Here is a 229466-nt window from a genome sequence, read left to right as displayed (position 1 = left end):
CGAGATCCAGGGGTTCGGACTCGGACTCACCAACGTCCGGACCATCGCCGTCGCCCACGGCGGCACCGTGCGCATCGACAGCACGCCCGGCGAGCGCACGACGGTGACGCTCGACCTTCCGGCGGGCAGCGAGGCCGCACAGTAGCGGGGCCGCGACGTTCGGGCGTTTCCCCGACCGTCCGTCAGCCTGCTGCGCTGCTCTCGCGCACCACCAACGACGTCGGCACCGTGTCGGCGACGGCGGGGCCGCCCTCGATCGCGGCGATCAGCGCGCGCACGGCCCGGGCGCCGAGGGCATCGAAGTCCTGCCGCACCGTGGTCAGCGGGGGCCGGAACTCGGCGGCATCCGCGATGTCGTCGAAACCGACCACGGCGACGTCGCCGGGGATGCGTCGACCCGCGTCGGCGAGGGCGCGAAGGGCGCCGAGCGCCATCTGATCGTTCGCGACGAAGACGGCGGTGGCGGTTCCGAGCTCTCGAGCGGCGCGGTACCCGGATGCCGAGGTCCAGTCGCCGCGAACGGGTTCCGGCACCGGGATCCCGGCGTCGGCCAACGCCTCGCGCCAACCGCGCTCGCGCTCGGCCGCGGCGAACGAGCCCGCGGGACCGGCGAGGTGATGGACCGTGTCGTGCCCCCCGGTCAGGAGGTGCGTCGTCGCGGCGTGCGCTCCGCCGGCGTGATCGGTCTGCACGATCGAGAAGCGCGGGTCGGGCGGGGAGTCGACCACGACGAGGTGAAGATCGGCGGGCGGGTCGACGTCGCGCGCGAGCTCGGTCGCCTCGTTCAACACGACGGCCCCGTCGACGCCCTGCGAGCGCAAGCGGGCGAAGGCCTCGCGGATGCCACGCTCCCCCACCGTCACGACGGCGAGGGCGTAGTCGCGCGCGGCCGCGGCCTCGGAGATCGCCTGGAGCATGCGGGAGTTGCCGACGGAGGCGAGGGTCGACACGACGAGGCCGATCGTGGAGGTCTGGCCGGTGCGCAATGCCCGTGCGGCGCGGTGCATGCGATAGCCGAGGTCGGCCATGGCCCTCTCGACGCGAGCGCGCGTCGCGGGGTCGACGCGGGGACTGCCGTTGGCCACGCGCGACACCGTCTGTGCCGAGACACCGGCCTTCTCGGCCACGTTGGCCATGGATACGCGCATCATGCCCCCTCCATGTTGACGATATCACGCCCGCCTTGTAGCGTGTTATCGTGAACACGGAGACCCTCAGTGCAGAGCCCCTGAGCGCCGGCGTCGTCAAGCGGCCGACCCGCCTGGCCGACGGCCGCGAACTCATCTACTTCGACGATCCCGACACCACGCTCGGCGCGGAGCGCGCCGTCGACGCTCGCGCGCTCGATCCCCGCCCGACGACTGCGACGATGCGCCAAGACGTGCTGACCGGCGACTGGATCACCGTGGCATCCAATCGTCAGAACCGTGCGTTCCTGCCCCCCGCTCACCTCGATCCGCTCTCGCCGCAGACGCCGAGCAATCCGTCGGAGATCCCCTCGATGTACGACGTCGCGGTCTTCGAGAACAAGTCGCCGTCATTCGGTCCCGCCCTCGACGCCGCCGTCGGCGACGCCCCGGCCGCCGTCGACCCGCCGCGCGGCGACGACGACCTCGAGCACCTCGGCCTCGGCCGCACGCGCACCTCGGTCGGCCGCTGCGAGGTCGTGTGCTTCAGCCCCCAGCACGAAGGCTCGTTCGGCTCCCTGTCGCGAACCCGCGCCCGCACCGTCATCGAGGCGTGGGCCGACCGGACGGCCGCGCTGTCGGCATTGCCGGGCATCCGGCAGGTCTTCCCGTTCGAGAACCGCGGCGAGCAGATCGGGGTCACCCTGCCCCACCCGCACGGGCAGATCTACGCCTACCCGTACGTCACCCCGCGCACGCACCGCCTGCTCGACACGATCGCGCGCACCTCCGACGACCTGTTCGCGCGGATCCTCGCCTTCGAGTCGACCGGCGAGCGCGTCGTGCTGCGCGGCGAGCACTGGACGGCGTTCGTTCCGTTCGCGGCCCGCTGGCCGATCGAGGTACACGTGCTGCCGCACCGCCACATCGCCGACCTCGCCGAGACGACCACAGCCGAGCGCGACGAGCTCGCCCCCTTCTACCTGCGGCTGCTCCGCGGCATCGACGCGCTCTACGACACCCCCACGCCCTACATCGCCGCGTGGCACCAGGCGCCCGTCGGCCGCGGACGGGACGCCGTGCGTCTGAACCTGCAGATCACGTCGCCGCGTCGCGCCGTCGACAAGCTGAAGTTCCTCGCCGGATCCGAGGCCGCCATGGGCGCCTGGATCGGCGACGTGACCCCCGAGTCGCAGGCCGAGCTCCTGCGCGCCGCCCTCGACACCGTTCCGGAGGTGACGGCATGACCGCCGTCGATGACGCCCGCACCCTGCTCGCGACCCTGACCGACGCCCCCATCGCCGGGGTGTGGTCGGCCCCCGGCCGCGCCAACCTCATCGGCGAGCACACCGACTACAACGAAGGCTTCGTCTTCCCCTTCGCGATCGCCCAGCGCACCGCTGCCGCCGTCGCCCTTCGTTCCGACGAGGTGATCCGCGTGAGCTCGACCTTCTCCGACGGCGCGGTCGAGGTCTCCCTCGCCGACCTCGACGCGACGATCGCCGCCGGCGGCCTCGACTGGGCCGGCTACCCGCTCGGTGTGGCGTGGGCGCTGCGTCGAGAGGCCCCGGATGCCGCGCCCCGGGGCGTCGACATCGCCTTGGCGTCGGAGGTGCCGGTAGGGGCAGGGCTGTCGTCGTCGGCCGCGATCGAGGGGGCCGTGGCATCCGCCCTCAACGACGTCTGGAACGCGGGCCTCGACAAGGTGGCCCTCGCCCGCGTCGGCCGGATCGCCGAGAACGACGCCGTCGGCGCACCGACCGGGATCATGGACCAGATGGCCTCGATGCTCGGCGTCGCCGATGCCGCGACGTTCCTCGACTGCCGCACGCTCGAGACACGCCCTGTGCCGCTCGGCTTCGCCGACGCCGGGCTGTCGATCCTCGTCGTCGACACGCTGGTCGAGCACGCGCACTCCTCGGGCGGCTACCGCGAGCGCCGCGCGTCGTGCGAGAAGGGCGCGGAGGCGTTCGGCGTCGCCGCCCTCCGCGACCTCACGGTCGACGACCTGCCCCGCGCCGAAGAGATCCTCGACGACGTGACCTTCCGCCGCGTCCGCCACATCATCACCGAGAACCAGCGGGTGCTCGACACCGTCGCCGCCCTCGACGCCGACGGCCCCTCGGCGATCGGCGATCTGCTCACCGCCTCGCACGCCTCGATGCGCGACGACTTCGAGATCTCGGTGCCCGAGCTCGATCTCGCCGTCGAGGCGGCGCTGGCCTCCGGCGCCCTCGGCGCCCGCATGACCGGTGGCGGCTTCGGCGGGGCGGCGATCGCTCTGATCCCCACCGTGCTGGTCCCGGCGGCGACCGAGGCCGTGCACGCCGCGTTCGCGGCATCCCGGTTCCGCGCCCCGAACATCTTCACGGTGACGCCGTCGGAGGGCGCACGCCGCGACGCGTGACCGCGCTCGGGTTTCGCGACGTGCGACCCTCCGGCCGGGCCTCGCCAGGGGAGACCCGACCCTCCCCTGGCGCATAAACGCGATTCGCGCGCAAAAACACGTGCTGCTCGCGTTCATGCGCGCGGATAGCGTTTATGCGCGGGGTCTGGGACCCGCAGGGCCGTCGCCGGTGCGCCCGGTCGGAGGCGCGACCCTGGCGGACCCCCCGCTGCGGGCGTAACCTGCCCGGATGACCGACGACGACGTCCTGGCATGGCTGCGCGACAGCGATCCCAGCCTGCGGTGGAAGGTCGAGCGCGATCTGCTCGACGCGCCCGAAGACCAGTGGCGCACCACGCGCGCGCGAGTACCCGTCGAGGGCTTCGGGGCGCAGCTCCTCGCCGCGCAGGGGGAGGACGGGCTGTGGGCGGGCGGGGCGCATTTCCCTGCGGACTTCCGTGGCGACGAACCCCAACCCTGGACGGCGACGTCGTGGTCGCTCATGAGCCTGCGCGAATGGGGAGTGGATGCCGACGCCCTCCGCCCCGACACCGCCGGGCTTCTCGAGCGCAACGCGCGTTGGGAGTACGAGAACCTGCCGTTCTGGGACGGGGAGGTCGACGCGTGCATCAACGCCTTCACCCTCGCGAACGGGGCGTGGCTGGGCGCCGACGTCGGCGGCATCCGGGACTGGTTCGTCGAGCACCGCCTGCCCGACGGCGGCTGGAACTGCGAGTGGGTGGAGGGGTCGACGGCGTCGTCGTTCCACTCGACGATCAACTCCGTGATCGGGATCCTCGACGACGAGTGGCGTACCGGCGGTACGCCCGAGCTGCACGCGGCACGGAAGGGGGCGGAGGAGTATCTGCTCCAGCGGCGCTTGCTGTACCGGCTGTCGACCGGGGAGCGGCACGTGTGGGCGCATCACCTGGGGTATCCCTTCCGCTTCCGATACAGCGCGCTGCGCGCCCTCGACCACTTCCGCGCCGCCTCGCACCACGACGGGACCGCCCCCGACCCGCGCCTCGACGACGCGATCGAGCGCGTACGCGCCTCCCGCGACGCCGACGGCACCTGGCACCAGGCGCACCCACCCGGGGGTCGGGAGTGGTTCGCCGTCGACGTCCCCGCCGGCGAGCCGTCGCGGTGGCTGACCTTCTTCGCGCTGCGCGTGTTGCGCTGGTGGGACACCTCGCGCGCGTGACTCGCACCCGCCGTCGTCCCCGAGCCCCGCGAACGCGACGCATCGTGGCGATACGGGCCGGCGGGCGGGCAGGATGAGGGGATGGATGCCGCTCCCCTCGCCCGAACGTCGAAAGGGACCGTGCGTGGATTCCGACGGGGCGCGACAGCGGTGTTCCTCGGCATCCCGTTCGCCCTGGCACCGGTCGGCGCCCGGCGCTTCGCCGCCCCCGCCCCGGTCGAGCCGTGGGACGGGGAGCGCGACGCGACGGCATACGGGCCGACCGCGCAGCGGGGAGACGCGGGCATCACCCTCATCCCCGAGCCGAGCGTGCCCGGTGACGCGACCCTGAACGTCAACGTCTTCGCGCCCGCCGACCGGGATCTGGATGCCACCCTCCCGGTGCTCGTGTGGATCCACGGCGGGGGCTACACCTCGGGGTCGCCCGCGAGCCGGTGGTACGACGGCGACGCGTTCACGCGCGCCGGTGTCATCACGGTCGTGATCTCGTACCGCATCGGCTTCGACGGGTTCGGACTCATCGAGGGGGCGCCCTCGAACCGCGGCCTCCGGGATCAGATCGCCGCCCTCGAATGGGTGCGCGACGAGATCGGTGCATTCGGCGGCGATCCGGGGCGCGTGACGGTGGCGGGGCAGTCTGCGGGCGGCGGGTCGGTGCTCGCGCTGATGGCGAGCCCCGCGGCATCCGGACTCTTCCAGGCCGCGATGGCCCTGTCACCGGCGATCGGCGCTGTCTCCGAAGACGAGGCGCGCACCTTCGCCGCGCGCGTCGGCGCGCTCGCGGGAGTGACTCCCGATCGCGCCGGTTTCGCGTCGGTCCCGGAAGAACGCCTCACGGCGCTGCAGGCGGTGGCCGAGAAGCCGGAACGCGGCCACGCGCTCTCGGCGTTGACCGCTCTCCTCGACGACGGTCTGCCGCTCGGGCCGGTGATCGACGGCGATCTGCTGCCGCGGCATCCGCTCGTCGCCCTGGGCGAGGGGGCTGCGGCCGACGTTCCCCTGGTGATCGGCGCGACCGACGACGAGTTCACGATGCTCACCGCTCGCTACCGGTGGGTTCTGCGGTTCGTCCCGGTTCCCCTGGCGCTCGCGGTGCTCGGGCTCGGCCGGTCTCGGCGGCGTGCCTATCTCGCGCGGACGCGGCGCCGGGGAGCGGCGGAGATTCTCGGCGGGTACGCCACCGACCGGGTGATCCGCGCGACCGTGCTGCGCGTCGCGCGAGCCCGCGGCGCGGCCGCGACCTGGGTCTACCGCTTCGCGTGGCGCTCCCCGGCGCTCGGGGTCGCCTGCCACTGCCTCGACGTCCCCTTCTGGTTCGACCACCTCGACGCCGACGGGGTCACCGCGATCGCCGGTGACGCCCCTCCGCACGCCCTGGCCTCGCAACTGCACGACGCGGCGGTCGCGTTCGTGCGCGATCGCGATCCCGGCTGGACCGCGTGGGATGCCACGACCCGGCGCGCTCGCGCGTTCGACGTCCCGGCACCCGTCCCGCCGGTCGAGGCCGACGCCTACGCCGATGTCGCCCCGCTCGTCTGACTGTCGTCGCGTGAGCGGTCACCGCCCCTGTTTCGAGGCGACGGGAAGCCGACCGCCGCTCGCGTCGGTCACAGGGCGGGGATCACCTCGCGCTCGAACAGCGAGATGCCCGACGTGTCGTACGCCGCCTCGGGGAAGTAGTGGATCGCGTAGCCGAGGCCGTGGTCGGCGCGCTCGCGGAGGCGCTCGACGATCTGCTCGGGAGTGCCGAAGCCGTCGGAGGCGCGGTAGTCGGCCTCGATGGCATCCGCTCGTTCGTCGCCCACGTGCGGGCGCAGACGCGCGACGACCGCGGCCAGGCGCTCCTCTGCCTCCGCCTCGGTCTCGGCGACGATCGTGTTGAAGTTCGTCGACTGCGTGATCTCGGCCGCGTCACGCCCCAGATCGTCGCAGTGCCCGCGCAGGACGGCGGTCTTGTGGTCGAACTCCTCGAGCGAGCCGCCGAAGTTCGTGTACGAGGCGTACTTCGCGGCGATCTTGAGCGTGACCTTCTCGCCGCCGCCCGCGATCCACAGGGGGATGCCGCCCTCTTGCAAGGGCTTCGGCTGCACGATCGCACCGTCGACTTCGTAGTACTTCCCCGACAGGGTGGCCTCGCCGGTGGTCCAGGCCTGGTGCATGATCTCGACGCCCTCGCGCAAGCGCCCGAGTCGCTCGGCGATCGGCGGGAAGCCATAGCCGTACGCGCGCCATTCGTGCTCGTACCAGCCGCCGCCGATCCCCATCTCGGCGCGCCCGCCCGAGATCGCGTCGACGGTGGCAGCGACCTTGGCGAGGTAGGCGGGGTTGCGGTAGCCCATGCACGTGCACATCTGGCCGAGGCGCACACGGTCGGTCGCGGCGGCGAAGGCGGCCATGAGCGTCCATGCTTCGTGGGTCGCCTCGGCGCTCGGCACCGGGGTGGTGTGGAAGTGGTCGTAGACCCAGAGCGACGCCCAGGGGCCGTCGTCGGCGCTCTGTGCGAGGGAGTTCATGACGCGCCACTGCTCGGACGGATCGATGCCGACGAGGTCGAAGCGCCAGCCTTGGGGGACGAAGATTCCGAATTCCATGCGCTCACCCTAGGCGCGGACACCGACATCGGGGGCCGCCGGGCCGGAACCCGTCCGACCCGGATGCGAGGTGAGCGCGAGCGGCTCAGCGAGGCGCCCACGCGAGCCCGCCGACCCGAGTCGACCCGCCCGGAGGCGCGACCCGAACGGTCAGGGCACCGCGCGCCGCTGCTGCCACGGCAGGGCACCCATCATGCTCAGCACGGCGACGATCGCGATGCTCAATGCCGCGGCGGCTCCGAGCAGCGGAACCAACACCGGCGGCAGGCCGGCGCGCGCCGGCGGGACGAGGCCCGCGGCCTGCGGCTGCGTGGTGAGCGGTGTGGAGGCGGCCACGAGGGCGGCTGCGGGTGCGGCGGCCGCGATGCTCGACGGCGCACGCCGCAGGGGGTTGTCGGGCACTCCGGCCGCGGCCTCTCCCCCGGTGGACGGCGGAGGCGCGACCGGCGCGGCCGCGTCGTAGCTCACCGTGAGCGGCGACGTCGGCTTCGCGGCATCCCGGACTCCCCCGGTGGTGAGCCAGTACCCCTGCTGGCCCGTCGACCGATGGAAGTCGAGCAGCGACTGCGGGAAGGACCCCCAGTAGGCCTCGTTGACCCCGGATCGGGCCACCTGCCCGGCTCCCACGCTGAGGACTCCGAGGTACTCGGGGGTGACGACGAAGCCCCGATCGGCGGCCACATCGGCGGCGCGGATGTCGGCGAGCACGACATCCTGGGGCGCGATCGGGTTCCACTGGGTCATGTCGTCCATCGAGGTGCCGAAGCCGCTGGCCGTGCCCGTGAGCCGCCCGGTGCCCGCGGCGTCGAGGGTGAGGTGCGGATCGGTGACGCTCCAGTAGGTCATCCCGCCGTAGAAGACCACCGTGAACGATCCCGACCAGCGGATGTCGAGCGCGCCGTCGCGGCGCTCGCCGGTGCCGCCCTCCAGGACGATCTGGTTGCCGGTCGTGCTCTGCGTCGACGACACCGACACGGGGGTGCCGCTCGCGTCGAGACACTTCGTCTCCCAGGACGCGGTCGTCCACCCGCCGTCGGCGGTGGGCTTCTCGACACGCACGGGGCCCTCCTGCGCGCGATAGAGGCCGTCGCCTGCGCCCCACACCCGGGCGCCGCCGGCGTCGCCCGCGACACCGGCACTGAGGAAGTTGCATCCCCCGGCGAAGGCACCCCCTCCCGATTCGGCGTTCAGCCCCCACCGCAGCTGCGCGTTCGCGATCTCACCGTCGGATCCGCCACCCGATCCACCGCCGGGCCCGGGGACCGTGACGATCACGTCGTCGGGGCCGGCGGCGCTCGCCGCGAGCGGAGCGCCGAGCAGCACCCCCAGAGCGAGCGCGACCCCGGCGCGCAGCACCGTCGCCGCCCTCATCGTGACGTCCCGACGCCGAGGGGCACCGTGGGCGGGTCCGCGACCCCGGCAGACGCCGGCCCGGAGGAGACGGATGCCGCCGCCGCCGGCCCGCCGGAGCCTCCCGGTTCCGACGGACCGGACGCCGACGGCGGGGCGACCTCGACAGGCGCCGCGGCGGCCGGTTTCGTCCCCGCAGCCCCCGCAGCAGCCGCAGCCCCCGCGACCGGACCGGTCCCGCGCCGAGCGCGCCGACGTGATCGAGCGCGGACGAGCGCGGTGACGATGCTGGCGATCACGAGCGCGAGCGACAGCACGATGCACGCGAGCAGCACCACGATCGCCCACGTCGGCACGACCGGGGCGGTCTCCTCGACCGACGCGACGGTGCCCCCGGTGACGGTGACCTCGGCCTCGGCGACACCGCCCGACCCCGCTCCGCGCAGGGTGACGAGGTGCGTCCCGTCGCGGACGTCGCGCGGCACGGGAAGCGCGGCGGCGACCTCTCCCCGCGTACCGGCGGTGAGCGGCCCCACCGCGGTGAGCCCGCCGTCGAGGGAGGCGACGACCTGCTCGCCGGGGGTGAACCCCTGACCGGTGAAGACGATCGACGAGCCGGCGACGACGCTGCCCGTCTCGACGCCGACGCGGACCGTGTCCGGCGCCACGGGGGCGGACGAGGGAGCGTCCGCGGCCGGGGCCGCCTCCGCGGAGGCGAACGACACCGGGGGGAACGTCTCGTTGTTGGCGTTCTTCACGCCGTGCGCACCGATGGTGATGATGCCGCACGTCACGCGCCGGCAGTCCACCTCGGTCACCTTCCCGTCGCGGTCCTGACTCTCGAACACGGCGCCGGGGATCACCATGCCGATCGACCACGACCCGTCCGCCCCGAGCGTGCCGTTCGCGGAACTCTCGGTCTGACTCCCGGGGAAGGCGAGGAAGCGCTGGAAGCCGTTGTTGTCGGCCGACTCCGCATCGGGAACGTACCGGTAGTCCTCGCCGACGACGCCTCCGGCGCTCGGGCGCCACGATCCCCCGGCTGCGTCGTCGACCCAGCCGAACAGCACGTACACGCCGCCGAAGCCCTTCGCGATCGACTGGAATCCCGAGCCCGACACGGTCACCTCGGTGGCGTCCTCGGGATCCACGGATGCCGAACCGGAGGGGCCGCTGATCGACACCGAGGCCGCGGCCCAGGCCGGTGCCGCCGAGACGGCGGCACCGGCGGCGGCGACGATCAGCGCGGCGGCGAAGGCGAGGGAGCGGGACAGGGCGTTCATGGCGTGCGTTCTCCGGGGACGGGGACGGATTCGGGGACGACGGGGGCGACGATCACGAGCGGTGTGCCGCGGGGTCCTTCGACGACGTCGATGGGATGCCGATACACGCGGGTGAGAAGCGCGGGTTCGAGCACGTCGCGCGGCGGTCCCACCGCGGCGACGCGCCCCGCCGCCAGGAGCGCGATCCGGTCGGCATAGGCGGCCGCGAGCCCGAGATCGTGCAGCACGACGACGGCGGCTCCGCCCGCGTTCACCCTCTCGCGGGTGCGGGCGAGCACCCGATGCTGGTGGCGGATGTCGAGGCTCGCGGTGGGCTCGTCGAGAAGGGCGATCGGGCACTCCTGCGCGAACGACCGGGCGAACGCGGCGCGGGCGCGCTCTCCCCCGGACAAGGCCGTGACGGGACGCTCGGCGAACGCCCTCACCTCGCCGGCCTCCATCGCCTCGGCCACCGCCGCGTCGTCGCGCGCGGAGAGCGGATGCCGCCGCCACGGCGCCCTCCCCATCCGCACGACGTCACGGACGACGAACGGGAACGACACCTCGTTGCTCTGCGTGAGGACCGACCGGCGGCGCGCGCGCTCGGCGACCGGCCACGAGCCGAGCACCGCACCGTCGAGGTCGACGGAGCCCTCGGTCGGCACGCGATCGCCGGCCAGCACCGACAGCAGCGTGGATTTGCCCGCCCCATTGGGACCGACCAGCACGAGCATCTCGCCGGCGGCGAGCTCGAGATCGATGCCGTCGAGGACCCGGCGGCCCCCGATGTCGACCGCGACTCCCCGCGCGCGCAGCACCACCGTCATCCCCATCCCCCCGATCGACGGCGCGTCCGTCGGAGCAGCCAGAAGAAGAAGGGTCCGCCGATCAGGGCGGTGAGCATGCCGATCGGCAGCTCCGAGCCGGGCACGGCCGTACGCGCGACGAGGTCTCCCGCCACCAGCAGGACGGATCCGCCGAGGGCGCTGGCCGGAAGCAGCAGACGATGCCCCGGACCGAGGACCATCCGCATCAGATGAGGGACGACGAGACCGACGAACCCGATGATCCCGCAGAAGGCGACGGCCGCACAGGTCAGCAGCGCGATCACGACGATCGCGATCACCCGGAGACGCTCGACGCGCACGCCGAGATGCTCGGCCTGGCGTTCGCCGAGCGAGAGCAGATCGAGACTCCCCGAGAGGAACAGGCACGCGGTGATACCCACCACCGCGATGGGCGCGACCACGGCGAGGTCGTCCCATCGCGTGCCGTTCAGCGACCCGAGCTGCCAGAACACGATCTGCTCGCGCTGCTGCGTCGAGCCGAGGTAGGTGAAGAGGGCGATCGCCGCCCCGCCGACCGCATTGACGGCGATGCCGGTCAGCACGAGGGTCACGACCTCGGTCCGCCCGTCGGCACGGGCCGAGGCGTACACGATGACGATGGCGACCAGCCCGCCCGCGAACGCCAGCGCCGGGAGCGTCAGGGGTCCGAGGAACGTCAGGCCGAAGACGATGGATGCCGAGGCGCCCACCGCCGCGCCCGAGGAGATGCCGATGACCCCGGGCTCGGCCAGCGGGTTGCGGAACACGCCCTGCATGACGACACCGGCGGCGGCGAGCGCCGCGCCCACCAGGACGGCCATGAGCAGACGCGGCACGCGGATCAGCCACAGCGTCGCCTCGCCGTTGATGTGCGCGACAGCAGCACCCGGGGGCAGCGACAGGATGCCGAGCCCGATCGCGCGGACGCCCTCGTTCCACGCGCGAGAGAAGGCGCCCAGCACCTGGTCGGGCGGGATCGAGAGCTGCCCGCTCCCGGCCGAGACGACGACGAGCACGACCAGCGCCACCGCGAGCCCGGCGAAGACCACGGGTACGCGCAGACCGGTCCGGACCTCCGGCACGGTCAGATCGGCGCGTGGTCGCGACGCGACGCCCGCGCTCACCCCGCGGCCTCGGGAGCGTAGATCGCGACGGCGAGCGCATCCAGCACGTCGGCGGCGGCGGGTCCGAAGCTCAACACCGTCGTGTCCGACATGTCGACGATCCGGCGATGGCGCCCGGCATCGGTCTGCGCGACGGCCGGCAGATGCTCCACGAGGCCGTCCACGCCGTCGACCGACTCCAGCCCCTTGGTCATCATGATGAGCAGATCGGGGTTGGCATCCACGAGCGCTTCGTCGGTGATGGGACGCATCCCCGTCCACCCGATCTCCCCCGCGACGTCGACGCCCCCGAGGGCCTCGATGAGGCTGTCGGCACCGGACTCCTCGCCGAACAGGTAGTACACCCCCGACTGGCCGCGCACGTAGAGGAACATCATGCGGAGCTTCTGTGCGGGGTCCGCGGGCGCGACCTGGGCGATCTGGGCGATCTTCGCGTCGACGGCCGCGGTGCTGCGCGCGGCGAGCGCGGCTGCGCGTTCGGGAACGCCGAGGGCCGAGCCCACCTGTTCGACGAGAGACCCGATCGTCTCGAGCGAGCGGTGCGAGTCGACCACGACGACGGGGATGCCGGCATCCCTCATCTGGAGGATCGTGTCCCAGGGGCCGAGGCTCGTGTCGGTGAGGATCACGGTGGGCGCGGCGTCGAGGATCGCCTCGGCGTTGAGATCGTGACCGTTCTCGGTGACGACCGGCAGGTGCGCGGCCTCGGGGAAGGCACTGGAGACGTCGCGGGCGACGACGGATTCGCCGAGGCCCAGCTCGAAGACGATCCGCGAGAGGGAGCCGTAGATGTCGAGCGTGAGGATGCGGCTCGTGTCGGTCACCGTGACGGCCGTCCCCTGCGCGTCGGTGATGGTCGCCGGAAGCGCCTGCGCCCCGTCGGTCACGGGTTCGATCGGCGCCGAGGCGGCGACGGCCGTGGACGGCCCCTCCCAGGCGAGCGGGTCGCTCACGGGCGTCACCGTGGACAGCGGCGGGGTCGCCGTAGCGACGTCACCGTGGGCTATGCCCGTCGCCTCGCACGCCGTCAGGGCGAGAACGGCGGCCAGGGCGAGGGAGAGCGCGGCGAGACCGCGAGTCGTTCGGCGAAGCATCGGGGGAACCTCCAAGTAAGGTGAGCCTATCCTTAACATTGCCCGAATGCCTGACTTCGTGATTAGGTAAGGCTAACCTGCCCCTCCGCACCCGCCATCGGGTGCACCGACGCACGCCGTCGGACCGCACGAGGGGCGGAGAAGGGAATGACCGTGGACTCCTCTTCCACGCGCAGGCACCGGTTCGCACGACTGTCGACCGCGACCCTCGCCGCCACCGCACTCGCTCTGGGCGGCGCACTCGTCGCCGCCCCGGCGCACGCCGCCGACACGACCGTCGACGGTGCGGTCTTCCGCTGGGGCATCAACGCCGAGGCGAACGCCGCCGCCTTCGCACCGGGAACGGTGAACCTGCTGTCCGCCGGAATCGTCACGGCGACCTCCTCGGCCGACCGGGTGACGACGTCGAACTGGAAGCAGAGCGACGGCAACACCCGGATCCTCAAGCGACAGAGCGACGGGAGCTACGCCGCAGCGACCTTCGCGGGCCTCCGCACGGATGCCTCGGGCACCACCATCACCACCGGCAACGGCCTGAACTCCGGCCACATCGCCGAGATCACCGGGGGAACCGGCACGGTCGACGTCGACGCGAACACCGCCGTCATCCAGTGGACGGGTTCGTTCACCTCGGCGTTCTACTCGGGCATGACCCGCTCGTGGATCACCGACCCGAAGCTCACCGTGGCCGCCGACGGCACGGGCACCGTCACGGCGACCCTCGGCGGGTACGGGACGTCGATGGACGACCCGGACAAGTTCGAGACCCTCACCCCCGCCACCGACGTGGTCATCGCCACGCTCACGGGCGTCGACGTCACCCCGACCGGCTTCACGGTCACGCCCGACTACCTCGGGCGCACCATCACCGTGCCCGAGGGGTCGGTGGCCCAGGTCACCACCGGCGCGAACGCCGGGGCCTTCCCGCAGTCCTTCGTCGACTTCCAGGTGAAGACCGGTCAAGGGTCGTACTGGTACTCCTCGGGGGGATCGGCTGACGTGCGCAAGCCCGCCAGCGCCCTGTCGGTCGCCTACACCGCGGCCCCGGTCGCCACCGCGCCCACGGTCACCGTGTCGAAGACCACCGGTCTCGCCCAGGGGGAGACCGTCACGGTCAGCGGCAGCGGCTTCCTGCCGTCGGGGACCGCCACCAACGGCACGCGTCCCCCGCTGGCCGGTCAGTTCAGCGGTACGTACGTCGTCTTCGGCAAGTTCGCCGACACCTGGAAGCCCTCGGCCGGCGCCGCCTCCTCGGCGCGGTCGGTGATCGCCCAGAAGTGGGCCGTCCCCGCGGCGAGCATGGCCACGATCGGCGGCGCGAACAGCGGCGCGGTCGAGCTGAACGCCGACGGCACGTTCTCGGTCGAGCTGACGCTGACCACCACCGAGGCGCAGAACCTCGCCGCGGGCACGTTCGGCATCTACACCTACCCCGGCAGCGGAGCGGTCTACGCCCCGTTCGAGACGGCCACTCCGATCACCTTCGCGTCCTCCTCCGACGTCATCGTCGAGGTGCCCGCGTGGGTCGACAACCCGACCGGGTCGTTCGGCTGGGCGTTCGAGGGCACCTCTCCCGCGAACCTCGGCACGGCCGTCCAGGACGGCGCGAACTTCGTGGCATCCGGATCGCTCACCAACGTCGTCGTCACCGACACGCGGGCGGGCGGCACCGCCCCCTACACCTGGAGCATCTCGGGCCAGGTCGGTGACTTCGCCTCCTCGACGGGCGGGTCGTTCTCGGGCGGCCTGCTCGGGTGGAAGCCCAAGGTCGTCTCGGCGGGGCAGAGCGTCGCCGCCGGCACCGAGGTGGTCTCGACCCGCCTCAACGGCTCGGGCCTCGGCGCATCACGCGTGCTGGCGTCGTCGACGGCAGCCGCGAGCGCGACCGTGGGCGCCGACCTGTCGCTCGTCATCCCGGGGACGACCCCGGCCGGCGACTACACGAGCAAGCTCACCATCACCGCCCTGCAGTAACCATCTCCCGGGGGCTCCGGCTTCGGCCGGAGCCCCCGTTCGTCTCGACCCGGAAGACACCCGTGACCACCTTCTCCCCCGCGCTGCGTCTCCTCGCCCTCTCCGGCGCCCTCGCCCTCGCACTTTCATCGACCCCGCTCGCTGCGGTGGCCGACGACGGCGGGGTGGCGTGGAGCGTGCAGACCGCCGACAACGCCAACGGCACGGGTCGGGCGAACTTCTCGTACGACGTCGAGCCCGGGGCAGTCGTGTCCGACACCATGATCGTCGTCAACACCGGCACCGAGCCGCTCCCCCTGTCGGTCTACGCGGCCGACGCGTTCACCGCACCCAGCGGCGAGATCGACGTCCTCGTCGACGGCACACCCTCCACGGGTGCCGGTACCTGGGTCGCCGTGCCGCCGACGTCGCTCGAGCTCGCTCCGGGCGAATCCGCCGACGTCGCCTTCACCATCACCGTCCCGGCCGATGCGCGCCCCGGCGACCACTCAGCCGGCCTCGTCACCTCGCTGACCAGTTCCGACGCCTCGAGCTCGCTCTCGGTGGATCGCCGGCTGGGAACGCGCATCAACCTCCGCGTGGCGGGCGATCTCGTCCCGGCCGCCGAGGTCTCCGGGGTGACCGCGACGTACGCCGGGTCGTGGAACCCCTTCGAGTCAGGGCGCCTGACCCTGCGGTACACGCTCGACAACACCGGCAACACCCGGCTCACCGGCCGGGAGACGACGACCACCACGGGCGTCGCGGGCCTGCTGTCGACGACGACGACGCCGGTGCAGGTCGCCGAGATCATCCCCGGCTCGACCATCGAGGTCACCCGCGACCTCCCCGTGTTCTCGCTCGGGTGGGTGACCGGCTCGCTCACGGTCGCCCCCGAGGGGGTAGGCCTGGGAGCCGGCACCGTCCCGCCGGTGGTCACCGACTTCTCCGTCGCCGCCGTGCCGTGGAGTCTGTACGGCCTGATCGTGGTGGTCGCGGGGGTGGCGGTCGCCGTCGTCGTTCTCGCGCGCCGGGCGATGCGGCGCCGGGCTCCCGCAGACGAGGACGCCGCCACCGCGCCTCAGGCGGACTGAGCCGCCTTGGCCCGGGCGAGGTCGACGAACAGCTCCGTGTTGAAGCGGTAGGCGACGAGCACCTCGGCGATGACGCGTTCCTTCTCGGCCTCGTCCCAGGGCGCGGCGTCGAGCTGTTCGCGGTAGACGTTCTTGAAGGCCTCCGGATCGGCGATGTCGCCGAAGAGGTAGAAGCCGATGCCGTTGGTGTCGAAGCCGAAGCGGCGCTGCATGAGACGGCCGATGAACTGGCCACCGGACAAGTCACCGAGATACCGCGTGTAGTGGTGGGCGACGAACCCGCCGGGCCAGGTCGCCGCCACCCGGCGGATACGTGACACGTACGCCTGCGTCGTGGGCAGCGGCACGATCTGCTCGCGCCACTCGTCGCCGAGGAGGAACGCGAGGTCGGCCTCGAGCGCGGGCAGGCGCGTGAGCTTGTCGCTGAGGAACACGGATGCCACGGGGTCGCGGCGCATCCGATCGGTGGCCTCCTCGAGGGCTTCGTAGATGAACCAGTGCTGGACGACGAGGGCGATGTAGTCTTCGCGCGTGCCCGAGCCGTTCATGAGATTCGTCATGAAGTCGGCACCCTCGCTCGAGGAGTGAGCAATGCGCGAGCGTTCGCGCAGGGCGACGGAGAACGGGATGACAGCACTCATGACGCCATCATACCGAGAAGGTTAGGCTCACCTAAGCTTTCTTCTCAGTGGGGGCGCGGCTCGATCCCGAGGCGGCGGCACGCCTCGTCGTAGAGCGCGACGATCTCGCGCCGCACCTCGCGCCGCTCGGAGATGGGGCCGCCCGGCCACGGCACGCGCAGGTCGACCGTCGCACCGCCGTCGCCTTCGACCACCCAGTCGCCCCCGTCGCCGTCGAAAGCGGCCATCCGCGCCGACACGACCGTCGGCACGGCCTCCGACACAGGGCCGAACGCGCGCGCGATGAGGACGTTGTCGTCGCGGTGGTCGTCGTTCATGTGGGCGAGCACAGCCCGCTGGATTTCCGGCTCGAACGCGTAGGTCATTAGGTAAGCCTAACTTCGCGGCGCCGCCCGTCGTCCCGGCGGGCGCCTGGGGTCCGGCATCCGTTCCTCCCGCACCGCGGACCGGGTGCATCGGCGGGCCGTCGCGCGGAGTCGGCGGGCGACACGCGGCTCGGGCGGGGCCATCGACGGCGTGTCGGTCCTCGACTCCGCCTGACGGCACGGCCACCGTGCCCTCGACTCCGCCTGACGGCACGGCCACGGGGGCTCCACCCCCTGACGGCACGGTCACCGTGCCCTCGACTCCGCGCGACGGCGCAGTCCCGGGCCGAGAACATCGACCCGTCCGTTCAGTCCGCGAACGGCTCCAGACGTTTGTGCATCACCGCGACGGCGTCGGCGTTGTCGTCGATCAGCACCGCGTGCCGTCCGAGCGGCGCGGCGACCGCGCCGAGGGTGCCGCTGCCGGCGAACATGTCGAGCACACGGTCGCCGGGGCGGCTCGAGGCCTGCACCATGCGGCGCAGCACACCCTCGGGCTTCTGCGTCGGGTATCCCGTCTTCTCACGTCCCGTGGTCGGCACGATGGTGTGCCACCAGACGTCGGTGGGCATCTTGCCGCGCGCGGCCTTCTCGGGGGTCACGAGGCCCGGAGCCATGTACGGCTCGCGGTCGACGGCATCCGAATCGAAGAAGTAGGTCGCGGGATTCTTCACGTACACGAGGATCGTCTCGTGCTTGGTGGGCCAGCGGCGCTTGGTCTTCGCGCCGTAGTCGTACGCCCAGATCAGTTCGTTGAGGAAGGTGTCGCGCCCGAAGAGGGCGTCGCACATGACCTTCGCGTAATGCACCTCGCGGTAGTCGAGATGCAGGTAGAGCGTGCCGTCGTCGGCGAGCAGGCGCCATGCCTCGACGAGCCGCGGTTCGAGGAAGCCCCAGTAGTCGTCGAACCGGTCGTCGTAGGTGCGCAGGTCGCCGCGGAGGCGCGCGTACTCGCGCCCGTGGAAACCGCGCTGCACGACAGGAGGCGGGGGCGGCTCCTCCTCCGGGAACGTCAGCATGTTGGGGTCGTCCAGGGATGCCGCGTCCTCGGGCTGCTCGGCATCCGGGGTCGAGGCACCCTCCGCGTCATCAGCAGCCGGGGTCCACGTGGCCGACTCGACCGCCTTCGACCGCGTACGCCCGGTGTTGAACGGCGGGTCGAGGTAGACGAGGGCGAAGGAGCCGTCGGCGTAGGCCGGGGTGACCGTGAGGTTGTCGGCGTGGTGGATCTCGACGCGGCCGGGTGCGGGGGCGTCGACGAGGTTCTCGGCGCTCACGGAACGCGCTGCAGCCACGCGTCGGTGGCGAACTTCGAGGACACGAGGGCTTCGGCCTCGGCGTACTCTTCGTCGGTGATGTGGCCCTCGGTCGCCCCGTAGAGGGTTGTGAAGGTCTGGATGAAGCGTTCGATGATCTCGTCGCGGGGCAGACCGGTCTGGCTGCGCAGCGGGTCGACGCGCTTGGCGGCCGACACCGTGCCCTTGTCGCTGAGCTTCTCGCGGCCGATCCGCAGGACCTCGGTGAGCACCTGGCCGTCCATGTCGTAGCTCAGGGTCGCGTGGTGCAGCACTCCGCCGTTGGCGAGGCGCTTCTGCGCGGCCCCGCCGATCTTGCCGTGGGGACCGGCGATGTCGTTGAGCGGCTGGTACACCGCGTCGATGCCGAGCGAGCGCAGCGCCTGCAGCACCCAGTCGTCGAGGAAGGCATAGGAGTCGGCGAAGGTCATGCCCGCGACGAGGGATGCCGGGACGTACAGGGAGTACGTCACGATCGAGTTGGCGGCCATGAGCATCGCGCCCCCTCCCGAGATGCGCCGTACGACGTCGAAGCCGTGCTTCGCGGCACCCTCGGGGTCGACCTCGTTGCGCAGCGACTGGAACGAGCCGATCACGACGGCGCTCTCGTCCCACTCCCACAGGCGCAGCGTGGGCTTGCGCAGCCCCGCACCGACACGGCTGGTGAGCACCTCGTCGAGCGCGAGGTTCATACGCGGCGAGACGGGGCCGTCGTGCACGACCTCCCACTCGAAGTCGGCCCACCCGGGCGCCGTGACGAGCGCACGGCGGATGGCCGTCGCGACCGACTCGGGAGTGAACCCGAGCAGCTGCGCCCCCTCGGGGAGGGCCGCACGGATCGCCGCGGCGATCGTGGGGACGTCGGACTCGACCGGCAGACCGTTCACGGCCGCATCGATGTCGTCGAGGGCGTCGTCGGGCTCGAGGAAGAAGTCGCCCGCGAGGTGGAAGCCGTTGATGCGGCCCTCGCGCTCCTCGAGGTCGACGACGACCAGCTTGCCCCCGGGGACCTTGTACTCGCCGTGCATGGCTCCAGCCTACGGCGGGGGCGCGGCGACCGGGACGGCCGGGGCGCCCGCGGCGGCGACGCGCGTGCGACGGTGACGCCGCTCGATCGCCTGGCCCGCATACGACGCGGCGATGATCAGCGCCGCCCCCAGAACGCCGGGCAGGCCGAGGGCTTCCCCGCCGATGGCCACGCCCACCGCGACCGCCCACACCGGCTCCGTGCCCATGAGGATGCTCGCGCGCGTCGCCGAGGTGCGTCGCACGGCCCACAACTGGACGACGAACGCGAACACCGAGCACATCAGCCCGAGGAACAGGACGTTCACCCACCCGGATGCCGTGAGCCGGCCGACCGCGAGCGGGAGGTCTCCGCCGGCCACCGCCGAGGAGGTCGCGGCGCACACGACGAGCTGCACGAGAACGACGGCGAGTGTGCTGTCGCGTCGCCCCCGCGTCAGGTGTCCGCTCGCGGTGACGTGCACGGCTCGCACCACGGCGGCCGCGATGACGAGGGCGTCCCCGGCTGTGGGGAGGCGGAACCCTCCGCCCGACACCAGCAGCGCGACGCCGACGACCGCGGCGACGGCGGCGACGAAGTACGACCGCGGGAGCCAGGACCGTGACGCGATGCTCTCGAGCAGCGGCGTGAAGACGAGCGCCAGGCTGATGAGCAGCCCCGCGTTCGTCGCCGAGGTGAGGTGGACCCCGGCGGTCTCGAGGCCGATGATGGCCGCCTGGGAACAGCCGAGCAGCGCGGCGACGGCGAGGCCCCGGCCGCGCGGCATCCGTTCTCTCCGGGCGAGGCAGATGACTCCCAGCGCCAGGGCGGCGACGAGGAACCGCAGGGCCACGGCGGGCGCGACCCCCACCTCGTCGGTCAGCTCTTTCGCGGCGAGGAAGCTGGCGCCCCACACGGCCGCGACGGCCACGAGAAGGCCATCGACGAGGAGTTCGGGGACGCGACGGGTCATGGTTCCACTTTCGACCGGGAAATCCGAAAGAACAACGAGCAGTCTCTTCACCGTGTCGTAAGTTTTTCCTTATGGATGCCACTCACCTCCGCCTTCTCCGCGAGCTCGCCGACCGCGGCAGCGTGGCGGCGGTGGCCGCGGCCCTCCACGTGTCGGCGTCGGCGGTGTCGCAGCAGCTGGCGAGCCTGCAGGCGCGCGTTCCCGTGCCCCTGACGGTGCGGCGCGGCCGAGTGCTGGCGTTGACCCCCGCGGGCGAGGCTCTGGCCGCCGCGGGGACCCGCGTCGACGAGGCGCTCACCGCGGCGCGCGAGACGGTCGGCGCGTTCCTCGACTCCGACGACCGGCCCGTGCGGGTGTCGGCGTTCCACAGCGCGGGTCTGGCGCTTTTCGGTCCGCTGCTCCGAGAACTCGGCGGCATCCCTCCCCTCCACCTGGCCGATGCCGACGTGCCGCATCGCGACTTCCCCGGTCTGACCGCCGACCACGACCTCGTCATCGCGCACCGGCTGGCGCACGACGCGCCCTGGCCGGTGGATCGGGTGACGTCCACGCCGCTGCTCAGCGAACCCCTCGACATCGCGCTGCCCGCGGCGCACCCGCTGGCCGGACGCGACCGTCTCACCGCCGCCGATGTCGCCGGTGAGCGCTGGGTCTCGGTGCACCCGGGCTTCCCTCTCGCCGGGGTGCTCGACCACCTCGCGGCGCACGTGGGGCGCCCCCTCGATGTCGCCCACCGCATCAACGAGTTCTCGGTCACCGCCGAGGTCGTACGCGCCGGCGCCGCGGTGGCGGTGATGCCGCGCACGACCACCCTGCCGCTCGCGGTCGAGGGTCTCGTGCTGCGCCCGCTGACCGATCTCCCCCTCGTGCGTCACGTCGACGCGCTCGCCCGCCCGGACGCCCTGGCCTACGCCTCGGTGCGGCGCGTGCTGCGGGCGCTGCGGACGGTCGCGGCGCGGGCGACGGATGCCGCCGGCTGAGGTGCGGACGGACGGGAGCCGTCCACGGGCCTCGAGGATTCACGCGAGGCGACGCGCGAGCTCCCGGAGCACCACGAGCTGGTGGTGGGGTCCCCCGCCCTCGTGGCCGTTGTACGGGTAGACGCGGATGCTCTTCTCTCCCGCGTAGTGATTGTACGCCGCGAACACCGTCGACGGCGGGCACACGGCATCCCGGAGCCCCACCGAGAAGAGCGCCGGAACGCGCGAGCGCGCGGCGAAGTTGACGCCGTCGATGTACGAGAGCACGCGGAAGACCGCGTCTTCGTCGCCGCGCCGGGTCTGCAAGTACGTGACGAGCTCGCTGTACGGCGCCGCGTCGGTGAGGGCGACCGCGCGGCGGATCGCGCTGAGGAAGGGGAAGTCGATGGCCGCGGCCACGAGACCGTCGGCGAGCGCGGCCGCGGCGAGGGCGATGCCGCCGCCCTGGCTGCCGCCCCACACCGCGATGCGGTCGGGGTCGATCGCGGGGTGGGCCCGGGCGGCGTCGACGGCCCGTACCGCGTCGCCGAACACGCGGCGGTAGTACGAGTTCGCGGGGTCGTCGAGGCCGTCGGTCAGTCGGCCGGAGGGGTGCGCGGCGCCACCCACCGGGTCGGGGGTCGCTCCGGGGAAGGCGCCGCTGGTCTGCCCGCGGGTGTCCATGACGAGCACGGCGAGACCGGCGCTGGGCAGGAGCGTGTGCTGGTGCGCGAGACCCCGCCCCGAGTTGTAGCCGATGTATTGCACCACGCAGGCCAGGGGTCCGCCCGCTCCGCGCGGACGCAGCAGCCAGCCGCGCACGGGGTGACCGCCGAAGCCCGCGAACTCGACGTCGTCGACCTCGACACCGCAGACCCCGCTCTCGGCGACCGGGACGGGCCGGAAGCGCGGTTCCCACCCGGCCGCGCGCGTCTCGGCGAGGGTGTCGGCCCAGAACCGGTCGAAGTCGGCGGGTTCGTCGCGCGCCGGAAGGTAGGTCTCGAGCTGGTCGAGGGGAAGGTCGAACTGCGGCACGGTGCTCCTCAGCGGGGGACGGAACGGTCGATGTGACGGAGGGTGGCGGCGAAGGCCTCGGCCCGCACCTCGGCGAGACCGTCGTACTCGCGGTGCCCGAAGGGCAGCACGGCGAGTTCGAGCGTGGCACCGGGGGCCCGCTCGATCGCGTTCGCGACGGCGAACTGTCCGGGAGGAGGCACATGGCCATCGCGCAGCGCCGCCTCGACCCGCACGGGGACCGATGCGAAGCCGGCCGCCGTCGACGCGTCGAAGAAGCGCAGCACCTCGCGCGCGGACGGGTGCGCGGCGACGTACTGCCGGACCCGTTCCCCGCTGCCCTCGCACGGCATGCGCAGCCGCAGGTCGTACTGCCCGAAGCTCGGCACGATCAGGGTCGCGCCGACCACCCGGGGGTCCCAGGGCAGCGCGAGCGCACCGATCCCTCCCCCGAAGCTCTCCCCCACGAGGTACAGGGGGAGCTCGCCCGCGAGCACGCGCAGCGCGGACCCGGCGTGCCACAGGTCGACCGCGCACCGACCGAGCACATACTCGTCGATCGTGTGGATGCCGTGCAGGACGTGCCCCTGCGCGGGAGTGGGCGCTCCCACCCCGGCGTTGAGGCGCCCCTGCCCGCGTGCGAGAGCGAAGAACACCGCTGCGTCGGCGGGGACGCGGTCGAACTCGGGTTCGTCGCGTCCCCCGTAGCCGTGGCTGTGCACCACGCCGACCCGGGTGGGTTGCCCCTCGACGGCGGTCGCGAACCAGCCGCCGAGGCGGAGACCGCCGGAGACCACGTGCTCGATCGCGAACAGCTGTCGTCCACCCCGATGTCCGAGGGGACGCACCCGCAGGTCGGGGTCGACCGCGAGGGCCTCGTCGTACCAGGCACGCCAGCGCGCGGCGAAGCCCGGCGGGGGTGGCATGGGAGGCACCGCTCGCAGCGCCGCGAGGTCGAAACCGTAGTCGCCGTCGCCCGGCTCGATCGTCGCGCCGGTCATGAGCGGGCCGCCGTGGAAGACTGGAGGCCCGACCGAGAGGAGCGATCGTGCTCGCCGCCGAACGCCGATCCCGCCTGCTGGCGGAGGTGCGCCGTCACGGGGCCGCGGCCGTGCCCGACCTCGCCGCCGCCCTCGGGGTGAGCGAGATGACGATCCGCCGCGATCTCGATGTGCTGGCCGCCGACGGTCACGTCGACAAAGTGCGCGGTGGGGCACGCCACCCGCGTCCGAGCGACGCCCCCGCCCGCGACCTCACCGCGCAGTCGCGTCGGAACGGCGCGGAGAAGAGCGCGATCGCCCGCCGCGCCGCAGCCCTCGTCGAGCCCGGCATGTCGGTGGGGCTCGGTGGCGGGTCGACGACATGGGCGCTCGCCCAGGAGTTGCGGGGCATCGACGACCTCACGATCGTCACCAACTCGCTGCCCGTGGCCGACGTCTTCGCGCGCCCGGATCGCGCCGACGAGCCGTACACCCAGACGGTGGTGCTCACGGGCGGTGTGCGCACCCCGACCGACGCCCTCGTGGGCCCGGTCGCGGTGGCCTCGCTCGAGCACCTGCACTGCGACGTCGTCTTCCTCGGGGTGCGCGGTATCGAGGTGACCGCGGGCCTGACCACGTCGAACCTGCTCGAGGCCGAGACGAACCGTGCCCTCGTCGCCGCCGGGGCGCGCGCGATCGTGCTCGCCGACCACTCCAAGTGGGGCGCCGTGGGACTCACGACCATCGTCGATCTGAACGAGATCGACCTGGTCGTCACCGACGCCGGTCTCGCGGCCGACGACGAAGAGGTGCTGCGCGCACACGTCGCCGACCTGTGGGTCGCGACGTTGCCGTCCGCCGACGACTGACCACCGCCGGACCGCTCGAAGCGGCCAGGCGCCCGGGCCGCCGGTCACCGGGCTGTGCTCGCGCGAGCGATCACCGTGGCATCCACCACGATGTGCCGCACGGGGACGTCGGCTCCCGGCGGCGCCGCCATCTGACGCTCGAGCTCGGCGAACGCGGCCTCGACGATGCCGTGGTCGTCGGGGGCGACCGAGGTGAGAGCCGGCACCGAGAAGGTCGCGGCGTGCACGTTGTCGATGCCGATGACGGCGACGTCTCGGGGGACGGTGAGCCCCAGCTCGTGCAGCGCCGCGAGCACGCCGAACGCGATCGAGTCGTTCGAGCAGACGACCCCGTCGAACGCGATGCCGTCGGCGTGCAGGCGTCGCAGCGCCGCCGCGCCCTCTTCCGGGGTGAACGCGTCGACCGGGACGATCAGGCCGGGATCGTCGGCGATGCCGAGGCGTGCGACGGCGTCGCGGTACCCGGTGAAGCGCTGGTCGGCGGCATCCGAGGGGCGCGACAGCCGGGGGCCGATGAAGGCGACCCGGCGGCATCCCACCGACGCGAGGTGCGAGGTGGCGAGATCGGCCGTGCGCCGGTTGTCGATCGAGACGTGCGTGAAGGGGCTCACGGCGATGTGCTCGCCGAGGAGCACCAGCGGGCCCGGGGAGGTCCGGCGGGTCAGGTCGCCGACGGTGAGCGAGCGCGGGATGTGGATGAGACCGTCGGTGGCGGGGAGACCGACCCCGTTGGCGATGTCGATCTCGCGCTGGTGGTCGCCCTCGGTCTGCTGGATGAGGATCGACAATCCCCGCGCCTCGGCACCCCGCGCCAGCAGCGTCGTCAGCTCGGCGAAGTACGGCTCTTCGAGGTTGGGGACAGCCAGCGCCACGATCCCGGTGCGCTCACGGCGGGTCAGAGGCGACACCCGTCGTGGCGAGGGGGAATCGGTCATCGGTGAACTCCTCGTACGCCGGGTGGGCCGGTCGACTCTCGGGGATACGGTATCGCGGGGCATCTCACTCCTGGACGCGGAACGCCACGACGCGCGCCTCGGGGGAACCGTTGGTCGCCGTGATCACCACGCGGGCCGCGGTCACCGCGCCGATCTCGGGGGCGACCGGGTGCCCACGGCGGCGACGACGATTGGCGGTGACGTCGGCCACCGGATGCCAGTCGCCGTCGGCCGCCCGCACCTCGACCCGGTAGTCGCGGACGAGCGAGGGCATCACGAGGTGCGGATCGCGGTGGTGGTGCAGGGTGTTGAGCTCGACGTCGGGGTCGTCGTCGAACACGAGGACGATCTCACGCGGGTGTACAGGCTCGTCCCAGTCGAGCCGGATCCACTCGGGCTCGCCCGCGAGCGGACGGGAGGCCCACGCGTTCGCGCCGCCGAACGGCCGTTGGTAGCCGCCGACCGCGCGCTCGGGGGCGAGGGCCTCGGACGCCGCCGAGGAGCGGAACACGATCGACCGGCCGCGCAACGGCTTCGTGGGCCACTGCACCAGCAGCTCGTCGAGGCTCACGTGCACGTTCTGATCGTCGGCATCCGAGGTGTGCACGAGGGTCAGGATGCCGGGGGGCAGCCGATCCGTGGTGAACAGCGTCACCCCGGGTCGGGCCCGGACGACGACGACGGCGTTGGCCGGGGTCTCGGGCGCCCAGCGCACCGGGACGGTGACCCATCGAGCCGGCCCCGCGGCGAGCGGGACGGTGACACGGTGCTCGAGGTGCTCGGGCACGACGTTCTGCGCGAGACCGGTCGAGAACACCTCGACCTCGAGCTCGGTGTCGCCCGTGCTCTCGACGAGGAGCTCCACCCCGTCGAGGTGCGGGTGGACGGGCAGGACGATGCCGATGTCGTGGACGAGCGGGGAGGGCTCGATCGGTGCGGAGGCATCGGGTCCGAGGCCGTCGCGCACGCTCGAGGCCGACACCCGCGCGGTGAGAGCGAGGTCGGACGGATCGGCGTCGACCACGCCGATGAGAGGGGCGTCCTGACGCAGCAGGAGCTGCCGCAACTCGGCGCGGTGTTTCTCGTACACCCCGCGCGGCGACGTGCCGTGGGTGAGCGCGAGCGCTGCCGCGGTGCCCGCGGCCTCCCCCATCGCCGCGCACGTGGCCATCACGCGTGCGGCACCGAAGGCGATGTGGGTCGCGGAGATGTCGCGCCCCGCCATCAGCAGATTGTCGACGTCGGCGGAGTAGAGCGAGCGGTAGGGGATCTCGAAGACCCCGTTCGAGAAACGCTGCACCGCGCCCGCGCCCGTGGAATACATGCCCTCGGTCGGGTGCAGGTCGATCGACCACCCGCCGAAGGCGACACCGTCGTCGAACCGCGTCTGTTCGAGCACGTCGCGCTGGTGCAGCGTGTAATCGCCGACGAGACGGCGATACTCGCGCTTGCCGGGGACGTTGCCGATCCACTCGAGGTCGAGGGTCTCGGCGTCGAACTCGCCCGAGTTCTTGATGTGATCCCAGATGCCGAGGATGACCGAGCGCAGCTCGTCGCGGATGCGCTCGTTGTCGTGCACGATGTCGAGCTCGCCGCCCCACTCGATCCACCAGTAATGGGCCCCGCTGTCACCGCTGCGGATGATGCGCGACGAGGGGATCGGGGTGTCGCGGATGGCCTTGGCGGAGTCCGGCGCGACGAACCGCACCGGGTGCCCGGCATCCTTCGTGTAGAAGAGGAGCGTCGACCCCAGGAAAGTGCGCTCGGCCTCCTCGGGAGCCCAGTCCTCGTCGAACTCGGCACGCGCCTCTTTGCCGAGACGCGCGCGCGCACCGGCGAGGTGACCGATCAGACCGTCGCCCGTGGCGTCGAGGAACAGCGGGGCCCGCAGGACGGTCTCGGTCTCGGCGCCCATCGTCCAGCCGGTGACCGACTCGACGCGCCGCGCACCCTCGGGTCCGGTCGCGACGACCTCGCGCACGTCCGTGTTCAGCAGCAGCGTGATGTTCCGCTCGGCCCGGACGGCGTCGAGCACGACGTCGTCCCAGTGCACGGGGTTGCCGTCGGGGTTGCGGTACTGGTTCTCGAGGTAGAGCTCGCCGATGATGCCGTTCTCCCGCGCCCAGCGTTGGTTGCCATGCGCGGTCGCCCCGCACACCCAGACGCGGACCTCCGACGAGGAGTTGCCGCCGAGAACCGGACGGTTGTTGATGAGGGCGACGCGCCGATCCAGGCGCGCGGCGGCGATGGCGGCGGCGACTCCGGCGAGTCCCCCGCCGACGACGACGAGGTCGAAGTCGGCTGTGTGTGTACGCATGTCGCGTGAGTCCTTCCTGCGGACGCGGGGGCGTCCGGTGCGGTGCGGGGTGGGGAGATCAGGGGCCTACTCCACGGCGATCGCCTCGATCTCGAAGACCCGGGCGACATCGGTGGCGGATGCCGAGGGGTCGCTGATGAGCAGGCGCACGCCGTCGGCGACGACACCCGCGGCCGGGATCCTCACCAGGCGCTGCGTGTTCGCGGCGACGGAGCCGATGCTCGTCCATCCCGTGGACGTGTGCACCTGCACCTCGAAGGAACGGAGGACGGCCGCCGAGCCCGGCTCGGCGCTGTAGCCACTGCGCACGCGCACCTCCTCGAGTGCCACCGGAGCAGCCAGGCTCAGCGAGATCCACGGCGCGGTGTCTCCGACCGCCGAGATCCACCGACTGGCGTCGCTGCAGACGCCGTCGACGGCGCGCTCGGGGCCGGTGTCGGCACGCAGGCTCGACGAGGCCGTCGCGCTCGCACCCAGCGCGACGTTCACTCCGCCCGAGGCGTCGCGGAGGTCGGCCACCAGATCCGCGAGGGACGTGGACGGACCGACCGGCGCGTCGCGCGGAACGACCGCCCGCGAGAGGCGAGCCGGAGCGGCGACGGGAGCGGAGAGGTAGACCACGTCGGCATCGTCGGTCGATCGTTCCTGAGCACGCAGGCGTTGCTGGCCCAGGCGCGCCTCGCCGACCCCGGCGAACGACCAGGTGGAGGTCGCGTCGTCGCGTTCGGCGACGACCGCGCGACTGCGCACCTCTCCGCAGACCTGGGCGGTGACGACGGTGTAGAGGCGGGTGGTGGAGCCGGCGCGCGTGACGTCGACGGCCGCCGAGGTGGCGACCCCGTCGCCGAGGGCGGCCGCGTCGACGACCTTCTCGTCGACCCAGGCCGACCCGTTCCACCGGGCGAAGCGCGCGTCGTAGGCGGTGCGGTCCTTCGCAACGAAGCGGTAGCCGATGCCCGCGAGAGACGAGCCGTCGAGCGCGAGCTTCGCCGACTGCACCGCCGGGGTGTAGCTGCCGATGGTCTCGTCGGGCGAGAAGGGCCGCCAGACGACGGCTCCCGCCGAAGCGGGGGTGATCGGCCCGGGCACCGCCGTGCCCGCGGCGTCCGCGAGTGTCCCGGTCGCGGGGTCGTACACGGCGTACGAACCGAGGTGGCGTGCCGGGTCGGCGGGGAACGGTCCCCACTCCCACAGCACGTGCACGCGCCCGTCGGGCGACACCTCGAGATCATCGGGGTAGAAGGAGAAGCCGGTCGCGGCGGCGATCGTCGTCTCTCGCGCCCAGGATCCGGCATCCCGGTCGAAGTGGTACAGCACGCCCTCGCGGGCTCCGTCGGCATCGGTCCCGGTGCGCACCAGCACCCAGGCGTCACCGTTCGCCCCGCGCGCGGTCACCGGGTAGGTGATGTCGACGTCGAGGTCGGGCATGGTCGAGGTACGGTCCACCATCGTGCGCACGTCGCCCGCGGTGTCGGAGCGGAAGGAGTTCCACTGCTCGTTGTGCATCGAGACGAAGGCGTGGATGATCCCGTCGCCGTCGACGACGATCGAGGGCTGGTTGTGGCCGTTGTCATCAGCGAAGGTGACGCACGCGGCCCCCGCGGTGGCGCGGAGGCACCCCTCGGTCCACGTGCCGTCGGCGGCGCGGGAGGCGAGGTGCACTTCGTGGCGCGCAGCCTGGGTCGCGGGCGCGTTGAAGGCGAAGAAGGTCACGTCGCCCACGACGGCGAGGGGGTTCCACCATGCCGCCTGATTCGACGAGTCCACCGCGTACGGGAGTTCCTCGACCGTCGTCGCCGACGTCGTCACGGCACCGGTCGCGTGCGCGGGCGGCGCGACCATCAGCCCGAGGGCGAGCGCGGCGACGGCCGCCGCACTCGCCCCGCGAAGAGTCCGCATCTCAACCGACCAGCTTCTGGGCGGCCTCGCCGGCCTTCCTCATGGCGTCCTTCGGCGAGGCCGAACCGACCAGGACGGACTGCACCTGGTCGGCGATCGCCGACTCGATCTGCGAGTAGGAGGTGAACTTCCACAGCGGGTTCGAGCTCGCCGTCGCGGTGATGCGCTCGCTGAACGCCGCGCCGAAGGTGTCGGACGACACCTCGCTCGAGGACAGCGCCTCGGTGGTTGCCGGCGGAAGCCCCCGCAGCGCGTAGTCGGCGAGGATCGCGTCGAGGTCGCTCGTGGCGTACTGGGCGAAGTCACCGGCCGTGGGAGCACCCGCACCGTTGACCACGGCGATCGCCCCGCCCCAGACGAGGGCGCGCGGGGTGTCGCCGGCCTTCAGCACCGGGCGCGAGACGGGCGCCAGCTTGGCGGCGAGGTTCACGTCGGGCGACTCCTTCGTCACGGCACCGCGTCCGACCGGGGCGTCGTCGTACACCGCGGCGCGCCCCTGAGCGAACAGGCTGCGGGCGTCGAAGCGGTCGACGTCGGCGGCGATGAGGCCCTGGTCGTACAGGCCCTTGTACCAGGTGACCGCCTCGACGCTCGCGTCGTCGCCGATCGTGATCGTGTCACCGTCGACGAGCGGGCTGCCGAAGGTCTGCATCCAGATGAGGATGTCCTTCAGCTGCGCCGCCTTCGTCGAGGCCGCGTACGGGATGAGGCCGTTGCCGAGCCCCTTGAGGGCGACGAGTGTCTTCTCGAACTCGTCGACCGTGGTCGGGAAGGCGTCGGCACTGACCCCCACCTTGCCCAGCGTCTCGGAGTTGGTGACGAGGCCTATGGCCCCGATCGTCCAGGGCAGGGCGTACTGCGTGCCGTCGAAGGTCGCCGCCTGCAGAGCCGACGAGGTGTAGCCGCGACCGGATGCCAACGACGACAGGTCCTGCAGCTTGCCGGTGGCCGCGAGGCTGCCGAGCCACGCGACGTCGACGTGCGCGGCGCCGGTGAACTGCCCACCCGTCACCTGCAGCATGAGCTGGTTGATGTACTCGTTGTACGGGAAGGCGGTGCGCTTGATGGAGACGCCCTTCGCCTTCTCGTACGCCGCGAGGGTCCCCTCGAGCGCCGGCTTGGCGGACTCTTCGGTGAGCGACCACGAAGCGAACGAGAAGTCGGTCGGGTCGCCGCCGTTCAGCCCGGCGGCGCCGGCCGCGGGACCGGCGGCGCCGGTCGGAGCGCATCCGGCGAGGGCGGCGGCGCCGACGCCGAGACCGAAGAGCTGCAGGGCGCGGCGACGGCTGATGATCGGGTTGGGCAGGGACGAAGCTGACATAGGTGTCCTCCTTGACGGTGCGAGCGAGAGTGAAGTGGAAGCGGGGGCGGATCAGCCCTTGACCGCGCCGGCGGTCATGCCGCTGACGAGGTAGCGCTGGAGCAGCATGAAGGCGATGGCCACGGGCAGCGACACGACCAGTGAGGCGGCCATGAGCTCGGGCCACGCGGTGGCGGCCTCGCCGACGTAGGTGTTGACGAGGCCCGGGGGCAGCGTCTGCTTGTCGGGGCCGGCGAGCGTGAGCGCGAAGATGAAGTCGTTCCAGCCGCGCACGAAGGCGAAGAGCCCCGCGGCGACGAGGCCGGGTGCGGCCAGGGGCAGCACGATCGAATGGATCGTGCGCAGGCGCGAGGCGCCGTCGACGCGTGCGGCCTCGATCAGCTCGTCGGGGATGGTGTCGAAGAAGCCCTTCAGCATCCAGACGCACAGCGGCAGCGTGAAGGTCGTGAACGACAGCACGAGGGCGGTGTAGGTGTTCAGCAGGCCGTACGCGCTGAACACGCTGTACAGCGTCACGAGCAGCAGGGCCTGGGGGAACATCTGCGATGCGAGCACGAAGTACATCAGCTGCCGGCGCCCGCGATAGCGGAACTTCGAGAACGAGTAGCCCATGTATGCCGAGACGAGCACCGAGAGCACGGCCGTGATGACCGACACGATGATGCTGTTCTGCAGGTAGGTGAACAGCTGCGGGTTCGACACGAGCCCGGCGTAGGCGTCGAACGTGATCTGCGTGGGGAAGATCTTCGGCGGGTACGAGAAGACCTGGTCGCGCGGGGTGAGCGAGGTCGCGAGCAGCCAGTACACCGGCAGCAGGGCGAATCCGCCGCACACGACGACCGCGGCCCAGGCGGCAAGGCGCACGCCGGGGCGATCGGAGCGGAGCCCGGATGCCAGCTGACGCCGACGCCGCCGGGGCGCGGGAGCCGCCACGGGCGGCGCTTCGGGAGTGGGGGTGACGGTGGGGAGTGCGGTGCTGGTCATCGCTTCTCGCCCCTCTCGGAGAATCGGACGTAGACGACGACGAGCGCCATGAGCAGGATCAGCCAGAGCAGACCGAGGGCGCCGGCCCGGCCGAGGTCGAAGCCGTGGAAGGCGGTCTCGTACACCGCGGTGGCGAAGGTCTCGGTGGAACCGGCCGGGCCGCCGCCGGTGAGCACGTAGATGATGTCGAAGTGCTGGAAGTTCCAGATGAACTCCAGCAGCAGGACGAGCCCGATGATCCCGCCGATCTGCGGCACGGTGATCGAGAAGAAGCGGCGGACCGTGCCGGCCCCGTCCATCTCGGCCGCTTCGTGCAGCTCACGGGGGACGGTCTGGAGCCCCGCCAGAAGCATGACCATCATCCAGGGGAACGACTGCCACGTCTTGGCCACGATGACGGCGAACATCGCCGTGCCCGGCTGAGCGAGCCACGCTTGCGGCGCCACGCCCAGCGGTTCGAGGATCGCGTTCATCACGCCGTAATTGGCATTGAAGATCCACATCCACAGGAACGAGACGACGACCCCCGGCACGAGCCACGGGATGAGCATGAGCCCACGCATCACCTTGGAGCCGCGGATCTGCGTGTTCAGCGCGAGGGCGAGGGCGAAGCCGATCACGAAGGGCGCGATCGTCGTGCCCAGCGTGAACACGAGGGTCTGCATCAGCAGGCGGAGGAAGTCGCCCTCGAGCACGTCGACGATGTTCTGGAAGCCCACGAACTCCCGCCCGGGGAGCACGAGACTCTGCCGGAAGAACGCCGTGACGAGAGCCGAGATGAGCGGGTAGGCCACGACGACGGCCAGGAGGGCCATGCCGGGCACCACGAGGAGCACGGCGAACATGCCGCTGCTGAGCCGCTCCGGTCGGGTTCCGGCGGTTCGGTGCGCGTGTGCTCGTGAGTTCGTGTTGTTTGATTTTGTTTGTTTTTGTGTGAATGTCGTGGTCACGTCCGTGTGCACTTTCCTCGGCATTGAGGGACCGTGAGGCCCGGGGGATGCGGATTTCTCCGTATCGGACCGGATCAGCTTCGCGGTTCCCACGCCTCGGGTCAATTGACAGAGGTAACGCTTAGGTCACGACGTGTTCATTTGAGTGTTTTTATGTTTGGAACTGTTCCTTATGGTGCGCGGACTCGACCGGCTCTTCGACAAGCTCACGGACCTCGGCCGCGGGTCGCGTGAAGCCCGAACGCGAGGCGGCCGAGCCCGTCGAAGCCACCGAACCCTCCGGCAGACTCCGGGGGCCTGCGCCGCGGGCAGCGACCTACGCCGCGGAGATGCGCTCGTCGAGCCAGGCGAGGAGGTCGGCGCGCACCTCGGCCTGCTGCACCTCGGCGAAGATCTCGTGCCGCGCCCCCGCGTAGACGAGGGTCGTGACGTCGGTGAGGCCCGAGCGCGTGCGGTACGCGTCCGCCAGACGGTGCACGCTCCGCGGCCCGCCCACCGTGTCGTCGCGACCGACCATTAACAGCATCGGCACGTCGTGACCGAGGTCGCGACGGGGGCGGCCGAACAGTTTGGCCGCCTCGATCGGGCCGAACAGCCTCGCCAGCGACCGCGTCGTCGTCAGCGGGTCGGACACGAAGTCGCGACCGACCTGCTCGTCGCTCGACAACCACTGCATACCCGAGCCACCGAGGTGCTTCCAGGGCGCGTTCAGGTCGCCGGCGTTCAACGACCCGGGCCAACGGAGCGCCGAACCGCTCAAGATCACCGCGTCGAAGGCATCCGGATGCCGGTCGAGCAGCATCTGCGCGAGGAACGAGCCCCACGAGTGCCCGAGGAGCACCAGGGGGAGGTCGGGGTGACGGTCCCGGATGATCTGGGTGAGCGTCCACACCGCCTCGCGTGCGGCACCGAGGCCCCCGGGGCCGAGGCGCCCGAGCTGGGCGTGATCGCCGTTCCACTGACGCAGGCCCGTCCGGCCGTGCCCGCGGTGGTCGTCGGCGTAGACGGTGTAGCCGTCCGCGACGAGGGCTTCGATGAGCGCGGCGTAGCGGCCCGCGTGCTCTCCGACACCGTGCAACAGCTGGACGACGGCGCGGGGCTCCGCGGCCTCGTAGACGTCGTACACGATCGTGATGCCGTAGGCGTCGACGAACTCAGGCATGGGCCGATCCTAGGGCGACCACGCGAGCGGCGCGCCCCATCTGGCGATCCCACATCCTTAGCATGACTAATGAGCTATGCTAAAGAACGAGATCATGAGCAACCGCGTCGACGTGTCCCCCCTCCCCGACTCGACCTCTGCCCTCGCCACGGAGGCGTCCGCCCTCCGCATGGCGACGTTCCGGCTCGCTCGCAGGCTGCGAGCTCAGCGCGCCGTCGACACCATGAGCGATGGGCAGTTCGCCGTCCTCGCGGCCCTGACCGTGCACGGCGAGCACACCCTGGGCCAGCTCGCCGACCGCGAGCGCGTCACGGCCCCCTCGATGAACCGGACGGTCTCACTGCTCGAAGACGCCGGGTACGTCTCGCGCACACCCCACGAAGACGACCGCCGCAAGGTGACGATCGCCCTCACAGAGGCCGGGCGCACCGTCGTCGATGAGACGGTCCGGCGCCGCGACGCCTGGCTCGACGAGGCCCTCGATCAGCTCACTCCCGCCGAACGGGCGACGCTGGCCTCGGCCGCCGACATCATGCGGAAGGTGGCGGAGAGATGAGCGCGATGTTCCGGTCGTTCTCCGTCTTCAACTACCGGGTCTGGTTCATCGGGGCCCTGGTGTCCAACATCGGCGCCTGGATGCAGGCGACAGCCCAGAACTGGGTCGTCCTGACGCAGCTGACGGACAACGACGCCGCGGCGATGGGCGTCACCATGGCCCTGCAGTTCGCCCCTCCCCTGCTCCTGGTGAGCGTGACCGGATGGGTCGCCGACCGCTTCGACCGTCGCAAGCTCATCATGTGCACCCAGACGGCGCTGCTCACCCTCGCCGTCGCGCTCGGTGTGCTCATCGTCACCGGAGCGATGACCCTGCCGATGATGTTCGGCTTCGCCCTCGCCCTCGGCGTGATCACCGCGTTCGACAACCCCGCGCGCCAGACGTTCGTCTCCGACCTCGTCGAGAAGGAGAACGCATCGAATGCCGTGGCCCTGAACGCCGCCTCGTTCAACACCGCGCGCCTGATCGGGCCGGCCGTCGCCGGCGTCATGATCGTCGTCGTCGGCACCGGCTGGGTGTTCCTCGTCAACGCGGTGACCTTCCTCGCCATGATCGGGGCGCTGCTGATCATGCGACCACACGAGCTGGTCGTCCACCACCGCCGGGGCGGACCGGCCCGTCTGGCCGACGGCTTCCGCTACGTGGCGAAGCGGCCCGATCTCGTCGTGACGTTCTCGATGGTCTTCCTCCTCGGCGCCTTCGGCATGAACTTCCCGATCTTCGCGTCCACGATGGCGCTGGAGTTCGGCCGCGGCGCCGACGGGTTCGGCCTGCTCAGCTCGTTCGTCGCGATCGGGTCGCTCGCCGGTGCGCTGCTGGCCGCCCGCCGCGAACGTGCGCGCATGCGCGTGGTCATCATCGGCACCGGCGGTTTCGCCGTGGCATCCACGCTGTCGGTCTTCGCACCGAGCTATGCCGCCTACGCCGCGACCCTCGTGCTCACCGGGTTCTGCGTCGTGACGACCCTCACCACCGCCAACGGCTACGTGCAGACCACCACCGACCCCGCCCTGCGCGGCCGGGTGCTCGCGCTGTACATGGCGATCCTCCTCGGCGGCACACCCGTGGGCGCGCCGGTGGTGGGCTGGGTGGCAAGCGAGTTCGGGCCGCGGGTCGCGATCGGACTCGCCGCGATCGTGGCGTTCCTCGCGTGCGGAATCGGCGTGGCATGGGTGCTGTCGTCGGGCCGGGTGCACCGCCACGAGACCAAGCGCTTCCGGCTCACGCTCGACGAGACGCGACCCCTCACCATCCTCGCCCCCGAGCCCGAGGAGTTCAGCGACGAGGTGGCCGGTACGACGCCCATCCCGATCGCACCGGGCGAGCGCTCCCGTCGCGCCGACGCTCGGCGCACGCCCTCGAATCAGACGTAGAAGCCGTTGGACTCGAGAACGGTGACCGCGCTGTCACGCCCCGACACCGCGAGCTTGGCGTAGATCGACCGCAGCTGCGACTTGACCGTGTTGGGCGACACGCCCAGCTTCTCGGCGATCTGCGGCAACGTGCGTGCGCCGCGGAGCAGGAGTGCCACCCGCTCCTCACGCGGGGTGAGGGTGGGCAGCGGCGGCCGCTCGCTGCGGGCCGGGACGAGCTCGAGCCTTCCCGCGACGCGCGCCGTCGCCTCCGCGGTCGCGGGTTCCTGGCGGCCGAGGCGGTCCAGCAGCATCACGAGATCGGTGTGCGGCAGGGTGAGGTACGGCGTCAGAGACCCGCCGAGATTCTCCGCGAGGTGGAAGCCCTCGGCGAACGCCGCGTCGGCGGCCTCGAGGTTGCCCAGCCGCGCGTGGGCGACCGCACGGCGCAGCAACAGCGGGATGAGCGTGCGCACGCAGTGGTCGGTCCCCAGCCGGATGCAGCCGTCGGTGCTCTCGAGCACCTCGCGCTCGCGACCGAGCGAGATGAGGGCCGCCGCTCTCTGCATGTCGAAGCACAGGGCGTGGCCGGGCAGCGATTCCTTGCCCTCGAGGGCCGCGAGCGCCCGGCGCGGCTCTCCGCGGGCGAGCAGGGTGTCGGCGAGGACACCGAGCGCGAAACCGCGCACCATGGCGTGGCTGCGGTGGGCGTCCATGCCGCTGGTGAGAGTGACGAGCGTCGCCATGCCCTCGCCGTACTCGCGCCGGATCAGCAGACCCATCGCGTCAGCGGTGCGGGCGGTGTACAGCCACGCGGCATCGTCGGCGCCCTGCGTCCGCAGCTGCTGGGAGATCTCGGCGAGTGCGTCGGCGTCGAGAGCGGCCGATGCGATGAGGATGCGCGCGAGCAGGAGCAGGTAGTCCTCGAAGACCTCGTCCCAGCCGGAGGTGGACGCGAGGTCACGACAGATGTCGGAGCTCTCGACCGCCAGGGGGTACTCGCCGTTGAGGGCCGCGGCCAGGCTCCGCGCGGCGTGCGCGCGGTACAGCGCGGCGGCCTCGTCGGCGTACGCGATCGCCGCCGATGCGTAGACGCCGGCGCGTCGCGGCCAGCCGGCGGCGGCGTACATCTCCGCGACCGCGGCGAACAGCGAGGAGCGGGTCGCGGGCGCGATCGTGGCGGGAACCCGCAGCCGTCCGTCGACGAAGTGCTCGTCGACGAGCCGGAGGCCGCCGGGGATGTCGTCGAGGCGCGCGCGGGCGACGATCATCGCTTCGAGGGTGCGGGCGCTGGCATCGACCCAGGAGCGGGGAGCCGGACCGGCGTCGATGTCGGCAAGGCTGCGGAGTTCCACCGGACGCGGTGCGGGGGCGGTGACGAGGACGCTGCGCGCAATGTGCTCGGCGGCGGCTCGGACCTCCGACACCTCGAGTCGGGTGACGGCGGGCGGGGACTGCATCAGAAAAGGCTAGGGCGGCTCTGCGCGAATCGGCTGGCCGGGGCCTCCACGCTCGGGCAGGAAATGCGCAAGAGCGTCCAAAGATTTCGCCCCGACAGGGGTTTTAGCTAGATAAGCTAGCGATATGGACGAACGCATGGCTGGGCGCCGCTGGGCGGGGCTCGTCTTCATCAGCATCGCCGTCTCGCTGATCATCGTCGACTCGACGATCGTCAACGTCGCGGTCCCCTCGATCGTCGACGACCTCGGAATCTCCTCGACAGAGGTCCAGTGGGTCCAGGAGGCCTACACGCTCGTGTTCGCCTCCTTCCTGCTGGTGTTCGGCAGTCTCGCCGACCGACTCGGCCGACGACGTCTGCTGCTCATCGGCGTCGGCGTGTTCGCGGCGGCCTCGATCGCGGCATCCCTCGCCCCGACCGGCGGGGCGCTGATCCTCGCGCGCCTCGCGCAGGGCATCGGCGGAGCGATGATCCTGCCGACCACCCTCTCCCTGATCAACGCGACCTTCCGCGGGCGCGAGCGGGGCATCGCCTTCGCCGTGTGGGGATCGACGATCGGCGGCATGGCCGCGGTCGGCCCGCTGCTCGGCGGGTGGCTCACGACCGCCTTCTCGTGGCGGTGGGCGTTCGGCATCAACATCCCCCTGGGCATCGTGATCGTGATCGGCGTGCTGCTCACCGTCGCCGAGTCGCGCAGCGAGCGGCGGGAGGCGATCGACGGCGTGGGCGCCCTCCTCTCGGTGCTGACCATGGCCCCACTCGTCTTCGCGCTCATCGAAGGACGCACCTACGGCTGGTGGGGCGTCGACACCGTACCCATCCTCGGGTCGTGGACCTGGCCGTTCGCGCTGTCGCCCGTCCCGATCGCTTTCGCGGTCGCGGCCGTCGCGCTGGCCGGCTTCGTCGCGTGGGGTGTCCGGCGGCGGCGCGGGCTGTCGACCCTGCTGGCCCTCGACCTCTTCCGCATCGGCTCGTTCCGCAACGGCAACATCGCCGCCGCGGTGGTCTCGCTCGGCGAGTTCGGCATCATCCTCGCGCTGCCCCTGTGGCTGCAGTTCGTGGTCGGCTTCGACGCCCTGCAGACCGGCTTGCTGCTGCTCGCGCTCGCGATCGGCTCGTTCGTCGCGAGCGGGCTCGCCGGCGCCCTGGGGGGAAAGGTCGCCCCGGTGTGGGTGGTCCGCGGCGGTCTCGTCGCCGAGATCGTGGGGGTGGCCGGCGTGGCTCTCACCATCGGACCGGATGCCACCTGGGGACCGCTCATCCCCTTCCTCTTCGTCTACGGACTCGGGGTGGGGCTCGCAACGGCGCAGCTGACCGGCGTCGTGCTCGCGGAGGTGCCGCCCGCGGCGAGCGGCCAGGCCTCCGGCACGCAATCGACCTCCCGCCAGCTGGGCGCCGCGCTCGGCGTGGCCATCCTCGGCACCGTCCTCTTCGCAACGACCGCCGGCGTCCTGAGTTCGTCGCTCGAGGACCGGGGCCTGCCCGCCGACCAGCGCGACACCGTGGTGTCGCAGGTGGTCGACAGCGCGGGCGCGGCGATCGCCGGACTGGCGCAGTCGCCCCGGACCCAGGACATCGCGGCCGACGCGCGCGCGGCGTTCAGCGACGGGACGCGCGCCGCGGCCCTGACGGCAGCCGCCTTCCTCACGCTCGGGCTGATCTCGACGCTGACGCTGGGGCGGCGGGCGCGCTCCGGCGAACCGGAGGGTCCGCCGGAGCAGCAATGGTCGGCCTAGAGCAGCGCGCGGACCGTCGCCCGCACCGACGCGAACCCCGGGGCGGTGACGTGCACGGTGATCTCTCCCGCGGCCGTCGGCCGCACGATCGCGAGCGCCCGCCCGTCGTACGTGGTGACCGACGCCGCCGACAACGGCTCCTCGGTGCGGGCACGGCCCGTTCCGAGGCCGGCGAGCACCCCGGGGCCCTCCACGGTGACGGTGACGACGACGTCGCGGTCGCAGGGAACGACACCGGCAGCGTCTTCGAGGGCGATCCGTACGAAGGCGAGGTCGTCGAGACCGGCGCCGATCTCGGCGGTCTCGGGGCGCACGACGAGCGTCGACTCTTCGCCGCCCGAGCGGAGCGTGGTGCGGCCCACCTCGACGCCGCCGCGACGCGCGACCGCCGTCAGCTCCCCCGGCACGTAGACCGTGTCGAAGCGGGCGGTGAACTCGCGCGCATCCCCGACGGGGGCGACGCCCACCGTCACGCCGTCGCGCTGCAGCTCGACCTCGTCGGCGTCGGCGTACACGTCGACCACGATCGGCGACTCCGCGGGCACGTCCCACGACCAGCTCGCCACTGTGTCGTCCCACGACCAGGGCGTCGTCGCCGTCGCACGGCCGTAGTGCTGCGGTCGGTGCACCGCGAGGAACGGCTCGGTGCGCAGGCCGTAGACGATCTCGCGGAAGAACGAGACCGTGCGCCGGTGGCCCGTGGCATCCAGGTCTCCCGACTCCGCGAAGAGATACGGGTACGGACCCGCCGTGTCGGTCGGCGCCTCGGAGACGGCGTCGACGTACTCCACCCGGCCGATTCCCGCTTCGCCGAGGTAGTCCCAGCCGGTCCAGGTGAAGTCGCCGATGACGTGCGGCAGCGACGAGACGAGCGGCCAGAGGGCACCGATGCGCTCGGGGAAGGTCTCCGACCCGACGATCACCCGGTTCGGGAACAGCTCGGCATCGAGCGCGTAGCGCGAGTCGGCGTAGTTGAAGCCGACGACGTCGAGCACGGCGGCGGACTCCTCGATCGACCGGGTGACGAGGTCGGACGCGTTCATGGCCGCCATCTGGGTGCCCAGCCCCGCCATCAGGGTGTTCGGATCGGATGCCGCCATCTCGGCCCGCGCATCGGCGAGGCGGTCGAGGTTGGCGATGATGCCGTTGATGCCGTTCGTGACGAAGCGGGTGTCGTCGAGGGCGCGCACCGCCTCCGCGAGGCGGCGGCTCCAGGCGGCGCCGTGGGCACTGGCGACCTCGAGGATCTCGTTGCCGATCGAGTACATGATCACGCTCGGGTGGTTGGCATCCTTCGCCACGAGAGCGGAGATGTCGGCGTGCCAGTCGTCGGCGAAGCGGACCGAGTGATCGAACGCCGTCTTCGCGCGCGTCCACACGTCGCCGAGTTCGTCCATCACGACCATGCCGTGGCGGTCGCACGCGTCCAGCAGCGCCCGCGAGGCGGGGTTGTGCGAGCTGCGGATCGCGGTGAACCCCGCTTCCTTCAGCAGCCGCACACGGCGGTCTTCGGCGGCGGCGACGGAGACGGCTCCGAGCGGACCGTTGTCGTGGTGCACGCAGGCCCCGCGCAGCGTGACGCTCTCGCCGTTGATGCGCAGCCCGTGCACGGGGTCGAGCTGGAGGGAGCGGATGCCGAACACCGTGCGATCGGTGTCGAGCGGCGAGGCGTCCGCCTCGTCGGCGAGCGCGGTGTGCAGTTCGTACAGAGCGGGATCGTCGATGCTCCAGAGCCGGGGCCGCTCCACACGCAGACGCACGCGGGCGACAGCGTCCTCGCCGGGGAGGACGGTGACCGGAGACGACCCCGTCGCCACGGTGCGCCCCGCATCATCGTGCACCTCCCACGCCACGCGCGTCGTGCGGGTGTGCCGGGTCGTGTTGCGCACGAGCGTCGAGACCTCGACGATCGCACGCTCCGTGTCGATGTCGGGGGTCGTCACGCGCACGCCGTCGAGGGGCAGGTGCACGGGATCGGCGACGATGAGGTGGACCGGACGATGGATGCCGGCCCCGGTGTACCAGCGCGAATCCTTATGCACGCGCGCCTCGACGCTCAGGCGATTGGTCTCACCGAAGCGGAGGAAGGCGTCGGCGTCCACCGTGAAGGCCGCGTAGCCGCTGCCCTCGTGCGCCGCCCGCTCGCCGTTGAGGAAGACGACCGCGTCGCGGTAGACGCCCTCGAACTCGAGAACGACCGTCTTCTCGCGCCAGGCGAGGGGGACGTCGAACTCCCGCACGTACTCGAAGACGCCACCCGGGTAGTACCCCGACGTCACGCCCTGCGGGCTGTCGGGCGATCGAGGGAGATCGCGGAGGGCATCGTGCGGAAGGGTGACGTGGGCGAGGGTCGCGGCATCCTGGGCTTCGAACGCCCCCCGCTTCGGCCCCACGGTCCACCCCTCGAGGAAGGGCTCGCGGATCACGAGGTCTCCCCCGCGCGCAGGTCGAGGACGTTCTCGAGCGCGGCGAGGTCGAACCCACGCACCAGCAGACGGAAGTGCGCGGCGAGCTCCTCGGCCATGTCGGTCGAGTCGGGATCGAGCAGCCACTGCACCTGCAGGCCGTCCATGATGGCGATCGTGACGACGGCCGATCGCTGGACGTCGACGCCCTCGAAGAGGCGACCGGCCTCGGCGAGCCGCTGGAACGCATCGGCCACCCGCCCGCGGACGTAGGCGTAGCGACGTTGGAAGTACTCGTGCGCGGGGTGCGTGGGAGAGGTCGCCTCGGCGGAGAGCGTGCAGAAGAGCTCGACGACGCCGGGCATCGACGCGTTCAGGGCAGCGAGCTCGACGAGCCCGTGCAGGGTCGCCGCACCGTCGGTGAGATCGAAGTCGACGACCGCGCGGGCGGCCTCGTCGCGGTGGTCGAGGACGGCGAGCAGGAGAGCGCTCTTGCGGGGGAAGTGGTGCAGCAGGCCCGCCTCGCTCATCCCGACGCGCTGGGCGATCTCGCGGAGGGATCCCGCACGGAACCCCGATTCGGCGAACACCTCCAGCGCCGCGTCGAGGATCGCCTGACGGGTCGCCTCGCTTTTGGCGTACTCCCCGCGTGGCTTGCGCGCTGTGCGCGTCGTCTCGGTCATCCCGCCACCGTATCCGTCCGAAAGCCCCTCGTCGTCGATGAGCCCGGACGCCCCTTCCAGACCGTTCTATAACGAATTCCTAGCGACCGCTAGTTTTTTGAGACGAAAATCTAGCGGGCACTCGGAATTGCTGTTACCGTCTCGGCGCAGGGCGATCCACTGGGGTTTCGCCACGATGAAGGGAACACAGATGTTCCGATGGAAGGCCACAGCAGCCCTCGCCGTCGCCGCAGCACTCGTGCTGACGGGATGCTCCGGCGGAGGGTCGGGGGAGAACGGATCCGGCAGCAGTGATCGACTCACGCTGACCGCGATCATCGGGCCCACGAGCTACGACATCGGCGCCGGCGCCGAGTACGGAAACCGGAGCCCGTTCTTCCAGGCCGTGTTCGACACGCTCCTGCAGAAGGACTCCACCGGCGAGATCCAGCCCTGGCTGGCCACCGCCTGGGAGTACAACGACGACCGCACGGTCCTCACGCTCACCCTCCGCGACGGCGTGACCTTCACCGACGGCACCCCGCTCGACGCCTCCGCCGTCGTCGCGAGCCTCGAGCACTTCCGCGACGGCACGGCACCGCAGGCCGCCACGTTCGCGGGCAAGGAGTTCGCCGCCCCCGACGCGACCACGGTCACCATCACGCAGGCCGCGCCCGACCCCTCGCTCGTGAACCTGCTCTCGATCGCTCCCGGCCTCATCCAGGCGCCATCCTCGTTCGGCAACGCCGACGTCTCGACGAACCCCGTCGGCTCGGGCCCCTACGTGCTCGACACCGCCTCGTCGGTGACCGGCACCACGTACAACTACACCGCGAACCCCGACTATTGGAACAAGGACGCGGTCAAGTACCAGAACCTCACCATCAACGTCCTCGAAGACCCGACCGCGACGCTGAACGCGATCCGCGCGGGCGAGGCGAACGGCGCCAAGATCGCCGACAACAACACCATCAGCGAGGTCGAGGGCGCCGGCTGGACGATCGAGTCGAACGAGCTCGACTTCCAGGGCCTGCTCCTGCTCGACCGCGCCGGCACGATGGCACCCGAGCTGGGCAACGTCAAGGTGCGCCAGGCCATCAACATGGCCTTCGACCGTGAGGCGCTGCTGCAGACCCTGCAGACGGGCTACGGCACCGTGACCGAGCAGGTCTTCCCCGCCACCTCCGTGGGGTACGACGAGAAGCTCGACAGCACCTACCCCTACGACCCGGCCGCCGCCAAGGAGCTCCTCGCCGAGGCGGGGTACCCGAACGGCTTCACGCTGAACATGATGTCGACGCCCGCGTTCCAGCAGACGTTCGACCTCGTCGCCCAGCAGCTGTCGGACATCGGCATCACGGTGAACTACACCGACCCCGGCACCGGGAACTTCATCACCGACATGCTCGCCCCGAAGTACCCGGCGACGTGGATGGCCCTGGAGCAGAACCCCGACTGGCAGCTGATCAACTTCATGATCGCTCCCGGCGCGACGTTCAACCCCTTCAAGTACGAGGACCCGAAGGTCGACGCGTACATCTCGACGATCCAGAACGGTTCTCAGGACGAGGCGGACACCGCCACCAAGGAACTGAACACCTACATCGTCGACCAGGCCTGGTTCGCCCCGTTCTTCCGCGTCCAGGGCACGTTCGCCACTGACGCGAACACGAACCTGGACTTCTGGCCGACCAACGCCTACCCGTCGATCTTCGACTTCTCGCCGAAGAACTGATCCGTCCGTCGGTCCGTCCGCGCCCCGGGCGCGGACGGACCGACCCGGGCCCCAGGGACCACACATGCTCGCATTCATCGTGCGCCGACTCCTCTCGGGGGTCGTGCTCATCGCCGTCATCTCCTTCCTCGCCTTCACGCTCCTCTACGCCGCGGGCGGTGACATCGCCCGCCGCATCCTCGGGGAGAACGCCACCGCGGAGACGGTCGCCAAGAAGACCGCGGAGCTGGGCCTGAACCGCCCGCTGCTCGTGCAGTACGGCGACTGGCTCACCTCGGCCGTCACCGGCAACCTCGGTCGCAGCTGGTTCAACGGCGAGCTCGTCTCGGTGAGCGTCTCCGGACGCCTGTCCGTCACCCTCTCGATCGTGATCGGCGCGACCCTCGTCTCCGCGATCCTCTCCGTCCTCCTCGGCGTCCTGGCTGCCCGCCGCGGTGGGGCGATCGACGCCGGTGTGCAGTTCCTCTCCCTCGTCGGCTTCGCGGTGCCGGGCTTCCTCATCGCGCTGCTGCTCGTCCTGGTGTTCGCGGTGAACCTCGGCTGGTTCAAGGCCACCGGATACACGCCCCTCACCACCTCGCTCAGCGGGTGGTTGGCATCCGTGATCCTGCCGATCGTCGCCCTCTCGATCGGCGCGATCGCCACGGTCGCGCAGCAGGTGCGCGGCTCCGTGATCGACGCCACCTCGCGCGACTACGTCCGCACCCTCCGGGCCCGCGGCCTCAGCGAGAACTCGGTGATCTACCGCCACGTGCTGCGCAACGCCGGTGGCCCCGCCCTCGCGGTGCTCGCCGTCCAGTTCGTCGGGCTCCTCGGCGGAGCGGTCATCGTCGAGCAGATCTTCGCCATCCCCGGAATGGGGCAGCTCAGCGTCCGTGCCACCACCCAGGGCGACATCCCCGTCGTCATGGGCCTCGTGATCGCCTTCGCGATCATCGTCGTGGTGGTCAACCTCCTCATCGACCTGGCCCAGGCCGCTCTCAACCCGAAGGTGCGACTGTCATGACCGCCATCGACGTCCCTCCCACCGTCCCGGTCGCCCCGGTGCGCGTGGCGCTGTTCCGCCGACTGCTCCGGCGCCCCGTCGGCCTGATCTCGCTCGGCTTCCTCGCGCTCGTCGCGGTGCTCGCGATCATCGGCCCGCTCATCGCCCCGCAGGATCCGAACTTCGCCGACATCCGTGCGGTGCTCGCCAGCCCGTCCGGCGACCACCTCCTCGGCACCGACGGCAGCGGCCGCGACGTGCTCTCGCGTCTGCTCGCGGCCACCCAGACGAGCATCGCCGCCGCCCTCATCGCCCTGGGCGTGGCCGTGGTGCTCGGTGTGGTCAGCGGCCTGATCGCCGGCTACTACCAGGGCTGGTTCAACACCGCCGCCACGTGGGTCACCGAACTGAACATGGCTCTTCCGGGCATCGTCGTGCTGCTGGCTGCGCGCGCCGTCCTCGGACCCTCGGTCTGGCTGTCGATGGTCATCTTCGGCATCCTGCTCTCCCCCGCGTACTTCCGCCTCGTCTTCGCCTCGGTCACCGCCGTGCGCAGCGAGCTGTACGTCGACGCGGCACGCGTGTCTGGTCTCAGCGACCTGCGCATCATCGGCCGTCACGTCCTGTCGGTCGTGCGGGCGCCCATCATCATCCAGTCCGCGATCATCGCCGGCATCGCGATCGCGATCCAGTCGGGCCTGGAGTTCCTCGGTCTCGGCGACGTCAACGTCCCCACCTGGGGCTCGATGCTCACCGACGGCTTCAAGAACATCTACAAGAACCCCGTGCTGCTGGTCTGGCCCTCGCTCGCGATCGCCCTGACCTGCATCGCCCTGACGCTGATGGCCAACGTGCTGCGCGACGAACTGGAGCGCACCGTCACGGTGCGACGCCGTCGCCGCCGAGCCGTGCTGACCGCGACAGGTTCGATCGCCACCGCGACCACCTCGGTCTCCCTCGGCGGCGGCGACCTCCCCGACCCCGACGAGCTCCCCGAGCTCGCCGACGGCGACGTGATCGTGCACCGCGAGGACGCGCGCAGCAAGTCCACCGAACCGGTCCTGCGCGTGCGCGACCTGCGGGTCGGCTACGACCAGGCCGACGGCTCGCACATCGAGGTCGTCCACGGCGTCTCGCTCGACGTCCGCAAGGGCGAGGTGCACGGGCTCATCGGCGAATCCGGCTCGGGTAAGACCCAGACCGCGTTCGGCGTCCTCGGCCTGCTGCCGCGCGGCGGATCGGTCACCGGCGGCACCATCTCGTTCGACGGCACCGACCTCGCCGACGCCCCGGAGAAGGTGTACGCGGGTGTCCGTGGCAAGCGCATCGGCTACATCCCCCAGGAGCCGATGAGCAACCTCGACCCCGCGTTCACGATCGGCAGCCAGCTCGTCGAGCCGCTGCGCACGCATCTGAAGCTGTCGTCCGCGGCGGCGCGCGAGCGCTCGCTCGACCTGCTCGCCCGCGTCGGCATCCCCGACCCGAAGCGCACCTTCGACGCCTACCCCTTCGAGGTGTCCGGTGGCATGGCGCAGCGCGTGCTCATCGCCGGAGCGATCTCGACCGACCCCGAGCTGATCATCGCCGACGAGCCCACCACGGCCCTCGACGTCACGGTGCAGGCCGAGGTCCTCGAGCTGCTGCGCGACCTCCAGCAGGAGCGCCAGATGGCGATGCTGCTGGTCACGCACAACTTCGGCGTCGTCGCCGACCTCTGCGACCGGGTGACCGTGATGCAGAACGGCCGCTTCGTCGAGCAGGGTCCGGTGCGGGCCATCTTCAACGACGCGCAGCACCCGTATACGCGGGCGCTGCTGGACGCGATCCTCGACGAGGGTCCCGCACGGCCGCCGCTCGGCGCCGAGAACGGAGTGGTGGCATGAGCACCCCGCTGCTGACGATCGACGACCTCGTCGTCGAGTACCCCGGCAAGGGCTTCCGTGCGAAGCCGTTCCGGGCCCTCAAGGGCGTCTCGCTCGACATCCTCCCCGGTGAGACCGTGGGCCTGGTCGGCGAGTCCGGCTCGGGCAAGACCACGCTCGGGCGCGCGGCCCTCGGCCTCGCCCCGGTGAGCGGGGGGAAGATCACGTACGACGGTCGCGACATCTCTCACCTGAGCCGGTCTGAGCGCCGCGGTCTCAGCTCGGAGATCCAGGTCGTGTTCCAGGACCCGTACTCGTCGTTGAACCCCTCGATGACGATCGAGCAGATCCTCGTCGAGCCGCTCACGGTGGCCGGGGTCTCGGCGGCCGATGCCAAGAAGCGCGTGCGCGACCTGCTCGATCAGGTGGGGCTCCCCGCCGACGCCCGCAGCCGCCTCCCTCGCGAGTTCTCGGGCGGCCAGCGTCAGCGCGTCGCGATCGCGCGGGCACTCGCCCTGCAGCCGCGGCTCATCGTGTGCGACGAACCGGTCTCGGCCCTCGACCTGTCGACCCAGGCGCGTGTGCTCGATCTCTTCATCGACATCCAGAACCGCACAGGCGTGGCGTACCTCTTCGTCACGCACGACCTCGCGGTCGTCCGGCACATCAGCCACCGCGTGGCCGTGATGTACAAGGGCGAGATCGTCGAGACCGGCGACGCCGATCGCGTCACCTCCGCCCCCGAGCATCCCTACACGCAGCGCCTGTTCATGGCGGCGCCCGTGCCCGACCCCGACCGCCAGGAAGAGCGCCGCGCCGCCCGTCGCGCCCTGCTTTCGGCATCCTGACCCCACCCCACCGGAAAGACACTCGTGACCGACTCGTCCGCCACCGCCCACCTCGTCCCGCTGCTCTCATCGCTGACCCTCGAGCAGAAGGCGGCGCTCGTCCAGGGCGCCGACTTCTGGACCACCGTCCCGCTCCCCGAGATCGGGCTGCGAGCGATGACCCTCTCGGACGGCCCCGCCGGCGTCCGCGGCCCCCGGTGGGATGAGCGCGAGCCCTCCCTCAACATGCCGTCGGGCTCGGCCCTGGCCGCGTCGTGGGATGTCGACATGGCGTACCGGTACGGGGCCGCTGCGGCCTCCGAGGCCCGCCGCAAGGGCGTCGACGTCGTGCTCGGACCGACCATCAACCTGCACCGCTCTCCCCTCGGGGGCCGCCACTTCGAGTGCTTGAGCGAAGACCCCGAGCTGACCGCCGAGCTCGCGGCCGCCTACGTCCGCGGCCTCCAGGACAACGGCGTCGCCGCCACACCGAAGCACTACGTCGCGAACGACTCCGAGACCGACCGCTTCACCGTCGACGTGCGGGTGGACGAGCGGGCGCTCCGCGAGCTCTATCTCGCTCCCTTCGAGCGCGCTGTCGATGCCGGTGCCTGGTCGATCATGAGCTCGTACAACGCGGTCGACGGCGTGACGATGACCGAGAACGACCTGCTCGAGACGCCGCTGAACTCCGAGTGGGGCTTCGACGGCGTGGTCATCAGCGACTGGACGGCCGTGCGGTCGCTCGACGCCGTCGCCGCCGCTCAAGACCTCGCGATGCCCGGACCCGCCCCCGCGTGGGCCGATCTCGTCGACGCCGTGCGCGACGGCCGCGTGCGCGAGGCCGACCTCGACCGCAAGGTGCTCCGCCTGCTCCTGCTGGCCGAGCGCGTCGGCGCTCTCGAGACCGCGACCGAGATCGAACCCGCCCCGGTGGATGCCACGCAGTTCGCGCGCGAGTCGGCGATCGCCGGCACGGTGCTGCTGAGCAACGACGGCATCCTCCCCCTCGACACGGCGGCGGTGGCATCCGTCGCCGTCATCGGCCAGAACGCCCGCGACGCGCGCACGCAGGGCGGGGGCAGCGCGACGGTCATCCCCGCGCACATCGTGTCGCCGCTCGCGGGGCTGCGCGAGGCCTTCGGTGACGACCGCGTCACCTACGAGATCGGCGCGGTCGTACAGGAGGGCGTGGCGGAGATCCCGGTCGAGCAGCTGCGGAACCCGGCGACCGACGAACCGGGCCTGCGCGTGAGTTTCATCGACGAGACAGGTGCCGAGATCGGAGCGGAGGACCGCCGCGCCACGGCCCTGGTGTGGTTCGGGGGCGACGCTCCCATCGCCGCCACCCGCACGCTCGTGCTCGAGACGGTCTACACCCCGCGGGAGTCGGGGGTGATCGAGCTCGGGTTCTCGGGCGCGAACCCCGGGCGGGTGTTCGTCGACGGCGAGCTCGTGCTCGACGACGCCCCCGTGCTGCAGGGCACCGACCTGGGCGCGGCGTTCCTCAACCCGCCGTCGGTGACGGCCCCCGTCGAGGTCGAGGCCGGACGGGGAGTCCGCGTGCGCGCCGAGTTCACCCGGGAGGGCACGGGCACCATCCCCGGGGCCATGAGTGTGACCCTCGGGATCGCGCCCGAGAAGACCGATCCCGACGAACTCATCGCCCGTGCCGTCGCTGCCGCCCAGGCCGCCGAGGTGGCCGTCGTCGTCGTGGGCACCAACTCGAAGGTCGAGTCCGAGGGCTACGACCGCACCTCGCTCGATCTCCCCGGCCGCCAGGACGATCTCGTCCGCGCCGTCGTGCGGGCCAACCCCCGCACGATCGTCATCGTCAACGCGGGCTCGCCTGTGGTGCTGCCGTGGGCGGGCGAGGTCGCCGCCATCGTGCAGGGCTACTTCGGCGGTCAGGAGTTCGGCTCCGCCCTCGCCGCCGTCCTCACCGGTGCCGCCGAGCCCGGTGGACGCCTGCCCACCACATGGCCCGCGCGCATGGCCGACGTGCCGGTGCTCGAGGTCACGCCCACCGACGGCGTGCTGCGCTACGACGAGGGCATCCATGTCGGCTACCGCGCGTGGCTGCGCAGCGGCACCGCACCGGCCTTCCCGTTCGGGCACGGCCTCGGGTACACAGCCTGGTCGTGGGATGCCGCGGAGCGCGACGGCGACGAGCTCATCATCCGGGTGACCAACACGGGTGAGCGCGCGGGCCGTCAGGTCGTGCAGGTGTACGCCGAGCGCGCCGACTCGACCGTCGAGCGTCCCGCGCGCTGGCTCGTCGGGTTCCAGGCCGTCGAGGCGGGACCGGGCGAGAGCGTCGAGGCGCGGATCGGCGTGCCCGTGCGCCGCCTCGCGCACTGGGACGGCGCGTGGGTCACCGAGCCCGGCGACTACACGCTGCTCGCGGGCGCGTCGGTCGTCGAAACGCCGCTGACCACGGTCTGGTCGGTGTCGTCGTGAACCCGGTGAGCACGGAGCATCTGCACGGTCGTGCCGACGAGCGGCTGATCGAGGCGGTCGCGCGCCTCGACGCCGCCCTGGCGAGCGACCCCGAGCTGTCGTTCCAGGCCGCCGCGTTCCACCGCGGCGTGCCCGTGCTGGACGTGTGGGGCGGTCGCGACGTCCGCGAGGACTCGGTGCTCGTGCCGTTCTCGGTCACGAAGAACACCATCGGCATCACGGTCGGACTCCTCGTCGAACGCGGCCTGCTCGACCTCGACGATCTCGTCGCCGACCATTGGCCCGAGTTCGCCGCGGCGGGCAAGCAGCGCGTCACCGTGCGGCAGCTGCTCTCGCACCAGGCGGGCCTGCCGCAGACCGATCCCCCGCTGGACCGCTTCGACGCGCTCGACCAGCCGACCGCGGCCGCACGCCTGGCCTCGACCCGGCCGGTCTGGCATCCGGGGAGCGCTTTCGGCTATCACGGGGTGACGATCGGCAACCTGGGTGCCGAGCTCGTGCACCGGGTGACGGGTCGCACGATGCACGCGTTCTACGAGGACGAGATCCGCGCCCCGCACGACCTGGACTTCTTCCTCGGCCTCCCCGCCGATCAGGAGCACCGCCGCGTCGACCTGCAGCCCATGACGCCCCCGGCGGCCGGCGCGGGCGACCGCCGCGCGACGGCCCTCGGCGTGCGCGTCTTCGGCAGCGCCCCGCCGACCCCCGAGTTCGCCAACGACCCGCGCAGCTGGCGCTACGGCCACCCGGCGACCTCGGGCACCGGCAGCGCCCGCGGTATCGCTCGCCTGCTCGCGGCGGCCGTCACCGGTGTCGACGGTGCCGCGCCCTTCCTCTCGGCCGACACCGTCGCGCAGATCGGGCGGCAGCAGGTGCACGGCTACGACGAGGTGCTCGGTCAGCACGACCGCGCCCACGCGATCGTGTTCCAGAAGCCGACCGCGGCCATGCCCTTCGGCGGTGTGAACGCGTTCGGCCACGACGGGGCCGCGGGCGGCCTCGCGTGCGTCGACCCCGAGACCGGCATCGCCTTCGCGTGGACCATCGTGCGCGGCGCCTGGCCCGGCGGCGGCGACCCCCGCGCGGTGGCCCTGGCCGCCGAGCTCGGTCGCCTCTTCGCCGACTGACCCGACTGCCCCACCTTCCTTCCGCCGCCGCCCACCGCGACCCCGCCGGCCGGGCGGCGGAGGGCCCGAACCCCCCGAGGACCATGACGACCCCTGCCGCTCTCCCCAACCCGCTCATCGCGGGCTTCCACCCCGACCCGTCGGCCGTCCGCGTCGGCGACGCGTGGTACCTGGCGACCTCGACGTTCGAGTACCTCCCCGGCATCCCGATCCACCGCTCCACCGACTTCGTGGAGTGGGAGCTCATCGGCCACGTCGCCACGCGTCCGGGGCAGCTCGGTGTCGAGAACGTGCCGACGGCGGGAGGGGCATGGGCCCCCACCCTGCGTCACCGCGACGGGGTCTTCCACGTCGTGGTCACCGACGCGATGGGCCGCGGCATGCTGCACTTCACCGCGACCGACCCCGCGGGTCCGTGGAGCGACGGCGACCTCCTCACGACCCTCGACGGGGCGCGTTCGCTCGACGGGATCGATCCCGACATCGCATGGGATGCCGAGGGCACCGCGTACATCACGTACTCGGGGCTGATCCTCGGGGGTCCGGACGCGGGCACGCACACCGGCATCCAGCAGGCCCGCGTCGACCTCGACACGCACCGCGCTCTCGAAGAGCCGCGGTCGCTGTGGTCCGGCGTCGGCGGCATGTTCCCCGAGGCACCGCACCTGTACGAGATCGACGGGCGCTGGTACCTGCTCATCGCCGAGGGAGGGACCGAGCGCGGGCACGGCGTCTCCCTGGCCCGGGCGGACTCCCCGGAGGGCCCCTTCGAGGCGGCCCCCGGCAATCCGCTCGTCTCGGCGCGGTCGACGACCCGGCCCGTGCAGAACACCGGCCATGGCGATCTCGTCGTCGGCCCCGACGGCGACTGGGTGTGCGTGCTCCTGGGCGTCCGCCCGCGGGGCATGACCCGCGCCTTCTCGGCTCTGGGCCGCGAGACCTTCGTCACGCGCGTCGCCTGGCAGTCCGACGGCTGGCCCACGATCGAGCCCGTCCCTCTGAACCCGCGCCCGGGCGCCCGCGTCGAGGTCGCCTTCTCGCCCGACGCGCCCCTCGACGGGGAGTGGATCGCCGTGCGTGCGCTCCCCACCGAGCACGCCGACCTCGCTTCGCGGCCGGGGTGGCTGCGTCTGGATGCCGACGGCTCGTCGCTCGGAGATCCGCGCCCGGTCTTCGTGGGACGACGCCAGGTACAGCTCGCGCAACGTACCTCGGTGCAGGTCGATGTGTCGGCGGGGATCGGCGGTCTGGCCGTCCGGTACGACGAGCGCTTCCACGTCGAGGTCGAAGCCGGCGCGGGTGAACTCGTCGCCCGGGCTGTCGTGGGCGACCTCGTCCAGGAGTGGCGCCGCCCGCTGTCGAGCCCCACGACGACCCTGCACATCGACTGCGGTCCCGGGTCGTCGGCGGTGAGCTTCGCCCCCGCCATCCACGCGCTTCACCTCGCCGCCACCGTCGACGGCGAGAGGATCGACCTGGCCGAGATCGACGGGCGCTTCCTGTCGTCCGAGGTGACCGAATCGTTCACGGGGCGCGTCATCGGCGTCTACGCCCACGACGGCCGGGTCGACGCGACCCACTGGATCTCCGAAGGAGACGACGCATGACCGCTGACACCCGCGTGGCCACCGTGCGAGCCGAGCTGCGCAGCGACTCGCCGTTCGTCGCCACGTCGACCCCGCGCCTGACGTGGCGCACGGAGACGACCACCCCCGACTGGGTTCAGGCCGGCGCCGAGGTCACCGACGGCGGGGCCACGGTGACGCTCGAGGGAGCCGAGTCTTCGCTGGTCACCTGGCCGTTCGTTCCCCTCGCCCCCGGCGAGCGCCGCGAGGTGCGCGTGCGGGTGCGCGGCGTCGATGGGGTGACCACCGACTGGAGCGATCCTCTCGCCGTCGAGGCGGGCTTCCTCGCCCCCGACGAATGGGTCGCCGAGCCGATCGGCCTCGCAGACCCCGAGCGCGAGGCCCAGCCCGCGCTCGTCCGCAAGACCTTCCACCTCGATCGGACCGTCCGCCGCGCGGTGCTGCTGTGGACCGCCCTCGGCAGCGCCGAGCCCGAGATCAACGGCCACGCCGTGTCCGACGACGTCCTGGCCCCGGGCTGGACGGCGACGCGGGACCGGCTCGTGCACGAGAGCGTCGACGTGACCGACCTGCTCGTCGTGGGCGACAACGTCGTCGGGGCGACGCTGGCCGGCGCCTGGTACACCGAGCGCTACGGCTTCTTCACCTTCACCGACCGGATCTACGGCGACCAGCCCGCGTTCCTCGCGCAGCTCCGGGTCACCTTCGATGACGGCACCGTCGAGACGGTCGCCCCCACCGGCGCGGCCTGGACCGCGTCAGGCGAGACCGAGATCGTCACGAGCGGCATCTACGCCGGCGAGCATCAGGATCTCCGCCTCCGCGCGCCCTGGTCGACCCCGGATGCCGTGGCCTCCGGCGACGAGCGAGGGTGGGCGCCCGCGCGGGTGGGCGTCGTCGCCCGCCCCGGTTACGAGAACGTGCCCGTACCCGAGGCACGGATCGCCGAACCGGTGCGTCGGCATGAGAGCCTCCCCGTGAGGGCGCGTCTCGCGACGCCGTCCGGCGGAGAGGTCCTCGACTTCGGTCAGAACCTCGTCGGGAGGCTGCGCCTGCGGGTGAGCGGAGCCGCGGGCACGATCGTGACGATCCGCCACGCCGAGGTGCTCGACGAGGACGAGCTCGCCCTCCGCCCGTTGCGCAACGCCACAGCCACGGCATCCTTCGTCCTGTCCGGAGGCGACGACGTTCTCGAGAGCCGCTTCTCGTTCTACGGCTTCCGCTACGCCCAGGTGACCGGGATCGACGTGGACGACGCGGGGGTCGAGGCGGTCGTCCTGCACAGCGACATGGAGCGCACCGGGTGGTTCTCGTCGTCGCACGAGATGCTGGACCGGCTGCACGAGAACGTCGTGTGGGGCATGCGCGGCAACTTCCTCGCGCTGCCGACCGACTGCCCGCAGCGCGACGAGCGGCTGGGGTGGACCGGCGACCTGCAGGTGTTCGCCCCCACCGCGTCGTTCCTCTACGACTGTGACGGGTTCCTCACCTCGTGGCTGCGCGATCTCGCTCTCGAGCAGGAGCGCGTCGGCGGCATCGTCCCCCTCGTGATCCCCGCCGCCCTGCCCTCGTTCGCCGGGGGCGGCCCGGTCGCGGCATGGGGAGACGCGGCGACCGTGACGCCCACCGTGCTGCACGAGCGGTTCGGCGACCGCGAAGTGCTCGCCGCCCAGTACCCGAGCATGCGCGCGTGGGCCGACGCGGTACGGGCGGATGCCGGGGAGTCCGGACTCTGGGCCGGCCGGATGCAGCTCGGCGACTGGCTCGACCCGAGCGCGCCGCCCGACCAGCCCGGCAAGGCCAAGGTCGATGGCGACATCGTCGCGACGGCGTACTTCGCGCGGTCGCTGCGCCAGGTCTCGGAGGCCGCCGCCCTGCTCGGGTACGACGACGACGCGACCACCTATGCCGAACTCGCGGAGCGCAGTCGCGCCGCGTTCGTCGCCGAGTACGTCACTCCCGCCGGACGGATGATGAGCGACGCCCCGACCGCGTACGCCCTCGCCCTCGCGTTCGAGCTCGTCCGCGACACCGAGACCCGCGCGGCCCTCGCCGACCGGCTCGCGGCTCTCGTGCGCGAGAGCGGGTACCGCATCTCGACCGGCTTCGTCGGCACCCCGATCATCGCCGACGCCCTGAGCGACGGCGGACACCACGACGCAGCCGAGCGCCTCCTGCTGCAGACGCAGTGCCCCTCGTGGCTGTACCCGGTGACGCAGGGGGCGACGACGGTCTGGGAGCGCTGGGACAGCCTGCTCCCCGACGGCTCGGTGAACCCCGGCGAGATGACCTCGTTCAACCACTACGCGCTGGGGGCGGTGGCCGACTGGCTGCACCGCACGGTCGCGGGGCTCGCTCCGGCCGTGCCGGGCTATCGCCGCCTGCGCATCGCTCCGCGGCCGCTCGCCGCCCTCGAGCGCGCCTCGGCCCGGCACCGCACGCCCTACGGCCTCGCCGAGGTGTCGTGGGAGCGCGAGCCCGGCACCGACGTCGTACGGATCCGCGCGACCGTTCCGCCGAACACGACCGCGGAGGTCGTGCTCCCCGGGGTTCTCGTCGAGGGCACCGCCCCGGCGGAGGTCGGCTCGGGCGCGCACGAGTGGCGCGTCACTGTCCCGCCCGCGCCCCCGCGCCCGCCCCTGCCGGGCCTCGAAGCGATGCTCGCCGACGTCATCGACGACCCGCGCGCCTATGCCGCGCTGATCGAGGCCCTCGAGGAGACGGCTCCCGAGCGCGTCGAGGCGGTCCGCTCCGGCACCGTCTGGGGTGCCGGCCGGCCGCTGGCCAGCGCCCTCATGTTCACCCCGCCGCACGTGCTCGAGCGCGTCGACCGCGCCGTCCGCGACGCGACCGCCTGACCCGCGGCATCCGCCGCATCCGTCGCCGGGCGCACCCCACCCGACCCCACGCCGAGACCCCGCCTGACGCTCCCGAGGAGACCCCATGTTCGACCGCCGCTCCACCTTCGGCGAAGCCCTCGACCATCCCGGCGCCCGCGCGGTGCTCGAACGCCTCATGCCCGGATTCGCCGCTTCTCCCATGGCGGCGCAGTTCCGCGGCGGTCGGCTGGGCTCGCTCATCGCGCTCGTCCCGTCGCTGGAATCCCCCGAGGCGCGGGCGCAGCTCTGGGCGGAGCTCGCCGAGATCGGCGAGGGGGCAGAGCGGCCGGCGTATCTCCCCGCGATCGCTCCCGACCCCGCCTACGAGGGCGACGACGTGGAACGCGCGTCGGCCACGGTGCGCCCTGTCGCCGCGGCGAGTCGCTGGGGCGTGCTCGAGGTGCGCGTCGACGGGCCGTCGCACGGCAACCCCTTCGTCGACGTCGACCTGCACGCCGAGTTCACGCGCCCCGACGGCTCGACCGTCCGCGTCGGCGGGTTCTACGACGGCGACGGCGAGTGGGTCCTGCGCGTTCTCGCCGACCAGGAGGGGCGGTGGACGTTCGCGACCGCCGCGACCGCGCGATCGCTCGATGCCCTGCGCGGCGAGGCGCAGGTCGGTGCCGCCCGCGACGGCGCGCACGGACCGGTCCGCGTCGACGGCTTCCATTTCGCCCACGCCGACGGCACACGCCATCGCCCGCTCGGCACCACGGCCTACGCCTGGACCCACCAGCCCGACGCCCTCCAGGAGCAGACGCTGGAGACCCTCACCGACGGGCCGTTCCGCAAGATCCGCATGTGCCTCTTCCCGAAGTCGTACCTCTTCAACGCCAACGAGCCCGACGATTTCGTCTTCCCCGGCTCGCTCGAGAGCGGCTTCGATCTCGAGCGCTTCGACCCCGCGCACTTCCGCCGCCTGGAGCGGCGTATCGCGCAGCTCGATGAGCGCGGCATCGAGGCCGACCTCATCCTCTTCCACGCCTACGACCGCTGGGGCTTCGCCGACCTCGGACCCGCCGTCGACGACCGCTACGTGCGCTACGTGGTGCGGCGTCTGGCTGCTTTCTCGAACGTGTGGTGGTCGATGGCGAACGAGTACGACCTCGTCTGGGCGAAGGACGAGGACGACTGGGAGCGCCTCGCCGCGATCGTCGGCGACGAGGACCACGCCCACCATCTCAACTCGATCCACAACTGCCGTCCGTTCTACGACTACTCGCGCCCGTGGATCACGCACGTGAGCATCCAGCGCGTCGACGTGTACCGGACGGCGGAGAACACCGACGAGTGGCGCGAGCGCTGGGGCAAGCCGGTCGTGATCGACGAGTGCGCCTACGAGGGCGACATCGACCAGGGCTGGGGCAACATCACGGGCGAGGAGATGACGCGCCGCTTCTGGGAGGGCGCCGTCCGCGGCGGGTACGTGGGCCACGGCGAGACATACCTTCCGGCCCCCATGGGTGCGGCGGAGACTCCGGATGCCGCGGGCTCCGACAGCGAGGTGCTCTGGTGGGCGAAGGGCGGCGTGCTGCACGGCACCTCGCCCGCGCGCATCGGCTTCCTCGAGCGGGTGCTCGCCGAGGTTCCGGGCGGCGTTCTCGACCCGGCGCCCTCGGACTGGGACGTGCCCTGGGCGCAGTCCCCCGACGGCACGGTTCGGGTGGCGTACTTCGGCTTCAACCGCCCGCGCTTCCGCAACGTCGTGCTCGGGGAGGGCGACTGGGTCATCGACGTCATCGACACCTGGAACACGACGATCGACCGGGTCGACGGCATCCATTCGGGGACCGCCCGCGTGACGCTCCCGGGGCGGCAGTTCATGGCGATCCGGCTGTCGCGCGTGTGAGAGAGGCGCCCTCCCTCCCCCGTCCGCTCGCTTGCCGCAGATGGTCAACGCCGCAGTCGCGAGGCGCCAACTCGGGGCAAACGATGCACCGCCCAGGAACGCTCACTTGCCGCACATGGTCAACGCCGCCTACCCCAGGCGACAGGGCGGGGCACACGACGGGGGCGGCACGGCGCGGCGAATGCGTCGAGAGCGTCGAGGATCTCCTCGCTCCGCCAGACGCGACGAGCTTGTGCTCCGCCCTCGAACGGACGATGCCCGCCTCGACGAGCGCCCGCAGCGGCGGATACACGTTGGGTGGTGAACCCTCACGCCGGTGCCCCTCGACCCGGGCGAGCGACTGCTCGCGTCCTCGTTCAGGGCCCTGTCCGCGCGACGATGGGGGGCGCCCGGAGAGCTGAGGTGCTCGCGTCCTCCCGTGACGCCATGCTGTTGGGTCCCAATGGGCTCGTTCTCCCCGCCGCTCACCCCCGCAGGGCGTCGGAGAGGCGTGCCATGGCCTGGGCATCGCTCTTGTAGTGCGTCCATTTCCCGATGCGCGTCGACCGGACGAGGCCCGCGCGTTCGAGGGTGGCCATGTACGACGAGACCGTCGATTGCGCCAGGCCGGACTTGGCTTGCACGTGACTCACGCACACGCCGAACTCGTCGCGGTCGGCGATGGGCTCCCATTCCGCGAACTCCACGTGGGGGTCGCTCAGCCAGCGCATGATCTGCCACCGCACGGGGTTGGCGAGCGCCTTCAGACCCGTCACGACGTCCGGATATCCGGGATCCGACGGTGCGGCGTCGCGGTTCGACATGCTGACGCTCCTCCCGCGATGACCGGTTTCCTTCTCATTCTCTCATGGGGTAGCGTCCCATATCGACACATCGCATTACATCGATATGAATGATCGCCGCGAGGGCGGTCACAGGAGGAGACGCATCGTGGGAATGGACAGCCGACCGATCGTGGCGGTCGCCGGGGCGACGAGCAAACAAGGGCGCAGCGTGGTCGCCACCCTGGTCGACAGCGGAGAATTCCGTGTTCGAGCGCTCACGAGAGACGTCTCGTCGAAGCAGGCGAGACGTCTCGCCGAACGAGGCGCCGAGCTGGTCGAGGCCCCCCTGTCGCCCGGCCATCAGGGAGCACTGGCCGACGCTTTCCGCGGCGCCGACGCCGCTTACCTGATGACACCCCCGGTCTCGCCCCCGTCGTCCGACGAGTTCGAGCTCGGACGCCAGCTCGCCGATGCAGCCGTCGACGCAGGTGTCTCCCATCTCGTCTTCAGCACGCTCGAGAACGTCGATGAGCGCAGTGGGCACACGCTGTTCGCACCACACTTCACCGACAAGGCCCTCGTCGCCGACCACATCAGACGTCTGCCCGTCGACCACACCTTCGTGATGCTCTCGTTCTTCTACACGAACGCGCTCGAGTACTACGCGCCGACCGTCGAAGGCGACACCGTCCTCATGCCCTTCTACCTGCCCGAGGACTTCCGCGCCCCGTTCGTGGACCCCCTCACCGCCACCGGACCGGCGGTCCGCGAGATCCTCAGCCACCCGGAGCGGTACGCGGGTGCCACCCTGCCCATCGTGGGCGAGGTCATCTCCCCCGCCGAGATGGTCGAGGCCTTCTCCCGCGTGACGGGCCGCAGAGCGGAGTACCGCAGCGCGTACTCACGAGACGAGCTGACCACCTGGTTCCCGGAGCTTGATGAGCAACCGCTCGTCGCCGACGAGGTGCACGGAATGGCCCACTACGCCGTCGAACACGGCTACTTCGCGCCGGAGCGCGACCTGACCTGGAACAGATCGATCGATCCCGGCGTCCTCAGCTGGCAGCAGTTCCTGCGCACCTCGGGATGGCGCGGAGACCGGGTCTCGTTCGGCGGATGACGACCGCTCGCACGAACCCAGACATCGGCCGGGCAGGAGTTGGGAGAATCGACGCGTGCGAATCGGAGAACTCGCCCACCGGACGGGCGCGAGCGTCAGAGCCCTGCGCTACTACGAGGAGCAGGGTCTGCTCGCTCCCCAGCGGACCTCGGCGGGGCAGAGGCTCTATCACCCCCACCACGCGAGTGTCGTCGCGACGATCCGGGATCTGTTCGACGCGGGATTCTGCAGTTCGGTGATCGCCACCCTCCTTCCCGCGCTGACCGAGCCGGGGGCGTCGACCGCGGGCCTGCGCGAGGCGTTCGACGCCGCGGAAGAACGCCTCGCGAGTGAAAGGCGAGCGATCGACCGGGAGACCGCGGCCCTTGCCGCGCTCCGCGCGCGATGGGAGCTTGCCCCTGACGCCCACGTCAGGGGCGAGAGTGGGGACCATGACACCCTCCACGACACCGAGGCAGCTGCGTTTGATCATCGAGACAGACGACTTCGATGAGGCCCTGCGCTTCTATCGCGACGTCTTGGGGATGCCCGAGCAGGCCGCGTTCGCCACGGACGGCGATGATCGCGTCGCCATCCTGCACGCCGGCGTGGCCACGATCGAGCTCGCCACCTCCGCGCACGTGAACAGCATCGATGAGATCGAGGGGATGCCGCCCTCCGCCGCACCTTCTCTTCGCATCGCTCTCGAGGTCGCCGACACCGCGGCGGCCGTGTCACGTGTGGCCGCGGAAGATGTCACAGTCCTCGCGCCGCCCACCCGCACGCCCTTCCGCTCGCTCAACGCTCGCGTCCAGGGCCCCGCCGGGTGGCAGGTCACGTTCTTCCAGGAGCTCGAGCCGCTCGAGCAGCGACGAACGCGCCCGGGCTTCCTGACGGACGACGAACGCGACCGCTGAAGGGCACCGGAGCTGAGCGTGTCGATGTCACCACGTGCTCCGCTGTCCGCGTCGGGCTCCATCCGGCTTATTGCACACAATAAACCTTATTGCATGCAATAATCACGTGGTGATGGTGTACGAATCGCTCCGGGCCCTGGTGATGACGGGCCGCATCGGCGAAGACGAGCGGGTCGCCGAATCCCGGCTGGCCGAGCAGCTGGGGGTCAGTCGCACCCCGGTGCGGGAGGCACTGCAGCGGCTGGAGAGCGACGGGCTGGTGCGAGCACAGGGACGCGGGGTCCGCCTCCGCATCCTCAGCGCGGATGAACGTGCCGAGCTGCATTCGGCACGCGCCGGCCTCGAAGGCTGGGCCGCTTATCTGGCGGCGCAACGAGTGGCTGGCGGGGAGGTCACCCCGGCTCGTCTCGCAGCACTGGATGCGCTGGCTGACCAGACGCATGAGCTGACGATGTCCGGTGATCTCGCTCGCGCGGTCGAAGCGAACCGCGCATTCCACGAAGCGATCGCCGCGCTCGCCGACAATCCGGTGATCAGCGGCACGCTCGGGCGCTGGTGGGACCAGATCGTCCTCAGCACGCGGCGCAGCCTGAGCGCCCCCGACCGCACCCAGGTCGTGCACACCGAGCACGAGGCCATCCTCGACGCACTCCGCGCCGGCGATGCCCCGCGGACGCGAGCGGCCGTCGAAGCCCACGCACTCGCCACCCGTGACGCGTCGGCCGCCAACTCACCCGAGACGAGGAGCACCCCGTGACCACACACGACTACGAGATCGCGCTGACGTGGACGGGCAACACCGGCACGGGCACCAGCGCATATCGGGGGTTCTCCCGCGATCACAGAGTGACCGCCGCGGGGCCCGGGGTGATTCTCGGATCATCCGATCCCGCTTTCCGCGGCGATCCCGGCCGATGGAACCCCGAGCAGCTCTACCTGTCGTCGATCGCGCAGTGCCACATGCTCTGGTACCTTCACCTCGCCACGCGGGCCGGCGTGATCGTCACCGCCTATGAGGATCATCCGACGGGGGTCATGGTCGAAGAAGCGAACGGGGCCGGGCAGTTCGAGAGCGTCACTCTCCACCCGACAGTGACCGTCGCGGCCGGGAGCGATGCCGCGGCGGCGGCGCACCTCCACGAGCAGGTCGGCGACTACTGCTTCATCGCCCGGTCCATCAGGACGCCGATCCACCACGAGGTCGTCGTTCACGTGGAAGCACCCGCGACGGCGGCCGAACCCGGGTGATCGACCCCTCCCGCGAGCGGCGGCCTCCGCGCGCGGTCACGCGTGCGCGGCTCCGCGGGGCTGGGCACGCTCGTTCGTGACGGCGGCACCCAACGCACTCAGCCCGTCGCTGATGACGTCGGTCAGGATGCGCGCGCGGGAACCGTCGGGGTCGAGGTCGGGGTCGAAGACGGTCACGGAGGCGCCCCGCGCGGAGGGCGCCAGCGCAGCCAGGAGGTTCGTCAGCTGCGCGGCATCGATCCCCCCGGGGTCGGGACTGTCGACGGCGGGCATGACGGTGGGATCCAGCACGTCGACGTCGACGTGCAGCCAGTACCCGCGCCCGGCGACGCGACGGAGGTCGTCGGCGACGGGCCCGTGCCCCTGCTGGAGAAGGAGGGACGCCGGGACAACGCGGGCGACCACGTTCCGGGCCTCCTCGGCGTGCTCGTCGTTCGCCCGATGCCCGAAATGGGCCACGGTCGACGCGTCGAAGTACGGGGAGAGGCCGTCGATGTCCGCCAGCGCGGGCCAGTGCCGCCCCACTGCGACCGCGAGGTCTTCGCCCGCGACGCTGGCGCAGTCTTCGCTGTTGCCGGGATGACGGAAGTCGGTATGCCCGTCGAGGTGCAGCAGGCCGGCGCGGCCCTCTCGGGCGCAGGCGACTCCCGCCGCCAGAAGGATGCTGCAATCGCCGCCGATCACGAGGGGCGCGCGCCCCGATGCCCACACGTCGTGGATGCGGTCCGCGAGACGTCGGGTGTGCTCGACCAGCCGCTCCTCGTTTCGCACGCGCCCCGGCGCACGCGTGACATCGTCGTCCACGTACCGCCCGGCGAGGACGACGCCGCCGTCCCGGGCGCCACGAGCGGCGAGACGATCGAAGAGACCGGCCTCCCGCAGTGCCTCCGGGGCCTTCGACGTCCCCGGGACGCTCCCCGGCTCCGGTGGCCGGAGACCGAGGTTGGTGGGGGCTGACACGACGGTGATCATCTTCTCGATCTTGCCCTGCCGGACGACGTCACGCCGCCCCGTCACCGAGATTGCTGCCGCACCCCGGCATCAATCGCCCACGAGACGCGCGGATGCCGTCGTCATGTGCACGGCCATCGCGGATGCCGCGGCGTCGGCGTCGCGGTCGCGGAGGGCGGCGAACACGGCCTCGTGCTCGGCGACGGCGGTGCGTGCGTCGTCGGCGGAGTGCACGGCGCGGTCGGCGTAGACCTGCAGCAGCGCGCGAACGACGTGCAGCTGGTCGAGCAGGAGCGCGTTGCGGGCGGCCGCGCCGAGCGCATCGTGGAACTCGCGGTCGGCGCGAGCGAACGCACGGAGGTCGTCGACGTCGGAGCGCATCTGCTCGAGGGCGCGCCTCAGTCGTTCGAGGTCCGCGGCGTCGGCCCGGTCTGCGGCCAGGCGCGCCACGTAGATCTCGAGTCCCGAGCGGACGTCGAGCAGCTCGCGAGTGTCGTTCTCGCCGATCAACAGGCCCCATCGCAGGGTCTGCGGCAGCATGTCGCTCGCCGCACCTCGCAGGTACGTCCCCGACCCCGGCCGCACGTCCACGATGCCGAGGATCTCGAGGGCGGCGAGCGCCTCGCGCACCGCCGAGCGCCCGACTTCGAGCGTCGCGGCCAGTTGGCGCTCCGGGGGGAGTCGCGTCCCCGGGGGCACAGAGCCGTCCGTGAACAGATCGAGCAGCCGGCGCGCGACCTCGCTCACCGGCGTCCCGGCCGGCAGGGCACCGAGAGCGGCGGCGAGATCGTCGCTGCGGGCGGCGGGATAGGCGGGCACCTCCCCAACTTATCGGGCGCTCTCACCTGCCCGTACTTGCAATTGGTCAACCGGTTAGCCAATATGGAGGCGCGCGCCGATGCGTCATGGATCGAACGGAGTCATCGTGGACACCCCCACTCCCCCCGCGGCAGAACAGGACGTCGCCCGCCGCGCCATCCGCAAGGTGGCCTGGCGACTGGTCCCCTTCGTCGCCCTCATGTTCTTCATCAACTACCTCGATCGCACCGCGATCGGCTTCGCCGCCCCCAACGGGATGAATCAGGACCTCGCTCTGAGCGCCGCACAGTTCGGGTTCGCCTCGGGCGTCTTCTTCGTGGGCTACATCCTGCTCGAGGTGCCCTCCAACCTCGCGCTGCACCGCTTCGGCGCCCGCCGGTGGCTCGCGCGCATCATGGTGACGTGGGGCATCGTCGCCCTGCTGTTCACCTGGGTGCAGAACTTCGAGCAGTTGGTGGCGCTGCGATTCCTGCTGGGCGTCGCCGAAGCGGGGTTCTTCCCCGGCGCGATCCTCTTCCTGAGCCTGTGGGTGCCCGCCGCGCATCGCGGTCGCATCCTGATGCTCTTCTACCTCGCCCAGCCGCTCACGACCGTGATCGGAGCACCCCTGGCAGGGGCGCTCATCCAGCAGCACGGTATCTTCTTCGGGCTCGAAGGCTGGCGCTTCATGTTCTTCGGCGTCGCGATCCCCGCGATCGTGATCGGCGTCATCGCGTGGTTCTATCTCAAGGACAAGCCCGCGGATGCCGGTTGGCTCGCCGCCGACGAGAAGGAGTGGCTCACCGCGGCCCTCGCCAAGGAGTCCGCCGAGACGGCCGAGGGTCAGAAGCACGTCTCCGCGCGCTTCGCCTTCCGCAGCGGCCGTGTCTGGATGCTCTCGTTCATCTACTTCGGCTTCATCTACGGCCTGTACGCCCTCGCGTTCTTCCTCCCGACGATCATCGACGGGTTCCAGCAGCAGACGGGGAGCACCTTCGATGTGTTCCAGAAGGGCGTGATCACCGCGATCCCCTACGTCCCGGCGGCGATCGCGATGTACTTCTGGTCGCGCGACGCCTCGCGGCGCGGCCTGCGCACCTGGCACATCGTCGTCCCCGCCCTCGTCGGTGCCGTCAGCATCCCGCTGGCCCTGTTCGCGGGGTCGCCCGCGTTGACGATCGCCGTGATCACGCTCACCGCGATGGCGATCTTCGCCGCGTTGCCGAACTTCTGGACGCTGCCGACGAAGTTCCTCACGGGCGCTGCGGCGGCCGCGGGTGTCGCCCTCATCAACACGATCGGCAACCTGGCCGGCTTCAGCGCGCCGTACGTCACCGGCGCCGTGCACGACTGGACCGGCGGGTACGAGGTGCCGATGTTCATCGTCGGCGCCGTGCTGCTCGTCTCGGCCGTGCTCATGGCGGTCCTCGCCCGCCGCACGGTGACGGCACCCGCGCCGGTGCGTGAGTCGGCTCCCACCGGGGAGCCCGCGCGATGACCCGCCTGTGGAACGAGCCCGCGGCGTTCGCGGACGAGATGATCGACGGTTTCGTGGCTGCCAACGGCCGATACGTGCGCCGCATCCCGGGTGGCGTCGCGCGAGCGACGACCTCCCCGGCCGGCCAGGTGGCGGTCGTGGTGGGCGGCGGCTCCGGTCACTATCCGGCGTTCGGCGGCCTCGTCGGCCCGGGTCTCGCGCACGCCGCCGCGATGGGCAACCTCTTCGCCTCACCGTCGACGCAGCAGGTGCACAGCGCGGCGGTGGCGGCCGACAACGGCGGGGGCGTGTTCTTCGCCTACGGCAACTACGCCGGCGACGTGCTCAACTTCGACGCCGCGCAAGACCGCCTGCACCGTGAGGGGATCGACGCGCGAACCGTCACGGTCACCGACGACATCTCCTCGGCACCTCCCGCCGAGCGGCACCGCCGACGGGGCATCGCGGGCGACCTCACCGTGTTCCGCGCTGCCGCCGCCGCCGCGGAGCGCGGAGATGACCTCGCGGGAGTGGCCCGCGTAGCCGCCCTGGCGAACGAGCGCACCCGCTCCTTCGGCGTCGCCTTCACCGGCTGCACGCTCCCCGGCGCCGAGGCGCCGCTGTTCACCGTCGCCGAGGGACGAATGGCGGTGGGGCTCGGCATCCATGGCGAACAGGGGATCGACGAGACCGGGATCCCGACGGCCGACGGACTCGCGGAACTGCTCGTCACGGCACTCCTCGACCCCGCCGAGCTCCCCGACGGGGTGACCTCGGTCCGTGGCGCGCGCGTGATCCCCGTGCTGAACGGCCTCGGTTCGCTCAAGTACGAGGAGATGTTCGTCGTCTACCGGCGCATCGCGCAGCTGCTCGAAGACGCCGGGATCGAGATCGTCGACCCGCACGTGGGTGAGTACTGCACCTCGTTCGACATGGCCGGCACGTCGCTGACCCTCTACTGGCTCGACGACGAGCTCGCAGCGCTGTGGGAGTACCCCGTCGACACTCCCGCCTACCGGCGCGGAGCCGTCACGGCGACGGAGCGCGTCGACACGAGCGCGACCGTCGTCGACGTCTCCGAGGAGATCCCGGATGCCGACGACGCCTCCCGCGCGACGGCGCAGACGGTCCGCCTCGCGGTCGCGGCGATCGCCGACACGATCGACGCGCACGTCGACGAGCTCGGACGTCTGGATGCCGTCGCCGGCGACGGCGACCACGGGATCGGGATGCAACGCGGAGCCCGCGCGGCTCGTCTCGCGGCCGACGCCGCTGCCGAGGCGGGCGCCGGCGCCGGCACGACGCTGCGGCACGCGGCGGATGCCTGGGCCGACCGCGCCGGCGGAACCTCCGGTGCCCTCTGGGGGGTGATTCTGGGATCGATCTCACGCACGCTCGGCGATGCCGGCGCCCCGACCGGAACCGACGTGGCATCCGGAGTCTCCTCGGCGTCGCGCGCGGTCACCGACTACGGCAAGGCCGAGGTGGGCGACAAGACCCTCGTCGATGCGCTCGTCCCCTTCGCGACAGCTCTCTCCCACGCGATCGACGGGGGCGCCGCCCTCCCGGTGGCGTGGGCCTCCGCCGCCGTCGCGGCGGATCGCGCCGCCGCGGCGACCGCGGATCTCCTGCCCCGCAAGGGCCGCGCGCGCACCCATGGCGAGCACGCCGTGGGCACACCCGATCCCGGCGCTGTCTCGCTCGCGCTCATCACCACCGCGGTCGCCGACGTCCTGGCCACCGCTTCTGAGAAGGGAACCCCCTCATGACCTCTCCCCTGCGCATCGTGATCGGCTCCGACGACGCCGGCTTCGACTACAAGGAGATCCTCAAGCGCGATCTCGAGGCGAGCGACGGCGTCGCCTCCGTCACCGACGTGGGCGTGGACGCCGAAGGGCACACCCCCTACCCGACCGTCGCGATCGAGGCGGCCTCGCGCGTCGCGAACGGCGAGGCCGACCGCGCCCTGCTGATCTGCGGGACGGGGCTGGGGGTGGCGATCGCGGCCAACAAGGTCCCCGGCATCCGAGCGGTGACCGCCCATGACTCCTTCTCCGTCGAGCGCGGCGTGCTCTCCAACAACGCGCAGGTCCTCACGATGGGGCAGCGGGTCGTCGGCATCGAGCTCGCGCGACGCCTCGTGCGCGAGTGGCTCACCTACCGTTTCGACGAGTCGTCGGCGAGTGCCGAGAAGGTCGCCGTCCTCACCGCGTACGAGAACAGCGGATCCTGCTGATGACCGCGCCGGTGTGGGTCGGGGTGAGCCTGAAGACGTACTTCGGCCACGCCCGCGCGCGCGCCTGGATGAGCGAGGTCGCCGGCCTGGTCCGCGACGTGCCCGCGATCGGCTCGGGGGCCGTGCGGCTGGCCGTCGTGCCCACCTACCTCCAGATCCCCGCGGCGCGAGAGGCCTTCGCCGGTACCCCCGTGCTGATCGGCGCACAGGACGTCTCGGCGTATCCGGCCGGCGCTTTCACCGGCGAGATCGCGGCATCCGAACTCGCGGAAATCGGCGTCACCGTCGCCGAGATCGGCCATGCCGAGCGACGTCGGCTGTTCGGCGAGACCGACGCCGACACCGCGGCGAAGGCCGCCGCAGCCCTGACCGCGGGCCTCACTCCCCTGCTCTGCCTCGGCGAGACCGAGCGGACGGTCTCCGCCGTCTCCGCCGACGCGGTCGTGGCGCAGCTGCACGCGCGCCTGGCGGGCGCACCCGCGGGAGCGGTGACCGTCGCATACGAGCCGGTGTGGGCGATCGGCGCGGAGTCACCGGCATCTCTCGAACACATCGTCGCCGTGACGCGGGCCCTCCGCGGCGCCCTCTCGGCCCTGCCCGAGCGCGCGGGCAGCGAGGTCGTCTACGGAGGTTCGGCGGGGCCGGGACTCCTGACGCAGCTGGGCGACGCCGTCGACGGGCTGTTCCTCGGTCGCTTCGCCCATGACCCCCGACAGCTGCGACGCGTCATCGACGAAGCCGCCGACCGCGCGGGGGCGATCGCGTGATCGGTCTCGGAACGTATGCGTTCTTCTGGCAGCACTCCGATCTCGCCCCCGAGCCGCTCTCGCTGCGCGGCGCCTTCGAAGCCACCCGCGGCCTCGACGTCGAGTTGTTCCAGATCTGCGACTACGGCCCCCTCGAGCACATGGGCGACCGCGCCCTGCACGAGGCATCCGCGGTCGCCCGCGACCTCGGACTCACGGTGCAGCTCGGCACGAAGGGCATCACCCCGGAACGCCTGCAGCTGTTCCTGCGTCTGGCCGAGATCTTCGACGCGCGCCTCGTGAGATCGATGCTGCGGGGTCCGGAGGGGACACCGTCCACGTCCCAGGCGGAGAGCTGGCTCGCCGACGCCATGCCCGCCTTCGAGAGTGCGGGCGTGACGCTCGCCCTCGAGACCTACGAGCAAGTCGCCACCGCCGACCTCGTGGAGCTGGTGTGGTCGGTGTCGAGCGAGCGCCTCGGGCTGTGCCTCGACCCGGCCAACGTCGTGGCGCGACTCGAGCAGCCCACGGCGTGCGTCGAGATGTGCGCCGAACTCGTCGCCAACGTGCACGCCAAGGATTTCGCCTTCCACCGCCGCGACGGGTGGGTCGGCTTCGAGTACACCGGTGTGCCGATGGGCACCGGACTCCACGACTACCCCCATCTGCTCGACACCGTCCGCCCGCGCGAGCGCGGCATCGACGAGATCGTCGAGCACTGGCTCCCCTGGCAGGGGGATGCCGAGACCACCCTCCGCCTGGAGCGGGAATGGACCCGTACCGCCGTCGACTACCTGAGGAGCACCCCGTGACCGACGTCACCCCCACCGACACCGCCCGCCTGCGTATCGCCGTCATCGGCGCCGGAGGCAAGATGGGCACGCGTGTGTCGAACAACCTCGTCAAGACCGATCACCTCGTCGCCTATGTCGAGACCTCCCCCGCCGGGCAGGAGCGCACGCGCGCCGCCGGCCGGGAGCTGACGGATGCCGCGACCGCGGTCTCCGACGCCGACATCGTCGTGCTGGCCGTCCCCGATCTCGCGCTCGGCCCCGTCACCGCCGACCTCGTCCCGCAGCTGAAGTCCGGCGCGATCGTGCTGACGCTCGATCCGGCCGCCGCGTATGCGGGTCTGCTCACCACGCGTGACGACGTCATCCAGGCCGTCGCGCACCCCTGCCACCCGTCGGTGTTCTTGGAGCGCACGACGAAAGAGGAGTGGGCCGACACGTTCGGCGGGATCGCGGCCCCGCAGGACGCGATCGCGGCGATCGAGTCGGACGACCCCGCCAAGAAGGCCATCGTCGAAGAGACGGTGCGCGCCATCTACGCGCCGGTCATCGACGTGCACTGGGTGAGCGTCAAGCAGCTCGCCCAGCTCGAGCCCACGCTCGTCGAGACCGTCGCGTGCATGATCGGCGCTCTCCTCAACGAGGCGCTCGACGAGGCGATCCACACCATGGGCGTGCCCGAGGCGGCCGCGCGCAGCATCCTGTACGGCCACACGCAGGTGGCGCTCGCGAACGGCCTGCGCGGCGACAACCCGTTCAGCGACGCGTGCCTGATCGCGATGGACTACGGTCGCGAGAGCATCGTGAAGGACGATTGGAAGAAGATCTTCCGCGACGACGAGCTCGACAAGAACCTCGCGCGCATGCTCCACCTCGACCACATCGCGCGCTGAGGACACCGCCATGACCAGACTCCAGGGAAAGACGGCGCTCGTCACGGGCGCGGCCACCGGCATCGGCTTCGCCGTGGCCGCCCGCTTCGCGCGTGAGGGTGCCCGCGTTCTCATCGCCGACAGAGACGCGGATGCCACGGCCGCGGCCGTCGCGCGGATCGGCGAGGCCGCGCGGGCAGCGGTCCTCGACATCTCCGACGAGCGGTCCGTGGCCGAGGCCTTCGACGACGCCCGCGCTGCGGGGTGGACGCCGGACGTCGTCGTGGCGAACGCCGGCGTGCAGCTTTTCGGGCAGGACGCGCCGATCGCGGATCTCGATCTCGCCGCGTGGCAGCGGACGGTCGACGTGAACCTCACGGGGACCTTCCTCACGCTCAAGCACGCCGTCCGCGCCATGCTGGCGGCGGGCGGCGGCGGGTCGATCATCGTCACCGGCAGCCCCACGGGGCTCACCGGTGAGGGCCGTGCGTTCACCGCGTACAGCGCGACGAAGGCGGGCATCCACGGCCTGGCCCGCACCGTCGCCGCGGCGTACGCCGACCGTGGCATCCGTGTCAACACCGTCGTCCCCGCCTACACCGAGACGTCGCTGGTGACCACCATCACCGACGACCCCGAGGCCCGCGCCGCGATCATCGGGCGCATCCCCCTCGGCAGGGCCGGCGCCCCCGAAGACGTCGAGGGCATCATGGTCTTCCTCGCCTCCGACGATGGCGCGTTCGCGACCGGCTCGCTGTTCGCCGTCGACGGCGGCATGTCGACGCTCTGACATGGGGTGGGCGCAGCCGGGACGGGCGTGGACGGGAGGCCGATGGTCGCTCGATCTCCGCGACGATGAGCTCGCCGACGTCGCCGTCGACGGGGTCGTCGTGCTCCGCAGCGTCCGCCTCGTGCTGCGCGACCGCGACTGGGGCACGATCGACCTCGACCTCGAGCGCTACGAGATGGAGCCTGCGGGACTGACCCTGTCCGTCCGCGGCGGCGGGATCGTCGGAACCGTCGCCGTGCGCATCGACGACGAACGCCTCGAGGTCGTCGCCGACGTGACCGCCGAGCGCGACGTCGACACCAATCGGTTGGGCGTGGTCGTCTTGCATCCGCTCGGGGTGGCGGGGGCGGCTCTCGCGGTGACGCACACCGACGGCGGTGTCGAGCGGACCCGCTTCCCCCTCGCGATCAGCCCGCACCAGCCCGCGCGCGACATCGCCGCCCTGGCGTGGGAACACCGCGGTCTCGCGGTGTCGGCGTCGTTCGAAGGCGATGTCTTCGAGATGGAGGATCAGCGCAACTGGACCGACGCCTCGTTCAAGACGTACAGCCGCCCCCTCGACCTGCCGTTCCCGTATCGGCTCGCCGCAGGGACGCGCGTCCGGCACGCCGTCGTGGTGCACGTCTCCGGGCGGGCGAACACGACCGCGGCCGAGGACGACGAGGTGACCCTGCGCACGGCGGGAGTGGTTCCCGCGATCGGCGTGGGCGCCGCGACGGCGCCCGACCCCGCTCCGCCCGCGACGCCGCCCGCGATGCCGCTCGGCGAATTCGTGCGCGTCGAGCTCGACCTCGCCTCCCCCGCGTGGCCCGCCGCCCTCGAACGCGCGGCGACGACGGGGCTGCCGCTCGATGTGCGTCTCGTCCGCGCATCGCCCGCTGACCTGCACGAGGCCGTCCCGACCCTGCGCGATCTGCCCGTGCGCACGATCGGCGCGTTCGCCGGCGACGGGGTTTCACAGCACGTCTCGGATGCCACCGTGGTCGACGCGCTGCGGAAAGAGCTCGCCGCCTCGCAGATCGACGTACCCGTGGTGGGCGGTGCCCGCACGCACTTCACCGAGCTCCACCGCGGACGAGCTCTGCTGCCCGACGACCTCGACGGCGTCTGCTTCGCCCTCACGCCGCTGTTCCACTCACCGACGACGGCGCAGCTGGTGGAGTCGCTCGCGGTGCTCCCGCTCATCGCGCGTCAGGCCGTGGACCTTGCCGGGCTCCCCGTCCACGTGGGGCCGGTGACTCTGCGTCCCCACGTCGACGCCGTCGCCACCACCCCCGAGCCGGTCCCGGCCTCCCCCGACCTCCGTGACGGTTACGGCCCCGCCCTGATCGACTCCACCGATCCGCGCCAGAGCGCACCCGAGCTCGCGGCCTGGACGATCGCCGCCGTGGCCGGACTCACCGCACCGGGCGTCGCATCGGTCGCGCTGTTCGAGGAGTGGGGGCCGCGTGGCATCCGGTCGTCCGAGGGTGAGCCGTTTCCCGTCGCGGCGGCCCTCGATGCGCTGTCAGCACTCGCGGGCGCACCCGCCGAGGTCGGCCATACGGCGGATGGGCGCGTGTGGATCCTGCGCGCGCAGACGTCGAGCGGACCGGTCACGCTCGCGGCGAACCTCGACGAGGTCGCGCGCACGGTCACGGTGCACGACGGCGAGGCGGCCGAGCTGACCATCGCGGCCGGCGCCTGGTGCCGCCGGGACGGAAGGCTTCCCTCTGTCGGACGACCGCTTCCGGGTGAGGGCGCGACAGCGGCGCCGGCTCCGACGGGCGCAGGGCCGTGACGGCCGGCGCGCCGGGGCTGCCGGCGGTGAACCTCACCTCAGCCCGCGGAGCCGGCGATCTCGCGAAGCGTCGCGAGGTGGGTGCGCCAGGCCGCGCGCCCGTCTTTGGTCAGGGTGAGGGACGTACGCGGCATCTTCCCCGCGAACGTCTTCCCCACCGCCAGATAGCCCGCCGCCTCCAGGGTCGACACCTGCTTGCTCAGCGCGGAGTCGGTGATCTCGACGGCGTCCCGCACTTCCTTGAAGCTCAGCGTGCCGGCTCGATCGAGAGCGGCCAGGATCGAGAACCGGACGGGATTGAGCAGCAGGTCGTCCAACCGGTGCCGCGGGTGCTGCGCAGCGGTCGTCACGAGCGGGCCTCGAGCGCGGCGCAGACGAGGGCGACGACGAGGACGAGGCCGGAGGCAAGGGCCGCGAGCACGACGGAGCCGTGCGCCCAGATCACCACCGACAGGGCGAGCGCGTACGTGACGAACCAGGCCACGATGTAGGTCGTCCAGCGACGACCGCGCGCGAACGCCGCCCGACCCTGGATGCTGATCACGAAGAAGAGGATGAGTGCGAAGGCCACGGCCACCGTGCCGACGTAGGCGAGACCGAAGGAGTCGCCGGTCGTAAGGGCCATGCCGAAAGTCCCCATCGCCGTCGCGACGCCCAGGGCGACGATGAAGGTGATGTACGGCCACCGGGTCGCGTCGTGAGCGGAGCGGCTGAGCCGATCGGCTCGATCGAGAAGGTGCTGCGCTTCCGCGGGGGTGAGGGCGGGGTGAGTGTCCATGGTGGGGTCCTTTCGGTGACTCCATCATGACAAGTACTTTCCATATTGGCAACTAGTTGTCACCGTACTTCCTCGATCACGTCACGCGCTGCACGCCCCTCACGCCGGCGCCGTGAATTCCGAGATCGCGTGGACGACGAGGAGCACACCGACGATCCCGATGATCCACGCCGTCGTGCTCGTCGCGTGTCGAGTGAGCCATCCCTCGAGACGTCGCAGTGGTCGCTCGAGGGCATCGTGCGCCACTAGTCGCGCTCCGACGATGACGACGGCCGGCAGGACCATCACGAGGCAGTACCCCGCCAGCAGCGCTCCGGACAGCGGCCACCCCGGACCCTCGGTCGCGATGATGCCGATGGCGGCCAGATACGGGAGCATCGAGGCAGCTTCGACCGCCACGGCCGTGAGCGCCAGGGCCACCAGAGCGACGATCGATCCGCGATCGCTCGTCGCGTCTCCCATCACACGCCGGCGCCACCGCAGGAGCCGACCGCCCCCGCTCGCAGCCCGCTCCGCGGTGCGCGCCCGCGCTTTCTTGCCGTCCATGAGCTGACTCACGACCACGAGGGCGCCCCCGAGGACGATCTGTCCGACGAGGGCCACCGGCGTGTTCAGGGAGTCGCCGATGACATTGACGACGGCGCCCACCCCGACGAGCAGAGCAACACCGAGCAGGAAGTACGAGACCGTCACCGCTGACAGGTAAGTGGCGATCCGACCGAGTCGCACACGGCCCGGCGCGGTCAGCAGCCAGATCGGGATGAGGAGCGTGCCGAAGCTCATCGAGTCGACGAGCGCCAGGATCACGAGCGCTCCGAGACCGGAATCGAACATGCGGGCCCTTCGTTTCTTAGCACGGTCGTACTAGTCCGCGAATGTAGCACGGTCGTGCTAATTTGCTGTGATGCCCCGCACCCTCGACCTCGCGGCGCGCAAAGCACAACTCGCCGAGGCCGTCTGGCAGGTCATCCTCGACCGGGGCATCTCGGCGGTCTCCGTCCGCACCGTCGCCGAGCAGGCCGGTCTCGTCGTGGGATCACTGCGGCACGTCTTCCCCACCCGCGCCGAACTCCTGCAGTTCTCCGCCGAGCTGATGGTCGCCCGCGCCACCGAACGCATCCTCGCGACCCCGCGGTCGGGCGATCCGAGGGTCGACGCGCTCGCCGTCATCGAGAACCTCCTTCCCCTCACCCCTGACTCCCGGGCCGAGATGGAGGTCAACCTCGCGCTCATCGCCGAGTGTCCGGCACAACCGAGCCTGCGCGACGTCCGCGACCATGCCCATGCGCAGCTGCATGAGACGTGCGTGCGACTGGTGGAACTCCTCGCGGGACGCCCGCGCGACGCGGAGCTGACGACCACCGCCCGCCGCCTCCATGCGATCGTCGACGGGCTGGCGCTGCACCTCCTCCACGGCCAGCATTCCGACGCCGCCTGGGCGATCGCCATCGTCCGCGAGGAAGTGGCCGCCATCGCCGACCGACGCTGACACGTCGGACGAGGGCTCCGCCACTCCCCCACCGTCGTAGCGTGGAGACATGACCGCAACGCCTCCCGTGATCCTGATCGACGGCTCCGCGGCCACGGCGGCGCAGCTGGCGCACCTCGCCCTGGTCAACCACGGGCACTTCACCGCGATGCAGGTGCGCGACGGCGCCACGCGAGGGCTGGACCACCACTTCCTGCGGCTCACCGGCGCGCATGCCGAGCTGTACGGCACCGAGGTGGATGCCGCGCTGGTTCGAGACCGGATGCGAGTCGCCGTCGCCGATCACCCGGATTGCTACCTGCGCGTCACGCTGTACGAAGAGCGGCCGGGCGACGTCCGCATCATGACGGTCGTGCGCCCTCCCGTCGACGCGACCGACGCGCCCCAGGCCCTGCTTCCGGTGCCGTACGTGCGGCCGTTCGCGCACATCAAGCACGTCGGCGCGTTCGCGCAGATCCGCTACGGCGAGCAGGCCGAGAGTGCGGGGTTCGACGACGCTCTCCTCGTCGGGCCAGACGGCCGCATCTCGGAGACGACGATCGCCAATGTCGGCTTCCTCGACGCGGACGGCGTGGTCTGGCCGGACGGCCCGGCGCTGCACGGCATCACGTGGCAACTCCTCGACGAGCAGCTCGCCCGCGAGGGCCGCCCCGCGCGGACAGCTCCGATCACCCTGGAGTCCGCCGCACAGTTCACGGGCGCGTTCCTCGCCAACTCCATCGGCGTCTCCGCGGTGTCGCGCATCGGCGGGCACGAGTTCGCCCCGACACCGCGAGCCATCGCGGAGCTCGCTCGCCTGTACGCGGCCGTCGCGTGGGACCTTCTCTGACGCCGACGCGGTGGGCGGCATCGACGACGAACCCCGCTAGGCGGCACCGCATCGCGGAGCCGTCAGGCGGGGTTCGCGGGGATCAGATCGTGCGGGCGAAGGGGTCGAAGTCGCGCGGCACGACGGGCACGGGAGCCGCAAGCGTGCTCTCGACGGTCGTGAAGGCGGCGTTCTCGATCGATTCTTCGGCCGACAGCATGATGTCGAGCACGTGGTAGCCGAGCTCGCCGGTGGCGACGTGCGGTCGGTCCTCGGCGATCGCCCGGACCATGTCGAGCAGACCCAGGCCACGGCCGACGACCACGCCCTCCTGCTCGACGTCGATCCAGGGCTGGTCGAACCGGGCGCCGTCGCGCAGCACGCCGAGCGGCTTCACGTAGCGGGTCGGACCCTCGAAACGGTTGGGGTCGGGCAGCACGATCGTGCCCTCGGTTCCGTGGATCTCGAGCACTCCGTGACGCTCGAGCGCCGAGTCGAAGCTGAACTGCCCCTGCGCCTGCTGGCCGCCCTCGAACGCCGCGAGCAGCTGCACGGTGGTGGGCACCTCGACGTCGAAGAACGTGCCCTCGTCGGGACCGGCGTGGATCTCGCGCTGCGCCTGCGGCTTCGCCCCGAGAGCCGCGACCCGGTCCACCGGACCGAGCAGGCTCACGAGAGCCGTCAGGTAGTACGGGCCCATGTCGAGCAGGGGACCGGCACCGCGCGCGAAGAGGAACTGCGGTCCCGGATGCCAGAGGTCGGGCCCCTGCGTCTGGAACGAGGCCTGCGCGAACACCGGCTGGCCGATCACGCCGTCGAGGACCGCGCGCTTGGCGGACTGGAAGCCGGGGCCGAGCACGGTGTCGGGCGCGGAGCCGATGCGCAGGCCCGCGGCCTCGGCGTCGCGCAGGAGCTGCGCGGTGCCGGCGCGGTCGAGGCCGAGCGGCTTCTCGGTCCAGACGTGCTTGCCCGCGGCGATCGCGGCGGAGGAGACCTCGACGTGCACGGCGGGGATCGTGAGGTTCACGACCACCTGCACGTCGGGGTCGGCGAGTACGGCGTCGGCGGTGCCCCACGAGGCGACGCCGTACTTCTCGGCCTTCACGCGAGCGCGTTCGGGGTCGATGTCGCCGACGGCGAGCACACTCACGTCGGGGAACGACGTGAGGTTCTCGAGGTAGGTGTCGCTGATGACGCCGGCACCGATGATGCCGACCCCCACGGGGGCGCTCACGCGGCGAGACCCTTCTCGAGCAGGAACGCGTAGCTGGCGGCGATGTCGTCGAAGACGTCGCCCGGGGCCTGGTCGTACTCGATGACCGCGTACTTCACGGCGACGGCACGGTGCATGGCCTCGACGAGGGGCACCTGGCCCTCACCCGGGCGACGCTGGTCGAGCTGACGCGTGGCGCTACGGTCGGCGTCGGGGGCGAAGGGGTTCGGCACGGGGACGATGCCGTCCTTGACGTGCACGGCCACCAGGCGCGACCCGAGTCGCTCGACGAGAGCCGGCACGTCCTGGCCGCCGGTCAGCGCCCAGAAGAGGTCGAGCTCGATGGCGACGCGCTCGTCGGTCAGCGACACGAAGTGCTCGAAGCCGCTCGTGCCGTCGACGTCGATGAGGAACTCCTGCGCGTGGTTGTGGTAACCGACGTTGAGTCCGAAGGTGGCGGCGACATCGGCGGCCTTGTTCAGACGCTCGGCGATGTCGGCGATGCCGTCCGCGGTCACCCAGCGGGCGGGGTCGACGAAGGGATCGATCACGGTCGAGATGCCGATCTCGGCGGCGGCCTCGAAGACGACCTCGGGGGCGGGCGTGGGAATCGAGCCGTCCGGTGTCCACAGCTCGTCCGAGAGCAGCGGGGCGTGCCCGGTGGGCGAGGCGAGGCCACTGGCATCCAGGGCCGCCCGGATCTCGGCGGGGCGGCGGACGAAGTCGAACGCCTCGACGTTGCGCAGACCGATCGCCGCGAGGCGGTCGAGCGATCCGCCCGGGTCAGCGGTGAATTCGGCGGCCAGCGTGTAGAGCTGGACGGAGGGGATAGGGAGCGACATCGGACCTTTCCTTGCTCGTCGTCGAGGGCACCGCGGGTGGGCGCCGAGGGCATTGCCGGAACGCTATCACAAAACCGACCACTGGACGCTTTTCCCTCCCCTACACTGACGGGGTGACCACCGACGACGAGGCCGAGGATGCCGCCAACGAGGACGACGAGCGCCTCGGACGCTCCGGCGCGTACACGAAAGGCGTCGCTCGGCGGCAGGAGATCCTCGATCGCGCGATCGGCGTCTTCGCCGAACGCGGTGCCGAAGGCGCGTCGCTCAGGAGCATCGCGCGCGCCCTCGGCGTCTCTCACGCCGCGCTCCTGCACTACTTCGACTCGCGTGAGCAGCTGCTCGTCGCCGTCTACGACCACGCGGCCAGGTCGACGCCCGCCGCCCCTGATGCGACCGCCCTGTCGTCGCTGACCGACTCGGCCGCGAACAACACCTCGGTCCCGGGCCTCGTCGAGCTCTACACGACCCTCGTCGCGGCCTCGCTCAAGGCCGACAGTGCCACCGCTCGCGAGTACTTCACCGACCGTTTCGCCCGTTTGCGCGAAGAGCTCGCCGACCGTCTCCGTGCCGAGCAGGCCGACGGCCGCGTCCGTGCCGACTGCGACCCCGATCAGGTCGCCGCGCTGCTCATCGCGGCCTCCGACGGCCTGCAGGTCCAGTGGCTTCTGGAGCCCTCGATCCCCCTCGCCGACGTGCTCGGGGCCCTCGGCGGGCTGCTGGCGCCGCCGCGCTGAGCGTCGTAGACGCGTCCGACCCTCGCCACCGCAGCGGGGAAGCGCGAGCGCCTCGATGATTTCGCCGCGAGTTCCGAGTCGGCTCGCCAGGCAGATGCGGAAGCAGCCGGCGCATGGCTCAGCCGAGCCTGCGCAAGGCGTTCACGAGTAGGCACGGAGAAGGTGACGCGCAGAGGTACGTCCCCAGTCGCGGGCGGCGGCGGAAACGGCGGTCTGTGCGGCCGACCCATGGACATGCCCTGCACCGACGACGACGTTCACCGGAACACTTGCCTCTGAAAGCCGAGCAGCGAAGCGCACGCCGGCGTCGCGGAGAGGGTCATGCTCAGCGACCATGACCAGCGTCCGAGGAAGGCCCGACAGGTCAGCGACGTCGAGTGGTGCGATGTACTCGTCGGCGGGACCGTGCGGGCCGACGTACATTCCGATGAGTCGGTCGAGCCCGTCGAGACCGAACCCGGTCGCGTACTTTTCCGCTGAGGCGCCCATTGGCTCCATTGCGACGACGGGCACGTCGAGGGCGAGATGGACGAGCTGCGGCGTGTCCGGTCCTCGAAGACGGAGGGCGGTGCTGGCAGCGATCGCCGCGCCGGCTGAGGCTCCCCCGATGCCCAGCCGAGAAAGGTCAACGCCGAACTCCGCTGGAGCAGCCGCGAGGGCATCCACCGCGGCGAGAGCATCGAGCACGGGCGCGGGATACGGGTGCTCCGGCGCGAGTCGGTAGTCGAGAGAAAGCACTTGCATGCCGACATCGGATGCTCGCCGCGCGCAGAGCCGGTCGTTGATCAGTTCGTCGACGGAGCCGCCGACGAAGCCCCCACCGTGCAGCCACAGCTGGGTCGGAAGCGGACCGGGAGACGCGGACGGCCGATAGCGCCGCAGCCGCACCACCCCCTCCGGACCGTCCACGGTCACGTCATCGACGACGATGCCCTCCGGGGAAGGAAGGGTGCAGTCGGCTGCGACGAGGTCGGAGAGCCGACGACCGGCCTCGCGTTGTGTCCGCAGGTCGGTACTGTCGAGGCCGGGAACGTCGGGAGCGGTCTCCTCGAGCAGGGAGAGCCAGTGGCGGATGCCCGGTTCGAGATCCAGGTCTGCAAGCGTGGTCATCGCGAGAACTCCCCTCCCTCGCCGACGGGCGCGTCCGGATGACCGAGAACTCCCGACTGTGCGACACGACCGAGCCATCGACCGCTGGGCTTGATGGAGCGCTCGAAGGTGCGCGAGTCCCACTCGATGAGTCCGAACGTCGGTCGGTACGACCCCCATTCGTAGTTGTCGAGCGCGGACCAATGGAGATACCCGCGCACGTCCACCCCGTCCGCTATCGCCTCGTGCAGGCCGACGAGCGCTTCGTGGGTGTAGTCGATCCGGCGGCGGTCGTCTGCGGTCGCGATGCCGTTCTCGGTCACGAGTATCGGGGTGCCTCCGGTCACCGCCGCCGTGTGGCGCGCCGCGATCCCGAGAGCCTGCGGGAAGTACTCCCAGCCGGTCAGCGTCTTTTCCACGTCCTCGCGGACGGGCACCGGCCCTTCCTTTCCGACGAAGGTCCGCAGATACGCCTGCACGCCGACGAAGTCGTCTTCGCGCGCCGCTTCCAAGAACACGTCCTCGCGGGGATGCCGATACGCGACCATCTCTTCCTCGCACCCGGGCACGGCGTGATAGGCCTGATTCGCGACGGACCACCCCGTCGCTCCCGCCAACGGCTGCAGGATTTCTCTCGCTCGACGATGCGCGGCGATGAGGGCCTCCGTCGCGCAGACGCTCGGCGCCGCGGTGATCCCCGACGAAACGGCCTCTCGGATGCCGAGAAGTGCGGCGACCATGTTCGGCTCGTTGATCGTGACGACCCAGGGCACGTCGTGGAGTAATGGCGCCACCGTCTCCACGTATCGGGCGAAGGCATCGACTGCGCCCGCCGCAGACCAGCCGCCCTGCTTGGCGAACCAGCGCGGGTTGGTGAAGTGGTGGAGCGTGACCACCGGCACCAGCCCCGCCTGGATCGTGGTGTCCACCATCCGTCGGTAGTGCTGGAGCATCGCCCGTGAGAAGTAGCCCTGCTCCGGCTCGATCCGCGCCCATTCGAAACTGAAGCGGTACGCGCCGAGGCCGAGCTCGCCGAGCAGCGCGATGTCCTGCGGATAGCGGTGAAAGCTGTCCGCTGCGTCACCGCTCGGCTCCGCGATCGCCTCCTCCCCCGTGTGCTCGAGCTCCCACCAGTCCGAGTTGACGTTGTTGCCTTCGACCTGGTGCGCCGCGGTGGAGGCACCCCACAGGAAGGAGGAGGGGAAGTGGCGTTCAGACATGCGTGGCCTTTCGATCATTTGATGGCCGACCCGATGATGCTCTGCGTGAAGTACTTCTGAAGGGCGATGAAGAGCAGGACGACCGGGGCGATGACGAGGACGGAACCGGCGAGGAGCAGACCGTAGTCGGTGGCCTGGCTGCCGACGGAGAAGAGCGACAGAGCGATGGGCAGCGTGTAGGTCGACTGCCCCTGGGCGGCGACGAGCGGCCAGAGGAAGTTGTTCCACGAGGTGAGGAAAGTGAGGATCGCCAGTGTCGCGAGGGCGGGTCCACTGAGGGGGAGAACGATACGTACGAAGATCCTCAGCTCCCCCGCCCCGTCGATCCGGGCCGCTTCGAGAAGCGAGTCCGGCAGACTTCCGATGAACTGCCGCATCAGGAAGACCCCGAGCGGGGAGGCGAGGAACGGCAGGAACAGCGCCGCGTAGGTGTTCAGGAGACCGAGCTTGCTCACGACGACGAACATCGGAATGAAGGTGACGACGGCGGGGATCATCAGGGTCACGAGGACCAGGGCGAACACCAGACCGCGCCCCCGAAAGCGCATCTTCGCGAGCGCGTAACCCGCCATCGAGCAGAACAGCAGATTGCCGAGGACGGTCACGAGAGCCACCACGAGGGTGTTCATGAAGTACCGGCCGATATCGAGCGGACCAAGCCACTGCAGGTAGTTCTCCCACGTGAAGTGCCGAGGGAGCCACGCCGTGGGGTCCCCGAGAATATCGCCCTGCGTCTTGAACGAACTGAGCACCATCCACACGAGTGGCAGGAGGGTGACGGCGAGGCCGATCGACAGAACGATCAGGACCAGAGCTCGGCTCGCGTTCTGCCGGGTTCGCCGCGAGGTCTTCCGCGGCGCAGTATCGGACGGTGTCATCTCAGTCCTTCGCTCGAAGGGCGCGGAACTGCACCAGGTTGACGAGCGCGATCACCACGAAGAGCACGTAGCTCGCGGCGGCGGCGAGCCCGTACTGGCCGAATCCGAACTGGTTGTAGGTGAAGTAGGTGAGGGACAGTGTCGAGTCGAGAGGCCCGCCGTTCGTCATGACGAACGCTTCCTCGAAGAACTGCAGGAAGCCCACCGTGAGCAGCACGCTGCCGAGCAGCAGGGTGGGGCGCATCATCGGAAGGGTGATGCTCCGGAACCGGCGCCACCCCCCGGCGCCGTCGAGCATCCCCGCCTCGTAGATCTCGGCCGGGATCGATTGGAGACCGGCCAGGAAGATGATCATCAGTGTGCCGACGTTGCGCCATGTCGTCATCACGATGAGAGCCGGCATCGCCCATGTGGTGCTGTTCAACCAGTCCGGCCCCTCGATGCCGATGAGTGAGAGCACTCCGTTCAACGGTCCGTCCGCTTGGAGGATGAACCGCCAGCCGGTGGCCACCGCGACGATACTGGTGACGACCGGCACATAGAAGCCGACGCGGAACAGCACCCGCACACGCCCGATTCCGGAGTTGAGGGCGACCGCCAACGCCATCGCGATCGCCATGCAGAGCGGGATGCCGACGAGGACGAAGTATGCGGTGTTTCCGGCGGCGTGCAAGAACTGCGCGTTCCCGAGCACTGCCGCGTACTGGGCGAAGCCCACAAAGCCGACCCCGAACGGCGCCTGCACATCGGTCGCCCGAAAGTCGGTGAACGACATCGCGAAGGAGGAAATGAGGGGCAACAGTGTGAACACCGCGAAGACGATGAGAAAAGGCGCCACGAAAAGCCACGGCACCAAAGCCGCCCTGTGCGCAACGGGGCGAGGGCGGGCCCGCGGAGCACGCGTGCCCACCCCCGCCAGATCAGCTCGACTCATCGACCCATCCCGGCCGTGTCCGCAGCCGACTGCAGTTGCCGAAGCGCGTCCTCCGGCGACACACCCCCGCGCACCATCGACTCCAGCGCCTTGTCACCTGCCGCGCTCACCTGGGTCCACGTGGTCAACGCGGGCGGCGACTTGGCGTCGTCCAGCTGCTCCTTGAACACCTGCAGCCGCGCGTCCGTGCCCAGCGTCCCCGTCGACCACGCGGACTCCTGCGCGGGCAGGTCACCGCTCATCGTGTAGAAGTCCGCCTGCACCTCCGGCCGATTCAGGTACTGGACCAGCTTCCACGCCGCGTCGGCGTTCGGCGCGTCCTTGAACACGACGAGATCGGAACCGCCGACGAACGACGTCGCCGACTTCTCGGTCGGAAGCGGTGCCACACCGATCTTGCTGTCGAAGTCGCTTCCGCCCGCTTCGTTGAACAGGCTGATGGCGATCGGGGAGGTGACGAGCATCGGAGCCGTGCCGTCGACGAAGCCGGAGACGACGCCGCCCACCGCGGTGTTCGGATTGCGGTCGGCGATGCCGTCCTCGAAGTACGAGTTCACGTACGCCATCCCGTTCACCATTTCGGGCGTGTCGAGCGTCCACTTCGACTCGTCCGCATCCGTCAGCGAGGCGCCGCTCGACCACAGGAACGGAAGGATGCCCTGGAAATCGTCGGCGGTGGCACCGGTCGGCAGCTGTATCCCGTAGGTGGCTCCCGCCTTGCTCTGCAGCGCCGCTGCCATATCCTTCAGCTCTGTCCAGGTGCGAGGCGGGGTGGCGTATCCCGCCTTCTCGGCCAGATCGGTGCGGTAGAAGAGCGCCCGTACGTCGACGTACCACGGAACCCCCACGGTCTTGCCCGCCACCGTCGCCGCGGACGTGGCCGAGTCGAAGATGCCGCTGGTATCGACGGCGGCGGGCACCTCGGCGAACGCGTTCGCGAAGTCCGCCATCCAGGTGGTGCCCATCTGCGCGAGGTCGGGCGTGGAGCCCCCGGCGATCGCTGTTTGATACTTCTGGTGAGCGGACGCCCATGGGATCGCTGTGATGTTCACCGTGACGTCTGGATTCTCGTCCTCGAAGCCTTTGACAACGGTTCCCAGCAGATCGGCTTCGGTTCCCTGAGCCCACAGCTCAATCGTGCCCGTCGCCGGCCCATCGCTCAGCGTCGCGGGGGTGGTGTCGGCCCCGGGTCGCGAGTCCCTTGAGCACCCCGAGACCGTCACGCCGACGGCCAGCATGATCCCGACCACAAGGGCCGCTCGCTTGTTGAGCATCTGTTCTTCCTCTCGAACGCCTTCGTTCATGCCCCCGTATCGAGGCTTGCGGCGCCCAATGTACGCGCGTACATTTGTTTTACGCAAGCAGCGTCCATCCGGATGCTGCGTGTCGTCATAACCGAGATCGAGAAGGAGATGCGTCTATGGGGTCAGCACCGACGGTGTACGACGTGGCCGCTGCCGCAGGGGTCTCGACGGCAACGGTGTCACGGTACTTCCGGGACCCCGAGAAGGTCTCCGCATCGACGCGGGAGGCAATCGCCCAGACCGTGCAGTCGCTCGGGTATGTCCCGAGCGGGCTCGCGCGCGGGCTCGCCGAACGACAGACGGGCTCGATCGGGCTGTACTCCTTCGGCGGCCATGAGGACGACGAGTACCTGCGCGCCTCACGCCCGTCTGGTTCCGAGGTGGAGGTGGTCGATGAGCGTTCCGAGCGCGTGCGCCTGTATCCCCTGTTCGCCGATGAAGTGCTCCGTGGCGTCGAGCTGGAGTGCACGGTGCGCAAGACCCCCCTCACCGTCGGCTGGCAGTCGCTCGACGCAGGCGGGATAGCGCTCGATGATCTCGCTCGCCGCGTGGACGGGGTGATCCTTCTCCCCCACGTCATGTCCGACGAAATGCTGCAGCTCCTCGCACGGACGAAGCCCATGGTGATGGTCTCCGAGGCCGCCCGCGCGGGCCTCCAGGTCGGGAGCGTCACGGTCGACAACCGCGCCGGGATGCGAGCACTCGTCTCTCACCTCATCACGGTTCACGGACACCGCCGCCTCGAGTTCGTCGGGCGGCCGACCGTGGCCTTGGACTACCGCGAGCGGCGGCTCGGGTTCGAAGATGCTCTCCGCGACGCCGGTCTGCCGATCCCCGAGATCACCCGGGTGTCCGCCAGCGGCCGTACGGGAACCCGTGACGCGTTCGTCGAGGAGGCACGAGACAAGCCCCTCCCCGACGCCTTCGTCTGCGTCAGCGACCAGACGGCTCTGGGGGTGATGGAGGCCTTGCATCCGCTGGGCCTCCGGGCACCCGATGACGTCGCCGTGACCGGCTTCGACGGCATCCTCGCGGGACGCCTCACCACTCCCAGCCTGACGACCGTCCGCCAGCCGATGGAAGAGCTCGGCCGAACCGCGGTCGACCTCCTCACCGAGCAGATCTCGGGCGGCGAGGCCCGACACATCACCCTCCCTGTTCACCTCGCCCTGCGCAGCAGCTGCGGCTGTTGAGGGGCGTCACCTCCACCACATTCGATCGACAAAGGAGTCGACTCATGCACGAACCCCGGAAGACAGCCCGCCTCGTCGCCGCCACGGTGGCGGCATCGTTCCTCCTAGGAGGTGTCGTACCGGCCGCTCACGCCGACGCCGGCTTCACGACACAGGCCCTCTTCTTCGACACCGGAGTCGCCTCGGGGTCAGACCCCTCCTGCCGCATCGAAGGCGACCTCTATCTGCCATCGGACGCGAGCGCCTCGCACCCTGTGCCCGCGATCATGGCGACGAACGGATGGGGCGGGTCCAAGGCGGATCTCGCCGGGATCGGCAAGGCCTTCGCGGTTCGCGGGTACGCCTTCCTGGCGTACTCGGGCTTGGGCTGGGGAGGATCGTCGTGCACCGTGAGCGTGAACGACCCGGAGATCGACGGACGCGCGGCCAGCCGGTTGGTCGACTACCTCGGAGGCGACGGCGGCATCGCCTACCTGGACTCGGCTCTCACAACCGCGGCCCCTCCCCTGCAGACCATCGTGCGCGATGCGCAGGACCACGACGGCACCGCGCGCCCGAACGACCCGCGAGTGGGAATGGTCGGGATCTCCTACGGCGCCGGGACGGAGTTCGCCGCCGCCAGTGTGGATCACCGGATCGACACGATCGTGCCCATGGCAACGTGGAACGACCTCGCCTACTCCCTCGCGCCGAACGGCACCTCGACCACGTCGGGTGTGTCGTCCTCGACCCCGGGCGCCGGGAAGACCGTGTGGGCAGCGAGTCTTCTCGCCTTTGCCGCGGGAAGCAGCCTGTCCCGGCCGATCAACCCGACGACGGTGTCCACCTGCCCAGGACTCGCGCAGTTCTTCTGCGACTCGGTGGTGACCGGGCTCATCACCGGCGCTCCCACCGCTTCACAGATCGACGCGGCACGCGCGCACTCGGTGTCTTCGTATGTCAGCGAGATCACCGTCCCGGTCCTGCTCGGGCAGGGGCAGAACGACACCCTCTTCGACCTCAACGAGGCGATCGCGACGTATACGGCCCTGAAGGCCCAGGGCACTCCGGTCAGCATGATCTGGCACGAGTTCGGGCACGACGGCGACGCGGGAGTGACCGGGGAGTTCACCGGTTCTGCCCCAGACTTCGACAACGAGTACCTCTCCGCGCGGATCCTCACCTGGTTCGATCGGTACCTGAAGGACCTGCCTGTCTCGACGGGCCCGGAGTTCGCCTACTTCCGCGATTGGATCGGCTACTCCGGGTCGGCGGCCCCCGCGTACGCTTCCACCTCGTCGTACCCCGTCGAGGCCACGCGGTCGTACATGCTGTCCGGCACCGGCGCACTCACCGCCGACAGCGGCGCAGTCACGGCAGACCGGCAGTCGTTTCTGACCGCACCCGGGGGCGTGCCGACCTCTATCGACCCCGTTCACGCTTTCGGCAGTGTCAGTGCGGTTCTCCCCGAAGACCTCGACCTGCCGGGGACGACCGCACGGTGGACCTCGGCCCCGCTCGGCGCCCCGCTCGATGTCGTCGGCTCTCCGACGCTGAAGCTGAAGGTCGATGCCCCGACTGCGGCGCTGACCCAAAGCAGCGGCGACACCGGCAAACTCGTCCTGTTCGTCAAACTCGAAGACGTCGATGCCTCCGGCTCAGCCACCCTGATACACAAACTCGTGGCTCCCGTGCGCATCCCCGATGTCGGCTCCCCGTTCACCGTGACCCTCCCCGCCATCGCCCACCGCTTTGCCACTGACCATCGGCTCCGGATCGTGGTCGCGGGCGGGTCATCGAACTTCCGAGGGAACAGCGCAGTCGTCCCCGTCTCCATCGCGGGTGGTGTCGACCAGGTCCTCACCCTGCCCGTGACGAACTGACGGGGGAGCGAATCACCATGACGTTTGACGAGTTGCGGGCGGACGCCGAACGGGCCATGGACGAGGTACGGCGCAGGATCGCTCAGACCCGGTTTCCCGATCCGATCGAAGATCACTACGGAGTCTCCTCCGCCGACGTGCGCGCCGTCCTCGCCGCATGGTCGCGACTCGACTGGCGGGGCACGCTCGAGCAATGGGCGTCGGCCGAGAACGCCGTCGTGGACACGGGCCTCGGCGGCCTCCACGTCCTGCGGCGCCGACCCGCGCAGGCGCGGGGGACGATCGTGCTGCTGCACGGGTGGCCGAGCTCTTTCGCGGAGATGGACGTTCTCGCGCGCGAACTCGCTTCCCCCCGCGCAGCCGGTCGTGAACCCTTCGATGTCCTCGTGCCGTCGCTGCCCGGCTTCGGCCTGTCCTCGCGGCGCCCGGCGCCGGGGCCGAATCACACGCAGACCGCGGATGCGCTGGCCGAGGCGATCCGCGCCCTCACGCCCCAACCGATCTGGGTACACGCGTACGACATCGCCGCGGGCACGGCTGTTCGTCTCGCCCAGCGTCACCCCGACCTCGTGCGGGGATACCACACGACCGAACCGGGCCTGCCGCAGCTGCCGATCGACGCTCGGCTGCGCAGTCGCGAGGAAGTCACCTATCTCGAGAAGGCCGCAGCGTGGGATGCGGTGGAGTCCGGCTACATGGCCATCCAGTCCACCCGGCCGACGACTCTCGCCTACGGGCTGCAGGACTCCCCCGTCGGCCTGGCCGCCTGGATGCTCGACAAGTGGCGTTCCTGGTCGGAGTCACCGGGCCGCCAATGGCGATCGGAAGGCCCGCTCTTCCACGTCTTCCTCGAAACGCTGATGTTGTACTGGGCGACGGGCACCGTCGGAAGTGCGAACCGGGTCTACTACCGGCAGGATGTCGAGCCCGACCCCTTCACCGCGGAGGATCGCGTCACGCAACCCGTGTCGGTCACCCTCGGCGGGCAGGAGATCGAACGTGCCCCGCGGGCCATGGCAGAGCGCCTGTTCACCGACATCGTCCACTGGAACGACCTCGGGATCGGAGGACACTTCATCGCGGCCGAGATGCCGGAACTCGTCGCGGACTCGCTCCGCCGCTTCATCACCACACAGCGCGTGTGACGTCGGCTGGACATCACCGACACCTTCGTCCGCCCGTCGACGAGCCTTCCGGGGTGGCCCGCGTCGGAGGCGTCGACCCGGTCCTCACCCTGCCCGTGGCGGTGTGAGGACCGACGCTCGCCACCCCGGTCCTCAGCGAGCTATGCGCGAGCGGGGGCCTCGTCGCCGACGCCCTGACCCGCGACCGGCACCAGCCGCGTGAGCTGCGTCACGTGCCGCGGCTCGAGCTCATCCAGCGACGAGACCCCGAGCAGCGTCATCGTGCGCTCGATCTCGCTGCGCAGGATCGCGATCGTGCGGTCGACGCCCTCGCGCCCGCCGGCCATCAGGCCGTAGAGGTACGCGCGGCCGATGAGGGTGAACTTCGCCCCGAGAGCGATGGATGCCACGATGTCGGCGCCGTTCATGATGCCGGTGTCGACCATGACCGTGGCATCCTTGCCCACCTCGCGCACGACGTGCGGGAGCAGGCGGAAGGGGATCGGGGCGCGGTCGAGCTGACGCCCGCCGTGGTTCGAGAGCACGATGCCGTCGACGCCGAGGTCGACCAGGCGCGCGGCATCCTGCACGTTCTGGACGCCCTTCACGACGAGCTTGCCCGGCCACATGCTCCGGATGATGTCGAGGTCGTCGTAGCTGATCGTGGGGTCCATCGCCGCGTTCAGCAGCTCGCCGACGGTGCCGCCGGTCGTGCTGAGCGAGGCGAACTCGAGCTTGGGCGTGGTGAGGAAGTCGATCCACCACCAGGGGCGCGGGATCGCATTGACGATCGTGCCGACCGTCAGCTGCGGGGGGATCGAGAAACCGTTGCGCTTGTCACGGAGGCGGGCACCGGCGATCGGCGTGTCGACGGTGAACTGCAGGGTGTCGAACCCGGCCGCAACTGCCCGTTCGACGAGACCGTACGAGATCTCGCGCTGCTTCATCACGTACAGCTGGAACCAGTTGCGTCCGACGGGGTTGGCCGCCTTCACGCCCTCGATCGAGGTCGTTCCCAGCGTCGACAGCGTGAACGGGATGCCGGCGGCCGCCGCCGCAGACGCCCCCGCGGTCTCTCCCTCGGTCTGCATGAGGCGCGTGAAGCCGGTGGGCGCGATGCCGAACGGCAGCGCCGAGGGGCCGCCGAGGATCTCGCACGAGGTGTCGACCTCGTTGGCCGGCCGCAGGATGTCGGGGTGGAACTCGACGTCCTCGAACGCACGACGCGCACGGTCGAGCGACAGCTCGCCCTCGGCGGCGCCGTCGGTGTAGTCGAAGGCCGCCTTGGGCGTGCGCCGCTTCGCGATCGCACGGAGGTCTCCGATCGTCAGCGCCGCGTCGAGGCGGCGCTTACGGGCGTCGAGCTCGGGCTTCTTGAACTGCATGAGCTCGAGGAGCTCGCCGACTTTGGGGAGCTGTCGCTGCACCATGGGTGTCTCGCTTTCGTGTGGTCTGACCACATACTAGGGCCTTCCGGGTCGAGCCCGGACCGGATTCAAGAACGGGGAGCGAACCGCTGGGAGGGAAACGCGGCACCGACCCGCTCCCGCAGGTCCTCCAGAGTCGCGTCGGGGCCGAAACAGCCGAGGGCACGGGCCTGGACGAGCACGTTCCCGAGCGCGGTCGCCTCCACCGGCCCCGCGAGCACGGGCACGCCGCTGCGGTCGGCCGTCGCCTGACACAGCAGGGCGTTGAGCGCCCCACCGCCGACGAGGTGGACGACGTCGATCTCACGATCGGCGAGGATCCCCGCGGTGCGCAGGGTCGAGGCGAAGGCCTCGGCAATGCTCTCGACGATCACCCGCGCGAACGCCGACCGTCCGTCGACGCTCGGTTCCGGCATCCCGAGCAGGGCCGCGATACGCGTCGGCATGTCCCCGGGAGCGGCGAGCGAGGGGTCGTCCGCGTCGAAGAGCCGCGTCGGTGCCGGCTGTCCGGCGGCGGCGGCCAGCAGCGCCGGCAGGTCGATCGGGGCGCCGTCGCGCTCCGACCACGCCCGCACGGTTTCGCTCAGCAGCCAGAGGCCCGTGACGTTGTGCAGGAATCGCACACGGCCGTCGACGCCGCCCTCATTCGTGAAGTTCGCCTGGCGGGCGGCATCCGTCACGATCGGCTCGTCGAGCTCGAGCCCGACGAGCCCCCACGTGCCACAGGAGATGTACGCGGCGTTCGGCGTCGCCAGCGGAACGGCCACGATCGCCGACGCCGTGTCGTGGGAACCGACGGCGATGACCGGTCGCGCCCCCAGCTCGGCCGGGGTGATCCCGATCGTCTCGCCCGGATCGACGAGCGGCGGAAGCACGCGCGACGGGATGCCGAGGGCCTCAGCGAGCGCGAGATCCCACTCCCCCGTGTGCACGTCGACGAGCCCCGTGGTCGAGGCATTCGTGCGCTCGGCGACGCGGCGCCCCGCGAGCCGCTCGGCCAGGAGGTCGGGGATGAGCAGGCTCGCCTCCGCCTCAGCCACCCGCGGATCGGCGGCGTACTGGTACAGCGTGTTGAACGGGAGGAACTGCAGACCGTTGCGGCGGTACAGCTCCTCGAACGGCACGGTTGCGTGAACGGCGTCGACGCCGCGGGCGGTCCGCTCGTCGCGGTAGTGGAACGGCTCGGCGAGCAGCCCGTCCGGCTCAAGAAGGCCGTAGTCCACGGCCCACGAGTCGATGCCGACGCTCTCGATGCGCGGCTCACGACGCAGCGCCTCGTCGAGCCCGGCACGCACGTGACGCCACAGCGCCTCGATGTCCCAGTGCCAGCCGTCGGCGCGCTCGACGGGTCCGTTGGGAAAGCGCGCGACCTGCTCGAGCTCGAGCACCCCGTCGCCGACCCGGCCGACCATCACTCGCCCGCTCGTGGCGCCGAGGTCGACGGCCGCGACGGCACGGATGCCGCGCGACTCGTCCTGACTCATCGCAGGAACGCCGCGGCGACGCCCGAGTCGACGGGGATGTGCAGACCCGTCGTGCGCGAGAGCTCGGGACCGGTGAGCACGTACACCGCGTCGGCGACGTTCTCGGGCACGACCTCGCGCTTGAGGATCGTGCGGTTGGCGTAGAACTGCCCGAGGTCCTTCTCGTCGACGCCGTAGGTCGCCGCGCGGTTGGCGCCCCACCCGGCGGCGAAGATGCCCGAGCCGCGCACGACGCCGTCGGGGTTGATGCCGTTCACGCGCACGCCGTGCTCGCCGAGCTCGACCGCGAGCAGACGCACCTGGTGCGCCTGGTCGGCCTTCGTCGCCGAGTACGCGATGTTGTTCGGCCCCGCGAAGACCGAGTTCTTCGACGAGATGTAGATGACGTCGCCGCCCATCCCCTGCGCGATGAGCGCTTTCGCGGCCGCCTTCGACACGAGGAACGAGCCCTTCGCCATGACGTCGTGCTGCAGGTCCCAGTCCTTCTCGGTGGTCTCGAGCAGCGGCTTCGAGAGCGAGAGCCCGGCATTGTTGACGACCAGGTCGATGCCGCCGAAGGCGAGGACCGTGGCGTCGATCGCGGCCTGCACGCCCTCGGCATCCGCGACGTTCGCCGCGACGCCGATCGCGACGTCGGTCGAGCCGAGCTCGGCGGCGACTGCCTGGGCCTTCTCGAGGTCGAGGTCGGCCACGACGACGCATGCGCCTTCGGCGGCGAGACGGGTCGCGATGGCCTTGCCGATCCCGGATGCCGCTCCCGTGACGAACGCGATCCGGCCCTGGTGCGTCTTGGGCTTCGGCATGCGCTGGAGCTTGGCCTCTTCGAGCGCCCAATACTCGATGCGGAACTTCTCGGCATCCGAGATCGGCGCGTAGGCCGAGAGGGCCTCGGCGCCGCGCATGACGTTGATCGCGTTGACGTAGAACTCCCCCGCCACGCGCGCGGTCTGCTTGTTCGCGCCGTACGAGAACATGCCCACGCCCGGGACGAGGACGATGAGCGGGTCGGCGCCGCGGATCGCCGGGCTGCCGGCATCCGCGTGCGCGTCGTAGTAGGCCTGGTAGTCCTCGCGGTAGGCGACGTGCAGCTCCTTCAGGCGCGCGGTCGCCTCGTCGACCGACGCGTCGGCCGGCAGGTCGAGGATCAGCGGCTTGACCTTCGTGCGCAGGAAGTGATCGGGGCAGCTCGTGCCGAGCGCGGCGAGGGCGGGAGCCTTCTCCGACGCCAAGAAATCGAGCACGACGTCGGCATCGGTGAAGTGGCCGACCATCGGCTTGTCCGTCGAGGCGAGGCCGCGGATCGTCGGGGCGAGGGCCGCCGCCTTGGCCCGGCGCTCGGCCTCGGGCAGGGCCGCGAAGCCGTCGCGGACACCACCAAACGGTTCGGCCGCGCCGTGTGCATCGATGTACGCCTGCGCGGTGTCGATGATCCACAGGCTGTTGCGCTCGGCCTCCTCGGAGGTGTCGCCCCACGCCGTGATGCCGTGGCCGCCGAGGATCGTGCCGATCGCCTGCGGGTTCTCCGCCTTGATCGCCGCGATGTCGAGGCCCAGCTGGAAGCCGGGGCGGCGCCAGGGTACCCACACGACCCTGTCGCCGAAGATCTCGGTCGTCAGCTTCTCGCCGTCGGCCGCGGTCGCGATCGCGATACCGGCATCGGGGTGCAGGTGGTCGACGTGGGCGGCATCCACGAGTCCGTGCATCGCGGTGTCGATGGAGGGGGCCGCCCCGCCCTTGCCGTGCAGGCAGTAGTCGAACGCGGCGACCATCTCGTCCTCGCGCTCGATGCCGGGGTACACGTCGACGAGGGCCCGCATGCGGTCCAGGCGCAGCACCGCCAGGCCCTTCTCGGTGAGGGTGCCGAGGTCGCCGCCCGAGCCCTTGACCCACAGCAGCTCGACCGGCTCGCCGGTCACGGGGTCGATGGCGGTGCCCTTGGCGGAGGTGTTCCCGCCGGCGTAGTTGGTGACCTTCGGGTCGGAGCCGAGGCGGTTGCTGCGCGCGACGAGGTCGGCGGCAGTGTGCGCAGAAGTGTCGGCGGAGGGGGAGCTGGTCATGAGAGGCGTCCTTCTGGGAGAGCCGGGAGAGGGGTCAGAGGTTCGGGGGAAGAGGCGTCGACACCGGCACGTCGGCGCCGTAGCGCTCGCGCTCGATCTCGTCGAGCGACTTGCCCTCGGTCTTCGGCGCCCAGATGGTGCCGATGAGCAGGGCCGCCGCGAGCAACGCCAGGATGATCAGCCCGAGCACGGCCAGCCCCGTCTGGGCGAGCAGGATCGGGAAGACGAGGCTGAGCAGGCCGACCATCACACGGGCGAGCATGAACAACACGCCCTGCGCGCTCGCGCGGTAGCGGGTGGCGAACAGCTCGGCGGTCCACAGGCCGTAGAACGCCTGCGCGCCGAGACCGGCCGACACACCCCACGCGACGGCGAAGAACAGCAGCGAGCCGAGGCCGGGAGGAGCGTAGATGAGCACGGCCCACGCCACGACGCCGAGCGCCGCGCCGCCGAAGTAGAGCCAGCGGCGCTTCACCCGGTCGCCGTAGCGCATGAAGCCGAAGTACGTGGCGGCGGCCGTGAGCGTCCAGACGAGCACCTGCAGGAGGTTCTGCTGCACGGGGTCGTGCAGACCCGAGGCGTCGTAGACACGCGGCTGGAAGATGCCGGCCTGCCCCGCGACGGTGTTCCACAGGCCGTAGACGCCGAGCAGGAACAGCAGGGCCGTCCAGTTCTTGCGTTCGCGCAAGAGCCCGGCGAGACCGCTGAAGAACGAGATCCGCTCCCCGGCGCTCGTCGCCGCTTCACGTTGCTCCTTCCAGCGCCGCGACTCCGGCAGGCCCCGGCGCACCCACCAGGTGATGGCCGCGATGACGAAGAGGTGGAGGAAGATGAGCCGCGATCCCCACAGCCCGAGGGGCGCGACGACCACCGCGAGCAGGAATCCGACGGCCGGTCCGATCGACCACGCCAACTGGGCCGTGCCGACATGGGCCGCGCGATGCTCGCTCGGTGCTTCCTCGGCGATGTAGGTCCAGGATGCCGGCACCCCGGCGCCCACGGCGATGCCCATGAGGATGACGCCCGCGAGGAGCATCCCGACGTTCGCCGAGAAGGTGACCAGCAGGGCACCGACCATGAACACGATGAGGTCGTACGTGTAGATGAACTTGCGCCCGAGGCGGTCGCAGAGTGGACCGCCGATCGCGGCGCCGATGGCCGAGCCGAAGGCGTTGGCCGACAGGGCCGCGATGACCCCGACGACACCGTCGTCGAAGCCGAACGACTCCTGCCAGAGGGTGAGGCTCGTGGCGAGCGCGATGATGGCCCCGGCCTCGATGTAGTTCGACATGGCCACGGCGATCGTGGCCTTCCATGCCGACAACGGACGCTTGGTGGTGGTGGTCGTCGCCATGGTCAGGCTCCCCAGCCCGCCTGCGTCCCCCCGACGCGCTCTTCGGCGATGCGCGGAAGATATCCGGACGCCGCGAACGCGGCCATCGGGTCGGCGGGAAGGCCGCGCGAGGCACGCCACTCGGCGAGCGCGGGACGCACGTCGGTGTAGAAGGCGTCCATGAGCACGGCGTTGGCGCCGAGCACGTCGTTCGCCTGCTGCGCGGCATCCAGCGCCTCGCGGTCGATGAGGAGCGCGCGCGCCGTCATCTCCTGGACGTTGAGCACCGAGCGGATCTGGCCGGGGATCTTGTCCTCGATGTTGTGGCACTGGTCGAGCATGAAGGCCACGTCGGGGTTGTTCAGGCCCCCGCCGCGCACGACCTCGGTGAGGATGCGGAACAGCTGGAACGGGTCGGCCGCCCCGACGATCAGGTCGTCGTCGGCGTAGAAGCGCGAGTTGAAGTCGAAGGAACCGAGCTTTCCGAGGCGCAGGAGCTGCATGACGATGAACTCGATGTTCGTGCCGGGCGCGTGGTGACCCGTGTCGAGGCAGACCATCGCCTTGTCGCCGAGCGAGGCCACCTGCGCGTACGACGTCCCCCAGTCGGGAACGTCGGTGTGGTAGAACGACGGCTCGAAGAACTTGTACTCCAGCACGAGACGCTGGTCGTCGCCGAGGCGCGCGTAGATCTGCTGCAGCGAGTCCTGCAGGCGATCCTGGCGCCCGCGCATGTCGTTCTGTCCGGGGTAGTTCGAGCCCTCGGCGAGCCAGATCTTGAGGTCGCGCGAGCCCGTGGCATCCATCACGTCGATGCAGGCGAGGTGGTGGTCGATGGCCTTGCGGCGGATGCGCTCGTCGTGGTGCGTGAGGGCGCCGAACTTGTAGTCCTCGTCCTGAAAGGTGTTGGAGTTGATCGTGCCGAGGGTCACGCCGAGGTCTTCGGCGTGCCGTCGGAGGGCACCGAAGTCGTCGACGAGGTCCCACGGGATGTGCAGGGCGACACTCGGGGCCAGGGCGGTCAGACGGTTGACCTCGGCGGCATCCGCGATCTTCTCGAACGGGTCGCGCGGGGTCCCGGCGGTGGGGAACACGCGGAAACGCGTGCCGGAGTTGCCGAAGGCCCAGGAGGGCAGCTCGATGGCCTGGGCTTCGAGGGTCGAGAGGATCTCGGGAGACAGCGTCGTCATGAGCGGGTGCTTTCGGTCGGGGCGGATGCCGTGGTCTCGGTGCTCGCGGGGTGCGTGCTCGCGGGGTGCGTGCTCGCGGTGTCGTCGACATCGGCGAGCTGATCGGCGAGGTGGAACACCTCGGTGAGGGGGATCGCGGCCTGGTCGGGGCGGCCCTCGAGGTCGAGGAAGAAGGGGGCCATGTCGGCTTCCCACGCGGCGGCGATCGGCGATGCCGCGAGGTAGGCCTGGGCTGCGGCGTCGTCGTCGGTCTCGTAGTAGCCGATGAGCCGGCCGCCCTCGCCGAGGAACAGGGAGTAGTTGCGGCGTCCGGCGGCGGCGATCTCGGCGAGCATGTCGGCGCGGACCGGCGTGTGCCGGGCGACGTACTCGTCGGTGAGCTCGGGCCGGATCCGGAGTTCGAAACAGACGCGCGTGGTCTGGGCGGACATGAGAGCTCTCTCCTTTGAGAATGAATCGTTTCACCGCACGATAGCACAGCGATCGGACGCCCTGCGATATCGTCGACGGATCATGGCGGTGAAGATCAAAGACGTCGCAGCGCACGCCGGCGTCTCGGTGGGAACCGTCTCGAACGTGCTGAACGGCCGCGACACGGTCTCGGCCGGCGTCGCCGAGAGAGTCCGGTCCGCGATCGCCGCCCTGGGATACGTGCGCAACGATGCAGCCCGTCAGTTACGCGCGGGTCGCAGCCGCTCGATCGCCCTGATCGTCCTCGATGTCGGCAACCCGTTCTTCGCCGCGGTGGCGCGCGGTGCCGAGGCCCGGGCCGCCGCCGACGGGTACATCGTGCTGCTCGGATCGAGCGGGGCCGACGGCGATCACGAGCGCCTCTACCTCGATCAGTTCGTCGAGCAACGGGTCGCCGGTGTGCTGCTCACGCCCGCCGACGCCGACGGTGACGTGGTCGAGCGTCTGGCGACGGCCGGCATCCCGGTCGTCCTCGTCGACGAACAGACCACCGGCGACGGCGTCTGCGCCGTGTCGGTCGACGACGTCGAGGGCGGGTATCTCGCCGTCGCGCACCTGCTCGCCCAGGGCCGCCGTCGCATCTCGTTCGTCGCCGGACCCCTCTCGACCCGCCAGGTCGCGAACCGCCTCGCGGGAGCCCGCCGCGCCGTCGCCGAGGTCGCGGGTGCCGAGCTCGAGATCATCGAGACGGATGCCATGACCGTGCTGGCGGGCCGCGCCGCCGGGGAGAGCCTGCGCGAACGCCCCGACCGCCCCGACGCCGTCTTCGCCGCCAACGACCTCCTCGCGGTCGGCGTGCTGCAGGCGCTGACGATGCTCGGCGACATCCGCGTCCCCGACGACATCGCCCTCGTCGGCTACGACGACATCGACTTCGCCGCCGCGACCGTCGTGCCGCTCACGTCTGTGCGCCAGCCCGCCGAGGCACTGGGGTCGACCGCTGTCGATCTGCTTCTGCGTCAGCTCGACGGCAGGCTCGACCCCGGCGAGCGCCGGGTGCGGTTCCGACCGGAGCTGATCGTGCGGGCGTCGAGCGGGTAGCCCCCCACCTGGCTCTCTCGCGCGAGCGCGGCGGCGCGCGACAGCGGCGAGACCGCGCCGTCGCGCGCCGCGGGTCGACGGGAGGAGGTTCCGGCAGCGGAGGACGAATCGGGGCCGAAACATCCTCCGCGCCCCGAATCCGCTCCCCTTGCCGGCCGGCCGCGCCGCGCCGCCACCACCAGGTCGCCCACGCCCCACCACTCGCGCACGCAGGAGTCAGTGCGCCGGCATGCCCTCCGCGCCCTCGACCTGCTTCGGCGTCCGCACGAACGCCGCGAGCACGATCACCGCGAGCGAGAGGCATGCCGCGACGAAGAACGCGGAATGGATGCCACTGGCCGTGGCATCCACGACCGATGCGCCGTCGTTCGCCACGGAGGCCGCCGCCCCCACGGTCATGAGCGTCACGAACACCGCGGTGCCTGCGGCTCCCGCCAGCTGCTGCACGGTGGAGACGATCGCGGAGCCGTGCGGGTACAGCTCACGCGGCAGCGAGCCGAGCGCCGAGGTCATCAGCGGGGTGAACATGAACGCCAGCCCCAGGCTCAGCACGCAGTGCACCGCGATGACGAAGCCGATCGGGGTGTCGGCCGACAGCGTCGCGAAACCCCAGAGCGCGATGCTCGCGACGATCGCCCCTGGCAGCACGAGCGGGCGCGCGCCGAAGCGGTCGAAGAGGTTTCCGACGAGCGGGGCCATGAGCCCCATCAGCAGACCACCCGGCAGCAGCATGAGGCCGGTGGGGAGCGTGCCGAGACCGAGGACGTTCTGCAGGTACAGCGGCAGCAGGATCAGCACGCCGAACAGCGTCGTCATCGCCACGACGACCAGGATCACCGCGACGGTGAACGACGCGTGCCGGAAGACACCGAGGTTCAGCAGAACGCGATCGGTGGATCCGAGGCGGAGCTGGCGCACGATGAACGCCGCGAGCGCGAGGGCGCCCAGGGCCAGCGGCATCCAGACCGGCACGATCTCGTGCCCACCGGCCGCCTCACCGATGCTCGACAGCCCGAAGATGAGGCCGCCGAACGCCAGGGCCGAGAGCACGACCGACACGAGGTCGAGGGTCACGCGACGCGTCTCGGTGAGGTTCTGCACCCAGCGGGCGCCGAGGGCGATGGCGATCAGCGCGATCGGGATCATGACGATGAACATCGCGCGCCACGGGAAGACCGACAGGATCAGGCCCGACACGGTGGGACCGATGGCCGGGGCGACCGAGATCACGATCGAGATGAGGCCCATCATGCGCCCGCGGCGGTGCGCCGGGACGACGTTCAGCACCGTCGTGAACAGCAGCGGGATCATGATCGCGGTCCCCGACGCCTGCACGATGCGCCCCACCAGCAGCACCCCGAAACCGGGGGCGAGGGCGGCGATCACCGTTCCGAGGGTGAACAGCCCCATGGCCGTGAAGAACAGGGTCCGGAGCGGGAAACGCTGGATGAGGAAACCCGTGGTGGGGATCACGACCGCCATCGTCAGCAGGAACGCGGTCGTGAGCCACTGCGCCGAGGCGGCGGTGATGTCGAGCTCGCGCATGAGCTCGGGCAGAGCGACGCCCATGATCGTCTCGTTCAGGATGACGACGAACGCGGCGATGACGAGCAGGGCGATGACCGCGCCCGGACGTACGGCGGGCCTGCCCGGCGGGGCAGCGGTGGGAACGGTTCCGGTGGAGACCATGGGAGACCAATCTAAGCAGGGTGAGACAAGTTGGCAGCTACTGCCAATACGACATGGACTACTGTATCGGATATGAGCACCCCGGCAGCCCCCGTCGAGGGTCTGCGCGACCGTCGCCGCCGCGAGACAGCGGTCGAGATCTGCGCCGCCGCCCTCGATCTCTTCGAGCAGAAGGGCGTCGGCGGCACCACCGTCGATGAGATCGCCGCGCGAGCCGGTGTCTCCCCCCGCACGTTCTTCCGCCTCGCGGGCACGAAAGAAGAAGCCGTCTTCGTCGACGACGGCCGCTTCGCCGATGCCCTCGCCGGCACCGACGACCTCGGCGCCGACAGCGCGGCCCTGCTTTCCACCCTCCGCGACGTCTTCGCGCGCGAACTGCAACTCCTGGATGCCGATGCTCAAGCGCGCGAGCGGTTCTTGCGCGTGCGTCGGCTCATCGCGCACGAACCCGCTCTGCTCGGTGCGGCGGTCCGGCGCGAGGTCATGTCGGCCGATCGCTTCGTCCCGGAGATCTCCGAACGCGTCGGACTGCCCGAGCTCGACGTGCGCACCGCCCTCGGCCTCGCCGGCCTCGAGATGCGCACGACCCTCGACGAATGGGCGCGCCGCTACGACGCCGGGGAGACGGCCACCCTCCTCGACCTGCACCGCGAGGTGCAGGCGCGGGTCGCCGGGGCCGTCCACCCCTGGAGCGGTGAGATCACGTCTCGCGCGTGATCGTCACCTTCACCTTGAGCTGGCTCTTACCGGGTCCGGCGTACACACCGCGCAGCGGCGGCACGTCGTTGTAGTCGCGACCGCGGCCGACGAGCACGTGGCGGTCGCCGATCTCGATGTTGTTCGTCGGATCGAAGCCCTGCCAGTCGCCGGCGAACCACTCGACCCAGGCATGCGACTCCCCCGTCACGGCCTCCCCCACCTCGGCGGAAGGCTTCGGGTGCAGGTAGCCCGAGATGTAGCGAGCCGGGATGCCGACCTCGCGCAAGGCCCCGATCGCGATGTGGGCGATGTCCTGGCAGACGCCCTTGCGCGCCTCCCAGGCATCGACCGCAGTCGAGTGCACGCCGGTCACGCCCTGCATGTACTCGATCGCGTCGCCGACCGCCTCGGCGATGGCGTGCGCCGCTGGTCCCGGGCGGTCGTGCTGCGCCGCGATCGACCGGGCGAGCTCGACGACCTCGGGGTGCGGGGTCGTGCGGCGCGTCTGCGTGAGCTGCTCGACGGTGGCGATCGAGCCCGCCGCCTCGACGGCGAGCTGCTCCCACGTGATGTCGGCGTGCTCGATCGGACGAGGGCGCACCTCCACCAGCGAGCGGGCCGTGATCGTGAGCGCCGCGTGGGGCGAGAGCACGTCGAAGGCCGCGACGCGGGTGCCGAAGTAGTCGACGTACTGGTTCACCGACGTCGACGGCTCGATGTCGAGCGACGAGCTCAGCACGAACTGGCTGTCGGTGGAGTGCGGCAGCATCCGCGCCTCGTTGTACGACGCCGAGACGTCTCCCGGGTAGGCGAAGCCGGTCTGGTGTTCGATGCGCAGACGCTTCATCGCGCGCCCCCCGAAGCCGCCGCGAACGCCGCGGACATGGCATCCATCATGAGATCTCTCCGATCCAGCTCGGCTCGGCCTGCGTCGGGAAGAACCGCGAACGGATCGCCTCCGAGGCCTCGCGCGTGACCGTCTGCACGCGTTGCATGTGCTCGGGCAGGTCCGTGAGCACATCGCTGACCGGGCGGTACTCCAGGTCGTTGCGGATCTGCCCGAGGGCGCGCAGCACGGTGTTGGAGTGACCGACACGGTCGGCCCGCGGGTCGATCGCGCTCATGCAGTCCTCGGCGCGCTGGATCGAGTAGATGATCGAGCGCGGGAACAGGCGGTCGAGCAGCAGGAACTCGGCCGCGTTGCGGGCGCTCGGCATCCCCCGATACGTCCGCAGGTACGCCTCGTACGCCCCGCACGAGCGGAGGATCGTGGTCCACGACGGACCCGACACCTCGGTGAGCGACCGTGTCGCCAGCAGGCGCGCGGTCATGTCGGTGCGCTCGATGCTGCGACCGAGAGTGAAGAACTGCCAGGCCTCGTCGCGGTTCGTCGACGAGTCGACGATGCCGATCGCGAGCGCGGCGCGCTCGCGCACCCACTGGAAGAACTCGTGCACCTTGTCGGTCTGCAGGCGCCGCGGCATCCGGGAGTTCGTCGTGTTGAGGATCTCCCAGAGCTCGGTCGAGACGATCTCGCGCGCGCGACGGGCGTTCTCCCGCGCGGCGGTGATCGAGTACGCGATGCTCGAGGGGTTCATCCGGTCGACGGCGAGGCGCGCCAGCACATCGTTGCGGCGGACGCTGTCGACGTCTTCCGGCAGGGCCGAGCCCATGACGCTCAGCAGCGATCGGCACGCGGTGTCCTCGTCGATCCACGGGTCCTCGAGGAGCAGCTGCAGGTGCACGTCGAGGATGCGGGCGGTGCCGTCGCTGCGCTCGATGTAGCGACCGATCCAGAACAAGCTCTCCGCGATGCGGCTCAGCATGATCCCTGCTCCCGTCCGTCACCCGCGGGCGCGACCGAGGACTCCGCACTCGTCGAGAACCCTGAGCTCGTCGAAGGGTCCGAGACCACCGGGAGCGCCTGTTGCTGCTGCTGCTCGGCCTGCGGTCCGTGCTGGACCTCGCCGCGGTCGGCCTGCTGCTGCTGTTCCTGCTGCTCACGGCCACCGGCCCGCGGGTCGCGGGGCGAGGTGGCGGGAGCGGGCTGGCCGTCGTAGATGATCGGGATGGCCTCGGTCACCGCCGCCTGGTCGGCGACGAGCCCCGACACTCCCTGGCCCTGGCCGTACTCGACGTGCGAGGGAGCCGACCCGCCGACCACCCAGGTGTCTTTCGATCCGCCGCCCTGGCTGGAGTTGACCACGAGCTGCCCCTCGGGCAGGGCGACGCGGGTCAGTCCGCCCGGCAGCACCCAGATGTCGTCGCCGTCGTTCACCGCGAAGGGCCGCAGGTCGGCGTGGCGCGGTCGCATCCCGTCTTCGACGAGCGTGGGGATGGTCGACAGCATCACGACGGGCTGCGCGATCCACCCACGGGGGTCGGCGAGAAGACGCTGGCGGAGCTTCTCGAGTTCGGCGGGTGAGGCATCCGGACCCACGACGAGCCCCTTGCCGCCGGAACCGTCGACGGGTTTGACGACGAGCTCGGGAAGGCGATCGAGCACCTCTTCGAGGGCGCCCGGATCCTCGAGGCGCCAGGTGTCGACGTTCTTGAGGATCGGTTCCTCGGCGAGGTAGTACCGGATGAGATCGGGCACGTAGGTGTAGAGGAGCTTGTCGTCGGCGACACCGTTGCCCACGGCGTTGGCGATCGTGACGTTGCCCAGGCGCGCGGCGAGCATGAGCCCCGGGGCACCGAGCATCGAGTCGGCGCGGAACTGCAGCGGGTCGAGGAAGTCGTCGTCGACGCGACGGTAGATGACGTCGACGCGCTGCGGACCGCGCGTGGTGCGCATGAAGACCTTGCCGCCGATGCACAGCAGGTCGCGTCCCTCGACGAGCTCGACGCCCATGAGGCGTGCGAGCAGGGTGTGCTCGAAGTACGCCGAGTTGTAGACACCGGGGGTGAGCACGACGATGTTCGGGTCGTCGATCCCGGGCGGGGCCGACGCGCGGAGAGCGGCGAGCAGCTTGTTGGGATAGTCGCCGACGGGGCGCACCCGCATCGAGACGAACAGTTCGGGCAGGGTCTGCGCCATCACTCGGCGGTTCGAGATCACGTAGCTGACGCCCGAGGGCACGCGCACGTTGTCTTCGAGCACGCGCATCTCGCCGTGCTCGTCGCGGATGAGGTCGATGCCCGAGACCTGGATGCGGACGCCGTTGGCGCTGCGGATGCCGGCGGCCTGGCGGTAAAAGTACTGCGACGACGAGATGAGACCGGCCGGAAGGATGCCGTCGCGCACGCAGTGCTGATTGCCGTACGCATCGTCGAGGAACGCCTCGAGCGCGCGCACGCGCTGCTTCACGCCGGCCTCGATCCGCGACCACTCGTCGTACGCGATGACGCGGGGAACCGCGTCGAGCGGGAAGGGCCGCTCCTCGCCCGCGAAGTCGAAGGTCACGCCCTGCGCGAGGTACGAGCTGGCGAGCGACTCGGTGCGCCCGCGCAGCTCTTCCTGCGTCATCTTGGCAAGCGTCTGGTACAGCTCCCGGTACGCCTTGCGAGACGGTGCGGCGTCGCCCGGACCAGCCGGGTTGCCGAACATCTCGTCGTACGCCGGGACGCCGGAAGCGGTCTTGCGCGGCGCCAGCGTGGAGCCGTAACCGTCGAACAGGTCACCCATGCGACGACTCTACTCAGGGGCGTGTTGCGGGAAGGTTTCCCCCGCACGCGACGCAGACGATGGATAGAGTGACGCCCAACGTCCGCCGCCACGACAAAGGGTGCCTCCATGCGCGTGCTCGTCACCAGTTCCCGTAACACCTTCGCCCTCGACCTGATCCGCAAGCTCGGGAGCGTGGGCCACACGGTCTTCGCGAGCGACACCTACGACGGCGCGGTCGGCAACCACTCGCGCTTCCTCGCCGGCCACCTGGCCACCCCGTCGCCGCGCTTCGAGACCGACGCTTTCATCGCGTCCGTGAGCGACTACGTCGAGAAGCACGACATCGACGTCATCATCCCGACGTTCGAGGAGGTCTTCTACCTCGCGGCCCGCGTGGCCGACCTGCCGTCGAGCGTGCGCCTGTTCGCGGGCAGCTTCGGCGACCTCGCTCGGCTGCACGACAAGGCGAGCTTCCAGCGCCTGGCTCAGGATGCCGGCGTGCCCATCCCCGAAACGGTCGTCGTCACCTCCCCCGACGAACTGCGGACCGCGATCGACAGCTTCCCGCGCTACTTCGCCCGCGCGGCGTTCTCCCGCGGCGGCGTGGGCCTGCTGACCAACACCGGTCCGCTGGCGGGGAAGATCCCCGTCGAGGAGTGCGTGCCCACCCCCGAGCAGCCCTGGCTCGTGCAGCCGTTCGTCGACGGGCCCATGGTCTGCACGTACAGCGTCGTCGTCGACGGGAAGGTGCAGGCGCACACCACCTACAAGGCCGCCGAGCAGTGGGCGCACTCGACCGCGATCGCCTTCATCGCCGTCGACAGCACCGACACCCTGCGCTACACGCAGCAGCTCGTCGACACCCTCGACCCCGGCTTCACCGGCCAGATCTCCTTCGACTTCGTCGATCACGGCACCGACGCCGCGCCCGACTACAAGATCATCGAGTGCAACCCGCGCCCCACCAACGGCGTCATCCTGCTCGAAGCCGACGAGGTCTCGAAGGCCATCCAGGGGGAGCTCTCCGAGCCGGTCGTCGCGATCCCGGGGACCGAGCGCCAGATCACCCTCGCGGTCCTCGCCGACGCGTTCACCGAACCCCTCAAGCACCTGCCGAAGACGCTGCACGACCTGCTGCACGTGCGCGACGTGGGCGCCGGATGGTGGGACGATGCCGCGATGCTGTGGAGCCCGGCCACGATCGTCCACGGCGCCAAGATCTCGCACGGCGACCGCAAGGAGATCCTCGCCGCCCTCGGCGACGACATCGTCTGGAACGGCGAGCCGATCGAGGGGATGAGCGAGGCGGATGCCGAGGCCCTCGAGGCCGTGCACGCGGGTCGCGTGTAGCTCCCGGCATCCGGGTCGTCCGCACGGCGGCGCTGAGCCGTCCCGCGGAGTCCGCCGCGGACACGCCGCCACAGACGACCCCGGCCCGGCGTGTCACCGCCGTTCCCCGCAGGACGGTACATGAACCGTCCTGCGGAGTTCGCAGCCGCACCCGAGCCGTCCCGCGGAGTCCGCCGCCGACACGCCGCCACAGACGACCCCGGCCCGGCGTGTCACCGCCGGACTCCGCGCGACGGTACCCGAGCGGAGTCTCAGGACCCCGGGCGCAGCACGACCTTGATGCAGCCGTCTTCCTTCTTCTGGAACGTCTCGTAAAGGCCGGGAGCGTCCTCCAGCGGGGCGTGGTGGGTCACGAGGTCCATCACACCGAGCGGGTCGGCGGGGTCTTCGACGAGCGGCAACAGGTCATCGATCCAGCGCTTGACGTTGCACTGCCCCATGCGCAGGTTGAGCTGCTTGTCGAACATCGTCTTCATCGGCAGCACGTCGGCCTCGCCCGCGTACACGCCGCTGAGTGACACGGTGCCGCCGCGGCGCACGAGGTCGATCGAGGCGTAGACCGCGGCGAGGCGGTCGAGACCGGCCTTGTCCATGAGCTTCTGCGCCAGGGCGTCGGGCAGCAGCCCGACGGCGTTCTGGGCCAGTTTGATGCCGCCGTTTCCGTGGGCCTCCATGCCGACGGCATCCACGATCCCGTCCGCCCCGCGCCCCTCGGTGAGGTCGATCAGTTCGTCGACCACCGTGTCGGTCAGGTCGTAGGTGAGCACGCCGTGGCGCTCCGCCATCGCGCGGCGCTCCGGCTCGGGCTCGATAGCGAGCACGCGGTACCCGAGGTGCACGCCGATGCGAGCCGCGAACTGCCCGACCGGGCCCAGGCCCATGACCGCGAGCGTGCCGCCTTCGGGGACGTTCGCGTACTGCACGCCCTGCCAGGCGGTCGGCACGATGTCGCTGAGGAAGAGGTAGCGGTCGTCGGGCAGGTCGTCGCCGACGCGGATGTGGTTGTAGTCGGCCAGCGGCACACGCAGATATTCGGCCTGACCGCCCGGCACCTGGCCGTACAGCTTCGTGTAGCCGAACAGCGCTGCTCCGCTGTCGTACTCGCGTACCTGCGTCGTCTCGCACTGAGACTGCAGACCGCGTCGGCACATGAAGCAGTACCCGCACGAGATGTTGAACGGCACGACGACGCGGTCGCCGACCGCGAGGGTCGTCACGGCAGATCCGACCTCGACGACGACGCCCATCGGTTCGTGGCCGAGCACGTCGCCCTTGTCGATGAACGGTCCGAAGAGTTCGTAGAGGTGGAGGTCGGAGCCGCAGATCGCGGTGGAGGTGATCTTCACGATCGCGTCGGTGGGCTCGAGGATCTCCGGGTCGGGGACCTCCTCGACGCTCACGTTGCGCTTGCCTTGCCAGGTCAGTGCCTTCATGGTGATGCCTCTCTTTCCGGGGGGATGGCCAGTCTGCGCGGCGACCCCCGTACGACAGAGGTGCTTGACGAGCCCCCGGCCGATGCGTCAGGCGCCCGGAGCGGCGAGCGGCGGCGCGTCGACCCAGGCGTGCACCCGTGCGAGGAACGCGGCGTAGCCACCGGGCGTCCGCCCCGTGAACCGGCCCGAGGTCTCGACCTCGTGCACGTCGCTCGCCCGCTCGTGCGCCCCGAGGGCCCGGACCGCCCGGACGAGAGCGACGTCTTCGTGCTCGACGAGATCCGGGATGCCGCCGGCTTCGGCGTAAACGCTCGCGCGCACGCCCAGGTTGGCTCCGTGCACGTTTCCGGGTGGCCGCCCCCGGTGATGCGTCGCCCGCCAGTAGGCCGCGTGGCGGGCGCTGAGGTCGGCGAAATCGGGGCGCACGGTCCCGAGGACGAGGTCGATCCCGGCCTCCATCAGGTCGAGTTGGTGCGTGATCCAGTCGCGGGGCACGACGGTGTCGGCATCCGTCATCGAGATCCACGTGTCGTGGGGATCCGCGTCCAGGCTCGACAGCGCGCGGGCGATGCCGATCCGGCGGGCCGTCCCCACGCGGCGGGCCGTGATCTCGACCGTCTCGACGGGCCAACGGCGCGCCTGTGGAGCGGTCGTGTCGGTGCACGCGTCGAGGACGACCACGGTCGCCGTGACGAGGTCGGGCTCACGCTCGCGGGCGTGCGCCACGGCCCGCGTCACCGACGCGAGGCACCGGCCGATCAGGGCCTCCTCGTCGTGCGCGGGGATCACCACCGCCACCGCCCTCACGGCACGAGTCCCGCCTCGGTCGCCACGGAGCGCGCCCCCGGGTGGCCGTAGACCTCGAGCACGAAGTCCTCCTCCTCGTGCCGGACGAGGCGCACGAGGTCGGGTCGAGCGGCGAGCGCGTCGTGCACGTCGTCGCCGCTTCGGGGGTACTCCTCGACCGGATGCCGCCAGTGGCAGGCGACGAGGTGCCCGTCGGCGCTCAGCGCGGAGACGCTCGCCGTCAGCCCCTGGTCGAGATCCGCACCGGCCCAGTAGTAGGCCACTTCCGACAGCACGACGAGGTCGAAGAGCCCCTCCGGCCAGTCCGCGGGGAGGGTGGCGCGACGCAGCTCGACGTTCGCTCGACCCGCGAGCCGTCGGCGAGCGCGGTCGAGGGCCGCGGTCGCGAGGTCGACGGCGAGTACGCGGTCGGCGCGGTCGGCGAGCTGCGCGGTCAGCGCGCCCGTCGAACACCCGGCCTCGAACACCGACCGGTAGCGGCGACGCGGAAGGGCAGCGAGCAGCACAGTGCGCTTGCGCTCCTCGTACCAGCGCGAGTCGAAGCCCCAGGGGTCGTCGTGCCGGGCGTACATGTCGTCGAAGTAGTCCTGCCCGACGGTGGCGCGTTCGACGGGGGCGGGCGCGAAGAACACCTCGGTGTCGCGGTCGAAATGCGCGCGCATGCGCGCGTGGATCATCTCCTCGTCACCGCGCGCGGGCGACAGCGGGAGGATCTGGCTCGCGTGCGCGGCGAGCGCTCGGGTCTTGGCATCCCGAGCCCGGACGTCGAGGGCCACGCGCTCGGCGCGGTCCCACGGAACGTCGTCGGGGTCGCCCCAGTGCCAGAGCCAGATCGGGAACGCGCGGGAGCGCACGCGACGCGCCGCACAGACCTCCTCGACGATCTCGCCGACGACGCGATGATCCCGATGACCGTCACCGCGCCACGGGGAGAGCACGAGCACGCGGTGCGCACCCGCACGGTCGAGGGCGTCGCGCAGCGCCGCGGCGATGGCATCCCGATGCCCGTCGGTCCCCCCGTCGGGCAAGCCGAGGAAGATGGGCGGATCGTCGAGACCCACGATCTCGGCCGCCTCGAGCAGTTCGCTGCGCCGGCGCAGCGCGAGAGTCGCGGGGGTGTGCGTGGGGGAGTCGGGGTGTGACCCCTCACCGTCGGTCACGACGATCAGGTCGATCGGGATGCCACGGGCCACCGCCGTCGCGAGCAGTCCCGCCGCCCCGAGGCTCTCGTCGTCGGGGTGCGCGGCCATGACGATCACACGGTCGACGTCGAGGGCGAGAGCGGGCAGGTCGCGCGCGAGCGCGTCGGCCCAGATGCCCTCGTCGGTGCCGGGGTCACGGTGGTCGAAGCTCACCACGCGCCCCTCCCCGCTGCGACGTCGCCGCCGATCCTCGCGAGGTCGCGGTCGCCGTGGTGCTGTCGGACGTAGACCTGGAGGTCGGCCACACGGCGCGCGTGCGCCTCGTCGGCGACGAGCGGCGACGGGCCGAGCGCGTGGGCCGCCTCGGCGAGGGTGGTCTCGACCGCATCGGCCACCACCGTTCGCGCCCGGTGCGCCCGCAGACCCTCGGATGCCGAGCCTCCGGCGCCGAACACCGTCGCGGTCTCCCCCAGCACGGCGCGTGCCGCCCACAGAGCGACGTCGGCGCGGCCGAGGTGCACACGGGAGAGCTGGTCGGCGCGATCTTCCTTCGCAGCCGCCGCGAGGGCGTCGCGGAGGGGAACGGCCCCACCCCACCAGCACACCGCGACACCGACCCCGCCGTGGGCGAAGCCCGGGCGGCGTAGGTACCACCCGGCATCCCCCACCGGCACGGCCGCCGCGCCGTCGACGTCGATCGGAGCGCTGACGACCCGATCCAGTCCGCGGGCGTGCCAGGGCCCCGAGCGTGCGGTCACGGCGGTGTCGTGCAGGTCGAGGGCGAACAACTGCCGGCGGTCGTCGTCGATCCAGGCGGTGACGAGCGCACGGTCGAGATCGGCGGCGAGAGAGCACCACGGCTTCGTGCCGTGCAACGTCCACGTGCCGGCCACCTGTCGCGCCTCCAGACGCACGCCTGGCCCCTCGGCGGCGAAGACGCCCCATGATCCGCCCGGGTCGAGGGCGACATCGATCCCCGCCGCGGCAGCCTCCTCGAGGATCGCGAGCGCGTCGAGGTGCGGTTCCAGCACGCGGGCCGCGGCGACGTCGCGCGCCGCGACCGAGGCGAGCAGTTCCCACCGCGCCGCGAGCGAGCGCGGGGGCTCGACGCGGGTGACCCAGGCGAGCGTGGCGGCGAGGTCGGTGCCGAGGTCGTCGATGGCATCCGCTCGTTCCAACGAGGAACGGACGTCATCGAGGTCGGGCGTGTCGGGCGGCACGAGGAGGGGAGAGGGGGGATGGTCGCCGACGGTCACCCCCTCAGCCTCGGCGGCGGAGTCGTCTTCCGGCAGATCCTTGACACCGCCACCCGTTCCGGACAGTGACGCACCGGGCCGCCCGTTCCGCCGCACCGAGGGGGCGGGCCGTCGTGCGGAGTCCTCCGACGACACACCGCCCACCGACCGGGGCGGAACGGCGCGGCGCCACCCGACTCCGCGCGACGGCCCACGCCCGGCTGCCGAACGGCACGCCGCGGACAGGATGCCGCGACCCCGGCACTGCGAATCAGCGGTGCAGCACGCGCGAACGCAGGAGGGCGTCGAGGTGGGCGATGTGCAGGAGCAGAGCCGGGAACGACGCGGAGAGGCCCTTCCGCGGCAGGCGGTTCAGGGCCGCTTCGTCGCCGGGCAGGCGGTCCTGCTGCCCGCGGACGAGCCGCCGCACCGCGTTCAGCAACGCCATGGGGTGGGTGTCGAGGGCGCTGTGGCCGTTGTGGATGCGCACGAGGGTGGCATCCGGAGCCGCTGCGACCACGCGCTCGGCGATCGCGGACGGCGTGCGCAGGTCACGGTCGCCCGAGAGCACGACGAGTGGCCAGTCGAAGGAGCGCACCGCCTCGATGAGGTCGTACGGCTCCCCCGCGAACGCCGGATAGCGCGGCGCGAGCGGAAGGTACGTGCGCGCGGGGTCAAGGGGGTGACCGTCGGGGGTGCCGCCGTACCCCAACTCGCGGAAGGCGATCGTGCCGACGAGGTCGAACTCGTAGATGCCGGGGATCCGGGCGATCGAGCCGTCGCGCGTGGCGTACGCACCCAGGGCTCTCCAGGCGAAGCCGGGCCGATGCCGCACGAGCGGGTGCATGAGGTCGGTGCCACCGAGCTCGTAGGCTGCGCGCACGATGTCGAGCACCACGCGCTCCGAGACACCCGCCGCGATGAGGCGTCTCACCCCTCGCGCCATGTCGTCGTCGGCATCCCAGAACAGCTCACGGAGCCGATCGCGCTCGATGTCGATGTCGTGCGCCGACTGCAGGGCGGAGTCGAGCAGCATGGCGGAAACGCGCTCGGGATGCCGAGCCCCGAAGGCCATGGCGAGATAGCTGCCGTACGAGGAGCCGACGATCACCGCGCGATCGATCCCCTCGGCGTCGAGCACCGCCGCGAGATCGTCGAGCACGGCTGTGACGCGCATCGCGGCGGGGGGAAGGGGGCGGCCGTCGAGGTCGGTGCGCGAGCGCCCGACTCCGCGATGCTCGACCATGATCAGATCGAGGCCGCCCCGCGCGGCCCACCGCCGCAGACCCCGGTACGGCAACACCGAGGCGAGGCCGGGACCTCCCGGGATCACCAGCACGGGCGTTGCTCCGCGGGGCCCCGACCGCACGTAGGTGAGATCGAACGCCGGAGTCTCCTCGGTGGCCGGGCGGCGCACCCGGGCGACGTTCTCTCGCATGCTCAGCACGCTACTCGCGACTCGCCGTGAACCGTCGCCGCCGGGCGATCTCCGCGACAGAACGCGGCCCTCACGCGGGGAGCGCGGGAAGCGCGGGGCCCACCACGGCCAGCAGCCGGAGCTTCTCGGCACTCTCGCTGCCCGGAGCGGCGGTGTAGACCAACAGGGAGTGGCTCGTCCCCGGGTCGACGAGCGTCTGGCAGTGCACCTCGATCTCGCCCACGCTCGGATGCACGAAGTGTTTCGTGTCCTTCGGCCGCAGTCCCACCTCGTGACGGGCCCACAGCTCGCGGAACTCGCCGCTGCGTCTCAGCAGATCGTCGGCGAGATCGGCGGCGCGTGATCCGGGACCCTGCCGGCCGACGATCTCCCGCAGGCCCGACGCGAACAGGCGGCTGAGGAAGACGTGGTCGTCGGGGGCGTACAGCGCGCGGGATGCCGGGTCGGCGAACCACCGGTATCCCAGGCTCCGCATCGGGCCGCGGCGGAGGCCGGCGTCACCGGTCAGAGCGACCCCCAGTCGCGACTGCCGCAGCGTCTCACCGAGCTCGGTCACGACCTCGGCGGGGGTGTCGTCGAGGCGGTCGAGCACGCGGAGCAGGCCCGGGCTGATGTGCTCCCCGCCGAGTCCGCGATCCGAGGGCACGTGACCGGCCAGCCGGAACAGGTGATCCCGCTCCGCTCTCGAGAGGTGCAGACCCTGGGCGATGGATGCCAGCATCTGCTCCGACGGCTGGGGTCCGCGTTCGCGCTCGAGCCGTGCGTAGTAGTCGGTCGACATGTGGCTGAGGGCGGCAGCCTCCTCGCGGCGCAGTCCCCGGGTCCGCCTGCGCGCTCCCCGCGGAAGCCCCACGTCTTCGGGTTGCAACGCCTCTCGGCGGGTGCGCAGGAAATCCGCCAGCGCGGCTCGATCGATCACGACGTCCTGTCTACCGTCCGCGGCCCGCGCGAACGAGGGCGCGCCGATCCCCCTCTGGTGTCCACGGATCCGTGAGCCGGGGATCGACAGGCCCTGCCTCCGGCGGAGCGATCGCGTGATGCTGAGACGACCGACGACTCAGGAGACCCCATGACCCGCGACATCGCCTTCCCCCTTCCGTCCCTCACCGGCCACCGCGCGGTACTCACCGGGGGCAGCGACGGCATGGGACTCGTCATCGCCGAGCGCCTCGCCGCCGCCGGGGCCGTGCTCGTCCTCCCCGTCCGCAACCGCGAGAAGGGCGAGCGCGCGGCTCGCGGCATCCGGGATCGTCACCCGGGGGCGCGCATCGAGATCCGCGATCTCGACCTCTCGTCGCTCGCCTCGGTGGCGGACCTGGGTGCGACCCTTCGCCAGGACGGGATGCCGGTGCACCTGCTCGTCAACAACGCCGGGGTGATGACCCCTCCGGCGCGACAGACGACCGCCGACGGCCACGAGCTGCAGTTCGGGACGAACCACCTGGGCCACGTCGCCCTCGTCGGGCACCTGCTCCCGCTGCTGAAAGCCGGACGGGCACGCGTGGTCACCCAGGTGAGCGTCGCGGCCGCGCGCGGCCGCATCGTGTGGGACGACCTCGAGAGCGCTCGGGACTACAACGGGCAGCGCGCGTACGCGGCGTCGAAGATCGCCCTGGGCCTGTTCGCCCGCGAGCTCGATGAACGGTCACGGCGTGAGGGGTGGGGCCTGCGCAGTGTGCTCTCGCACCCCGGGGTCGCGCCCACCAACCTGCTCGCTGCGCGCCCCGAGATCGGGCGCGCCGCCGACACGACGGGTGTGCGCGTGATCCGATGGCTGTCGGCGCGCGGTCTCCTCGTCGGCACGGTCACCACCGCCGCCCTTCCTGCTCTCCTTGCGTCGACCACCGACGACCCGCGCAGCGATGTGCTCTACGGCCCGACCGGCCCCGGTCACCTCGGCGGGGCGCCCGGCACCCACGCGCTCTACCGACCGCTCAGCGACCTGAGCGAGGCCGCCCGCGTCTGGGACACGTCCCTTCCGCTGGCGGGCGTGGACACTCTGGTCTGATCCGGGGGGATGCCGGTTGGCTGTGAGTTCCGACGGTGACGACGCCGGGGTCGCCCACGGTCTTTAAGCTCCGTTCGTGACCCCTGCGCGCTCCCGCACCCGCGACCTCCCGGCGGTCGTCGCGGCGATCTCCGCCGCGGTGCTGGGGGCCGGGCTGGGCGAGCTCGCGGCCGCCGTCCTCTCGCCCTCGGCGAGCCCCTTCGCGGTCATCGGCGGCGGCATGATCGACATCGCCCCCTCCTGGGCGAAAAACCTGGCCATCAGCCTCTTCGGCACGGGCGACAAGGTCGCCCTCCTCGTCGGCATCGCGGTGCTGCTGCTGGCGGTCGCCGGGGTCGCGGGAGTGGTCGAGGCGCGTCGGCCCCCGTGGGGCCGCGTCCTCCTCGTCGCGCTCGGTGCCGTCGGCGCCGTCGTCGCCGCCACCCGAGCGGACGCCGGCCTGCTGTCTCCGCTGCCCTCACTGGTCGCCGGGATCGCTGCGGCCGTGGTCGCCGCCCTGTTGATCGGCCGGCTCCGGCGACGCTCCGCCGCGCCGGACGAGCCCCCCGAGACCGCTGACGGACCCACCCGCCGCGGGGTCCTCGCGCTCTCCGGCGTCGCGGTGATGGCCGGTGCGCTCGCCGCCATCGGGTCCGTTGCCCTGAGCGGCGGCGCGCGCGCCGTGAGCGCGGTGCGCTCCGCGCTGCGCCTGCCGACCCCGGCGACCACGACACCGGTGCCGGCCGCCGCGGAACTCGGCATCGACGGCCTCTCCCCCGTCATCACCCCTGCGGCGGATTTCTACCGCATCGACACGGCCCTGGTGGTGCCGCAGGTCGACCCCGCCACCTGGACGCTGCGCGTGCACGGACTGGTCGAGCAGGAGGTCGTGCTGCGGTGGGATGACCTCGTCGCCGTTCCACAGAAAGAGACGGTCGCCACGCTCGTCTGCGTGTCGAACGAGGTGGGCGGTTCCCTCATCGGAACGGCCCGCTGGCTCGGTGTGCCCCTGCGCGACGTGCTCGCCCGGGCACGGCCGACAGCCGAGGCCGACATGGTGTTGTCCCGGTCGATCGACGGGTTCACGGCATCCAGTCCTCTCGAGGCCCTCACCGACGACCGCGACGCCCTCCTGGCGATCGGTATGAACGGCGAGCCGCTGCCGATCGAGCACGGCTTCCCCGTGCGGATGGTCGTGCCGGGACTCTACGGCTACGTCTCGGCGACCAAGTGGGTCACCGAGCTCGAGGTCACGCGCTTCGACCGCGCCGAAGGCTACTGGACGTCACGAGGATGGTCGGAGCGGGGGCCGGTCAAACTCCAGTCGCGCATCGACGTCCCGCGCGCGGGGGCGCGCGTCGCCGCCGGCCGCGCGGTCATCGCGGGCGTCGCCTGGCAGACGCACGTCGGTGTCGCGGGCGTCGAGGTGCAGATCGACGACGGCGCCTGGCAACCCGCCACGCTCGCGAGCGCGATCTCGGCCGATACCTGGGTGCAGTGGAACCTGCCGTGGAACGCCACGAGCGGCTCGCACACGGTGCGCTGCCGCGCCGTCTCCGCCGACGGTCAGACCCAGACCTCAGACCGGGCGGCCCCCGCCCCCGACGGCGCGACCGGCTGGGACGAGATCACGATCTCCGTCGCCTGACGGCTCCCCGCCCCGAAATCACACGAACCGCGCAAGATCACGGGGATCGGCACGCGCCGGGCGGGTGCTCTCGACCGGATCGTGTGATCTCGGGCGTCGACCCTCAGGCGGACAGAACGTGCCGGAGCTGCTCGACCGCCCAGTCCAGTTCGGTCGCGCGGATCGTGAGCGGCGGGGCGATGCGGATCGTCTGCCCGTGCGTGTCCTTGACCAGCACACCGCGTGCGAGGAGCTTCTCGGCGATCTCGCGGCCCGTGCCGTAGGCGGGGTCGATGTCGACGCCGGCCCAGAGGCCCGCGATGCGCACGGCGCTGACGCCGTGGCCGAGGAGGGACTGCAAAGCCGCTTCGAGGTGTTCGCCGAGGGCCTTGGCGCGGGTCTGGAACTCTCCGGATGCCAACATCTCGACGACCCGCAGGCCCACCGCCGCGGCGAGCGGGTTGCCGCCGAACGTCGAGCCGTGCTCGCCCGGGCGGATGACGCCGAGCACGTCGTCGTTCGCCACCACGGCGGACAGCGGCAGGATGCCACCGCCCAGCGCCTTGCCGAGGAGGTACACGTCGGGAACGACGCCCTCGCGGTCGCACGCGAACGTCTCGCCCACGCGGCCGAGCCCCGATTGGATCTCGTCGGCGATGAAGAGGACGTTGTTCTCGGTGCAGATCTCGCGAACACGGCGCAGGAACCCGTCCGGCGGGACGACGACACCCGCCTCGCCCTGGATCGGCTCGAGGAGCACCGCGGCGGTGTTCTCGTCGATGGCGGCGGCGATGGCATCCGCGTCTCCGTACGACACGTGCACGAAGCCGGGCGCGTACGGACCGAAGTCGTCGTGCGCCGTGGGGTCGTCGCTGAAGCCGACGATGGTCGTGGTGCGGCCGTGGAAGTTGCCGTTCGCCACGATGATCGTCGCGGCGTCCGGGGCGATGCCCTTCGTGCGGTAGCCCCACGCACGAGCGACCTTGATGCCGGTCTCGACGGCCTCGGCACCGGTGTTCATCGGCAGGACCAGGTCTTTGCCGCACAACTGCGACAGCGCCGTGGCGAACGGACCGAGCCTGTCGTTGTGGAACGCGCGGCTCGTGAGCGTCAGGCGCTCGAGCTGCTCGCGGGCAGCGGCGAGGATCGCGGGGTGCCCGTGGCCGAAGTTCAGGGCCGAGTACGCCGACAACAGGTCGAGGTAGCGCTTGCCCTCGACGTCGGTGATCCACACGCCCTCGGCGCGCGCGGCGACGACGGGCAGCGGGTGGTAGTTGTGGGCGAGGTGCGCGCTCTCGGCCTCGATCAGCGCGAGGCCCAGGTTGTCGAGGGTCGCGCTCATCGGGCACCACCGCGCAGTTCGAGTGTGCAGCACTTGATCCCGCCGCCGCCGAGCAGCAGCTCCGACAGGTCGACCTTCACGGGGGTGTAGCCGCGCTCGCGCAGCTGCGCCTCGAAGCCCACGGCACGGGGCGAGATGATGACGTTCTTGCCGTCGCTCGCCGAGTTCAGGCCGAACACCGCGCCGTCGGCATCCGAGACCCGAATGGCGTCCGGGTACCGCTCGCGCAGGATCGCCTGGCTCTGCTCGTCGAACGCGTTGGGCAGGTAGGCGATGTTGGCCTTGTCGACGCCGCCGGGGCCCTCGACGGGGTCGAGAACGGCGATCGCGGTGTCGAGGTGGTAGAACCGGGGATCGGTCAGCGTCAGCGAGACGACCTCGCGAGAGAAGACCTCGCCGACCTCGCGGTGGCTGTCGCCGGTCGAACGGAAGCCCGTTCCGGCGAGGATCGTGTCGCCCACGAGCAGGAAGTCGCCCTCGCCCTCATTGACCTCGACGGGCTCGGCGACCTCGAAGCCGTTGGCTGCGAACCAGTCGATGAACGCGGGAGCCTCGGCCGCACGCTCGCGGAAGCGGAACTTCGGGCCGTAGGCGACACCGTCGATGACGAAGCCGCCGTTGGCGGTGTAGACCATGTCGGGCAGACCCTCGAGCGGATCGATGAGCTCGATCTCGTGTCCCAGCTGCGTGTACGTGTCGTACAACGACTGCCACTGGGCGATCGCGAGCTTCGTGTCGGTGGGCCGCGAGGGCTCCATCCACGGGTTGATGCTGTAGCTCACCGTGAAGTGCTCGGGGCGGCACATGAGGTACCGGCGGTGCTGCTGCACCCGCTCGGTGGGCGTGGCCTCGGCGGTGGTGGCGATGGGGGTAGCGGACATCTCTGCTCCTCGGAGAAAAGGTGCGGCGGACGCTGTCCTGGGGCCCGGTGGCCCTTCGACCCGTCGGTGCGGAGGCACCGTGCGGGGAAAGGTCGGTCCGAGCACGCCGCGGCCATTCTCGCACGCGGGTGCGGGCGGGAGCGAGCGGGCGCGCGCGGGCTGTCGATCGCGCCTCCCCGCTCTCGTCGCGCGACGTTACGCACGGCCCGCGCCCGGCGGCGCGTGGGAAGATGACCGGGATGTCCACCTCTGCCACCCTCGAGCACTCCGTCGTCCTCGACGAGACCGCCGGTGTCGTCCGCATCCTCGATCGGCGCGTCTTCCCCGCCCGCGTCGACTGGGTGGATGCCACCACCCCCGACGAGGTCGCCACGGCCATCCGCGACATGGTCACGCAGAGCTCGGGCCCCCTGTACGCCGCCTGCGCGGGCATGGGTCTCGCCGCTCTCCAGGTGCGGACGCTGCCCCTCGGGGAGGCGCGCACCGCCCTCGGCCGCGCCGGCCGCGCCCTCGCGACCGCGCGTCCCACGAACGCTCACCCGCGCGACGCGGTCGCCCGCATCCTCGAGGCCGGCCGCGACAGCGCCGACACCGACGAGCTCGTGCAGCGCACCCTCGACGCGGCGGTCGCGGTCGAGCGCGACTACCGCGAGGCGAGCCTGCGCCTGGGACGGGCGACGCTGTCGCTGCTGCCGGAATCCGCGCGCATCCTCACGCACTGCTGGGCCGACGCCTACCTCTTCGGCCTCGTCACCGCCGCGCGCGAGGCCGGCCGCGAGATCGAGTGGATCGCGACCGAAACACGGCCGTACCTCCAGGGGGCCCGCCTCACCGCCCATTCGCTGCGCGAACTCGGTCAGCGCGTCACTCTCATCACCGACGGCATGGCCGCGGCCGCTCTCTCGTCGCCGCGCGGCGTCGGGTCGGGGCCGATCGACGCCGTGGTGACCGCCGCCGATCGCGTGGCGCTCGACGGCTCCGTCGTGAACAAGGTGGGCACGCTCGCGCACGCGGCCGCGGCGGCGGCGTTCGGCATCCCGTACTACGCGATGGTCGAGGCCCCGGATCCGGGCGCGCCGACCGGGGACGACATCGTCATCGAAGACCGCGATCCGGCCGAGGTGCTCGAGGTACTCGGGCGACGGACCGCCAGCCTGCTGGTCACCGACGCCTGGTACCCCGCGTTCGACGTCACCCCGCCGCGCCTGGTGACCCGCATCGCGACCAGCCGCGGAACCTTCGAACCCGGCCGCGTGGGCGAGCATTTCTCGACCGATCCCGACGCGCGCGCCGCAGACCGCCCGGCCCCGGCGCTGCGCCGCCGGCGCTCGCGCGAGAACCCCGCGCCCGTGGCATCCACCGCTCAGCCCGAGACCATCGCGTTCCGCCCCGTGAGCGCCCGCCCCGACGAGGACCCCGAATGACCCCTATCTCCGCCGACCTGGTCGTGCTCGACATCGAGGGCACCACGAGTGAAGCCGGATTCATCCTGGGCGACCTGTACGACTACGCCCGTCCCCGCCTCGACGAGGTGCTCGGCCGCGACGACGACACGGTCCGTTCGGCGCGCGCCGCCGCGATCGCCGAGACGGGCCTGGATGCCGATGCCACCGACGCCGAGGTCGCCGAGGCGCTCCGCGGGCTCATGGCATCCGACGTCAAGTCGACACCGCTGAAGACGCTCCAGGGCATCATCTGGGCCGAGGGCTTCGCCGCGGGCGAGATCCACTCGCAGTTCTTCGACGACGTGCCCCCGCGCCTGCGGGAATGGCACGAGAGCGGCATCCGTCTCGCGGTGTACTCGTCGGGGTCGATCGCCTCGCAGATCCCGTGGTTCCGTCACGCCCCGCAAGGCGATCTGACCCCGCTCATCGAGGGCTACTTCGACACCATCAGCGCCGGCCCGAAGAAGGAGGCCGCCTCCTACGAGCGCATCTCCGCCGCTCTCGGCGTCGCTGCCGAGCGCGCGCTCTTCCTCACCGACCACCCCGATGAGGTGACCGCGGCGCGCGCCGCCGGGTGGCAGGTCGTCGCGCTGGACCGCGCCGGGGAGCCGTGGGCGGGGTCGGACTTCGGTGCCGACGCGGCGGCCTCCTTCGACGAGATCGAGCTCACCCGATGACGCTGCCGGCTCCCGATCGCGTCCGGGCGGCCGGGGCCGCGCTCGCCGCCGAGGCCTCGCGGTTCTCGGGGTACGGCTGGATGCGCGGCACCTCGGGCAACCTCTCGGTGGTCGTCGATCGTGACCCGCTCGTGCTGGCCGTGACGGCCTCCGGCCTCGACAAGTCGGAGCTCACCGAGCGCGATATCGTGCTGATCGACGGCGCGGGAGCGGCGATCGACCCCGAGGATCACCGGCCGCCGTCGGCCGAAGCCGGCTTGCACGCCCACATCGCGACGCGCACCGGGGCCGGAGCGGTGTTCCACGTGCACGCCTTCGACGCCGTGGTCGCCGGACACCGGTGGCCGGGCGGCGTCGAGATCCGCGACATGGAGATGCTCAAGGGCATCGGCCACCTCGCCCACGACGAGACCGTGACGATCCCGGTGATCCGCAACCACCAGGACATGACCGTCGAGGCCGCCTGGTTCGACGAGGTCTATCGCCCCGCGACCGCCGACGTGCCCGAGGTGCCCGCGCTCATCGTCGCGAGCCACGGCATCTACGCGTGGGGTACCGACGTCGCCGCCGCGCGCCGCCACCTCGAGATCACCGAGTGGCTGCTGCGCTTCGCGGTCGCGACGCGCTGAGCCCCGGCATCCGCGCGGGGCGGAGTCCCCGACCTGCCGGCGCAGCGAACCGGTGCCACACGCATAAACGCGATCGGCGCGCATAAACACGCTCTCCCCGCGTTTATGTGAGCGGATCGCGTTTATGCGCGGCCCATGCCGCCGACCGTCGGCCGACACCGACACCGACACCGACACCGACACCGTCGGCCGACACCGCGCCGACACCGCACGCCAACTCCGCCCGCCGGCGACGCACGGCGTGTGCCACGCCCCCCGCGTCAGCCGAGCAGCTCCACCGTGCGCTCGGCGAGCACGCGCGGGTCGGCGTTCTCGAGGCGCGCGGTGCCGAGCGTCCGCGCGATGCGCAGCACCAGGCGCGACGCGAGAGCCCGCTCGGGCTCGGGCAGGGTCTGGATGTCGGCGACCTTGGAGAACCCCACGATGCGCCGCACGGCTTTCGCCGCGGCGTAGGCGGCAGCATCCGATCGCACGACCGCGAGGGTGTGCTCGAGCACGTCGTCGCCGTACACGCGCGGGTCGACGCGGTCGGGCCAGCGGCGGCGGAACTCGACCTCGAACGCGTCGACGAGTTCCACGGGGAGACGCAGCAGGGTCTCGGCATCGGCGGAACGGCCGAGCACGTGGGCGCGAGCCGCCGCGATCACGAGGTTCGCCCACACGGCGCCGAGGTCGAAACCGGTCGGACCGTAGGTGCCGAACTCCGAGTCGAATGCCCGCACCGACGCCCCCTCGGCGCGCACGAACACCGATCCGGTGTGCAGGTCGCCGTGCATCAGGCTCTGCGTGCTCTCCTGGAACCGCTGCTTGGCGAGCCCCATCTCGCGGACGAACGCGCGGTCGGCGCGCAGCTCGCGCACATCGTCGTCGTTCGCCGGGAGCCAGCCGTTGTGCTCGTGATCGACGTAGGGCTCGGTGAACACGAGGTCCTCGGTGATCTCGCTGAGCTCGGGGTTGGTCGCCTCGGCGATCCGGCGGCGGCGCTCGGGCCCCGGCGTGCCGAACACGCTCGTCGCGAAACCGATCGCGCCGACGTAGCGGCCCAGCTCGGCGGCGGCGTAGGGATGCACGCGCCCCGCGATCAGCTCTCCGCGCCACACCGCGTGGTCGCTGAGGTCCTCGATCGACAGGGCGAGGGCCTCGACGTCGAAACCGTAGAACGCGGGCACGTGCGCGGGGTCGATCTTCTCGTGCGCGCCGAGCACGACCGCTTCGCGCGCCGCGCGCTCGCGCGTCAGCGGCCACGACGGATCGACCCGGACGTGCGGGAGCGACTGCTTCACCACGACGCCGTGCCCGGCGGCATCCGTCACGATGAACACGAGGTTCAGATTGCCGTCGCCGACCTCGACGACCGAGACGATGGATGCCGGATCCACCGGCCCCGCCAGGTGCGGGCGTGCGGAGAGATAGGCGGGCACCGTCTCGACGGTGAGCTGATCGGTGAGGGTCTCGGTCATGATGCGGTCGTGCTCCCGGCGACGATGGTGGTCTTGCGGCGGCGGAACGTGAAGCTGAACAGCAGCGCGACCAGCAGCACGAGTCCCTTCCCGAAGTCTTGGATGTAGTACGGCAGCCCCATCATCGAGAAGCCCGTGACCATGACGGCGATCAGCACGGCGCCCAGCGCCGTGCCCCAGGCGTTCGGGCGTCCGATTCCGAGGACCGAGACCCCCACGAGCGCGACGGCGACGGCATCGAGCAACAGGCTGTTGCCGGCCGTGACGTCGCCCTGGCCGATGCGCGCCGCGAGCACGAGCCCCGCGATGGAGGCCAGGATGCCGCAACCGATGTACGCCGCGGCTCGGTACGCCGTGACGCGGATGCCGGCCAGGCGCGCGGCCTCGGGGTTCGATCCCACCGCGAACAGTGCACGGCCCCAGCGTGTGCGGTCCAGCACGAACCACAGGACGATCGTGAGCCCCAGGAAGAGCACGACGGGGACCGACACCGGTCCGATCGCGCCGCGGTCGAACCACACGAAGTCGGGGGTGAAGCGTCCGGGAGCGGTCGTGCCGTCGTCGAGGGTCATCTGCGACGAGATGGACTTGCCGTCGACGATGATGAGTTTCAGCCCCACCACGGTGAACATCGTGGCGAGGGTCGCGAGCAGGTCGGGGATGCGCGCGAAGACGATGAGCGCGGCATTGATCGCCCCGATGAGCGCTCCCGAGAGCAGCACGACGCCGACGGCGATCCCGCCGACCTGATTGCCGATGACCATCGTCCACGCGGCGATCGACACGGCGAACCCCGCGTTCGCGCCGACCGAGAGGTCGAGGCCGCCGACGGTCATCGCGAGCGTCACCCCGAGACCGGCGATGCCGATCGGAGCGATGAACTTCAGCATCCCGAAGATGTTCTCGGGGGTGGCGAACGCCGGCTGGGTGACGGCGAAGAACACGATGAGCACCGCCGTCACGGCCACGAAGCCCCACTTCGCGACCCCGTCGACGATGCGGGATCCGACGCTCGGCTGCGAGGGAGCGAGAGCGGTGGTCATGCGGTTTCCTTCCGGTGGCCGGGGTCGTCGAGCAGCGCCGCGACGATGCGGGCGCGGTCGTGCCTGCCGGCGGGGGTATCGAGAGCGACGCGCCCCGAGACGAGGACGACGATGCGGTCGGCGACCTCGAGGATCTCGTCGACATCGCTCGAGAGCACGAGCACGGCGGCGCCGGTGGTCGCCCGCTCGCGCACGGCCGCGCCGATGCGTCGGCGGGCGCCGATGTCGACGCCGCGGAACGGCTCGTCGAGAACGGCGACACGCGGTTCGGTCCGCAGCCAGCGACCGACCACGACCTTCTGCTGATTGCCGCCCGAGAGATCGTCGACACGCGTCTCGATCGACGGGGTGACGACGTCGTAGTCCGCGACCACGGCGGCGGCGGCCGCGCGTTCGCGGCCCGGGGTCATGACCCCGAAGCGCGACAGCGTCCGCAGCACCGGCAGGCCGACGGTGTGGGCGATCGACCACCCGGGTTGAATGCCCTGACGCTGGCGGTCCTCGGGCACGAGCACGACGCCGGCGGCCTGCGCGGCTCCGGGGTCGGCGGGGCGGTACTCGGTTCCGTCGAGCCGCAGACGGGCCGCGGCGTCCGCGCGCACCCCCGTCACGAGCTCCGCGAGCTCGGTCTTGCCCGCCCCGAGCAGACCCAGGATGCCGGTGACCTGGCCGCCGTGCACCCGGAGATCGAGCGGCGCGCTCCCGGGGAGGAGGCGCGCCCCTTCGACCGCGAGGACTTCGGCCGCCGCCGGCAACGGCTCCTCCACGTGCTGCTGGAGTTCGGTGGGGACGCCGAGCATCGCCGAAAGCGCCGCGTGCCAGTCGAACGGACGCTCCGCCTCGAGCTCGATCCGTCCGTCGCGGAGCACCACGATGCGGTCGGCGAGCCGCTCGATCTCGCCGAAGCGATGGCTGACGAACAGGATCGCCAGCCCCTCGTCGCGCAGGACCCGCAGAACCGCGAAGAGACGATCGGCCTCGGCCGCGGTGAGGGCCGAGGTGGGCTCGTCGAGGATCAGCAGACGCGGCGTCGAGCGCAGGGCGCGCGCAAGCACCACGAGCTGGGCGTCGGAGGTGCCCAGGCGCGCGGCATCCGCTCGAAGGACCTCGTCGGACCACGACAGGCCCAGCCGCTCGAGGGCGGCGCGCGCCACACGCTCCGAGGTCGCGCGACGGACGAGACGGTGTCCGCCCTGCGCGAGGTCGGTGATGCCGAGGTTGTCCGCGACGCTGAGACCCGCGACGATCCCGTCCGCGATGCGCTGGTGCACGGTCTCGATGCCGGCGCGGCGGGCTCGCGCGGGCGACCCCAGTCGCTGGGTCGAACCGCCGACCGCGATCTCGCCGGTGTACGCCGCGTTGGCGCCCGAGATCGCCCCGATGAGGGTGGACTTCCCGGCGCCGTTCGTCCCGAGCAGCGCGGTGATGGTGCCGGGGCGCAGCGCGAGCGAGACGTCCCGCAGCACCTGATTGCTGCCGAAGCGCACGCCGACGCCGCTCAAGCGGACGACGGGGGTGTCGTCGGCCCGAGCGGCGTCGGCGTGGAGGGGTGAGGTCATCCCGAGATCGCGGGAAGCCAGTCGGCCACCACGGTGTCGCTCAGCAGGAGCGACGGCTCCGCTTCGCGCAGCTGAGCGACGTTGGTGATGCCCTTCTCGAGCAAGAAGTCGCGCGTGATCGTGATCGCGGGGAACTGCACGCTCGTCTCGTTCAGCTGCCCGGCGAGCGAGAGGGCCAGGGCGCGCACGACACCCGCACCGACCGCGGAGGGGTCGGTCGCACTCGTGGCGACCCAGGGGCTGCCGTCGGCGGTCATGACCTCGATGTCGGCGTTGGAGATGTCGATGCCGTAGACCTTGACCTTGTCCTGCAGGTTGTTCTGCTGCACGGCCTGCACGACACCCTTCGTGATCTCGTCGTAGGGCGCGAAGATCGCCTGGATCCCGGGGTTCGCCTTCAGCGCGGCGTCGATGAGCGGGATGTTGTCGGTCGCGGTCGACTCGGTGACCTTGCCTGTGAAGAACAGCTGGTCGAGGTTGTGCTCGGCGACGACCTCGTCCCACACCTTCTTCCGGCGCTCGAGCGGAGCGAAACCGTCGGTGCTGGCCAGGCCCACCTTGGCGCCGTCGCCCACGTCGGCGACCAGCTGGTCGAGGACGCCCTGCGCCATCGACGCGTCGGACTGCGAGGTCACGATGACACCGGTGGGGTCGTTGAGGGCGAGGTCGTAGACGATCACGGGGATGCCGGCGGCCACCGCGTCGTGCACGTGCGACTCGATCGTGTCGGTCTGACCGTGGTCGACGATGATCGCGGCGGGCTTGGCCGCGATCGCCTGCTCGAGATCGGACGCCTGCTTGGCATTGTCGTTGCGGGCGTCGTAGACGGTGAGGTCGATGTTGATCGCGGCGGCCTGGGCTTTCGCGCCGGCCGTCCACGCGGTGAAGAAGTCCCCGGCGCCGGACTGCTGCACGAGGGCGACCTTCACGGGTGCACCGTCGAACGGCGCGGGCAGGTTCTCGACCTTCTGCACGGGAGCGGCCGAGGCCGCGGGGGCCGCGGTGTTCTGCTGCGCGCAGCCGGAGAGGGCGAGGGCGGCGATGCCGGTAGCGGCGACAAGCGCGGCCCAGCGGTGGGATCGAACGGACACGGGGTCCCCTTCGGGCGGGAGCGGGTGCGGAGGCGGTCGCCGAGTGCTGTGCGTCGGACGGCCGTCGAGCAGTAAAGCAGGGGCGGATGAGCCGGATGCTGCGAGGTTGCGCTTTGTTACGGCCGACGCCGACCGGCGATCCCTCCGCTGCCGCAACGGCGCGACAATCAGGGGTATCCGCCTTCGTTCGAGAGGAGGAGCCGTGACGCTCCTGACCGTCTGGAAAGACACCGACCCGACCAGCCCCGTCCTCGAGACCACCGACGAGACCGAGATCCGCGACGCGCTCGCCGAGCTCGGCGCGCGCTTCTCACGCTGGGAGATCCGCGACGTGCCCTCCGGCGCCTCGCAGGACGAGGTCCTGGCGCTGTACGCCGACGAGATCGGCGAGGTCAAGCAGCGCGAGGGGTACACGCTGGTCGACGTGGTCGCCCTCGACCCCGCCCAGGAGAACTACGACGAGGTGAAGACCCCCTCGCGGCAGAAGTTCCTGTCGGAGCACCAGCACGACGACGACGAGGACCGCTACTTCGCCAAGGGCGCCGGCGTGTTCTACCTGCACGCGAACGAGAAGGTGCACGCCGTCTACTGCGAGGCGGGCGACCTCATCTCGGTGCCGGCCAACACCACGCACTGGTTCGACATGGGCACCGCTCCCCACTACGTGAGCGTGCGCTTCTTCCACGACGACGACGGCTGGGTCGGCCACTTCACGGGCAGCCCCATCGCCGAGTCGTTCGCGACCTTCGACCAGCTCGCCGAGCGCCGCGCGCAGCTGGCCTGACCGGCCCCGGCCCCGGCCCCGGCCCCGGCCCCGGCCCCGGCCGAACCTCGCAGAAACGCCCGTTCCTCGCAGTTCTCCTCACGGATTCTGCGGGGAACGGGCGTTTCTGCGTCCGCGGCGTCAGCCGATGCGCCGCAGCGACAGCGCCGCCCACGCGATGGGCGGGAGCGTGACGTGCAGGATGCCGTCCGCCAGCCGTGTCTCGAGCGTCCGGGGCTGCACGCGCTCGGGGTGCTCGAGCGTGTTGCGCGCGTAGGGGTCGTCGTCGTGCAGCACGTGCGCCTCGACGATCTCGACGTCTCCGAGGCCCGCGACGTCGATCTGGAGCTCGACCGCCTCGCCCCGCCCGCGGTGCACGAGGAAGATCGCGCTCTCCCCGGTCTCGGCGTCGTGGGTGGCGACGGCATCCACCGCCGGGACCGCGCCGAACGTGGAGGTCTCGATGAGCGGCGACTCGACCTGCAGACGCACGGCGTCTCCCTGCGCGAGGCGCGAGGTGATCGCGAAGGGGAAGAACGTCGTCTGGCGCCATGAGGGTCCGCCGGGCTCGGTCATGATCGGGGCGATGACGTTGACGAGCTGGGCGAGGGAGGCGGATGCCACGCGGTCGGCGTGCTTGAGCAGCGAGATCAGGAGGCTGCCGAAGACCACGGCATCCAGGGCCGAATACACGTCCTCGAGCAGACGCGGGGCCACGGGCCAGTTCTCGACGCCGGTGAGCTGGTCGACGTCGTGGAAGCGCGTCTGGTACCAGATGTTCCACTCGTCGAAGGAGATGTCGATTCTCTTCGCGCTGCCGCGCACCGCACCGACATGGTCGGCGGTGGCGACGACGGCCTCGATGAAGCGGTCGGTGTCGACGGACGAGGCGAGGAACGAGTCGATGTCGCCGTCGTGCTCCTGGTAGTACGCGTGGCACGAGATCATGTCGACGTCGTCATAGGTGTGCTCGAGCACCACGCGCTCCCACTCCCCGAACGTCGGCATCGACGCCCCCGACGAGCCGCACACCACGAGCTCGATCGAGGGGTCGAGCTGGCGCATGCCCTTCGCGGTCTGCGAGGCGATCTTGCCGTAGTCCTCGGCCGAGCGGTGCCCGAGCTGCCAGGGACCGTCCATCTCGTTGCCGAGGCACCACACGCGGACGCCGAACGGCTCCGCCCGACCGTTGTCGATGCGCTGCTGGGAGAGGGTCGTGCCCCCGGGGACGTTGCTGTACTCGAGCAGGTCGAGGGCCTCGAGGACGCCCCGGGTGCCGAGGTTGACGGCCAACATGAGGTCGCTGCCGGCCTTGTCGAGCCAGTCCGCGAACTCGTGGAGCCCGATCTCGTTCGTCTCGGTCGAGTGCCACGCGAGGTCGAGGCGGCGGGGGCGCTGTTCGCGCGGACCCACGCTGTCCTCCCACCGGAAGCCCGACACGAAGTTGCCACCGGGGTAGCGGATCGTCGAGACGCCGAGCTCGCGCACGAGCTCGAGCACGTCGCGGCGGAAGCCCTGGTCGTCGGCCTCGGGGTGGCCGGGCTCGTAGATGCCGTCGTAGACGTGGCGGCCGAGGTGCTCGACGAAACCGCCGAACAGACGGCGACGGACGGCCCCGATCGGGAAGCGGGGGTCGAGGGTCAGGCGGGCGGTGGTCATCGTGCTCCTCGGGATGCGTACTCGGCGAATCGGTCGGCGACGGGGTTGCGGCGGCGCGCGAGCCCGGTCTCGGTCTCCACGAGGTCGTGCAGCCCCATGGTCAGAAGGTGTGCGGACCGCGGCTCCTCGCTGTGCCGATAGGTCCACTCGTACATGTCGAACAGCGGCCACCACGTGTAGCCGACGACATCGACGCCGTCGGCTCGAAGCCCCTCGACAGCGGCCACGGAGGCATCCAGCCACCGCAGGCGCGTGGCGACGTCGTCGGTCACGCACGTCTCGGCGAGCATCACCGGCGCGCCGTAGCGGGTGGCGTAGATGCGCAGCATCTCGGTAAGCCCCTCGACGCCGTCGTCGCGCGTGGGACGGGGGTCGGCGAAGCCACCGGAGTGGTGGATGCCGCTCTCGAACAGTTCCGTCGAGTGCCGGGGGTAGTAGTTGACGCCCATCACGTCGGGCTGCACGGCGTTCTCGGCGAACCACGCGAGCGTCTCGTCGGAGGTGCCGTGCGCGCGCAGCAGCGGGAGGAGCGGATGCTGCTCCCCCACGGCACCGGTGACGAGATCCTCGACGAGGAACGCCTGATGGCGGTACCGCTCGGCCGTCTCCCTATGCTCGGGCGCGTCGATGTCGCCGACGTAGCGCATCGACGCGTCGACGTGCACGAACGTCGCGCGCGCGCCCAGCACGTCGGCCACCGCCCGCTGCGTCTCGACGAACCCGCGCGCGATCGCGGTCGAGATCTCCACGAGTCCCCCCGGCCCCGTGCGATAGGGCGGCCAATACGCGTACTCACCGGTGAAGAGCGCGTGCAGCATCGGCTCGTTGACGGGGGTGTAGTCGGTCGCCAGGTCGCGGTACCGCTCCGCGGCGCGCGCGGCGTACTCGGCGACGAACGAGGCGTAGTCGGGGTGGGCGAACTCCCCCTCGATCCACGTCGGGGTGCCGTAGTGCAGCAGATCGACGATCGGACGGATGCCGCGCGCGGCGAAGCCGTCGAGCACCCGGTCGGTCCACGACCAGTCCCACCTCCCGCGCTCGGGAGACACGACGTGCCAGGGGATCCCCCAGCGGAGGAACTCGGCATCCACCGACACCGCCAGGTCGAGGTCTTCGCTCCACCGGTCGTAGTGCTCGGTGAGGGCGTACTCGTCGATGGCGCGTTCGCCCGGACGCTCCTGCGGCACGAAGGTGTTCTCGATACCGGCACCGAAATGCAGCCGGCCGTCGCGATACCAGGGGGTCGTCGACATGGGGGTCTCTCTCATTTCAATCCCGACGTTCCGACGCTCTCGACGAAGCGTCGCTGGATCACCAGGAACAGGATGGCCAGGGGCAGCACCGCGATGAGCGAGCCCGCCATCATGACGCCCTGCGGGATGATCCCGCCCGGTCCCGTCAACAGCGTCAAGCCGGACGTGACCGTGCCCATCTCGGAATCCGTCGTGAACACGAGCGGCCACAGCAGGTCGTTCCAGTTGTTGACGAAAGTGAAGATGCCGAGCGTCAACAGCGCCGGCACCGCGTTGGGCAGGACGATGCTGCGGAAGATGCGCAGCTCGCTCGCCCCGTCGATGCGCGCGGCATTGTCGAGATCGCGCGGAAGCGACAGGAAGAACTGCCGCAGGAAGAAGATGCCGAAGGCATCGGCCGCCCGCGGGGCGATGAGGCCCGCGTAGGAGTTGACCCATCCGAGGTCGGACACGAGCTGGTAGATCGGGATCAGCGTGGCCTGGAAGGGGATCATCAGACTCGCGATGATCGCGATCAGCAAGATCTTGTTGCCCCGGAAGTCCAGGCGGGCCAGGGCGTACGCGGCGAGGGAGTCGAACACCAGGGCGAACAGCGTCACCCCTCCCGCGAAGACGAAGCTGTTGGCGATCAGACGGGCGAAGGGCAGCTCGGTGAAGATCCGCGCGAAGTTGTCGAGGGTCCACTGACCGGGAAGCAGCGTCGGCGGGTAGGCGTTCACCTCGGCGACAGGCTTGAAGGCCGTGAACACGATGATGAGGATCGGCAGCATCAGCACCAGGGTCGCCGCGGCCACGACGATCAGCAGGATCACCGATACGAGACGACGACGTGCCAGCGGTGAGACCCGACGCGCGGGCGTCACGGATGCCGCGGAGACCGGGGCGGGAGCGAGGGCGGTCATGCGGCATCCTTCTCTCGTCGTGAGAAGAAGAGGAACTGGGTGAGGCTCAGGACGAGCGTGATGAGCAGCAGGACGTACGACAGGGCCGAGGCGAAGCCGAGCTCGAGCTTGCGGAAGCCGGACTGGTAGATCTCCATGACGATCGTCTGCGTGGTGCCATAGGGGCCGCCGCCGGTCATGACGTAGATCTGGTCGAACGCCTGGAGGGCCGCGATGAGCGCGACGATGACGACGAAGCCCATGGTGTTGCCGAGCATCGGGAACGTGATGCTGCGGAAGCGCTGCCCGGCGCTCGCACCATCCACGCGGGCCGCCTCGTACAGGCTCGTGGGGATGTCCTGGAGCCCGGCGAGGAAGATGACCATGTAAAAGCCGAAGCTCTTCCACACCGCCACCAGCACGACGGCCGGCATGGCGAGAGTCGGGTCCTGCAGGACGTTTCCGAGCTGGATGCCGAGGCCTCGGAGCCAGTAGTTCAGCAGACCGATCTGCGGGTCGAGCAGATACGACCACGCGAAGGCGGCGACCGCCAGCGACACGATGAACGGGGTGAACAAGGCGGTGCGGAAGAGACCGCGCAGCGGCAGCAGCGGGTTGTTCAGCAGGAGCGCGAAAGCGAGCGCCAGCGCGATGGCGATCGGGGTGAACAGCACGGCGTACAGGGCCGTGTTCCCCATGGCGCTCAGGATGTCGGGGTCGGTGAAGACCCGTGCGTAGTTCTCGAGGCCGACGAACTTCTCGCGGCCGAAGCCGCTGGCATCCGTGAACGACAGGCGCAGAGCCGACACCATGGGCCACGCCACGAACACCGTGAGGATGACGATCGCCGGGGTGAGGAACGCGACCACCGTCAGGCGGTGGCGGGGGCTGTGGCGCAGGGGCCCGCGTCCGCCGAGCGGTGCCGGCGGGCGGTAGGCCCCGCGCCGTCGGGGCGGCGCGCTCGGAGCGTGAGTGGTCATGGTCGTCCTGTTCGGGAGGCGGGTAGGGCGAAGGCACGGGAGGGGCGACGCGGGCGCCCCTCCCGTGCGGTCATCGCGCGACGGCCTGCTGGATCTTGCTCTGGGCCGTCGAGAGGAGCTCGGCGACGTCGCCGCCGGCGACCGCCTTCTGCGTGAGCTCGTCGATGTCGGTGATGACGTCGACGCTGTTCACGACACCGGGCAGCAGGGCTCGTCCGGTCGGGGCGATCTCACTGAGGGCCGCCACGACGGGGTTCGACTCCACGGCGCTGGCGGGGATGTCGCTGCGCAGCGGGGGCCATCCCGAACCGAGCGACCACTGGGTCGCGACGACCTTTTGGAAGAAGTACGAGAAGAAGGCCTCGGCGCCCGCACGCTGCTGGTCGTCCGCGGACTCGGTGATGCCCATCGCGACGCCGATCGCCGAGGCGGCCTGCTCGGCGGGTCCCGCGGGGAGGGCGGCGATGCCGTAGTCGATGTTGTTGTCTTTGGCGATGGATGCCATCCAGGGACCGCCGACGTGCATGGCGGCCTTGCCCGAGCTGAACAACTGGTCGGCGGCGATGCCGTCGAGACCGGTGGGCGAGATCTTGTCCTTCGTGATCGCGTCGGTCCAGTACTGGATGGTCTTCGCGTTCTCGGGCGAGTCGATCACGGCCTTGTCGCCGTCGACGATCTGACCGCCCCCGCTGAGCAGGAGGCTCGGCCAGAGGCCGTTGGCCACCGTGGCGTGATCGGGGATCGCGACGCCGTACTGCTCGGGCGTGCCGTCGCCGTTCTCGTCGACGGTGAGCTTCTTGGCATCCGCGACCCAGGCGTCCCAGGTGGCGGGCGGCTCCGTGATGCCGGCGGCCGTGAAGAGCGCCTTGTTGTAGAACATCGCCAGGGGCACGAACCCGGTCGGCACGCCGTAGGGGGTACCGCCCACGGTCACCATGTCGACGGCCTGGGAGACGAGGTCGGCGGTGTTGCTGTCGGCCGAGCCGTAGAAGTCGCTGAGATCGGCGAAGGCGCCGCGGTCGGCGTAGACCGGCATGCGCTCGGCCGGCATCGCCACGATCTGCGGTCCTTCTTTCGAGCTCAGCGCGGGCAGGAGGGTGTCGTCGATGACGGCCCAGGTCTTCGTCTCGGTCGTGATCGTGTACTGCTGCTGCGAGGCGTTGAAGTCGGAGACGATCTGGTCGAGGACCTTGCCGTCGGCCTCGGTGTAGCCGTGCCAGAACGTGATCTCGGTGGGACCGTCGGACGCGGGGGCGGACGAGCCGGAGCATCCTGCCAGGAGCAGGGCCGCGGCGCCCACCGTCGCGAGGACGGAGGTGGTGCGCTTCATCATCTTCGATGCCTTTCGTGTGACTGCGTCGTCTTTTCGGCTCGGGTGCCGACCGTGGTGCACGAGTAATTTACAACGATGGAGGTAAACGTTGTAAATGGATGATCGCCCGACCACCCCGGGTTGTCAAGCGACGGATCTCAGCGCGTCGTGGATTCGCGCTCGACCAGGCGGAAATCGGCGAGGATCTCGCGCGGCTCCCCCTCGGCGTCGCCGGTGATGCGTCCGACGAGCAGGTCGACCGCGACGCGCGCGATCTCCGACCGGCCGGGATCGATCGTCGTCAGTGCCGGCAGGGAGTACCGCGTCTCGTCGAGATCGTCGAAACCGACGAGGGCGACCTCCTCGGGGAGACGGATGCCGCGCTCGAGCATCACGCGCATCGCCCCGAGGGCGATCGAGTCGTTGAAGGCGACGACCCCGTCGAAGTCCAGCCCGGCGTCGAGCACGGCTCGCATCGCGTCGGCCCCGTCGATGCGATGCCAGCGGTCGACGGGCACCACGAGGGCGGGGTCGACCTCGAGTCCCGCCGCAGCGATCGCGGCCTCGTACCCGCGGAGACGAAGACCCGCGGAGCCGACGACCTCACCCGGGTGCGAGCCCAGGGCGAGCACCCGCCGGCGGCCCGTCGCGAGCAGATGTGCGGTCGCGGCACGCGCCGCCTCGGTGTTGCGCATGGTCACGTGATCGTGGGCGGAGTGGAAGATCCGCTCCCCCAGCAGCACCATCGGCATGCCGACCTCGTCCAGCAGCGGCGCATCGTCTTCCCCGAGGGAGAGCACCGAGTACAGCACCCCGTCGAGACCGCGCCGTCGCGCTCCGCGCAGGGCCGCGAGCTCGCTGTCGCGATCGGCGTCGAACTGCTCGATGAGCACCGAGAACCCGTGCGCCCGGGCCGCGCGCATCACGTCATCGGCGAGCTCAGCGAAGTACGGGTTCCGCAGATCCGGGACGATGAGCCCGATCATGTCGGCGCGCCCCGAACGCAGGCTCCGCGCGGCCTGATTCGGCCGGTACTGGAGCTCGTCGATCGCGGCTTCGACACGCTCGCGTGTCGCGTCCCGAACGTGCGGGTAGTTGTTGATCACGTTCGAGACCGTCTTGATCGACACCCCGGCCGCGCGGGCCACGTCGTGCAGCGTCGCCGTCATGGCATCCCCCTCGTCTCGTCGAGACTCTACAACGTTGCATAACGAGCTCTTGACGGCGCTCCGCGGCGCCGTTTACGGTCGTCCCGTCTCTACAACGTTGTAGTCGCGAGGTGGAGACTCCATCGCACAGAGCGGGACGCCGCGCCGACGCGGGCGCGCACCGGCAGCCGCCACCCCCCTGAGGAGCACGACATGGCCCATCCATCCACCCCTTCGCGACGACGACCACGACTCGTCGCCGCCGCGCTCACCGCGGCCGCGCTCGCCGTCGGCGGCATCCTCGGCGCCACCCCCGCCTCCGCCGTCACCACCGGCAACGGCGCAGTGGTCTACTCACCCCCCGCAGGCTCATCGTTCAACCCCGAGGGCGGCACGCCGGCGGGAACGACCTACGCCAAGATCGTGGTCCTGAAGAACAACGGCACGAGCAACGGCACGCAACTCGTGACCTTCGACAAGCTCGTGCTGCAGAACGGCCGGCAGGTGTACCCCATCTACCGCAGCACCGACGACGGCACATCGTGGACGAAGATCGCCGACGTCGACCCCAGCACCACGTTCCCGGGGTACACGCGCACCGCGCAGCCCTTCCTCTACGAGCTCCCCCAGGCATCGGGGTCGCTTCCCGCGGGGACGATCCTGCTGACCGGGATGATCATGCCGGAAGACCGCTCGAGCAGCCGTCTCGTCGTCTACAAGAGCTCCGACCGGGGGGCGACCTGGTCGTTTCTGAGCACGATCGACTCCGGCGGCCCGGCGGTCTACGACCCGAGTCCCTCTTCGACGACGACCACCGTGTGGGAACCGTCCTTCGCCGTCGACGGCGGCGGGGGCCTCGTGGCGTACTACTCCGACGAGCGACAGAAGGCCGCCGGCGTCCTCCAGGCCGTGTCCTACCGACGATCCACCGACGGCGGGCAGACCTGGGGTGCACTGTCGAACGTGTCGGCGCCGCCGAATCAGAGCGATCGCCCCGGCATGATCACCGTCGCGAAGCTCCCCGACGGCCGATACATCGCCACCTTCGAGGTCGTCAACCGCCCGAGCCAGTCGCAGAACACCGCCCCGGTCTACTTCAAGACGTCCGCCGACGGGCTCAACTGGGGCGACACCACCAGCATCGGCACCCCCATCCGCCTCGCCGACGGACGCGGGATCGGGTCGTCGCCGTACGTGAAGTGGGTACCGGGCGGTGGACCCAAGGGCATGGTGATCGTGGCATCCAAGTGGTCCCTCACCTCATCGGGAGCCATCGACGGGGGTCAGAACCTCTACGTCAACTACAACCTCGGCGCCGGCGCGTGGGAGCGCCTGCCCATGCCCGTCACGTACGACGCGAGCGACACGCAGGGAGGAAACTTCAGCGGCTTCGCGCAGGGTCTGGACGTCGGCACCGACGGGCGCACGCTCTACCAGGCGACCAACGTCGAGAACACGGCGACCGGGCTCAACGACATCCGTGTCGGCTCGATCCCCGTGGACGCCCAGCAGTACGAAGCCGAGAAGGCGACGATCACGGATGCCACGATCGTCACGCACGCACAGGCATCGAACGGCAGCAAGATCGGCAACATCAACAATGCCGGCAGCGCGGTGCAGTTCACCGTCCGCGTTCCCGCCGCCGGTCAGTACACCCTGAACGTCCGCTACGACAACGGCAGCGGGAGTACGTCGACCCACGGGGTGAGCGTCAACGGCGGCGCGAGTTCGACGATCTCCTACCCGCCGACCGTCGATTGGGGCCGGTACGCCTGGGCGCAGAAGACCGTGACCCTCAACGCCGGGGTCAACACCGTCCGGTTCACCAAGGGGACGGGCTTCGCCGAGCTCGACACGCTGCACGTGTGGCGATCGAGCACCCTCGACCCCCAGTTCCAGGTCGTCAACCGCAGCAGCGGCAAGCTGCTCGAGGTCGCCTCCGCCTCCCTCGCCGACGGCGCCGCCGTGGGCCAGTGGGGTCCGACCGAGAACGCGACGCAGCGCTGGACCCTGCGCCCCACCGGGTCGGCGACGCAGCTCGCCAACGTCAACAGCGGGAAACTCCTCGAGATCCCCAGCGCCGCGACCGGCGACGGGGTGGATGCCGTGCAGTGGGGGCCCACCGGGAACGCGACGCAGAATTGGAACGCCGCGACCAGCGGCGGGTGGTGGACGTTCACGAACGCCAACAGCGGGAAGCTGCTCGAGATCGACGGCTGCTCGACCGCCGACGGGGCCGTCGCCCAGCAGTGGACGGCGAACGGGCTCACCTGCCAGCAGTGGCGCCTAGTGCGCGAGGGCATCCAGTAGGACCGGGGTCCGCTCGGCGTTCGCGCGCCGAGCGGACATCCCGCACCCTCGCCCCTCGCCCCTCGCCCTCGCCTGCCCCTCGCCCCTCGCCCCTCGCCCCTCGCCCCTCGCCCCTCGCCCCGTTGAGTGTCCACAACACCCGGACCGTTCGGAAAATCGTCCGGGTGTTCTGGACACTCGAGACCGATTCACGCGGGCGAGCACGCTGTCGTGCAGAATCCGACGACGCCATCAGCGTGGCGAGGCGGCGTCAGATGACCTCGGCGCTCCACGCGTCGCGCTGACCGAAGCGGAGCGCCGCGATCGACACCGCCTGCTCGCGGAGGAACGGCAGCAGCTCGAGGCGTCCGGCGGTGGTGACTTCGTCGGCGTATACCGTGAGCGACACATCACCCGCGACCGTCTCGGCGACGGCGGTCCGCAACGCGGCGGTCGTCTCGGCGGGACCCACCAGGCGCACCCGGGTGGGGCGCACCGCGAAGGCGGGCGGCGTCACCTCGGCGATCGGATCCGTCGCGTCGCCTCCGGCATCCCCCATCGCGTCATCAGCGTCAGCGGCCGGGGCGGCGGACGGGTCGGCGGGCTCCGGGATGCCGCCCGCCAGGCGCTGCAACCACTCGGCATCGCTCTCGACCGAAACGGCGACACCGGAGTCGCCCAGCAGATGCCGCACCTCCGCGGGGAGACCGACGGGCGTGCTGAGACTGAAGGTCGATCCGGAGCGCACTGCGGCGACGAGCACCCGCAGCACCGCCTGCCACGCGGCATCGGCCGTCGCGCGCACGGCGACGTCAGCGGGGCGGTACCGCCAGAGGTTCCGCTCGACACCGAGGCGCGAGACGTCTTTGACCCGACCGAACTCGCGGTCCCAGGCGACCGCGTCGGAGAGGGCGCCCCGGCGCAGCCAGTCGAACGCCTCGTACGACAGGGTCGGCTGCGCGGCCTCGATGAGCGCGGTGATCCGGCTGTCGAGTCCCCGCAGGTGCAGCGTCGATGACGACGCCCCGCCCGACGAGGGGCGCCACGAGCCGAGCGTCACGAGGCGGTTCGGGCCGCCCGACATCGCTCCCGCGCCGACGGAGGCCTCGCCCCACCCGCCCACGGGTTCGCGCTGCACGACCGCGCCCGTGGTCGGACGGTTCACGCGCAGCACGGCGGCATCGACGCTGTCGAGCCACAGGTCGAGGTCGGCCGCGTCGCGCGTGTGCAGCGCGGCGACGAAGCCCGAGCCGATCGCATTCTGCAGTTCGATCGCGCGGGTCACGGTCGGTGCGTGCAGGATGCCGAGCACCGGGGCGGCGATCGCCGCGCGGGTCAGGTGCGACCCGGCGCTCACGCCGGTGCGCACACCGGGCGTCCAGTACCGGCCCGCGGTGTCGGGGCCGAGGTCGAGCTCGCGCGGCTGCACGAGCCACCGCTCCCCATCGCCCAGCACGGTCAACGCGCGCCGCACCTCACCGGTGGGCTCTTCCACGAGAGGGCCCACGTCGGACAGCGGGTCGTCGGCCGGGCCGACGCGCAGCGACGCGACAGCGTCCTTCAGCTGCTCCGCGAACCGCGACGAGCGGGCGACCGCCCCCACGAGGATGACGAGGGAAGCCGCGGTGGCCGCTTGACCGGCACGTGCGAACGCGCCGTCGACGATGTCGGCGACGGCCTCGTCGAGGTCGGCCGACGGTGCGACGATCACGGCATTGCGGCCCGCGGTGAACGCCTGCACAGGCAGGGTCGGGCGCCACGAGACGAAGCGCTCGGCCGTGCTGCGCGCGCCCGCGAGGAGCACGCGGTCGACGCCCCGGTGCACGATCAGGGCGCGCCCTGAGGCCTCCTCGTTCAGATCGGCGTAGGTCAGCAGATCGCGCGGGACGCCCGCGGCCCACAGCGCCTCGGCGACCACGGCGCCCGCGCGGCGCGCCCGCGGAGAGGGCGTGAGCAGAACACCGGATCCGGCGGCGAGGGCGGCGAGCGTCTCCGCGGCGCACAGGCCGACCGGCGCGTTCCAGCGGGGCGCGACGACGGTCACCCGGTCGGGGACGAACACGGCCCCCGGAACCCGGTCGAGCTCCTTCGCGGTCGCGGCGTAGTACGCGGCGGCATCCACCGCCTGGCTCACCTCGGCATCCGCCTCGGCCACGAGCGCACCGCCCTCCGAGGCGAGCACCTCGATGAGTTCGGCGCGACGGTCTTCGAGGGTGCGCGCGGCGGCCTGCAGCACGGCCGCACGATCAGCGGCGGCGAGGGCGCCCCACGGCGCGGCGGCGTCGCGCACGCGGACGAGGGCGGCGTCGAGACCCGCTTCGTCGTCGATCCGCCCCTCGGCCGCCGTGGCGTCACCTGCCGTCGACCCGTCGGCACGAGCGACCGCGGCGAGCGCCCACGACCGGTCGTCGGGGAGCGTGGGGTCGGTGTCGGCGACGTTGCGGAACCCGGGAGCGCCGCCCGCGAGCTCGGCGCTCTCGCGCACCGAGAACACCGCCGTGTCGACGAAGGCTTGTCCCCCGAAGAGCATCTGCTGCACGTCGGGGCCGAGAGCGGAGGTGTCACCGGATGCCGCGGCCTCCCGCGCGATGCCGAGCACCGCTTGCGTGAGCCCGGCTTCGTCGGCACCGTCAGCGGCGGGATCGCGCAGGATCGCGGGCGCGGACAGCGACCCGCGCTGCGGGACGCGGCCGGTCGGGGCGGGGCCCTCGGCGGCGGTGAGCGCTCGTCGGGCACGCGCGGCGACGGCCACGGTCTCCGGGGGGAGCAGCTCGGCACCGAGGGCGTCGAGCGGCGCGGTGTCGTCGCCCGCGGCCGAGACCGATGCCTCCGCGTCGCCCGCGTCGGGGACGGCGGGGGGAAGATCGGGCGCGCTCGCCACCACGGTGGCGTACGCCGCCGCGAGACGGACCGCGATGGTGTCGAGGTCGTCGGGGTGGGCGGCATTCACGGCGACGACCGCGGGACCATCGGGAGCCCATGTCGCGGTCGCCGGCACCACGAGCCTCAGCGAGGCGTCGCGGTCCTCGGCGACGGCCAGGGCGAGGGCCGCCCGCTCGGGATCGCCGGTGGCGAACTCCACCTCGAGACCCTCGCGTCCGCGCGGTGCCAGGGCTTCGCCGATCAGGCGCACCGCGTGGGCATCGATGTCGTCGCGCCGGGTCAGCGCGGGCGTGCTCCACCCGTGTCGCGCCGCGACCGCGGCATCCGGGGTCTGCAGCGGGGCGTCGTCGAGGCGCACGGTGAGCCGGACGCCGGAGACGGTCGCGCGCAGCCGCCCCCACGCGGCAAGCTCCCGTACGGCGTCGAGGCTTTCGATCACGGCGACCGGCAGCGAGATCCCCGCGGCGAGGTCTCGCAGACGGGGTTCCTCCAGAACGCGGGTGAGCACGGCGACCGTCAGGTCGAGGTCGTCGCGACCTTCTCCTACGAGCGTCACGTGGGTGCCGTGGGCGGCGGCGTCGAGGAACAGGGGAAGCAGCCGTTCGGCCGCGTGCTCCACGTCGGCGTCGAACGCCCACGGCGACAGACCCGCCACCACGTCGGCCACGGGCACCGACACGCGCTCGACGTCGTCGCGCGCGATCAGCGACCGGATGCCGTCGAGCCGCCGCCGCGCGGAGGACTCTCCCAGGACGGCGGGGCCGACGAGGCGGATGTCGGCGGTGGCCTCACGCTCGCGGAACGGGGAGAGTGCGGCTCCCAGACGCTCCGGACGCGCGTCGACGGCGAGACCCGACAGAAGATCGCGCACGGCGCGGCGAGCCAGCGGCACCGTCGGCGTGGGGAGCACCGGCGCCACGGCGCCGCCGACCTGCAGAGCGCCCCGGACGAACCACGGCAGGCTCGACGGCAGGTCGCCCGCGAGACGGTGCAGGGCGGCCGCAGCGGCCGTCGCCCCCTCGGGGCGGAGGACGCCGTCGGCCACGGCGACGACGAATCCCGCGGCCGCCGGGTCGACCGGCAGCTCCGCGCGACGCGGCTCACCGGCCGCGGGGACGAACGAGGCGGCCCGTGCGGCGGCCCGCGCGGGAACGGCGGAGGAGAGCGTGAAACCGGTGGTGCGCGGGTCTTCGAGGCTCATGTCGGCCAGCCTAGGGATCGCGCGCGTGGCATCCCGGCGGCCCGCCGCGCAACCCGCGGATCGGTCGAGGCGCGCGCGTGCCCGCATTTTTGCACTCAGAACAGGAAGTAAAAGGAATTCCTTCGCTTTTCGTCTCTACCGTGTTTACATATCCGTGGGTACCCACCATTTATCCCCCCTGGATGGAAGGTCACTCCCCGTGAACCGCATATCGAAAGCGGCCGTCGGCATCACCGCCCTCGGCCTGTTCCTGACCACCGCGGCCGCCAATCCGGCGTTCGCCGCCTCTCCCGGGCCCGATGCCGCCGTCGACGGTGTCGATGCCCAGCTGCTCGACGCGATGGCGGCCGAGCTCGGCACCGACGTCGCCGGCGCGGCAGACGTCTTGCGTTTCCAGGCCGAGGCCACCGGAACCGCCGACGATGTCGCCGCAGCCACCGGCGACGCCTTCGCCGGGACCTGGCTCGACGAATCGACGCGCACCGTCTACGCCGCCGTCACCTCCGACGGCGCGCAGACGGCTGCGGCCGCGGTCGGCGCGGTGCCCGTCGTCGCGGCACACTCGCTCGACGACCTCGAAGGGATCGCGGCGCGCCTCGCGGCGAGCGACGTGCCCGATGTCATCCCCTCGTGGTGGATCGACGTCGAGAACAACGACGTGGTCGTCGACGTCGTGCCCGGTGGCGATCAGGCCGCGGCCGACTTCGTGGCCACGCTGGACGCCCCGACCGATGCCGTGCGCCTGCAGACGGGCGTCGAGGCACCCGAGACGTTCGCCACCATCCGCGGCGGCATCGCGTACAACATCAACAACCAGAGTCGCTGCTCGGTCGGATTCGCCGTACAGGGCGGCTTCGTCACCGCCGGTCACTGCGGCGAGGCGGGCGACAGCACCACCTACGGCACCTTCCAGGGCTCGTCGTTCCCGGGCAACGATTATGCATGGGTGGCGACGCCGAACCACTCGCCCGTGGGCGAGGTGTCCGACTACGCCGGCGGTGCCGTCGCGGTGAAGGGCTCCACGGCCGCCGCCGTCGGCTCGACGGTGTGCCGCTCCGGTTCGACGACCGGCTGGCACTGCGGTCAGATCCAGGCGTACAACTCCACGGTGCGCTATGCCGAGGGTTCCGTCTCTGGCCTCATCCGCACGAGCGTGTGCGCCGAGCCCGGTGACTCCGGTGGATCCCTGCTCGCCGGAAACCAGGCGCAGGGCGTGACCTCGGGCGGCTCGGGTGACTGCTCGACGGGTGGCACGACCTACTTCCAGCCGGTCAACGAGATTCTGCAGACGTACGGGCTGAGCCTGCTGACCAGCTGACCGCCTGAGAGAAGAGGGTGTCCCGGCCGCGCACGCGGTCGGGACACCCTCTTTCGGTGGCGCAGACGGGAACGGCGGAGCCTCGCCGCGACTGGCGCACCGCGCCCCGCCGCGTTCGCTACTGTCGGTGCAGCCCCCTCACAGATGGAGACCTCGGATGGCCCAGACCTTCACCGATATGCCCGTCGAGCTGCTGCGCGAGTACCGCCCGGCGCTCACCGCCCCCGACGATCTCGACGCCTTCTGGGACGAGACGCTCGCCGAGGCCCGGGATGCCGCCCGCCCCGCCGTCCTGACCCCGGTCGACGGCCCCGTGCGTGCGCTGTCGGTGCAGGACCTGACGTTCACCGGCTTCGGTGGCGACGAGATCCGCGGGTGGGTGGTGCGTCCGCACGGCGACGAGGTGCTTCCCGCCGTGGTGGAGTTCATCGGCTACGGCGGAGGCCGCGGGTTGGCGGGCGAGAAGATCGCCTGGGCCGCCGCGGGGTACGTCCACGTCATCATGGACACGCGCGGGCAGGGGTCGACGTGGAGCGTCGGCGAGACCCCCGACCCGCACGGTTCCGCCGCCGCCTTCCCGGGCGTGATGACCCGCGGCATCCTGGATCCCCGCGACTACTACTACCGACGCCTGTTCACGGATGCCACGCGCCTCGTCGACGAGGTGCGGAACATGGCGGGCGTCGACCCGACGCGCATCGCGGTGACCGGGGGCAGCCAGGGCGGCGGGCTCGCGATCGCGGCCGCGGCCCTGTCGGGCGACGCGGTGGCCGCGGTCATGCCCGACGTGCCCTTCCTCTGCGACTTCCCGAACGCGATCGTGCGGACGCCCTCGGCGCCCTTCACCGAGATCACCCGGTTCCTCGCGGTGCACCGCGACGCCGCGGAGCGCGTCCTGCGGACGCTGTCGTACGTCGACGGGGCCATCCTCGCCCGGCGCATTCAGGCTCCGGCCCTGTTCTCGGTCGCTCTCATGGACGACGTCGTGCTGCCCTCGGGGGTGTTCGCGGCGTTCCACGCGCTGGCATCCGAAGACGCCGCGCTCGAGGAGTACACGTACAACGGACACGAGGGCGGCGGGTACCGCCACTGGCTGCGTCAGGTGGCCTGGCTCGACGCCCGCTTCGGGCGCTGAGAGTCCCGAGGGGCGAGCAGAGTCCCGCGGGGCGAGCGGAGGGCGAGGGACGAGCGGCGGGCGGTCATGGCGGATCCCTCCTCCGCTGGTCCCCGTTCCGCCGCTCGGCACGCGGCGGCACCCCGTGCGTCGGCGTCGGGACGCCACCGCCACCGCCGTCAGCCGGTCACGCCCAGACGCTCGGCGCCGGGCGCTTGGTCGACGGCAGCGCCGAGCCGTCGGCCCAGTCGTGCACCCACTGCTCGATGTCCGGCAGCCCCTCGGGGCGCCCCACCGCGGCGAAGAGCTCGTCGTGCGGCACGGTCCCGCCGGTTCGACGCAGGATGCGGGCGCGGATGATCGCACGCGCGTAGATCTCGCCCTTCACGATCGCGCGGTGTTCGAGGTACACCGCGCGATCGTCGTGACCGATCATGCGCGTCTCGAGATCGAAGCGCTGCCAGAGTTCGAGCGAGCGACGGAACGTGATGGTCTCGGCTCCGACCACGGCGTACCACCCCTGCTTCGTCATCGCCGACATGAGTCCCGCACGCGTCAGCAGGTCCCACCGGCCGAGGTCGAACAGCGACAGGTACCGGCCGTTGTTGAGGTGACGCAGCAGGTCGATGTCGGTCGGCAGCACGCGGATGCGCACCCGGGTCACCGTGTTGGGGTCGATGGGACCCTCACGGCGCAGTCGACGACGCGCGCGGAAGAGGATGAGCAGGGTGCGCCAGAGGACGTTCACGAGGGGCGAGCGTAGTGATGCGACGACGAATCTGCCATAGCGTTGTCCTCACCCCACAACGTCACGGTTCTCTCCTTGTGCGACCGGGTCGGGCGGGCGCGGCGGGTAGACCCACGTCACCAGCACCACCGACACGATCATCAGCAGGAACCACGACGTCAGCTTCGAGGCGTCGACCGGATGCCACCCGCCCACCTGCGACGGGTACAGCCAGGCACCCGCGTACGTGGCGATGTTCTCGGCGAGCCAGATGAACACCGCCACCCCGGCGAAGGCCAGCAGGACCGGCATCCGGAATCGTCCGCGGAAGAAGCGGAAGTGCATCACCGAGCGCGCCCAGAGCACGACCACCGCCAGGATCAGCACCCAGCGCAGGTCGACGATCCAGTGGTGCGTGAAGAAGTTGAGGTAGATCAGCGCCGCGACGATCGCGGTGAGCCACCGGCGCGGATAGCGCGTGAAGCGGAGGTCGAACAGGCGGTAGACCCGCACCAGGTAGCTGCCGACGGCCGCGTACATGAAGCCGCTGTACAGAGGTACGCCGCCGAGGCGCAGCACCCCGTCGGCGGCGTACATCCACGACCCGACGTCGGTCTTGAACAGCTCCATCACCGTGCCGACGATGTGGAACGTGACGATCACGCGCAGCTCGCGCAGCGTTTCGAGGCGTCCGACGACCATGACGACCTGGATCAGCACCGCCGCGATTGTCAGCGCATCGTTGCGCGCGAGCGGCGCGTCGGCGGGGTACCAGAGCTTCGCCGCGAGGACCACGGCGAGGAAGGCCGCCCCGAAGACGCAGGCCCAGGCCTGCTTGAGGACGAAGACGGCGAACTCGACCAGACGCGCCCTCGCGCCCGAGGCCGGAGCGGCGGCGAGGACGCGATTCGCGAGGGCGTCGAGACGCGCCTCGACGGAGGTCAACCGGGGGCGTTCCGACACGGGCGCCATGCTGGCATGCACGTCTGGCAAAGTGCCGCTCGTACCGCACGCGGCGGGCCCCCGCAGCCGATTTCCCCCTGGCGAGACCCCCGCGTAGAGTCGCGCCATGACTGCCGAAACCCGAACCGACATCGTCGTCCGTCCGGTGCGCGACGTGGATGCCGAAGCCCTGGGCCGCGTGCACGCCACCTGTTGGCACGAGACCTACGATCACCTGATCAGCGAGGCGGCGCTCAAGGCCGTCTCGCCCCGCCGCATGGCCGAGCTCTGGACTCACTGGGCCTCCCAGGGGGACGACTACCGTATGCACGCCGCCCTCGCCGACGGCGAGATCGTCGGCTTCGTCGGATCCGGCCCCGCGCGCGACGACGACGCTCCGCGCGAGCGGGAGCTGTACTTCATCTACCTGCTCGACGCCTTCCACGGCACCGGCATCGGTCAGCAGCTCTTCGACGCGGCGATCGACGCCGGTGAGGGAGCGTACCTCTGGGTCGCCGACGACAACCCTCGCGCCCACCGTTTCTACACGCGCAACGGCTTCGCGCTCGACGGCGCATCGCACGTGGAGCCGTTCCTCGGTGAGGAGCTCACCGAGGTGCGCTTCGTCCGCTGACGTGCTGCAGGTCTGGGCCGTCGACGGCATCCGTGAGATCACCCCGGGAGACGATCTCGTCGGGGTGATCCTCGATGCCCTGGGGGAGCCTCTGCAGGACGGCGACATCGTCGTCGTGACCAGCAAGGTCGTCTCGAAGGCCGAGGGCCGGATCATCCGGGCCGACGACCGCGAGGACGCCATCACCCGCGAGACCGTGCGCCTCGTGGCATCCCGCACCTCTCCCACGGGACACGTGACCCGGATCGTCGAGAACCCGCTCGGGATCGTCTCGGCCGCCGCCGGAGTCGACGCGAGCAACACCCCCGAGGGCACGGTGCTGCTGCTGCCCGTCGATCCCGACGCCTCGGCCCGGCACCTCGCCGAGGGGCTCCGCGCCGTCGCCCGGGTCGGCGTGATCATCACCGACACGCTCGGTCGCGCGTGGCGGGAGGGGCAGACCGATCACGCGATCGGGGCCGCCGGCATCCACGTCTTCGAAGACCTCCGCGGGACTACGGATGCCGAGGGCCGGCCCCTCGTCGTGACACTGCCGTGCGTGGCCGACGAGATCGCCGCGGCCACCGACCTCGTGAAGGGCAAGGCATCGCGCCGGCCCGTCGCGATCGTGCGCGGACGTGCCGACCTCGTGGGCGATCTCGACCTGCCCGGTGCCCGCTCGATCGTCCGTGACCCCGCGCGCGACATGTTCCGCCAGGGCGCCGACGAGGCGTACGCCGAGGGCTTCGCCGCGGGGCGCGCGGCGCTCTCCTGACCCCGCCCGCGCCCGCCCCCGCTCGACCTCGAGATCACACGACCGGTCCGAGATCACCCGTTCTCGCGCCTCCAGAACGGGTGATCTCGCGCGGATCGTGTGATCTGGCACCGATCAGCGGATGCCGCGCGCGGCGAGCGCATCGCCGAGGTCGTCGGCGTGACGCAGCGCCACGATGAGGAACGGCAGGGCGCTGCGGCCCAGCGACGGACGCAGGCCCCGCGCTCGCTGCGCATCCCGGATCTCGACGGCCAGACGAGCGAGCACCGGGATCATCGTGAGGGTCACCGTGAGCAGGAGTGCCGCCCGCACCGGGTCGACGCCGAGCCGCCGCAGCGCGCTCGCGCCGCGTTCCATCGCGTCGAGCATCGTCGACACGCGCGTGGTCAGCGGCAGAAGTCCCACCACGAGCAGCGCCGCCGCGACCCGCGTCGTGTTGACGGCGGCGAGCTCCGGGCCCAGGAACACGAGCTGCCCCACCGCGGTGACCACGATGACCCAGCGCAGCGCCCACCCTTGCCGAGCGAGCTCCCGCAGCCCCGCCTTCACCCCCATGCCGGCGCCGAGATACAGCACCACCGTCACACCGACCGCGACCGGCACCGCTGCCGACGCCGAGGGAAGTGCGGCGAGGAGAAGAGCCACCAGCGACAGGAGCGCGAGCTTCGGGCCGGCCGGCATCCGGTGCATCCACCCGTCGCCCGGGCGATATAGGCTCAGCACGACAACGCCCGCTCGTAGGCGTCGACGATGTCGAGCGCGGTTCCGGATGCCACGGCCCGGCCGCCCTCGAACAGCACCGCCGCCTCGCATCGCCGTGCGAGAGCCAGATCGTGGGTCACCACGACGAGCGTGTGACCGGTGTCGGCGAGCAGATGGCCGGCGACGGCCCGCGCGTTACGGGCGTCGAGGAACGCGGTCGGCTCGTCGGCCACGACGATCTCGGGGCGGCGCACGAACGCCCCGCACAGCGCGAGCAGTTGCTTCTGACCGCCCGAGAGCGCGTGCGCGGCCTGATCTCCGAGACCGTCGAGGCCGAAACGTGCCAGCGCCTCGCTCACGCGGCGGTCGCGCTCCGCGCGCGCGAGTCGCTCGGGCCGGAGGGAGAGCGCGACGTCCTCCGACACGGTGGGCATCACGATCTGCGCGTCGGGGTTGCTCAGCACCAGGGCGACGCGGCGGCGGTGCGCTCCGGCATCCGCGTCGGGGTTGTGACCGCCGACCTCGAGCGAGCCCGCGGTGCGACGGACGAGCCCCGCCACGACGCGAGCGAAGGTCGACTTCCCCGAGCCGTTGTCGCCCACCACCGCGATCGTGCGGGCGGCGAGATCGAGGGTGACATCGCGCAGCACCGTGCGGTCGTCGAGACGCACGCCGAGGCCGGTGCAGCGGAGGCTCATCGCGTCACCCCCGCCCGGCGGGCGGTCACGGCTTCGCCTGCAGGGATGCCATCCGCGGGGCCGGGCTCGTCGGCGACGCACGCGGGGCCCGTCACCGCACGACCTCGAACGCCGCGGCGACACCGAGACCACCACCGACCGACGCGGCGGCCACGCCCCGGGAACCCGCGGGCGCACCCGCGCGCACGAGACGGCTGAACAACCGCACGACCGCGACCGCTCCGCTCGCGCCCCACGGGTGTCCGAGCGCGAGGGCGCCGCCGTCGGCGCAGACGCGCGGATCGTCGTCGGCGAGCCCGAGGCGCGACAGCACCGCGATGCTCTGCGCGGCGAACGCCTCCACGATCTCGAACGCGGAGACCTCGGCCACCTCGATACCCGCTTGCGCCAGGGCGGCCTCGACCGCCGGCGCCGCGCCGATCCCGGGGAGCGCCGGGTCGCACCCCACGACGGCGGCGCCGCGCACCGCCAGGCCGGGCGCAGATCCCGCGGGGGCGACGACCACAGCCGCCGCCCCGTCACCGATGCGCGTCGAGGTGCCCGCGGTGACCGTGCCCTCGGCGAAGAGCGGCGCCAGGCGGCCGAGGACTGCCGCGCCGACTCCCACCGCCTCGTCTTCCCCTACGCCGTCGACCTCCACGATCTCGGCGGCGAAGCGGCCCGCCGCTCGCGCCGCGGCGGCTCGCGCGTGACTGCGCTCGGCGGCCGCGTCCTGCCGTGCTCGCGCGAGACCGTCGTGACGCGCGAGATCCTCGGCAGCCCGCAGCATGTCGGGGTCGGCGAAACCCGCGGGCGCGAAGGGCGCCCGGGTATAGGCGACGCCGTCGACGCTGCGGAGGGGCGCGGTCGAGGCGCTCTCCACGCCTCCCGCCACGCGCCGACGTCCGTCCGCGCGCACCGCGTTCGCGACATCCACGATCGCGGCCAGGCCGCTGCCGCACTGACGATCGACGCTCCCCCCGGGGACCAGCGGCCCCAGCCCCGCCGCGAGCGCCGCGAGTCGGCCGGGGTTGCCGCCGGGGCCCGCGCAGTTGCCCATCACGACGTCGGCGATCGGGGGTGCACCCGCGTCGGCGACGACCGCGGCGACCACGGCCCCGCCGAGCCGGGCCACGTCGACACGCGCGAGCCCGCGCCCGCGCACGGCGAGAGCGGTGCGGCGAGCCGCGACGATGACGGGATCAGTGTCCATCGACGCTCGCGTCCTCCACCCGGCGGGCGACCTCGGCGCGGGCGGGCTTTCCCGACGGTGTGCGTGGGATCTCGCCGACGAACCACCGGCGCGGGCGATGCGCCGGCGCCAGACGTTCCGCCGCCGCGGCGCGCAGGTCGACCGTCGCGCCGCGGTCGAGCTCGACGAGCGCGGCGACGAGGGCGCCGACCCTGGGTCGCGGCATCCCGAACACGACCGCGTCGCGCACCCCGGGAATCTCCCGGAGGGTCGCCTCGACCTCGTGCGGGACGACGGTCGCCGAGGCGCTGAGGATCGCTCCGTCACGGCGGCCCCGCAGGCGCAGGCGGCCCTTCACCCACGCCGCGCGGTCGCCGACGGTCGCCCACGCGGCATCGCGGCGCAGGGGGCCGTCGGCCCCGAGATATCCGGAAGCCACGAACGCCGATCGCACCCAGACCTCACCGTCGCGCACCTCGAGATCGACTCCCGGGAAGGGGCGCAGACCGTCTCCCGTGTCGACCGCGACGAACGACAGCTCGGCGGCGCCGTAGTACGCGACGACGCGCACGCCCGACGCCTCCGCGCGTTCTCGCAGCGCGGGATCGAGATGCGACCCGCCGACCAGCGCGGTGCGCGGCCGGAGCCCCGCATCGAGGGCGGCACGCAAACCCTCCGGGGTCGCGTGCAGGTGGGTGGCGGACGAGGGCGAGCCGAGCACGGCGCGCGGACCGCCCTGGAGCGCGTGCGCGAGCGAGAAGAGCGTCAACGACGACGACGCGGGCGCCGGGAGCGCCACGACGTCCGCGGGCCCGGCTCCGAGAAGATCGGCCACGGCGTCGAACGAGTCGGCCCACGACGCCGCCGAACGCTGCACCACGCGCGGGGCGCCGGTGCTGCCCGAGGTCAGGGTCGCCCAGGCGGTGTCCTCGGCCACCCCGGTCCCGGATGCCAGGCGCCCGACGCCCGCGCGCTGGGCAGCGCTCCACCGCGGATCGGCGATGAGCACGGCGTCGCCCGCGGATCGGGTCTCCGCGATCCGCGCGAGCAGCCGCGGATCGTCACCGTCGAGGACGACGATCACGCCGGAACGACTGCCGGAGCCGGGGCCGCGGCACGCCACGTGCGGCGGAAGCCTCGGGGGTACGCGCGCACGAGGGCGGTGACGACCGTTGTCGCGACGGCGGCTTTGAGGAGATCGCCCGGGACGAAGACGAGGCTCGTGAGCGCCGTCTCGCCGAGCGGGAGGCGCGTCACCAGACTCTGCACGGGGATGCCGATCAGGTAGATCGCCGCGACGCCACCGGCCAGCATGGCCACGGCCGTGCGCCACACCACGGGCCGCCGCCCGCCGGCGTGAACGACGAGACCGACCACGACGGCCCCGAGGATCCAGCCGAGGGCATACCCCGCCGAGGGGCCGAGGAAGACGCCGATCCCCCCGCGCCCTCCCGCGAGGAGCGGCAGGCCGACCGCGGTGAGCGCGAGGAGCACCGTCACCGACAGGGCTCCGAGCCACGGGCCCAGCACGGCACCGGCGAGCATCACCCCGAGCGTCTGGGCGGTGATGGGCACTCCCCCGAACACGGGGAAGCTGCCGGGCAGGCCCAGCACGGCGATCAACGCGGCGAACACGGCTACGCGGGCGAAGTCGGTGGCATCGAGGGTACGGGTCATGACAAGCCTTCCTGAACAGTGTTCACCTGAACAGCGTTCACTATACTCAGACGCATGGCTCCCCGAGGACACTCCGCCGACGACGTCGCCCGCACCGCACTGCGGATCCTCGACGATCACGGCCTCCCCGACCTCACGATGCGCCGGCTCGCGACCGCGCTCGAGGTGCAGCCGAGCGCCCTGTACTGGCACTTCCCCAACAAGCAGACGCTGCTCGCCGAGCTCTCGGATCGCATCGTCGGCCGCATGGCATCCGGAGTCCCCGTCGACCTGCTGGTCGAGGCGCACGCCCTGCGCGACGCGCTGCTGACCTACCGCGACGGCGCGGAGGTCGTCTCGAGCACCCTCGCGCTCGGGCTCGGGTCGTCGCTGGCGCACGACCGGCTCGCGGCCGCCGTTTCTGCGACCGGCGCCGACGCCGAGACGGCGCGACGCGTCGCCACCACCGTGCTGCACTACGTGCTCGGGTTTGTGTGGCATGAGCAGCAGCGCCTGCAGTACGACAGCGTCGGCGTGCGGGTGGGCGGCGGCGCGGCGGGGGACGCCGGCGGCCCCGCGGGCCTCGCCTCCGACGACTTCGCCTTCGGTCTGACCCTCATCTCCGACGGTCTGCGGGCCCGTCGACGCGTCTGAGCGACGCTGCCGTCCGCCGAAACCGCATGCTCTCGTCGAGACCGTATGCCTCTGCGCGCAATCGGCTGCGCCCTCGGCGAAGATGTGCGGTCTCGACGCCGCCGCGCGGCATCCGCCGAGAGCACACGATCGGTCCGAGATCACAGCGAAATGCCGCGACGGAGCGTGTGCCGTGGAGCGGACCGTGTGATTTCGCGGCGCAATGCGCGCCGCGCCGGGCCCCATGGAAGCACGCGCGGCCCGCGTGAGCAGCCGCCCCGCGTCAGCGCTGCTTGACGTCGCCGAAGAGGCGGGCGATCGGCACCAGCACCGCGGGACGCGCGGCCACCCAGCCCGCCGCCATCACGAGCAGGGATGCCGCGAACAGCAGGAGTCCGGTCAGATCGCTCGTGTACGCGCCCGGGTCGACCGCGCCGCGGGCGGCGTACATGTGATTGAGGTTGCGCAGGGCCCCGGTGGCCAGCACGAGAGCGACGTGCACCACGATGAACGCCACGAAGAACAGCATCACGGGGAAGTGGATCCTGCGCGCCCATTCGATCGGGTACAGGCGCGTGAGCCTCTCGGCATCCTTCGGCCACACGCCGGACAGACGCACACCCGACACGATGGCGAGCGGGGCAGCGATGAACGTGATCGCGAAGTACGACAGCTGCTGCAGGCTGTTGTAGTTCACCCAGCCGTTCTCGGTCGGCCAGTCGAGCGAGAGGTACTGCAGCGCCGCCGACACGGCGTTGGGGAAGACCTCCCATGACGTCGGCACGATCCGCATCCACTGTCCGGTGACGAACAGCAGCACGACGAAGAGGACGCCGTTCGCGATCCACAGGATGTCGATCGCCTGGTGGAACCACAGCGCCAGGCTGATCCGGCGCTTCTTGTTGCCCCGCGGAGACCAGAAGGCGGCGGGACGCTTCTCGCGCCGCACCTGCCAGCCACTGCGGATGATGAACAGCAGGAAGAAGCTGTTGAGGAAGTGCGACCAGTTCAGCCAGACCGGCAGGCCCACGGGCGCGCCCTCGGGCAGGGGGTACTCGCCGGGGTAGGCCGCGAGGAACTGCTGACCCGGCTCGAGAGCCAGCACGAAGCGGGCGAACAGCACCGCGATGCCCGCGAGAGCGAGAGCGAACACACCGAGCACGGCCGTCGAGCCGAGCCACTGCAGCGGCGTGTAGGGGCCGAGGCGTTTCGGCTCGGACATCGCGGGACGGGGGGCGGATGCCGAGACGCCCGGCCACACCGTCTTCGGCACCGTGAGGGGCGCGCTCGGGGCGGCCCGCTTCCCCGGGCCCGCTGCGGCCGCGGCCGGAGGGGCGGATGACTTGCCCCCGGAGCCGCTGGGCCCCGCGGCCGGAGGCGTCGGAGCGGACGCCCCCGCGCCCGTGGCCGGGACCGGGGTGGGCGCCGGGGCGCTCGAGCCGGGCGCCGGGGCGCTCGAGCCGAGGGTCGGGGCACTCGAGCCGGGGGTCGGGGCGCTCGCGCCGGGGGTCGAGGCCGGAGCGGACACCGACGCGCCCAGGCTCGGGGCCGGGGCGGGTGGCCACGGCTGACCGCCGGGTGTGCGGGGAAGTCCGCGGCGGACGTCGGCGGCGCTGTCGTTTTGCGGGTGCGACGAGGTCACAGATACGGAAACCGACGTCGGATCCGGATCGATCTCCGCTACCGGTCCGGATCTGCGAACGGTTTCCGGATCCGTTGCCCCCGGCGCGGGTGGCCAGGGGTCGCCGCCGGCGACGCGGGGCAGACCGCGACGCACACCGCCCGCCCCCGCCCCCGCACCCGCACCAGCACCAGCACCAGCACCAGCACCCGCGGCACCGGACCGGTCCGGGTGCGTGGCATCCGTCACCGCCGCGCCCACACCAGAAACCACCTCGGGCGCCCCGGATTCGGAGCCGCGCGCCCCCGTACCCGCGTCGACAACGACGTCGTCTGACGCATCCGTTCCCGCACCCGCACCCGCGATCTCGGCCGCGCGAACCGCATCGGACCCGCCCGAGCCCAACCCGGGCATGCCGGAGGCCGCGGGCGGCCAGGGCTCCCCGCCGGGGGTGCGCGGCAGCCCGCGACGCGGGGTGCGGGGTGTGGACGCCATCTACTTCTTGTGGGCCTCGAGCGCGCGGATCAGGTGCGGAACGACGGTGAACAGGTCTCCGACGATACCGAAGTCGGCGATGTCGAAGATCGGCGCCTCGGGGTCTTTGTCGATGGCGACGATGGTGGTAGCCGTCTGCATGCCCGCGCGGTGCTGGATCGCGCCCGAGATCCCCAGCGCGATGTAGAGCCGCGGCGACACGGTCACCCCCGTCTGCCCGACCTGGGCGGCGGCCGGAACGTACCCGGCGTCGACCGCGGCGCGCGAGGCGCCGACCGCCGCCCCGAGAACGTCGGCGAGCTGTTCGACGAGCGCGAAGTCCTCCCGCGATCCCACGCCGCGGCCCCCGGCCACCACCGTCCGCGCTCCGCGCAGTTCGGGCCGCGACGACGGCGCCGCGGTCTCGGAGAAGCTCTCGATCCGGGCGGACGGGATCCCGGATGCCACGACCTCGAGCCGCTCGACGATGAGGGGCTGCGCGTCGAGGCGATCTGTCACGGCTCCCGGCCGGAGGGTGGCGACGAGCGGGCCGAACGTCGGCGCTCCCTCGACCGTGAACGCCCCGCCGAACGCGGAGTGCTGCGCGACGACGCCGAGGTCGTCGCGTGCGACACCGACGATGTCGGCGGCGAGGGGCAGACGGAGGCGTGCCGCGAGCCGCGCGGCGGCATCGCGCGACTCGACGGAATTCGCCGCCAGCACGAGGTCGGGTCTCTCGCGGGCGACCGCCGCGGCGAGGGCGTCGACCACGGGAAGGGTCAGCGCGTCGGAGTCGGCGTCGGCGGTGAGCACCCGTACGGCACCGAGGGCCGCGGCCTCGGCGGCGGCGTCAGCCGGGCCCACGACGAGCGCGACCGGCTCCCCCACCCGCTCGGCCGCGGCGAGAAGCCCGGCCGCCGAGGCGGAGAGCCCGCCCCCGGGGAGCACGTCGAGAAGGACGAGGGCGACCACCATCACGCCACCCCCTCAGCGATGAGGAACGCCGCGAGTCTCTCACCGGCATCGCCCTCATCCACGATCTTCGTCCCCGCGGCGCGCGGTGGCCGCTCGGCGACCGACAGCATGATGTATCGGGCGACGGCAGGATCGTCGGGCTCGACGCCGAGGGCAGTGGCATCCAGGATCTCGTAGGGCTTCTTCTTCGCCGCCATGATGCCCTTGAACGTCGTGAAGCGCCCTTCGGGCAGGGCCTCGGTGATCGAGACGACCGCGGGGAGGGGCGCCGATACCCGCATCGTCCCCGCATCGCTCACGCGGTCACCGGCCACGGTGTCTTTCCCGATCTCGAGAGACGACAGGGCGGTCAGCTGCGGGACGCCGAGCATCTCGGCGATCATCGCGGGCAGCACTCCGCCCCCGCCGTCGGTCGAGAGGTTGCCCGCGACGACGAGGTCGAAGCCGGTGTGCCGCAGCGCCGCGGCCAGCACCTCGGCGGTGAGCACGAGGTCGGCGCCCCGCAGCGCGTCGTCGACCACGTGCACGGCCGAGGTCGCCCCCATCGCGAGCGCCTTGCGCACGGTCGCGGTCGCCGACGTCGGTGCCATCGTGAGCACGACCACCTCGGTTCCCGGGGTGGCGTCGGCAGACGACAGCGCCGCTTCGACGGCGCGCTCGTCGATCTCGTCGAGCACGGGCGTCGAGCCCGCACGGTCGGTCAGCCCCGTTTCGAGGTCGAGCCGCCGCTCGCCCCAGGTGTCGGGCACTTCCTTGATGAGGACCATGATCTTCATCGACGCGTCTCCTTCGTTCGGGGGGTGCGGAGAGAATGGGCCCGCGGAGGCGTCGACAGGCTCAGCCACCGCTCGCGGCTCGGCCACCGGGTGCCGCCCGGGTGCCGCCCCACAACGCGGACACCGGGCGCGCGGTACCGTGAATCGCGAGGAGGACCGATGACCCGACGACTGCCGGTCGACCCGATCGCCGAAGCCAAACGCCAGTGGCTCGCGCACGGGTGGGACGAGGCCGCCGACGGCATGACGGTCGTGACCTCGGTGATCCGGGCGCACCAGTTGCTCATGGCATCCATCGATCGGGCGCTGAAGCCCTTCGATCTGTCGTTCTCGCGGTTCGAGATGCTGCGGCTCCTCGCCTTCACACGGGAGGGACGGATGCCGATGGCCAGCGCCATCGCCCGCTTGCAGGTGCACCCGACCAGCGTGACGAACACGGTCGAGCGCCTCGCGCGCGACGGGCTCGTATCGCGCGAGCCGCATCCCACCGACGGGCGGGCAGCCCTGCTCGCCCTCACGGACGCCGGACGTCGACGCGTGGATGAGGCGACCGCGGCACTGAACGACGTGTTCGCCGACCTGGGTCTCGACGACGACGACGCGACGGCACTCGTGCGCATCATCGCGCGCTTCCGCAAGGGTGCCGGCGACTTCGCCGATCCGGCTCCCGTGCCCGACCCGCTGTGACGTGGGCTCGCGGCGGGACGCCGCGCGGTCGCGCGGTCGAGGCGTCCACCCGTACTTCCGGTCATCGGTGCGTGAACGACGGTGCCCGCTTCTCGCGGAACGCCGCCATCCCCTCCTTCTGGTCTGCGGTGTCGAACAGGCCCGCGAACGCCTGACGTTCGAAGCGCAGGCCTTCGGCGAGCGAGGTCTCGAGCGCCGCGTCGAGCGCCGCCTTCGCCGCGTAGAGCGCGGGGAGCGGCTTTGCGGCGATCGTCTCGGCGACAGCCTGCGCTTCGTCGAGGAGGTCGTCCGCGGCCACCACCCGCGACACGAGCCCGACCCGCTCGGCTTCGGCCGCGTCGATCATGCGGCCTGTGAGCACCAGCTCGGCGGCCTTGTAGTACCCGAGCGCCCGCACGAGCCGCTGCGTTCCGCCCATGCCCGGGATCACGCCCAGCTGCACCTCGGGCTGGCCGAACCGCGCGCGATCCGAGACCAGGATGACGTCGCACATGAGCGCGAGCTCGCATCCCCCGCCGAGGGCGTAGCCGGAGACGGCCGCGACGACGGGGGTGCGGACCGCCGCGAACCGTGACCACCGGCCGAAGTGGTCGGTCAGGGTCATCTCGACGCTCGACTTGCCCTCCATCTCTTTGATGTCGGCTCCCGCGGCGAAGGCCTTCTCACTCCCCGTCACGACGATCGCGCCGATGCCCTCGTCGGCGTCGAACGCCTCGGCCGCGGCGACCACCTCGTGCATCGTCCGCGTGTTCAGCGCGTTCAGCGCCTCGGGGCGGTCGAGCGTGATCCACCCGACGCGTCCGCGCTGCTCGACGCGGATCGTCTCGTAACCGGCATCCTGATCCGTCATGTCACTCCCATTCGGTCTGCGCGGGTGACCCCGCTCTGGCATGCTCGCACGCTCCCCCGACGCCGATCGAGGGGGTTCCGCCCGCGGCCCGGTCCGCCGGATGCCGAGATGACGGCTCTCGCGCCCTCGCGGCACCAAGGGCTCAGGCAGCCAGCACGCTCCGGCCGACGATGAGACGCATGATCTCGTTCGTGCCCTCGAGGATCTGATGCACGCGGAGATCGCGGACGACCTTCTCGATGCCGTAGTCCTGCAGGTAGCCGTAGCCGCCGTGCAGCTGCAGGGCCTCGTTCGCGACGCGGAACCCGACGTCGGTCGCGAAGCGTTTGGCCATCGCGCAGCGGGTCGCGGTCTCGGGCGCCTTCGCATCGAGCGCTGCCGCCGCGTCGCGCACGAGCAGACGCGCGGCTTCGAGCTCGGTCGCCATGTCGGCGACGGCGAAGACGACCGACTGCTTCTCGGCGAGCGCCTCCCCGAACGTGAACCGCTCGTGCACGTAGGCGATCGCGCGGTCCAGCGCCCAGCGCGCTCCGCCGATCGAGCACGTCGCGATGTTGAGGCGCCCGCCGTTGAGGGCCGTCATCGCGATCGAGAAGCCGCGCCCCTCGCCGCCGAGGAGGTTGTCGGCAGGCACGCGCACCTCGTGCAGCACCACTTGGCGCGTGGGCTGCGCGTTCCACCCCATCTTCTTCTCGTTCGGCCCGAACGACAGCCCCTCAGAGTCAGCGGGAACGAGGAACGCGCTGATGCCCCGCGCTCCCGGCTCGCCCGTGCGGGCCATGACGACGTAGACGGATGCCTCGCCGGCACCGGAGATGAACTGCTTGACGCCCGTGATGACGTACGTGTCGCCGTGGCGGATCGCCGAGGCCGTGATCGCCGCGGCGTCGGAACCCGCACCGGGCTCGGTGAGACAGTAGGAGCCGAGGTCGTCCATCGCGACGAGACCGGGGAGCCACCGCTCGCGCTGCGCCGACGTGCCGTACGCGTCGACCATCCACGCGACCATGTTGTGGATCGTGATGTACGCCGTCACGGTCGGGTCGCCGTAGGCGAGCTCTTCGAAGATCGCGACGGCGTCGCTGCGCGACAGCCCGGCGCCGCCCACGTCGTCGTTGACGCAGACGCCGCCGAGGCCCAACGCGCCCGCACGTCGCAGGACATCGCGGGGGAAGTGCTTCTCGGCATCCCATTCGAGAGTGTGCGGGGCGAGTTCGGTCGCCGCGAAGTCGCGGACGGCGTCGAGGATGGCCTCGCGCTCCTCCGCCGACAGGGTGCTGTCGCGGCGAGCGTCGAGCGCGGGAGCAGGGGTGGTGTCCATGCGGCTCTCCTTCGTGGGGCGACGGCGTCGTCGCTCTCCCCAGATTACCTGGACGTCCTACTAATTGCTAGGTGTAGCGACTAATACCCCCACCAAACGCTTCCCCGTGCGAAACACGACACGACCCGGTGTTTCTCCCGCGCCGGAGCGTTCGCAGCCGCGCATGACGGCGCACGCCCGCGCCGCTGGAGTCGGCTGTCGGCGTCAGCCCGCGGCCACACCGAACAGCGACCCCACGAGATACGTCGCCCCCAGCGCGAGGGCGCCGCCGATCACCGTGCGCAGGATCGAACGTCCGCGCCGCGCGCCGCCGATCCACGCCGCCACATACCCGGTGACGGCCAGCGCGATCAGCACTGCCGCGAACGTCAGGGGAACCCGCACCTCCACCGGCGCCAACAGGATCGTCGCGAGAGGCAGCAGCGCCCCGATCGTGAACGCCACCGCCGAAGCGAGCGCCGCGGTCCACGGGCTCACCACGTCATCGGCGTCGATGTTCAGCTCGACCGCGAGATGGGCTTTGAGAGCATCGGATGCCGTGAGCTCGGTCGCCACGCGGGTCGCCGTGTCGCGCGTGAGCCCCTGGGCCTCATACAACCCGACGAGCTCGGCGAACTCGGCATCCGGATCATCCGCGAGCTCGCGGCGCTCCTTCTGGATGAGCGCGCGCTCGCTGTCGCGCTGGCTCGAGACCGAGACGTATTCGCCGAGCGCCATCGACACGGCCCCGCCGACGAGCGCCGCGAGACCCGCGACCAGCACCGGGCCGACCTCGCTGGTCGCCCCCGCGACACCCACGACGACCGCGGCGGTGGACACGATGCCGTCGTTCGCGCCGAGCACTCCGGCGCGGAGGCCGTTCAGCCGTTGCGCGAGGCCTTGGCGGTGCGGCTCGTCGGGATGGGCGCCGGGCGTGGTCATGCGCTCAGGCTAGACCGCCGTGCGTCGCCCGGGGTGGCCCCACCACCGTTCGCCCCTCGTTCACCGACGCGTCATACGCCGCGGGCAGACTCGGCCCACTCGCCGCCCCCGCGGCGTCCGGCGCCACCCCCGCGCGTCGCCCCCCGCACCCGAGGACACAGCCATGCCTTCGCCCTTCCTTCGCCGTACCGTCGCGCTGACCGCGACCACGGCGGCCGTCTGCGCGCTCGCGCTCTCCAGCGTCACCGCGGCGTCCGCCGCGATCGTGCCCGACCCGATCCGCGATGCCCCCGCCGACAGCTCGGTGTCGCTCCGCCCGATCGGCACGTACGAGACCGGCATCTTCGACCAGTCCGCCGCCGAGATCGTGCACGCGTACAAGAACCGCCTGTTCGTCGTGAACGCGCAGGCGGGCGCGGTCGACGTGCTCGACATGAGCGACCCCACCGCTCCCACGAAGCTGTACTCGATCGCCGGCACCGGCGTGGCGAACTCCCTCGCCGTCCGCGCTGACGGCCTCGGCGTGATCGCCCTCGAGGACACCGACAAGACCGCACCGGGCCGTCTGGTGTTCTTCGACGCGGATGCCGCCGAGCCGACCATCCTCGGCGAGGTCACCGTGGGGGCCCTGCCCGACATGGTGACGATCTCGCCCGACGGCACGGTCGCCGTCGTCGCCAACGAGGGCGAGCCGGCCGACGACTTCTCGAGCGACCCGGAGGGCTCGGTCGGGATCGTGGCGCTGCCCGCCGACAAGGCGACCCCGAGCCAGGATGCCGTGCGCACCGCCGGATTCGACGCCTTCGAGCAGGGCGGGTCGAAGACCCTCGACCCCGCCGTCCGCGTCTTCGGTCCCGACGTCGCCGCTCCCGACCAGGGCGACACCCCGCTCGCCGCGAACCGTGTGAGCCGGAACCTCGAGCCCGAGTACGTCACGATCGCCGGCGGAACCGCCTACGTCGCCCTGCAGGAGGCGAACGCGATCGCGACCGTCGATCTGGCTTCGGCGGAGGTCACCGGCATCCGGTCCCTCGGGTTCAAGGACTACGGCGTCGAGACGCTCGACGCGAGCGACCGCGATCCCGAGGACGCCCCCACCTACAACGAGAAGAGCTACCCCGGGTTGTTCGGCATGTACATGCCCGACGGCATCCAGGCCTACGAGGCGAACGGCGAGACCTACCTCGTCACCGCCAACGAAGGTGACGGTCGCGAGTGGGGCGAATACACCGATACCGCGCGCGTCAAGGACCTCGGGGAGGACGGCCTCGCCCCGGTCTGCGCCGACAGCCCGCTGGCCGGGTCGCTCGACGACGCCGACCTGGGCCGCCTCACCATCGCGACCGACAAGGGGCTGAACGCCGACGGCACCTGCTACGCGGAGCTGTACACGTTCGGGGGGCGCGGCTTCTCGGTGTGGAACACCGCGGGCGAGCAGCTCTTCGACTCGGGATCGGACTTCGAGCGCCTCACGCACGAGGCGAACCCCGACTTCTTCAACTCGAACCACTCCGCCTCGAACCTCGAAAGCCGCAGCGACGACAAGGGCCCCGAGCCCGAGAACCTCGCGATCGGTGAGGTCGACGGCCGCACGTATGCCTTCATCGGCCTCGAGCGCGTCGGCGGGGTGATGACCTACGACATCACCGACCCCACCGCGGCCACCTACGCCGGGTACGTCAACAACCGCGACTTCTCGGTCTCGATGGAAGACCAGCTCACCGGGGACGAGAGCGCCGACCGCGAGCTGCTCGCGAAAGCGGGCGACCTCGGCCCCGAGGGTGTGGACTTCATCCCGGCCGCTGCGTCGCCGAACGGTCGACCGCTCGTGGCCGTCGGCAACGAGGTGTCGGGCACCACGACGCTGTTCGAGGTCACGAACCCGACCGTGAAGAACATCGACATCGTCACGATCAACGACTTCCACGGTCGCCTCGAAGCCGGATCCCAGGGCGAGGCCGGCGCGGCCGTCGTCGCCGGCGCCGTGGAGGCGAAGGAGGCCGCGAACCCGAACACGCTGTTCGTCTCGGCGGGTGACAACATCGGCGCCTCGACGTTCACCTCGCTCATCCAGGACGACTCCCCCACGATCGACACGCTGCAGGCCTCGGGCCTCGACGTCTCGGCCGTCGGCAATCACGAGTTCGACCGCGGCTTCGCCGACCTCACCGACCGCGTGCTGCCCGAGTACGGCGGCGGCGCCTACGGTCTCGGGGCCAACGTCTACAAAAAGGGCACGAAAGAGTCCGCGCTCGACGAGTACGCGATAAAGGACATCGACGGCGTGCGCGTCGCCTTCATCGGCACCGTGACCCCCGACACCGCGACGATGGTCGATCCGGCAGGCATCGCCGACCTCGAGTTCGGCGACCAGCTCGAAGCCGCGAACCGCGTCGCGGATGAGATTACGACGGGCGACCTCGCCGATGTGATCGTGCTGCTGACGCACTCGGGCGCCGCCGTGTCCGACGACTGCGCCGCGATCGCCGCCGACCAGGCCGGCTTCGGAAACCTGGCGCTGAACGCTTCACCCGAGATCGACGCGATCGTCTCGGCGCACACGCACCAGACCTACGCGTGCGATCTCCCTGTCGCGGGCACCGACCGCACCCGCCCGGTGATCCAGGCGTACGAGTACGGCAAGGCGATGGGGCAGCTCTCGCTCGCGTGGGACACGCGCACCGACTCGCTGGCATCCATCTCCGGAACGACGTTCTCGCTCGCGGGGGCTTTCGCTCCGGATGCCGACATCGAGGCGAAGGTCGCGGAGGACGTCGCGCAGGCCGACGTCATCGGCGCCACGCCCGTCGGCGAGATCAGCGGCGACATCCTGCGCGGCGGCACCCCGTCGGGCAGCGACCGCGGCGTCGAGTCGTCGATGGGCAACTGGGTCGCAGACGTGTACCTCTGGGCGACCTCGCAGAACCCCGCGTACGCCGGGACGAAGGCGCAGATCGCGCTGATGAACCCGGGCGGCCTCCGCGCCGACCTGCTGAAGGGCGACGACGGCGTGGTCACCTACAAGGAGGCCGCTCTCGTGCAGCCCTTCGCCAACACCCTCGTGACGGTGACGCTGACGGGCGAGCAGCTCCGCGGCATCCTGAACGAGCAGTGGAAGGCGGAGGGGGACCGACCGAAGCTGCACCTGGGTGTGTCGGAGGGCTTCACCTACGCCTACGAGCAGGACGCGAGCAACCCCCGCGTGGGTTCAGTCGTGTCGATGACCTACCAGGGCACGGAGATCGCCGACACCGACACGTTCACGGTCGCGACGAACTCGTTCCTCGCGAACGGCGGTGACGGCTTCCCGACCTTCGCGGCGGGCACCGACCGCACCGACACCGGTCAGATCGACCTCGACGCGACGCTCGCGTACTTCGAGGCGACGCCGGTGGTCGACCCGACACCCCTCGGACGCGCGATCCTGGCCTCCGACGAGACCCCGGGGGAGAACCCCGGCGAGAACCCGGGAGCCCCGGGCCCGGATGCCGAGAACCCCGGCCAGCGCCCCGGTCAGGACCTCGCGAACACCGGTGCCGAGGCGCCATGGGGCCTGGCCCTCGCGGGTGGCTTCCTCGTGGTGGCCGGCGGTCTCGCCTTCGCCCTGCGGCGTCGCCGCACGGTCTGAACCCTCGTCCGGGAACGGCCCTCACCCTCCCGGGTGGGGGCCGTTGCCGTTTCCGGGCGGTCACCGGGGCGCGCGGCTGCCGCGGCGCGCGGCTGCCGCGGGCACCTCAGGCGCGGAGCACCTGCACCCGCACGCCGGATGCCGCCGACTCGACGCGCCAGACCTGCCCCCTGCCGCGCACAGCCGGGGCCGCCTGCGCCGAGACCACCAGGGCGGTATTCTCATCGATCGCCACACCGTCGGTGACGAGGCCCGCATCGACGGCGGCGACGAGACGCGAGAGGGTGCCCCACTGGGCGGCGTGCACGTCGACCGCGAAGTCAAGGAGCCCGAGACCCGGACGCACTTCGACCGCGTCGAGCTCTTCGCTCGCGTCCTCCGATGCGACCTCGACCCCCTCGACGCGGAACCCGCCGACGAGCGCCGGACCCGCGGCGATGGCTGCGCCCGCCGAGAACCCGGCGTACGCCACGCCGTCCGCCACCCGCTCGCGGACCAGATTCCGGATGCCGCCGAAGGCATCGCCGTACGCCGGAGTCAGGCCCCCGCCGACGAACAGGCCGTCGGCCTCGATCGCGGCATCCGTGAAGCTCTCGCCCTCGACGATCGCGTGCACACGGATCTCGTCGGATGCCGCCCCGGCTGCTTCGAGCACGCCGCGGAAACGGTCGACCGAGGAATCGTCGTCGGCCTCGAGAACGAGCAGCAGCGCGATCGCGGGCGCACGGCCGGCCGCGCGCTCCCGCGCTTCGCTCACGAAGGCTTCCAGCAACGATCCGCAGGCGGCAACGTCGCGGCCGCCACCGAGAAGGAACACACTCATGCGCCCAGTATCCCGGGGCTGCCGCCCGCCGAAACCACCCGGGCCGTACCGTCCCGCGGACTCCACCCCCGACACGCCGCCCCACAGCCCTCCCACCCGGCGCGTCGCCGCCGACATCCGCACGACGGCACGCCAGCGCACGGCGCCGCGGGCGGTCGGGCGCGCCCCGGGTCAGTACCGCCGCAGCAGCGCCGCCAGCGCTTGACCGCCGCCGATGCACATCGTCACGACCGCGTACTCGAGGTCGCGGCGCTGCAGGTCGAGCGCCGCGCGAACGGTGAGGATCGCGCCGGTCGCACCGACGGGGTGGCCGAGGGCGATCGCGCCGCCGTACGGGTTGACCTTCTCGGGGTCCAGTCCCGCGTCGCGGATCACCGCGACGGCTTGGGCGGCGAACGCCTCGTTCAGCTCGATCACGTCGACGTCGGCGGGGGTGAGCCCGGTCTGTTCCCACAGCCGCCGCAGAGCGAGGACGGGGGCGTACCCCATGATCTCGGGGTCGACGCCGGCGGTCGTCACGGCCTCGAGCGTCGCGAGACCGGTGAGCCCGCGATCGCGTACGTCGTCTTCGCGCAGGAGCACGGTCGCGGCGGCGCCGTCGTTGATGCCCGAGGAGTTGCCGGCGGTCACCGATCCCTCCTTCTCGAATGCCGGCCGCAGACCCGCCAGCGTCTCGAGGGTCGTGCCCGGTCGCGGATGCTCGTCGACCGAGACCTCCACCGGGCGCTTGCCGCCGGTCGTCACGGGCACGATCTCCTCCGCGAACGCCGCGCGCGCGGCATCCGTCGATGCTCGTCGCTGGCTCTCGACGGCGAAGGCATCCTGCTCCTCGCGCGAGACGGAGTACCGGGATGCCACGACCTCGGCCGTCGTGCCCATGTGCCGGCCACTGAAGGGATCGGTGAGGATCGCGAGGGTGCCGTCGAGCAGGGTCCGGTCGCCGAGCCGGGAGTTGCCGCGGGCGCCGTACTCGAGGAAGGGTGTGCGCGACATGCTCTCGTCGCCGCCGGCGACGGCGACGTCGATGCCTCCCCAACGCAGCTCTTGCGCGGCCGACCAGATCGCCTGCAGGCCCGAGCCGCACAGGCGGTTCACGGTGAACGCGGGAACGCGCGTGGGGAGTCCGGCCGCGAGAGCGACGCGGCGGGCGTTGTACGCGTCGGGACCGTTCTGCGCGATGCAGCCCATCACGACCTCGTCGACCTCGTCGGCGGCGACCCCCGCACGACGCAGCGCGTCGGTCACGGCGACCGCCCCGAGTTCGTGCGCGTCGACGCCCGAGAGCGACCCCCCGAACGAGCCGATGGGCGTGCGCGCGCCCGAGACGATGACGATCCGCGATTCTGACACGTGTGCACAGTACGGGAGTCGGGCGGACCGATCCAGGGGTCGCCCGATTTGGTCTGGTGCGGTCGGCACGCCCGCTGCCACACTGGCCCCATGCTCGTGACAACCATGAATGACGTTCCCGGCCGCCAGATCACCGAAGTCTTCGGTGAGGTGACCGGCCTCACCGTCCGCGCACGCAACATCGGCGTGCAGTTCGGCGCCGGCCTCAAGTCGATCTTCGGCGGCGAGCTGCAGGGACTCACCCAGCAGCTGCAGGAGAGCCGCGACGAGGCCAAGCAGCGCCTCATCGAACAGGCCCAGGCGCTCGGCGCCGACGCGGTGATCGCGATGCGCTTCGACACGAGCGAGGTGGCGCAGAACTTCCAGGAGGTCGTCGCTTACGGCACCGCGGTGAAGCTGGGCTGACGCGCTCTCGCGTCACCGCTCCCCGGGGTGGAGGGAGCCGCTCGGGCGACCTCGGCGCGAGCCCGGCGAGACGGATCTCCCTCGCATCGCCCGGAGAGGTCCGCTGCGTGCCGTCTCGCGGTCCGGCACCGGCCGGGCCGCGCGCGACGCGGAGGATCAGGGGCGCCCCCACGACGCGAGCGTCGTCGGGATGGATGCCAGGGTCGCCAGCGCCCCGTCCCGGTCGGCGCGCGCGAGGGTGAGCCCGGCCACGACCAGCGACGCGCAGACCGCGGCGAGAGCGTCGACGGCATCCGGAGTCAGGTCGGGACGACGGTCGGCGACCGCGGCCCGGATCGCCGCGCGCATCTCGGACGCGTAGTCGGACACGAGAACGCGCACCTCCGCGTCGTCGGTCGCGAGCGGCGACGAACCGGCGTTGAGGAGCAGGCAGCCGAGCCGCGCGCGGGGCGTATCGGCCGCGATCGCCTCGCGCATCTCGGCGACGTAGGCCTCGAGGGCACCGGGGTCTCCCCCGCCCAGCGGGCGCAGGCGCGTGCGCACGACGTCGTCGAGGTACGCCCCCAGCACGGCATCGAAGAGTCCGCGCTTGCTGCCGAAGGCGTTGTAGATGCTCGAGCGCGTGAGGCCCGTCGCCTCCTCGAGCTCGGCGATGCCCGCCTCGGCGTAGCCACGTCGCCAGAACACGTCGCGCGCGGCGTCGACGACGGCGGAGCGTTCGAAGCTCGGCATCCTGCCCATGTTCTTTCCCTCTTGTGGTCGTGCGCCCGGGACCCCTCGACGCTCTCGAGATGGGGGATTGCCCGGGGGGCTGACCCCGTCGACGCCACCGGTCCCGTCGACGCTCTCAGGGGCCTCCCGGTTGCGCTTTCGGGGCCGAGGTCTATATTAGACCGGTCGTTACAAAATAACCACAGGAGGAATTCCATGCGCGCAGTCATCCACCACGAGTTCGGCGAACCGGCCGACGTCCTCGGCGTCGAAGAGGTCGAGACCCCGACCCCCGGCCCCGGCGAGGTGCGCCTGCGCGTGATCCTGTCCCCCATCCACAACCACGACCTGTGGACCATCCGCGGCACGTACGGCTTCACGCCCGAGCTGCCCGCCCGCGCCGGCACCGAGGCCGTCGGCGTCGTGGACGCCGTGGGCGAGGGCGTCTCTCTCGAGGTGGGCCAGCGTGTTGCGACCGGCGGTACCTTCGGCGTCTGGTCGGAGTACGTCATCGCCCCCGCCGCGGGTCTCATCCCCGTCTCCGACGCCCTGTCCGACGAGATGGCCGCGCAGCTGGTCGCCATGCCGTTCAGCGCCATCAGCCTGCTGCACTCGCTCGACCTCACAGCGGGCGACTGGATCGTGCAGAACACCGCCAACGGTGCCGTGGGGCGCATGGTCGCGCAGATCGCCGCGGCCCGTGGCATCCACGTCGTCGGTCTCGTCCGCCGCCAGAGCGCCGTCGAGGAGCTCGCCGCGCAGGGCATCGACAACGTCGTGTCGACCGACGCCGACGACTGGCGCGACAAGGCCCTCGCCCTCGTCGGTGACGGGAAGGTCGTCGCGGGCGTCGACTCGGTCGGCGGACCGGCCGCAGGCCAGGTGCTGTCGCTGCTGAGCGAGAACGGCACGCTCGTGATCTTCGGCTCGATGGGCGCGGGCAAACTCGAGCTCGGCGCCGGCGACCTCATCTTCCGCCAGGCCACCGTGAAGGGCTTCTGGGGCAGCGTCGTCAGCAAGACGATGGATGCCGACACCCGCGGCGCCCTCTTCGGTGAGCTGTCGCGCTACCTCGCCGACGGCACCGTGACCCTTCCGGTCGCGGCGACCTTCGGCCTCGACGACATCGTCGACGCCGTGACCGCGAGCGACTCGCCGCGCGTCGGCAAGGTGCTCCTGCGCCCGTGACCTGAGTCGGCGCCGCGAGTCCGCGAGGGCGGGTTCCTCGAGGCCGGGCCCCGGGGTGCGCTGCGCGTGGGTACTCGGCCCGGTTGAGTGTCCAAAACACCCGGACGTTTTCTTGAGGCGTCCGGGTGTTTTGGACACTCAACCGGGGAACACGACGTCGCGGCCGGGCGAGGCGCAGGAGGAGTCAGCGCCCGGGCAGGGCCTCGAGCGCTGCGGCGAGGGCGTCGAGCGCGGGCCGCTGGCCCTTCACGAGCGCGTCGCGCGCGGCATCCAGGCTCATCCACTCGGCGCGATCGACCTCCGGGAACGACGCCTTCGTGCCGGAGCGGGGCGGCCACTCCATCTCGAACTCCCCGAAGGTGAAGTCGGATGCCGTGAACCCCGCGCCGTCGCCGGCGAACACCACGACCTTCTTGCCGCTGGAGTACGGGAACGTCCCGAGTTCGGCCCAGGCGACCTCGGGCGCCTCGACGCCGAGCTCCTCACGGAACTCGCGGCGGGCGGCATCCAGGGCACCCTCGGTGTCGGGGTCGTACTCGCCCTTCGGGATCGACCACGCGCCGGCGTCCTTCTTCGCCCAGAACGGTCCGCCCATGTGGGCGATGAAGACCTCCGGCTCGGGGGTGAGCCGGTAGAGCAGGAGGCCCGCGCTCCAGGCGACCATCAGGCCGTCGCCGCCGGAACGCGGGCGGCCTCGTCGACGATCACGTCGGCGCGCTTGCGGTACGTGCGGGCGGTGACGCGATCGAGGGCGATCTGGCCGCGCATCTTCTCGGCTTTCTCGTAGAGCGAGGGTCCCCCGAATCCGGTCAGGACCTTCACGAGCACGGGGAGCAGCTCGATCATGAAGAACAACGCTGCGATCAGGTAGTGCGCCCAGCGGAGCACGGGCTCGCGGTCCGACAGGCGTTCGAGCGCCGTGATCTGGCTGAGCAGGCCGACCGCTCCCGCGTTGCCGTCGGCGACCGACGCCGCGCGCTGGTTGTACGCGGCGAGCGCGGCCTCGTACTGCGTGCGGGCGGCGGGCAGTTGGTCTTGCGCCTGCTGCTTGTTCTGTTCGGCGGAGGATGCCGCGGCCTCGGTGCCCGCGGCGTTGGCGGCGGCGAGGGCGCTCTGCGCCTGCGCGAGCTGGGCCGAGAGGGTGTCGTACGCCGACTGCGCCTGTGTCAGCTGCGCTTCGGCGGCGTCGGAGCTCGCGCCGTTGCCGGGCACGCCGCTACAGCCGGCGACCTGTCCCGCCCCCTGACCCGTCAGTTCGCACTGATACACGGCGCGCGCCTGGTCGATCACGGTCTGCTGGGCGGCGAGCTGCTGGGTGAGCTGGTCGACGGTCTGCTGCGCCGCGGCGGACTCCGCCGATGTCGAAGACGTGCCGGTGACGATGCCGGTCGCCGCCTGGTTCTCGAGCGCCGACACCTGGGCGCTGGCGGCGTCGAGCGCCTGCTTCTCGGGGCCGTTGGTGACGGCATCCTGATCGTTCAGGGCCTGGGTGACGTTGGTGGAGTTCACCTCGCGAGCGATGTCGTTCTGGAAGATCTGCAGCACGAGCGGCTCGGCGACCACGATGCCGATCAGGGCCGCCATGATCACGCGGGGGAACGCGAGTCCGAGCAGCCGGAAGACGTTCTTGGTCGAGCGCATCGTCGAGGTGAGGAAGCGGTCGAGGTTGAAGATGATGAGGCCCCAGATCAGGGCGAGCGGGATCGCGAGGAGGATGCTGACGCGCACCCCCGTGAGCAGCGCGAACATCATCGACAGCGCCGACACCAGTGCCGTTCCGGCGAGCACGAGGAACATCTGCACGAAACGCGGCACCTCTTCGGGCACCTCGTTCAGGACGTCGTTGTCGGCTCCGCCGAGCACGGCCATGCGTCGGATGAGCGAGAGCCGCGGCCGACGGGGGTCGTCGCGGCGGAGTCGCGGGTGGCGGGGATCGGATGCCACGGGCGCGGATGCCGCGTCTTCGGGCCCGTCGGGCAGCTCGTCGCCCTCGACGGCCGTCGTCTCGCCGGTCGCGGCCACGTCCCGCTCGAGGACGAGCGTCTCGTCGAAGAGCGGCGCCGAGCGGGCACCGTCGAGCACCTCGGTCTCGTCGGCGGGATTCGGGGGTGTCCGCCCTGTGGCGGCGGGACTGTCGACGCTGTCGTCGGCGAAGTGCGCGAGGAGCGCGGTCGCGCCGGTCGGCGGCTCGGTGTCGTCGGGGTGCCCCGACGGTGCGCCCCAGGGCTCGGTGGCACCGGCGGCGACGAGGTCGCCGCGGTCGGCGTCACGAGGGGCCGGGTTCTGCGCGGCGAGGATGTCGTCGAAGTACTGCGCACGTTCCTCGTCCGTCAAGCGGTCGAGACGGCCGGGTGCTTCGGGACGACCGGGCCGGTCAGCAGAAAAAGGCATTCGCACAGGGTACGTCGCGATCCCTGCCCTCTCCTGAGCGGCGCCTGAGGCGCAGCCCAGCGCCGGCGCGCACGGTCCGAACCGGACGTAGACGCCGCCGAGACCGCAGTCGTTTGTCGAAGCCGCACTCGTTGGGGCTCAATCGCGTGCGTCTTCGACGATCCGATGCGGTCTCACCACGCCCGTCCGGCGCCCCCGGCCCCGCCGCGCTCACGCGCGCCGAGATCACACGATCCGCACGACGTGACACGCAAATGCCGCGAACTGCGTGTGATCTCGCGCGGATCGTGTGACCTCGCGGCCCGCACGGGTGCACCGCGCCGGGTCGCCCCACCTCCGGCCCGTCCGCCCGCCGCCCGGACACGCCGCCGGCCGGGCACGCGAAAGCGGGCCGGGCGCACGCGCCCGGCCCGCCCCGCAAAGCCTCAGACCAGGCGCTGCTTCGGCGACACGTCGTACGTGTTCTCGGGGTCGGAGAACACCGCGTCGCCCAGGGCCTCGTCAATCGCGGCGAGGGTGTCGGCATCGAGGGTCACGCCCGAGGCCTTCACCGTGTCGGCGAGCTGCTCGGGACGGGAAGCGCCCACCAGGGCCGCGGCGATGTTCGGGTTCTGCAGCACCCACGCGATCGCGAGCTGCGGCATGGCGAGCCCCGCCTCGTCGGCGATGGGCTTGAGTCGCTGCACGGCCTCGAGGGTGTCGTCGTTCAGGAACCGCTTGATGAAGTTCGCGCCGCTCTTCTCGTCGGTCGCGCGAGAGCCCTCGGGCACCGGCTGGCCGGGCAGGTACTTGCCGCTCAACACGCCCTGGGCCATGGGCGACCAGACGATCTGCGAGATGCCGAGCTCTTCGCTTGCCGGCACGACCTTGCCCTCGATCACGCGCCACAGCATCGAGTACTGCGGCTGGTTCGAGATGAGCTGGATGCCGAGCTGCTTCGCGAGCGCGTGCCCCTCGCGCAACTGCTCGGCGGTCCACTCGGACACGCCGATGTAGAGTGCCTTGCCCTGTCGGACGACGTCGGCGAACGCCTGGAACGTCTCCTCCAACGGGGTCTCGTAGTCGAAGCGGTGCGCCTGGTAGAGATCGACGTAGTCGGTGCCGAGGCGCTTCAGCGACCCGTTGATCGAGTCCAGGATGTGCTTGCGGCTGAGTCCGGTGTCGTTCGGGCCCATCGGGCCGGTGGGGAAGTACACCTTCGTGAAGATCTCGAGCGACTCGCGCCGCTGCCCCTCGAGGGCCTGGCCGAGCACCGTCTCGGCCGCCGTGTTGGCGTACGTGTCGGCGGTGTCGAACGTCGTGATGCCCGCGTCGAGAGCGGCGTGCACGGTCTTGATCGCGGCGTCGTCACCGACCTGCGAGCCGTGGGTCACCCAGTTGCCGAGGGTGATCTCCGAGATCCTGAATCCACTGTTTCCGAGGTAGCGATAACCGACCATCCCTCCACGCTAGACCCGACCGCCGACACCGGGGCCGTGGCATCCGGACCGGCGTTCTGTCAGGCTCGGTGCGAGCGCGCCATCGGCGCCGCCACGAGGGAGGCCACCCCCATGACCCACCGATCCGACGACGCTCTGACGCCCGTCTTCGACTGCGCCGGAGAGGCCTCTCGCCGCCCGCGCGACCGCTTCCCGCGCACCCCGGAGCTCCCCGAGACGGCGTATCAGATCGTGCACGACGAGATGATGCTCGACGGCAACGCGCGCATGAACCTCGCGACCTTCGTCAGCACCTGGATGGACGAGCACGCCGACCGGCTCTACGCCGACGCGTACGACAAGAACATGATCGACAAGGACGAGTATCCGCGCACCGCCGAGATCGAGCGCACGTGCTGGCGCATGCTCGCCGACCTCTGGCACGCCCCGGCCGTCGACGGCGCGGCGGGCACCTCCACGATCGGCTCCTCGGAGGCCTGCATGCTCGGCGGACTCGCGCTCAAGCGCCGCTGGCAGCACGCCCGCCGCGCCGCGGGGGCCTCGACCGAGAAGCCCAACCTCGTCATGAGCAGCGCGGTACAGGTGTGCTGGGAGAAGTTCTGCAACTACTGGGATGTCGAGGCCCGGTACATCCCCGTCACCGACGAGCACCCCGTCTTCGACGGCCACGACCTCGCCGACTACGTCGATGAGAACACGATCGGCGTCGTCGCGATCCTCGGGGTGACCTACACGGGGGCGTACGAGCCCGTGGCATCCATCTCCGAGGCTCTGGATGCCATCGAGCAGGCCACCGGACTCGACATCGCGATCCACGTCGACGGCGCCTCGGGCGCGATGGTCGCGCCGTTCCTGCGGCCCGAGCTGGTGTGGGACTTCCGCCTCGAGCGCGTGCACTCCATCTCGACGTCGGGCCACAAGTACGGCGGCGTGTACCCCGGGGTGGGATGGATCGTCTGGCGCGAGGAGAGGTGGCTGCCGGAAGACCTCGTGTTCCGCGTGAGCTACCTCGGCGGCGACATGCCGACCTTCGCGCTGAACTTCTCACGCCCCGGAGCCCAGGTGCTGCTGCAGTTCTACCTGTTCCTCCGCCTGGGCTTCGAGGGCTACGCCACCGTGCAGCGGGGTCTGCAGAAGGTCGCGCTGCACCTCTCGCACGGGATCGGCGCGATGGGGCCGTTCGAGCTGGTGAGCGACGGCAGCGACCTGCCGGTGTTCGCGTGGCGCATGCGTTCCGGGTACACCGAGAACTGGAACCTGTACCACCTGTCCGACCGGCTGCGCATGCACGGCTGGCTCGTGCCGGCCTACCCGCTGCCCGACGACATGTCCGAGCGCACGGTGCAACGGATCGTCGTGCGCGCGGGGCTGAGCCTCGACCTCGCTGACGATCTGCTGGACGACATCCGCACCGAGGTCGCCTATCTCGACAAGCTGCAATCCCCGATGCCCATGGAGGGCACGGGCCCGGGTTTCCACCACTGAGCGCGCGGGGCGCGGGATCTCAGGCGGCGGCGGAGCGACGCCTCGCCTGCTCGCGCGGATCGGGGACGGGGACGGCGGCGATGAGCGCCCGCGTGTACTCCTCGCGCGGGGAGGTGAGCACCTCGCGGCGCGTCCCCTCCTCAACGATCCGGCCGCGTTGGAGCACGACGACCCGGTCGCTCAGCTGATCGACGACCGCGAGGTCGTGGCTGATGAACAGGCACGCGAACCGCAGCTCCTGCTGCAGCCGACGCACCAGGTCGAGGACGGTCGCCTGCACCGACACGTCGAGCGCCGACGTCGGCTCGTCGGCCACCAGCAGCCGCGGCTCGAGCGCGATGGCCCGCGCGATCGCGACGCGCTGCCGCTGACCGCCCGACAGCTCATGCGGAAAGCGGCCGGCCCAGGATGCCGGGAGCTCGACGTCCGACAGCAGCGCGGCGACCCGCGCCTCCCGCTCGCGTGCCGAGAGCGACGTGTGCGCCCGCAGCGGCTCGGCGATCGAGGCCCCGATACTCATGCGGGGGTCGAGTGCCGCTGTGGAGTTCTGGAACACGACGCCGACCGACCTCTTGACCGCGAGCGACTCCGCGCGGCGGGCGGTGCGAAGATCGACGCCGTCGATGAGCACGCGACCCGAGGTGATCGGGGCAAGCCCCAACGCGCACATGCCGATGGTGCTCTTACCCGATCCCGACTCGCCCACGAGAGCCGTCGTGTGCCCGCGAGCGATCCGGAGGCTCACATCGTCGACGGCCGTGAGGGCTCGCGTCCCGCGCCCGTAGACGACCGTCAGCCCCTCCACGTCGAGCACGGGCTCTCCTTCCGCTTCCGCCCCGATGCGCTCCGACGTGCCCAGGCGCGGAACGGCGGACAGCAGCTCGCGCGTGTACGGCGCCGACGGTGCGTCGAAGATGCGCTGCACGTCGGCGCGTTCTTGCACCTCGCCACGACGCAGCACCACGACGCTGTCGGCCATGTCGGCGACCACTCCCATGTCGTGCGTGATGAGCAGCATGGCGGTGCCGGTGCGCTCGCGCAGCCGCCGCATCACGTCGAGCACCTCGCGCTGCACGGTGACGTCGAGCGCGGTCGTCGGCTCGTCGGCGATGATCAGCTCCGGGTCGCAGGCCAGGGCCATCGCGATCATGACGCGCTGGGCTTGACCCCCCGACAGCTGGTGCGGATACGAGCGCACGCGGGCGGCGGCATCCGGGATCTCCACCATCGTCAGCAGCTCCACCACGCGGGCCCGCCGAGCGGCGCGATCCATCGCGGGTCGGTGCACGCGCAGCACCTCGTCGATCTGATGACCGATGGGGAAGACGGGGTCGAGGGCGTTCATCGGGTCCTGGAAGACGACCGCGATGCGCGAGCCGCGGATCGCGTTCAAGCGGTTCTCGTCGAGCGCGAGAAGGTCGACGCCTGCGAACAGCGCGGTGCCGCGCACGCGCGCCCGCTCGGGCAGCAGCCCCACGAGGGCGAGAGCGCTGACGCTCTTGCCCGAGCCCGACTCGCCCACGAGCGCGACGATCTCGCCGCGGCCGACCGTCAGGTCGAGTCCCGAGACGGCGACGACGTCTTCGCCTCCGACGTCGAAGACGACCTCGAGCCCGGTGACCTCCAGGACGGGCGCAGTCACGAGCCCGGCTCCCGGTCGGGGGCGTCGGCGGGCGTCGCGGTCGCCTCGGGAGCTGCGGCGGTCGCGTCGGCGGCGAGGGTGCTGTCGCGGTACTCCTGCCATTCGGCCAGCATCTTGCGGTGGTGCCCGACGAGCCACGTCATGTAGCGCAGGGCGTTGGTCAGGCGCGTCCGCGGCCGCGACGCGTCCTCGGGGAGCACGTCGAGACCGAACTCCAGGGTCGAGTTGATACGGCGGACATAGTCGCGCTCGCCGGCGAGGAAGCCGCCCCAGACGTCGTCCTCGGTGCGGAAGTAGTGGCTGCGATCGCCCGGGATGGCGTGCCTCTTGAGGAAGCCGAGGTTCACCAGGGCCCGGGTCGACATCGACACCGCGCCGGCGCTCGCCTGCAGCAGATCGGCGATGCGGGCCGAGGAGAGGTACGGCTCGTCGACGATCAGCAGCAGCGCGAGCACACGCCCCTCCATTCGCGGGTTGCCCGCGGCGCCCCACGCGTACGCGAAGTCCTCCACGAACGCGCTCACGGCCTCGTCGAGCACGCCGGCGGGAGCGTCAGCGGGCGTGCGGCGTTCGGCATCCGTCACAGGGCCATCCCCTTCAGCAGCTCCGACGGCTGCTCCGTCGACAGAGCGTAGCGATAGCGGTCGAAGGGCCACATCGACATGCCACTCAACCGGATCGAGACGACCTCGCCCGCGGCATCTCGCTCCACGCTCACGGGCTCTCCGCTCGCCCCGAAGCTCGCGCGCGCCGGCAGACGCAGGGCACCGTCGGCGTCGACGTCGAGCACCTCGGCGGAGCGGGCCGGATCGGGGTCGGCCGGGTGCAGCACCACGGTGGCACCACCGAGGTCGACGAGGTCGGCTACGCTCCACATGCTCGCGAAGCGCCCCGTGATCTCGGCCTCGCCCGGCTCGCGGTCGAGGTGGGCGAGGGCCAGGCGCAGGATGCCGACGGCCCCCGTCGCGAGCACATCGGCGGGCCCGTCGATGGCGTTGGTCAGCACGCTCACGACGATGTCGTCGTCGAGGTCGAGCCACGTGCGCGTGATATGGCCGGGGTAGCCCCCGCTGTGGCCGATGAGTGCCACGCCGTCGAGGTCGCGCACGTCGAAGCCGAGCCCGTAGTGCCGCAGGACGCCGGCGTGCTCGATGTCGGACTCCCGCCGCTGCAGCAGCCGCTTCGACGCGTCCGAGACGAGCGTGTCGTCGCCGGGGGTGTGCGCGGCGAGGTACGCCGACAGGTCTCGCGCGGTGCCGAACCATCCGGTCGCCGCCGCCATGGCGCGCGTGTCGACGTGCGGGATCACGCGCCGCGGCGCGCCCGCCTGGAGCGCCGCGCTGTGACCGGCGGCGAAGTCGTCGGCGCGGTCGGCATCCCATTCGGGTCCGAGATCATCGAGCCCGAGCGGTCGCACGATGTTGTCGACGACGTAGTGCGCGTACGAGACCCCCGCCGCCGCCTCGATCACGAGGCCCAGCAGCGAGTACCCGACGTTGGAGTACTTGAAGTGCTCGTTCGGGGCGAACACCCGCCCCTCCTCCGCCGCCATGCGGAGGATCTCGGCCCGGTCGGGGAAGGGCAACCCGCGCTGCCAGAAGTCGGCCACGACGCCGTCGCGGATGACGCCGCCCTGGTGCCCGAGGAGCTCGCGCACGGTGACTCCGCCCACCTCGGCATCCGCCAGGTCGGGCAGCCATCGCGACAGCGGGTCGTCGAGGCGCAGCGCACCGCTCTCGACCAGCTGCAGGACGGCCGTCGCGGTGAACGTCTTGGAGTGGGAGGCGATGCGGAAGAGGTGCTGCGTGGTCAGGGGCTCCGACGTCGCGGCGTTCGCGACACCCCAGGCCTCGTCGAGCAGCAGCTCGCCGCGGTGGCGGATCGCGACCTGGATGCCGGGGACCCCCCGCAGCTCGTGCTGGAAGCCGATCCACTGGGCGACGTAGGCGGCGCCCGCGCGGAGGAGGGCGTCGCGCCGGGCGGCCACGGCTTCCGATGTCGCCGCGGTGTCCCCGAGCGTCGACGCGGACCCGAGCGCGGTGGCGGGGGCGTCCGGGGCGGTGGCGTCGGTCAGCGTCGCGGCGGGGGCGGAGGAAGGGGTCGACACGGTCAGCGTCCTTTCGGGTCGAGGGCGTCGCGCACGGTGTCGCCCAGGGTGATGAGCGCCAGCACGGTGATGCTGAGGAAGAGCGCGGGGAACAGGAGCATGTGGGGGGCCGTGCCGACGTACGACTGCGCGTTCGCCAGCTGCAGGCCCCACGAGATCGTCGGGGCGCGCAGCCCCACCCCCAGGAAGGTCAGTGTCGACTCGGCGACGATGACGCTCCCGACGAAGGTGGCGGCGATGGCGAGCACGGGTCCGATCGCGTTGGGAAGCACGTGGCGGAGGACGATCTGCACGGGCGACAGCCCGATGACCGATGCCGCGCGAACGTAGTCCGTTCCGCGGACGCTGCGCACGGCACCCCGTACGAGCCGGGCCATGGTGGGCCAGGAGAAGAAGGCGAGGACCAGCGAGACGAGCACGGGGTCGGGCTTGCCGAGGCTGTTCAGCACGATGATCGCGCCCAGGATGAACGGGAATCCGAGGAAGACGTCGGTCAGGCGCGAGATGATCGTGTCGGCGATCCCGCCCGCGTACCCGGCGATGGTGCCGAGCACGATGGCGACGACGAGGCACAGCGCGGTGGTCAGCAGACCGATCGACAGCGACGTGCGAGTCCCGAAGACGACGTTCGCGTAGATGTCGCACCCCTGCAGGTCGGTTCCGAAGGGATGACCCGGGCCGGGCGGCAGGGCGCTGTCGACAAGGTCGCACGCGCGCGGGTCGCCACCGCCGAACAGCATCGCGATCGAGCCGGGAGCGATGGCGATCAGTCCCAGGACGGCCAGGACGACGACGGGCGCCCAGAAGGTCACCCGTCGACGCAGCACCGACCACAGGCCGCGGCTGACGAGGATCGGCTGGTCGGGTGCGGTGGCGGCGATCATCTCAGACATGGCGGATCCTCGGGTCGAGGGCGGAGTTGACGAGGTCGACCAGCAGGCTCAGAGCCAGGAAGATGAGGATCAGCGTCGTCCCGACTCCCACCACGGTAGGCCCCTCGTGCGTGCGGATGGCGGTGAACAGCAGCTGCCCGATCCCGGGGAGGTTGAACACGCCCTCGACCACGACGGCCCCGCCGAGCAGGTACCCCAGGTCGATGGCGACGAAGGTGAGGACGGGCGCGACGGAGTTGCGCATCACGTGCGTACCCACGATCGTGCGACGCGGCACGCCCTTGGCCCGCAGCGTCCGCACGAAGTCGGACTGGAGCGTGTCGATGACACTGCCGCGCATGAGGCGCGCGATGGCGGCGAGGCCGAAGATCGCGATCACCGATGCCGGGAGGATGTATGCCGTCGGCCATCCCGCGGTCGCCCCGGCGATGGGCAACCACTTCAGCTGGAGGCCGAAGATCAGCTGTGCCCCCACCGCGACGACGAAGATCGGGATCGAGGTCGCCAGGATCGTGGTCAGGAGCACGCCGCGATCGATCCAGCTGTTCTTGCGCAATCCCGCCACGAGGCCCAGGAGCACCCCGAGGACGACCTCGATCACCCACGCCGTCAGGGCCAGCGTGATCGTCACCGGCCAGCGCGCCGCCATCCGGTCGGCCACCGGCACGCCGTCGAAGGTGGTGCCCAGGTCGCCCGTGAACAGACCGCCGAGGTAGCGCAGGTACTGCAGGAACAGAGGATCGTCGAGGTGGAACTGACGACGAAGTTCGGCGACCACCGCGGGTGGGAGCGGGCGGTCACCGCCGAGAGCCGCGATCGGATCTCCCGGAAGCGCCCACACCATCGCGTAGATGATGAAGGTGACGCCGAGGAAGACGATGCCGACCTCGAGCAGGCGGCGCCCCGTGGCGCGTGCGAACCTCACGCGGTCACCGCCGCGCGGGCCGCCGCGAGGACCGCGTCGAGCTGCACGCCGACCAGGTCGGCCAGAGGAAGAGCGCGAAGCGACACCCGTTCCGCCTCGGTCACCCACTCCTCGTACACGGGCCGGAACGCATCGCGTTCCCGACGCACGGTGTCGTGGGCGACGCCCGCCGCGCACTCGACCTCGAGCGCCCGCAGGAGCATGCCCCCGAACCGCAGCCGGAAGGACCGAACGGCATCCTCGTTCGAGAACACCTCCGCCCGCGTCGCGATGCGGTCGACGACCAGGCGCCGTGCCCGCTCGCCTTCCGCGTCGGCGAGGGCCGTCATGAGCGGCGCGAAGGCCCGCGCACCGCGCAGCATCGGGCTCGGGATGCTCAGGTGCGCGTCGACGCGTGAGAGGGCATCCGTGAGGGTGTGACCGAGCGCCCGCAGCTTCTCCGCGCGATCCTGGACGACGAGTCGGTACGAGACCCCGCTCGGTCCGTCGTCGACGACGTCGTCGTGCGTCCAGTACGGCAGCTCGGCGACCATGATCAGCGTGCCGTAGCGCTGCAGGTAGTCGGCAGATCCACCCCCGGATGCCTCCGCGAGGGGGTCGAGTCCGAGCCCCTCGAGGTAGTCGTATCGCTCCGCGACGGTCGGACAGCGGAACACGGCGTCGCCCAGGCGCACGAGGTCGGGCGACTCGGGCTCGCCGTTGTCGAGCGGCAGGCCGTGGCGCGCGGGAATCGCCGACAGCTCGCGGACCAACGCCTGGTCGTCGCGGTTCACGTAGAAGTACACCCCGCCGACCTCGGCATTGTGCAGACCGACGAACAGGGCCGGCTCGACCTCGTCGAAGAGGTCGGCGAGCGCCCGGGTCTCGGGGAGCACCCGGTCGAAGTGCAGCCGCTTGTAGGAGAGGGGGAAGCTCCACTCGACCTGTTCATCGGGGGCCGGCCGGTAGAAGGCCCGCCCGTACGAGCCGCGATCGCCGGGAGCGGCGAACCAGCCCTCGTTCAAGCGGGTGCCGTCGGGGTCGATGCACGGCACGATGTGGAACGTCATCCCGAGTTCTCGGCGCAGTCCCTCGTCGGCGATGAGCCGCTCGGCGAGGGCGAGGGCGGTGTGGAAGCCGATCGGCTCGTTCGGGTGCACGCCCCCGGCGATGACGGCGTGCGCGGGCCCGCCGCCGATCTCGTACACGGCGATGGGCTCACCCAGCCGCGACGAGCCCAGGATGCGGCGGCGCACCAGGTGCGGCGCCCTCTCGGACAGAGCGAGGAACGCCGCCTCGAGGGCGTCGACCGTGGGAAAGCCCGTGAGTGCGGGCGGCGGGACGGTGAGTGAAGGCATGGGGATTCCGTGGATCGACGGCCGGCGCGCGGTGGGGGCTCCGCGCGCCGGCCGAGAGGGTCAGCGCAGCTGGATCGCGCGGTAGGTCGGGTTGCCCACCGGCGAGCTCACGAGATCGGCGACGCGCTCCGAGGTGACGTACGAGTACGTCTCGTTGAACAGCGGCACCGCCGGGAACTCCTTCTGGATGATGCTCTGGACGTCGGCGTAGGCCGTTCCGTCACCCGTCAGGTCGGCATCGGCCGTCTGCATGGCCGCGCTCACCTCGGGGCTGTAGAACGGGATGCAGTTGGCGCACCCGCCGCCCTCGATGAAGAACACCCGCAGCGTCGCCTGCTGGCTCGGGTACAGCGCACCCCAGCGCGAGAAGAACGGGCCGGCGAGGCTGGCATCCGTCCGCTTCTGCAGGAACTCGGCCCAGTCCGCGGTGGGGGTGGCCGTCGCGTCGATGCCGAGGTTCTGGCGCAGCTGATTGGCGATCGCCTCGTAGAGCGGGTCGAGTCCCCCGCCGCCCGGGTAGGTGATCTCGAGTGGGCCGCTGAAACCGCCGGCCTCGGCGAGCAACGCCTTGGCCGCGTCGGGGTCGTAGTCGCAGTACTCGCCGCAGATCCCCGTCGGCGTCCCGGGCTCGATCGCCGGGGTCCACGCGGTGGCCGGGGTGTACGTGCCGCCGTAGATGCGATCGATGATCGTCTGACGGTCGATCGCCATCGACAGGGCCTGACGCACGCGCACATCCTGGTACTGCGCGTTCCACAGGGGCAGGCCGAGGAACGAGATACCGGGTGCCTCGAACGAGTAGAGGCGGTCGCCGAAGTCGCTGCCGGCCTGGAGGAGGCGGCTCGCCGGCACGCCCGCGACGTCGAGGTTGCCCGCGAGCACGTCGGTGTAGGCGGTCTCGGAGTCGGTGTACGGCACGAAGGTGATCTCGTTCACCGTCGGGGCCTCGCCCTTGAACCCGTCGTAGGCCGACACCGTGATCGGCTCGTTCTCGACGTAGTCTCCCGTCATCTGGAACGGTCCGTTGCCCACCGGGTGCGTGTTGTACGCGTCGAAGTCCGACAGCGCCGACTCGGGCATCGGGAAGAACGCGGTCTGCGCCTGCGTGACCTGCAGCGGGAACTGGCCGTCGGGGCTGACGAGCTTCACCGTGAAGGTGAGGTCGTCGACGACGGTCAGGCCCGACATCGTGGTGGTCGTGGGCGTGCCGTCGGCGGGGTTGAGATCGGTGTATCCGACGATGGATGCCAGCTGCCCCGAGTTCTCGAAGGCGTTGGGTCCGTACGCGACGGCGTTCCAGGAGTCGACGTAGCTCTTCGCCGTGACGGGGGTCCCGTCGTGGAAGGTCCATCCGTCGCGGAGTGTGATCGTCCAGGTCTGGGCGTCGTCCGACTCGATGGACTCGGCTTGTACGTTCTGCAGAGTGCCGTCGGACTGGAGGAAGGCCAGCGGAGACCAGACGGCCATGTTGAAGTCGTAGGCGACGGACTGCCGGCCGGGGATGAGTTGCTGCGGGTCGGTGACGGCCACGCGGATGGATGCGTCGGTGGAGCCGGTGTCGCCACCGCCACCGCCGGAGCAGCCGGCGAGCGCGAGCGCGCCGGCGACCAGCACGGCGAGCGCGATTCTTCTCTTCATCAGGAGCCTCTCGGGAAAGGGCGGCGTTCCGCGCCCAAGGTGGGATGCAGGTGGAACTGCGCCCAGAGAACACCCGTGTCGCTCTACGGTCAATGAGAAACGTTCAGAAGTTTCAGTGAGAGATGAAAATTTAACCGCGGGGAAACACCGCTCACCGCGCCGGCGTCGCTCCCTCAGAGGATGCCGAGCTCCATCGCGCGCGTCACGGCACGCGTGCGGTCGGCGACGTCGAGCTTCGCGAAGGCCTTGAGCAGGTGCGTCTTCACCGTCGCCTCGCCGAGATGCAGCCGCCGCCCGATCTCACGGTTGCTCAGCCCCTGGGCGACGTGACCCAGCACCTCGACCTCGCGCGCGGTGAGCACGGGCGCCTCCGGCGGGCGACCCGTGCGCGCGACCAGGACCCGGGCGACGCTCGGCGCGAGAGCGACCTCTCCCGCGGCCACGGCACGGATCCCCGCGAGCAGCTCCGCCTCGGGCGCGGCCTTCAGCAGGTACCCGGCCGCACCGGCCGCGATCGCCCGCATGATGACGTCGTCGCTCTCGTAGGTCGTGAGCACGATCACCCGCGCCGACGGCACGCTCTCGCGCAGCAGCGCCGTGGCCTCGTCACCGTCGCGGCGCGGCATCCTCATGTCCATCAGCACGACGTCGGGGCGCTCCGTCTCGACGACCGCCACCGCCTCGACCCCGTCGGCGGCGACCCCCACGACGACGATGTCGTCGGCGGTCTCCAGGATGCCGGTGAGCCCGGCGCGCACGATCGGATGATCGTCCACGATCACGACGCGGATCATGACCCCACCGTCTCACGCGGCACGCGCGCGGTCAGCACGACCGCACCCGGGCTGCCGTCGACGTGCAGCTCGCCCCCGAGCGACGCGAGCCGCGCTCGAAGCCCCTCGAGTCCGAAGCCCTCCACCCGGGCGGACGGATCGAAGCCCACGCCGTCGTCGGCGACACGCAGCTCCACGGCGTCGCCCGCATCGACGAGGGCGACCTCGATGCGCTGAGCCCCCGAGTGGCGGCGGGCATTCGACAGCCCCTCCTGTGCGCAACGCAGCAGAGCGACCTCGCTCTCCCGATCGAGCGCGCCGACGGTATCCGTCCGCACCGCGATGTCGCGGTCGGACTCGCGCGCGATCCGCGAGACGAGGACCTTCAGCGCCTCGGCCAGCCCCTGGCCGCGTGACACCGGGGCGCCCGCTGCGACGAGGGTGCGGGTCTCGGCGAGCGCCTCGCGCGCCGCCTCCTCCACCAGGGCGAGGGTTGCATCGGCGAGCACGCCCGCTGCCAGGTCGCGCCGTCCGCGCTGGGCGAGCAGCACGGTGCCCGCGAGAGTCTGGGCGATCGTGTCGTGCAGCTCAGCGGCCAGGCGCTCCCGCTCGGCGACGACGCCGGCGTCGCGGTGCAGCACGGCGACCTCGTCGTGCGCGGCGGTCAGCCGGTCGAGCAGGGCCTGCGTCTCGACGCCGTGCTGGTACACGGCGGTGAACCACAGCCCCAGGCCCAGGTTGCCCGCGAACGACATCGCCTGGATGAGGGCGGCCCGTCCCCAGGTGTCTGCATCGCCGCCCCAGGCCAGCGCGACGAGCACGAGCAGGGTGGATGCCGCGGTCCAGGCGATGGCGGTCAGCCGGGACGAGGAGATCACCCACAGCAGGGGATACGAGGCGAACTGCAGCATCGCGACCCAAGGGACCGCGGCCACGGCCGTCGGCACGAGGATGACGGCCGACACCGCCACGACGGTGGCGAGGACCGGCGAGCCTTCGTCGTCGAGCACGCGCGGCAGAGCCGCCAGCACGATCGCCGCGTGCACGGCGACGGCTCCGAGAGCGATGCCCGCCGACGACCACGGGACCACGCCCGAGACGGCCGACACGACGACGATGGCCACCCCCACGACGCCGGCGACACCGTACGCGAGCGACCACCCCCGCACGACGGAGGTCCCGGCATCCGGTGTCGAGCCGGCCATCACGCATCCTTCCGGATCCAGCGGAACGTCGCCCGCACGAACGCGAGCCCCCCGACCAGCCACAGCAGCGTCACGAGGAGGATCAGGGGGTGATCCCACGTCCCCGACGACTCGGCGGCGGCGAAACCCTCGGGCAGGAACACCGAGCGGAAGCCCTGCGCGAGCCACTTCAGCGGGAACACGCTCGCGACGTTCTGCATCCATTCGGGCAGGCTCGCGAAGTTGATGTAGACGCCCGAGATGAACTGCAGCAGCAGCACGATCGGGACCACGACGGCGGTGGCCGTTCGTCCCGTCCGCGGCAAGGCCGAGAGGCCGATCCCGAGGATCGCGCAGGTCGTCGCGCCGAGCACGAACACCCACGCGAACGTCAGCCAGCGCTCCGGCTCGGTCGGCAGCGGCACACCGAAGAAGACCGCGGCCACCACGATCAACAGCACCGACTGCAGGAAGCCGGTGACGAGCACCTGTCCGAGCTTTCCGATGAAGTACGACACCGGGCTGAGCGGCGTCCCGCCGAGACGCTTGAGCGTGCCGTCACCGCGTTCCATGGCGATGTCGACCGCCATGTTCTGCAGCCCCGAGAGCAGGACGCCGGCGGCAAGCATCGCGGGGAGGTAGAACTCGGGGGCGGAGATCTCCGCCCCGGGCGGGCCGAACGTCGAGCCGCTGAACGCGACCGAGAAGATCAGCAGGATCATCACCGGGAACAGGAACGTGAAGAACACCGAGTCGCCCTGGCGGAAGTACGACCGCACCTCGAAGGCGACACGCGCGGCCCCGAGCCGCAGCACGCGGCTCACGCCGCACCTCCCGCGGCGGCCGTGCGACGCTCGTCGGCACCCAGGAACGACAGGTACACGTCTTCGAGGCTCGGACGCACGACCTCGAGCCTCTCGGGTTCACCGTGCCGCGCGTACAGAGCGGCGACGACGGCCCCAGGATCGTCGGTCCGCTCCTCGCGGATCCCTCCCCCCTCGCGCCAGCGCACGACGGGGACCCGCGCCGCGGGCCCGCCCAGCTCGTCGATCCGCCCCACGGATGCCACTTCGCCACCGACGAGGATCGCGGCACGCTCCGACAGCTCGGCGGCCTCGTCGAGGTAGTGCGTGGTCAGCAGGATCGTGGTGCCCTCGTCCTGCAGCATCCGGATGAGGTCCCAGAACTGCCGCCGTACCTCGGGGTCGAAGCCGGTCGTCGGCTCATCGAGGAACAGCAGTTCGGGGCGGCCGACGATGCCGAGCGCGACGTCGACGCGGCGACGTTGACCGCCCGAGAGCTTGCGCACGGGCACCTTCGCCTTCTCGCTCAGGCCGACCGCCGCGATGACCTCGTCGACGTCGCGCGGGTGCGGGTAGAACGAGGCGAAGTGCGCGAGCAGTTCCCGGACGCTCGCGGTGGGCGCCTCGCCGGTGTTCTGCAGCACGATGCCGAGCCGCGCCTTCCAGTCCGGGCCCCCGCGGTGCGGGTCGACGTCGAGCACGCTGACCTCGCCGCTCGTGCGATCGCGGTAGCCCTCGAGAATCTCGATGACCGTGCTCTTGCCGGCACCGTTCGGGCCGAGCAGGGCGAATGTCTCGCCCCGGCGGATGTCGAAGCTCACCCCGCGCAGGGCTTCGAGGCCTCCGCGGTAGGTCTTGCGCAGGTTCTCCACGCGGACGACGTTCTCGCTCATGCCCTCAGTCTGACCGCGCGCGGCCTCGCCGGGAACGACGGTCAGGTTGATGCGGCATCCACCGTTCGGTGGAGGGGCTTGGCATCCGCTCCCGTAAGCCATATGATGGCTGACGCCTGACCACTGACGGTCGACCCACGAAGGAGTGAGACCATGCACGAAGCGACCGCCCTCCGCGCGTTCCCCGCCCCCCTGACCGTGAGCGCCGCCGACGTGTACGCCGCCTCCGAGGCGCTGGGATCCCGCCTCGTCGTCCTCGACGACGACCCCACCGGAACGCAGTCGGTCGCCGATCTGCCCGTCCTCACCCGCTGGGGCGTCGACGACTTCGCCGCCGTGTTCGCCACCGACGCCCCCGCCGTCTACGTGCTGACCAACGCCCGCAGCCTCGGCGAACGCGACGCCCGTGCGCGCAATCTCGACGTGGCGCGCAACGCGCTGGCCGCGGCGACAGCGGCGGGCGTCGACGTCGAGTTCGTCAGCCGGGGAGACTCGACCCTGCGCGGACACTTCCCCCTCGAGACCGACGCCCTCGCCGAGGCCATCGCCCTCGCCGGCGGCGCACCGGTCGACGGCGTCGTCATCATCCCGGCCTTCCCCGATGCCGGGCGGGTCACCGTCGGCGGCGTCCACTACATGCGCGACGGCGAGAACCTGCGGCCGATCGGCGAGACCGAGTTCGCGCGCGACGCCACCTTCGGCTACCGCAGCTCGGAGCTCGCCGCTTGGGTCGACGAGAAGTCGGGCGGTCGCTACCCCGCCGACGCCGTCATCACCCTCGACCTCACGACCATCCGCGCGGGTGCCGCCGCGGTGGCGGACGCGATCCAGGATGCCGCCGACCGCACGCCCATCGTGTGCGACGTCGTGACCGAGGACGATCTGCGTCTCATCTCCCTCGGTCTGATCGAGGCGCGTCGGCGCGGCAAGACATTGCTCTCGCGCGTCGGCCCGCCGTTCGTGCGCGCCCGCATCGGCAGCGAACGGCGCGAGCCCCTCACCGCCGCCGAGATCTTCCCCGACGGCGGCCCCGACCGGGGCGGTCTCATCGTGGTCGGCTCGCACGTCGCCGTGACCACCCGGCAGCTCTCCCGATTGCGAGAGACGCACCACGACGTGACCGACATCGAGATCGACGTCGCCCGCGTGCTCGAGGCCGCCCCCGGGTACCTCGGCGAGATCGCCGACCGCATCGTGCGCGAGGTCGACCGCGGGGACGTCGTCGTCAGCACCACCCGTACCGTGACGACCGCACGGACCGCGGACGAGAGCCTCGAGATCGCGCGCACCGTCTCGGCCGCCGTCGTCGAGGTCGTGAGCACTGTCATCTCGCGCACCACGCCACGCTTCGTCGTGGCCAAGGGCGGCATCACCTCCAGCGACGTCGCGGCACACGGCCTCTCGATGCACCGGGCCACGGTCCGAGGGCCCATGCTGCCCGGGATCATCTCGCTCTGGGAGCCCGCCGACGGCCCGGCCACCGGCATCCCCTACGTCGTGTTCGCAGGCAACGTCGGCGACGACGACGCCCTCGCCCACGTCGTGTCCACCCTCACCCGAACCCCCGCGGCCGTCCCCGGCCGCTGACCCTCACCTCCGCAAGCGAAGGAGCTTCCCGCATGACCACCTCCACCGTCGCCGTCCTGGGCCTGGGCGCCATGGGCCTGCCCATGGCCACGCGCCTGGCCACCGGGCTCACCGTTCACGGCTTCGACATCGCCCCCGCCCGCCTCGCCCTCGCCGAGGAGCAGGGCGTGACGCCCTTCCCCTCCGCCCGCGCCGCCGTCGCCGAGGCCGACGCCGTGCTGCTCGCCGTGCGCGACCAGTACCAGCTCGACGAGGTGCTGTTCGGCGAGACGGGCATCGCCGACGCCCTGCGCCCCGGCTCCGTCGTCATCCTCACCAGCACCGTCGGCACCGCCGGCATCCGTCCCGTCGCCGAGCGCCTCGCCGACCTCCACATCGACCTCGTCGACGCGCCCCTCTCGGGCGGACCCGTCCGCGCCGGGCAGGGCGACCTGCTCATCGTCGTGGGCGCCTCGCCCGCCGCGCGAGAGAAGGCCGCCCCCGTGCTCGAGCTGTTGGCATCCACCCTCACCGTCGTGGGCGACAACGCCGGAGACGGTCAGGCCCTGAAGACCGTGAACCAGCTGCTGTGCGGCGTGCACATCGCCGCCGCGGGAGAAGCCCTCGCCCTCGCCGATGCGCTGGGCCTGGACCCAGAGAGGACGCTCGAGGCGCTGATGGGGGGTGCCGCGGCGTCGTTCATGCTCGGCAACCGTGGCCCGCGCATGCTGCAGGCCTACGACGACGAGGGCGCCGAGGTGTTGAGCGCCCTCGACATCTTCGTCAAGGACATGGGGATCGTCGGCGACGCCGCACGCCGCGTGGGCCTTCCCACCCCCGTCGCCGCCGCAGCGGAGCAGCTCTACCTCACCGGTCGTTCACAGGGCCTCGGATCGAACGACGACTCCGCCGTCATCCGCGCGGTCGCACCGTCCCGTCGTCGCGGCTGACGACACCTCTCATCGAGATCGAAGGAGATCCCGCCATGCTTCCCATCCTCACGGCCGACACACCACCCATCGCCCCGGCGGTGGAATTCGGCACGGGCCCCTTGCTCGCCATCGCCGCGGCCGGCATCGCGCTGCTGCTCGTGCTCATCATCCTGTTCAAGGTCCACGCGTTCGTCGCGCTGCTCATCACGAGCGTCGTCGTGGCGATCTCGGCACAGATCCCCGCCGGCGACGTCTTCACCCTCGTCGCGAACGGTGTCGGCTCGACGATGGGCAAGGTGCTCATCATCATCGCGCTCGGCGCGATCCTCGGACGCCTCATCGAGGTATCGGGCGGCGTGCAGCACCTCGCCGAGAGCTTCACCGACCGCCTCGGACCGCGTCGCGTGGCGATCGCCCTGACCATCGTGGCCTTCGTCGTGGCCATCCCGGTGTTCTTCGAAGTCGGCGTCATCGTGCTCGTGCCGATCCTGTACGCCTTCAGCAAGATCGCCGGCGTCAAGCCCATCGTGTTCGGTCTGCCGATGTTCGGGCTCATGCTCGCCGTGCACGTGGCCGTTCCGCCCCACCCCGGTATCGTCGCGGGCGCGGGCGTCTTCGGCGCCGACCTGGGCCTGGTCACCGCCATCGCCCTGCCCATCTGCGCCGTGCTCGGATTCCTGTGCTTCTGGGTCGCACGCATCATGAACCGCACCGAGTACGCCCTCGCCCCGCGCGTGGCCGAACAGATGGCGGAGTTCGGTCAGACCTCGACGGTCATCGAGTCGCGCCGCCCCGACGGCACCGTCATGGCGCCGCCGAGCACGGGCACCGTGATCGGCCTGATCGCGCTGCCGATCGTGCAGATCCTCGTGGGAACGATGCTCTCGCTGAGCCTGCCCGCCGGGTCGACCGGTCGCGGCATCGCGACCTTCGTCGGCACGCCGGCCTTCGCGCTCCTCGTCGCGGTCATCGTGGCCTTCTTCGTGCTGCCCGTCCGCCGCCGCTGGGGCCTCGCGCGCACGAACGAGGTGTTCGAGAGCTCCATGCCGCCGATCGCCTCGATCCTGCTCGTGGTCGCCGGTGGCGGCGTGTTCGGCGCGGTGCTGCAGGCCTCGGGCATCGGCACCGCTCTGTCGGTCACCCTCGAGCACCTCGGCGTGCCCCTGCTGGGTGCGGCCTTCCTCATCACCCTCGCGCTGCGCGCCGCGCAGGGGTCGGCGACGGTCGCGATCGTCACGACGGCGAGCCTGCTGTCGGCCGGTGTCGCCGAGGCCGGTTTCACGCCGATGCAGATCGCCGCGGTCGCCGTCGCCGTGGGCTTCGGATCCCTCGGCCTGTCGATGGTCACCGACGCCGGGTTCTGGATCGTCACGCGCTACCTCGGTCTCACGGTCGCCGACGGCCTGCGCACCTGGACGGTGCTGACGACCATCCTGGGCATCGCGGGCTTCCTGCTGACGTGGGCGGTGTTCGCCGTCGCGGGCTGAGTCGATCCGCACGCACGCCGGGTCGGGGACGGATGTTCCCCGGCCCGGCGATTAGGTTGGAGCGGAAAGGGGATGCCATGGCACGACGTTCACGTGTCGACGAGGTCGTCGACGGGCTGTTCGACGACATCGTCGCGCGCCGCCTCGTCGCCGACCAGGCATTGCCCAGCGAGTCCGAGCTCGGCGAACGCTTCGACGTCAGCCGGGTGACGGTGCGCGAAGCGATCAAGACGCTGCAAGCGCGCGGTGTGGTGCGCGTCGAGAGCGGGCGCGGGTCGTTCGTCCAACCCCTCGCCCGCTGGACCTCACTCAGCGCCATCCTCGCCGCCACCTCCGCAACGGGTGACGCCTCGGCCGCCGAACAGCTCATCGAGCTCCGCCGCATCTTCGAGACGGGCGCCGCGGCCCTGGCCGCCGAGCGTGCCCGACCGGAAGAGGTGGATGCCATCGCCGCCGACCTCGCGGAGATGCGCACCGCTCACGAGGCCGACGACCTGGCATCCTTCGTCGCCGCCGACCTGTCGTTCCACGACCGCATCCTCGCGGCGTCACGGAACCCGTTCCTCACGGTCATGTTCGCCCCGCTCACCGAGGTGCTGTCGGAGCGCCGCGCGCAGACGTCGCGCGTACGCGTGATCCAGCGAAACGCCATCGCCGAGCACGCGCACGTGCTCGAGGCGCTGCGCGTCGGCGACGCCGAGGCCGCGCGCCGCGCGATGGACCAGCACATGCAGCAGACCCTCGACGACCTGCGCGAGCACGTGCTGGACGCGCCGGCCGGCGGAGACTCCGCCCGCTGACGCGTGTCACGCGCGGGCGGACGAGCCTCAGCCCTTGTCGGCGCCCAATCGCTCGAGCACGTGACGCGCGGCATCCGACATCTCGGACGCCACACCCAATGAGCCGAGGTAGTCGACCACCGACTCCATCTCGTGCGCCCGACGCACCGCATGCTTGCGACTGCCCGTCTCGTAGCGGTCCATCTTGGCTTCCGCGTCTCCCGACAGCTGCGCAGCGATCTGCGCCCGCACCCACGACTCGCACCCGGCGGCACGGCCCGCCTCGAGCGCCTCGATGACGACGGCGGCGAGGCTCTTCATGAGAACGCTGCGGAGGAGCTTGCGCGAGGTCGCCGCACCGGCGGGGCCGTCGATGAGCTCGACATCGGCACCGAGACGGCGAAGGACGTCGGCGACGTCGGTCGCGGCCGTCCCGCTGACGATCGTCTCGGTGGCGGCCCCCTTCGCGGGCACGGGTCCGAGGATCGCCACATCCGCGAAGCGCGCGTCGGCGCCCTCGATCAGTCCCGCGACCTCGACCATCACCTTCGGAGACGCGGTGGTGAAGTCGGCGTACACGGCGCCGGCGCGGAGGTGCGGTGCGGCATCCGTCGCGATGCGTGCGCTCAGCGCTGCCCCCGTCAGCACGATCACGAGGTCGCTGGCGGCGACCAGATCGCCGAGCGACCCCGCGCGCTGCACGCCCTCGGGAGTCGGGGTGGGAGCCGGGTCGAACCCCCGCACCTCGTAGCCCGCGTCGACCGCGCCGCGCGCGTAGAGCGAGCCCGCTTCGCCGAGTCCGATGATTCCGATCACGCGCATGTCGTTCCTTTCGAGACGCGCGAGTCGGAACCCGCGCTAGCGACCGACGGCCGCTGCCGCCCGTCGGAGTTCAGACGCCCAGTCGGGCAGGCGCTCGGGATCGGTCGACTCGACCGGTCCCGAGGCGGAGAGAGAGGCGATGACCTCCCCGGTCGAGGAGAACACCGGCACGCTGATGGATGCCACGGCGGTATCGCGCTCGGCCACCGAGATGTGGAAGCCGTTGCGGCGCACGGCCGCGAGGTCGGCATCCAGTCCCTCGGCCGACACCGTGAGGCCGCCGGCGGTCTGCGTCTCGCCGAGGGCGCCCACGATGCGGGAGATCTCGTCGGCCGGGAGGTGGGCGAGGATCGGCTTGCCCGCGCCGAGGTGCAACGCGAGTCGGCGTCCGAGCGGCAGCTGATACCGGAGGGGGTGCTCGCCGTCGACGCGGACGGCGAGGATGCGCTCGTCCCCGCTGCGCACGTACAGCGACGTCGTGAGCTGGGTCGTGTCGGCCAGCTGCTGCAGGTGAGGACGAGCGCGGTTGCTGAGCGCGTCCGTGGAGATGTAGCCGTGCGCCATCCCCAGTGTCGCGACCCCGAGGCGGTACTCGCCGTTGCTGCTGGCGACGAGGTCGCGCCGCTGCAGCACGCCGAGCAGACGAAGAGTCGTCGCGGTCGACAGCCCCGTTCCCCTGCCGAGGTCGACGAGGCGCAGTGGACGATCCGCGCGTTCGAGCATCTCGAGCAGGTCGAGCGCGCGCTCGACGCTGCGCACCGTGGGCTGACCGGACGTGTCTTCACGACTCGAACTCATCCATCTAGTGTGTCGGATCGCTCAGGATGCCAGGATGCCCCGGCGCGTCTCGGCTTCGTCGGCGTTCTTCCGCCGCGCGCGCTCGAGCACGGCCGCTGCCTCCGCGGCGGGGACCACGGCCAGTCCGTCTCGGTCACCCACGACGATGTCGCCCGGACTGACGACGACGCCGCCGAGCGCGATCGGCACCCCGACGCGGAAGGGACCGTTCTTGTAGGGGCCGGCGGGGCTGCTCGCGCGGGCGAACACCGGGAACCCCATCGCCTCGAGGTCGTCGACGTCGCGCACCGCCCCGTCGACGACGAAGCCGACGCAGCCGACCTTGCGCAGGCGCTCCGCGATCAGCTCCCCGATGAGGGCCCGATCGGCGACGCCGTGGCCGTTGACGACGAGCACGGCCCCCGCGGGGACGTGGGCGATCGCCTCGTGGATTCCGGCGTTGTCGCCTCCGGCGACCTCGACGGTGAAAGCCGGACCGGCCACGGTGGCGCCGTTCCAGATGGCGTGGATGCCGGCATCCACGACGCCCAGGCGGTCCATCGAGTCGCCGATGTTGGCGACGGGCAGGTCGGCGAGACCCGCCAGGACGTCACCGTCGACAGGGAGTGAAGGGGTCATGTCACGTATCCGTTCTCGAGGGCCGACGCTCAGTCGGCCGGCTTCCATCCGTGGGCGTACGACAGCAAGAGGGTCCAGATCCCGAGCGCCCCGCCGATGCCGAAGGCCCAGGGGTTCAGCGCATCGGCGACGCCCGCGACGAACGGTCCGTTCCCGATGAGGAGTCCGGCGATCTGCAGCAGCACGAGCACGGTTCCGACGAGGAGCATCGCGGCCAGCAGCACGACGAACACGGGGGTCATCAGGGCGATGGCGCGGCGGCGGACGGGCCCGTGCGGGCTCTCGGCGGGGGTCTTCTCTTCAGACATGGTCTTCTCCGATGAAGGACGCGGGCTAGAACGACACCGGCAGCCAGCCGGGTCCGATGAGGGCGGCGATGGCGAGGATCGGGAGGACGTACCAGACGATCAGCGGCACGAAGGTCTTGACCGGGTTCACCTGGGCGATGCCGGTGGCGATGTAGATCGCCGAGGCGCCGGGAGGCGACGCGCCCTCCGTGGAGGCCGCGACGAGGACGACGCACGCAGCGAGGATCGGATCGACGCCCGACACCATCAGCACGCTGAAGCCGATGCCGCCGATCGTGGCGATCGTCGCGGTCGAGCTCAAGGGCCCCGCGACCAGCACGACCATGACGGCGACGATGACCGACATGACCACCGGCGAGGCGTTCAGTCCGTTGAGCACGGACGAGAGTTGCTCCGCGAGGCCCAGCTCCGTGAGCACGGCGCCACCGGCGAAGGCGAACACGAGGGTCGCGCCGATGTCGCGGTAGCGGGGGGCCGTTCTCGCGATGAAGTCGTACCAGGCACGGCCGCCGCGGGGCAGCCCCTTCCAGCCGAGGATGACGGCGAAGATCATCAGCAGCACGGGAATCCACACGATGACGCTGACGGCATCCATCGTGTCTTCGCCGAGCGACGCGGCAAGCGCGTCGCCGGTCGGCCCGAGGGTCACGGCGACCGGGATCACGATGCCGAGGAAGACCAGCAGCGAGGTCCATCCCTGCCGGAACGATCGGCCGAACGGCAGGATGTCCGCGGCGGCGACGCGGTCGATCTTGTGTCGGCGCACGAAGATGAAGATCACGATCAGACGCCACAGCACGCACCAGCCCGCAGCGGCGAACATCGCCAGCAGGAGCTTGTCGATCGTGACGTAGGGCGCGACGGTCGCGGTGCCGATGAGGATGAAGAACGAGGCGCTCGGCGGGATGACGGTGCCGTTGCCCGCGTTGCCGGCGATCACCGTGGCGGCGACGTGCGGCGGCCAGTTCGACCGCTTCATCCACGGGATGGCGACCGATCCCATCGTCGCCGCGTTCGCGGAACCGGAGTGGGCCACCGAGCCGAAGAGCGCGGAACCGATGGTGGCGACGTACCCGGCACCGCCGCGGAGGCGCCCGAGCATCGAGTTGAGGATGTCGACCTGGCGGTCGATCACGCCGGTGGATGCCAGCAAGAATCCGATGAACGTGAACGCCAGGGCCGCGAAGACGATCTCCTGCGTGAATGCGGCTTCCATACCGACGGCGATGAGGCGGAGGAAGTCCGCACCGCCGAACGCGCAGACCACGAGGAAGCCGACGACCATCGCTTCTCCGATGCCGCGTTTGACGACGACGCTCCAGAGGACGATCACGCCGATGTAGGCGATCAGCGCCCAGACAGCCAAGCCCATAGTGCTCTCCATTGAGGTGTTGGGTTCATCAGGTGAACTAAACGTTCACTTGATGAAACCTAACCCGGCCGTCCCCCATCCGTCAACACCACGGAGAACGACGAACGCCCCCGGCCACAAGGGCCGGGGGCGTTCCGAGAGCGAGTCAGCCGACGGGCGTCGCCGCCGCGGCGACCTCATCTTCTTCCGTCGCCACGAGCTGGCCGCAGGCCCCGTCGATCTCCTTGCCGCGGGTGTCGCGGAGGGTCGTCGGGATGCCGGCGTCGTTGAGGCGCCGCACGAACTCGTTCTGCACGGGCACCTCGGATGCCGTCCAGATCGAGCCCGGGGTCGGGTTCAGCGGGATCGGGTTCACGTGCACCCAGCCACGACCGCGCGCGTTGAGCTTGTCGGCGAGCAGGTCGGCCCGCCACGCGTGGTCGTTCATGTCCTTGATCAGGGCATACTCGATCGACACGCGACGCCCGGTCTTGTCGAAGTAGGCGCGCGCGGCATCCAGGGCTTCGTCGACCTTCCAGCGCGAGTTGACCGGGATGAGCTCGTCGCGGAGGCCGTCGTCGGGCGCGTGCAGCGACAGGGCGAAGGTCACCGGGATGTCCTCGTCGGCCAGCTTCTTGATCGCGGGGACGAGCCCGACCGTCGACACCGTGATACCGCGGGCGCTCATGCCCAGGCCGTGCTCCTTGTCGACCATCACGCGCACGGCCTGCATGACCCGCGCGTAGTTGGCGAGCGGCTCGCCCATGCCCATGAAGACGATGTTCGACACCCGGTCGAGGGAGTGATCGTCGTGCTTCTTGCCACCGAGGCCGCCGGCCGCGATGAGGGCGTTCGCGCGCACGATCTGCTCGATGATCTCGGCCGCCGACATGTTGCGGGTGAGGCCCGCCTGGCCGGTGGCGCAGAACGGGCAGTTCATGCCGCAGCCCGCCTGCGACGACACGCACAGCGTGATGCGGCCGGGGTAGCGCATGAGCACCGACTCGACGAGCGCGCCGTCGTGCAGCTTCCACAGGAACTTGATCGTGTCACCGCGGTCGGTCTCGAGCCGGCGTACCTCGGTGAGCAGCGGCGGGAGCATCCCCGCGACGAGCTCTTCCCGGGTGGATGCCGGAAGGTCGGTCATCTCGGCCGGATCCGACGTGTAGTGCGTGAAGTAGTGCTTCTCGAGCTGCTTCGCGCGGAAGCCGGGGAGCCCGAGCTCCTTCACCTTCTCGACACGCTCGGCGGCGGTGAGGTCGGCGAGGTGCACGGGCGGCTTGCCGCGCTTCGGGCTGGCGAACTGCAGGAGCGGGCGACCGGTCTCGTCCTTGGCCTGCTGCCAGCCCTCGGTTGCGGGGCGCACCTGGCGTCCGGTCTTCGGCTTGGTCTCGCGGACACCGGTGTCGGCTGGGGCCCCCGCGGGGCGCGCCTGCCGGGGCGTGGTGGAGCGCACGGGGGGCTGATCAGTCATGGTTTCCAGGGTACCGGGCGCGCCTGCACCGCGGCTGGGCGCTGCGCGGTCGCTTCGGTTGCCGCACTTCGTCGCCACGAGCACGGCCGCGCGACCAACCACGGCAACTCACACGCGTCACGCCGCCGCCCTCAGTTGCCGCACATCGTCGCCACCACCACAGCCAGGCGACCAACCGCGGCAACTCACGCGCCACGGCGTCCCCAGTTGCCGCACTTCGTCGCCACGAACACGGCCGCGCGACCAACCACGGCAACTCACACGCGTCACGCCGCCGCCCTCAGTTGCCGCACTTCGTCGCCGCCACCACAGCCAGGCGACCAACCGCGGCAACTCACGCGCCAGGGCCGCCCTAAACTGCATCCCATGCCCGGTGCCGGTGACGTCTCCCTCCCGCCCGGCGGCGTGCAGAAGCTGCTGAACAACAACGTCGTCGTGGCGATCGACGCCGACGGCCGCGAGCGCGTGCTGATGGGACGGGGCATCGGATTCCAGCTCAAGCACGAGGGGCGCGTCGACCCGGCCAAGGTCGAGAAGACTTTCGTGCTCGATCAGGGCAGCGACACCGCGCACGCCCAGAAGCTGCTCACCGATGCTCCGTACGCGCTCGTCGAGGCGGTGCTGCACGCCGTCGATCAGGCCGAGCGCGACCTCGGACGCGACCTCGGACGCCGCCTGCCCCTGGCCGTGATCGATCACGTGAACTACGTCATCGAGCGCCTCGACCAGGGCATCCGCATCCCCGGCACCTCGATGCCCGAGCTGCGGATCCTCCACCCCGACGAGTCACGTGCGGCGGAGCGCATGGCGGCCTCGATCGCGGCATCCCTCGATCGTGAGCTTCCGCCGGAGGAGGGCGTGTTCCTCACGATGCACCTGCTCAACGCCACGCGCGACGAGCCGAACGGCACCGCGGCGCTGCTGTTCCGCCGCGTGCAGCACGTCGTGCGCACGGTCGAGACGGGTCTCGGCGTCGCCCTCGACACCGAGAGCCCCGACTACGCGCGGTTCATCCTGCACGTGCGGTTCCTGCTGCAGCGACTCGTGAACCGGGCGATGCTCGCCAGCGGCGACTCGTCGTTCTTCGAGTTCGCGAAGCACCGCTACCCCCGCGCCTTCGGCATCGCCGAGGCCGTGAAGGCCTACGTCTTCGCGGCGACGGGGTCGACCCTCACCGACGAAGAGGTGCTCTACCTCACCGTCCACGTCGAACGTCTGGCGACGAGCCTCGGTCGACCCGACGACAGTGGCGGACCCGACGCGCCGGTGCTATAGTCACCGTCGCAGGGGTCACACCCTGCCGACGTCTTCTGGATTGTTACCGCGCGAGCGGGCAAGACCTGAATCCACATCGCTGACGAGCGATGAACGGATTCGGGTCTTTTTTATTGCCCGAAACACCCGGGATTCGTCGCCACAGAACATTCGACGGGCCGCATGGATGCGGTGAAAGGCAGGCGGATTCCGATGGTGGATCACGCGAAGACAGCGGCGGCGGTTGTGACCGGCGTCGGCGGAGAGAGCAACATCACCTCGCTCGTGCACTGCGCGACGCGGTTGCGGTTCGTGCTGAAAGACGAGAGCAAGGCGGATGCCGCGGCCCTCCGCGCCACCCCGGGCGTCATCACCACGGCGCAGGCGGGTGGGCAGTACCAGGTCGTCATCGGCAACGACGTCCCCGACGTCTTCGCCGCGATCCAGGCGCAGACGAAGCTCGGCGGCGCAGGTTCCGAGGGCGGGGACACCGGCCCGAAGGGCAATCTCTTCAACCGCTTCATCAAGATGATCTCGGCGATCTTCACCCCGATCCTCTGGGCCCTTGCCGGTACCGGTCTGCTGAAGGCGTTCGTCGCCGCGGCCGTCACCTTCGGGTGGCTGGATGCCACGAGCACCACCTACGTGATCCTCAACGCCCTCTCCGACGCGTTGATCAACTTCCTCCCCATGGCGCTCGCCATCACCGCGGCGCGCTACTTCAAGGCATCCGAGTTCACCTCGTTCGCGATCGCCGGTGCGCTGGTGTACCCGAGCATCGTGGCGCTGAACGGTCAGCCAGACATCACCTTCTTCGGCATCCCGGTGATCATGGTCAGCTACGTCTCGAGCGTCATCCCGATCATCGTGATCGTGTGGCTGCAGAGCTACGCCGAGCGTTTCCTGCTGAAGGTGCTGCCCGGCGCCGTCAAGCGCTTCCTCACGCCGATGATCGTGGTCGCCATCGCGGTTCCCCTGGTGTTCCTCGCGATCGGCCCGCTGTCGAGCCTGATCGGCGGCGGGCTCGCGGCCGCGATCGGCTGGGTGTTCCAGACCGTGCCGTGGCTGGGCGGCGCCATCATGGGCGGCCTCTGGCAGGTCTTCGTGATCTTCGGCCTGCACTGGGGCCTGGTGCCGCTGTTCCAGCTCGAGCTGCAGACCACCGGTCAGATGCTGCTCATCGGACCCGTGTTCGCCGCCGTCCTCGCTCAAGCGGCCGCCGTCGCCGGCGTCCTCGTGCGCACCCGCAACACCAACCTCCGTTCGCTCGCCGCCCCGGCCACCCTGTCCGGCTTCCTCGCCGGCATCACCGAGCCCGCGATCTACGGCATCAACCTGCCCCTCAAGCGCCCCTTCGCCTTCGGAATCGTCGGCGGTGCGCTCGGTGGCGCGCTGATCGCGATGGGCGGCGTCTTCTCGAAGGCGTTCGTCGTTCCCTCGGGCCTCGCCCTCCCGGCGCTGCTCGGCAACGGCAACATGGTCATGCTGGGTCTGGGTCTGGCCGTCGCGATCGTCGTGCCCTTCCTCCTCACGGTCATCGTCGGCTTCACGGACCCGGTCGACACCGCTGCTCCCGCAGCTCCTGTCGCGGCGACCGACACCGTCGTGCTGAGCCCCGTCGACGGCACCGTCGTCGCCCTCGGCGAGGTTCCGGATGCCGCCTTCGCCGACGCCTCGCTCGGCAAGGGCGTCGCGATCCGCCCGACGTCGGGAGCGGTCTACGCCCCCTTCGACGGCACCGTCGTCGCGGCGTTCCCGACCGGTCACGCGATCGGCCTGCGCGGGGTCGACGGTGTGGAGCTGCTGATCCATGTGGGTCTCGACACCGTCAAGCTCGGCGGCGAGCACTTCACCCTCAAGGTGCAGTCCGGCACCGAGGTGAAGGCCGGCGACCTGCTGCTCGAATTCGACGGCGACGCCATCGAGAAGGCCGGATACGACCTCATCACCCCGGTCATCGTCACCAACGGCGACCTGTACCCCGACGTCGCGGAGGCGGCATCCGGACCCCTCTCGCACGGCGAGACGCTGTTCCGCGCCGTCTCCGTCGACTCGCTGTCCGCCACCCGCTGATCCCCCGGAGGCACGAAAAGAATGACGACCACCCCCTTCCCCGACGGCTTCCTCTGGGGCGGCGCGACCGCCGCGAACCAGGTCGAGGGCGCGTACGACGAAGACGGCAAGGGCCTCTCGGTGCAGGATGTGATGCCGAAGGGCATCTCGGGTCCGCGCAGCGCCGAGCCCACGCCTGACAATCTCAAGCTCGTCGGCATCGACCACTATCACCGCTACGCGGAGGACATCGCGCTCTTCGCCGAGATGGGTTTCGGTGTCTACCGCTTCTCGATCGCGTGGAGCCGCATCTTCCCGAAGGGAGATGAGACCGAGCCCAACGAGGCGGGCCTCGCGTTCTACGATCGCGTGCTCGACGAGCTCGAGAAGCACGGCATCGAGCCGCTCGTGACGATCTCGCACTACGAGACGCCCCTGCACCTCGCCGAGCAGTACGGCGGCTGGACCAACCGCGAGCTGATCGGCTTCTACGAGCGGTACGCCCGGACGCTCTTCGAGCGGTACGGCTCGCGCGTGAGGTACTGGCTGACGTTCAACGAGATCAACTCGCTGCTGCACGCGCCCTTCATGAGCGGCGGCATCCCGATCCCCGAGGGCGGCGTTCCCGAGGAGCAGCTGTACCAGGCGATGCACCACGAGCTCGTGGCATCCGCTCGCGCGACCCGCATCGCCCGCGAGGTCGCCCCCGAGGCGAAGGTCGGCTGCATGGTGCTGTCGATGCCGGTGTACCCGCTGACCCCGTCCCCCGATGACGCGGTCGCCGTGATGGATGCCGATCACGGCAACCTCGTCTACGGCGACGTGCACACCCGCGGCGCCTACCCCGGGTACTTCCTGCGGACGCTCCGCGAGAAGGGCATCGAGCTCGACATCACCGACGAGGACCGCGACGACCTGACGAACACGGTCGACTTCGTCTCGTTCAGCTACTACATGTCGATCGCCGAGACCGCCGACCCCGCGAAGCGGGCCACCGGCGAGGGCAACATCATGGGCGGCGTCTCCAACCCGACCCTCCCGGCGAGCGAGTGGGGCTGGCAGATCGACCCCGTGGGCCTGCGACTGGTTCTCAACCAGTTCTGGGACCGCTGGCAGAAGCCGCTGTTCATCGTCGAGAACGGTCTGGGCGCGCGCGACCAGCTCGTCGAGGTCGACGGGGAGAAGACGGTCGTCGACGACTACCGCATCGCGTACCTGAACGACCACCTCGTGCAGGTCGGTGAGGCGCTCGAAGACGGCGTCGACGTGCTCGGGTACACCTCGTGGGGCTGCATCGACATCGTCAGCGCCAGCACGGCGCAGCTGAGCAAGCGATACGGTTTCATCTACGTCGACCGCAACGACGACGGCTCCGGAACCCTCGATCGGTACCGGAAGAAGTCGTTCCACTGGTACGCCGACGTCATCCGAACCAACGGCGCGTCGCTTTCGCGCTGATCCCCCTGACCGGCTCGGCCCCGGGTCTGCGGACCCGGGGCCGATCCCCTTGGAGTGCACCATGACCCGCATCGCCTTCCTCGACGTCGACGGCACGATCCTCGAGCACGGTTCGCTGATCGCCCCGTCCACCGTGACCGCGATCCGCGAGGCCCGCGCCAATGGTCATCTCGTGTGGCTGAGCACCGGCCGCTCCGCCGGCGACGTCCACCCCGACGTCCTGGCGATCGGCTTCGACGGCGCGATCACCAACGGCGGGGCGTACGCAACGCGCGACGAGCAGATGCTCGTCGAACAGCCCATGCCCCGAGCCGATGTCGACCTCCTCGAGCGGTACTTCGAGGCGCATGGCATCCATTACTTCCTGCAGACGCACGGGGGCGTCTTCGCGAGCGCGGGCATGGGCCCCGTGATGACCGCCTACCGTCGCGAGCGTCACGCCGAGCGCGCCGCCCAGCTCGCCGCCGAAGGCCTGGTGGCCGAGGAGCCGCTGTGGAAGGAGCCGCGACCGGTGTCGGAGGTCGACCGCGACGCGGTCGCCAAGGCCGTGTTCGTCAGCCCCTCGATCGACACCGTCGCTCACGCCGCCGCCGAGCTCGGCGACGGGTTCCACGTCATCCCGGGGTCGATTCCGCTCCCCGGCGGCTCGAACGGCGAGATCGGTCAGGCCGGCGTCACGAAGGGGTCGGCGATCACCGCGGTGCTTGCGATCCTCGGTCTGTCGGCGACGGATGCCATCGGCATCGGTGACAGCTGGAACGACGTCGAGATGTTCGAGGTCGTCGGCACCCCCGTCGCGATGGGCAACGCCGCTCCCGAGCTCCAGCGCCTCGCCGGCCGCGTCACGACATCGGTGCTGGACGACGGCGTGCACAACGCGTTCGCGGACCTGGGCCTGATCTGACGTCGGCGCGTCCGCCCCGCGCAGATCCCTGAGCCCGTCGAAGGGAGCGGAGCTACCCCTCCACGACGAGATCGAGCAGGTGGCCCGACAACGTCTTGCCGTGCGGATCCGCGGCGCGAGAGCGCGTCACTCCCCCGTCGAGCCTGTCCCGTACCACCACGGTGAACGCGCCGAGACGCGGAACCGGGTGGATGGTCACGTTGCCCGGGTCGACACCGAAGTGCGCGGCGACGCGTTCGGCGCGTAGCGCGTCGTCGACGCGCGCGTAGTCGTCGGGTTCATACGGCGCGACGACGAGGATCGACGTGTCCCCCTTGTCTCCCGCGCGCGCGTGAGCGAGATCGCCCAGAGTCGTCATGACACCATCTCCACTCGCGGCGCGACACGGTCACGATCGATGAAGGTCGAGACGATGCCGACCGTCTCCTTCAGGCTGAGGTCGGCACCCCCGCCACCGGCCGGACCGTTCGTGTACAGCGCCTCGACCTCGCGGTGCAGCAGCGCCGCGACCGAGCGGTCGAACGTCCGCAGCGAAAGCCGCGCGCGCACCTCGGCCGGGTCGCCCACCGGCACATGCCACGGGCGCAGGGAGTTGTAGCCCTGCAGGTCCGCTCGGACCTCGAGCGGATCGCGGCCGTGGACGACGTCCCACCGCTCCCGCACGATCCGCAGCGCCAGTTCGGCACGTTCGCGGGCACCTCGCCCCGCGTAGGCGATGCTGCCGATGGCCAGGTACCCATCGCGCACGCCCACGCTCACCTTGAGCTGCTCGGGTCGACCGTTCGCGGACGCCGCGGACACGCGCACGCGGTCGGCGCCCACCTCGTCGATCCGGACGTCGCCCAGGTCCAGGGTGGCATCCGGGGTCTTGTAACGGGCGGGATCGTCGATCTCGTAGAGCAACTGCTCGAGCACCGTGGCGCGGGAGATGAGACCGCCCGTGCCCTCGACTTTGCCGAACTCGGCGACGCCGTCGGATGCGACGTCCGCGAAGGGGAAGCCGAGGGTCGCGAGCCCGGGAACGACCTTGCGGCCTCCGTCGGCGAAGTATCCGCCGGTCAGCTGCCCGGCGCACTCGAGCAGGTGCCCGACCAGTGTGGGGGCGGCCATGTCGTCGGGCGCGGAGTCGTCCCACCCGTGGTGCACGGCGATCGGAGCGGCGAAAAGCGCCGCATCCCCCATGCGCCCCGTGATCACGACGTCGGCACCGTTCTCCAGGGCCCTCATCGCGGCGCCCGCTCCGATGTACGCGTTGGCCGAGACGAGCCGGTCGCCGAGGTCGGCGATGGTGAGGTCGGTCCCCGTGATCCGGGCATCCGCGGGGAGCTGCGCCGCGACGTCGTCGCCGACGATCGCCGCCACCCGGCGGCCGGCGCCTCGCGGGTGCGCGGCGAGCAGGTCGACGACGGAGCGCGCGAGCCCGATGGGATCGGCGGCCCCGGCGTTGGTGAGCACCCGGGTCCGCGACGAGAGGTGCGGCAGAGCTCCTGCGAGTCGATCGAGGAACAGCCGGTCGAAGCCCGCACCGGCCGCCGTAGCGGCCCGCTGCTGTGCGAGGCCGATCGTGCGCTCGGCGAGACACTCGAACACGAGTGCGTCGAGGTCGCCGCGCGCGGCGAGGATCTCGGCCGGCTCGAACCGGTCGCCGGCGAAGCCGCTTCCGGCCCCGATGCGATACGTGCTCACGGCCGCGCCACCCCCTGCCAGATCGTCACGAGATCGTCGGGGGCGAGGGATGCCGTCGGCACGCTGCCCGCGACGAGCGGGGCGTCGAGTGCTCCCCCGTCGAGGTGGCCGTCACGGATGAGGGTCACGAGGATCCGCTGCACGTCACGCGAGCGCGCATCGTCTCCCCGGGCGAAAACGCCCAGCAGCTCCGCGCCGTGCCCGCCGGGTTCGTCGCCGTCACGGCCGACCTCGAGGTACGCGCCCCCGCCGCCCGCCGCGCGCTGCTCCGCAACGAGTCGGGCAGCCGGCAGCCGGTAGATGTAGTCACCGAGAAGGCGCCGCCAGTTCGCGGCGACGTCGCCACCCCCGTAGGCGTCCAGCACGCGCCGCGACGGAACACCGGTCAGGGCCTCGACCGCCTCCGTGAGGGGCCCGTCGAGGTCGGGGACGGTTCCCGGGCCGAAGCCCTCCATCTCGTCGGTCCCGGCGGCGGCGAGGACGAAGGTGTCCCGCAGGGCTCCCGCGCCGACGGCATCCATCGGATGGCGCGGCACGACGGCACCCGTCATCCCCCCATCGAGCGCCACGCCGAAACCGACCGGGCGCACTCCGTTGCGGATGCCGAGATCGCGCGGAGCGACCGCTGCCTGGGCGGCCAGGATGTCCGCCGGGTCGAGGTCGACGAGGCGTTCGGCGGTCACGCCGAGTTCGGCGAGGATCGCGTCGGCGAAGCGCGCCGCATCGTCTGCCGCGATCACCCGCGAGGCACCACCCGAGAAACACGCGACAGCGCGGGGCCGTGGGACGCCCGGAGCCACCGCCGCCGCCGCGGCGAGGAAGGCCCCGGCGCTCTGGCCGATGAGGGTCACGCGCAACGCGTCGCCGCCGAACGCGGCGGCCGCGGCGTCGATCCACCGCAACGCGGCGCACACGTCCTGCAGACCGAGGTCGTGCGCGGCGGAGAGCGCTCCGCCGTGACCGGCGAACGAGCCGAAGCCGAAAGCCCCGACGCGATAGTTCACCGTGACGACGACGCTCTGCGCGGCTTCCGCGAGGGCGGCCCCGTCAAAGAACGGCGTCGCCGCGGTGCCCATCTCGAACCCTCCGCCGAAAAGCCAGACCGCGACGGGGGCATCGACCGCTCCGCGTGGCGCCCAAACGTTCAGGGTGAGGCAGTCAGTGGCCGACTGTCCCCCGGGCAGGTCGAATCCGGGCACGGGTGCTTGGACGGGTGCGGGGCCGAAGCGTCCCCCCGGAGCCGCCGGGGCCGCGGGCTCGGTCGGCTGCGGTGCGGCGAAGGGGTGCGGAAGTGTCGCGAAGCGCACGCCGAGCCAGGCGTCGACGTCGGCGCTCACGGTCGACCCTCGATCGTCGGAATCGCCTCGATCAGCGATCGCGTGTACGCCTGGGTCGGGTTGGCGTAGATGTCGCGTTTGTCGCCCTCTTCGACGAGGTCGCCGAGGTACATCACACCGATGCGGTCGGAGATGAACTCCACCACCGACAGGTCGTGCGAGATGAAGAGGTAGGACAGCCCGAACGCCTCCTGCAGATCCTTCAGCAGGTTGAGCACCTGCGCCTGCACCGAGACATCGAGGGCCGAGACCGGCTCGTCGGCGACGATGAGGCGCGGCTGCAGGGCGAGAGCGCGCGCGATCATGATGCGCTGGCGCTGACCGCCCGAGAAATCGACGGGCTTCTTCTCCAGTGCCGCGGTGCCGAGCCCGACGTGGTCGACGAGCTCGCGGGCGCGGTCGCGCTGGTCCTTCGCCGTCCCCCGGCGGTGCACCTGCAGCGGCTCCATGATGAGGTCGGCGACCGTCATGCGCGGATTCAGAGCACCGAACGGATCCTGGAACACGATCTGCACGTCACGGCGGTACTGCTGGCGTGCTGCCCGGTCCAGGCGCGTGACGTCGGTGCCGTCGAAGCGCACGGTGCCCGAGGTGGGTTCGGTCAGGCGCGCGACCATGCGGACGACCGTCGACTTCCCGCTCCCCGATTCCCCGACCAGGCCGTACGTGCGACCTTTCTCGATCTGGAACGAGACGCCCTTCACGGCCGTGACCTGGCGGCGACGGGAGACGTGGAACGTCTTGGTGAGGTCCTCGACCTCGAGCAGGGCGGTCATGCCGCAACTCCTTCGGCTTCGCGTCGCACCCGGTGACCGGGGGCGACCGTGACGAGCTCGGTGACGGGGCGGAGGGCGGCGGCATCCTGTCGTGCATCACGCAACCAGGGAGCGATGGATGCCACCGTCGGAAGGCGCGGGCGGTCGTCGCCGAGCACCGGGATCGACATCAGCAGCGCCCGCGTGTAGTCGTGCGCCGGGTCGTGCAGGAGCAGGGAGGTCGGTCCACTCTCGACGACCTGCCCGCCGTACATGACGACGGCTTCATCGCACGTCTCGGCGACCACACCGAGGTCGTGGGTGATGAGCATGAGCGCGAGACCCAGGCGCTCGCGCAGAGACCCCAGCAGGTCGATGACCTGACGCTGAAGCGTGACGTCGAGCGCCGTCGTCGGCTCGTCGGCGATCACGAGCTCGGGTTCGCACGAGATCGCCATCGCGATCATGACGCGCTGGCGCATCCCGCCCGAGAGCTGACCGATCCGGTCGCCGCGGATGTCTCGTGCCTTGCCGAGACCGACGATGTCGAGAAGCTCGCGCACCCGGTCGGCGCGTTCCCGCCGGTTCATGTCGAAGTGGGCGCGGAGGCCCTCCTCGAGCTGTTGTCCGACCGTGAGGATCGGATGCAGTGATGACATCGGCTCCTGGAACACGAAGCCGATACGTCGCCCCGCCATGGCTCGGCGTTCGGCCGCCGACATGCCGATCAGCTCGCGCCCGTCGAAGCGGACCGAGCCGCTCGGCGTGAGCTTCTCACCCAGGAGTCCCGCGATCGCGAGCGCGGTCAGCGACTTGCCGCTGCCGGACTCGCCGACGACGGCGAGGGCCTGCCCGCGGTCGAGGGCGAAGTCGACGGATCGCACGGCGTCGTAGGGACCCGATGCGGTGTCGGCGGTGATGGAGAGGTCGGAGACCTGCAGCAGTGGGGCGCTCATGCGCTCTTCCTCCCGAGTCGGACGCGGGGGTCGACCACGGAGTACGACAGGTCGACCAGCAGATTGACGATGATCACGAAGAGGCCGGTGAACAGCACGATCCCCTGCACCAGCGAGTAGTCTCGGCGCCCGACGGCATCCAGGAGCAGGCGGCCCATCCCCGGAACGCCGAAGATCGTCTCGACCACCGCGCTGCCCGAGAGAAGGCTCGCCACCAGCAGACCCGCGACGGTCATGATCGGCAGCGCGGCGACGCGCACGATGTGCACCGCGCCGATTCGTCGCGGGGCGATGCCGAGGGAACGCGCGGTCGTGACGAAGGGCTCGCGGACGACGTCGAGGATCGCGCCGCGTGTGATGCGGGCGACGAACGCCGACTCGGCGATGCCCAGTGACAGGGCGGGCAGGGTGATCGAGCGCAGGTGCGGCCAGAAGCCCTTCGACATCGGAACGAACCCGCCCACGTTGAACCAGTGCAGCCAGGCGGCGAAGACCACGATGAGGATCAGCGCGACGACGAACTGCGGCACGGAGATGCCGATGATGCCGAGGGCCGTGGCGATGCGCCCAGCGGGTCGGCCGTTGCGGAAGGCGGCGAGCGTGCCGAGGCCGATGCCGAGCACGAGGGCGACGACGAGGGCGACGATGCTGATCTCCAACGTCACGAGGGCGTAGTCGGGGATGACGTCGACCACGGGTTTGCCGAGGAACAGGCTGTCGCCGAGGCGGAGGGTGACCACGTCACCCAGGAATCGGCCGAACTGCTCCCACAGCGGGGCGTTGAGCCCGAGTTCTTGGCGGAGAGCGGCGACCTGGTCCGGCGTGGCGGAGTCACCGAGCAGGATGGCCGCCGGATCGCCCGGAGCGAGGCGCAAGAGGAGGAAGACCAGCACCAGGGGCACGGCGACGGTGGGCAGCAGCGCGAGGAGGCGCTGCGCGAGATAGCGGAGCATGTCAGCGGCCTCCGGCACGCGGGTCGAGGATGTCACGGACGTTGTCGATGACGATGTTCATGGCGAGGACCGTGAGGATGAGTGCGAGACCCGGAAATCCCCACATCCACACCGCCGAGGTGAGGTAGCTGCGGGCCTCCGACAGCGACGCGCCCCAGCTGGGGACGTTCGGCGGCAGGCCCGCACCGATGAAGCTCAGCGCCGACTCGACGAGGACGGCGGTGGTGAAGGTGATCGCCGCCTGCACGAGCACGGGCGTCGTGCACTGCGGGAGGACATAACGCCAGAAGATGCGGACGCTGCCGGCTCCGATCGCGCGGGCGGAGTCGACCATCGGCAGCTCGCTGGCCACGAGGGCGGAGCTGCGCACGACACGGGTCATCCCGGGGACGAACACGATGGTCATCGCGAGGATCACGGTCCCCAGCCCCGGTCCGAGGATCGCGGTCATCGCCAGGGCCAGCACGATGATGGGGAACGACATCACGCCGTCGACGATGCGCATGACGATCGCGTCGAACCAGCGGAACATGCCGGCCAGAATGCCGATCACCACTCCGATCGCCGTGGTGATCGCCGCGGTGACGAGGCCCACGGTGAGCGAGGCCTGTGCGCCGAACACGGTGCGCGAATAGACGTCGCGTCCCAGGTTGTCGGTGCCGAAGATGTGCGTCGCGGAGGGCGGGCGCAGGCGCTCGACGGCGACGAAGGCGTTGGGATCCCCCGCGAGGACGGGGGCGAGCAGAGCCGCCCCCGCCATCACGAGAAGGAGGATGAGCGCCACCACGGCGATCGGTCGGTGCAGGAGTCGACGCCACAGTCGTGGTCGCACGGTGCGCGCGGCCGCCGCTTCGATCGACCTCTTCGTGGGGACGGTCATCTCGGACATGGGGATCCTTGTCGGGGGTTCAGCGGGACAGGGTCACTGCTGGTCGAGCCAGGTGTTGTAGTACCAGCCGGCCAGCTCGTCCGGGTGCTCGGTGTGCACGCGGTTGGCGGTGATGAGCAGCGGGCGCGAGGTCCCGAACTTGAGGAACGGCAGGTCTTCGTAGACAAGGGTCTGCAGCTGCTCCCAGGTGACCTTGCGCGCTGCCGGGTCGGACTCGGTCGACAGCGTCGACAGCAGCGCATCGCGGTCGGGTGAGACCCACGTACCCGGGAAGGTCTGCTGCAGGTAGGGCAGCAGCACCGGGTCCGCGTAGGTGGGGATCCCGGAGGAGAACAGATCGAACGCCATGGGGTCGGTGCGCAGCTGGATGACGCTCGCCCGGTCGATCACCTGGAGATCGATGGTGATGCCGGCCTCCTTCAGCTGCTGCTGAGCGGGGAGCGACGGGCCGTACCAGGAGGGGTCCTCCTTGGTGGTGAGCCAGCGGATCGGCTCGCCCGTGTAGCCGGCCTCGTCGAGGAGCTTCTTGACGCGGTCGAGGTCGGGCTTGTTGTAGTTCTCGGCGCCGGCGTCGGTCGCCCAGGTGCTGTTGACCTCGGGGATGATGCTGCCGTCGACCGAGTAGAACTCGGGGTTGCCGAAGGCCGCGAGCATGATGTCATCCATGTTCAGCGCGGCGAGGAACGCCTGCCGCATGGCGACGTTCGACATGATGCCCTGCGCCTTGTTGAACACGACGGTCGAGCCCGACGTGGGGCTCAGCAAGACAGCCTGGGCCACCCCACCACTGCTGACGGAGTCGTAGTCGTCGTACGAGAGCGACCCGCCGATGTCGACCTGGCCGGCCTCGGTCGCCTGACGACGCGTCGACGCCTCGGGCATCGGGGTGAAGACGATCTGATCGGCGTACGCGTTCTTCGCGCCGAGACCGCCGTCGCCGGGGGTGTCGAGCTTCTGATAACCGTCCCAGCGGTCGAGGACGACGTCGCCGTCGGCCGCGTAGCTGGTCAGCTTGTAGGGACCGGTGCAGACGAGGTCGGACACGGGGTCGGTGATCGGGCGATCCTTCACCACGCTCGCGGGCATCATGTACGCCGTCGTCAGCAGAGTCGGCAACAGCGGGCTGGGCGTGTTCAGCGTGATGGTGAGCGTGGTGTCGTCGACCGCCTCGATCGAGGTCGTGAGCGACTTCAGGATGGAGCCGTTGCCGGGGGTGAGGAAATAGCGGTTGAGGCTGGCGATCACGTCGGCGGACGTGAACGGCTCGCCGTCTTGGAACGTCACGCCGTCGCGCAGGCTGAGCGTGTAGCTGCCGCCGCCGTTGTCGACCAGGTCTTTCGCGAGCACGGGGCCGACCTCGAACGACGTCGAGACATCGAAGAGAGGCTCGCAGACCTGTCGGGCGATGACCCAGTCTGCCTGGAGGCTCGTCGCGAACGGATCGATGATCGACGGCGTGGCCGGCAGCGCCACGGTCAGCGTGCCGCCGGTCTGCGGCTCGCCTCCGCTCGAGATGCCACCGCTCGTCGAGGTGTCGTCGGCGCCGCAGCCCGACAGGACGAGAGCGGATGCCGCCGCGAGCGCGACGAGCGGGATCAGTCGGCGCGCGCGCCGGTTCGGTCGAACATCGTGCCTCATTGCAGAAACTCCATCGTCGGGGTTCGGGATGCCGCGTCGGGGGAACGCGTATCCACTGTATACACTGGATCCACTGGATACGCAACGCGTTCGCCCCTATCCTCGAAGCGACGGGAGATGGCACGTGCGATCGAACGAGGAGGCAAAGTGGCGGCATCGATGAGCCCCGAGGTGATCGCCTCGCGGATCGCGCTGGCCATCCGCGAGAAGGTCATCCCCCCGGGGGCGACCCTCGTCCAGGAGGACCTCGCTCGGCGTTTCGACGTCAGCCGCAGTCCCGTCCGCGAGGCCCTGCGCATTCTCGCGACCGAGGGCGTGATCGAGATGACGCCTGGCGGCGGCGCATCTGTGCGCACGCTCGACCGCGATGAGCTCGACGAGCTCTACGAGTTGCGACTCCTGCTCGAGCCGACCATCGCCGACGACATCGTCCGGCGCATCACGCGCGGAGAGATCACCGCCCTCGAGTCGCGCGTCGCCGAGATGGAGTCGTCAGACGACGTCGGGCGATGGATGCGCGCGAACTTCGAGTTCCACTCACGGCTGTACGACGCGGCGGGACGGCCGCGCACGGCTGAGATCCTGCGGGGACTCCTGGCCGCCGTGCAGCCCTACTCCCAGGAGAACATCGACCATCTCGGCGGTCGCGGGCAGGCGGATGAGGAGCACCGCGAGATGCTCGCCGCCATCCGCGACGGCGACGCCGGGCGCCTCGCGGAGCTTCTCCGAACGCACCTCGTCAGCGCGAAGAACCGCGTCGCTCACGCCCTCGCCGAGGGCGATGACGTCGATCCACTGGCCCTCTTCCGCGGCGAGCCCTGACCCGACGGCGTGTCCGCGGAGGCTCCGACAGGCTCAGCCGCCGCTCTCCCCGTCACCCGCGCCGCCGACCCGCCGGGCTCCTGAGCCTCAAGCTCGCCGAGCCCCGCCAGGTCACTGAGCCCATCGAAGGGGCCGACACCCGTGCCCGCCTCAGTCGAGGAAGATGTCCGGGTACATCGCCTCGTCCGGCGTCCCCGGTACCGCGGCGTACCGCGAGAAGTCGGTCACACCGGCTCGCTCGAGCACGTCCTCGACGATCAGCGTCTGCCCGGTCAGCTCGCGCGACGGCGCACACAGCACCTCGTACGCGGCGTCGGCGTAGATCTCGGGGGTGCGCGACACGGCCATCAGCCGATCGCCGCCGATGACGTTCTGCACGGCGGCGGTCGCGATGGTCGTCCGTGGCCACAGGGTGTTCGCGGCGATCCCGTCGCTCGCGAACTCCGCCGCGATACCGAGGGTCGCCATCGTCATCCCGAACTTCGCGAGGCTGTATCCGGTGTGTGCACCGAGCCACTTCGGTGTGACATTCAACGGCGGTGACAGCGAGAGGATGTGCGGGTTCTCGGCATCCTTCAGCTGTGGGACGGCGGCCCGCGAGAGCAGGAACGTTCCGCGGACATTCACGTCCTGCATCAGGTCGTACTTCTTCGTCGCGAGCTCGAGCGAGCCCGAGAGGTCGATGACACTGGCGTTGTTCACGAGCACGTCGATGCCGCCGAACTCTCCCACCGTTCGCATCACGGCTTTCGTGATGGATGCCTCGTCGCGCACATCGCCGACGATCGGCAGCGCCTGCCCGCCGGCCGCGCGGATCGCCTCGGCCGCGGTGTGCACCGTGCCTTCGAGCTTCGGGTGCGGGGTGTCGGTCTTGGCGAGCATGGCGATGTTGGCGCCGTCGCGGGCTGCGCGCAGCGCGATGGCGAGGCCGATGCCGCGGCTGCCGCCCGACATGAGGATGGTCTTTCCCGCGAGCGTCACGAGCGTCCTTTCGCGGAGGCGGCAGCGAACGCGGCGACCCGCGCTTTCGCCTCCGGGGTGTCGAATGCGGCGCCGATGGTGGCGGCCTCGTCGTCGAGGTTCTCGGTGAAGGTACGCCCGGCGCCCACGCGCACGAGACGCGTCGCCTGGCCGAAGGCGGCCGTCGCCCCGTCGAGCCAGAACTGCGCGATCTCCTCGACCCGCGAGACCAGATCACCGGATGCCACCACCTCAGCCACGAGACCCCAGTCCCGTGCTTCCGCGGCGGTGAGCATGCGGTCTTGCAGCAGTAACTGCAGCGCCCGCCGCTGCCCGATCGCGGCGGGGAGCAGGGTCGAGACGCCCAGGTCGGGCGTCAACCCGATGTTCGCGTAGCGGCTGACGAAGCGGGCGTTCTCGCTCGCGACGATGTAGTCGGCGGTGAGCATCAGCCCGAGACCGCCTCCCGCGACCGCCCCCTGGACGGCGGCGACCATCGGCAGGGGCGCCTCCGCGAAGGTCCGGATGCCCTCGTGGATCGCTTTCGCCGTCTCCGTCACCTCGGCGCCCGACGACCCGGTCGTCGCCATGGCCACAACGTCGCCGCCCGCGCAGAACGCGGGGCCCTTGGCATCCAGGATCACCGCTCCGACCGACGCGTCGGACGTCACCTCGTGGGCGACGTCGCGCCAGCGCGCAGCCATGGGGAAGTCCATCGCGTTGAGCGACGCGGGGCGGTCGAAGGTGACCCGCGCGAGACCGTCCGAGACGTGGAGCAGGATGCCGTCGGTCATTTCGGCGCCATCCGGATGGCGCCGTCGAGACGAATGGTCTCGCCGTTGAGGTAGCCGTTGTCGACGATCGCGAGCACGAGTCGGGCGTACTCGTCGGGGGCGCCGAGGCGCGAGGGATAGGGCACTTGCTGCCCGAGCGAGTCCTGCGCCGCCTGCGGCAGCCCCTTGAGCATCGGCGTCTCCATGATGCCGGGGGCGATGGTCACGACCCGGATGCCGTGCCGCGCGAGCTCTCGGGCGATCGGCAGTGTCATGGCATGTACGCCACCCTTGCTCGCGGAATAGGCGGGCTGACCGATCTGCCCGTCGAAGGCGGCGACGCTCGCGGTGTTGACGATGACGCCACGGTCGCCACTCTCACTCGGATCGGTCTGCGCCATCACCGCCGACGTCTGGGCGATGACGTTGTATGTGCCGATGAGGTTGACCCGGATGACACGCTCGAAGTCGGCGAGCGACGACGGAGCGCCGTCGCGATCGAGCACCTTCGCGGGTGGGGCGATGCCGGCGCAGTTCACGACCACGCGCAGGGGGCCGGCTTCGGCCGCTCGGGCAGCCGCAGCGGCGACCTGTTCGGCATCCGTCACGTCGGCGGGCACGAACGCCCCGCCGAGCTCCGCGGCGATCGTCTCGCCGGGCGACGACGGCAGGTCGACCACCGTCACGGAAGCCCCTGCGGCGGCGAGCCGTCGCGCGGTGGCCAGGCCCAGCCCCGAGGCACCGCCGGTGACGAGGGCGGAGGCTCCTGAGATGTCCATGCGTTCTCCTTCGAAGCAGAAACTCAGTACCACCCTACCCGGGACTCAGGTTCGCGCCGAGCGCGGCTTCGACCGCCGTTTGGACCGGGCGGGTTGAATCGGAATCGCGGCCGTCGTCGCGCCATCGACGAGGAGCGTCACCTCGTCCGGACTCCAGCCGTGCCGATCGCGGAGGCATTCGCCGAGCTTCGTGATGGCGTCCGGCAGGGCGATCTCGACGCCTCTCGGTAGGTCGCGCGCGCTTTCGTCGAAAGTCCGAGCGGCACTCTGCAACTCCACGACGAGGGCGCGCATGCGCTCCTGTCCGTAGGCCGCGGATGCCAGGGCCCAGTCGCCCACGACGACCGACCGACCCGGCGGGCACACGGCCGGTGTCGAGGCGAGGATGCGAGGGCCGAGCCGTAACCGCACGACCGCGACACCGATGAGGGCGATGACGACACCGCTGACGACGGTCGTGGGAGCGAACGAGAACCCGGTCCGGTACAGGACGGAGTCCCACCCGGCTGTCGCCCCCACCACGATCCGCGCTGCCGAATACACCGCATAGAGACCGTTGGCGATGATGACGAGGCGCATCGGACCCCAGGGCTCGACGCGAGATCGGGCCGCGACCACGACGCACGCGAGACACACCACCGTCAGAAGGGCGGCCTTCACCGCGAGCGAGGGGGGTTGCGGCAACGTCGACGTCGCGATCGCGGTCACCAACGCGAGCCCTAGGCCCGCGATCGACCACCTCCGGGCCCTCTCGCCCTCGAGCACCTTGAGGGCGACCAGGAGCAGGGCGGGGGCGAACACCATCGCGACGTCGCCCAGCACGAGCGAGACGATTCCGCCACCCGCGCCGTAGATGTAGTACATCGCGCTCGACCCCACCGCCGCCACGCCCGACACCGCGGCATACCGCAGGAACAGGGTCATCGCTCCGGGCGTCCCGATACGCGGCAGCGCAGCGAACAGCACCGTCGCTGCCACCGCGACACTCACCGCCAGAATCCCGAACGACAGTTCCATGACACCCCCGTCCGCCATTCTGCCCCGTCGCCACGATCCGGACGGACAGTCCGAACCCCCGTTGCGAGGGCAAATCGACGTGCGTGTCACCGCAAGTTGATGCCTTTCGGCAGGCGGTCTCGCGCCGCCGACAGATGGCTAGGTTGAGTCGCGCTCGGCTAGAAGAAGTGGATCTGAGATGACCCTTGCACACCCCTCGCGGATCGGTCACCGGTCCCGCATCAGACGTCTCGCGACGCCGTTGGCCATCGCCGCGGTCGTCCTCGCGTCGCTGGCGGCGGCACCGGCCGCCTCGGCCGCGCCCGCGGTCAGCTTCGCCATGACCGCGACGACCGTCGCCCCACCGCCCACTCCTGTCACGAGCGTTCCGACGGGAAGCCAGATCTCCTATCAGCTGTCGCTGCAGTGTTCCGGGACGGAGCCCTGTCGCGACGTCGTGATCGACCTCAGCGGCGACCGGGTCGCGTCGGGCATCGAGACGTATGCCTCGTGGACACCACCGACCGGCGTGGCCGCGACGATCGCCACGACGTCGACCGGCGTGCGCATCACGTTCCCCAACGTCGTTCCCGCGGGCTTCTCCCAGACCTTCCCGGTGGTGTTCAACACCCAGAACTGGAGCACACCGAACGGCACCGTGGCGACCATGGTCGGAACCATGACGGGGAGCAACTTCCCCGCTCCCGCTCCGGTGACGAGCGCCGTCACGTTGACGGCCACCAACATGGCCTACACGCTCGACAAGCACACCGTCACGGGTGCCGACGCGTCCGCGGGCGGTACGGACTTCGCTTATGACATCTGGCTCAAGGCGGTGAGCGAGACAAGCTGCTCGGGCGGTGGAGCCACCCCTTCAGGGATGTCCCGTCTCCAGCAGTTCACGCTGTCGGACCCGCTGCCTGCGGGCGCGGAGTTCGTCAGCGCGAGCGCCTACGCCGCGCAACTCCCCTCGCCTCTTACGCCGACCTACGACGCCGGCACGAGGACAGTGTCGGTCACCTTCACGGGCGGAGTCTCCGCTCTCTGCGGCACCTACAACTCTGGTTTGAACCCGACGGGGATGCGCGTCACCGTGCGATGGCCTGCGTCTGCCCTCCCCGACGGGACCGCTTCCACCACGATCACAAACACCGCGTCGGCTTCCGGCACCTACGTCGACGGCACTCCCCTGGAACTTCAGAGCTCCGTGACGCACGCCCTGCGCCCGTTCGAGTCCAGCGGTCATGTGCTCTTCGCGAAGTACCTGCGTTTCTTCGGTGCGAACTACGCCTACCCGGCTCCCGGCTCGCCCCAGTTCGTACTGGACTACGGCAACGCCTCGTCCAGCACGCTGAACACGTCACGCGCAGTGATCACCGATCCCGCGCTGAGTCGACCCACCCAGGCACTTGAGTTCTCTCCGGTGTCCACCTCGGGAACCCTGCGGTGGACGGCCTCCGACGGCACCACCGGTTCGGTGAGCAACCCGGGCTGGGTGACGATGGCCGATATCCTCCCCGCCGGCACGACACTGTCGAGCTTCCAGTTCGAAGACGATCTTCCCCTCGGACCGGGGGAGAGGCGCTACGTCGTCGTGTATTCCGCGCCGACAACGAACGCGGACGTCGGTTCCTACGACAACTGCGCCTCGGCGACCCTGAGCTTCAGCGGTGGTTCTGACGCTGTCTCTCCCACCTCCTGTGCCCCCTACAGCGTCGTCGAGAGCGTGCCGAACGTCTGGACCGGAACGGGGCTGACGCACAACGCTCTGAGCGGGAGCGTCGTCAACGGACAACCGGTGTACTTCCACGCCGCGGTGCAGGGAGACGGTGCCACGCCGCTGCATCCGCAGATGACGATCTGCCTCCCCCCGGGCTGGACGATCACGCCGGGCACTCTCGTGGCTGCGAGCACCATCTCGTTGGGCTTCAGTGTCGTCGGCACGAAGAACCGAGCCGATGGCTACACCTGTACGACGCTCGTATGGCCATCCGGGGTGCAGCTCACGAGTTCCCAGCAGGTGCGAGTGAATTTCACCGCCACCGCCTCCGGTACCTCACCGGCGGGCGACAATACCTTCGAGCTGTGGGGCGGGGACAGTACTCGAACGCTGACGGACACATCGATGTCCGGGGGGTACTCCTGGGGGTCCGTCGACACGCAAGACGTCGACGGCGACTCGAACACCACGGAGTGGCTGTCACGGGGCGTCGACAGCGTCACCGTCGGCCAGATCACCGACGTGAACGTGGTCAAGTACGTCGCGGCTGACGGTAGCGGCCTGTCCACATCGCCTCCCGGGTCCCCCACCATCGTCCTCCCGGGCACGTCAACGGCCGACTATCGTCTGGTGTTCCGCAACAACGGCAACGTCCCCACCACCGGTCTCGTCGCCTACGACGTCCTGCCCTACAGCGGAGACACGGGGATCAGTGAGAGCGTGCAGGGGAGTCCCCGCGGGTCCACCTTCGACGTCCTGGTCACGTCACCGGTTGCCACTCCTGCGGGGATCTCGGTGCAGTACTCCGAGTCGTCGAACCCCTGTCGGCCGGAGGTCAATCCCTCGCCGACGGGGACGTGCGACAACGACTGGTCGCCCAGCCTGCCGGCCGGGGGAGCCCGTGCGCTGCGCTTCGCGTACACCGGTAGCGACCCGCTGGCGCCCGGCACCTCGTACACGGTCGACTTCGAGGCGGACACCAGCGCGGGTCAGCCGGGACAGGCCGCCTGTAACTCGGTCGCGATCGACACCGATCAGACCCTGGCGACAGAGCCGTCACCGTCGTGCATCCGGGTGAACCAGCTCGGAGACCTTTTCGTCAAGAAGCAGCTCCGCGGCGCCGGCGTGAAACTCGTCGACCGCAGCACCTTCACATTCGGGATCACCTGCACGTATCGCGCGCAGACCGTGCGGCAGACGTCGATCACCGTGACGGGCTCCGGCGATCTGCTCACATCGGACCCCGTGACCGGCGTGCCGATCGGTTCGCTGTGCGTCGTTACCGAGACCGACAACGGGGGTGCCGACTTCACGCCGCCACCCGTCAGCGTCCTCATCATGGATCCGGATACACCGACGGCGGTCAACGTCACCAACTGGTTCACGGTCGCAACGGTTGATGTGGCGAAGGTCGCCGTCGGTGACGGGGCCTCGCTCACCGCCGTCGCGGACGACACGTACGAGCTACAGGTGACGTGTCAGATGGAGGAGGGCGGGGTCCGCACGACTCTTCACTCGAGCCTCGTCTCGGTGCGAGCGGGCGAAACGGTGACCGTCAAGGACTCTGACGGCGACCCGGTTCTCCTGCCGGTCGGGGCCCGTTGCTATGCAGCCGAGACCGACGCAGGGTATGCGTCGGAGTCGAAGATCGACTTCGATTCCTACCAGAACGGCGCGGTGGTGACGTCTCACCAGAGCGACGATCCCCAGCAGCTCCATCTCACCGCGACGAACACCTTCGACGCGGCGACGCTGACGATCTCGAAGGTCGTCACCGGAACCGGTCCGGGCGGATCGTTCCCGTTCCGGCTCGCGTGCACGCTCGACGGGCAGCCGTATGCGCTGGCCGATGACGACTCCGCCTTCTCGCTGAGTGACGGGGAAACCCGCGCGGTTCAGGTCACGCCCGGTGTCCGGTGCGCGGTCACGGAGCTCGACCCGCGGAACGCGACCGTCACGTACCTCGACGACAGCGGCGCAACCGACGACGGCGTCTACGACTCCGTCGAAGAAACCGCCGCGATCACGGTCACGAACTTCTTCGCACCCCCGCCGGTCGACTCGCTACCGACCGGAGACGGAGACGAAACCGGGAACGGGCCGGGAACGGGTGGCGTCTCGCACTCCCCCGGCGGGGGCTCGCTGGCCTCCACGGGCGGGGCTGTCGCCGGGTCGGCGGCCCTCGCGGGCCTCCTGCTCCTCCTCCTCGGAGGGTTCATGATCCGTCGCCGTCGCGAGCAGAGCTAGTCGGCCACACGAAACGCCGTGTGCCCCAGATGACCTCGGTCGTCTGGGGCACACGGCGTTGTGAGGGAGTCTCCGATTTTCATCCCTCGCGGACCGGCGGTGTCGTCAGCCCGCGTCGATCTCCCCCGCGGCCTCGGCCGGAGCGGCTGCGAGGCGGTGCGCTGCGGAAGTGCTGCGTCGCGCCGAGGGGTCGGTGAGCGCGTGGAACCAGTTGGACAGCTGAACCCTGTTCGTCGCACCTGTCTTGTCCATCGAGCGTGAGATGTAGGTCTTGACGGTGTTGGGACTCAGATGGAGTGATGCCGAGATCTGTTCGTTGGTCGCTCCCTGAGCGAGGAGTTCGACGACCTGGAGCTCGCGATCAGACAACACCGTGGCGACGACCCTGATCTCGGGAGCAGAGCCGATGATCGCGGCGATGAAGTTGGACGCGGGCGCGGTCTTTGGAATGAAGGCATTGACGCCCGCATTCCGCGCATTCGCGGAAATCGCCGAATTCTCGATGGACGACATCAAGACGATTCTGAGATCGGGATACGCCATACGTGCACGCCGGGCGAGAGAGAATCCCGATTCATCGGGCATCATCACGTCCATCAAAAGCACATCGGGACGATAGTGGGCGATTCCTTCCAGTGCTCCGCGATGACCCGACAACTCACCAACGATCGTGACGTGCACGTTGCCGCGCAACAGCAGCCGGATGCCCGTCCGCACCAGGGGATCGTCGTCGATCACGAGGACGCGCACAGGGCGGCTAGGCACAGACATCGAGCTCTCCTTCAGTGGCGCCCCCGGGGTAGCGACGTCGCAATGTAACACCGCCTCCGAGACCCCTTCCCCGCCGCCGGACCTGAACTGTCAACATCCGACCACAGCACCCTCGAGTCGCCGCCGAGGGCTCGAGAAAGCTCGGATACCGTCTCTCCGACTCGCACCCCGGCACGAGCACCTACGCGAGCACGAGCGACCGGCCACGCCCGCCCGGCCACGTCGCTCCCTCTCCCTCGCACCCGACACAGCAGGAAGGACGCCCCCGTGGACGACGACCTCGACGACTTCCACACCCTCGGTCGCGCCGCGTTCCTGGCGGTGGGTGCAGGCGCCGTCGGACTGGCGCTCTTCGCGCTGGCGGCGCCTCCGCTGCACGAGGGAGAGATCCTCCTTCAACTCCTCGTCGGTGCCGCCGCGATCGTCGCGCTCACGGCGAGCCACCGGCATCCGGCGATCGTCACCGGCATCGCCCTCGTCGCGGGAGCCGTCACTCCGATCGCCGCCCCCGCGGGGTGGGCGATGGCGTTCCTCCTCGGGCTCCGGTGCTCCCGCCGGGTCGCGGTGGGAGTCGTGCTGGCCGTTCTCGCCTCGAGTGCGGGCCTCTGCGTCCTCTCGCTCGCCCGCTGGGCGGACCCCGCAGCGCTCGGCCTGACCGCCCTCGTGGCGGTCTTCTCCGCCCTGATGGCGGTCGGCTGCGGCCTGGCGGGCATCGTCGTCGGACAGCAACGGCGCCACAGCGCCAGGGTGATGCGCCTTTTCCTCGACGCGCTGCATCAGGTTCCGCGGATCTCGGAGCGGGCAGCCCGCGCCGAGAGAGCACGCATCGCGCGCCTCTTGCACGACGATTTGGGCCACAACCTCGCCCTCATCAACCTCTTCGTGAGCAGTATCGAGACCGCCGGGCTCAGCGACCACGAGATCCGCGAGGCCGTGGCCACGATCCGAGAGCAGAACCGCGCGGCCGCGCGGGCGTTGGCGAGCGCCGTCGCGGATCTCGCCGACGACGCTGCCGAGGCCTCGCTCCAGAACCGGCTCGACGAGCTGATGGTCGAGGTGCGGCGAGCGGGCCTCTCCGTCGACGTGCAGGTGCGCGACGACCTCGCGCTGGACCAGGACACGACGAGCTTCGTCGTCCGGACCGTCCGGGAGGGGCTGACCAACGCGATCAAGTACGCGTCCCCGCTCCGTGCACACGTGACGGTGTCGCAAGACGAGCCCGCTTCGACCACCACGGTCACCATCGTCAGCCCTCTCGGTCAGGCACCGCGTGAGGTCGGCTTCCTCTCGAGCGGCAGCGGGATCCGCCGCCTCCAACAGGACGCGCGCTCGATCGGCGGAGAGGTGTCGTTCGCGACCGACCGGCACAGCGCCTATCTGTCGCTCCGACTCCCGCCGGACCTCCCGCTCAGCGCGTGACGCGACGCGCACCGCGGCCCCCGCGGTGTGACGAGCCACTTAAACGAAGGTGACGACCGGACGGGTGATTTCGCACGGTCGAGAACGACGGAGACGACCGGCATCCGCAATCACCTCTCGTCTCACCCCGGAGTTCTCTCGCGAGGTGCTCCCCACGGCGGTGCGGGCACGCCGGCACGTCGTCCGGCACGCTCGCGGCGGCTGCTACCGGGCCACGGTCACCACGATCACGGTTCCCACACCCACCCAGAACGGGACGACGATCGCCAGCGCGATGATCACCCCGCGAAAGAAGGCCCGCGATTCGGCGCGCTCTCTTCTCTCGACCGCGGCACGCGCGACATTCTCCCGGGGCTCTTCGCCGGATAGACCCGTCGCGGGCACAAACACCGAAGAAGTCCGGTCATCGACCATGTCGAGCACCATTTCTCGCCGCCTCCGAATCGCATCCCGAGATCGGACACCCCGGAGATCCGCCTCACGATAGAAAGGCGACCCGCCGGAGGAATCCGCCAAGCCGAGAAAGTCAACTTGCGGCGACGGGTGAGAAAAGGGCCGGCCACTGCCGCTCCCGCGCCGCGTCCACGGTCGCGTCCCGCTTCGGGTGCGATCTCGCGACCCGAGACAGCAGGGGAGAACGGTGGCTGCCGACCGCACGAGGAGCCTCTAGGCCCGGAAACCCGGACTGGCCAAATGGTCGAGTCGCGTCCGCTTGGGGCGGTCGCGTCGAGGGTGGTCGAATGCCGACATGAAGGACACACACAAGGGCGAGTTCGGCCGCTTCCTGGCCACGGCCCGCCGTCGATCGAATCTGACGCAGAACGAGCTGGCGCAGCAGGTGTACGTGACGGAATCGGCCGTCTCGAAGTGGGAGCGGGGGTTGTCGTACCCCGACATCGCCACGCTGGCCGCACTCGCTCGTACGCTCAACGTGACCGAGGGCGAACTGGTCGCCGCGAGCGAGGATCGGCAGGGGCGCCTGAACGCCCGCGACGCGCGCTCCCACCGCCGCTGGCGGGCGGCCGTGCTGTGGTCGACCACGGGCCTCTACGGCCTGGCTTTGACGACGTGCTTCATCGTGAATCTGGCCGTGAATCACCGCCTGTCGTGGTTCTGGATCGTCGTCTGCGCGATCGCGATCCCGTTCTGCGTGACCACGCTGCCCCTCATCGTGAAGCGGCGCCGAGGCTGGACGGTGGTGGCGGCGAGTGTCATCTCGCTCTGCGCTCTTCTGGCGGTCACCGATCTCACCTCCGGCGGAGGGTTCCTGCTGCCGGCCACGGCGAGTGTGTTGTTCGCCGCCCTGCTGATCTGGTCGCCCTTCCTCGTTCGCACGTTCGGGGGCCGCCATCTGCGCCGTCACACCGCCGCCGCGGCGATGGCGATCGACGCCCTCAGCCTGATCGGCTTTCTCGCGGTGATCCTCCTGCCTGCGGGACACGGGGAGGCATACCTCTTCATCGCGCTGCCCATCGCCGCGTTCTGCATCAGCCTCGCGGCGCTGTTCCTTCTCATCCTTCGTTACCTGCCGGTCCGGCGCCTGCTGCGGGCCGCGATCGCGACGGCCGTCTTCGCCCTCGCGGAGCCGTTGATCTTCCCCGTGATCAATGCGCTCGGCTCCCGTCGGCAGGTCGAGTTCTCGCGGTTCGACCTGTCTGTGTGGAACTCCTGCACGATCCAGGGCAATGTCACGGCGCTCATCGTCGGGGCCGCGGCCATCGCCTCAATCGTCCTGTTCGCCCTCGCCGTCGTGCTGCGCCGGGGCAGCCGATCGGTGACGGACAGGACGATCTCTCTGCCCTGAGGTTTCGGCGTCGACGCGGATCGCGGCGCGCTCTCGTAGGCTCGTCGCGTGAGTGCCGCCGCTTTCCGCATCGAGACCGTCGACGTCGATGACCCGCGGGCCGTGGCTTTGCGCGGCATCCTGGACTCCGATCTCGACGCCCGGTACCGCGACCTCGACGCGGCCGACACCGCGGAGCTCGACGAGAAGCGGAGCGCGGCGCTGGCCGTGCATCCCGCCGAGGTCGTCGCCACCCTCGTGGCGGTGGATGCCGACGGCTCGCCGCTGGGCCACGTGCTCCTGCGTCGGCTCGGCGCGGAGTGGGAACTCAAACGTCTCATCGTGCTCGCCGCCGCTCGGCGGCGCGGTGTCGGGCGCGCCCTGACCACGGCGGTCGTCGACCTCGCGCGGGCCGGCGGCGCGCGACGCGTCATCCTGCAGAGCGGCCCCCGGCAGCCCGAGTCGCTCACGCTCTACACCTCCGCCGGGTTCACCCCCATCCCGGTCTACGAGCCCTACGTCGAGACGATGCCCGAGTCGCTCTGCTTCGAGCTGCTCCTCGCACGGACATGAGCATCCCCTCCGCGTCCGAACCGGTGCCCACGCGGGTGCGCGACCTCGCCGGCGACGCGACGCTCCAACCCGTGTGGCGCAACAACATCGGCGGGCTGACGTTCCGCGCGACGGGGGCGGATGGCATCCGGTACCTGAAGTGGGGTCCGCTGAACGCCGAGACCTCGATGCGGGCCGAAGCGGAGCGTCTGCGGTGGGCGAGCGCCTTCACCCGCGTGCCGCGCGTGCTCGACGAGGGGCGGGATGCCACGCACGAATGGCTCCTGACGGCGGCGGTGCCGGGGCGCTCGGCGGTGGATCCGCGCTGGGTCGCCGAGCCCGCCACGGCCGTACGGGCCGTCGGGCGCGGGCTCCGCGCTCTGCACGAGGCGCTCCCGGTCGCGGAGTGTCCGTTCTCGTGGGCGGTGCCCGACCGTGTCGCGAACGCTGCAGTGCGCGGCATCCGGGTCCCCGAGGCGCTGCGCGAGGCACCGCCGATCGATCGGCTCGTCGTGTGCCACGGCGACGCGTGCGCGCCGAACACTCTTCTCGACGACGCCGGAGAGTGGACGGCGCACGTCGACCTCGGCGCGCTGGGCGTCGCCGACCGCTGGGCCGACCTCGCGGCCGCGACCATGTCGACCGGGTGGAACTACGGCCCCGGGTGGGAGGAGCCGCTCCTCGACGCCTACGGTGTGGCTCCGGATGCCGAACGCCTGGCGTTCTACCGCGACCTGTGGAACGCGACCTGAGACCTCCTCGCCGCGCGCCGGGTTCCGCGCGCCCCGCCGCGATCCCGGTTGAGTGTCCACGACACCCGGACGAATTTTCGCGGCGTCCGGGTGTTTCGGACACTCAACCGGGCGCGGCGGACACAGCGGGCGCAGCGGCGCGAATGCCGAGGCGCGTTAGGTGCCGACCACGCGGAAGGTGCCGGCGGCCAGCGCGGCGCCGAGCGCCACGACGATGAGCGCGACAGCGCCGACAAGGGCGATGGCATCCCGAGCCGAGAGCGTCGAGGGACGCGACCAGGTGCGTTCCGCGTCGGCGCCGAAGCCGCGTGCCTCCATCGCCGTCGCGAGGGTCGTGCCCCGGCGGACGGCGAACACGAGCAGCACGAACGCCATCGAGAAGAACCGGCGCACGGCCCCGCGATCTCCGAGACCGCGGGCACGGCGCGCCAAGGCCATCGTGCGCCAGTCGTCGACGAAGAGCCCGACCGTCCGCGCGCCAGCGAGCACACCGAGCACGAACCGGCTGGGGAGCCTCGCGACCTGGGCGAGCGCGTCGGCGAGCTCGGTGGGGTCGGTGCGGGCGAACAGCAGGATCATCGGCAATGCCAGGGCCACGACCCGCAGCAGCACGGCGAAAGAGAGCGAGAGCGAGTCGTCGCTGATCGTCGCGAAGAGGAACGTTCCATAGGCGGTGCCGCCCGGCCGCGCGTACAGCAGCATGCTCACCGCCGCGACCGGCGCGAAGATCAGCACCGGAACGAGCCGCTTCAGCACGAGGCGGTACGCGAGACCGGTGAGCGGTACGCACAGCAGCTCGAGCACGAGGGCTACTGCCGCGCTCACCGCGTCGATCGAGACGAGCAGCGGGATCGCAAGCACCGCCACGATCGCGACCTTCGTCACCGGGTTGACCCGGTCGAGCCACGCGCCTCGGGCGGTCGTCACCGTGTCGACCGTCATGCCGCGCCTCCGAGCACGATCCGATGCTGACCCAGGTGCCGCACCACGTCGGCGTCGTGCGTCACCGCGACGACCGTGCGACCGCGAGCGATCTCGCGCTGGAGCAGTCCGACGAGCTCGGCCCAGCCGCGGCGGTCTTGCCCGAACGTCGGCTCGTCGAGCACGATCACCTCCGGAGAGGCGGCGAGCACCGTTGCGACCGACAGCCGACGCTTCTGCCCGCCCGAGAGCGTGAAGGGGTTGGCCAGGGCGAGGGATGCCAGATCCAGCCGCTCCAACAGCTCGTCGACGATCGCGTCGACCTGGGCGGCCGGCATCCGAAGGGCTCTCGGTCCCACGGCGAGCTCGTCGCGCAGGGTCGGGGCGAGGAACTGGTGCTCGGGCTCCTGGAACACGGTGCCGATACGCGTGAGCAACTCCGTCGAGCGCCAGCGGACGGGGCGACGGAGACCGCGGGCCACGAGGTCGGCCGCGGCGACGACCTCTCCCCCCAGCTCCGGCAGGAGCCCCGCGAGGGTCAGGGCGAGCGTCGACTTCCCGGTGCCGTTGGGCCCGGTGATGACCGTTCCGGCACCACGCGGCACGACGAGGTCGAGCCCCGCGGCGACCACGGAGCGTTTCTCGCGCCCGATCGAGAGCGCTGCCGCCGAGAGCGCGGCATCCGGAATCTCGCGGGGTGGGAGCACGGGAAGGTCGACGGGACGCCCGGGCACCCACACCCCCGCCGCGGCGAGCGCGTCACCGTGCTCGGCGAACACGCGGGCGGGCGGGCCGTCGGCCAGTATCCCACCGCCCGGAGCGAGCACGACCACTCGCGTCATGAGATCGGCCCATACCGCGGTGCGGTGCTCGATCAGCACGACGGTCGTCCCGTCGGTGCGCGCGACGTGCTCGACGGCGGCTCGCACCTCGGAGACACCGTCGGGGTCGAGGTTGGCGGTGGGTTCGTCCAGCAACAGCAGCCCCGGACGCATGGCCAGCACTCCGGCCAGCGCCAGACGCTGCTTCTGTCCGCCCGACAGCGCCTTGGTCGGGCGATCGAGAGGAACGGACAGACCCACGGATGCCACGGCCTCCGCCACCCGCGCCGGAATCTCAGCCGCAGGCACCCCGAGGTTCTCGCAGCCGAACGCCACGTCGTCGCCGACCTTCGACAGCACGATTCCGGCCTCGGGATCCTGCAGCACGAGACCGATCCGACCCCGCTGCGCTTCGGGCGTGCGGCCGTCGACGAGAATCCGGCCGGTGGCCTCGCCCTCGTCGCTACCGCCGAGCAGACCCGCGAGCCCCGCGAGGAGCGTCGACTTGCCGGCGCCCGAGGCACCGAGCAGGAGAACCCGCTCGCCCGGCTCGATCGTCAGATCGACGTCTCGCGTGGCCGGGAGCTTACGACCGGCGTAGCGCCAGCCCCACCCCTCGACGTCGACACGTGCGGGGGTCGGCATCAGACGTCGCGGCGCGCTTCCCGCCCGGCGGCGAAGCGGCTGAGCGCCCCCGTCGCGGCGAGGGCGCGAACGAGAAGCCAGCCGACGAGACCCGCCAGGAGGGCGCCCGAGACGACGAGGGTGCCGAGGTAGATGAGGTTGAACTCGACCGTCTTGGCGATGTTGGGCGACGAGCCGACGAACAGCTCGTTGACCCACGCGCCGACGCTCGCACCGACTCCGGCGAGCATCGCGACCGGGAGCGAGAAGCGCAGATAGAGGAATGCGAGGAAGATCAGCTCGGCCCCGAGGCCCTGGGCCAGACCCGACACGATCGTGAGCGGACCCCACGCGTTGCCGATGAGGGCCGAGACGACGGCGGCGATCACCTCGACGAGCAGGGCTGCTCCCGGCTTGCGGATGATCAGACCGCCGATCACGCCGCCGATGAGCCAGATCCCGACGGCGATGCCGCCGAGGCCGGGCGTGAGACCGTCCATCGCGACGAACCACAGGCCGCCGACAGTGTTCCAGCCCCAGAAGACGAGACCGATCGCCACACCCAGCACGGCGGCGACGACGATGTCGACGACCCGCCAACGGAAGCGGTGGGATGTGGCGACAGCGGGGGCCGTGCGCGCAGACGTGGACGTGTGCATTTTCTCTCCTCCCTGCGCCGGCATGATCCGGATCAGGTTCGACGGTCGAAGCGTGGATTCGCTTCCTCTCAGCCCGGCTCACCGGACTCCCGTGGTTGTGCTGACGAGTATAGACAGACGGCCGGGGTAGCGTGGGCGGGTGCACGAGCAGACCCCGGCCACGCGGCGCGCCGCGCGCGACTCCGCCGATCTGCCCACCGACCACGCGGACTCCGCGCCCTCGCCCGGACGCGACGCGGAGGTGTCCGCGGGTGGAGAGCCGGCGGCCGTACCGCGAGAGCAGGCTCCGGACGCCGCTCCCGCGCCGCCCGCCGAGCCGGCGCCCGACTCGACCGAGGCCAGCGCATCCGGACCGGACTCGACGCGCGTCGCGCTCGGAGCGCTCGGCTGGGTCGATCCCGACGCGGCCGCGGCCCCGCGCCCGGCGCCCGCGTTCGTCGTCTCGGGCGCCACCGGACGCCCGGCCGATCTGCTCGCCGGTCGACGCCGCCGCTCGATCCTGCGGCCCGCGACCGTCGTCCCGACGATCCTCCTCGTCCTCATCCTCGGCGCCTACGCCGCGACGACCCTGCTGTGGCCCCTCACCGCTGTGCAGCCCACGGTGCGATCCGTCGCCGTGCAGCCGATCGCCGCTCCCGCCGCCTCGCCCGCCTGGCCCGCCGAGGGAGAGGCGGCGATCGCCCTGGAAGGCGTCCCCGGGGAGTTGTCCTCGTCGGCGAGTGCGCCGGAGTCGATCGCGAGCATCACCAAGCTGGTGACCGCCCTGGTCGTGCTCGACCGGCTCCCGCTCGCACCGGGTGAGCAGGGGCCCTCGTACGCCTTCACGCAGGCCGACAGTGCCGACTACTGGCAGTACCGCGCTCGCGGAGAGTCGTCGCTCGACGTGCCGGTCGACGGCAGCCTCAGCGAGCTGCAGATGCTACAGGGCATGCTGATCGCCTCGGCGAACAACTACGCCCAGCGCCTGGCATCCGATCTCTTCCCCTCGAACGCCGACTTCGCCGCCGCCGCCAACACCTACCTCAGCGAGCGCGGGATCACGGGGATCACGATCGTCAACCCGACCGGGATCGAGGCCGGCAACATCGCGACTCCGGCCGCCCTCATCTCGCTCGCCGAGAAGGCCCTCGCGAATCCCGTGATCGCCGAGATCGTCCGCACCCCCGAGTTGACGCTGCCCGGGGCCGGCACGTTCAAGAACGGCAACCCCCTGCTCGCCGATCCCGGCATCGTCGGGATCAAGACCGGAACGCTCGACGCGTGGAACCTGCTCTCGGCGAAGGACTTCACCATCGGCACCATCACCGTGCGGGCCTACGCGGCTGTGCTCGGCCAGCCCGGACCGGATGCGCGCAACCAGGCCAGCCGCGACCTGTTCGCGCGCATCGGCGAAGAACTCCAACCGCGACCGTCGGTGACCTCGGGCACGGTGGTCGGCCGCGTCGAGACGCTGTGGGGGCAGAAGTCCGACGTCGTGACCACGGCCGACGCGACCGTGGTGCTGTGGAACGGCGCCGCAGCCCAGACCTCGGCACGCTTCGACCTCGGCGAGTCCCGCGAAGCCGGCGACGTCGTGGGCGCACTCACCGTGACCGGCCCCCTCGACACCGACACGGTCGACGCGCGCCTGACCAGCACGATCGAGCCACCCGACCCCTGGTGGCGACTGACGCATCCGCTCGACCTGTTCGGCCTGAACGGGTGATCCGGTGAAGATCCGAGTGGATGCCACCTCGCCGACGCCGCCGTACGAGCAGGTGCGCGCGGCGATCATCGCCGCGATCGAGGACGGCTCGCTGGTCGCGGGGACGCGGCTCCCGCCGGTTCGGACACTCGCGACCGAGCTGAGCTTGGCGGCCAACACGGTCGCCCGCGCGTACAAAGAGCTCGAGGAAGCGGGCTACGTCGAGACGCGCGGCCGGGCGGGGACGCTCGTGCGCGGGACGGACTCCGCGTCGGCGCAGGCAGCTCAGGCCGCGCGGACGTACGCCGATGCCGCGCGCCGCCTGGGCATCGCGCCCGAGGACGCTGTTCAGCTCGTGCGGGCGGCGTTGGCTGACGGCTAGGCGGCCGGGCGGTCGGGCGGGGTTCCGCGTGGGGTTCGCCGGAGCCCGACCGTGCTCCGTTCTGACCTGACCGCTGTGCTAGCGTCGCCCGCAGTGACACGGGGTGCCCACGAGGGCTGAGAACACACCCGTCGAACCTGATCTAGTTCGTACTAGCGAAGGGATGTCGCGAATGGTCGTTCGCACGTCGTCGTTTCCGTCCACCCCCACCGAGCCTGCTCCCGGGACCGCGCTCGACCTCCTCCGTGAGGCTGCGCCCCTGACGCAGTGCATCACGAACGCGGTGGTGACGAACTTCACCGCCAACGCGCTCCTCGCCCTCGGCGCCGCCCCCGCGATGTGCGATATCCCCGGCGAAGCGGGGCTCTTCGCCGGGATCGCCGGGGGCATCCTGATCAACCTGGGCACCCCCACGGCGGAACAGCGCGACGCTGCCCGCGAAGCCGCCGGAGCGGGCACCCCGTGGGTTCTCGACCCCGTCGCGGTCGGGGCGCTCCCCGTCCGCACAGCCCTGGCGCACGAGCTGCTCTACGCCCGCCCCGCGATCATCCGCGGCAACGCGTCGGAGATCCTCGCCCTCGCGGGCGTCGGCGCGGGCGGACGCGGTGTCGACGCGACCGACGCAGCCGACGACGCTCTCGACGCCGCCCGAGACCTGGCGACACGCACCGGAGGCACGGTCGCCGTCTCGGGCGAGATCGACCTGATCGTGGATGCCACCCGCACCGCGCGCGTCCCCGGCGGCAGCGCGCTGCTGACCAAGGTCACGGGCGGCGGCTGCGCCCTCGGCGCGGCGATGGCGGCCTTCGCTGCGGTGGTATCCCCCTTCGACGCTGCGAGCGCAGCGAGCGCCGTCTGGGCCGTCGCGTCGGAGCGGGCGGCATCCGGATCCCGCGGGCCGGGATCGTTCGCGGTCGCCTTCCTCGACGAAATCGCCGCCGTGCAGTCCGTCGACCTCGACGGCCGCGTGGAGGCGGCACGATGACCGGCGACCTGTCCCTGCACCTCGTCACCGACCACCGCGTGCCGTTCCCACGACTGCGTGAGATCGTCGACCACGCCGTCACCGCCGGCGTGAGCGTCGTACAGCTGCGCGACAAGATCGCGACCGGCGGCGAACTCTTCGCCCGCACCCTCGAGCTCGCCGACGTCATCGCCGGGAGGTGCACGTTCCTCGTCGACGACCGCCTCGACGTCGTGCTCGCCGCGCGAGAGCGCGGCGCCCGGGTCGACGGCATCCATCTCGGCCAGAGCGACCTCCCGGTCGACGCGGCCCGCGCGCTCCTCGGCCCGGACGCCGTCGTGGGGTGGACGGCGAACACCCCCGCGCACCTCGCCGCAGCAGCGGCGTTCCCGGCCGGGACCCTGGACTACCTCGGCGTCGGCGTGATCCGTGCCACGACCACGAAGCCCGATCACCCGCGACCGCTGGGCATCGACGGTTTCGCGGAGCTCGCGGCATCGACAACCCTGCCCTGCGTCGCGATCGGCGGAATCGACGTCGACGACGCGGCACCGCTTCGCACCGCGGGCGCAGCGGGGATCGCGGTCGTCTCGGCGATCTGCGGCTCCGACGACCCCGGCGCGGCCGTGCGCCACCTGCGCGCCGCATGGGAGGCGGGAGCATGATCCCTCGCGTCCTCAGCATCGCGGGCACCGACCCCACCGGAGGTGCGGGCATCCAGGCCGATCTGAAGGCGATCGGGGCGTTCGGCGGCTACGGGATGGCCGTCGTCACCGCGCTCGTCGCCCAGAACACCCGCGGCGTTCGGGAGGTGCATGTGCCGCCGACCGCGTTCCTCGACGCGCAGCTGCGCGCGGTCAGCGACGATGTGACCATCGACGCGGTCAAGATCGGAATGCTCGGCTCCGTCGACGTCGTCGCGACGCTCGCGGCCTGGCTGGCCGAGGTGCGGCCGTCACTCGTCGTCCTCGACCCCGTCATGGTCGCGACCAGCGGCGACCGGCTGCTCGACGCCGATGCCGAGGCCGCGGTCCGCGCGCTGTGCCACCGCGCCGACCTCGTGACCCCGAACCTGCCCGAGCTCGCCGTGCTGGTCGACGAGCACGTCGCGACGACGTGGGACGCCGCGGTCGCGCAGGCGCAGACCCTCGCAGCCCGCGCCGCCACCGCGGTGCTGCTGAAAGGCGGACACCTCGACGGCGAGCAGAGCCCGGATGCCATCGTCGATGCGACCGGCGTCCATTCCGTGTCCGGCCGCCGCGTCACCACCCGCCACACCCACGGCACCGGGTGCTCGCTCTCGTCGGCGATGGCGACGCTCGCCGCTCACGGCATGCCGTGGCCCGAGGCCCTGACCCGCGCGAAGCGCTGGCTCACCGGCGCCCTCGAGCACGCCGACGCGCTGCACGTGGGTGAGGGCAACGGACCCATCGACCATCTGCACGAGCTGCGGCCTCACATCGACCTCGGGCGATCATGGAGTGCCGAGCGATGGGATGCCACGGCCTCGACGCGCGCCGACGTCGACGCGTGCGCGTTCGTGCGAGGACTGGCATCCGGTGACCTCGACCGCGACGCCTTCACCTGGTACCTCGGGCAGGATCTGCTCTATCTGCGCGAGTACGCACGGGTCCTCGCGCGCGCAGCGGCGCTGGCTCCCACCGTCGACCAACAGCGGTTCTGGGCCACGGCGTCGGTGTCGTGTCTCGAGGAGGAAGCCGCACTGCACCAGTCCCACGTCGATCCTGCGGACCTGGCGCCCGCGGCATCCACCCTCGACTACACCGACCACCTCCACGCCGCGTCCGCCACCGGATCGTACGCGGTACTGGTCGCCGCGATCCTGCCATGCTTCGTGCTGTACACCGACATCGGCGCTCGCCGGCGCGGCACCTTCGCTCCCGACCACGCATACGCCGACTGGCTGACGGCCTACGGCGACGAGACGTTCGCAGCCTCGTCGGCCACAGCCGCCGGCATCACGGATGCCGCTGCCCGCACGGCGTCCGCTGCCGACCGCGCCGCGATGGCCGCCGCTTATGACCGGTCGATGGCGCTGGAGCTCGCCTTCTTCGAGGCGCCTCTCCGGCGCTGAGCGAGCTCACCCCGCGAGGGGGCCTCGCACCGGATCACCCGCTCTTGCGGCGGAACTCGCGCTTCGTCACGGCGGCGTGCGTGCCGTGGACGGCTGAGTTGCCGTCGAGGTGCGCCTGGCCCGCGCGCTGCTGCCCGTTCTTCTTCTCCAGCGCTTCCTTGAACTTGCGCTTCATCTCGTCGGATGCCGAGGCACCCGAGGTCTCGTCCGTACTCATGTCCCCACCCTAGGCACGACGCGGTCGCTCGCGCGCCCCCGCACGCCTGCGGGAGTCACCGAACCCTCGACCCACCGTGGGAGCGCCGATCCGCCGAAAAGGGCGCGGACGGCGCCCTCAGACGTGCCGCACGCGCTGCTGGAGACGCGTGCGAATGTCGAACAACTCGGTGCCGCCGACCTCCCGGGCGCCCGGGATCCCGCGCCGCAGCAGCGTCGTCAGGGCACTGCGGGTCACGAGCGCCACGGGGGTACCCCGCACCTTCCCGAGATCGGTGATCGCGTCGAGCACCGCGTCATCCGGCAGCACGACGATCGCGCCGCTGAAGCGCACACCCGCCGCCCGCGCGATCACGCGGGCGCGCGAGACGAGCTGCGTGACCGGCGACCCGATGACGTTCGCACCCGAGATCTCGCCGCGGCGGATGCCCACGGGCCCGCCGAAGTCCTCGCTCAGCATCGCGTAGAGCCCGCTCGGGCCCAGCACCAGGTGATCGACCTTCTGCTCCGGGTCGCGGCCGTCTCGATCGGCGAACACGTCGTGCCACACCGTGTAGCCCATGCCCAGTTCCGACACCAGCCGCGCCGTCTCCTCCTCCGCGAGCGCGTCGGCCAGGATGTGCCGGATCTCGGGGGGCGCCGAGCGCACGAGCGCCGGATCGTAGGGATCGGCGACGTCGACGCCGCGCCCCACCCACTCGCGGATGAGCGTCAGGTATCGCTCCCGTCGCCAGCCACCGGGCTGACCGTACGCGCGTGCCCGGGGGCGCGTGTCCGGCCGGGAGGGGGTGGATGCCGCCGACCCCGCGCCCCATTCGCCGAGTGCGGTTCCCCGGCCGCGGTCGTAGGCGGCACGAGCCTCGGGTGTGCCGATGAGCTCCCACGCGCGCTGCACCTGCACGAACAGGGCCGCATCGCCCCCGGTGTCGGGGTGCGTCTCGCGCAGCCGCGCGCGATAGGCGCGGCGCAACGCCTCGTCGTCGACGTCGACCGTCACGCGAAGCACCTCGTAAGCCGAGACCGACATCGGGCTGTCGAACACCTGCGTCATCCGTTCCGCCGCGCGCGTGCGGGGCGTCTCACAGGCTAACCCGCCCCGCCTGTGCCCGGCCCGGAAGGCCCTCGGGGGTCACTGTCCCCTCTCGTTCCGACGCGCATAGGCCGCGGCATCCCGACTCGACAACGCCAGCAGCACGAGGATGTCCAGCGCCAGGGTGACCAGGGTGGTCCCGACGGTGATCTCGTCGCCCACCTCCCACCACCCCACGAAAGCCGCCGAGATCGAGATGGTCGACACGACCATGACGATGATGCGCGCGGCGTTGCTCCCGAGCAGCAGCAGGATGCCGAACACCACCTGGATGAGGAACACGACCGCGATCAGCCCGATGAACACGTCGGTGGAGAGCCCGAGGTCATCGATCGTGTCGTCGGTGGGGATCGTGTTGTCACCGTTGGCGAAACCGGCGACCGCACGCAGCCAGCTCGGGAGCCCGAAGACGATCGACGCGCCCCACACCGCGCCCGAGATCGCGCGCAGCAACACCAGCACCCCGCCCGCCACGGTCGCGGCCGGACGCCGCATTCGCGGATTCCGCGCCTCCGGTGCGGCGAGGGGTTCGAACGCCGCCCTCTTCCGGGGATGCCGTTGCGCACTCACCGCGACGCACCCTCACCGGTCCGGCCGGCGCCGTCCCCCGACTCTGTGGCATCCGGGACAGGCGCGATCTGAACGGCGCGGACGTCGAGGATCGGCAGGTCGCCGTCGGTGGTGATGCTGTCGCCCCCACCGTTGCGCGAGTGGTAGCCGGTCGCGAAATCGCGGATCACATCGACGGCCACCCCCGGAACCGTCGTCAGGCTTCCGACGATGTGGTCTCGTTCGATGTCGGTGTCGGCGTCGATGCGGTGCGTGACCTGCAGGGTGAACAAGGACAACCCGACCGCTCGATCGAACGTCCCCGCCGCGAGCCAATCGACCCGCCGCCCGCCCGGGAGCAGCCACCCGTCGGGGCACTGCCAGAACCGCACGTGATGACGCTGAGCGGGTGAGCCGGCGACCTCCTGCTGGTACGCGAGATCCTGCATCGCGCCGAACAGGAACAGCGGGCTCACCGGCGCGCGCGGGTAGCTGCGACGCGTGAGCGTCGACGTGATGATGCGCCACGACGAGCGCCACCCCACGGGGTCTGCGGCGATCCAGCCCGCTGCGGCCATCGCCTCCTCGATCTGCGCGCGCTCGCCCAACACGGCGAGGTTGACCGGGTCGCCGAGGAGACCGTCCGACGTGCGCGTGCGCCCC

General features: G+C 71.1%; 202 protein-coding genes and 2 riboswitches (2 of these 204 cut by a window edge). Of the genes, 79 read left to right on the top strand and 123 right to left on the bottom strand.

The window, feature by feature from the left end:
* On the top strand, positions 1-145 hold the end of the coding sequence (locus PIR02_08520; GenBank protein ID WZH38705.1) for an ATP-binding protein. Its footprint begins 1499 nt before the window's first position; 145 of the gene's 1644 nt are visible here — the last part of the coding sequence; its start codon lies off the left edge, out of view; the stop codon is at positions 143-145.
* 37 nt (positions 146-182) lie between these two features.
* Here PIR02_08520 and PIR02_08515 read toward each other — a convergent pair whose 3' ends face one another.
* On the bottom strand, positions 183-1148 hold the full coding sequence (locus tag PIR02_08515) for a LacI family DNA-binding transcriptional regulator (GenBank protein ID WZH38975.1): 966 nt from the start codon (positions 1146-1148) through the stop codon (positions 183-185).
* A gap of 47 nt (positions 1149-1195) precedes the next feature.
* Here PIR02_08515 and galT point away from each other — a divergent pair, with 47 nt between their 5' ends.
* The 4 genes from galT to PIR02_08495 all read left to right on the top strand — a co-directional run bounded on the left by galT (position 1196) and on the right by PIR02_08495 (position 6256).
* Positions 1196-2374: a galactose-1-phosphate uridylyltransferase gene (gene galT / locus PIR02_08510; protein ID WZH38974.1), complete on the top strand. Its 1179-nt coding sequence runs from the start codon at positions 1196-1198 to the stop codon at positions 2372-2374.
* Positions 2371-3534 carry a galactokinase gene (galK, locus tag PIR02_08505; protein WZH38704.1) on the top strand — a complete coding sequence of 388 codons (1164 nt, stop codon included), beginning with the start codon at positions 2371-2373 and terminating at the stop codon, positions 3532-3534. Before galT ends, galK begins: the two co-directional genes overlap by 4 nt.
* 229 nt (positions 3535-3763) lie before the next feature.
* On the top strand, positions 3764-4717 hold the full coding sequence (locus tag PIR02_08500; GenBank protein ID WZH38703.1) for a squalene cyclase: 954 nt from the start codon (positions 3764-3766) through the stop codon (positions 4715-4717).
* Positions 4718-4798: 81 nt separating this feature from the next.
* The gene (locus PIR02_08495) at positions 4799-6256 is read left to right on the top strand and encodes a carboxylesterase family protein (GenBank protein ID WZH38702.1); all 1458 of its coding nucleotides are present in this window, start codon (positions 4799-4801) and stop codon (positions 6254-6256) included.
* Positions 6257-6324: 68 nt separating this feature from the next.
* Here the strand turns inward: PIR02_08495 and PIR02_08490 are convergent, their stop codons facing one another.
* From PIR02_08490 to PIR02_08465, 6 genes are all read right to left on the bottom strand, one after another.
* Positions 6325-7308: an LLM class F420-dependent oxidoreductase gene (locus tag PIR02_08490; protein WZH38701.1), complete on the bottom strand. Its 984-nt coding sequence runs from the start codon at positions 7306-7308 to the stop codon at positions 6325-6327.
* Positions 7309-7458: 150 nt separating this feature from the next.
* Positions 7459-8679 (bottom strand): hypothetical protein, encoded by a 1221-nt coding sequence (locus PIR02_08485; GenBank protein WZH38700.1) that lies wholly within the window; start codon positions 8677-8679, stop codon positions 7459-7461.
* Positions 8676-9941, bottom strand: coding sequence for a hypothetical protein (locus PIR02_08480; protein WZH38699.1), 1266 nt, complete (start codon positions 9939-9941; stop codon positions 8676-8678). Before PIR02_08480 ends, PIR02_08485 begins: the two co-directional genes overlap by 4 nt.
* Complete coding sequence (locus PIR02_08475; GenBank protein ID WZH38698.1) at positions 9938-10747, bottom strand: heme ABC transporter ATP-binding protein; 810 nt, start codon at positions 10745-10747, stop codon at positions 9938-9940. The genes PIR02_08480 and PIR02_08475 overlap by 4 nt, the downstream gene beginning before the upstream one ends.
* Positions 10744-11829, bottom strand: a complete 1086-nt coding sequence (locus PIR02_08470; protein WZH38697.1) for an iron ABC transporter permease — start codon at positions 11827-11829, stop codon at positions 10744-10746. Before PIR02_08470 ends, PIR02_08475 begins: the two co-directional genes overlap by 4 nt.
* 38 nt (positions 11830-11867) lie before the next feature.
* Complete coding sequence (locus PIR02_08465; protein ID WZH38696.1) at positions 11868-12965, bottom strand: ABC transporter substrate-binding protein; 1098 nt, start codon at positions 12963-12965, stop codon at positions 11868-11870.
* Positions 12966-13118: 153 nt separating this feature from the next.
* Here PIR02_08465 and PIR02_08460 point away from each other — a divergent pair, with 153 nt between their 5' ends.
* Both PIR02_08460 and PIR02_08455 read left to right on the top strand, forming a co-directional pair.
* Entirely contained in the window at positions 13119-14939 is a 1821-nt protein-coding gene (locus PIR02_08460; protein WZH38695.1) for a hypothetical protein, read from the top strand.
* A 62-nt stretch (positions 14940-15001) separates the two neighbouring features.
* On the top strand, positions 15002-16012 hold the full coding sequence (locus PIR02_08455) for a DUF916 domain-containing protein (GenBank protein WZH38694.1): 1011 nt from the start codon (positions 15002-15004) through the stop codon (positions 16010-16012).
* Here PIR02_08455 and PIR02_08450 read toward each other — a convergent pair.
* From PIR02_08450 to PIR02_08430, 5 genes are all read right to left on the bottom strand, one after another.
* Positions 16000-16653, bottom strand: coding sequence for a biliverdin-producing heme oxygenase (locus tag PIR02_08450; protein ID WZH38693.1), 654 nt, complete (start codon positions 16651-16653; stop codon positions 16000-16002). The two genes, PIR02_08455 and PIR02_08450, sit on opposite strands and share 13 nt — an antisense overlap.
* 44 nt (positions 16654-16697) lie before the next feature.
* The gene (locus PIR02_08445) at positions 16698-17018 is read right to left on the bottom strand and encodes a DUF2470 domain-containing protein (GenBank protein WZH38692.1); all 321 of its coding nucleotides are present in this window, start codon (positions 17016-17018) and stop codon (positions 16698-16700) included.
* 308 nt (positions 17019-17326) lie between these two features.
* On the bottom strand, positions 17327-18295 hold the full coding sequence (locus PIR02_08440) for a site-specific DNA-methyltransferase (protein ID WZH38691.1): 969 nt from the start codon (positions 18293-18295) through the stop codon (positions 17327-17329).
* Positions 18292-19341 (bottom strand): biotin/lipoate A/B protein ligase family protein, encoded by a 1050-nt coding sequence (locus tag PIR02_08435; GenBank protein WZH38690.1) that lies wholly within the window; start codon positions 19339-19341, stop codon positions 18292-18294. The genes PIR02_08440 and PIR02_08435 overlap by 4 nt, the downstream gene beginning before the upstream one ends.
* A gap of 9 nt (positions 19342-19350) precedes the next feature.
* Positions 19351-20292 (bottom strand): DMT family transporter, encoded by a 942-nt coding sequence (locus tag PIR02_08430; protein WZH38689.1) that lies wholly within the window; start codon positions 20290-20292, stop codon positions 19351-19353.
* Positions 20293-20363: 71 nt separating this feature from the next.
* On the opposite strand from PIR02_08430, the gene PIR02_08425 reads away from it, so the two are divergent.
* A complete protein-coding gene (locus tag PIR02_08425; protein ID WZH38688.1) occupies positions 20364-21272 on the top strand; it encodes a LysR family transcriptional regulator in 909 nt (302 codons plus the stop codon).
* A gap of 39 nt (positions 21273-21311) precedes the next feature.
* On the opposite strand, the gene PIR02_08420 is transcribed toward PIR02_08425, so the two are convergent.
* Together PIR02_08420 and PIR02_08415 are read right to left on the bottom strand one after the other, a co-directional pair.
* Positions 21312-22286, bottom strand: a complete 975-nt coding sequence (locus PIR02_08420; protein WZH38687.1) for an alpha/beta fold hydrolase — start codon at positions 22284-22286, stop codon at positions 21312-21314.
* 8 nt (positions 22287-22294) lie between these two features.
* Positions 22295-23266: an acetylxylan esterase gene (locus tag PIR02_08415; protein ID WZH38686.1), complete on the bottom strand. Its 972-nt coding sequence runs from the start codon at positions 23264-23266 to the stop codon at positions 22295-22297.
* Positions 23267-23313: 47 nt separating this feature from the next.
* On the opposite strand from PIR02_08415, the gene PIR02_08410 reads away from it, so the two are divergent.
* Positions 23314-24114 carry a DeoR/GlpR family DNA-binding transcription regulator gene (locus PIR02_08410; GenBank protein WZH38685.1) on the top strand — a complete coding sequence of 267 codons (801 nt, stop codon included), beginning with the start codon at positions 23314-23316 and terminating at the stop codon, positions 24112-24114.
* Positions 24115-24158: 44 nt separating this feature from the next.
* Here PIR02_08410 and PIR02_08405 read toward each other — a convergent pair whose 3' ends face one another.
* From PIR02_08405 to PIR02_08375, 7 genes are all read right to left on the bottom strand, one after another.
* Positions 24159-25049, bottom strand: a complete 891-nt coding sequence (locus PIR02_08405; protein ID WZH38684.1) for a substrate-binding domain-containing protein — start codon at positions 25047-25049, stop codon at positions 24159-24161.
* Between the two features lie 64 nt (positions 25050-25113).
* Positions 25114-27366 (bottom strand): FAD-dependent oxidoreductase, encoded by a 2253-nt coding sequence (locus PIR02_08400; GenBank protein ID WZH38683.1) that lies wholly within the window; start codon positions 27364-27366, stop codon positions 25114-25116.
* A 66-nt stretch (positions 27367-27432) separates the two neighbouring features.
* Positions 27433-29265, bottom strand: coding sequence for a BNR-4 repeat-containing protein (locus PIR02_08395; protein WZH38682.1), 1833 nt, complete (start codon positions 29263-29265; stop codon positions 27433-27435).
* A 1-nt stretch (position 29266) separates the two neighbouring features.
* Entirely contained in the window at positions 29267-30586 is a 1320-nt protein-coding gene (locus PIR02_08390) for an extracellular solute-binding protein (protein WZH38681.1), read from the bottom strand.
* 51 nt (positions 30587-30637) lie between these two features.
* Positions 30638-31570, bottom strand: coding sequence for a carbohydrate ABC transporter permease (locus PIR02_08385; GenBank protein ID WZH38680.1), 933 nt, complete (start codon positions 31568-31570; stop codon positions 30638-30640).
* A complete protein-coding gene (locus PIR02_08380) occupies positions 31567-32415 on the bottom strand; it encodes a sugar ABC transporter permease (protein WZH38679.1) in 849 nt (282 codons plus the stop codon). The genes PIR02_08385 and PIR02_08380 overlap by 4 nt, the downstream gene beginning before the upstream one ends.
* A 421-nt stretch (positions 32416-32836) precedes the next feature.
* Positions 32837-33682 carry an alpha/beta fold hydrolase gene (locus PIR02_08375; GenBank protein WZH38678.1) on the bottom strand — a complete coding sequence of 282 codons (846 nt, stop codon included), beginning with the start codon at positions 33680-33682 and terminating at the stop codon, positions 32837-32839.
* Positions 33683-33776: 94 nt separating this feature from the next.
* Here PIR02_08375 and PIR02_08370 point away from each other — a divergent pair, with 94 nt between their 5' ends.
* The gene (locus PIR02_08370; protein WZH38677.1) at positions 33777-34238 is read left to right on the top strand and encodes a MarR family transcriptional regulator; all 462 of its coding nucleotides are present in this window, start codon (positions 33777-33779) and stop codon (positions 34236-34238) included.
* Positions 34235-35611: an MFS transporter gene (locus PIR02_08365; GenBank protein ID WZH38676.1), complete on the top strand. Its 1377-nt coding sequence runs from the start codon at positions 34235-34237 to the stop codon at positions 35609-35611. The genes PIR02_08370 and PIR02_08365 overlap by 4 nt, the downstream gene beginning before the upstream one ends.
* Here the strand turns inward: PIR02_08365 and PIR02_08360 are convergent.
* Positions 35602-37050, bottom strand: coding sequence for a LuxR C-terminal-related transcriptional regulator (locus tag PIR02_08360; protein WZH38675.1), 1449 nt, complete (start codon positions 37048-37050; stop codon positions 35602-35604). The genes PIR02_08365 and PIR02_08360 overlap by 10 nt on opposite strands.
* A gap of 124 nt (positions 37051-37174) precedes the next feature.
* Here PIR02_08360 and PIR02_08355 point away from each other — a divergent pair, with 124 nt between their 5' ends.
* Positions 37175-38785 (top strand): DHA2 family efflux MFS transporter permease subunit, encoded by a 1611-nt coding sequence (locus tag PIR02_08355; GenBank protein WZH38674.1) that lies wholly within the window; start codon positions 37175-37177, stop codon positions 38783-38785.
* Here the strand turns inward: PIR02_08355 and PIR02_08350 are convergent.
* Together PIR02_08350 and PIR02_08345 are read right to left on the bottom strand one after the other, a co-directional pair.
* Positions 38782-41211 carry a glycoside hydrolase family 2 TIM barrel-domain containing protein gene (locus PIR02_08350; GenBank protein ID WZH38673.1) on the bottom strand — a complete coding sequence of 810 codons (2430 nt, stop codon included), beginning with the start codon at positions 41209-41211 and terminating at the stop codon, positions 38782-38784. The two genes, PIR02_08355 and PIR02_08350, sit on opposite strands and share 4 nt — an antisense overlap.
* On the bottom strand, positions 41208-41873 hold the full coding sequence (locus PIR02_08345; GenBank protein ID WZH38672.1) for a TetR/AcrR family transcriptional regulator: 666 nt from the start codon (positions 41871-41873) through the stop codon (positions 41208-41210). The genes PIR02_08350 and PIR02_08345 overlap by 4 nt, the downstream gene beginning before the upstream one ends.
* 190 nt (positions 41874-42063) lie before the next feature.
* Between PIR02_08345 and PIR02_08340 the strand changes: the two genes are divergently transcribed.
* From PIR02_08340 to PIR02_08300, 9 genes are all read left to right on the top strand, one after another.
* The gene (locus PIR02_08340) at positions 42064-43587 is read left to right on the top strand and encodes an ABC transporter substrate-binding protein (protein ID WZH38671.1); all 1524 of its coding nucleotides are present in this window, start codon (positions 42064-42066) and stop codon (positions 43585-43587) included.
* Between the two features lie 64 nt (positions 43588-43651).
* Positions 43652-44593, top strand: a complete 942-nt coding sequence (locus tag PIR02_08335; GenBank protein WZH38670.1) for an ABC transporter permease — start codon at positions 43652-43654, stop codon at positions 44591-44593.
* Entirely contained in the window at positions 44590-46455 is a 1866-nt protein-coding gene (locus PIR02_08330; GenBank protein WZH38669.1) for a dipeptide/oligopeptide/nickel ABC transporter permease/ATP-binding protein, read from the top strand. The genes PIR02_08335 and PIR02_08330 overlap by 4 nt, the downstream gene beginning before the upstream one ends.
* Entirely contained in the window at positions 46452-47282 is an 831-nt protein-coding gene (locus PIR02_08325) for an ATP-binding cassette domain-containing protein (GenBank protein WZH38668.1), read from the top strand. The genes PIR02_08330 and PIR02_08325 overlap by 4 nt, the downstream gene beginning before the upstream one ends.
* Positions 47283-47438: 156 nt before the next feature.
* A complete protein-coding gene (locus PIR02_08320) occupies positions 47439-49721 on the top strand; it encodes a glycoside hydrolase family 3 C-terminal domain-containing protein (GenBank protein WZH38973.1) in 2283 nt (760 codons plus the stop codon).
* A 5-nt stretch (positions 49722-49726) separates the two neighbouring features.
* Positions 49727-50848, top strand: a complete 1122-nt coding sequence (locus PIR02_08315) for a serine hydrolase (protein ID WZH38667.1) — start codon at positions 49727-49729, stop codon at positions 50846-50848.
* Between the two features lie 83 nt (positions 50849-50931).
* The gene (locus PIR02_08310) at positions 50932-52455 is read left to right on the top strand and encodes a family 43 glycosylhydrolase (GenBank protein ID WZH38666.1); all 1524 of its coding nucleotides are present in this window, start codon (positions 50932-50934) and stop codon (positions 52453-52455) included.
* Positions 52452-55292, top strand: coding sequence for a family 78 glycoside hydrolase catalytic domain (locus PIR02_08305; GenBank protein ID WZH38665.1), 2841 nt, complete (start codon positions 52452-52454; stop codon positions 55290-55292). Before PIR02_08310 ends, PIR02_08305 begins: the two co-directional genes overlap by 4 nt.
* Positions 55293-55377: 85 nt before the next feature.
* Positions 55378-57162, top strand: a complete 1785-nt coding sequence (locus tag PIR02_08300) for a DUF5605 domain-containing protein (protein WZH38664.1) — start codon at positions 55378-55380, stop codon at positions 57160-57162.
* A 464-nt stretch (positions 57163-57626) separates the two neighbouring features.
* On the opposite strand, the gene PIR02_08295 is transcribed toward PIR02_08300, so the two are convergent.
* Positions 57627-57965, bottom strand: coding sequence for a helix-turn-helix transcriptional regulator (locus PIR02_08295; protein ID WZH38663.1), 339 nt, complete (start codon positions 57963-57965; stop codon positions 57627-57629).
* Positions 57966-58098: 133 nt separating this feature from the next.
* Here PIR02_08295 and PIR02_08290 point away from each other — a divergent pair, with 133 nt between their 5' ends.
* From PIR02_08290 to PIR02_08270, 5 genes are all read left to right on the top strand, one after another.
* The gene (locus PIR02_08290) at positions 58099-59046 is read left to right on the top strand and encodes an NmrA/HSCARG family protein (protein WZH38972.1); all 948 of its coding nucleotides are present in this window, start codon (positions 58099-58101) and stop codon (positions 59044-59046) included.
* A 55-nt stretch (positions 59047-59101) separates the two neighbouring features.
* Entirely contained in the window at positions 59102-59539 is a 438-nt protein-coding gene (locus PIR02_08285; GenBank protein WZH38662.1) for a MerR family transcriptional regulator, read from the top strand.
* Entirely contained in the window at positions 59478-59942 is a 465-nt protein-coding gene (locus tag PIR02_08280) for a VOC family protein (GenBank protein WZH38661.1), read from the top strand. The genes PIR02_08285 and PIR02_08280 overlap by 62 nt, the downstream gene beginning before the upstream one ends.
* Positions 59943-60054: 112 nt before the next feature.
* On the top strand, positions 60055-60699 hold the full coding sequence (locus tag PIR02_08275) for a GntR family transcriptional regulator (protein WZH38971.1): 645 nt from the start codon (positions 60055-60057) through the stop codon (positions 60697-60699).
* A complete protein-coding gene (locus PIR02_08270) occupies positions 60696-61190 on the top strand; it encodes an OsmC family protein (GenBank protein WZH38660.1) in 495 nt (164 codons plus the stop codon). Before PIR02_08275 ends, PIR02_08270 begins: the two co-directional genes overlap by 4 nt.
* A 36-nt stretch (positions 61191-61226) precedes the next feature.
* Here the strand turns inward: PIR02_08270 and PIR02_08265 are convergent, their stop codons facing one another.
* Both PIR02_08265 and PIR02_08260 read right to left on the bottom strand, forming a co-directional pair.
* Entirely contained in the window at positions 61227-62162 is a 936-nt protein-coding gene (locus PIR02_08265; GenBank protein WZH38970.1) for an arginase family protein, read from the bottom strand.
* A gap of 69 nt (positions 62163-62231) precedes the next feature.
* The gene (locus PIR02_08260) at positions 62232-62960 is read right to left on the bottom strand and encodes an FCD domain-containing protein (protein ID WZH38659.1); all 729 of its coding nucleotides are present in this window, start codon (positions 62958-62960) and stop codon (positions 62232-62234) included.
* A 106-nt stretch (positions 62961-63066) separates the two neighbouring features.
* Here PIR02_08260 and PIR02_08255 point away from each other — a divergent pair, with 106 nt between their 5' ends.
* The 8 genes from PIR02_08255 to PIR02_08220 are packed head-to-tail and all read left to right on the top strand — an operon-like array spanning position 63067 to position 71631.
* Positions 63067-64437 carry an MFS transporter gene (locus PIR02_08255; protein ID WZH38658.1) on the top strand — a complete coding sequence of 457 codons (1371 nt, stop codon included), beginning with the start codon at positions 63067-63069 and terminating at the stop codon, positions 64435-64437.
* On the top strand, positions 64434-66185 hold the full coding sequence (locus PIR02_08250) for a dihydroxyacetone kinase family protein (GenBank protein ID WZH38657.1): 1752 nt from the start codon (positions 64434-64436) through the stop codon (positions 66183-66185). Before PIR02_08255 ends, PIR02_08250 begins: the two co-directional genes overlap by 4 nt.
* Positions 66182-66652, top strand: a complete 471-nt coding sequence (locus PIR02_08245; GenBank protein WZH38656.1) for a ribose-5-phosphate isomerase — start codon at positions 66182-66184, stop codon at positions 66650-66652. Before PIR02_08250 ends, PIR02_08245 begins: the two co-directional genes overlap by 4 nt.
* On the top strand, positions 66652-67419 hold the full coding sequence (locus PIR02_08240; protein ID WZH38655.1) for a triose-phosphate isomerase: 768 nt from the start codon (positions 66652-66654) through the stop codon (positions 67417-67419). The genes PIR02_08245 and PIR02_08240 overlap by 1 nt, the downstream gene beginning before the upstream one ends.
* Positions 67416-68210, top strand: a complete 795-nt coding sequence (locus PIR02_08235; GenBank protein ID WZH38654.1) for a TIM barrel protein — start codon at positions 67416-67418, stop codon at positions 68208-68210. The genes PIR02_08240 and PIR02_08235 overlap by 4 nt, the downstream gene beginning before the upstream one ends.
* On the top strand, positions 68207-69082 hold the full coding sequence (locus PIR02_08230; GenBank protein WZH38653.1) for a phosphogluconate dehydrogenase C-terminal domain-containing protein: 876 nt from the start codon (positions 68207-68209) through the stop codon (positions 69080-69082). Before PIR02_08235 ends, PIR02_08230 begins: the two co-directional genes overlap by 4 nt.
* A gap of 10 nt (positions 69083-69092) precedes the next feature.
* A complete protein-coding gene (locus PIR02_08225) occupies positions 69093-69851 on the top strand; it encodes an SDR family NAD(P)-dependent oxidoreductase (protein ID WZH38652.1) in 759 nt (252 codons plus the stop codon).
* 1 nt (position 69852) lies between these two features.
* Positions 69853-71631 (top strand): hypothetical protein, encoded by a 1779-nt coding sequence (locus PIR02_08220; protein WZH38651.1) that lies wholly within the window; start codon positions 69853-69855, stop codon positions 71629-71631.
* Between the two features lie 38 nt (positions 71632-71669).
* On the opposite strand, the gene PIR02_08215 is transcribed toward PIR02_08220, so the two are convergent.
* From PIR02_08215 to PIR02_08205, 3 genes are all read right to left on the bottom strand, one after another.
* The gene (locus PIR02_08215) at positions 71670-71981 is read right to left on the bottom strand and encodes a transcriptional regulator (protein ID WZH38650.1); all 312 of its coding nucleotides are present in this window, start codon (positions 71979-71981) and stop codon (positions 71670-71672) included.
* Positions 71978-72409: a chemotaxis protein CheY gene (locus tag PIR02_08210; protein WZH38649.1), complete on the bottom strand. Its 432-nt coding sequence runs from the start codon at positions 72407-72409 to the stop codon at positions 71978-71980. Before PIR02_08210 ends, PIR02_08215 begins: the two co-directional genes overlap by 4 nt.
* A 99-nt stretch (positions 72410-72508) precedes the next feature.
* A complete protein-coding gene (locus tag PIR02_08205; protein ID WZH38648.1) occupies positions 72509-73243 on the bottom strand; it encodes a GAP family protein in 735 nt (244 codons plus the stop codon).
* Positions 73244-73313: 70 nt separating this feature from the next.
* Here PIR02_08205 and PIR02_08200 point away from each other — a divergent pair, with 70 nt between their 5' ends.
* On the top strand, positions 73314-73898 hold the full coding sequence (locus tag PIR02_08200; protein ID WZH38647.1) for a TetR family transcriptional regulator C-terminal domain-containing protein: 585 nt from the start codon (positions 73314-73316) through the stop codon (positions 73896-73898).
* A 49-nt stretch (positions 73899-73947) separates the two neighbouring features.
* Positions 73948-74727 carry an aminotransferase class IV gene (locus PIR02_08195; protein ID WZH38646.1) on the top strand — a complete coding sequence of 260 codons (780 nt, stop codon included), beginning with the start codon at positions 73948-73950 and terminating at the stop codon, positions 74725-74727.
* A gap of 82 nt (positions 74728-74809) precedes the next feature.
* On the opposite strand, the gene PIR02_08190 is transcribed toward PIR02_08195, so the two are convergent.
* Positions 74810-75940, bottom strand: coding sequence for a Gfo/Idh/MocA family oxidoreductase (locus PIR02_08190; protein ID WZH38645.1), 1131 nt, complete (start codon positions 75938-75940; stop codon positions 74810-74812).
* Positions 75937-76761, bottom strand: coding sequence for a sugar phosphate isomerase/epimerase (locus PIR02_08185; GenBank protein ID WZH38644.1), 825 nt, complete (start codon positions 76759-76761; stop codon positions 75937-75939). Before PIR02_08185 ends, PIR02_08190 begins: the two co-directional genes overlap by 4 nt.
* Positions 76762-76874: 113 nt before the next feature.
* Here PIR02_08185 and PIR02_08180 point away from each other — a divergent pair, with 113 nt between their 5' ends.
* Positions 76875-77498: a TetR/AcrR family transcriptional regulator gene (locus tag PIR02_08180; protein WZH38643.1), complete on the top strand. Its 624-nt coding sequence runs from the start codon at positions 76875-76877 to the stop codon at positions 77496-77498.
* Between the two features lie 141 nt (positions 77499-77639).
* Here the strand turns inward: PIR02_08180 and PIR02_08175 are convergent, their stop codons facing one another.
* From PIR02_08175 to PIR02_08155, 5 genes are read right to left on the bottom strand one after another with little or no spacing between them, the layout of a single operon-like run.
* On the bottom strand, positions 77640-78608 hold the full coding sequence (locus tag PIR02_08175; GenBank protein WZH38642.1) for an alpha/beta hydrolase fold domain-containing protein: 969 nt from the start codon (positions 78606-78608) through the stop codon (positions 77640-77642).
* Entirely contained in the window at positions 78605-79807 is a 1203-nt protein-coding gene (locus PIR02_08170) for a family 1 glycosylhydrolase (GenBank protein ID WZH38641.1), read from the bottom strand. Before PIR02_08170 ends, PIR02_08175 begins: the two co-directional genes overlap by 4 nt.
* Before the next feature lie 14 nt (positions 79808-79821).
* Complete coding sequence (locus PIR02_08165) at positions 79822-80685, bottom strand: carbohydrate ABC transporter permease (protein ID WZH38640.1); 864 nt, start codon at positions 80683-80685, stop codon at positions 79822-79824.
* Position 80686: 1 nt separating this feature from the next.
* A complete protein-coding gene (locus PIR02_08160) occupies positions 80687-81619 on the bottom strand; it encodes a sugar ABC transporter permease (GenBank protein ID WZH38639.1) in 933 nt (310 codons plus the stop codon).
* Positions 81616-82893, bottom strand: coding sequence for a sugar ABC transporter substrate-binding protein (locus PIR02_08155; protein WZH38638.1), 1278 nt, complete (start codon positions 82891-82893; stop codon positions 81616-81618). The genes PIR02_08160 and PIR02_08155 overlap by 4 nt, the downstream gene beginning before the upstream one ends.
* Positions 82894-83039: 146 nt before the next feature.
* Here PIR02_08155 and PIR02_08150 point away from each other — a divergent pair, with 146 nt between their 5' ends.
* From PIR02_08150 to PIR02_08140, 3 genes are read left to right on the top strand one after another with little or no spacing between them, the layout of a single operon-like run.
* The gene (locus PIR02_08150) at positions 83040-84116 is read left to right on the top strand and encodes a LacI family DNA-binding transcriptional regulator (protein WZH38637.1); all 1077 of its coding nucleotides are present in this window, start codon (positions 83040-83042) and stop codon (positions 84114-84116) included.
* A gap of 44 nt (positions 84117-84160) precedes the next feature.
* Positions 84161-85978: a CocE/NonD family hydrolase gene (locus PIR02_08145; GenBank protein ID WZH38636.1), complete on the top strand. Its 1818-nt coding sequence runs from the start codon at positions 84161-84163 to the stop codon at positions 85976-85978.
* Positions 85979-85995: 17 nt separating this feature from the next.
* Positions 85996-87123, top strand: a complete 1128-nt coding sequence (locus PIR02_08140) for an alpha/beta fold hydrolase (protein WZH38635.1) — start codon at positions 85996-85998, stop codon at positions 87121-87123.
* A gap of 140 nt (positions 87124-87263) precedes the next feature.
* On the opposite strand, the gene PIR02_08135 is transcribed toward PIR02_08140, so the two are convergent.
* From PIR02_08135 to PIR02_08110, 6 genes are all read right to left on the bottom strand, one after another.
* Entirely contained in the window at positions 87264-88532 is a 1269-nt protein-coding gene (locus tag PIR02_08135) for an alpha-hydroxy acid oxidase (GenBank protein ID WZH38634.1), read from the bottom strand.
* Positions 88533-88597: 65 nt separating this feature from the next.
* Complete coding sequence (locus PIR02_08130) at positions 88598-90013, bottom strand: rhamnulokinase (GenBank protein WZH38633.1); 1416 nt, start codon at positions 90011-90013, stop codon at positions 88598-88600.
* A complete protein-coding gene (locus tag PIR02_08125) occupies positions 90010-92070 on the bottom strand; it encodes a bifunctional aldolase/short-chain dehydrogenase (protein WZH38632.1) in 2061 nt (686 codons plus the stop codon). The genes PIR02_08130 and PIR02_08125 overlap by 4 nt, the downstream gene beginning before the upstream one ends.
* Before the next feature lie 34 nt (positions 92071-92104).
* Positions 92105-93424: an MFS transporter gene (locus PIR02_08120; protein WZH38631.1), complete on the bottom strand. Its 1320-nt coding sequence runs from the start codon at positions 93422-93424 to the stop codon at positions 92105-92107.
* 2 nt (positions 93425-93426) lie between these two features.
* Positions 93427-94593 carry an L-rhamnose isomerase gene (gene rhaI / locus PIR02_08115; protein WZH38630.1) on the bottom strand — a complete coding sequence of 389 codons (1167 nt, stop codon included), beginning with the start codon at positions 94591-94593 and terminating at the stop codon, positions 93427-93429.
* On the bottom strand, positions 94590-95024 hold the full coding sequence (locus tag PIR02_08110) for an L-rhamnose mutarotase (GenBank protein WZH38629.1): 435 nt from the start codon (positions 95022-95024) through the stop codon (positions 94590-94592). The genes rhaI and PIR02_08110 overlap by 4 nt, the downstream gene beginning before the upstream one ends.
* Before the next feature lie 82 nt (positions 95025-95106).
* Between PIR02_08110 and PIR02_08105 the strand changes: the two genes are divergently transcribed.
* Complete coding sequence (locus PIR02_08105; GenBank protein WZH38628.1) at positions 95107-96105, top strand: LacI family DNA-binding transcriptional regulator; 999 nt, start codon at positions 95107-95109, stop codon at positions 96103-96105.
* A gap of 216 nt (positions 96106-96321) precedes the next feature.
* Here PIR02_08105 and PIR02_08100 read toward each other — a convergent pair whose 3' ends face one another.
* Positions 96322-97794: an MDR family MFS transporter gene (locus PIR02_08100; protein ID WZH38627.1), complete on the bottom strand. Its 1473-nt coding sequence runs from the start codon at positions 97792-97794 to the stop codon at positions 96322-96324.
* A 72-nt stretch (positions 97795-97866) separates the two neighbouring features.
* On the opposite strand from PIR02_08100, the gene PIR02_08095 reads away from it, so the two are divergent.
* Positions 97867-98511 (top strand): helix-turn-helix domain containing protein, encoded by a 645-nt coding sequence (locus tag PIR02_08095; protein ID WZH38626.1) that lies wholly within the window; start codon positions 97867-97869, stop codon positions 98509-98511.
* Here PIR02_08095 and PIR02_08090 read toward each other — a convergent pair.
* The 3 genes from PIR02_08090 to PIR02_08080 are packed head-to-tail and all read right to left on the bottom strand — an operon-like array spanning position 98495 to position 102121.
* On the bottom strand, positions 98495-99340 hold the full coding sequence (locus tag PIR02_08090; protein WZH38625.1) for a transglutaminase family protein: 846 nt from the start codon (positions 99338-99340) through the stop codon (positions 98495-98497). The two genes, PIR02_08095 and PIR02_08090, sit on opposite strands and share 17 nt — an antisense overlap.
* 46 nt (positions 99341-99386) lie before the next feature.
* On the bottom strand, positions 99387-100319 hold the full coding sequence (locus PIR02_08085; GenBank protein ID WZH38624.1) for an alpha-E domain-containing protein: 933 nt from the start codon (positions 100317-100319) through the stop codon (positions 99387-99389).
* Positions 100313-102121 (bottom strand): circularly permuted type 2 ATP-grasp protein, encoded by a 1809-nt coding sequence (locus tag PIR02_08080; GenBank protein ID WZH38623.1) that lies wholly within the window; start codon positions 102119-102121, stop codon positions 100313-100315. The genes PIR02_08085 and PIR02_08080 overlap by 7 nt, the downstream gene beginning before the upstream one ends.
* A 108-nt stretch (positions 102122-102229) precedes the next feature.
* On the opposite strand from PIR02_08080, the gene PIR02_08075 reads away from it, so the two are divergent.
* On the top strand, positions 102230-103453 hold the full coding sequence (locus PIR02_08075; GenBank protein ID WZH38622.1) for a carbamoyl-phosphate synthase large subunit: 1224 nt from the start codon (positions 102230-102232) through the stop codon (positions 103451-103453).
* Between the two features lie 251 nt (positions 103454-103704).
* On the opposite strand, the gene PIR02_08070 is transcribed toward PIR02_08075, so the two are convergent.
* The 6 genes from PIR02_08070 to PIR02_08045 form a co-directional block, all read right to left on the bottom strand.
* Positions 103705-104886: a glutathione-dependent formaldehyde dehydrogenase gene (locus tag PIR02_08070; GenBank protein ID WZH38621.1), complete on the bottom strand. Its 1182-nt coding sequence runs from the start codon at positions 104884-104886 to the stop codon at positions 103705-103707.
* An 87-nt stretch (positions 104887-104973) separates the two neighbouring features.
* Positions 104974-105675, bottom strand: a complete 702-nt coding sequence (locus tag PIR02_08065; protein WZH38620.1) for a glycosyltransferase family A protein — start codon at positions 105673-105675, stop codon at positions 104974-104976.
* 14 nt (positions 105676-105689) lie between these two features.
* Entirely contained in the window at positions 105690-107051 is a 1362-nt protein-coding gene (locus PIR02_08060; protein WZH38619.1) for a bifunctional PIG-L family deacetylase/class I SAM-dependent methyltransferase, read from the bottom strand.
* A complete protein-coding gene (locus PIR02_08055) occupies positions 107045-108091 on the bottom strand; it encodes an acyl-CoA dehydrogenase (protein ID WZH38618.1) in 1047 nt (348 codons plus the stop codon). Before PIR02_08055 ends, PIR02_08060 begins: the two co-directional genes overlap by 7 nt.
* A gap of 250 nt (positions 108092-108341) precedes the next feature.
* Positions 108342-109508, bottom strand: coding sequence for an alpha/beta fold hydrolase (locus tag PIR02_08050; GenBank protein ID WZH38617.1), 1167 nt, complete (start codon positions 109506-109508; stop codon positions 108342-108344).
* Between the two features lie 70 nt (positions 109509-109578).
* Positions 109579-110427, bottom strand: coding sequence for a helix-turn-helix transcriptional regulator (locus PIR02_08045; GenBank protein WZH38616.1), 849 nt, complete (start codon positions 110425-110427; stop codon positions 109579-109581).
* A 150-nt stretch (positions 110428-110577) separates the two neighbouring features.
* Between PIR02_08045 and PIR02_08040 the strand changes: the two genes are divergently transcribed.
* Positions 110578-111516 (top strand): SDR family oxidoreductase, encoded by a 939-nt coding sequence (locus PIR02_08040; GenBank protein ID WZH38615.1) that lies wholly within the window; start codon positions 110578-110580, stop codon positions 111514-111516.
* A 76-nt stretch (positions 111517-111592) separates the two neighbouring features.
* A complete protein-coding gene (locus tag PIR02_08035) occupies positions 111593-113143 on the top strand; it encodes a molybdopterin-dependent oxidoreductase (GenBank protein WZH38614.1) in 1551 nt (516 codons plus the stop codon).
* 103 nt (positions 113144-113246) lie between these two features.
* Here the strand turns inward: PIR02_08035 and rocD are convergent, their stop codons facing one another.
* Positions 113247-114464, bottom strand: a complete 1218-nt coding sequence (gene rocD, locus PIR02_08030) for an ornithine--oxo-acid transaminase (protein WZH38613.1) — start codon at positions 114462-114464, stop codon at positions 113247-113249.
* Positions 114461-115345, bottom strand: coding sequence for an N-dimethylarginine dimethylaminohydrolase (locus PIR02_08025; protein ID WZH38612.1), 885 nt, complete (start codon positions 115343-115345; stop codon positions 114461-114463). The genes rocD and PIR02_08025 overlap by 4 nt, the downstream gene beginning before the upstream one ends.
* 239 nt (positions 115346-115584) lie before the next feature.
* Here PIR02_08025 and PIR02_08020 point away from each other — a divergent pair, with 239 nt between their 5' ends.
* From PIR02_08020 to mtnB, 3 genes are read left to right on the top strand one after another with little or no spacing between them, the layout of a single operon-like run.
* On the top strand, positions 115585-116769 hold the full coding sequence (locus tag PIR02_08020) for a hypothetical protein (protein ID WZH38611.1): 1185 nt from the start codon (positions 115585-115587) through the stop codon (positions 116767-116769).
* Positions 116766-117467: an acireductone synthase gene (gene mtnC, locus PIR02_08015; GenBank protein ID WZH38610.1), complete on the top strand. Its 702-nt coding sequence runs from the start codon at positions 116766-116768 to the stop codon at positions 117465-117467. Before PIR02_08020 ends, mtnC begins: the two co-directional genes overlap by 4 nt.
* Positions 117464-118096 (top strand): methylthioribulose 1-phosphate dehydratase, encoded by a 633-nt coding sequence (mtnB, locus tag PIR02_08010; protein WZH38609.1) that lies wholly within the window; start codon positions 117464-117466, stop codon positions 118094-118096. The genes mtnC and mtnB overlap by 4 nt, the downstream gene beginning before the upstream one ends.
* Before the next feature lie 260 nt (positions 118097-118356).
* Here the strand turns inward: mtnB and mtnK are convergent, their stop codons facing one another.
* The 4 genes from mtnK to PIR02_07990 are packed head-to-tail and all read right to left on the bottom strand — an operon-like array spanning position 118357 to position 123249.
* The gene (mtnK, locus tag PIR02_08005) at positions 118357-119556 is read right to left on the bottom strand and encodes an S-methyl-5-thioribose kinase (GenBank protein ID WZH38608.1); all 1200 of its coding nucleotides are present in this window, start codon (positions 119554-119556) and stop codon (positions 118357-118359) included.
* On the bottom strand, positions 119553-120599 hold the full coding sequence (locus tag PIR02_08000; GenBank protein ID WZH38607.1) for an ABC transporter permease: 1047 nt from the start codon (positions 120597-120599) through the stop codon (positions 119553-119555). Before PIR02_08000 ends, mtnK begins: the two co-directional genes overlap by 4 nt.
* Complete coding sequence (locus tag PIR02_07995) at positions 120596-122158, bottom strand: sugar ABC transporter ATP-binding protein (GenBank protein WZH38606.1); 1563 nt, start codon at positions 122156-122158, stop codon at positions 120596-120598. The genes PIR02_08000 and PIR02_07995 overlap by 4 nt, the downstream gene beginning before the upstream one ends.
* On the bottom strand, positions 122155-123249 hold the full coding sequence (locus PIR02_07990) for a substrate-binding domain-containing protein (protein ID WZH38605.1): 1095 nt from the start codon (positions 123247-123249) through the stop codon (positions 122155-122157). Before PIR02_07990 ends, PIR02_07995 begins: the two co-directional genes overlap by 4 nt.
* Before the next feature lie 202 nt (positions 123250-123451).
* Here PIR02_07990 and PIR02_07985 point away from each other — a divergent pair, with 202 nt between their 5' ends.
* Complete coding sequence (locus tag PIR02_07985; protein WZH38604.1) at positions 123452-124033, top strand: cupin; 582 nt, start codon at positions 123452-123454, stop codon at positions 124031-124033.
* A 120-nt stretch (positions 124034-124153) separates the two neighbouring features.
* On the opposite strand, the gene PIR02_07980 is transcribed toward PIR02_07985, so the two are convergent.
* The 6 genes from PIR02_07980 to PIR02_07955 form a co-directional block, all read right to left on the bottom strand.
* Positions 124154-125671, bottom strand: coding sequence for an alpha-N-arabinofuranosidase (locus tag PIR02_07980; GenBank protein WZH38603.1), 1518 nt, complete (start codon positions 125669-125671; stop codon positions 124154-124156).
* Entirely contained in the window at positions 125668-126924 is a 1257-nt protein-coding gene (locus tag PIR02_07975; protein ID WZH38602.1) for a family 1 glycosylhydrolase, read from the bottom strand. Before PIR02_07975 ends, PIR02_07980 begins: the two co-directional genes overlap by 4 nt.
* Positions 126925-126935: 11 nt before the next feature.
* On the bottom strand, positions 126936-127826 hold the full coding sequence (locus PIR02_07970; GenBank protein ID WZH38601.1) for a carbohydrate ABC transporter permease: 891 nt from the start codon (positions 127824-127826) through the stop codon (positions 126936-126938).
* Positions 127823-128785, bottom strand: coding sequence for a sugar ABC transporter permease (locus tag PIR02_07965; protein ID WZH38600.1), 963 nt, complete (start codon positions 128783-128785; stop codon positions 127823-127825). Before PIR02_07965 ends, PIR02_07970 begins: the two co-directional genes overlap by 4 nt.
* Positions 128786-128855: 70 nt before the next feature.
* Positions 128856-130118, bottom strand: a complete 1263-nt coding sequence (locus PIR02_07960; GenBank protein WZH38599.1) for an ABC transporter substrate-binding protein — start codon at positions 130116-130118, stop codon at positions 128856-128858.
* Positions 130119-130255: 137 nt separating this feature from the next.
* A complete protein-coding gene (locus PIR02_07955) occupies positions 130256-131266 on the bottom strand; it encodes a LacI family DNA-binding transcriptional regulator (GenBank protein ID WZH38598.1) in 1011 nt (336 codons plus the stop codon).
* Positions 131267-131458: 192 nt separating this feature from the next.
* Here PIR02_07955 and PIR02_07950 point away from each other — a divergent pair, with 192 nt between their 5' ends.
* Positions 131459-133555: an RICIN domain-containing protein gene (locus PIR02_07950; GenBank protein WZH38597.1), complete on the top strand. Its 2097-nt coding sequence runs from the start codon at positions 131459-131461 to the stop codon at positions 133553-133555.
* Positions 133556-133805: 250 nt separating this feature from the next.
* Here PIR02_07950 and PIR02_07945 read toward each other — a convergent pair whose 3' ends face one another.
* The gene (locus PIR02_07945) at positions 133806-137618 is read right to left on the bottom strand and encodes an aldehyde dehydrogenase family protein (GenBank protein ID WZH38596.1); all 3813 of its coding nucleotides are present in this window, start codon (positions 137616-137618) and stop codon (positions 133806-133808) included.
* A 199-nt stretch (positions 137619-137817) separates the two neighbouring features.
* On the opposite strand from PIR02_07945, the gene PIR02_07940 reads away from it, so the two are divergent.
* Positions 137818-138936 (top strand): S1 family peptidase, encoded by a 1119-nt coding sequence (locus tag PIR02_07940; GenBank protein WZH38595.1) that lies wholly within the window; start codon positions 137818-137820, stop codon positions 138934-138936.
* A gap of 157 nt (positions 138937-139093) precedes the next feature.
* A complete protein-coding gene (locus tag PIR02_07935; protein ID WZH38594.1) occupies positions 139094-140071 on the top strand; it encodes an acetylxylan esterase in 978 nt (325 codons plus the stop codon).
* Between the two features lie 166 nt (positions 140072-140237).
* Here PIR02_07935 and PIR02_07930 read toward each other — a convergent pair whose 3' ends face one another.
* Together PIR02_07930 and PIR02_07925 are read right to left on the bottom strand one after the other, a co-directional pair.
* The gene (locus PIR02_07930; protein ID WZH38593.1) at positions 140238-140798 is read right to left on the bottom strand and encodes an acyl-CoA thioesterase; all 561 of its coding nucleotides are present in this window, start codon (positions 140796-140798) and stop codon (positions 140238-140240) included.
* A 48-nt stretch (positions 140799-140846) separates the two neighbouring features.
* On the bottom strand, positions 140847-141749 hold the full coding sequence (locus tag PIR02_07925) for a DUF817 domain-containing protein (GenBank protein WZH38592.1): 903 nt from the start codon (positions 141747-141749) through the stop codon (positions 140847-140849).
* 97 nt (positions 141750-141846) lie between these two features.
* Here PIR02_07925 and PIR02_07920 point away from each other — a divergent pair, with 97 nt between their 5' ends.
* Positions 141847-142353: a GNAT family N-acetyltransferase gene (locus PIR02_07920; protein WZH38591.1), complete on the top strand. Its 507-nt coding sequence runs from the start codon at positions 141847-141849 to the stop codon at positions 142351-142353.
* A 1-nt stretch (position 142354) separates the two neighbouring features.
* Positions 142355-143107, top strand: a complete 753-nt coding sequence (gene cofE, locus PIR02_07915) for a coenzyme F420-0:L-glutamate ligase (protein WZH38590.1) — start codon at positions 142355-142357, stop codon at positions 143105-143107.
* Between the two features lie 114 nt (positions 143108-143221).
* Here cofE and PIR02_07910 read toward each other — a convergent pair whose 3' ends face one another.
* The 5 genes from PIR02_07910 to PIR02_07890 all read right to left on the bottom strand — a co-directional run bounded on the left by PIR02_07910 (position 143222) and on the right by PIR02_07890 (position 147355).
* A complete protein-coding gene (locus PIR02_07910; protein WZH38589.1) occupies positions 143222-143830 on the bottom strand; it encodes an energy-coupling factor transporter transmembrane component T in 609 nt (202 codons plus the stop codon).
* Positions 143824-144507, bottom strand: a complete 684-nt coding sequence (locus PIR02_07905; GenBank protein WZH38588.1) for an ABC transporter ATP-binding protein — start codon at positions 144505-144507, stop codon at positions 143824-143826. Before PIR02_07905 ends, PIR02_07910 begins: the two co-directional genes overlap by 7 nt.
* A gap of 91 nt (positions 144508-144598) precedes the next feature.
* On the bottom strand, positions 144599-145699 hold the full coding sequence (locus tag PIR02_07900) for an acetyl-CoA C-acyltransferase (GenBank protein ID WZH38587.1): 1101 nt from the start codon (positions 145697-145699) through the stop codon (positions 144599-144601).
* Positions 145689-146762 carry a class I adenylate-forming enzyme family protein gene (locus tag PIR02_07895; GenBank protein ID WZH38586.1) on the bottom strand — a complete coding sequence of 358 codons (1074 nt, stop codon included), beginning with the start codon at positions 146760-146762 and terminating at the stop codon, positions 145689-145691. Before PIR02_07895 ends, PIR02_07900 begins: the two co-directional genes overlap by 11 nt.
* Entirely contained in the window at positions 146759-147355 is a 597-nt protein-coding gene (locus PIR02_07890) for a biotin transporter BioY (protein WZH38585.1), read from the bottom strand. Before PIR02_07890 ends, PIR02_07895 begins: the two co-directional genes overlap by 4 nt.
* Before the next feature lie 54 nt (positions 147356-147409).
* On the opposite strand from PIR02_07890, the gene PIR02_07885 reads away from it, so the two are divergent.
* The gene (locus PIR02_07885) at positions 147410-147988 is read left to right on the top strand and encodes a TetR/AcrR family transcriptional regulator C-terminal domain-containing protein (protein WZH38584.1); all 579 of its coding nucleotides are present in this window, start codon (positions 147410-147412) and stop codon (positions 147986-147988) included.
* 262 nt (positions 147989-148250) lie between these two features.
* On the opposite strand, the gene PIR02_07880 is transcribed toward PIR02_07885, so the two are convergent.
* From PIR02_07880 to PIR02_07870, 3 genes are all read right to left on the bottom strand, one after another.
* Positions 148251-149189: a cytochrome b/b6 domain-containing protein gene (locus tag PIR02_07880; protein ID WZH38583.1), complete on the bottom strand. Its 939-nt coding sequence runs from the start codon at positions 149187-149189 to the stop codon at positions 148251-148253.
* 894 nt (positions 149190-150083) lie between these two features.
* Complete coding sequence (locus PIR02_07875) at positions 150084-151037, bottom strand: electron transfer flavoprotein subunit alpha/FixB family protein (protein ID WZH38582.1); 954 nt, start codon at positions 151035-151037, stop codon at positions 150084-150086.
* Complete coding sequence (locus tag PIR02_07870; GenBank protein WZH38581.1) at positions 151037-151813, bottom strand: electron transfer flavoprotein subunit beta/FixA family protein; 777 nt, start codon at positions 151811-151813, stop codon at positions 151037-151039. Before PIR02_07870 ends, PIR02_07875 begins: the two co-directional genes overlap by 1 nt.
* Positions 151814-151972: 159 nt before the next feature.
* Here PIR02_07870 and PIR02_07865 point away from each other — a divergent pair, with 159 nt between their 5' ends.
* Positions 151973-152500 carry a MarR family transcriptional regulator gene (locus tag PIR02_07865; protein WZH38580.1) on the top strand — a complete coding sequence of 176 codons (528 nt, stop codon included), beginning with the start codon at positions 151973-151975 and terminating at the stop codon, positions 152498-152500.
* 61 nt (positions 152501-152561) lie between these two features.
* Here the strand turns inward: PIR02_07865 and PIR02_07860 are convergent, their stop codons facing one another.
* The 3 genes from PIR02_07860 to PIR02_07850 form a co-directional block, all read right to left on the bottom strand.
* Complete coding sequence (locus tag PIR02_07860) at positions 152562-153350, bottom strand: enoyl-CoA hydratase-related protein (GenBank protein ID WZH38579.1); 789 nt, start codon at positions 153348-153350, stop codon at positions 152562-152564.
* 142 nt (positions 153351-153492) lie between these two features.
* Complete coding sequence (locus tag PIR02_07855) at positions 153493-154671, bottom strand: acyl-CoA dehydrogenase family protein (GenBank protein WZH38578.1); 1179 nt, start codon at positions 154669-154671, stop codon at positions 153493-153495.
* A gap of 204 nt (positions 154672-154875) precedes the next feature.
* On the bottom strand, positions 154876-155592 hold the full coding sequence (locus PIR02_07850) for a VIT family protein (protein ID WZH38577.1): 717 nt from the start codon (positions 155590-155592) through the stop codon (positions 154876-154878).
* A gap of 163 nt (positions 155593-155755) precedes the next feature.
* Between PIR02_07850 and PIR02_07845 the strand changes: the two genes are divergently transcribed.
* Positions 155756-159220 carry a choice-of-anchor I family protein gene (locus tag PIR02_07845; protein ID WZH38576.1) on the top strand — a complete coding sequence of 1155 codons (3465 nt, stop codon included), beginning with the start codon at positions 155756-155758 and terminating at the stop codon, positions 159218-159220.
* A 106-nt stretch (positions 159221-159326) separates the two neighbouring features.
* Here PIR02_07845 and PIR02_07840 read toward each other — a convergent pair whose 3' ends face one another.
* Positions 159327-160043: a Type 1 glutamine amidotransferase-like domain-containing protein gene (locus PIR02_07840; GenBank protein WZH38575.1), complete on the bottom strand. Its 717-nt coding sequence runs from the start codon at positions 160041-160043 to the stop codon at positions 159327-159329.
* Between the two features lie 171 nt (positions 160044-160214).
* A complete protein-coding gene (locus PIR02_07835; protein ID WZH38574.1) occupies positions 160215-161393 on the bottom strand; it encodes a thiolase family protein in 1179 nt (392 codons plus the stop codon).
* A 90-nt stretch (positions 161394-161483) separates the two neighbouring features.
* On the opposite strand from PIR02_07835, the gene PIR02_07830 reads away from it, so the two are divergent.
* Positions 161484-161798 (top strand): YbjQ family protein, encoded by a 315-nt coding sequence (locus PIR02_07830; GenBank protein WZH38573.1) that lies wholly within the window; start codon positions 161484-161486, stop codon positions 161796-161798.
* A 156-nt stretch (positions 161799-161954) separates the two neighbouring features.
* Here the strand turns inward: PIR02_07830 and PIR02_07825 are convergent, their stop codons facing one another.
* Positions 161955-162530 carry a TetR/AcrR family transcriptional regulator gene (locus PIR02_07825; protein ID WZH38572.1) on the bottom strand — a complete coding sequence of 192 codons (576 nt, stop codon included), beginning with the start codon at positions 162528-162530 and terminating at the stop codon, positions 161955-161957.
* 195 nt (positions 162531-162725) lie between these two features.
* Here PIR02_07825 and PIR02_07820 point away from each other — a divergent pair, with 195 nt between their 5' ends.
* The gene (locus PIR02_07820; protein ID WZH38571.1) at positions 162726-163697 is read left to right on the top strand and encodes a zinc-binding dehydrogenase; all 972 of its coding nucleotides are present in this window, start codon (positions 162726-162728) and stop codon (positions 163695-163697) included.
* A gap of 184 nt (positions 163698-163881) precedes the next feature.
* Here the strand turns inward: PIR02_07820 and PIR02_07815 are convergent, their stop codons facing one another.
* The 3 genes from PIR02_07815 to PIR02_07805 all read right to left on the bottom strand — a co-directional run bounded on the left by PIR02_07815 (position 163882) and on the right by PIR02_07805 (position 167527).
* Positions 163882-164361, bottom strand: coding sequence for an NUDIX domain-containing protein (locus PIR02_07815; GenBank protein WZH38570.1), 480 nt, complete (start codon positions 164359-164361; stop codon positions 163882-163884).
* Positions 164361-166088, bottom strand: a complete 1728-nt coding sequence (locus PIR02_07810; protein ID WZH38569.1) for a DUF4407 domain-containing protein — start codon at positions 166086-166088, stop codon at positions 164361-164363. The genes PIR02_07815 and PIR02_07810 overlap by 1 nt, the downstream gene beginning before the upstream one ends.
* A gap of 425 nt (positions 166089-166513) precedes the next feature.
* Entirely contained in the window at positions 166514-167527 is a 1014-nt protein-coding gene (locus PIR02_07805) for an aldo/keto reductase family protein (GenBank protein ID WZH38568.1), read from the bottom strand.
* 111 nt (positions 167528-167638) lie between these two features.
* Between PIR02_07805 and PIR02_07800 the strand changes: the two genes are divergently transcribed.
* Positions 167639-169012, top strand: coding sequence for a glutamate decarboxylase (locus PIR02_07800; GenBank protein WZH38567.1), 1374 nt, complete (start codon positions 167639-167641; stop codon positions 169010-169012).
* 19 nt (positions 169013-169031) lie between these two features.
* Here PIR02_07800 and PIR02_07795 read toward each other — a convergent pair whose 3' ends face one another.
* From PIR02_07795 to PIR02_07745, 11 genes are all read right to left on the bottom strand, one after another.
* Positions 169032-170654 (bottom strand): ABC transporter ATP-binding protein, encoded by a 1623-nt coding sequence (locus tag PIR02_07795; GenBank protein WZH38566.1) that lies wholly within the window; start codon positions 170652-170654, stop codon positions 169032-169034.
* A complete protein-coding gene (locus PIR02_07790; protein WZH38565.1) occupies positions 170651-171238 on the bottom strand; it encodes a transcriptional regulator in 588 nt (195 codons plus the stop codon). The genes PIR02_07795 and PIR02_07790 overlap by 4 nt, the downstream gene beginning before the upstream one ends.
* On the bottom strand, positions 171235-172761 hold the full coding sequence (locus tag PIR02_07785; protein ID WZH38564.1) for a serine hydrolase: 1527 nt from the start codon (positions 172759-172761) through the stop codon (positions 171235-171237). Before PIR02_07785 ends, PIR02_07790 begins: the two co-directional genes overlap by 4 nt.
* 2 nt (positions 172762-172763) lie before the next feature.
* The gene (locus PIR02_07780) at positions 172764-173654 is read right to left on the bottom strand and encodes an ABC transporter permease (GenBank protein WZH38563.1); all 891 of its coding nucleotides are present in this window, start codon (positions 173652-173654) and stop codon (positions 172764-172766) included.
* A complete protein-coding gene (locus tag PIR02_07775) occupies positions 173647-174579 on the bottom strand; it encodes an ABC transporter permease (GenBank protein ID WZH38562.1) in 933 nt (310 codons plus the stop codon). Before PIR02_07775 ends, PIR02_07780 begins: the two co-directional genes overlap by 8 nt.
* Positions 174576-175916 carry a M14 family zinc carboxypeptidase gene (locus PIR02_07770; GenBank protein WZH38561.1) on the bottom strand — a complete coding sequence of 447 codons (1341 nt, stop codon included), beginning with the start codon at positions 175914-175916 and terminating at the stop codon, positions 174576-174578. Before PIR02_07770 ends, PIR02_07775 begins: the two co-directional genes overlap by 4 nt.
* Positions 175917-175976: 60 nt before the next feature.
* Complete coding sequence (locus tag PIR02_07765; protein ID WZH38560.1) at positions 175977-177554, bottom strand: ABC transporter substrate-binding protein; 1578 nt, start codon at positions 177552-177554, stop codon at positions 175977-175979.
* A 173-nt stretch (positions 177555-177727) separates the two neighbouring features.
* Positions 177728-178348, bottom strand: a complete 621-nt coding sequence (locus PIR02_07760) for a response regulator transcription factor (protein WZH38559.1) — start codon at positions 178346-178348, stop codon at positions 177728-177730.
* A complete protein-coding gene (locus PIR02_07755; protein WZH38558.1) occupies positions 178345-179532 on the bottom strand; it encodes a histidine kinase in 1188 nt (395 codons plus the stop codon). The genes PIR02_07760 and PIR02_07755 overlap by 4 nt, the downstream gene beginning before the upstream one ends.
* Complete coding sequence (locus PIR02_07750) at positions 179532-180335, bottom strand: ABC transporter permease (GenBank protein ID WZH38557.1); 804 nt, start codon at positions 180333-180335, stop codon at positions 179532-179534. The genes PIR02_07755 and PIR02_07750 overlap by 1 nt, the downstream gene beginning before the upstream one ends.
* Positions 180332-181207 (bottom strand): ABC transporter ATP-binding protein, encoded by an 876-nt coding sequence (locus PIR02_07745; GenBank protein ID WZH38556.1) that lies wholly within the window; start codon positions 181205-181207, stop codon positions 180332-180334. The genes PIR02_07750 and PIR02_07745 overlap by 4 nt, the downstream gene beginning before the upstream one ends.
* Positions 181208-181360: 153 nt before the next feature.
* Here PIR02_07745 and PIR02_07740 point away from each other — a divergent pair, with 153 nt between their 5' ends.
* The 4 genes from PIR02_07740 to PIR02_07725 all read left to right on the top strand — a co-directional run bounded on the left by PIR02_07740 (position 181361) and on the right by PIR02_07725 (position 185992).
* Complete coding sequence (locus PIR02_07740) at positions 181361-182794, top strand: four-carbon acid sugar kinase family protein (protein ID WZH38555.1); 1434 nt, start codon at positions 181361-181363, stop codon at positions 182792-182794.
* Between the two features lie 32 nt (positions 182795-182826).
* On the top strand, positions 182827-183723 hold the full coding sequence (locus PIR02_07735) for an NAD(P)-dependent oxidoreductase (GenBank protein WZH38554.1): 897 nt from the start codon (positions 182827-182829) through the stop codon (positions 183721-183723).
* 35 nt (positions 183724-183758) lie between these two features.
* Positions 183759-185192: a GntP family transporter gene (locus PIR02_07730; GenBank protein ID WZH38553.1), complete on the top strand. Its 1434-nt coding sequence runs from the start codon at positions 183759-183761 to the stop codon at positions 185190-185192.
* A 77-nt stretch (positions 185193-185269) separates the two neighbouring features.
* Positions 185270-185992: an FCD domain-containing protein gene (locus tag PIR02_07725; protein ID WZH38552.1), complete on the top strand. Its 723-nt coding sequence runs from the start codon at positions 185270-185272 to the stop codon at positions 185990-185992.
* A 27-nt stretch (positions 185993-186019) separates the two neighbouring features.
* On the opposite strand, the gene PIR02_07720 is transcribed toward PIR02_07725, so the two are convergent.
* The 6 genes from PIR02_07720 to rlmN form a co-directional block, all read right to left on the bottom strand.
* Positions 186020-186793, bottom strand: coding sequence for an NAD(P)-binding domain-containing protein (locus PIR02_07720; GenBank protein ID WZH38551.1), 774 nt, complete (start codon positions 186791-186793; stop codon positions 186020-186022).
* 36 nt (positions 186794-186829) lie between these two features.
* On the bottom strand, positions 186830-187591 hold the full coding sequence (locus tag PIR02_07715; GenBank protein WZH38550.1) for an IclR family transcriptional regulator: 762 nt from the start codon (positions 187589-187591) through the stop codon (positions 186830-186832).
* A 21-nt stretch (positions 187592-187612) separates the two neighbouring features.
* On the bottom strand, positions 187613-188209 hold the full coding sequence (locus PIR02_07710) for a methyltransferase (GenBank protein WZH38549.1): 597 nt from the start codon (positions 188207-188209) through the stop codon (positions 187613-187615).
* A gap of 29 nt (positions 188210-188238) precedes the next feature.
* Positions 188239-188517, bottom strand: coding sequence for a hypothetical protein (locus PIR02_07705; GenBank protein ID WZH38548.1), 279 nt, complete (start codon positions 188515-188517; stop codon positions 188239-188241).
* A 25-nt stretch (positions 188518-188542) separates the two neighbouring features.
* Positions 188543-189889, bottom strand: coding sequence for a TRAP transporter large permease subunit (locus PIR02_07700; protein ID WZH38547.1), 1347 nt, complete (start codon positions 189887-189889; stop codon positions 188543-188545).
* A 145-nt stretch (positions 189890-190034) separates the two neighbouring features.
* Entirely contained in the window at positions 190035-191342 is a 1308-nt protein-coding gene (gene rlmN, locus PIR02_07695) for a 23S rRNA (adenine(2503)-C(2))-methyltransferase RlmN (protein ID WZH38546.1), read from the bottom strand.
* Between the two features lie 366 nt (positions 191343-191708).
* Between rlmN and PIR02_07690 the strand changes: the two genes are divergently transcribed.
* The 4 genes from PIR02_07690 to PIR02_07675 all read left to right on the top strand — a co-directional run bounded on the left by PIR02_07690 (position 191709) and on the right by PIR02_07675 (position 197010).
* Positions 191709-192617: a PRD domain-containing protein gene (locus PIR02_07690; protein ID WZH38545.1), complete on the top strand. Its 909-nt coding sequence runs from the start codon at positions 191709-191711 to the stop codon at positions 192615-192617.
* 192 nt (positions 192618-192809) lie between these two features.
* Entirely contained in the window at positions 192810-194669 is a 1860-nt protein-coding gene (locus PIR02_07685; protein ID WZH38544.1) for a beta-glucoside-specific PTS transporter subunit IIABC, read from the top strand.
* Between the two features lie 21 nt (positions 194670-194690).
* Positions 194691-196106 carry a glycoside hydrolase family 1 protein gene (locus tag PIR02_07680; GenBank protein ID WZH38543.1) on the top strand — a complete coding sequence of 472 codons (1416 nt, stop codon included), beginning with the start codon at positions 194691-194693 and terminating at the stop codon, positions 196104-196106.
* A gap of 61 nt (positions 196107-196167) precedes the next feature.
* Entirely contained in the window at positions 196168-197010 is an 843-nt protein-coding gene (locus PIR02_07675) for a Cof-type HAD-IIB family hydrolase (GenBank protein WZH38542.1), read from the top strand.
* A 52-nt stretch (positions 197011-197062) separates the two neighbouring features.
* Here PIR02_07675 and PIR02_07670 read toward each other — a convergent pair whose 3' ends face one another.
* Genes PIR02_07670 through PIR02_07635 form a run of 8 tightly spaced genes read right to left on the bottom strand, consistent with a single transcriptional unit; the run spans position 197063 to position 205224 of the window.
* Positions 197063-197368: a hypothetical protein gene (locus PIR02_07670; GenBank protein WZH38541.1), complete on the bottom strand. Its 306-nt coding sequence runs from the start codon at positions 197366-197368 to the stop codon at positions 197063-197065.
* Entirely contained in the window at positions 197365-198696 is a 1332-nt protein-coding gene (locus PIR02_07665) for a DUF1446 domain-containing protein (protein WZH38540.1), read from the bottom strand. The genes PIR02_07670 and PIR02_07665 overlap by 4 nt, the downstream gene beginning before the upstream one ends.
* Positions 198693-200033 (bottom strand): carboxylesterase family protein, encoded by a 1341-nt coding sequence (locus PIR02_07660; GenBank protein WZH38539.1) that lies wholly within the window; start codon positions 200031-200033, stop codon positions 198693-198695. Before PIR02_07660 ends, PIR02_07665 begins: the two co-directional genes overlap by 4 nt.
* A complete protein-coding gene (locus PIR02_07655) occupies positions 200030-200809 on the bottom strand; it encodes an ATP-binding cassette domain-containing protein (protein ID WZH38538.1) in 780 nt (259 codons plus the stop codon). The genes PIR02_07660 and PIR02_07655 overlap by 4 nt, the downstream gene beginning before the upstream one ends.
* Positions 200806-201744, bottom strand: a complete 939-nt coding sequence (locus tag PIR02_07650) for an ABC transporter ATP-binding protein (GenBank protein WZH38537.1) — start codon at positions 201742-201744, stop codon at positions 200806-200808. The genes PIR02_07655 and PIR02_07650 overlap by 4 nt, the downstream gene beginning before the upstream one ends.
* Positions 201741-202733, bottom strand: a complete 993-nt coding sequence (locus tag PIR02_07645; protein WZH38536.1) for an ABC transporter permease — start codon at positions 202731-202733, stop codon at positions 201741-201743. The genes PIR02_07650 and PIR02_07645 overlap by 4 nt, the downstream gene beginning before the upstream one ends.
* Complete coding sequence (locus PIR02_07640; GenBank protein WZH38535.1) at positions 202699-203586, bottom strand: ABC transporter permease; 888 nt, start codon at positions 203584-203586, stop codon at positions 202699-202701. Before PIR02_07640 ends, PIR02_07645 begins: the two co-directional genes overlap by 35 nt.
* A gap of 33 nt (positions 203587-203619) precedes the next feature.
* The gene (locus PIR02_07635) at positions 203620-205224 is read right to left on the bottom strand and encodes an ABC transporter substrate-binding protein (GenBank protein ID WZH38534.1); all 1605 of its coding nucleotides are present in this window, start codon (positions 205222-205224) and stop codon (positions 203620-203622) included.
* 117 nt (positions 205225-205341) lie between these two features.
* Between PIR02_07635 and PIR02_07630 the strand changes: the two genes are divergently transcribed.
* Positions 205342-206046 carry a GntR family transcriptional regulator gene (locus tag PIR02_07630; protein WZH38533.1) on the top strand — a complete coding sequence of 235 codons (705 nt, stop codon included), beginning with the start codon at positions 205342-205344 and terminating at the stop codon, positions 206044-206046.
* 150 nt (positions 206047-206196) lie between these two features.
* On the opposite strand, the gene PIR02_07625 is transcribed toward PIR02_07630, so the two are convergent.
* Genes PIR02_07625 through PIR02_07610 form a run of 4 tightly spaced genes read right to left on the bottom strand, consistent with a single transcriptional unit; the run spans position 206197 to position 209575 of the window.
* Complete coding sequence (locus PIR02_07625; GenBank protein WZH38532.1) at positions 206197-207027, bottom strand: NAD(P)-dependent oxidoreductase; 831 nt, start codon at positions 207025-207027, stop codon at positions 206197-206199.
* Positions 207024-207800, bottom strand: a complete 777-nt coding sequence (locus tag PIR02_07620) for an enoyl-CoA hydratase/isomerase family protein (protein WZH38531.1) — start codon at positions 207798-207800, stop codon at positions 207024-207026. Before PIR02_07620 ends, PIR02_07625 begins: the two co-directional genes overlap by 4 nt.
* Positions 207797-208558, bottom strand: coding sequence for an SDR family NAD(P)-dependent oxidoreductase (locus PIR02_07615; protein WZH38530.1), 762 nt, complete (start codon positions 208556-208558; stop codon positions 207797-207799). The genes PIR02_07620 and PIR02_07615 overlap by 4 nt, the downstream gene beginning before the upstream one ends.
* 45 nt (positions 208559-208603) lie before the next feature.
* Positions 208604-209575, bottom strand: a complete 972-nt coding sequence (locus tag PIR02_07610) for a hypothetical protein (GenBank protein ID WZH38529.1) — start codon at positions 209573-209575, stop codon at positions 208604-208606.
* A gap of 178 nt (positions 209576-209753) precedes the next feature.
* Between PIR02_07610 and PIR02_07605 the strand changes: the two genes are divergently transcribed.
* Positions 209754-213521, top strand: coding sequence for a DUF5979 domain-containing protein (locus tag PIR02_07605; protein WZH38528.1), 3768 nt, complete (start codon positions 209754-209756; stop codon positions 213519-213521).
* A gap of 105 nt (positions 213522-213626) precedes the next feature.
* On the opposite strand, the gene PIR02_07600 is transcribed toward PIR02_07605, so the two are convergent.
* Positions 213627-214259, bottom strand: coding sequence for a response regulator transcription factor (locus PIR02_07600; protein ID WZH38527.1), 633 nt, complete (start codon positions 214257-214259; stop codon positions 213627-213629).
* 300 nt (positions 214260-214559) lie between these two features.
* Here PIR02_07600 and PIR02_07595 point away from each other — a divergent pair, with 300 nt between their 5' ends.
* Positions 214560-215711 (top strand): histidine kinase, encoded by a 1152-nt coding sequence (locus tag PIR02_07595; GenBank protein ID WZH38526.1) that lies wholly within the window; start codon positions 214560-214562, stop codon positions 215709-215711.
* 204 nt (positions 215712-215915) lie between these two features.
* Here the strand turns inward: PIR02_07595 and PIR02_07590 are convergent, their stop codons facing one another.
* A complete protein-coding gene (locus PIR02_07590; protein WZH38525.1) occupies positions 215916-216137 on the bottom strand; it encodes a hypothetical protein in 222 nt (73 codons plus the stop codon).
* A 322-nt stretch (positions 216138-216459) separates the two neighbouring features.
* Here PIR02_07590 and PIR02_07585 point away from each other — a divergent pair, with 322 nt between their 5' ends.
* From PIR02_07585 to PIR02_07575, 3 genes are read left to right on the top strand one after another with little or no spacing between them, the layout of a single operon-like run.
* Entirely contained in the window at positions 216460-217515 is a 1056-nt protein-coding gene (locus tag PIR02_07585; protein WZH38524.1) for a helix-turn-helix transcriptional regulator, read from the top strand.
* Between the two features lie 48 nt (positions 217516-217563).
* A complete protein-coding gene (locus tag PIR02_07580) occupies positions 217564-218067 on the top strand; it encodes a GNAT family N-acetyltransferase (GenBank protein ID WZH38523.1) in 504 nt (167 codons plus the stop codon).
* Positions 218064-218798 carry an aminoglycoside 3'-phosphotransferase gene (locus tag PIR02_07575; GenBank protein ID WZH38522.1) on the top strand — a complete coding sequence of 245 codons (735 nt, stop codon included), beginning with the start codon at positions 218064-218066 and terminating at the stop codon, positions 218796-218798. The genes PIR02_07580 and PIR02_07575 overlap by 4 nt, the downstream gene beginning before the upstream one ends.
* A gap of 156 nt (positions 218799-218954) precedes the next feature.
* Here PIR02_07575 and PIR02_07570 read toward each other — a convergent pair whose 3' ends face one another.
* The 3 genes from PIR02_07570 to PIR02_07560 form a co-directional block, all read right to left on the bottom strand.
* Positions 218955-219725 (bottom strand): energy-coupling factor transporter transmembrane component T, encoded by a 771-nt coding sequence (locus PIR02_07570; GenBank protein WZH38521.1) that lies wholly within the window; start codon positions 219723-219725, stop codon positions 218955-218957.
* A gap of 11 nt (positions 219726-219736) precedes the next feature.
* A complete protein-coding gene (locus PIR02_07565; protein ID WZH38520.1) occupies positions 219737-221185 on the bottom strand; it encodes an ABC transporter ATP-binding protein in 1449 nt (482 codons plus the stop codon).
* Entirely contained in the window at positions 221185-221823 is a 639-nt protein-coding gene (locus PIR02_07560; GenBank protein WZH38519.1) for an ECF transporter S component, read from the bottom strand. The genes PIR02_07565 and PIR02_07560 overlap by 1 nt, the downstream gene beginning before the upstream one ends.
* Positions 221816-221926, bottom strand: a riboswitch (TPP riboswitch). It overlaps the preceding gene by 8 nt.
* A 36-nt stretch (positions 221927-221962) precedes the next feature.
* Here PIR02_07560 and PIR02_07555 point away from each other — a divergent pair.
* The 5 genes from PIR02_07555 to thiD all read left to right on the top strand — a co-directional run bounded on the left by PIR02_07555 (position 221963) and on the right by thiD (position 226948).
* Positions 221963-223528, top strand: a complete 1566-nt coding sequence (locus PIR02_07555) for a D-alanyl-D-alanine carboxypeptidase (protein WZH38518.1) — start codon at positions 221963-221965, stop codon at positions 223526-223528.
* A 4-nt stretch (positions 223529-223532) separates the two neighbouring features.
* On the top strand, positions 223533-223889 hold the full coding sequence (locus PIR02_07550) for a GntR family transcriptional regulator (GenBank protein ID WZH38517.1): 357 nt from the start codon (positions 223533-223535) through the stop codon (positions 223887-223889).
* A gap of 89 nt (positions 223890-223978) precedes the next feature.
* A riboswitch (TPP riboswitch) is annotated at positions 223979-224070 on the top strand.
* Positions 224062-224874: a hydroxyethylthiazole kinase gene (gene thiM / locus PIR02_07545; protein ID WZH38516.1), complete on the top strand. Its 813-nt coding sequence runs from the start codon at positions 224062-224064 to the stop codon at positions 224872-224874. Its footprint overlaps the riboswitch before it by 9 nt.
* Complete coding sequence (thiE, locus tag PIR02_07540; GenBank protein WZH38515.1) at positions 224871-225518, top strand: thiamine phosphate synthase; 648 nt, start codon at positions 224871-224873, stop codon at positions 225516-225518. Before thiM ends, thiE begins: the two co-directional genes overlap by 4 nt.
* Positions 225515-226948: a bifunctional hydroxymethylpyrimidine kinase/phosphomethylpyrimidine kinase gene (thiD, locus tag PIR02_07535; GenBank protein WZH38514.1), complete on the top strand. Its 1434-nt coding sequence runs from the start codon at positions 225515-225517 to the stop codon at positions 226946-226948. The genes thiE and thiD overlap by 4 nt, the downstream gene beginning before the upstream one ends.
* Positions 226949-226982: 34 nt before the next feature.
* On the opposite strand, the gene PIR02_07530 is transcribed toward thiD, so the two are convergent.
* The 4 genes from PIR02_07530 to PIR02_07515 form a co-directional block, all read right to left on the bottom strand.
* Complete coding sequence (locus tag PIR02_07530; protein WZH38513.1) at positions 226983-227165, bottom strand: DUF5302 domain-containing protein; 183 nt, start codon at positions 227163-227165, stop codon at positions 226983-226985.
* A gap of 117 nt (positions 227166-227282) precedes the next feature.
* On the bottom strand, positions 227283-228206 hold the full coding sequence (locus PIR02_07525) for a DnaJ domain-containing protein (GenBank protein WZH39092.1): 924 nt from the start codon (positions 228204-228206) through the stop codon (positions 227283-227285).
* Between the two features lie 87 nt (positions 228207-228293).
* Complete coding sequence (locus PIR02_07520; GenBank protein WZH38512.1) at positions 228294-228749, bottom strand: hypothetical protein; 456 nt, start codon at positions 228747-228749, stop codon at positions 228294-228296.
* Between the two features lie 71 nt (positions 228750-228820).
* On the bottom strand, positions 228821-229466 hold the 3' portion of the coding sequence (locus tag PIR02_07515) for an LssY C-terminal domain-containing protein (GenBank protein WZH38511.1). Its footprint extends 230 nt past the window's final position; the window shows 646 of its 876 coding nt (coding positions 231-876); its start codon lies off the right edge, out of view; its stop codon occupies positions 228821-228823.

Origin of the sequence: Microbacterium enclense (assembly GCA_038182865.1) — a bacterium.
Classification (GTDB): domain Bacteria; phylum Actinomycetota; class Actinomycetes; order Actinomycetales; family Microbacteriaceae; genus Microbacterium; species Microbacterium enclense_B.
Note: the sequence above shows the minus strand (reverse complement) of the source record. Positions and strands in the feature narration are given on the sequence as shown.

What these genes read in the sequence shown, in the direction of transcription:
- PIR02_08405 (WZH38684.1), bottom strand. Translation starts at nt 25,049, where the DNA reads ATGACCGATTCCCCCTCGCCACGACGGGTGTCGCCTCTGACCCGCCGT.
- PIR02_08480 (WZH38699.1), bottom strand. Translation starts at nt 9,941, where the DNA reads ATGAACGCCCTGTCCCGCTCCCTCGCCTTCGCCGCCGCGCTGATCGTC.
- PIR02_07955 (WZH38598.1), bottom strand. Translation starts at nt 131,266, where the DNA reads ATGACGGCGACGCTGCACGACGTGGCCCGCGCGGCCGGGGTGTCGATC.
- PIR02_07615 (WZH38530.1), bottom strand. Translation starts at nt 208,558, where the DNA reads ATGGACATCTCAGGAGCCTCCGCCCTCGTCACCGGCGGTGCCTCGGGG.
- PIR02_08090 (WZH38625.1), bottom strand. Translation starts at nt 99,340, where the DNA reads ATGAAGCGTCTGCGCATCGAACACCAGACCGGCTTCGCCTACCCGGGA.
- PIR02_08050 (WZH38617.1), bottom strand. Translation starts at nt 109,508, where the DNA reads ATGCGAGAGAACGTCGCCCGGGTGCGCCGCCCGGCCACCGAGGAGACT.
- PIR02_08245 (WZH38656.1), top strand. Translation starts at nt 66,182, where the DNA reads ATGACCTCTCCCCTGCGCATCGTGATCGGCTCCGACGACGCCGGCTTC.
- PIR02_07935 (WZH38594.1), top strand. Translation starts at nt 139,094, where the DNA reads ATGGCCCAGACCTTCACCGATATGCCCGTCGAGCTGCTGCGCGAGTAC.
- PIR02_08210 (WZH38649.1), bottom strand. Translation starts at nt 72,409, where the DNA reads ATGGACACTCACCCCGCCCTCACCCCCGCGGAAGCGCAGCACCTTCTC.
- PIR02_08195 (WZH38646.1), top strand. Translation starts at nt 73,948, where the DNA reads ATGACCGCAACGCCTCCCGTGATCCTGATCGACGGCTCCGCGGCCACG.
- PIR02_07810 (WZH38569.1), bottom strand. Translation starts at nt 166,088, where the DNA reads ATGCCTTTTTCTGCTGACCGGCCCGGTCGTCCCGAAGCACCCGGCCGT.
- PIR02_07720 (WZH38551.1), bottom strand. Translation starts at nt 186,793, where the DNA reads ATGCGCGTGATCGGAATCATCGGACTCGGCGAAGCGGGCTCGCTCTAC.
- PIR02_08200 (WZH38647.1), top strand. Translation starts at nt 73,314, where the DNA reads ATGCCCCGCACCCTCGACCTCGCGGCGCGCAAAGCACAACTCGCCGAG.
- PIR02_08220 (WZH38651.1), top strand. Translation starts at nt 69,853, where the DNA reads ATGGGGTGGGCGCAGCCGGGACGGGCGTGGACGGGAGGCCGATGGTCG.
- PIR02_08500 (WZH38703.1), top strand. Translation starts at nt 3,764, where the DNA reads ATGACCGACGACGACGTCCTGGCATGGCTGCGCGACAGCGATCCCAGC.
- PIR02_08280 (WZH38661.1), top strand. Translation starts at nt 59,478, where the DNA reads ATGACACCCTCCACGACACCGAGGCAGCTGCGTTTGATCATCGAGACA.
- PIR02_08400 (WZH38683.1), bottom strand. Translation starts at nt 27,366, where the DNA reads ATGCGTACACACACAGCCGACTTCGACCTCGTCGTCGTCGGCGGGGGA.
- PIR02_07925 (WZH38592.1), bottom strand. Translation starts at nt 141,749, where the DNA reads ATGGCGCCCGTGTCGGAACGCCCCCGGTTGACCTCCGTCGAGGCGCGT.
- PIR02_08125 (WZH38632.1), bottom strand. Translation starts at nt 92,070, where the DNA reads ATGACCAGCTCCCCCTCCGCCGACACTTCTGCGCACACTGCCGCCGAC.
- PIR02_08490 (WZH38701.1), bottom strand. Translation starts at nt 7,308, where the DNA reads ATGGAATTCGGAATCTTCGTCCCCCAAGGCTGGCGCTTCGACCTCGTC.
- PIR02_08465 (WZH38696.1), bottom strand. Translation starts at nt 12,965, where the DNA reads ATGCTTCGCCGAACGACTCGCGGTCTCGCCGCGCTCTCCCTCGCCCTG.
- PIR02_08085 (WZH38624.1), bottom strand. Translation starts at nt 100,319, where the DNA reads ATGCTGAGCCGCATCGCGGAGAGCTTGTTCTGGATCGGTCGCTACATC.
- PIR02_07840 (WZH38575.1), bottom strand. Translation starts at nt 160,043, where the DNA reads ATGAGTGTGTTCCTTCTCGGTGGCGGCCGCGACGTTGCCGCCTGCGGA.
- PIR02_08290 (WZH38972.1), top strand. Translation starts at nt 58,099, where the DNA reads ATGGACAGCCGACCGATCGTGGCGGTCGCCGGGGCGACGAGCAAACAA.
- PIR02_07945 (WZH38596.1), bottom strand. Translation starts at nt 137,618, where the DNA reads ATGAGCCTCGAAGACCCGCGCACCACCGGTTTCACGCTCTCCTCCGCC.
- rlmN (WZH38546.1), bottom strand. Translation starts at nt 191,342, where the DNA reads ATGACTGATCAGCCCCCCGTGCGCTCCACCACGCCCCGGCAGGCGCGC.
- PIR02_07620 (WZH38531.1), bottom strand. Translation starts at nt 207,800, where the DNA reads ATGACCGACGGCATCCTGCTCCACGTCTCGGACGGTCTCGCGCGGGTC.
- PIR02_08150 (WZH38637.1), top strand. Translation starts at nt 83,040, where the DNA reads ATGGGGTCAGCACCGACGGTGTACGACGTGGCCGCTGCCGCAGGGGTC.
- PIR02_07905 (WZH38588.1), bottom strand. Translation starts at nt 144,507, where the DNA reads ATGAGCCTCCGCTGCACCGGCCTCGGCGTGCGTCTCGACGACCGCACG.
- PIR02_08070 (WZH38621.1), bottom strand. Translation starts at nt 104,886, where the DNA reads ATGAAGGCACTGACCTGGCAAGGCAAGCGCAACGTGAGCGTCGAGGAG.
- PIR02_07800 (WZH38567.1), top strand. Translation starts at nt 167,639, where the DNA reads ATGACCCACCGATCCGACGACGCTCTGACGCCCGTCTTCGACTGCGCC.
- PIR02_08390 (WZH38681.1), bottom strand. Translation starts at nt 30,586, where the DNA reads ATGTCAGCTTCGTCCCTGCCCAACCCGATCATCAGCCGTCGCCGCGCC.
- PIR02_08515 (WZH38975.1), bottom strand. Translation starts at nt 1,148, where the DNA reads ATGCGCGTATCCATGGCCAACGTGGCCGAGAAGGCCGGTGTCTCGGCA.
- PIR02_07770 (WZH38561.1), bottom strand. Translation starts at nt 175,916, where the DNA reads ATGCCTTCACTCACCGTCCCGCCGCCCGCACTCACGGGCTTTCCCACG.
- PIR02_07900 (WZH38587.1), bottom strand. Translation starts at nt 145,699, where the DNA reads ATGGACACTGATCCCGTCATCGTCGCGGCTCGCCGCACCGCTCTCGCC.
- PIR02_08155 (WZH38638.1), bottom strand. Translation starts at nt 82,893, where the DNA reads ATGCTCAACAAGCGAGCGGCCCTTGTGGTCGGGATCATGCTGGCCGTC.
- PIR02_07740 (WZH38555.1), top strand. Translation starts at nt 181,361, where the DNA reads ATGCACGAAGCGACCGCCCTCCGCGCGTTCCCCGCCCCCCTGACCGTG.
- PIR02_08310 (WZH38666.1), top strand. Translation starts at nt 50,932, where the DNA reads ATGACGACCCCTGCCGCTCTCCCCAACCCGCTCATCGCGGGCTTCCAC.
- PIR02_08240 (WZH38655.1), top strand. Translation starts at nt 66,652, where the DNA reads ATGACCGCGCCGGTGTGGGTCGGGGTGAGCCTGAAGACGTACTTCGGC.
- PIR02_08100 (WZH38627.1), bottom strand. Translation starts at nt 97,794, where the DNA reads ATGGTCTCCACCGGAACCGTTCCCACCGCTGCCCCGCCGGGCAGGCCC.
- PIR02_08355 (WZH38674.1), top strand. Translation starts at nt 37,175, where the DNA reads ATGGACGAACGCATGGCTGGGCGCCGCTGGGCGGGGCTCGTCTTCATC.
- PIR02_07745 (WZH38556.1), bottom strand. Translation starts at nt 181,207, where the DNA reads ATGAGCGAGAACGTCGTCCGCGTGGAGAACCTGCGCAAGACCTACCGC.
- PIR02_07855 (WZH38578.1), bottom strand. Translation starts at nt 154,671, where the DNA reads ATGGACACCACCCCTGCTCCCGCGCTCGACGCTCGCCGCGACAGCACC.
- rhaI (WZH38630.1), bottom strand. Translation starts at nt 94,593, where the DNA reads ATGACGACGCTGTCTCCCGAGATCCTCTCGACCCTCGAAGCCCAGGCC.
- PIR02_07820 (WZH38571.1), top strand. Translation starts at nt 162,726, where the DNA reads ATGCGCGCAGTCATCCACCACGAGTTCGGCGAACCGGCCGACGTCCTC.
- PIR02_08370 (WZH38677.1), top strand. Translation starts at nt 33,777, where the DNA reads ATGAGCAACCGCGTCGACGTGTCCCCCCTCCCCGACTCGACCTCTGCC.
- PIR02_07965 (WZH38600.1), bottom strand. Translation starts at nt 128,785, where the DNA reads ATGACCACTCACGCTCCGAGCGCGCCGCCCCGACGGCGCGGGGCCTAC.
- PIR02_08435 (WZH38690.1), bottom strand. Translation starts at nt 19,341, where the DNA reads ATGCACGGCGAGTACAAGGTCCCCGGGGGCAAGCTGGTCGTCGTCGAC.
- PIR02_07825 (WZH38572.1), bottom strand. Translation starts at nt 162,530, where the DNA reads ATGCCGAGCTTCGAACGCTCCGCCGTCGTCGACGCCGCGCGCGACGTG.
- PIR02_07805 (WZH38568.1), bottom strand. Translation starts at nt 167,527, where the DNA reads ATGGTCGGTTATCGCTACCTCGGAAACAGTGGATTCAGGATCTCGGAG.
- PIR02_08225 (WZH38652.1), top strand. Translation starts at nt 69,093, where the DNA reads ATGACCAGACTCCAGGGAAAGACGGCGCTCGTCACGGGCGCGGCCACC.
- PIR02_08330 (WZH38669.1), top strand. Translation starts at nt 44,590, where the DNA reads ATGACCGCCATCGACGTCCCTCCCACCGTCCCGGTCGCCCCGGTGCGC.
- PIR02_07640 (WZH38535.1), bottom strand. Translation starts at nt 203,586, where the DNA reads ATGTCCGAGATGACCGTCCCCACGAAGAGGTCGATCGAAGCGGCGGCC.
- PIR02_08320 (WZH38973.1), top strand. Translation starts at nt 47,439, where the DNA reads ATGACCCTCTCGGACGGCCCCGCCGGCGTCCGCGGCCCCCGGTGGGAT.
- PIR02_07610 (WZH38529.1), bottom strand. Translation starts at nt 209,575, where the DNA reads ATGGAACTGTCGTTCGGGATTCTGGCGGTGAGTGTCGCGGTGGCAGCG.
- PIR02_08165 (WZH38640.1), bottom strand. Translation starts at nt 80,685, where the DNA reads ATGACACCGTCCGATACTGCGCCGCGGAAGACCTCGCGGCGAACCCGG.
- PIR02_08430 (WZH38689.1), bottom strand. Translation starts at nt 20,292, where the DNA reads ATGACCCGTCGCGTCCCCGAACTCCTCGTCGATGGCCTTCTCGTGGCC.
- PIR02_08425 (WZH38688.1), top strand. Translation starts at nt 20,364, where the DNA reads ATGGATGCCACTCACCTCCGCCTTCTCCGCGAGCTCGCCGACCGCGGC.
- PIR02_07690 (WZH38545.1), top strand. Translation starts at nt 191,709, where the DNA reads ATGCCCGGTGCCGGTGACGTCTCCCTCCCGCCCGGCGGCGTGCAGAAG.
- PIR02_08385 (WZH38680.1), bottom strand. Translation starts at nt 31,570, where the DNA reads ATGACCAGCACCGCACTCCCCACCGTCACCCCCACTCCCGAAGCGCCG.
- PIR02_08120 (WZH38631.1), bottom strand. Translation starts at nt 93,424, where the DNA reads ATGGCGACGACCACCACCACCAAGCGTCCGTTGTCGGCATGGAAGGCC.
- PIR02_08380 (WZH38679.1), bottom strand. Translation starts at nt 32,415, where the DNA reads ATGTTCGCCGTGCTCCTCGTGGTGCCCGGCATGGCCCTCCTGGCCGTC.
- PIR02_08475 (WZH38698.1), bottom strand. Translation starts at nt 10,747, where the DNA reads ATGACGGTGGTGCTGCGCGCGCGGGGAGTCGCGGTCGACATCGGGGGC.
- PIR02_07675 (WZH38542.1), top strand. Translation starts at nt 196,168, where the DNA reads ATGACCCGCATCGCCTTCCTCGACGTCGACGGCACGATCCTCGAGCAC.
- PIR02_08040 (WZH38615.1), top strand. Translation starts at nt 110,578, where the DNA reads ATGACCCGCGACATCGCCTTCCCCCTTCCGTCCCTCACCGGCCACCGC.
- PIR02_08020 (WZH38611.1), top strand. Translation starts at nt 115,585, where the DNA reads ATGTCCACCTCTGCCACCCTCGAGCACTCCGTCGTCCTCGACGAGACC.
- PIR02_08025 (WZH38612.1), bottom strand. Translation starts at nt 115,345, where the DNA reads ATGTCCGCTACCCCCATCGCCACCACCGCCGAGGCCACGCCCACCGAG.
- PIR02_07765 (WZH38560.1), bottom strand. Translation starts at nt 177,554, where the DNA reads ATGAAGAGAAGAATCGCGCTCGCCGTGCTGGTCGCCGGCGCGCTCGCG.
- PIR02_07605 (WZH38528.1), top strand. Translation starts at nt 209,754, where the DNA reads ATGACCCTTGCACACCCCTCGCGGATCGGTCACCGGTCCCGCATCAGA.
- PIR02_08300 (WZH38664.1), top strand. Translation starts at nt 55,378, where the DNA reads ATGTTCGACCGCCGCTCCACCTTCGGCGAAGCCCTCGACCATCCCGGC.
- PIR02_08205 (WZH38648.1), bottom strand. Translation starts at nt 73,243, where the DNA reads ATGTTCGATTCCGGTCTCGGAGCGCTCGTGATCCTGGCGCTCGTCGAC.
- PIR02_08185 (WZH38644.1), bottom strand. Translation starts at nt 76,761, where the DNA reads ATGTCGCTCCCTATCCCCTCCGTCCAGCTCTACACGCTGGCCGCCGAA.
- PIR02_07680 (WZH38543.1), top strand. Translation starts at nt 194,691, where the DNA reads ATGACGACCACCCCCTTCCCCGACGGCTTCCTCTGGGGCGGCGCGACC.
- PIR02_07970 (WZH38601.1), bottom strand. Translation starts at nt 127,826, where the DNA reads ATGACCGCCCTCGCTCCCGCCCCGGTCTCCGCGGCATCCGTGACGCCC.
- PIR02_07585 (WZH38524.1), top strand. Translation starts at nt 216,460, where the DNA reads ATGAAGGACACACACAAGGGCGAGTTCGGCCGCTTCCTGGCCACGGCC.
- rocD (WZH38613.1), bottom strand. Translation starts at nt 114,464, where the DNA reads ATGAGCGCGACCCTCGACAACCTGGGCCTCGCGCTGATCGAGGCCGAG.
- thiD (WZH38514.1), top strand. Translation starts at nt 225,515, where the DNA reads ATGATCCCTCGCGTCCTCAGCATCGCGGGCACCGACCCCACCGGAGGT.
- PIR02_08305 (WZH38665.1), top strand. Translation starts at nt 52,452, where the DNA reads ATGACCGCTGACACCCGCGTGGCCACCGTGCGAGCCGAGCTGCGCAGC.
- PIR02_08095 (WZH38626.1), top strand. Translation starts at nt 97,867, where the DNA reads ATGAGCACCCCGGCAGCCCCCGTCGAGGGTCTGCGCGACCGTCGCCGC.
- PIR02_07995 (WZH38606.1), bottom strand. Translation starts at nt 122,158, where the DNA reads ATGACCTCACCCCTCCACGCCGACGCCGCTCGGGCCGACGACACCCCC.
- PIR02_08110 (WZH38629.1), bottom strand. Translation starts at nt 95,024, where the DNA reads ATGTCCGCCCAGACCACGCGCGTCTGTTTCGAACTCCGGATCCGGCCC.
- PIR02_07975 (WZH38602.1), bottom strand. Translation starts at nt 126,924, where the DNA reads ATGTCGACGACCCCCTGGTATCGCGACGGCCGGCTGCATTTCGGTGCC.
- PIR02_07860 (WZH38579.1), bottom strand. Translation starts at nt 153,350, where the DNA reads ATGACGGATCAGGATGCCGGTTACGAGACGATCCGCGTCGAGCAGCGC.
- PIR02_08145 (WZH38636.1), top strand. Translation starts at nt 84,161, where the DNA reads ATGCACGAACCCCGGAAGACAGCCCGCCTCGTCGCCGCCACGGTGGCG.
- PIR02_07845 (WZH38576.1), top strand. Translation starts at nt 155,756, where the DNA reads ATGCCTTCGCCCTTCCTTCGCCGTACCGTCGCGCTGACCGCGACCACG.
- PIR02_08075 (WZH38622.1), top strand. Translation starts at nt 102,230, where the DNA reads ATGCGCGTGCTCGTCACCAGTTCCCGTAACACCTTCGCCCTCGACCTG.
- PIR02_08450 (WZH38693.1), bottom strand. Translation starts at nt 16,653, where the DNA reads ATGAGTGCTGTCATCCCGTTCTCCGTCGCCCTGCGCGAACGCTCGCGC.
- PIR02_07755 (WZH38558.1), bottom strand. Translation starts at nt 179,532, where the DNA reads ATGGCCGGCTCGACACCGGATGCCGGGACCTCCGTCGTGCGGGGGTGG.
- PIR02_08295 (WZH38663.1), bottom strand. Translation starts at nt 57,965, where the DNA reads ATGTCGAACCGCGACGCCGCACCGTCGGATCCCGGATATCCGGACGTC.
- PIR02_08395 (WZH38682.1), bottom strand. Translation starts at nt 29,265, where the DNA reads ATGCGGACTCTTCGCGGGGCGAGTGCGGCGGCCGTCGCCGCGCTCGCC.
- PIR02_08275 (WZH38971.1), top strand. Translation starts at nt 60,055, where the DNA reads ATGGTGTACGAATCGCTCCGGGCCCTGGTGATGACGGGCCGCATCGGC.
- PIR02_08250 (WZH38657.1), top strand. Translation starts at nt 64,434, where the DNA reads ATGACCCGCCTGTGGAACGAGCCCGCGGCGTTCGCGGACGAGATGATC.
- thiE (WZH38515.1), top strand. Translation starts at nt 224,871, where the DNA reads ATGACCGGCGACCTGTCCCTGCACCTCGTCACCGACCACCGCGTGCCG.
- galK (WZH38704.1), top strand. Translation starts at nt 2,371, where the DNA reads ATGACCGCCGTCGATGACGCCCGCACCCTGCTCGCGACCCTGACCGAC.
- PIR02_08175 (WZH38642.1), bottom strand. Translation starts at nt 78,608, where the DNA reads ATGACCACGCTTGCAGACCTGGATCTCGAACCGGGCATCCGCCACTGG.
- PIR02_07710 (WZH38549.1), bottom strand. Translation starts at nt 188,209, where the DNA reads ATGACCCCTTCACTCCCTGTCGACGGTGACGTCCTGGCGGGTCTCGCC.
- PIR02_08360 (WZH38675.1), bottom strand. Translation starts at nt 37,050, where the DNA reads ATGCAGTCCCCGCCCGCCGTCACCCGACTCGAGGTGTCGGAGGTCCGA.
- PIR02_07650 (WZH38537.1), bottom strand. Translation starts at nt 201,744, where the DNA reads ATGAGCGCCCCACTGCTGCAGGTCTCCGACCTCTCCATCACCGCCGAC.
- PIR02_07715 (WZH38550.1), bottom strand. Translation starts at nt 187,591, where the DNA reads ATGAGTTCGAGTCGTGAAGACACGTCCGGTCAGCCCACGGTGCGCAGC.
- PIR02_07780 (WZH38563.1), bottom strand. Translation starts at nt 173,654, where the DNA reads ATGTCTGAGATGATCGCCGCCACCGCACCCGACCAGCCGATCCTCGTC.
- mtnC (WZH38610.1), top strand. Translation starts at nt 116,766, where the DNA reads ATGACCCCTATCTCCGCCGACCTGGTCGTGCTCGACATCGAGGGCACC.
- PIR02_08325 (WZH38668.1), top strand. Translation starts at nt 46,452, where the DNA reads ATGAGCACCCCGCTGCTGACGATCGACGACCTCGTCGTCGAGTACCCC.
- thiM (WZH38516.1), top strand. Translation starts at nt 224,062, where the DNA reads ATGGTCGTTCGCACGTCGTCGTTTCCGTCCACCCCCACCGAGCCTGCT.
- PIR02_07880 (WZH38583.1), bottom strand. Translation starts at nt 149,189, where the DNA reads ATGTCCGAGCCGAAACGCCTCGGCCCCTACACGCCGCTGCAGTGGCTC.
- PIR02_08105 (WZH38628.1), top strand. Translation starts at nt 95,107, where the DNA reads ATGGCGGTGAAGATCAAAGACGTCGCAGCGCACGCCGGCGTCTCGGTG.
- PIR02_08495 (WZH38702.1), top strand. Translation starts at nt 4,799, where the DNA reads ATGGATGCCGCTCCCCTCGCCCGAACGTCGAAAGGGACCGTGCGTGGA.
- mtnB (WZH38609.1), top strand. Translation starts at nt 117,464, where the DNA reads ATGACGCTGCCGGCTCCCGATCGCGTCCGGGCGGCCGGGGCCGCGCTC.
- PIR02_07705 (WZH38548.1), bottom strand. Translation starts at nt 188,517, where the DNA reads ATGTCTGAAGAGAAGACCCCCGCCGAGAGCCCGCACGGGCCCGTCCGC.
- PIR02_07630 (WZH38533.1), top strand. Translation starts at nt 205,342, where the DNA reads ATGGCACGTGCGATCGAACGAGGAGGCAAAGTGGCGGCATCGATGAGC.
- PIR02_07850 (WZH38577.1), bottom strand. Translation starts at nt 155,592, where the DNA reads ATGACCACGCCCGGCGCCCATCCCGACGAGCCGCACCGCCAAGGCCTC.
- PIR02_07670 (WZH38541.1), bottom strand. Translation starts at nt 197,368, where the DNA reads ATGACGACTCTGGGCGATCTCGCTCACGCGCGCGCGGGAGACAAGGGG.
- PIR02_08485 (WZH38700.1), bottom strand. Translation starts at nt 8,679, where the DNA reads ATGAGGGCGGCGACGGTGCTGCGCGCCGGGGTCGCGCTCGCTCTGGGG.
- PIR02_08335 (WZH38670.1), top strand. Translation starts at nt 43,652, where the DNA reads ATGCTCGCATTCATCGTGCGCCGACTCCTCTCGGGGGTCGTGCTCATC.
- PIR02_07725 (WZH38552.1), top strand. Translation starts at nt 185,270, where the DNA reads ATGGCACGACGTTCACGTGTCGACGAGGTCGTCGACGGGCTGTTCGAC.
- PIR02_08130 (WZH38633.1), bottom strand. Translation starts at nt 90,013, where the DNA reads ATGAGTCAGGACGAGTCGCGCGGCATCCGTGCCGTCGCGGCCGTCGAC.
- PIR02_07530 (WZH38513.1), bottom strand. Translation starts at nt 227,165, where the DNA reads ATGAGTACGGACGAGACCTCGGGTGCCTCGGCATCCGACGAGATGAAG.
- PIR02_07920 (WZH38591.1), top strand. Translation starts at nt 141,847, where the DNA reads ATGACTGCCGAAACCCGAACCGACATCGTCGTCCGTCCGGTGCGCGAC.
- PIR02_07830 (WZH38573.1), top strand. Translation starts at nt 161,484, where the DNA reads ATGCTCGTGACAACCATGAATGACGTTCCCGGCCGCCAGATCACCGAA.
- PIR02_08340 (WZH38671.1), top strand. Translation starts at nt 42,064, where the DNA reads ATGTTCCGATGGAAGGCCACAGCAGCCCTCGCCGTCGCCGCAGCACTC.
- PIR02_07950 (WZH38597.1), top strand. Translation starts at nt 131,459, where the DNA reads ATGGCCCATCCATCCACCCCTTCGCGACGACGACCACGACTCGTCGCC.
- PIR02_07730 (WZH38553.1), top strand. Translation starts at nt 183,759, where the DNA reads ATGCTTCCCATCCTCACGGCCGACACACCACCCATCGCCCCGGCGGTG.
- PIR02_07520 (WZH38512.1), bottom strand. Translation starts at nt 228,749, where the DNA reads ATGCGGCGTCCGGCCGCGACCGTGGCGGGCGGGGTGCTGGTGTTGCTG.
- PIR02_07815 (WZH38570.1), bottom strand. Translation starts at nt 164,361, where the DNA reads ATGGTCGCCTGGAGCGCGGGCCTCCTGCTCTACCGGCTCACCCCCGAG.
- PIR02_07760 (WZH38559.1), bottom strand. Translation starts at nt 178,348, where the DNA reads ATGATCCGCGTCGTGATCGTGGACGATCATCCGATCGTGCGCGCCGGG.
- PIR02_08160 (WZH38639.1), bottom strand. Translation starts at nt 81,619, where the DNA reads ATGAGTCGAGCTGATCTGGCGGGGGTGGGCACGCGTGCTCCGCGGGCC.
- PIR02_08000 (WZH38607.1), bottom strand. Translation starts at nt 120,599, where the DNA reads ATGACCACCGCTCTCGCTCCCTCGCAGCCGAGCGTCGGATCCCGCATC.
- mtnK (WZH38608.1), bottom strand. Translation starts at nt 119,556, where the DNA reads ATGACCGAGACCCTCACCGATCAGCTCACCGTCGAGACGGTGCCCGCC.
- PIR02_07635 (WZH38534.1), bottom strand. Translation starts at nt 205,224, where the DNA reads ATGAGGCACGATGTTCGACCGAACCGGCGCGCGCGCCGACTGATCCCG.
- PIR02_08365 (WZH38676.1), top strand. Translation starts at nt 34,235, where the DNA reads ATGAGCGCGATGTTCCGGTCGTTCTCCGTCTTCAACTACCGGGTCTGG.
- PIR02_07655 (WZH38538.1), bottom strand. Translation starts at nt 200,809, where the DNA reads ATGACCGCCCTGCTCGAGGTCGAGGACCTCACCAAGACGTTCCACGTC.
- PIR02_08265 (WZH38970.1), bottom strand. Translation starts at nt 62,162, where the DNA reads ATGATCACCGTCGTGTCAGCCCCCACCAACCTCGGTCTCCGGCCACCG.
- PIR02_07700 (WZH38547.1), bottom strand. Translation starts at nt 189,889, where the DNA reads ATGGGCTTGGCTGTCTGGGCGCTGATCGCCTACATCGGCGTGATCGTC.
- PIR02_07735 (WZH38554.1), top strand. Translation starts at nt 182,827, where the DNA reads ATGACCACCTCCACCGTCGCCGTCCTGGGCCTGGGCGCCATGGGCCTG.
- PIR02_08345 (WZH38672.1), bottom strand. Translation starts at nt 41,873, where the DNA reads ATGACCGAGACGACGCGCACAGCGCGCAAGCCACGCGGGGAGTACGCC.
- PIR02_08080 (WZH38623.1), bottom strand. Translation starts at nt 102,121, where the DNA reads ATGGGTGACCTGTTCGACGGTTACGGCTCCACGCTGGCGCCGCGCAAG.
- PIR02_07870 (WZH38581.1), bottom strand. Translation starts at nt 151,813, where the DNA reads ATGAAGATCATGGTCCTCATCAAGGAAGTGCCCGACACCTGGGGCGAG.
- PIR02_07875 (WZH38582.1), bottom strand. Translation starts at nt 151,037, where the DNA reads ATGGTGGTCGCCCTCGTCCTTCTCGACGTGCTCCCCGGGGGCGGGCTC.
- PIR02_07960 (WZH38599.1), bottom strand. Translation starts at nt 130,118, where the DNA reads ATGATGAAGCGCACCACCTCCGTCCTCGCGACGGTGGGCGCCGCGGCC.
- PIR02_07560 (WZH38519.1), bottom strand. Translation starts at nt 221,823, where the DNA reads ATGCACACGTCCACGTCTGCGCGCACGGCCCCCGCTGTCGCCACATCC.
- PIR02_07575 (WZH38522.1), top strand. Translation starts at nt 218,064, where the DNA reads ATGAGCATCCCCTCCGCGTCCGAACCGGTGCCCACGCGGGTGCGCGAC.
- PIR02_08140 (WZH38635.1), top strand. Translation starts at nt 85,996, where the DNA reads ATGACGTTTGACGAGTTGCGGGCGGACGCCGAACGGGCCATGGACGAG.
- PIR02_08445 (WZH38692.1), bottom strand. Translation starts at nt 17,018, where the DNA reads ATGACCTACGCGTTCGAGCCGGAAATCCAGCGGGCTGTGCTCGCCCAC.
- PIR02_07890 (WZH38585.1), bottom strand. Translation starts at nt 147,355, where the DNA reads ATGACCCGTACCCTCGATGCCACCGACTTCGCCCGCGTAGCCGTGTTC.
- PIR02_08375 (WZH38678.1), bottom strand. Translation starts at nt 33,682, where the DNA reads ATGCCTGAGTTCGTCGACGCCTACGGCATCACGATCGTGTACGACGTC.
- PIR02_08415 (WZH38686.1), bottom strand. Translation starts at nt 23,266, where the DNA reads ATGACCGGCGCGACGATCGAGCCGGGCGACGGCGACTACGGTTTCGAC.
- PIR02_08170 (WZH38641.1), bottom strand. Translation starts at nt 79,807, where the DNA reads ATGTCTGAACGCCACTTCCCCTCCTCCTTCCTGTGGGGTGCCTCCACC.
- PIR02_07590 (WZH38525.1), bottom strand. Translation starts at nt 216,137, where the DNA reads ATGGTGCTCGACATGGTCGATGACCGGACTTCTTCGGTGTTTGTGCCC.
- PIR02_07685 (WZH38544.1), top strand. Translation starts at nt 192,810, where the DNA reads ATGGTGGATCACGCGAAGACAGCGGCGGCGGTTGTGACCGGCGTCGGC.
- PIR02_07885 (WZH38584.1), top strand. Translation starts at nt 147,410, where the DNA reads ATGGCTCCCCGAGGACACTCCGCCGACGACGTCGCCCGCACCGCACTG.
- PIR02_07980 (WZH38603.1), bottom strand. Translation starts at nt 125,671, where the DNA reads ATGACCACCGCCCGCCTGACCCTCGACCCCCGCTTCCCGATCGGGGCC.
- PIR02_08135 (WZH38634.1), bottom strand. Translation starts at nt 88,532, where the DNA reads ATGGTGCAGCGACAGCTCCCCAAAGTCGGCGAGCTCCTCGAGCTCATG.
- PIR02_07865 (WZH38580.1), top strand. Translation starts at nt 151,973, where the DNA reads ATGACCCGACGACTGCCGGTCGACCCGATCGCCGAAGCCAAACGCCAG.
- PIR02_07565 (WZH38520.1), bottom strand. Translation starts at nt 221,185, where the DNA reads ATGCCGACCCCCGCACGTGTCGACGTCGAGGGGTGGGGCTGGCGCTAC.